The organism is Psychromonas arctica (assembly GCF_036697365.1).
Lineage (GTDB): Bacteria > Pseudomonadota > Gammaproteobacteria > Enterobacterales > Psychromonadaceae > Psychromonas > Psychromonas arctica_A.
Window position 1 is genome coordinate 1 of sequence record NZ_JBAHZA010000004.1, and the last position, 230,686, is coordinate 230,686.

At 37.3% G+C, this 230,686-nt stretch carries 193 protein-coding genes, 2 tRNA genes, 4 pseudogenes and 2 riboswitches (1 of these 201 cut by a window edge); of the genes and pseudogenes, 57 read left to right on the plus strand and 142 right to left on the minus strand.

Annotation, left to right across the window (positions count from 1 at the left end):
* Positions 1-284 precede the first annotated feature (284 nt).
* From V5290_RS05510 to rpmE, 8 genes are all read right to left on the minus strand, one after another.
* On the minus strand, positions 285-899 hold the full coding sequence (locus V5290_RS05510) for a flavin prenyltransferase UbiX (RefSeq protein ID WP_333382683.1): 615 nt from the start codon (positions 897-899) through the stop codon (positions 285-287).
* 14 nt (positions 900-913) lie between these two features.
* Positions 914-2,254: a UDP-N-acetylmuramate:L-alanyl-gamma-D-glutamyl-meso-diaminopimelate ligase gene (mpl, locus tag V5290_RS05515; RefSeq protein WP_333382685.1), complete on the minus strand. Its 1,341-nt coding sequence runs from the start codon at positions 2,252-2,254 to the stop codon at positions 914-916.
* Positions 2,255-2,459: 205 nt separating this feature from the next.
* On the minus strand, positions 2,460-3,380 hold the full coding sequence (locus V5290_RS05520; protein ID WP_333382687.1) for a manganese-dependent inorganic pyrophosphatase: 921 nt from the start codon (positions 3,378-3,380) through the stop codon (positions 2,460-2,462).
* 509 nt (positions 3,381-3,889) lie between these two features.
* A complete protein-coding gene (locus tag V5290_RS05525) occupies positions 3,890-5,272 on the minus strand; it encodes a DUF1566 domain-containing protein (protein ID WP_333382689.1) in 1,383 nt (460 codons plus the stop codon).
* A gap of 2,135 nt (positions 5,273-7,407) precedes the next feature.
* Entirely contained in the window at positions 7,408-8,160 is a 753-nt protein-coding gene (locus V5290_RS05530; protein ID WP_333382691.1) for a class I SAM-dependent methyltransferase, read from the minus strand.
* The gene (locus V5290_RS05535) at positions 8,160-11,309 is read right to left on the minus strand and encodes an ABC transporter substrate binding protein (RefSeq protein ID WP_333382693.1); all 3,150 of its coding nucleotides are present in this window, start codon (positions 11,307-11,309) and stop codon (positions 8,160-8,162) included. The genes V5290_RS05530 and V5290_RS05535 overlap by 1 nt, the downstream gene beginning before the upstream one ends.
* A 167-nt stretch (positions 11,310-11,476) precedes the next feature.
* A complete protein-coding gene (locus tag V5290_RS05540; protein ID WP_333382695.1) occupies positions 11,477-16,045 on the minus strand; it encodes a biotin carboxylase N-terminal domain-containing protein in 4,569 nt (1,522 codons plus the stop codon).
* Between the two features lie 557 nt (positions 16,046-16,602).
* Entirely contained in the window at positions 16,603-16,818 is a 216-nt protein-coding gene (rpmE, locus tag V5290_RS05545; protein WP_113818184.1) for a 50S ribosomal protein L31, read from the minus strand.
* A gap of 340 nt (positions 16,819-17,158) precedes the next feature.
* On the opposite strand from rpmE, the gene priA reads away from it, so the two are divergent.
* Positions 17,159-19,393 carry a primosomal protein N' gene (priA, locus tag V5290_RS05550; protein WP_333382699.1) on the plus strand — a complete coding sequence of 745 codons (2,235 nt, stop codon included), beginning with the start codon at positions 17,159-17,161 and terminating at the stop codon, positions 19,391-19,393.
* A 42-nt stretch (positions 19,394-19,435) separates the two neighbouring features.
* On the opposite strand, the gene relA is transcribed toward priA, so the two are convergent.
* Together relA and rlmD are read right to left on the minus strand one after the other, a co-directional pair.
* Entirely contained in the window at positions 19,436-21,649 is a 2,214-nt protein-coding gene (gene relA / locus V5290_RS05555) for a GTP diphosphokinase (RefSeq protein ID WP_333382700.1), read from the minus strand.
* A gap of 240 nt (positions 21,650-21,889) precedes the next feature.
* Positions 21,890-23,227 carry a 23S rRNA (uracil(1939)-C(5))-methyltransferase RlmD gene (gene rlmD / locus V5290_RS05560; RefSeq protein ID WP_333382702.1) on the minus strand — a complete coding sequence of 446 codons (1,338 nt, stop codon included), beginning with the start codon at positions 23,225-23,227 and terminating at the stop codon, positions 21,890-21,892.
* 115 nt (positions 23,228-23,342) lie between these two features.
* On the opposite strand from rlmD, the gene barA reads away from it, so the two are divergent.
* Positions 23,343-26,126 (plus strand): two-component sensor histidine kinase BarA, encoded by a 2,784-nt coding sequence (barA, locus tag V5290_RS05565; RefSeq protein WP_333382704.1) that lies wholly within the window; start codon positions 23,343-23,345, stop codon positions 26,124-26,126.
* Positions 26,127-26,234: 108 nt separating this feature from the next.
* On the opposite strand, the gene V5290_RS05570 is transcribed toward barA, so the two are convergent.
* The 5 genes from V5290_RS05570 to rplU all read right to left on the minus strand — a co-directional run bounded on the left by V5290_RS05570 (position 26,235) and on the right by rplU (position 30,669).
* Positions 26,235-27,344, minus strand: coding sequence for a mechanosensitive ion channel family protein (locus tag V5290_RS05570; protein WP_333382706.1), 1,110 nt, complete (start codon positions 27,342-27,344; stop codon positions 26,235-26,237).
* A gap of 237 nt (positions 27,345-27,581) precedes the next feature.
* Positions 27,582-28,448: a mechanosensitive ion channel family protein gene (locus V5290_RS05575; RefSeq protein WP_333382708.1), complete on the minus strand. Its 867-nt coding sequence runs from the start codon at positions 28,446-28,448 to the stop codon at positions 27,582-27,584.
* Between the two features lie 312 nt (positions 28,449-28,760).
* Positions 28,761-29,930, minus strand: coding sequence for an Obg family GTPase CgtA (gene cgtA / locus V5290_RS05580; RefSeq protein ID WP_290040341.1), 1,170 nt, complete (start codon positions 29,928-29,930; stop codon positions 28,761-28,763).
* A gap of 153 nt (positions 29,931-30,083) precedes the next feature.
* Positions 30,084-30,341: a 50S ribosomal protein L27 gene (gene rpmA, locus V5290_RS05585; RefSeq protein ID WP_113818176.1), complete on the minus strand. Its 258-nt coding sequence runs from the start codon at positions 30,339-30,341 to the stop codon at positions 30,084-30,086.
* Positions 30,342-30,357: 16 nt separating this feature from the next.
* Positions 30,358-30,669 (minus strand): 50S ribosomal protein L21, encoded by a 312-nt coding sequence (rplU, locus tag V5290_RS05590; protein ID WP_113818175.1) that lies wholly within the window; start codon positions 30,667-30,669, stop codon positions 30,358-30,360.
* Between the two features lie 576 nt (positions 30,670-31,245).
* Between rplU and ispB the strand changes: the two genes are divergently transcribed.
* Positions 31,246-32,217 (plus strand): octaprenyl diphosphate synthase, encoded by a 972-nt coding sequence (gene ispB, locus V5290_RS05595; RefSeq protein WP_333382714.1) that lies wholly within the window; start codon positions 31,246-31,248, stop codon positions 32,215-32,217.
* A 340-nt stretch (positions 32,218-32,557) separates the two neighbouring features.
* Here ispB and V5290_RS05600 read toward each other — a convergent pair whose 3' ends face one another.
* The 10 genes and pseudogenes from V5290_RS05600 to tsaE form a co-directional block, all read right to left on the minus strand.
* Positions 32,558-33,874, minus strand: a complete 1,317-nt coding sequence (locus tag V5290_RS05600) for an adenylosuccinate synthase (protein ID WP_333382716.1) — start codon at positions 33,872-33,874, stop codon at positions 32,558-32,560.
* A 173-nt stretch (positions 33,875-34,047) separates the two neighbouring features.
* On the minus strand, positions 34,048-34,914 hold the full coding sequence (gene hflC / locus V5290_RS05605; RefSeq protein ID WP_333382718.1) for a protease modulator HflC: 867 nt from the start codon (positions 34,912-34,914) through the stop codon (positions 34,048-34,050).
* Positions 34,914-36,098, minus strand: a complete 1,185-nt coding sequence (gene hflK / locus V5290_RS05610) for an FtsH protease activity modulator HflK (RefSeq protein WP_333382720.1) — start codon at positions 36,096-36,098, stop codon at positions 34,914-34,916. The genes hflC and hflK overlap by 1 nt, the downstream gene beginning before the upstream one ends.
* A 138-nt stretch (positions 36,099-36,236) precedes the next feature.
* The gene (gene hflX / locus V5290_RS05615) at positions 36,237-37,568 is read right to left on the minus strand and encodes a ribosome rescue GTPase HflX (RefSeq protein ID WP_333382722.1); all 1,332 of its coding nucleotides are present in this window, start codon (positions 37,566-37,568) and stop codon (positions 36,237-36,239) included.
* Between the two features lie 209 nt (positions 37,569-37,777).
* The gene (gene hfq / locus V5290_RS05620) at positions 37,778-38,005 is read right to left on the minus strand and encodes an RNA chaperone Hfq (protein ID WP_333382724.1); all 228 of its coding nucleotides are present in this window, start codon (positions 38,003-38,005) and stop codon (positions 37,778-37,780) included.
* Between the two features lie 154 nt (positions 38,006-38,159).
* Positions 38,160-39,092 carry a tRNA (adenosine(37)-N6)-dimethylallyltransferase MiaA gene (gene miaA, locus V5290_RS05625; RefSeq protein WP_333382726.1) on the minus strand — a complete coding sequence of 311 codons (933 nt, stop codon included), beginning with the start codon at positions 39,090-39,092 and terminating at the stop codon, positions 38,160-38,162.
* A gap of 1 nt (position 39,093) precedes the next feature.
* Positions 39,094-40,977 carry a DNA mismatch repair endonuclease MutL gene (mutL, locus tag V5290_RS05630; RefSeq protein ID WP_333382728.1) on the minus strand — a complete coding sequence of 628 codons (1,884 nt, stop codon included), beginning with the start codon at positions 40,975-40,977 and terminating at the stop codon, positions 39,094-39,096.
* Between the two features lie 18 nt (positions 40,978-40,995).
* Positions 40,996-41,133 (minus strand): annotated as a pseudogene (locus tag V5290_RS05635) (LysM peptidoglycan-binding domain-containing protein); the annotation flags it as partial.
* A gap of 1,134 nt (positions 41,134-42,267) precedes the next feature.
* Positions 42,268-43,539: pseudogene (locus tag V5290_RS05645) on the minus strand (N-acetylmuramoyl-L-alanine amidase); the annotation flags it as partial.
* 77 nt (positions 43,540-43,616) lie between these two features.
* Positions 43,617-44,075, minus strand: coding sequence for a tRNA (adenosine(37)-N6)-threonylcarbamoyltransferase complex ATPase subunit type 1 TsaE (gene tsaE / locus V5290_RS05650; protein ID WP_333382730.1), 459 nt, complete (start codon positions 44,073-44,075; stop codon positions 43,617-43,619).
* Positions 44,076-44,456: 381 nt separating this feature from the next.
* On the opposite strand from tsaE, the gene queG reads away from it, so the two are divergent.
* On the plus strand, positions 44,457-45,638 hold the full coding sequence (gene queG / locus V5290_RS05655; RefSeq protein ID WP_333382732.1) for a tRNA epoxyqueuosine(34) reductase QueG: 1,182 nt from the start codon (positions 44,457-44,459) through the stop codon (positions 45,636-45,638).
* Between the two features lie 83 nt (positions 45,639-45,721).
* Here the strand turns inward: queG and tsaD are convergent, their stop codons facing one another.
* Complete coding sequence (tsaD, locus tag V5290_RS05660; RefSeq protein WP_333382734.1) at positions 45,722-46,741, minus strand: tRNA (adenosine(37)-N6)-threonylcarbamoyltransferase complex transferase subunit TsaD; 1,020 nt, start codon at positions 46,739-46,741, stop codon at positions 45,722-45,724.
* A 289-nt stretch (positions 46,742-47,030) separates the two neighbouring features.
* Here tsaD and rpsU point away from each other — a divergent pair, with 289 nt between their 5' ends.
* The 5 genes from rpsU (at position 47,031) to V5290_RS05685 (ending at position 52,076) form a co-directional block, all read left to right on the plus strand.
* Entirely contained in the window at positions 47,031-47,246 is a 216-nt protein-coding gene (gene rpsU, locus V5290_RS05665) for a 30S ribosomal protein S21 (protein ID WP_025563760.1), read from the plus strand.
* 18 nt (positions 47,247-47,264) lie between these two features.
* The gene (locus V5290_RS05670; protein ID WP_333382737.1) at positions 47,265-47,708 is read left to right on the plus strand and encodes a GatB/YqeY domain-containing protein; all 444 of its coding nucleotides are present in this window, start codon (positions 47,265-47,267) and stop codon (positions 47,706-47,708) included.
* A gap of 216 nt (positions 47,709-47,924) precedes the next feature.
* Complete coding sequence (gene dnaG / locus V5290_RS05675) at positions 47,925-49,673, plus strand: DNA primase (RefSeq protein ID WP_333382739.1); 1,749 nt, start codon at positions 47,925-47,927, stop codon at positions 49,671-49,673.
* Positions 49,674-49,770: 97 nt separating this feature from the next.
* Positions 49,771-51,615, plus strand: a complete 1,845-nt coding sequence (gene rpoD / locus V5290_RS05680; RefSeq protein ID WP_333382741.1) for an RNA polymerase sigma factor RpoD — start codon at positions 49,771-49,773, stop codon at positions 51,613-51,615.
* 384 nt (positions 51,616-51,999) lie between these two features.
* A tRNA-Ile gene (locus V5290_RS05685) sits at positions 52,000-52,076 on the plus strand.
* Between the two features lie 446 nt (positions 52,077-52,522).
* On the opposite strand, the gene V5290_RS05690 is transcribed toward V5290_RS05685, so the two are convergent.
* A complete protein-coding gene (locus V5290_RS05690) occupies positions 52,523-54,193 on the minus strand; it encodes a diguanylate cyclase (protein WP_333382743.1) in 1,671 nt (556 codons plus the stop codon).
* Positions 54,194-54,591: 398 nt separating this feature from the next.
* On the opposite strand from V5290_RS05690, the gene V5290_RS05695 reads away from it, so the two are divergent.
* The 3 genes from V5290_RS05695 to V5290_RS05705 all read left to right on the plus strand — a co-directional run bounded on the left by V5290_RS05695 (position 54,592) and on the right by V5290_RS05705 (position 57,116).
* Positions 54,592-54,984 (plus strand): DUF2750 domain-containing protein, encoded by a 393-nt coding sequence (locus tag V5290_RS05695; protein ID WP_333382745.1) that lies wholly within the window; start codon positions 54,592-54,594, stop codon positions 54,982-54,984.
* 26 nt (positions 54,985-55,010) lie between these two features.
* The gene (locus V5290_RS05700) at positions 55,011-55,667 is read left to right on the plus strand and encodes a DUF1007 family protein (protein WP_333382747.1); all 657 of its coding nucleotides are present in this window, start codon (positions 55,011-55,013) and stop codon (positions 55,665-55,667) included.
* An 81-nt stretch (positions 55,668-55,748) separates the two neighbouring features.
* Positions 55,749-57,116 (plus strand): L-serine ammonia-lyase, encoded by a 1,368-nt coding sequence (locus V5290_RS05705; protein WP_333382749.1) that lies wholly within the window; start codon positions 55,749-55,751, stop codon positions 57,114-57,116.
* A 47-nt stretch (positions 57,117-57,163) separates the two neighbouring features.
* Here the strand turns inward: V5290_RS05705 and V5290_RS05710 are convergent, their stop codons facing one another.
* The 4 genes from V5290_RS05710 to V5290_RS05725 all read right to left on the minus strand — a co-directional run bounded on the left by V5290_RS05710 (position 57,164) and on the right by V5290_RS05725 (position 63,059).
* Entirely contained in the window at positions 57,164-57,577 is a 414-nt protein-coding gene (locus V5290_RS05710; RefSeq protein ID WP_416351601.1) for an FKBP-type peptidyl-prolyl cis-trans isomerase, read from the minus strand.
* A gap of 203 nt (positions 57,578-57,780) precedes the next feature.
* Positions 57,781-60,894, minus strand: coding sequence for a multidrug efflux RND transporter permease subunit (locus V5290_RS05715; protein ID WP_333382753.1), 3,114 nt, complete (start codon positions 60,892-60,894; stop codon positions 57,781-57,783).
* Positions 60,894-61,910, minus strand: coding sequence for an efflux RND transporter periplasmic adaptor subunit (locus V5290_RS05720; protein ID WP_333382754.1), 1,017 nt, complete (start codon positions 61,908-61,910; stop codon positions 60,894-60,896). Before V5290_RS05720 ends, V5290_RS05715 begins: the two co-directional genes overlap by 1 nt.
* Before the next feature lie 465 nt (positions 61,911-62,375).
* The gene (locus V5290_RS05725; protein ID WP_333382756.1) at positions 62,376-63,059 is read right to left on the minus strand and encodes an NAD(P)H-dependent oxidoreductase; all 684 of its coding nucleotides are present in this window, start codon (positions 63,057-63,059) and stop codon (positions 62,376-62,378) included.
* Between the two features lie 151 nt (positions 63,060-63,210).
* Here V5290_RS05725 and V5290_RS05730 point away from each other — a divergent pair, with 151 nt between their 5' ends.
* Together V5290_RS05730 and V5290_RS05735 are read left to right on the plus strand one after the other, a co-directional pair.
* A complete protein-coding gene (locus V5290_RS05730; protein ID WP_333382758.1) occupies positions 63,211-64,122 on the plus strand; it encodes a LysR family transcriptional regulator in 912 nt (303 codons plus the stop codon).
* 251 nt (positions 64,123-64,373) lie between these two features.
* Positions 64,374-64,676: a hypothetical protein gene (locus V5290_RS05735; RefSeq protein ID WP_333382760.1), complete on the plus strand. Its 303-nt coding sequence runs from the start codon at positions 64,374-64,376 to the stop codon at positions 64,674-64,676.
* A 121-nt stretch (positions 64,677-64,797) separates the two neighbouring features.
* Here V5290_RS05735 and V5290_RS05740 read toward each other — a convergent pair whose 3' ends face one another.
* Positions 64,798-66,711: a methyl-accepting chemotaxis protein gene (locus V5290_RS05740; RefSeq protein WP_333382762.1), complete on the minus strand. Its 1,914-nt coding sequence runs from the start codon at positions 66,709-66,711 to the stop codon at positions 64,798-64,800.
* A gap of 290 nt (positions 66,712-67,001) precedes the next feature.
* Between V5290_RS05740 and mnmA the strand changes: the two genes are divergently transcribed.
* The 3 genes from mnmA to purB all read left to right on the plus strand — a co-directional run bounded on the left by mnmA (position 67,002) and on the right by purB (position 70,313).
* On the plus strand, positions 67,002-68,144 hold the full coding sequence (mnmA, locus tag V5290_RS05745) for a tRNA 2-thiouridine(34) synthase MnmA (protein ID WP_333383141.1): 1,143 nt from the start codon (positions 67,002-67,004) through the stop codon (positions 68,142-68,144).
* 94 nt (positions 68,145-68,238) lie between these two features.
* Positions 68,239-68,868, plus strand: coding sequence for a high frequency lysogenization protein HflD (gene hflD, locus V5290_RS05750; RefSeq protein ID WP_333382764.1), 630 nt, complete (start codon positions 68,239-68,241; stop codon positions 68,866-68,868).
* 74 nt (positions 68,869-68,942) lie between these two features.
* Positions 68,943-70,313: an adenylosuccinate lyase gene (purB, locus tag V5290_RS05755; protein WP_333382766.1), complete on the plus strand. Its 1,371-nt coding sequence runs from the start codon at positions 68,943-68,945 to the stop codon at positions 70,311-70,313.
* Between the two features lie 81 nt (positions 70,314-70,394).
* Here purB and V5290_RS05760 read toward each other — a convergent pair whose 3' ends face one another.
* The gene (locus V5290_RS05760; protein ID WP_333382768.1) at positions 70,395-71,324 is read right to left on the minus strand and encodes a DMT family transporter; all 930 of its coding nucleotides are present in this window, start codon (positions 71,322-71,324) and stop codon (positions 70,395-70,397) included.
* Positions 71,325-71,486: 162 nt separating this feature from the next.
* Here V5290_RS05760 and V5290_RS05765 point away from each other — a divergent pair, with 162 nt between their 5' ends.
* Positions 71,487-72,614: a cupin domain-containing protein gene (locus V5290_RS05765; RefSeq protein WP_333382770.1), complete on the plus strand. Its 1,128-nt coding sequence runs from the start codon at positions 71,487-71,489 to the stop codon at positions 72,612-72,614.
* A gap of 58 nt (positions 72,615-72,672) precedes the next feature.
* Here the strand turns inward: V5290_RS05765 and V5290_RS05770 are convergent, their stop codons facing one another.
* Positions 72,673-73,089 (minus strand): 3-phosphoshikimate 1-carboxyvinyltransferase, encoded by a 417-nt coding sequence (locus V5290_RS05770; RefSeq protein ID WP_333382772.1) that lies wholly within the window; start codon positions 73,087-73,089, stop codon positions 72,673-72,675.
* A 259-nt stretch (positions 73,090-73,348) separates the two neighbouring features.
* Here V5290_RS05770 and V5290_RS05775 point away from each other — a divergent pair, with 259 nt between their 5' ends.
* Positions 73,349-73,969, plus strand: a complete 621-nt coding sequence (locus V5290_RS05775; protein ID WP_333382774.1) for a flavin reductase family protein — start codon at positions 73,349-73,351, stop codon at positions 73,967-73,969.
* An 11-nt stretch (positions 73,970-73,980) separates the two neighbouring features.
* Here V5290_RS05775 and V5290_RS05780 read toward each other — a convergent pair whose 3' ends face one another.
* The 58 genes and pseudogenes from V5290_RS05780 to V5290_RS06065 form a co-directional block, all read right to left on the minus strand.
* On the minus strand, positions 73,981-74,535 hold the full coding sequence (locus V5290_RS05780; protein WP_333382776.1) for an NlpC/P60 family protein: 555 nt from the start codon (positions 74,533-74,535) through the stop codon (positions 73,981-73,983).
* Between the two features lie 66 nt (positions 74,536-74,601).
* A complete protein-coding gene (gene adk / locus V5290_RS05785; RefSeq protein ID WP_290040398.1) occupies positions 74,602-75,246 on the minus strand; it encodes an adenylate kinase in 645 nt (214 codons plus the stop codon).
* Positions 75,247-75,377: 131 nt separating this feature from the next.
* Positions 75,378-77,282, minus strand: a complete 1,905-nt coding sequence (gene htpG / locus V5290_RS05790) for a molecular chaperone HtpG (protein WP_333382780.1) — start codon at positions 77,280-77,282, stop codon at positions 75,378-75,380.
* A 304-nt stretch (positions 77,283-77,586) separates the two neighbouring features.
* Positions 77,587-78,468: an alpha/beta hydrolase gene (locus tag V5290_RS05795; protein WP_333382782.1), complete on the minus strand. Its 882-nt coding sequence runs from the start codon at positions 78,466-78,468 to the stop codon at positions 77,587-77,589.
* A 148-nt stretch (positions 78,469-78,616) separates the two neighbouring features.
* Entirely contained in the window at positions 78,617-79,177 is a 561-nt protein-coding gene (locus V5290_RS05800; protein ID WP_333382784.1) for a hypothetical protein, read from the minus strand.
* A gap of 25 nt (positions 79,178-79,202) precedes the next feature.
* Positions 79,203-80,138, minus strand: coding sequence for a YHYH protein (locus V5290_RS05805; RefSeq protein WP_333382786.1), 936 nt, complete (start codon positions 80,136-80,138; stop codon positions 79,203-79,205).
* A gap of 241 nt (positions 80,139-80,379) precedes the next feature.
* Positions 80,380-81,288, minus strand: coding sequence for a DMT family transporter (locus tag V5290_RS05810; protein ID WP_333382788.1), 909 nt, complete (start codon positions 81,286-81,288; stop codon positions 80,380-80,382).
* 280 nt (positions 81,289-81,568) lie between these two features.
* A riboswitch (FMN riboswitch) is annotated at positions 81,569-81,731 on the minus strand.
* 120 nt (positions 81,732-81,851) lie between these two features.
* On the minus strand, positions 81,852-82,598 hold the full coding sequence (locus tag V5290_RS05815) for a tyrosine-protein phosphatase (protein WP_333382789.1): 747 nt from the start codon (positions 82,596-82,598) through the stop codon (positions 81,852-81,854).
* A 29-nt stretch (positions 82,599-82,627) separates the two neighbouring features.
* A complete protein-coding gene (locus V5290_RS05820) occupies positions 82,628-84,808 on the minus strand; it encodes a polysaccharide biosynthesis tyrosine autokinase (protein WP_333382791.1) in 2,181 nt (726 codons plus the stop codon).
* A 23-nt stretch (positions 84,809-84,831) separates the two neighbouring features.
* Positions 84,832-85,350: a polysaccharide biosynthesis/export family protein gene (locus V5290_RS05825; protein ID WP_333382793.1), complete on the minus strand. Its 519-nt coding sequence runs from the start codon at positions 85,348-85,350 to the stop codon at positions 84,832-84,834.
* Positions 85,347-86,534, minus strand: coding sequence for an outer membrane beta-barrel protein (locus V5290_RS05830; RefSeq protein WP_333382795.1), 1,188 nt, complete (start codon positions 86,532-86,534; stop codon positions 85,347-85,349). Before V5290_RS05830 ends, V5290_RS05825 begins: the two co-directional genes overlap by 4 nt.
* A gap of 97 nt (positions 86,535-86,631) precedes the next feature.
* On the minus strand, positions 86,632-88,038 hold the full coding sequence (locus tag V5290_RS05835) for an undecaprenyl-phosphate glucose phosphotransferase (protein ID WP_333382797.1): 1,407 nt from the start codon (positions 88,036-88,038) through the stop codon (positions 86,632-86,634).
* Positions 88,039-88,323: 285 nt separating this feature from the next.
* On the minus strand, positions 88,324-89,505 hold the full coding sequence (locus V5290_RS05840; RefSeq protein ID WP_333382799.1) for an O-antigen ligase family protein: 1,182 nt from the start codon (positions 89,503-89,505) through the stop codon (positions 88,324-88,326).
* Between the two features lie 16 nt (positions 89,506-89,521).
* A complete protein-coding gene (locus V5290_RS05845) occupies positions 89,522-90,562 on the minus strand; it encodes a glycosyltransferase (RefSeq protein WP_333382801.1) in 1,041 nt (346 codons plus the stop codon).
* Positions 90,559-91,134 (minus strand): serine acetyltransferase, encoded by a 576-nt coding sequence (locus V5290_RS05850; protein ID WP_333382803.1) that lies wholly within the window; start codon positions 91,132-91,134, stop codon positions 90,559-90,561. Before V5290_RS05850 ends, V5290_RS05845 begins: the two co-directional genes overlap by 4 nt.
* Positions 91,134-92,072 carry a glycosyltransferase family 2 protein gene (locus V5290_RS05855; protein ID WP_333382804.1) on the minus strand — a complete coding sequence of 313 codons (939 nt, stop codon included), beginning with the start codon at positions 92,070-92,072 and terminating at the stop codon, positions 91,134-91,136. The genes V5290_RS05850 and V5290_RS05855 overlap by 1 nt, the downstream gene beginning before the upstream one ends.
* Position 92,073: 1 nt before the next feature.
* On the minus strand, positions 92,074-93,183 hold the full coding sequence (locus tag V5290_RS05860; RefSeq protein ID WP_333382806.1) for a glycosyltransferase: 1,110 nt from the start codon (positions 93,181-93,183) through the stop codon (positions 92,074-92,076).
* Positions 93,180-94,346, minus strand: a complete 1,167-nt coding sequence (locus tag V5290_RS05865; RefSeq protein ID WP_333382808.1) for a glycosyltransferase family 4 protein — start codon at positions 94,344-94,346, stop codon at positions 93,180-93,182. The genes V5290_RS05860 and V5290_RS05865 overlap by 4 nt, the downstream gene beginning before the upstream one ends.
* 13 nt (positions 94,347-94,359) lie before the next feature.
* The gene (locus V5290_RS05870) at positions 94,360-95,448 is read right to left on the minus strand and encodes an acyltransferase (RefSeq protein WP_333382810.1); all 1,089 of its coding nucleotides are present in this window, start codon (positions 95,446-95,448) and stop codon (positions 94,360-94,362) included.
* 30 nt (positions 95,449-95,478) lie between these two features.
* On the minus strand, positions 95,479-96,924 hold the full coding sequence (locus V5290_RS05875) for a lipopolysaccharide biosynthesis protein (RefSeq protein ID WP_333382812.1): 1,446 nt from the start codon (positions 96,922-96,924) through the stop codon (positions 95,479-95,481).
* Between the two features lie 193 nt (positions 96,925-97,117).
* Complete coding sequence (locus V5290_RS05880) at positions 97,118-98,116, minus strand: NAD-dependent epimerase (RefSeq protein WP_333382814.1); 999 nt, start codon at positions 98,114-98,116, stop codon at positions 97,118-97,120.
* Positions 98,117-98,199: 83 nt separating this feature from the next.
* Positions 98,200-99,165 carry an SGNH hydrolase domain-containing protein gene (locus V5290_RS05885; RefSeq protein ID WP_333383143.1) on the minus strand — a complete coding sequence of 322 codons (966 nt, stop codon included), beginning with the start codon at positions 99,163-99,165 and terminating at the stop codon, positions 98,200-98,202.
* Positions 99,151-100,089 (minus strand): annotated as a pseudogene (locus tag V5290_RS05890) (acyltransferase family protein); the annotation flags it as partial. The gene V5290_RS05885 and the pseudogene V5290_RS05890, both read right to left, overlap by 15 nt.
* Positions 100,090-100,855: 766 nt before the next feature.
* Complete coding sequence (locus V5290_RS05895) at positions 100,856-101,743, minus strand: sulfotransferase (RefSeq protein WP_333382816.1); 888 nt, start codon at positions 101,741-101,743, stop codon at positions 100,856-100,858.
* A gap of 339 nt (positions 101,744-102,082) precedes the next feature.
* Entirely contained in the window at positions 102,083-102,844 is a 762-nt protein-coding gene (locus V5290_RS05900) for a transporter substrate-binding domain-containing protein (RefSeq protein ID WP_333382818.1), read from the minus strand.
* 115 nt (positions 102,845-102,959) lie between these two features.
* Positions 102,960-103,553, minus strand: a complete 594-nt coding sequence (locus V5290_RS05905) for an ANTAR domain-containing response regulator (protein ID WP_333382819.1) — start codon at positions 103,551-103,553, stop codon at positions 102,960-102,962.
* A gap of 28 nt (positions 103,554-103,581) precedes the next feature.
* Positions 103,582-104,730 carry a transporter substrate-binding domain-containing protein gene (locus V5290_RS05910; RefSeq protein ID WP_333382821.1) on the minus strand — a complete coding sequence of 383 codons (1,149 nt, stop codon included), beginning with the start codon at positions 104,728-104,730 and terminating at the stop codon, positions 103,582-103,584.
* Positions 104,731-104,768: 38 nt separating this feature from the next.
* The gene (locus V5290_RS05915; RefSeq protein ID WP_333382823.1) at positions 104,769-106,127 is read right to left on the minus strand and encodes an amidase; all 1,359 of its coding nucleotides are present in this window, start codon (positions 106,125-106,127) and stop codon (positions 104,769-104,771) included.
* Positions 106,114-106,275, minus strand: coding sequence for a hypothetical protein (locus V5290_RS05920; RefSeq protein ID WP_333382825.1), 162 nt, complete (start codon positions 106,273-106,275; stop codon positions 106,114-106,116). The genes V5290_RS05915 and V5290_RS05920 overlap by 14 nt, the downstream gene beginning before the upstream one ends.
* Before the next feature lie 2 nt (positions 106,276-106,277).
* Complete coding sequence (locus tag V5290_RS05925; protein ID WP_333382827.1) at positions 106,278-106,976, minus strand: ABC transporter ATP-binding protein; 699 nt, start codon at positions 106,974-106,976, stop codon at positions 106,278-106,280.
* Positions 106,969-108,810 carry an ABC transporter permease subunit gene (locus tag V5290_RS05930; protein ID WP_333382829.1) on the minus strand — a complete coding sequence of 614 codons (1,842 nt, stop codon included), beginning with the start codon at positions 108,808-108,810 and terminating at the stop codon, positions 106,969-106,971. Before V5290_RS05930 ends, V5290_RS05925 begins: the two co-directional genes overlap by 8 nt.
* Positions 108,792-109,661, minus strand: coding sequence for a branched-chain amino acid ABC transporter permease (locus tag V5290_RS05935; RefSeq protein ID WP_333382830.1), 870 nt, complete (start codon positions 109,659-109,661; stop codon positions 108,792-108,794). The genes V5290_RS05930 and V5290_RS05935 overlap by 19 nt, the downstream gene beginning before the upstream one ends.
* Positions 109,662-109,781: 120 nt before the next feature.
* Complete coding sequence (locus V5290_RS05940; RefSeq protein WP_333382832.1) at positions 109,782-110,990, minus strand: ABC transporter substrate-binding protein; 1,209 nt, start codon at positions 110,988-110,990, stop codon at positions 109,782-109,784.
* Between the two features lie 207 nt (positions 110,991-111,197).
* Positions 111,198-111,662 (minus strand): DUF302 domain-containing protein, encoded by a 465-nt coding sequence (locus tag V5290_RS05945; protein ID WP_333382834.1) that lies wholly within the window; start codon positions 111,660-111,662, stop codon positions 111,198-111,200.
* A 104-nt stretch (positions 111,663-111,766) separates the two neighbouring features.
* On the minus strand, positions 111,767-112,825 hold the full coding sequence (locus V5290_RS05950; protein WP_333382835.1) for a threonine-phosphate decarboxylase: 1,059 nt from the start codon (positions 112,823-112,825) through the stop codon (positions 111,767-111,769).
* A gap of 123 nt (positions 112,826-112,948) precedes the next feature.
* On the minus strand, positions 112,949-113,875 hold the full coding sequence (cbiB, locus tag V5290_RS05955) for an adenosylcobinamide-phosphate synthase CbiB (RefSeq protein WP_416351600.1): 927 nt from the start codon (positions 113,873-113,875) through the stop codon (positions 112,949-112,951).
* Positions 113,872-114,480 (minus strand): histidine phosphatase family protein, encoded by a 609-nt coding sequence (locus tag V5290_RS05960; protein ID WP_333382839.1) that lies wholly within the window; start codon positions 114,478-114,480, stop codon positions 113,872-113,874. Before V5290_RS05960 ends, cbiB begins: the two co-directional genes overlap by 4 nt.
* A gap of 194 nt (positions 114,481-114,674) precedes the next feature.
* Positions 114,675-115,973, minus strand: coding sequence for a sirohydrochlorin chelatase (locus V5290_RS05965; protein WP_333382841.1), 1,299 nt, complete (start codon positions 115,971-115,973; stop codon positions 114,675-114,677).
* Positions 115,939-116,598 carry a 5,6-dimethylbenzimidazole synthase gene (gene bluB, locus V5290_RS05970; RefSeq protein ID WP_333382842.1) on the minus strand — a complete coding sequence of 220 codons (660 nt, stop codon included), beginning with the start codon at positions 116,596-116,598 and terminating at the stop codon, positions 115,939-115,941. Before bluB ends, V5290_RS05965 begins: the two co-directional genes overlap by 35 nt.
* A complete protein-coding gene (gene cobN, locus V5290_RS05975) occupies positions 116,595-120,401 on the minus strand; it encodes a cobaltochelatase subunit CobN (protein WP_333382844.1) in 3,807 nt (1,268 codons plus the stop codon). The genes bluB and cobN overlap by 4 nt, the downstream gene beginning before the upstream one ends.
* A gap of 6 nt (positions 120,402-120,407) precedes the next feature.
* Entirely contained in the window at positions 120,408-121,499 is a 1,092-nt protein-coding gene (gene cobW / locus V5290_RS05980) for a cobalamin biosynthesis protein CobW (RefSeq protein ID WP_333382846.1), read from the minus strand.
* Complete coding sequence (gene cobM, locus V5290_RS05985) at positions 121,486-122,289, minus strand: precorrin-4 C(11)-methyltransferase (protein ID WP_333382848.1); 804 nt, start codon at positions 122,287-122,289, stop codon at positions 121,486-121,488. The genes cobW and cobM overlap by 14 nt, the downstream gene beginning before the upstream one ends.
* Positions 122,290-122,398: 109 nt before the next feature.
* Complete coding sequence (cobJ, locus tag V5290_RS05990; protein WP_333382850.1) at positions 122,399-123,184, minus strand: precorrin-3B C(17)-methyltransferase; 786 nt, start codon at positions 123,182-123,184, stop codon at positions 122,399-122,401.
* Between the two features lie 23 nt (positions 123,185-123,207).
* On the minus strand, positions 123,208-124,008 hold the full coding sequence (locus V5290_RS05995; protein WP_333382851.1) for a cobalt-precorrin 5A hydrolase: 801 nt from the start codon (positions 124,006-124,008) through the stop codon (positions 123,208-123,210).
* Positions 124,005-124,736 carry a precorrin-2 C(20)-methyltransferase gene (cobI, locus tag V5290_RS06000; protein WP_333382853.1) on the minus strand — a complete coding sequence of 244 codons (732 nt, stop codon included), beginning with the start codon at positions 124,734-124,736 and terminating at the stop codon, positions 124,005-124,007. Before cobI ends, V5290_RS05995 begins: the two co-directional genes overlap by 4 nt.
* Positions 124,733-126,154 carry a precorrin-6y C5,15-methyltransferase (decarboxylating) subunit CbiE gene (gene cbiE, locus V5290_RS06005; protein WP_333382854.1) on the minus strand — a complete coding sequence of 474 codons (1,422 nt, stop codon included), beginning with the start codon at positions 126,152-126,154 and terminating at the stop codon, positions 124,733-124,735. The genes cobI and cbiE overlap by 4 nt, the downstream gene beginning before the upstream one ends.
* On the minus strand, positions 126,154-126,795 hold the full coding sequence (locus V5290_RS06010; RefSeq protein WP_333382856.1) for a precorrin-8X methylmutase: 642 nt from the start codon (positions 126,793-126,795) through the stop codon (positions 126,154-126,156). Before V5290_RS06010 ends, cbiE begins: the two co-directional genes overlap by 1 nt.
* Complete coding sequence (locus V5290_RS06015) at positions 126,785-127,579, minus strand: precorrin-6A/cobalt-precorrin-6A reductase (protein WP_333382858.1); 795 nt, start codon at positions 127,577-127,579, stop codon at positions 126,785-126,787. Before V5290_RS06015 ends, V5290_RS06010 begins: the two co-directional genes overlap by 11 nt.
* Entirely contained in the window at positions 127,576-128,742 is a 1,167-nt protein-coding gene (locus V5290_RS06020; protein WP_333382861.1) for a cobalt-precorrin-5B (C(1))-methyltransferase, read from the minus strand. Before V5290_RS06020 ends, V5290_RS06015 begins: the two co-directional genes overlap by 4 nt.
* A 13-nt stretch (positions 128,743-128,755) precedes the next feature.
* Positions 128,756-130,195 (minus strand): cobyrinate a,c-diamide synthase, encoded by a 1,440-nt coding sequence (locus V5290_RS06025; RefSeq protein ID WP_333382863.1) that lies wholly within the window; start codon positions 130,193-130,195, stop codon positions 128,756-128,758.
* Between the two features lie 35 nt (positions 130,196-130,230).
* On the minus strand, positions 130,231-132,042 hold the full coding sequence (locus V5290_RS06030; protein WP_333382865.1) for an ATP-binding protein: 1,812 nt from the start codon (positions 132,040-132,042) through the stop codon (positions 130,231-130,233).
* A 9-nt stretch (positions 132,043-132,051) separates the two neighbouring features.
* On the minus strand, positions 132,052-132,747 hold the full coding sequence (locus V5290_RS06035) for an ABC transporter ATP-binding protein (protein ID WP_333382867.1): 696 nt from the start codon (positions 132,745-132,747) through the stop codon (positions 132,052-132,054).
* Complete coding sequence (cbiQ, locus tag V5290_RS06040; protein ID WP_333382869.1) at positions 132,731-133,525, minus strand: cobalt ECF transporter T component CbiQ; 795 nt, start codon at positions 133,523-133,525, stop codon at positions 132,731-132,733. The genes V5290_RS06035 and cbiQ overlap by 17 nt, the downstream gene beginning before the upstream one ends.
* Positions 133,525-134,124, minus strand: a complete 600-nt coding sequence (locus V5290_RS06045) for a hypothetical protein (RefSeq protein ID WP_333382871.1) — start codon at positions 134,122-134,124, stop codon at positions 133,525-133,527. The genes cbiQ and V5290_RS06045 overlap by 1 nt, the downstream gene beginning before the upstream one ends.
* On the minus strand, positions 134,124-134,732 hold the full coding sequence (gene cbiM / locus V5290_RS06050; RefSeq protein WP_333382873.1) for a cobalt transporter CbiM: 609 nt from the start codon (positions 134,730-134,732) through the stop codon (positions 134,124-134,126). Before cbiM ends, V5290_RS06045 begins: the two co-directional genes overlap by 1 nt.
* Before the next feature lie 59 nt (positions 134,733-134,791).
* Entirely contained in the window at positions 134,792-135,637 is an 846-nt protein-coding gene (locus V5290_RS06055) for a DUF4198 domain-containing protein (protein WP_333382875.1), read from the minus strand.
* 129 nt (positions 135,638-135,766) lie between these two features.
* Positions 135,767-135,898: riboswitch (cobalamin riboswitch) on the minus strand.
* A gap of 287 nt (positions 135,899-136,185) precedes the next feature.
* Positions 136,186-137,361 carry a hypothetical protein gene (locus V5290_RS06060; protein WP_333382877.1) on the minus strand — a complete coding sequence of 392 codons (1,176 nt, stop codon included), beginning with the start codon at positions 137,359-137,361 and terminating at the stop codon, positions 136,186-136,188.
* Between the two features lie 351 nt (positions 137,362-137,712).
* On the minus strand, positions 137,713-138,540 hold the full coding sequence (locus V5290_RS06065; protein ID WP_333382878.1) for an AraC family transcriptional regulator: 828 nt from the start codon (positions 138,538-138,540) through the stop codon (positions 137,713-137,715).
* A 160-nt stretch (positions 138,541-138,700) separates the two neighbouring features.
* Between V5290_RS06065 and V5290_RS06070 the strand changes: the two genes are divergently transcribed.
* A complete protein-coding gene (locus V5290_RS06070; protein ID WP_333382880.1) occupies positions 138,701-139,186 on the plus strand; it encodes a YHS domain-containing (seleno)protein in 486 nt (161 codons plus the stop codon).
* 369 nt (positions 139,187-139,555) lie between these two features.
* A complete protein-coding gene (locus V5290_RS06075) occupies positions 139,556-139,756 on the plus strand; it encodes a hypothetical protein (RefSeq protein ID WP_333382881.1) in 201 nt (66 codons plus the stop codon).
* Positions 139,757-139,836: 80 nt separating this feature from the next.
* On the opposite strand, the gene V5290_RS06080 is transcribed toward V5290_RS06075, so the two are convergent.
* The 9 genes and pseudogenes from V5290_RS06080 to V5290_RS06120 form a co-directional block, all read right to left on the minus strand.
* Entirely contained in the window at positions 139,837-140,307 is a 471-nt protein-coding gene (locus tag V5290_RS06080) for a nuclear transport factor 2 family protein (RefSeq protein ID WP_333382883.1), read from the minus strand.
* A gap of 327 nt (positions 140,308-140,634) precedes the next feature.
* Positions 140,635-141,453 (minus strand): MetQ/NlpA family lipoprotein, encoded by an 819-nt coding sequence (locus tag V5290_RS06085; protein ID WP_333382885.1) that lies wholly within the window; start codon positions 141,451-141,453, stop codon positions 140,635-140,637.
* A gap of 47 nt (positions 141,454-141,500) precedes the next feature.
* Complete coding sequence (locus V5290_RS06090; protein ID WP_333382887.1) at positions 141,501-142,187, minus strand: methionine ABC transporter permease; 687 nt, start codon at positions 142,185-142,187, stop codon at positions 141,501-141,503.
* Positions 142,177-143,211 (minus strand): methionine ABC transporter ATP-binding protein MetN, encoded by a 1,035-nt coding sequence (gene metN, locus V5290_RS06095; RefSeq protein WP_333382889.1) that lies wholly within the window; start codon positions 143,209-143,211, stop codon positions 142,177-142,179. The genes V5290_RS06090 and metN overlap by 11 nt, the downstream gene beginning before the upstream one ends.
* A 236-nt stretch (positions 143,212-143,447) precedes the next feature.
* The gene (locus V5290_RS06100; RefSeq protein WP_333382891.1) at positions 143,448-144,131 is read right to left on the minus strand and encodes a PEP-CTERM sorting domain-containing protein; all 684 of its coding nucleotides are present in this window, start codon (positions 144,129-144,131) and stop codon (positions 143,448-143,450) included.
* Positions 144,132-144,566: 435 nt separating this feature from the next.
* Positions 144,567-146,864, minus strand: a complete 2,298-nt coding sequence (locus tag V5290_RS06105; RefSeq protein ID WP_333382893.1) for a DUF1566 domain-containing protein — start codon at positions 146,862-146,864, stop codon at positions 144,567-144,569.
* 146 nt (positions 146,865-147,010) lie between these two features.
* Positions 147,011-147,928, minus strand: a complete 918-nt coding sequence (locus V5290_RS06110; protein ID WP_333383145.1) for a methyl-accepting chemotaxis protein — start codon at positions 147,926-147,928, stop codon at positions 147,011-147,013.
* Positions 147,892-148,710: a cache domain-containing protein gene (locus tag V5290_RS06115; RefSeq protein WP_333382895.1), complete on the minus strand. Its 819-nt coding sequence runs from the start codon at positions 148,708-148,710 to the stop codon at positions 147,892-147,894. The genes V5290_RS06110 and V5290_RS06115 overlap by 37 nt, the downstream gene beginning before the upstream one ends.
* A gap of 479 nt (positions 148,711-149,189) precedes the next feature.
* Positions 149,190-149,663: pseudogene (locus V5290_RS06120) on the minus strand (zinc-binding dehydrogenase); the annotation flags it as partial.
* Between the two features lie 280 nt (positions 149,664-149,943).
* Between V5290_RS06120 and V5290_RS06125 the strand changes: the two are divergent.
* Complete coding sequence (locus V5290_RS06125; RefSeq protein ID WP_333382897.1) at positions 149,944-150,405, plus strand: Lrp/AsnC family transcriptional regulator; 462 nt, start codon at positions 149,944-149,946, stop codon at positions 150,403-150,405.
* Positions 150,406-150,718: 313 nt separating this feature from the next.
* Positions 150,719-151,348 (plus strand): YitT family protein, encoded by a 630-nt coding sequence (locus tag V5290_RS06130; protein ID WP_333382899.1) that lies wholly within the window; start codon positions 150,719-150,721, stop codon positions 151,346-151,348.
* A gap of 56 nt (positions 151,349-151,404) precedes the next feature.
* On the opposite strand, the gene V5290_RS06135 is transcribed toward V5290_RS06130, so the two are convergent.
* The 3 genes from V5290_RS06135 to V5290_RS06145 form a co-directional block, all read right to left on the minus strand.
* Positions 151,405-151,980 (minus strand): TRAP transporter small permease, encoded by a 576-nt coding sequence (locus V5290_RS06135; protein WP_333382900.1) that lies wholly within the window; start codon positions 151,978-151,980, stop codon positions 151,405-151,407.
* Entirely contained in the window at positions 151,980-153,269 is a 1,290-nt protein-coding gene (locus tag V5290_RS06140; protein WP_333382902.1) for a TRAP transporter large permease, read from the minus strand. Before V5290_RS06140 ends, V5290_RS06135 begins: the two co-directional genes overlap by 1 nt.
* Before the next feature lie 235 nt (positions 153,270-153,504).
* Complete coding sequence (locus V5290_RS06145; protein ID WP_333382904.1) at positions 153,505-154,488, minus strand: TRAP transporter substrate-binding protein; 984 nt, start codon at positions 154,486-154,488, stop codon at positions 153,505-153,507.
* 919 nt (positions 154,489-155,407) lie between these two features.
* Here V5290_RS06145 and V5290_RS06150 point away from each other — a divergent pair.
* The gene (locus tag V5290_RS06150) at positions 155,408-155,800 is read left to right on the plus strand and encodes a hypothetical protein (protein WP_333382905.1); all 393 of its coding nucleotides are present in this window, start codon (positions 155,408-155,410) and stop codon (positions 155,798-155,800) included.
* Positions 155,801-155,990: 190 nt separating this feature from the next.
* Here the strand turns inward: V5290_RS06150 and V5290_RS06155 are convergent, their stop codons facing one another.
* The 3 genes from V5290_RS06155 to V5290_RS06165 all read right to left on the minus strand — a co-directional run bounded on the left by V5290_RS06155 (position 155,991) and on the right by V5290_RS06165 (position 159,054).
* Positions 155,991-156,563, minus strand: a complete 573-nt coding sequence (locus tag V5290_RS06155) for a PEP-CTERM sorting domain-containing protein (RefSeq protein WP_333382907.1) — start codon at positions 156,561-156,563, stop codon at positions 155,991-155,993.
* A gap of 730 nt (positions 156,564-157,293) precedes the next feature.
* Positions 157,294-158,736 (minus strand): DUF4041 domain-containing protein, encoded by a 1,443-nt coding sequence (locus tag V5290_RS06160; RefSeq protein ID WP_333382909.1) that lies wholly within the window; start codon positions 158,734-158,736, stop codon positions 157,294-157,296.
* Between the two features lie 3 nt (positions 158,737-158,739).
* Positions 158,740-159,054 carry a hypothetical protein gene (locus V5290_RS06165; RefSeq protein WP_333382911.1) on the minus strand — a complete coding sequence of 105 codons (315 nt, stop codon included), beginning with the start codon at positions 159,052-159,054 and terminating at the stop codon, positions 158,740-158,742.
* Positions 159,055-159,487: 433 nt separating this feature from the next.
* Between V5290_RS06165 and V5290_RS06170 the strand changes: the two genes are divergently transcribed.
* The 6 genes from V5290_RS06170 (at position 159,488) to V5290_RS06195 (ending at position 163,025) form a co-directional block, all read left to right on the plus strand.
* Complete coding sequence (locus V5290_RS06170; protein ID WP_333382913.1) at positions 159,488-159,718, plus strand: hypothetical protein; 231 nt, start codon at positions 159,488-159,490, stop codon at positions 159,716-159,718.
* A 176-nt stretch (positions 159,719-159,894) separates the two neighbouring features.
* A complete protein-coding gene (locus tag V5290_RS06175; RefSeq protein WP_333382915.1) occupies positions 159,895-160,089 on the plus strand; it encodes a helix-turn-helix transcriptional regulator in 195 nt (64 codons plus the stop codon).
* A 183-nt stretch (positions 160,090-160,272) separates the two neighbouring features.
* The gene (locus tag V5290_RS06180) at positions 160,273-160,866 is read left to right on the plus strand and encodes a YagK/YfjJ domain-containing protein (protein ID WP_333382917.1); all 594 of its coding nucleotides are present in this window, start codon (positions 160,273-160,275) and stop codon (positions 160,864-160,866) included.
* A gap of 443 nt (positions 160,867-161,309) precedes the next feature.
* Positions 161,310-162,008, plus strand: coding sequence for a hypothetical protein (locus tag V5290_RS06185; protein ID WP_333382919.1), 699 nt, complete (start codon positions 161,310-161,312; stop codon positions 162,006-162,008).
* Complete coding sequence (locus V5290_RS06190; RefSeq protein WP_333382921.1) at positions 161,992-162,246, plus strand: hypothetical protein; 255 nt, start codon at positions 161,992-161,994, stop codon at positions 162,244-162,246. The genes V5290_RS06185 and V5290_RS06190 overlap by 17 nt, the downstream gene beginning before the upstream one ends.
* 14 nt (positions 162,247-162,260) lie before the next feature.
* Positions 162,261-163,025 (plus strand): hypothetical protein, encoded by a 765-nt coding sequence (locus tag V5290_RS06195; protein ID WP_333382922.1) that lies wholly within the window; start codon positions 162,261-162,263, stop codon positions 163,023-163,025.
* Positions 163,026-163,244: 219 nt separating this feature from the next.
* Here the strand turns inward: V5290_RS06195 and V5290_RS06200 are convergent, their stop codons facing one another.
* The 3 genes from V5290_RS06200 to V5290_RS06210 all read right to left on the minus strand — a co-directional run bounded on the left by V5290_RS06200 (position 163,245) and on the right by V5290_RS06210 (position 165,149).
* Complete coding sequence (locus V5290_RS06200; RefSeq protein WP_333382924.1) at positions 163,245-163,949, minus strand: hypothetical protein; 705 nt, start codon at positions 163,947-163,949, stop codon at positions 163,245-163,247.
* Positions 163,942-164,955: a site-specific integrase gene (locus V5290_RS06205; RefSeq protein WP_333382926.1), complete on the minus strand. Its 1,014-nt coding sequence runs from the start codon at positions 164,953-164,955 to the stop codon at positions 163,942-163,944. The genes V5290_RS06200 and V5290_RS06205 overlap by 8 nt, the downstream gene beginning before the upstream one ends.
* 109 nt (positions 164,956-165,064) lie before the next feature.
* Positions 165,065-165,149 (minus strand) — tRNA-Leu (locus tag V5290_RS06210).
* Between the two features lie 175 nt (positions 165,150-165,324).
* Here V5290_RS06210 and V5290_RS06215 point away from each other — a divergent pair.
* On the plus strand, positions 165,325-165,867 hold the full coding sequence (locus tag V5290_RS06215; protein ID WP_333382928.1) for an RDD family protein: 543 nt from the start codon (positions 165,325-165,327) through the stop codon (positions 165,865-165,867).
* 59 nt (positions 165,868-165,926) lie between these two features.
* Here V5290_RS06215 and lptG read toward each other — a convergent pair whose 3' ends face one another.
* Entirely contained in the window at positions 165,927-166,991 is a 1,065-nt protein-coding gene (gene lptG, locus V5290_RS06220; RefSeq protein ID WP_333382929.1) for an LPS export ABC transporter permease LptG, read from the minus strand.
* A complete protein-coding gene (lptF, locus tag V5290_RS06225) occupies positions 166,992-168,092 on the minus strand; it encodes an LPS export ABC transporter permease LptF (protein WP_333382931.1) in 1,101 nt (366 codons plus the stop codon).
* A 186-nt stretch (positions 168,093-168,278) separates the two neighbouring features.
* Here lptF and pepA point away from each other — a divergent pair, with 186 nt between their 5' ends.
* From pepA to V5290_RS06245, 4 genes are all read left to right on the plus strand, one after another.
* Positions 168,279-169,793: a leucyl aminopeptidase gene (gene pepA / locus V5290_RS06230; protein WP_333382933.1), complete on the plus strand. Its 1,515-nt coding sequence runs from the start codon at positions 168,279-168,281 to the stop codon at positions 169,791-169,793.
* 32 nt (positions 169,794-169,825) lie between these two features.
* Complete coding sequence (locus V5290_RS06235) at positions 169,826-170,302, plus strand: DNA polymerase III subunit chi (RefSeq protein WP_333382935.1); 477 nt, start codon at positions 169,826-169,828, stop codon at positions 170,300-170,302.
* On the plus strand, positions 170,302-173,160 hold the full coding sequence (locus tag V5290_RS06240) for a valine--tRNA ligase (protein WP_333383148.1): 2,859 nt from the start codon (positions 170,302-170,304) through the stop codon (positions 173,158-173,160). Before V5290_RS06235 ends, V5290_RS06240 begins: the two co-directional genes overlap by 1 nt.
* A 234-nt stretch (positions 173,161-173,394) precedes the next feature.
* Complete coding sequence (locus V5290_RS06245; protein WP_333382937.1) at positions 173,395-174,291, plus strand: hypothetical protein; 897 nt, start codon at positions 173,395-173,397, stop codon at positions 174,289-174,291.
* Here the strand turns inward: V5290_RS06245 and V5290_RS06250 are convergent, their stop codons facing one another.
* Positions 174,292-175,806, minus strand: coding sequence for a YifB family Mg chelatase-like AAA ATPase (locus tag V5290_RS06250; RefSeq protein WP_333382939.1), 1,515 nt, complete (start codon positions 175,804-175,806; stop codon positions 174,292-174,294). It abuts the gene before it with no gap.
* Positions 175,807-176,116: 310 nt separating this feature from the next.
* Here V5290_RS06250 and V5290_RS06255 point away from each other — a divergent pair, with 310 nt between their 5' ends.
* The 4 genes from V5290_RS06255 (at position 176,117) to ilvD (ending at position 180,757) form a co-directional block, all read left to right on the plus strand.
* On the plus strand, positions 176,117-176,587 hold the full coding sequence (locus V5290_RS06255; RefSeq protein WP_333382941.1) for a hypothetical protein: 471 nt from the start codon (positions 176,117-176,119) through the stop codon (positions 176,585-176,587).
* 337 nt (positions 176,588-176,924) lie between these two features.
* On the plus strand, positions 176,925-178,571 hold the full coding sequence (gene ilvG / locus V5290_RS06260) for an acetolactate synthase 2 catalytic subunit (protein WP_333382943.1): 1,647 nt from the start codon (positions 176,925-176,927) through the stop codon (positions 178,569-178,571).
* Entirely contained in the window at positions 178,568-178,819 is a 252-nt protein-coding gene (ilvM, locus tag V5290_RS06265) for an acetolactate synthase 2 small subunit (protein WP_333382944.1), read from the plus strand. Before ilvG ends, ilvM begins: the two co-directional genes overlap by 4 nt.
* A gap of 99 nt (positions 178,820-178,918) precedes the next feature.
* On the plus strand, positions 178,919-180,757 hold the full coding sequence (gene ilvD, locus V5290_RS06270; RefSeq protein ID WP_333382946.1) for a dihydroxy-acid dehydratase: 1,839 nt from the start codon (positions 178,919-178,921) through the stop codon (positions 180,755-180,757).
* Positions 180,758-181,008: 251 nt separating this feature from the next.
* Here ilvD and V5290_RS06275 read toward each other — a convergent pair whose 3' ends face one another.
* From V5290_RS06275 to rbsD, 6 genes are all read right to left on the minus strand, one after another.
* Positions 181,009-182,013, minus strand: a complete 1,005-nt coding sequence (locus V5290_RS06275; protein ID WP_333382948.1) for a substrate-binding domain-containing protein — start codon at positions 182,011-182,013, stop codon at positions 181,009-181,011.
* Positions 182,014-182,037: 24 nt separating this feature from the next.
* Positions 182,038-182,958, minus strand: a complete 921-nt coding sequence (gene rbsK, locus V5290_RS06280) for a ribokinase (RefSeq protein WP_333382950.1) — start codon at positions 182,956-182,958, stop codon at positions 182,038-182,040.
* Positions 182,959-183,102: 144 nt separating this feature from the next.
* The gene (rbsB, locus tag V5290_RS06285; protein WP_333382952.1) at positions 183,103-183,981 is read right to left on the minus strand and encodes a ribose ABC transporter substrate-binding protein RbsB; all 879 of its coding nucleotides are present in this window, start codon (positions 183,979-183,981) and stop codon (positions 183,103-183,105) included.
* A gap of 36 nt (positions 183,982-184,017) precedes the next feature.
* The gene (rbsC, locus tag V5290_RS06290) at positions 184,018-185,001 is read right to left on the minus strand and encodes a ribose ABC transporter permease (RefSeq protein ID WP_333382954.1); all 984 of its coding nucleotides are present in this window, start codon (positions 184,999-185,001) and stop codon (positions 184,018-184,020) included.
* Complete coding sequence (rbsA, locus tag V5290_RS06295; RefSeq protein ID WP_333383151.1) at positions 184,998-186,503, minus strand: ribose ABC transporter ATP-binding protein RbsA; 1,506 nt, start codon at positions 186,501-186,503, stop codon at positions 184,998-185,000. The genes rbsC and rbsA overlap by 4 nt, the downstream gene beginning before the upstream one ends.
* A 21-nt stretch (positions 186,504-186,524) precedes the next feature.
* Positions 186,525-186,929, minus strand: a complete 405-nt coding sequence (gene rbsD, locus V5290_RS06300) for a D-ribose pyranase (RefSeq protein ID WP_333382956.1) — start codon at positions 186,927-186,929, stop codon at positions 186,525-186,527.
* A 258-nt stretch (positions 186,930-187,187) separates the two neighbouring features.
* Between rbsD and tal the strand changes: the two genes are divergently transcribed.
* Both tal and V5290_RS06310 read left to right on the plus strand, forming a co-directional pair.
* Complete coding sequence (tal, locus tag V5290_RS06305; RefSeq protein ID WP_333382958.1) at positions 187,188-188,147, plus strand: transaldolase; 960 nt, start codon at positions 187,188-187,190, stop codon at positions 188,145-188,147.
* 277 nt (positions 188,148-188,424) lie between these two features.
* Complete coding sequence (locus tag V5290_RS06310; RefSeq protein WP_333382960.1) at positions 188,425-189,267, plus strand: capsular polysaccharide synthesis protein; 843 nt, start codon at positions 188,425-188,427, stop codon at positions 189,265-189,267.
* A 75-nt stretch (positions 189,268-189,342) separates the two neighbouring features.
* Here V5290_RS06310 and tkt read toward each other — a convergent pair whose 3' ends face one another.
* The 6 genes from tkt to V5290_RS06340 form a co-directional block, all read right to left on the minus strand.
* Positions 189,343-191,331, minus strand: coding sequence for a transketolase (gene tkt / locus V5290_RS06315; RefSeq protein WP_333382962.1), 1,989 nt, complete (start codon positions 191,329-191,331; stop codon positions 189,343-189,345).
* A gap of 231 nt (positions 191,332-191,562) precedes the next feature.
* Entirely contained in the window at positions 191,563-191,913 is a 351-nt protein-coding gene (locus V5290_RS06320; RefSeq protein WP_333382964.1) for a DUF6572 domain-containing protein, read from the minus strand.
* Between the two features lie 59 nt (positions 191,914-191,972).
* Positions 191,973-192,284 carry a thiosulfate sulfurtransferase GlpE gene (gene glpE / locus V5290_RS06325; RefSeq protein ID WP_333382966.1) on the minus strand — a complete coding sequence of 104 codons (312 nt, stop codon included), beginning with the start codon at positions 192,282-192,284 and terminating at the stop codon, positions 191,973-191,975.
* Between the two features lie 121 nt (positions 192,285-192,405).
* Positions 192,406-193,599 (minus strand): glycosyltransferase, encoded by a 1,194-nt coding sequence (locus tag V5290_RS06330; protein WP_333382968.1) that lies wholly within the window; start codon positions 193,597-193,599, stop codon positions 192,406-192,408.
* A 158-nt stretch (positions 193,600-193,757) separates the two neighbouring features.
* Positions 193,758-194,849, minus strand: coding sequence for a glycosyltransferase (locus tag V5290_RS06335; RefSeq protein WP_333382970.1), 1,092 nt, complete (start codon positions 194,847-194,849; stop codon positions 193,758-193,760).
* A gap of 243 nt (positions 194,850-195,092) precedes the next feature.
* The gene (locus tag V5290_RS06340; protein WP_333382972.1) at positions 195,093-196,142 is read right to left on the minus strand and encodes a UDP-N-acetylglucosamine 2-epimerase; all 1,050 of its coding nucleotides are present in this window, start codon (positions 196,140-196,142) and stop codon (positions 195,093-195,095) included.
* Between the two features lie 83 nt (positions 196,143-196,225).
* Between V5290_RS06340 and waaA the strand changes: the two genes are divergently transcribed.
* Positions 196,226-197,521 carry a lipid IV(A) 3-deoxy-D-manno-octulosonic acid transferase gene (waaA, locus tag V5290_RS06345; protein ID WP_333382974.1) on the plus strand — a complete coding sequence of 432 codons (1,296 nt, stop codon included), beginning with the start codon at positions 196,226-196,228 and terminating at the stop codon, positions 197,519-197,521.
* On the opposite strand, the gene V5290_RS06350 is transcribed toward waaA, so the two are convergent.
* From V5290_RS06350 to V5290_RS06360, 3 genes are all read right to left on the minus strand, one after another.
* Positions 197,522-198,412 (minus strand): hypothetical protein, encoded by an 891-nt coding sequence (locus tag V5290_RS06350; RefSeq protein WP_333382975.1) that lies wholly within the window; start codon positions 198,410-198,412, stop codon positions 197,522-197,524.
* Positions 198,413-198,493: 81 nt separating this feature from the next.
* Positions 198,494-199,198: a 3-deoxy-D-manno-octulosonic acid kinase gene (locus tag V5290_RS06355; RefSeq protein WP_333382976.1), complete on the minus strand. Its 705-nt coding sequence runs from the start codon at positions 199,196-199,198 to the stop codon at positions 198,494-198,496.
* A gap of 84 nt (positions 199,199-199,282) precedes the next feature.
* A complete protein-coding gene (locus tag V5290_RS06360) occupies positions 199,283-200,092 on the minus strand; it encodes a glycosyltransferase domain-containing protein (RefSeq protein WP_333382978.1) in 810 nt (269 codons plus the stop codon).
* A gap of 200 nt (positions 200,093-200,292) precedes the next feature.
* Here V5290_RS06360 and V5290_RS06365 point away from each other — a divergent pair, with 200 nt between their 5' ends.
* Entirely contained in the window at positions 200,293-201,330 is a 1,038-nt protein-coding gene (locus tag V5290_RS06365; protein WP_416351602.1) for a glycosyltransferase family 9 protein, read from the plus strand.
* A gap of 69 nt (positions 201,331-201,399) precedes the next feature.
* Here the strand turns inward: V5290_RS06365 and V5290_RS06370 are convergent, their stop codons facing one another.
* From V5290_RS06370 to pgi, 4 genes are all read right to left on the minus strand, one after another.
* Positions 201,400-202,164 carry a sulfotransferase family 2 domain-containing protein gene (locus tag V5290_RS06370; protein ID WP_333382982.1) on the minus strand — a complete coding sequence of 255 codons (765 nt, stop codon included), beginning with the start codon at positions 202,162-202,164 and terminating at the stop codon, positions 201,400-201,402.
* A gap of 233 nt (positions 202,165-202,397) precedes the next feature.
* Positions 202,398-204,290 carry an acyltransferase family protein gene (locus V5290_RS06375; RefSeq protein ID WP_333382984.1) on the minus strand — a complete coding sequence of 631 codons (1,893 nt, stop codon included), beginning with the start codon at positions 204,288-204,290 and terminating at the stop codon, positions 202,398-202,400.
* A 127-nt stretch (positions 204,291-204,417) separates the two neighbouring features.
* Complete coding sequence (locus tag V5290_RS06380) at positions 204,418-205,272, minus strand: hypothetical protein (RefSeq protein ID WP_333382986.1); 855 nt, start codon at positions 205,270-205,272, stop codon at positions 204,418-204,420.
* Positions 205,273-205,626: 354 nt separating this feature from the next.
* Positions 205,627-207,279, minus strand: coding sequence for a glucose-6-phosphate isomerase (pgi, locus tag V5290_RS06385; RefSeq protein WP_333382988.1), 1,653 nt, complete (start codon positions 207,277-207,279; stop codon positions 205,627-205,629).
* A 376-nt stretch (positions 207,280-207,655) separates the two neighbouring features.
* On the opposite strand from pgi, the gene ubiE reads away from it, so the two are divergent.
* The 8 genes from ubiE (at position 207,656) to hemB (ending at position 214,218) form a co-directional block, all read left to right on the plus strand.
* A complete protein-coding gene (gene ubiE / locus V5290_RS06390) occupies positions 207,656-208,411 on the plus strand; it encodes a bifunctional demethylmenaquinone methyltransferase/2-methoxy-6-polyprenyl-1,4-benzoquinol methylase UbiE (protein ID WP_113817389.1) in 756 nt (251 codons plus the stop codon).
* 24 nt (positions 208,412-208,435) lie between these two features.
* A complete protein-coding gene (locus tag V5290_RS06395; RefSeq protein ID WP_333382990.1) occupies positions 208,436-209,095 on the plus strand; it encodes a ubiquinone biosynthesis accessory factor UbiJ in 660 nt (219 codons plus the stop codon).
* Entirely contained in the window at positions 209,082-210,722 is a 1,641-nt protein-coding gene (ubiB, locus tag V5290_RS06400) for a ubiquinone biosynthesis regulatory protein kinase UbiB (protein ID WP_333382992.1), read from the plus strand. Before V5290_RS06395 ends, ubiB begins: the two co-directional genes overlap by 14 nt.
* Before the next feature lie 81 nt (positions 210,723-210,803).
* A complete protein-coding gene (gene tatA / locus V5290_RS06405; RefSeq protein ID WP_333382994.1) occupies positions 210,804-211,013 on the plus strand; it encodes a twin-arginine translocase TatA/TatE family subunit in 210 nt (69 codons plus the stop codon).
* Positions 211,014-211,172: 159 nt separating this feature from the next.
* Positions 211,173-211,562 (plus strand): Sec-independent protein translocase protein TatB, encoded by a 390-nt coding sequence (gene tatB, locus V5290_RS06410; RefSeq protein ID WP_333382996.1) that lies wholly within the window; start codon positions 211,173-211,175, stop codon positions 211,560-211,562.
* A gap of 3 nt (positions 211,563-211,565) precedes the next feature.
* Positions 211,566-212,354: a twin-arginine translocase subunit TatC gene (gene tatC, locus V5290_RS06415; protein ID WP_333382997.1), complete on the plus strand. Its 789-nt coding sequence runs from the start codon at positions 211,566-211,568 to the stop codon at positions 212,352-212,354.
* Positions 212,347-213,132 carry a TatD family hydrolase gene (locus V5290_RS06420; RefSeq protein ID WP_333382999.1) on the plus strand — a complete coding sequence of 262 codons (786 nt, stop codon included), beginning with the start codon at positions 212,347-212,349 and terminating at the stop codon, positions 213,130-213,132. The genes tatC and V5290_RS06420 overlap by 8 nt, the downstream gene beginning before the upstream one ends.
* 78 nt (positions 213,133-213,210) lie before the next feature.
* Complete coding sequence (gene hemB, locus V5290_RS06425; RefSeq protein WP_333383000.1) at positions 213,211-214,218, plus strand: porphobilinogen synthase; 1,008 nt, start codon at positions 213,211-213,213, stop codon at positions 214,216-214,218.
* A 118-nt stretch (positions 214,219-214,336) separates the two neighbouring features.
* Here the strand turns inward: hemB and V5290_RS06430 are convergent, their stop codons facing one another.
* Positions 214,337-215,293, minus strand: a complete 957-nt coding sequence (locus tag V5290_RS06430; RefSeq protein ID WP_333383002.1) for a helix-turn-helix domain-containing protein — start codon at positions 215,291-215,293, stop codon at positions 214,337-214,339.
* Between the two features lie 192 nt (positions 215,294-215,485).
* Between V5290_RS06430 and V5290_RS06435 the strand changes: the two genes are divergently transcribed.
* From V5290_RS06435 to V5290_RS06445, 3 genes are all read left to right on the plus strand, one after another.
* Positions 215,486-215,995, plus strand: a complete 510-nt coding sequence (locus tag V5290_RS06435) for a TRAP transporter small permease subunit (protein ID WP_113817381.1) — start codon at positions 215,486-215,488, stop codon at positions 215,993-215,995.
* On the plus strand, positions 215,992-217,311 hold the full coding sequence (locus V5290_RS06440) for a TRAP transporter large permease (RefSeq protein ID WP_333383005.1): 1,320 nt from the start codon (positions 215,992-215,994) through the stop codon (positions 217,309-217,311). The genes V5290_RS06435 and V5290_RS06440 overlap by 4 nt, the downstream gene beginning before the upstream one ends.
* An 84-nt stretch (positions 217,312-217,395) precedes the next feature.
* Entirely contained in the window at positions 217,396-218,436 is a 1,041-nt protein-coding gene (locus V5290_RS06445) for a TRAP transporter substrate-binding protein (protein ID WP_113817379.1), read from the plus strand.
* A 56-nt stretch (positions 218,437-218,492) separates the two neighbouring features.
* Here V5290_RS06445 and V5290_RS06450 read toward each other — a convergent pair whose 3' ends face one another.
* From V5290_RS06450 to V5290_RS06485, 8 genes are all read right to left on the minus strand, one after another.
* Positions 218,493-218,858: a NirD/YgiW/YdeI family stress tolerance protein gene (locus V5290_RS06450; protein WP_333383008.1), complete on the minus strand. Its 366-nt coding sequence runs from the start codon at positions 218,856-218,858 to the stop codon at positions 218,493-218,495.
* A gap of 125 nt (positions 218,859-218,983) precedes the next feature.
* Positions 218,984-219,460, minus strand: coding sequence for an NYN domain-containing protein (locus V5290_RS06455; RefSeq protein WP_333383010.1), 477 nt, complete (start codon positions 219,458-219,460; stop codon positions 218,984-218,986).
* 33 nt (positions 219,461-219,493) lie between these two features.
* Positions 219,494-220,333, minus strand: a complete 840-nt coding sequence (locus V5290_RS06460; RefSeq protein WP_333383012.1) for an energy-coupling factor transporter transmembrane component T — start codon at positions 220,331-220,333, stop codon at positions 219,494-219,496.
* Positions 220,330-222,030 (minus strand): ABC transporter ATP-binding protein, encoded by a 1,701-nt coding sequence (locus V5290_RS06465; protein WP_333383014.1) that lies wholly within the window; start codon positions 222,028-222,030, stop codon positions 220,330-220,332. The genes V5290_RS06460 and V5290_RS06465 overlap by 4 nt, the downstream gene beginning before the upstream one ends.
* Positions 222,031-222,036: 6 nt before the next feature.
* Positions 222,037-222,585 carry an ECF-type riboflavin transporter substrate-binding protein gene (locus V5290_RS06470; RefSeq protein ID WP_333383015.1) on the minus strand — a complete coding sequence of 183 codons (549 nt, stop codon included), beginning with the start codon at positions 222,583-222,585 and terminating at the stop codon, positions 222,037-222,039.
* Between the two features lie 286 nt (positions 222,586-222,871).
* Positions 222,872-223,441 (minus strand): DNA-3-methyladenine glycosylase I, encoded by a 570-nt coding sequence (locus V5290_RS06475; RefSeq protein WP_333383017.1) that lies wholly within the window; start codon positions 223,439-223,441, stop codon positions 222,872-222,874.
* Positions 223,442-223,960: 519 nt separating this feature from the next.
* On the minus strand, positions 223,961-226,315 hold the full coding sequence (locus V5290_RS06480; protein ID WP_333383019.1) for a helicase-related protein: 2,355 nt from the start codon (positions 226,313-226,315) through the stop codon (positions 223,961-223,963).
* Entirely contained in the window at positions 226,285-227,181 is an 897-nt protein-coding gene (locus tag V5290_RS06485) for a DUF1837 domain-containing protein (RefSeq protein WP_333383021.1), read from the minus strand. The genes V5290_RS06480 and V5290_RS06485 overlap by 31 nt, the downstream gene beginning before the upstream one ends.
* Before the next feature lie 678 nt (positions 227,182-227,859).
* On the opposite strand from V5290_RS06485, the gene V5290_RS06490 reads away from it, so the two are divergent.
* Together V5290_RS06490 and V5290_RS06495 are read left to right on the plus strand one after the other, a co-directional pair.
* On the plus strand, positions 227,860-228,006 hold the full coding sequence (locus V5290_RS06490; RefSeq protein WP_333383023.1) for a hypothetical protein: 147 nt from the start codon (positions 227,860-227,862) through the stop codon (positions 228,004-228,006).
* Between the two features lie 156 nt (positions 228,007-228,162).
* Positions 228,163-228,465, plus strand: a complete 303-nt coding sequence (locus V5290_RS06495; RefSeq protein ID WP_333383025.1) for a DNA-binding transcriptional regulator — start codon at positions 228,163-228,165, stop codon at positions 228,463-228,465.
* A 500-nt stretch (positions 228,466-228,965) separates the two neighbouring features.
* On the opposite strand, the gene V5290_RS06500 is transcribed toward V5290_RS06495, so the two are convergent.
* Positions 228,966-230,249: a DEAD/DEAH box helicase gene (locus V5290_RS06500; protein ID WP_333383027.1), complete on the minus strand. Its 1,284-nt coding sequence runs from the start codon at positions 230,247-230,249 to the stop codon at positions 228,966-228,968.
* A 177-nt stretch (positions 230,250-230,426) separates the two neighbouring features.
* Between V5290_RS06500 and V5290_RS06505 the strand changes: the two genes are divergently transcribed.
* Positions 230,427-230,686, plus strand: partial view of an ABC-F family ATPase gene (locus V5290_RS06505; RefSeq protein ID WP_333383029.1) — the 5' portion only. Its footprint extends 1,333 nt past the window's final position; 260 of the gene's 1,593 nt are visible here — the first part of the coding sequence; its start codon is at positions 230,427-230,429; its stop codon lies off the right edge, out of view.

The window sequence follows — 230,686 nt, forward strand, 5'->3', positions numbered from 1 at the left end:
GTTAAAGAGCGTGCCTTTCGGCTAGGCGGCGTATATTACGCGCCTTTCGAACAATGTCAACGTCTTATTTCAACTTTCTTTTTAACTTAGTTAAGAAGAAGTTAACGCGCTTATTTTGTTCTCAAACTCGCTGGATAACTTGCGTTCCGTCCCGTGTCTGTGGGTGCGCATTATAGGGATTATGATCTCATTGGCAAGCGTTTTATTGTAATTAAATGGTTATTTTTATAATTAATTTAATTTCGTTTAAATAACCATCAAATAACACTTTTTTTGTTGAATTTTTACTCACACCAACGTTTACTAGTTTGGTGTTCAATCTTTAAATGGTCCATCACTCTAGCAACCATAAAGTCTTGTAACTCCAAGATCGTGGTTGGTTTATGATAAAAACCTGGAGCTAATGGCATTACTGTTGCGCCTAACTCAGATAATGTGAGCATATTTTTTAAGTGCAATGTAGAAAATGGTGCTTCTCTTGGCATGACAATCAACTGACCTCTTTCTTTAAATACAACATCTGCAGCTCTTTCAATAAGATTATTAGACAAACCTTGTGCAATAGACGCAAGCGTTCCACAGCTACATGGGCAAACAACCATTTTTTTAGGCGCTGAAGATCCTGATGCTACAGGTGAAAACCAATCTTTCGCTGTCAATGCAACAACCTGCCCTTCTTGACTGTTAAAACGGGAAACTAAAAATGTATTTAGCGCGTCAATATCACGAGGCCAGTCTTCATCCACTTCTGTTTTTAATACTATCTGTGCCGCTTCTGACAATAGTAAATATACTTTTACATTTGCATCCACCATTGTTTGTAGTAAACGTAAAAAGTACCCACTGCCAGATGCCCCCGTTACACCTAATGTAACGGTATCGTTATATTGCATGCTCATCTTATTTACTCTCTTTATAATCTATCTAATAATTTTTGATGAATATTGCCAAAGCCACCATTGCTCATCACTAAGATATGATCATTTGGTTTTGCTTGTTTCACCACTTCTTCAACCAATTTATCTATATCTGTTTCTATCTGTACGCGTTTACCCTGTTCATCAAATAACTCTTGCATTGACCACTGAATATTTTTGTCTTCGAAACAATATACGAGATCAGCCACATTGAGAGAATTTACCAAAGCTTCTTTATGGATACCTAACTTCATTGTATTGGAGCGCGGCTCCAACACAGCGATAATATTTGCATCACCAACTTTTGCACGTAATCCAGCTAACGTTGTTTTAATTGCTGTTGGGTGATGAGCAAAATCATCATAAACAGTAATGTTATTGACTGTTCCTTTTACTTCCATACGACGCTTAATACTTTTAAATTCAGCTAAAGCAGCAATTGATACTTCAGGTGTGACTCCTACATGTCGAGCAGCAGCAATCGCAGCTAGAGCGTTATCAATATTATGGTCGCCCATTAGCTCCCAGTTAACTATCCCTTGGTCTTGTTGGTCTAGTTGCACTTGAAACTGTGTGCCATCTTCTTTTACTTTAACGGCAGACCAGTTTTTACCTAGGTACTCCACTTCACTCCAACAGCCCATATGTTTCACTGACATTAATGCTTCGTCTTTGTTAGGGATAAATACACGTCCAGTACTCGGTATACTACGCATCAAGTGATGAAATTGTTTTTTAATCGCATTTAAATCTTCAAAAATATCTGCATGGTCGAACTCTAAGTTATTTAAGACTAAGGTTCTTGGGCGGTAATGAACAAACTTAGAACGCTTGTCAAAGAAGGCACTATCATATTCATCAGCTTCAATCACAAAGAAAGGGGTTTCGCCTAAACGCGCAGACAGCCCGAAATTTTCCGGCACTCCACCAATCAAAAAGCCAGGTTGCATGTTGGCGTATTCTAAGATCCATGCCAACATGCTAGATGTTGACGTTTTACCATGCGTACCAGCGACTGCTAATACCCAACGGTCTTTTAATACATGCTCTAATAACCATTGTGGGCCAGAGGTATAGGGAACTTGTTTATCTAATACCGCTTCTACACATGGATTACCACGACTCATGGCATTACCAATCACCACTAAGTCTGGTTTATTATTTAATTGGCTTGGATCAAAGCCCTGAATTAATTCGATACCCTGCTCTTCAAGTTGAGTACTCATTGGCGGATAAACATTTTTATCAGAGCCAGTTACTTTGTAACCTAATGATTTAGCTAAGATAGCAACGCCACCCATGAATGTGCCGCAAATGCCAAGTATATGAATATGCATGAAACCTCGATGTGCCGAATAAAATATAAATGAAAAAAGATGTTAACAACATATGCAACAAAAAATAAGAGGGGGTAATAACAAATAGTAGGAATTAAACGCACATTAACTTTATCTTAGATAATAAAAAAGGCGAACTCCTTTAGGAATTCGCCTCATCCGTAAAACAATAACTAATAAACTAACTTAGTTTACTAGTTATTGTTTACTCAGCTTCAAATGCAGCTTGTAAGAATGGAATAATTTGCTTCTTACGGCTTACTACGCCAGGTAAATCAAATGTATGATCTACAACAGTACTGTTCAATGCCTTAGCAACTTTATCTTCATCTTCTGAGATTATGATTGCTACGGTATCAAGTTTATTGATATCTGTTAATAAAACGATGGTTGAGTGATAACCTTTTTCTGCTTGCAGAACGCCCATCTCAGCTAACATGTCTGATTTTTTAGATAATGCTGTATCTAAAGAAGTTAATTCAAGTTGGCCAATTGCTAATTTATCACCCGCCATTTCAAATACTTTTTGGTCACGTAGGATTAATTCAGCAGCAGGTACTGATGCAATATCAGATTTAGCTTCAAACTGTGCAGCAGCAAATGCTTCAATGTCATCAACACCAGCAATTTCGGCTAATTCATTCGCAGCAACTTTATCGATATCAGTCGTTGTTGGACCTTGGAAGTTAACCGTATCAGAGATAATTGCACCCATCATCATTTTAGCGACTGGCGCGTCCGGTACTTGGTTATTAAATTTATACATGTTGTATACGATAGTTGCACTACAACCTACAGGCCAAATCCAACACTCTAACGGAGTAGAAGTTGTAATATCACCTAGTTTATGGTGATCAACAATACCTAGAATCGTTGCTTTCTTCATGTCTTCAGTACCTTGACCCCAGTCAGAGTAATCAACAATAAAGATCTCTTCACCCGCTACTTCAGTGCGAATTTCTGGTTGTGGCAAACCTGATTGCTCTAATAAGAATAACGCCTCTGGATTTGGCTCACCTTGTAGAGCAGGTGTTGCTTTTTTACCCATTTTATTAAATAAGCTTGCAAGGCCAATAGCACTACAAAGGCTATCACAGTCTGGGTTTTGGTGTCCTAATACGATCATCGTTTTTTCCACATATGTTAGTAAATTAATTTGGGGGGCAGAATACCTGATTCTGTCATTTTTATTAAGTCTAAACAGCCATCTTAATAGAAGATAATAAGCATCTATTAACGACTATACTTACTTTTACTTTGGCTTTAATTATCTAGTCATCTGTTGCTTATTATATAAGTACCAGTTTGCACATCAAGTACTGCTTAATAAATTCGCTAACAAATGATAGCAATTACCCTCCCACTATCGCCCTTTTATAAGCTGAAAATTTAGGTTTACTGACTAATTTTATATAAAGTTTCAAGGGTAACTGGTTTATGTCGATATATTCTAGCGATTTGTGCCAATAATAATTCGGCTGTGGCTAAGGAATCCACCAAGGCATTATGAGCGTTATATTGTGGAAGCTGGTAACGTTTTCTTACAGCGGTTAACGATTATCTTGAGATAAAGTGTTGCTATCCATTTTATTTGCTAACCATATCGCAGCTATAGTTGCTTAGTCGTTATGTGCTTCAGTGTTGAACCTGGCTCTCATTAAAAGTGGGAATGTCGCCATCTTTAGGCTGTTCTAATACTTTATTAGATAAAACCAATGTAGATGGGTCTGCTCCATTAGACGAATTTGCCGCTCCTCCGGTGACACAAAGAGCATAATTATAGCGACGAACTGTATCACCCTGTGGTCCATGCCCAAATTCAAAGACATTCTCATCGCTTGCAACTTTAGGATCGCTACGTTGTGCACCAGCACCATGTACATCAATCCATTCTTCGGCTCTTCTGTCATAACCCATGGCACGGCCAAAAGAAATATAAGTTGCAGCTGCGACATCATGCGGATAACTGATTAGCGTTGTGCTACTCCAGTATTGTCCATAATCTTTTTGTCCGGCTTCATTAGTGATTGGGGTCAAGTTGAATAGTGGATCAATCGTCGCACTGTTTGTCGTGTCTGGGGAACGACTGTAATCAACTAGAGTGTGAAGTTCCTTTATGTTTGGTAAGCGCCATTTATCTGTACTACCAACTGAAAGTGCTTCACAATAGTTAAGTGCATCACCAAAACCAAGTGCTTTCCCGTTATCATTTTGTGTCCATGTTAAACCAGTAGCTTTATCAGTAATGGTTTTATCACCGTTTTCAACATACTTGTTAGTACCGTATTCTGTGTTACCACGTACAAATTGTGCAAAGTAACCACCAGCCGGACTATCATCGAGTCCGTAACATTTAATGCGACCATCAGAAAAGTTAAAACCAAAGAAACAACTCATATCACCATAAACGTGTGAAACATAAACACTACTAGTTAACCATTGTGAATCGATCACACGTTGACCACCATTTTTATCTCCATAAAGGAAAGTAAAGTAATCGTCATCAATCAATGGCCATAATCCCTCAACATCGCTGCTATTAGCCATACTTGCATCAACACCGCTGAATTGTGCTAATGAATAAAGCTCTTTAATCGTCGGTAACCGCCAATCGTCGTAACCGGCGAAGCTGTAGGTTTTTAATTTTTCTACCGTTTCGCTGTAGTATACTTTTTCACCAGCATCTTTGATCCACATTAGGCCAGTATTAAGGTCAGTGACCGTGCCATCGCCATTATCTTGATAAGCAGCTTGTAAGCCATCATATTGTGCATCTTGTCCTTGAAATTTTTTGCCACACTCAATCGCTTTTGTATCAGAAAAACACCATTTTTGATCAGTATCAACTACCGGATAAGATAAGTCATTTGCTGTTGTTAAGATTGATGGTTCTGAATTATTCTTTGTTACCGTTTTTGACTTATCAGCGTCAACTGATGCTCCATCACACCCAGCTAACAAACCTATTAGGCTCGTCGATAAAATACTGGTTATTAATATTTTTTTAACTATTTCCATGCTTAACTCCATTAGATAATTATTTATTCTACATACTTTAGATTAGATCAATTTTATCAACACGATTGTGATTTTTTTTGAAATCGAGACTTAAATACTTATATAAATAATCAAAACAATATTACGAATACAAGTGATTGATATCGAATTAGCATTAAAATATCAAACACACAGTTAATAAGTGGTTAAGAATACTTTTTATTAGCATGAAACAGGTGCTCAACGTCGTACTCCTAAAGCAGGCATAACAGCTGAACAGATATGCAATCAGAAAATGTAACTGACGTAGCGGGAACCAAGATTTAAGCCTTATCGCTTCGCACAGTTAAATAAATAGCAAATAATAGCCTAGTTTATTGTTAAAACCTGCTTACAATTGTAGAGATAATATAAGCTAAACTCACTTCAAAATAGTACCAAGCCATAAAACTCACTCCAATGCCATTTATTACTACATTTGCCAGTAAGTGAAATGAATGGCTTGTAGCTGCTATATTAAAACTACTTTTTAGGCTTAAAATTTCTGAGTATAAACGAGTATGTACTGATAAGTTTATATCTCGAAAGCAGAGCAGCCTTTAGATCAATTAATTAGTGTGATTTGTAAGACTACAAATCCGTGGCTAGATTTACTTGACCACTACATAACAGTATTAATTAACTGGCCATTTGTAATAAAGTAAGTCAAGATATTTATATTTCAGGGTTTCATCTTCGATATTTCATAAGAATGCAATACCAATGCTTTCTTCTAGATCCATTTATATCTGATTTTGTTACGCGATAGTCCTTTAAATAAAAGCTGTTAAAAGAAACCAGTGATGAAGTTTTTAGCCTTTACTTTGTTACTCTGTATTTTTGTTGTTAATAGCTATTGTTGGAAATGTGTTTGTTTTACGTTGTTCTGGAATGAACTTTTTGGAGGAAAAAACCAACATCTGTAATCCCCACTAAAACAATCAATTCAGCGGGGAAATATTTCAATTATTGTTCTTTATAAAATAATAATATTTTATCAGTGGCGAGATAAAGAAAAGGGCAACAAAAAAACCAATGTTACCGTATAAGAGAATCTCATTCGTAGTATATCCTCCAGCCGAAAATTCAAAATAAAATACGATTATAGTATTAACTACTTGAATAAAAATTATTGCTCCCCAAAAAAAATGATTTAAAATATATTTTTTCAAAATCAAACCTAGACAAGCAAAAATAGTGATGAAGTCTAAAATAAAAGCGAATAAAGAAACTATTAACGGATGCGTTGGCTATAACATATCTGGTTCTGTAAAAGCTAAATAAAAATCCCACATACTAGAAGATACTAATAAAATTAACATTACTTTCCAAAAAACACCTTCTTTCATATTGTTAACTCCATATCAATGCCAAAAACCATATAGAATTTTATCTGGATCACTCGGAAGCAATAACCAACCGTCTAGAAGAGTTACATATTTTCTAATAAAGCTTCTTCTTTTAGCTCCTGTAGAAGCCAATTCAGCTAACATTTCTAATAAACCTTGCACTTATTTAGAATTTCTACCGTATTCATTAACTGCAAGCCTGAGTGTAGGTAAAATCGTATTGTAAGCCTCGTTTGCTTGTTTTGGGTCACCAAAAAATGTCAAATATACAAAATGAGTAACAAAAGCAATTCGTCCAATTATACCGGTCATGGATAACATATTAATTTTAACTTCTTTTTCTACTACAGATAGTGATGTTCATAATATCCGTTATTGCTATTAGCAATTTACTGACTTTAAATTTTTATTTGAGTGAATTTAATTGCAATTATAAAGATAGTCTTTTGTAAATAAACTGTAGATATTAGAGGTGAATCAAGATGAATTCACTGACTAACACCTATAAATTTAAATTAATTTTTAACCACTTAACTTTATAGAAATATTGATTTCTACAATTCTGTTTGCATCCTTTACGCCATACGAACCAATGAGAGGTACAGTGATTTTGGCTACTGATTTAGAGTAATACAGTAGACTTTTGTCTCCTAATGATTAGGAACTAAACAGAAAAATTAAACAACTTATCAGAATATCGATTAATTATGTCAATGTATAGTTGTAGCGACAGCAACAACAAATATCTATATGGAATAGCTTCCTAGGTTAAGCACCAATAGCTTTTTTGACGTATACGTCAAATCTGTTTTTCTTTGTTTTAATGCTCATGGAAGGCTTTTTATCGTTTAGGAATGGCGCGTAATCGGGGCGCTTTACTACCACTCTATATTTAGCCGCATTTAATGCGACGTCCAATAAATCATCTGCATCGAGGTCTGCGCCGACAACGCCTTGGAATACGCGCATCTCTTTTTTTACGAGAGCAGATTTCTTTTTATGTGGGAACATGGGATCTAAATAAACCACGTCTGCTTGATGTTGTTGTAAATAATCGTAACCACTAGCATGCGTTAGACGCATACGTTGTTGCATCCAATCACCAATCTCTGCGTCTAAATAAGCACGCTCAAGACCATCTGCTAATAATGCAGCAGCAACAGGAGAACGTTCAACCATATCTACATTACAGCCTAGAGAGGCTAATACAAAAGCATCTCGGCCTAAACCTGCTGTTGCATCTATTACATGTAATTGAACGCCAGCTTTCATTCCAACCGCTTTAGCGATTGACTGCCCTTTGCCACCACCAAATTTTCGACGATGAGCTACAGCCCCCGAAGCGAAATCAACAAAAACTAGCCCTTGTTGTTTATCATCTAATTGCTCTAAAGCTAAATACTCTGGTAACAAGCGTAACTGAAATTGCTTACTTTTTTGTGCAACAAAGCCCCATTTTTCACGTAAGTTCTTTGCTTTAGGTGCTAAGATATTTTCATTACAAATTAATGCGATATCCATTACATATCATCCTCGGTTAATGAAGTAGATAATAATGCCATCATATCGATCGGCATGGGTTTCCCTAAATGATACCCTTGCGCAAAATCGACACCAATTTCATTTAACTTTTCAATTATCGCTTCGTCTTCTACATATTCTGCAATGGTTTTTTTACCAAACAGGTGGCTTAATTCATGAATTGTTTTCACGATTCCAAAGTCTTGCTCGTCAGTGGCCATGTCTTTAACAAAGACACCGTCAATTTTTAAGTAATCAACATTAAGGCGTTTTAAATAACCGAATGAGGATAATCCAGTCCCAAAGTCATCTAAGGCTAATTGGCAACCGAGTTGTTTTAGAGAGTTAATCAATTTAGAGGCATTACTGAAGTTGCCAATGGCCACTGTTTCAGTGATCTCAAAGCACAGCTTCTCTAAAGGTAAAGACGAATGCATCAGTAGCTCTACTAAATCATCAATAAATTGTGGATCGCCTAAAGATTGCCCTGATAAATTAATAGAACACATATTTAGCTGTAAAATATGCTCTGGATGATTTTTCAGCCAGTTTAATGTTTTGGTAATAATGATCATGTCTATCTTGTCAGCTAGGTTGTAGCTTTCAGCGATAGGGATAAACTTAGCAGGAGGTGCAAGCTCACCGTTTTCATCAATCATACGGGTTAAGATTTCATAATGCAGATAGTTTTCATCACCATTCACAGGTTTAATTACTTGTGCATATAAGCAAAAACGCGTTTCATCACGTAAAGCATCCTGTACTTTATTGACCCACACTACTTCTTCACGGCGGAGCTCTTCCTGAATATCTTCTTCGTAAATATGAATTCGATTACGGCCCGACTGTTTAGCAGTATAACAAGCGCTATCAACACAATTTAATGCATGAACACCATCGCGATAAAAGTGTGATAATTCAGTTAAACCAATACTAATACCTAAAGAGAAGTGATGCCCTTCCCATAAGAAGTAATGTTTAGCAATGCCTGAAATAATGCTTTCAGCTGTTTTTTGAGCCTCTCCAAGTCCAGTATTAGGTAGGATAATAGCAAACTCATCTCCTCCTAATCTTGCCACCATTGCTCTAGCTGGTACGCTTTCAGTCAAGATAGTGGATATTTGGCGTAACACTTCATCGCCAGCATGGTGACCACAGGTATCATTGATAATTTTAAACTTATCCATATCAAGATACATTAAACAGCATGGTGTGTGTTGCTGTTTTACTTCATCTAAATTTTTATCTAACTGGCTTTCAAAAAACAATCTATTTTTTAGTCCTGTTAAGTAATCATGAGACGCTCGGTAATTTAACTCTTTGGATAGTTCATAACGCTCGGTAATATTTTCACAAACTAAAAAGTATTGGTCATGCCCTTCTATTTTACGCACTCGTTCATTAATCCATACTTTTCTGCCATTTTTAGTCAGATAAGATATTTCTCGGGTACGCAACATATCTTCTTGATCGGCACACTCTGCTAAGTAATTTTTTAAATCATCAATATTAATTAATTGTGAATAAAGGGTAACTAAGTTACGCCCTACTAACTCGCCGTCACCATAACCCAATAAGTTACAGCCAAATTTATTACATGAGAGGATTAATCCCTGAACATTTAGCATGAGTAACATTGAAGGGCTTTCATCCAAGAGGAGATTGGAACGCTTATTCGCTTTTTGTATCTCTTCTTCAACCGCTTTAATGGAACTTATATCCCTTGCTTCAACAATGATAGAGGTAATTTCATGGCGAGGATTGTTAACGCTTCGTTCACTTTTAACCGGCTGTATAAAAACATCAAAAGCATTACTTTGATGGTTTTTATCGATTAAACGGCATTCAAAACGCGCTGTTTTACCTACCCTAGCTTGCCCCATTGCAGATTTTAATTTCTTCTTACTGGCTGCATCATCTTGCCACCATGGTGTTTCCCACAAAATCTCTCCATTGATATCACTTTCATCCATATTAATGAAATCTAATGCAGTTTGATTTGCGATTTTTATTTCCCCCACTAGATCAAGAATGAAAATAAAATCATAGGACACATTAAAGATATTATTGACTCGCTCATGCTGTGCTTTAAGCGATGTTGTTGCGCTAAATAAGCTTCTATATTTACGCCAAACCCAAATGGTTATTAAACTTAAAAGAAATAAAATGGCAGATAAAATAATAATGCCAAAGTCAGTTTCATCACGCTGCACAGGCTCGTTGATAATCTCATAACCACTTGGTAAATCATTACCTTTGAGGCCCCACCTTAATAGTTCGGCGTACTGTATTAGGTGTTTATTACTTAACCTGACTTCTGTCGGTAGGTCTTCTACTGCAACACCTTGTAATAAGGTCAACACCTTATCTGCAGCTGCTTCTCCTTGTGAAAAACCACTGGTTACAACGCCACCTAGAACGCCTTCCATTAAGTCATGTTGATGAATAACAAATAGAGGGATTCTAGCAATAGCGGTAAGAGACTTAAGTACTTCGGTACGCTTCAAACTTAAGCCATTCTTATCTTTTGAAAAGTCGCTAAAAACGACTAAAGAATTACTTGGTGATTGGCTAATCACTTTATTTAAAGAAGTTTGCGTTTCATTATTTAAAATGAAAATACTTTGTTGGTTATATGCCGATAATTGCTCACGCTCATCTTGGTTTAACTGGCTACTCTCTGCACTACCAGTAACGATATAAACATCAATAGTATCTGGAAATAAGGTTAAGCCCAGAGCGACAGTTTCAGCTATATTTTCAGGCTCTATTACTGCTGATATCTCATGAGTAAATTCTGTTAAGTGATGTTGCTTTAATTTCGTACCAGTAAAAATAACGGGTATGTTAACAAATAACCTTTGTCCGTATTGTCTAACCAATTTTAGTGCATTTTCACCACTAACAATGACTGCATCAAAACTTTTGATATCAAATTTTCTTGATAAGAAATCTACTTGACGTATTAAAGCCTGATCAGACATCAGTTGGTTGCTGTCTAAATAGGAAACATATAAAGAAACGTTACTATCGGTAAATTTTTGCTCTATCCCTTTTTGTATTTCACGAGTTTCTAAGTCACCTTGATACTCAGAATGAAGCACTAAAACATCAGCTGAAAGAACCTGGAAAGAAACAAAAAATGACAACAATATATAGCATTTAACTATACTTTTGCGGAGAGCAAACTTTAAAAACGTAGACAAGGTAATTTCCATATAAAGAACAAATGCTAATCGAGCTATCATATACTTTATTCAAAACAAAAAAAAGCCAGTCAATAGACTGGCTTTCGCTTCTCTAAAGGCAATAAGACTTATAGAGGAGTAATGATGTACAACAAGTCACCACTTGATACTTGTTGCCCATTTGTATTGATAATACGCTCAATACGGAACTTAGTATTTGCATCATATAACACAGCATCTTTACGGTTAAAGCTGCCTAACGTTACTGGTGAGAACATCTTCATTGCTTCCATTAAACCTAACGTTTGTTCAATACCAACAATATCACCTTCTAGTACAAAGTCAGGTTCAGCTGGAGATGAAGCACGGTAGAATATACCAGCACTCTGTGCAATTACTTTCAGCTCGTTACTACCATCAACTTGAATTGACTCAGCAGCACCTTCAAGACCCGATGCAGCAGACGCTTCCATCTCATCAATCATTACTTGTTGATCAAGTTTAGCCATAAACTTAGGTAAATAAGTCGTATCGTAGTTACCGTTTAAGAAAGTTTCATCTTTCAAGATACGTTGTAGTAATGGAATGTTTGTTGCAATCCCTTTAATACTTACATTATCTAAGAAAGCTAATAGTTTCTGAACGGTGTCATTACGATCTTTACCATGACAAATAAACTGTGCCACTAAGCTATCGTAGTAAGGAGATACTTCTTTACCCGTCGCAATCATAGACATTACTTCAACGTCATCTTGCTCAGGAATGATGCATTCAATCACTTTACCTGGGTGTGGTAGTAACTGCATAACGCCGTCAGAATCAATACCCGCTTTCTCAGCCGTTACACGCACTTCAATTGCATAGCCTTCTTTCTTAGGTGTTAACTCAGAAATATCAGCACCTGATGCAATATCATATTGTGCTTTAACGATATCAATACAAGAAGTTGCTTCAGTTACTGGATGCTCTACTTGTAGACGAGTATTCATTTCCATGAAGTAGATATCATCAGCATCTAGGTCGTAAATGAACTCAACCGTACCTGCGCCCATGTAATCAACTGCATCAGCTAAAGCAGCAGTATGTTTCAGTGCTTCTTGCTCTAGTTTCTCAGGCAGCATAGTTGATGCTGATTCTTCAACCACTTTTTGGTTGTTACGTTGTACAGAACAGTCACGAATACCTAATACTTTGGTATTACCGAATTTATCACGTAATAACTGAACTTCGATGTGACGAAGAGAAGTAATGTATTTCTCTAGGTATAAATCACCGTTACCAAATGCACTACGTGCTTCAGCAGATACTTGGTTAAAGCCAGCGAACATATCTTCAGCTTTATTGATAACTAAGATACCTTTACCGCCACCACCATTCACTGCTTTAAGCAGTACTGGGTAACCCATTTCGTTTGCAATATCTAACGCTTGCTCTGCACCACTTAAAATACCGTGAGAACCAGGTACTACTGGTACGCCATTCGCTTGAGCAGTTTTAATCGCATTAGATTTGTTACCCATAGTTAACATACTGTTCATGCTTGGGCCAACGAAGTTAACGTTGTGGCTAATACATAAATCAGCAAATTGTGGGCTTTCAGATAAGAAACCGATACCAGGGTGTAATGCATCTACTTGCTCGTATTCAGCAACTTTTAATACTGAACTTGCATTCAAGTAACTTTCATCAGATGTGTTACCACCTAGACAAACCAGCTTATCGCCTTCACCTAGCATATCTGCAGGTACAGATGTCATATCTGGGTCAGAAGCTACTAAAACGACATTAATGTTATTTTGTTTAGCAATACGGATTAATTTAACCGCAGTACAACCACGTGCATGTATCAATACTTTCTTAACAGGATGCATTAATTGACGAGGGTCTGACTTAGTAAAGTTATCTTCTTCAGCTAGGTTACAAACAGGAACAAAACCAGATAGTGCACGTTGAATTGTTTCTTCAACGGTTGCAACAGGCATTGGCATGTTTTCATCAATTTCACGTAATTTAGCATTTAAATCGTCAGAGAACGGATTGATAACTAAACCATCCATTGCACCTGGTACACGAGATAGATAGTTAGATAACGTTGACGTAGACGGTAAGTAAGCAGGTACAACCATTTGACCAGCAAACGGCATGTTTGTACCAGATAAGTAGTAAGTTTGTGCCATTGGATGCGTTACAAAACTTGCTTGAGCACCACCAGTACAGTCACCATAACCAAACATAACAACAGGTAAGTCATTGTCACGGATGAAACGAGTAATACGGTCATTCACTACGGACATAGAGAATAGTGCAGCAGCACCTTCTTTAGTTTGCATACCGCCAGAACTGATGAACGCAATAACTGGTAAATGTTGTTTTGCACATTCAACTAATAACGCACAGAATTTCTCAGCACTTGCCATATCAAAAGCACCAGCCTGGAAAGACAGGTTAGATACAGCAACACCAACACGTTGAACTTCACCACTTTGTAAAGTGAAGTCACCAGTACCAGTGATTAAACCGCAAGGTTTGATATTTTTATCTAATGCATCTTCAACTGATAAACGGAAACCAGGGAATTCTAGTAAGTTAGCCGTCATCAAGTCTGCACGAGACTCTTTAAAGTTAGCAAAGAATTTTTCAATGATAGCTTGATGTGAATTGTTCTTTTTATTTTTCTCAGAACGTATTACAGCTTGAATCAATAGATCTTGGTAACCCATTGTTAAACGGTTCCAAAAGTCTTTACGACGACCGATTCTTACTGGGTTAATCGCACCATTGTATGAGCTTTCATCTTCACGGCTGTTGTAATATTCAGGCAACAGCTTTTCGAATAAGTAAGTCAGGATTACAAATAAACTAGAGTTCATTTGTGGTGCACCGATACTCTTCCATTCTTCAACTTTCGCTAGGATTTCACCACGCTCAGATTGTTCAGTGAAGTATTGTAACCATGCATTGAAAGTTACTTTCAATTGTTCGTAATCATCATCACTTACTTTGCTTAATGCTGCTTTTAATGAGCTACGAACTAAAGAAGATACTGATTCACGAGATAGCTCTTTTGTAGCCATCGCTTCTTTAGCGATAGAAGCTAAGTTACCCATTGTATTATCGTATAACGCGTTAAACACCAACATATGACGACAATGTAAGATAAAGCTTTCACGTGTTTCAACATGAGAAACTGCATCAATGATGTTTAAGTCAGCAAGTTCAGGCCATGATTCCGTTAACGGTAATTTTTCTTCATTCTCTAAATGTTTAATCAGCGAGTGGAAGTTATTCTCAGCACTGGTTTTCCAACGGTTGTATAGAGACCACGTTAGGTTAATCATTAACGTACTACGTGCATTATCGTAGTTAGCTTTTGGCTCACCTAAGATAAGCTTAGTTAACACATTACGCTCAACGCCTTTATCTTCACGTTTTTGTAAGAACGTTTTCCAGTTCTTGTTTAGCGTATCATCGTAAATTAGTTTATCTGGGTTCTCTAACCAGTTTAAGAAGATTTGTTGACGATCAGCTTCGATACGTGCTTTTAAATCACCTTCTGGCACAGTCAGTTTTGATAAACGACCGTATTCATTTTTTCGAATCGCTTTGATACGAGAACGTAGCGTCAAATAACGCATGTAACGGTAAGTTGTACCAAATGCATTATTGTGTGATGTTGGGTTTTTAGCTAATAAACGCGCTTCTGTTGCACTTTCAATCGCAGCAAGTTTACTTGATGGCTCAAGGTAACGAGATAAACTACGGTTGTAGTGCTCTAGTAACTCAGGGTACTCACGTACAAAATCAACTGATTTAGCTTCAATAGATAAGATACCTGACACAATTGCTTTTTGCAGGTTATGTTGGCGCTCATCTTGATCTACTGGAGAGTAATCAACAATACCGTCGATACAACCCATAGTAAGCAGCTCTTCAGGAGAAACACCTACCGATTGAGCACACTCCTGCCATGATAGGTTGTACTTACGCGCAATGCTTTGTAAACCTTTAGGTTGAATTGTATTAAAGATACCATCACGAACAGACAGTAAAATGTTAGCTGTTGCTAATGGGATTGCACCACCAGAATAACCAACACCTACAACGATACCGATAGTAGGAACATCAACGTTCGCACTTTCAGTGATCATTTGTGAAATAGTATGCGCTTGGTTTTGGCTATTCGCTTCTTCACCAGCATCAGCCCCAGGAGTATCAATTAAGTACACAATAGGTAATGATAGGTCAGCAAACTTACGAATTGCTTTACTTGCCGCAAGGTGGTGCTCAGGCATCCACGCGCCATTGTTTGAGCTACGCTCTTGTGCAATAAAACCAACACGACGGCTGTATCCACCGAAATCTAATTCCATTTCTGCAGAATAAAACGCACCATTAACTTGCTCAGTAATAATCTTACCGTTGAAGCCTTCTACAATGCTTTTAGCACCTGGACGTTTATTACTTTCAGCCGGTGTGACTGTTCGTGCAATATAAGCATCTACATCTAGCTTTTTAATTGTTGCTAGATTGGATTTAATTCGCTTACTTTCAATAAGACCTTCTACACCATCTGTTTTCGATGGTAATGAATTGTCTGGAAATAAAGAAAAATCTTTTGCGATATGCTCAGCATGAATAAATAGCGGATCTGCAATGTTATTCACTTCAAACTGAGAAGATGAAGGTTTTCCTGTCATATAATTACCCTTGCAAGAAAGTGATGGAAAAAATAAATGCCGTAATTTACAACTTATTAGCAGATGATTCCAGTATTCAGCTCTATTCAATATGAATCATTTGTTAATAAATTGTATATTCTTTGGCTTGGGGCCAATAATAGCCCAAATATATAACTATTCTGATCTATTAAGATTAAAAAAACAACAAAATAGCAACAGTTACACTAAGTTGTGAAGTCAACCCAATGTATAAATAGTGTTTAACGGTTTGCTTTAAAAATTTAACGAGCCTTAGACTAAGTGCCGCTCGATAAGTTTAATATGCAAATAAAAATAGTTTAACAGCTTAATACAGCTCGTTATCGTAAATCGATCTCTACAATCTTTATTTAATACTTTTACTTAAATGATGTTTATTAAATAAGCAGTTTTTAAATATCATCGATAAATCATGACTTATTATGCCACAAAGCAAATGAAATTATGAATTTGATTAGCTCTCATAATCGCTATTACTTACTTTTAGAAACAAAAAAAGCACCCGAAGGTGCTTTTTAAAAACGGGGAGATTTATCTTATTTAGAAGATAAAGCGCCGAAACGTTTTTTGAACTTGTCGATACGACCGCCAGTATCAACAACACGTTGAGTACCAGTGTAGAACGGGTGACAAGATGAACAGATATCTAAAGTTAATTCTTCTTTACCAAGAGTAGAACCAACTTTGATTACGTTACCACATGAACAAGTTGCAGTAACTAATTTGTATTCTGGATGAATTTCGTTTTTCATAAGGAAAACCTCTATATAGGCCGTGTCGCTGCTCAGCTTGAATGAATTATTTCATTCAACAAAGTACCACACGTATTTTAATAAGTTGCGGAGTATATAGTAAGAAATATTGAAAGTACAACTTAAAAACGCCGTAAATCGATCGATTTTTAAACTATTTTTCTATCTATGTACGAAATAGCATAAAACCCCAAATAATAGACATAGTTTTTTATTCGGCGATGCCTAATAGTCATCTTTTATAAATAATTAGATTTCCTAAAGAGTAATAAAGCACCCTACAATTAAACAGGTTACAATAGCTACTTTATTCACTCTATCTATATGTGTAACTCTTTTTATGGCTAAAGAATTAATCTGTCGAGTAGCGCTTGCTGTTCCATTGCATAAACAATTTGATTACCTTTTACCAGCGCACCTAATATCAGAAAATCAACACTCTTTAATTGGAAGACGTGTCATAGTGCCTTTTGGTGGAGGTTACCGCAAACAAGTAGGAGTAATAACAGGCTTACCGGAAACATCGGATTATGCGATAGATAAATTAAAAGCAATAAATGATCTCCTCGACCACCAGCCATTATTAAGTGATTCGCTTTATCAATTATTAAATTGGGCAAGTGTCTATTATCAACACCCTTTTGGCGATGTATTCCAGCAAGCTATTCCCACTTTATTACGAAAAGGCAAGCCAGCTACTTTCAACAGTAAAGAATATTGGCAATGCATTGATAAACAAATGGATACTGCGCCTTTAAGCAGAGCGAAAAAACAACTAGCAGCATTCGATTTATTAGTTAAACAAGATTTACCATACGAAACGCTAAAACAACGAGGTGTTAGCCGTACCACACTTAATAGCCTACAAGAAAAACATTACATTCGTAGTTATCAACAATTACCAAGTACCAACCTAACTTGGGCAGAAACAACGCAAACTATAGAAGAAACACCACAACTTAGCACCGAACAAGCATTAGCAGTCACCAGCGTGACACAACAATTAAATCATTTTAAATGCTACCTGTTGGAAGGGATTACTGGCAGCGGTAAAACTGAAGTATATTTAAATATACTAAAAGCCGTATTAGCTGAGGGACAACAAGCATTAGTTGTTGTGCCTGAAATAGGCTTAACCCCGCAAACCATAAAACGCTTTCAAGCACGTTTTGATGTACCTATTTACTTAAAGCATTCAGCACTAAACGAACAACAACAGTTAGAAACATGGTTACATGCTCAACAAGGCTCTGCTGCAATTATTATTGGTACGCGCAGTGCTATTTTTAGTGACTTTAAAAACTTAGGTGTGATCATTTTAGATGAGGAGCATGATGCTTCCTTCAAGCAACAAGATAGTTTCCGCTACCACGCTAGAGATTTTGCCATTAAACGTGCTTCACAATTAAATATTCCAATTTTATTAGGTTCAGCAACACCCGCATTTGAATCATTAAATAATGCATTAATGGGGCGCTATCATCATCTTCAACTGACCCATCGCCCAGGGAATGCAAGACCACCTAAAAACGATTTGATTAATTTAGCTGGTTTGCCACTTAAATCAGGGCTATCCCCGCAGCTTATTACTTTAATGCAGCAACACTTAGCGAAAAACAATCAGGTGATTTTATTCCTTAATCGTAGAGGCTACGCTCCAGTATTAATGTGCCATGAGTGTGGTTGGTTAGCTAAATGTCAACGTTGTGATGCTTTTTACACTTATCATAAAAGTGCCAACTACCTACATTGCCATCACTGTACAGCCACGCATCCAGTGCCAGAGCAATGCCATGATTGTGGCTCAACTAACTTAAACTCTACAGGTGTTGGTACAGAGCAGCTTGAGGAGACATTACAACAACTTTTTCCAGATCACCCAACAGTAAGAATTGACCGCGATAACACCAGAAAGAAAGACAGTTTTAATAATTATTTAAATGACATTAATAGCGGTAAATATAAAATATTATTAGGCACACAAATGTTAGCAAAAGGTCATCACTTTCCGGATGTCACACTTGTCGCACTAGTCGATGTTGACGGAGCTTTATTTAGTAACGACTTCAGAGCCAGTGAACGTTTAGGGCAATTATTTACTCAAGTTGCCGGTCGAGCAGGACGAGCTGAAAAAAAAGGGCAAGTGGTTCTACAAACCTTTCATCCAGAGCATAATTTATTGCAAGAGCTAGTTAATAACGGTTATGCAGATTTTTCTCGTAGTGCTTTAACCGAAAGACGTTTGGCTCAACTTCCGCCCTTCTCTTACCAAGCTTTAATAAGAGCAGAAGCGTTAAATGCAACGCAAGCAGAAAACTTCCTCAAGCTATGTAAACAGACTTTGAATCAGATCGCCGATAACAATAAGGTCAGCGAACGCATTCTTATTTTAGGTCCGATACCGGCGTCCATGGAGCGACGAGCGGGTAAATACCGTTTCCAGCTGCTAATACAAAGCGAACAAAGAGTGTTAGTGACTAAAATGCTCAATACTGCATTAGCGCATTTTGATAAGATGCCTGAAGGAAGAAAGGTGCGTTGGTCGATTGATGTTGACCCTATCGATTTCATCTAGAAAAATCACCTGACCCAATGACTCAGGTGATCATCACTACATTTAGAGTCGATGTGCGTCAGACACATCTTTTAACTGTTTTAGCTTAGCTAACAGCTTTTTAATCTCTTTATTACTATCGACTTCCAGAGACAGGTCAATAGTTGCCGTTAGGGTTTTGGTATTTGTTTGGCTATTCACGCCTAACAAGTTGACCTTCTCATTAGATAACAAGGTAGTGATATCTTTTAACAAACCATTTCGATCATCGGCAATTAAACGTAAGGTTAATGCGTAACCAGAAGACTGAGAATCCCCCCAGTTAGCGCTAATAATACGCTCTGGATGTGCATCTTCTAAATCAGCTAATTGTTCACAATTTTGACGATGAATAGAGATACCACGCCCTTGTGTAATATAGCCAACAATATTCTCACCCGGCACTGGCTGACAACAACGTGCAATATGATGCATCAAGTCAACCACACCATCAATAATGATGTCTTTACCGGTATTTTTAGGAGCAGCTTGGACTTTACGGTTTTGTAACTCTAATAAAGCCGCAGCATCTTGTTGTTCCAGCGTTTGTTTATGATAGAAGCCATCTAGAAAATGGACTAACTGATTAATACGTAAGTCACCATTGCCTATGCCTGCATAGATATCTTCAGCCGTCCCCACATTAAAACGGGTAATCGCTGGCGTTACATCGGTGAGTTTCAGTTCTACTTTGGCTAACTCGATTTCTAATAGTTCACGTCCTGCAATAATGTTCTTATCACGATCTTGTTTTCTAAACCAAGTTGCAACTTTATGTCTTGCGCGTGGTGCATTGATATAACCCATTTGTGGATTTAACCAATCACGACTTGGATTAGGCTCTTTCTGAGTTAGTATTTCAATTTGATCACCGGTTTTTAATTGATAGGTAAAAGGCACAATATGATCCGCGACTTTTGCACCAATACAACGGTGACCAATTTGACTATGGATATAATAAGCAAAGTCTAACGGCGTTGAACCAGCCGGCATGTCTATCACTTCACCTTTAGGTGTAAATACGTAAACACGGTCATCGAATACCTGGCTGCGGATCTCTTCTACTAAGTCATCGCCTTCACTCATATCCTCTTGCCAAGCAAGTAGTTTACGTAACCAAGCTATCTTCTCTTCATAATTACTTGCAGCCTTACCACCAGCACTGCCCTCTTTATATTTCCAGTGTGCAGCCACACCAAGCTCAGAGTCTTCATGCATCTGCTGTGTACGAATTTGTACTTCAACAGGTTTACCACTATCACCTAAAACAACCGTATGAATTGATTGGTAACCATTAGGTTTAGGGTTAGCAATATAATCGTCGAACTCACGAGGGATGTGATGCCATTTAGTATGAATTGCACCTAACGCAGCATAACAGTCCTGTAATTTTTCAACGACCACGCGCACTGCACGCACATCATACAGTTCATCAAATTTAAGGTCTTTATTTTGCATCTTACGGTAGATGCTATAGATATGCTTAGGTCGACCATAAGCCGTCCCTTCAATACTCATCTCTTTAAGAGAGGTTTTTACAGTTTCAACAAAGTCTTGAATGTAATTTTCACGATCAATACGCTTTTCATCTAATTGCTTTGCAATATTTTTGTAGGTTTCGGCTTGGAGGTAACGGAAAGAGAGATCTTCTAGTTCCCATTTTAATTGGCCGATGCCTAAACGATTCGCCAATGGTGCATAAATAGTAGATATTTCATGTGCTAGTTTTACTTTAGTTTCTTCGTCAGCAATTTTAACCTGGCGCAAATAGCATATTCTTTCAGCAAGCTTGATAACCACTGCTCGCACATCTTCAACCATAGCCAATAGCATATGGCGCAAGTTATCAACCTGAGACTCTGCTCCTTTTTTACTGCCTCGACTTTGCAGAGCACGAATACCTTCCATTTCCATCGCGCCTTTTGCTAACTTCGCGATACGCTTTGGCCATAACTCGTCAACTTTCTCTGTGCTTAGTACTTCTTGCGCTAATAGTGGAAAAATTAATGCTGCATTGAGAGTATCCATATCCATATTTAATGTTACTAGGATCTCTACCATTTCACAGCCTAATTGCAATGCTGCAACTTGTTGCTCCGAATCACATAACCCACTTACTTTATTGTAATTCTCAAATAGATTATTTTGATCTTGTTTACTTAAACCAAATGTTGTCACCCACTTATCTGGGTCGTTTAATGCACTTTGGTAAAAATGTGTATCACGAACTGAAACCATCTAACACTCCAAAAATGAGCTTAATATAAAAGTTAAAAAAAGAGCCACTGCGCTATACATTACTGTTCTGAGTCATAGCGTAGCTTTAACAACTGCTTTATTCTTTTACCGTGGGAAACTAGCCACTCTCTATTCATATTGTGAATTTAAAATCACCTGATTAAAAACTAATAATACTTAAAATTGCCAAGTTATAAAGTGATAGCCTGCTTATTCTTAACAAAGCTTAGATTTACAATCTTACACTTTAGTAAACAACGCCATTGACTCCATGTGAGCGGTTTGTGGAAACATATCAATTAAACCAAGTTTACTCAGCTGGTAACCGCCATTCAATAATTGCTCACTATCACGAGCCAGTGTCACAGGATCACAAGAGACATATACGATATGTGTTGGCTGCTTATTAATAATAAAGCTCATACACTCTGCAGCTCCTGCACGAGCCGGATCTAATAATACTTTTTGGTAGCTGCCTTGTGCCCAGTCTGCTTGTAAGGAATTTAAGTCACTTAAATCTGCTTGATAAAAATGCACATTACTTAAACCAGCTTGTAATGCATTATCAGTACCGCGGTCCACCATTTTTTGAACGCCTTCAACCGCCACCACCTGCTCAGTTAATTTAGCAATAGGTAAGCTAAAGTTACCTAAACCACAAAATAGGTCTAATACGCGATCACTTGCTGTTAACGCTAACCAATCAATGGCTTGTACTACCATTTTCTCATTTACTTCTGCGTTCACTTGTAAAAAATCATTAATATTAAAATCATAATGACAGTCTTGTTGCGTTAACGAATAACGTAACCGACTATCATTAGTTAAACATTGAACCTCAGTCGGGCTGCTTTGTGCGTAGAATTGAATATCATGAGATGTTGAAAAATCGATGATCAGTTGTTTATCTTTTGCGGAAAGCGGCTTTAAATGGCGTAATAATACTGCCACTGTATTATCTGCCTCTACCATTTCGATATGCCCCAATGACATCTTCCCTTGTAACTCATTGAGCAGTATTTTAATTGGCACAATCAATTCAGCTAAAGCAGGCTTCAACACAGGACAAGCTTGTTGGTTAATTAATTCACTGCTGCCTGAACGACGAAACCCCATCTGCACTTTTTTACTTTTTTTATCGTAAATCACACCAAATCGTGCGCAACGACGATACTCCCATGGCGATGAGCTGATAGTGGGAGCTAATTGTTCTGGCTTATGTTTTGCAAAACGTTCAAATAAGTCGATTAAACCCTGTTGTTTAACGTTGACCTGACTGCTTTGTTCGATATGTTGTAAGTGGCAACCACCACACTCTTGATAATGTTGGCAGGTTGGCTTTATACGTAACTCACTCGCTTTTTGTATTTTTACAATACTGGCTTTTTTATAGCGTTTTTTATCTTCATCAATACATACATCAAGAATTTCACCTATTAATCCCCCTTCTACAAACATGGGCTTATTTTGGTGGAAAAGCATGCCTCTTCCTTGATGATCAAGTTTATCAACCTGACAATGTTTAATTATTCTATTATTTTGCTTATTTGTGCGTGATGCTTTGAAGAACTGGGCCATAAATATTTCACAGGTGAAGTAAGCTATGCCATGATAGCGGTTACGTTTATCGGAACGCTATTGTCACACAAAAAATACAAGCATTCATTACTCCATTTAAATTAGATTTTACCTTATGACTAAATATGGCCTACGCGCACAAGTTATTGCTTATACCGTTTTACCAACCGTTCTTATTGGCGGAATATTAGCAGGATACTTTTCATTTCATCGCTTCCAACAAGCTGATGAATTCTTAATAGACCGCGCACTAAATATTGCAGATGCACTATCCATTGCCAGTGAATATGGAATGCAAGATGAAACACGCACTATTTTACGTCGTTTAATTGGTACGACTCATCGAAAAAATAGCCCAATGATCAAAAGTATCGCTATTTTTACTGCCGACAATGACTTATTTGTAATTAGTAATTACCACCGTGATTACCAAAAATTACGATTAGATAACAACCAACCTATTCCTGATTTACCACAAATCAGCTATACCGGGGATAGTATTGTCATCCATAGCCCAATTATCGATGAAACTAATTATTTAGAATACCAACTGACTTTTGATCAACCCCGTAAAGTGGTTGGTTATGTGGCTTTAGAAATCAACAAGGATCAAGTGGAGTTGTTATTATATCGAGATGCCGCAATCTCTTTGTTGGTCGTATTGCTGGGTATTTTAGGCAGCTTATATCTTGCCTTTAAACAAGCTAAGCGAATAACAGCGCCTATTTCCGATATGGCATCCGTTGTTGAAAAAATCAGTTTAGGGCGACTTAATTCGCGTGTTGAAGGTGAGTACACCGGTGAAATTGGTTTATTACAACATGGTATTAATGAAATGGCCTTGGCGATGTCCAAGCACCACGAAGAGATGCAAGATAGTATTGATTTAGCAACCAGTGAACTACGTGAAACCCTAGATCAAATGGAAGTTCAAAATATCGAACTGGATATTACCCGTAAAGAAGCACAACAAGCAGCTTCTGTTAAATCTGAATTCTTAGCCAATATGAGTCATGAGTTACGCACACCTTTGAATGGAGTGATCGGTTTCGCCAGACAATTACTGAAAACTAAGATGACTAATAACCAAGTAGACTACCTACAAACTATCGAACGTTCAGCAGGTAACTTACTTAATATCATTAATGACATTTTAGATTTCTCTAAACTTGAAGCAGGTAAGCTAGACCTTGAATATATCCCGTTTGATATCAGAGACAGTGTTGATGAAACCATGCATTTATTGGCTCAGAGTGCACATGAGAAAAATATTGAATTAAGTATGATCGTCGCACCTGACGTTCCTCAAGAGTTGATCGGCGACGCGATGCGTTTACAACAAATTCTAACCAACTTAATCGGTAACGCAGTGAAGTTTACTGAAAAAGGCAATATAGAAGTAAAAATAGAAAGAACAGAACCAGAAAATGATACCGACAAATGCATTAAACTGAAATTTACTATTTCAGATACCGGTATTGGTATTTCTAAAGATCAACAAGAGCAACTCTTCAAAGCCTTTGGTCAGGCAGATAGTAGTATTACACGTCAATATGGTGGTACTGGTTTAGGTTTAGTTATTACTCAAAAACTGGTACGCCAAATGAAAGGTGTTATTGATTTAACTTCAACACCTAATGCAGGTTCAACTTTCTGGTTTACTATCGTTATTGAAAAAAGTAGCCGTACTCCATTAAGATCACTGCCACTAGAGAGATTAGCTGAGCGTTCGGTATTAGCATATGAAAGTAATGCTTATGCTGTTCGAGCTTGTGCAGAATTATTAGAAGAGTGGCAAACTAACGCAACGATTATTGATAATCAAGAGCAATGGCAGCAATCACTCAACAAAAACTATGACAGTATCGTAATCGGCCATAGTAATAATTTAGATATCAGTCCGTTATTAACTGCAATTGAACAAGCTAAGCAATATACAGATAATATCATCGTATTAATCAACTGTAGTGATCCAAGCACCTTCGATATAGTCATGAAAACAGGGGTAACCCATTGCTTAGGTAAACCTATTAATCATAAAAACTTCGCCAATGCATTAGTATCAAATGAAACAGTGCCGGCAAGAATACAAATCACCACACCTTTAGAGCGTAAAAAAATCAATGTAATGGCCGTTGATGATAATCGAGCCAATTTGAAACTCATCTCCGCTATGCTAGGAGACCGAGTTCAACATGTAACGACCTGTAAAAATGGACAGGAAGCGGTAGATCACGCTAAGACTACGCCTTTTGATATTATCTTTATGGATATACAAATGCCGGTATTAGATGGCATCAGTGCTTGTGCCAAAATCAAAAAAGACTCGTTAAATCAAAAATCGCCAATTATTGCCGTAACAGCACATGTATTGCCTGGTGAAAAAGAAAAGTTCCTGCAAAAAGGCATGGATGACTGTTTAGCTAAACCAATCGATGAATTAGCACTGCAAGCAATTATCAATAAATGGGTGCCCAATGCAGAGGTTATTGAAACGATTCAACAAACTAATATAGAAAATATTACACCACAAATTGCCGCTAGCGCAGTCGCAGTAAAAAAGTCATTTGACTGGGATTTAGCTTTACAACAATCAGCAGGTAAAGAAGATTTAGCCAAAGAAATGCTAACGATGTTATTAGATGAGTTTGATGCTATTCGTAAACTCGTAAATAGCGCTGTTGATAATGATGTAGATAACGAAGCATTTGCACAAGCTATCCATAAATTCCATGGTGGATGCAGCTATAGCGGTGTACCACAATTAAAAAGCATTGCGAATTTAATAGAAAAAGAGTTAAAAAGAAACATTAGGCCAGACCATTTGGAGCCTGAATTATTAGAGTTATTAGACGAGCTAGATAATGTGGAGAAGGCTGCACAAAGTTACTTAGGCTAATAGCAATTACATTCGTAGTCGCCTTATTTTGATTGTTAAGCGTAATTGCCACAAATAATAAATACTTATCGCAGACTTGAACTAAATCTGCGATAAGTGAGTTAGATATTATTTAACGCTGTCAGCACTTTCTAATAAACGTTGGTGGTCTTCACGGTCTAAATGTAGCTGTCGCGTTGGAAACGCAAATTCAGCGCCATGCTCAGTTACAATTTTAGCCACTTTCAATAACACATCTTGTTTTACTTCATGGAATAAAATCCAATTTGTTGTTTTAGTGAAAGTATAAATAAAGAAATCGAGTGACGAGTTGTTGAACACATCAAAATTTACAATCAAAGTTTGCGATTGATCTATGTCGTTATGCTCTTGCAACATAGTGCGCACAGACTTAATGATCGCCTCTACCTGAGTAATATCTTTATAACGTAGCCCAAAGTTCTCTTTGATACGTCTATTGCTCATTCTAGAAGGGTTTTCCACGACGATATGTGTGAATAAACTATTTGGCACATATAACGGGCGTTTATCAAAGGTTCTAATACGTGTCACACGCCAACCAATCTCTTCAACAGTACCTTCAATAGACTTATCAGGACTACGGATCCAATCCCCTACTTTGAAAGGTTTATCCATATAAACCATGGCAGCACCAAATAAGTTAGAGAGTAAATCTTTCGCCGCCATACCGACGATTAATCCCCCCATACCACCAAACGCTAACACACCAGAAATACTTACCCCAAGTGTTTGAACGATTGATAAAGTAACAAAGGTTAAAATAGATAATTTAGCTAGTTTAGATAAGGCTGTAACGGTAGTAGTATCTTTTTTTTCATCAGCAATAAAAGTTTCTTCAGCTTTATAGACTAAGCGCCAAAATACCCAACCAATTAAAAATAAAGCAGCTACTTTTTGCGCCAATGGTAAGTAGTCAGAAATACCTAGCTCTTCACTTTCTGCAACAACTCGTAGCGAAGTAGACGTCCCCATTAATACTATTAACCAATTAATAGGCTTATTGATAGCGAAGAAGACAATATCATCCCAATTATTTGAGGTTTTTGAAATGGCATCTTCCATTTTTTTAGCGAAATAACGCCAAACTAATTGTATTAAAATAGTGAGACACAATAATAATGAAAAATTGATAACCCAACTTTCAATATTTAATGTGGTTAACCAATCACTGATGTACAGTTCAACTTTATCAAGCATAAAAACCCTCAAAATAAAAAATAGACTTAATACCGCTCACTTAATACCTGTGAACAACATTAATATATTTACGATGTCGATAGATGATCATATAAATAACATCACGTTACAAAATACTCCCTTCACTATCAATCGCTATCAATAATGACATAAATCAGTAGATTAAGTTTCAAAAAAGAGACGATTAAGAACATGTGACCTTCACTAGCTCTTATTCCCTAACTCTAAAAACTCTGCTTAGGATTTGCAGTGAACCTGTAGTTGAGAATAAGGAATGTTAATATTAGCTTCATCGAAGGCCACTTTAATTGCTTCCGTTAATGCAAAACGTACCGACCAATAATCTGATGATTTAACCCAAGGACGAACGACTAAATTAACACTAGAGGCAGCTAACTCAGATACTGCTATTTGTAATTTAGGCGTATCTAGTACTTTTTCATTGGCTAATACAACCTTCTCTAATAAGGCTTTAACCTCTTTTAAATCACTCTTATAATTTACGCGTATAACCAAATCAATTCGACGTTGAGGTTTACGAGAAACGTTCACAATATTACTTTTTAAAATACTACGATTCGGTACAACAATATATCTATTGTCTCCAGCTTTTAAAATACAATTAAAAACTTGAATCGACTCTACTGTTCCAGATGTACCAGCCGCCTCAATAAAATCGCCTAATTTAAAGGGCCGCAATGCGATCAACAAAATACCAGCTGCAAAATTAGATAGTGCACCTTTTAACGCTAAACCAATAGCTAAACTGGCAGCACCCAAAATAGCAATTAAAGAAGCCGTTTGTACGCCTATCTGTGTCAGTCCAGCAATTATACTGATGATGATTAATGCATAGCGGAAAATTAAACAGATAAAATCACGAATCGTTGGTTCAATTGATTTTTTAACTAACGTTTTGTTCAGTAAATGAGTGAATAGGCGAGCTAATGTAATACCAACTGAGATAATTAATACACCTATTACCAGTTGCATAATGGATTCCCAGATGAATGTCTGGTGTTGTTGAACCCATTCAATCAATGGCATCAACATATTTGCCACGGCATTACTTTTTTCTGACATGAAAGGCTCAACAGAAGACATGGTAACTCCCAACTAGGATTAAACAAAAATAAGCTATTTTATAGCAAGATAAAAACCAGCGTATTATTAATACCAATCGTATTAATTGACAACTTTATTTCGTAAATTAAAACAATTTATTGATTACATCCCCATTATTAAATAATTAATATTTGAAGACATAACAAACGTCAATTTCAAATAGTACAAGTTTACGACCAAAGCAAATCTCATTTTCTATGTAAATTTAAGAGGGACTTATAAGCTGAAAACAAAAAAACCGCTTAGATTACTCTAAGCGGTTTTTTAATATTCACGAAGAAAATGAATTTATTAGTCTCTGACGTAAATAACTTCCATCATTTCGTCTTCATCATCCCAATCATCTTCGTCATCAATACGAACTGCACCTTCAACAGCATCAATAGCTGATTTATGGTAGTCATCCCATTGGAACTCAACCTGTTGGCGTTCTTCTTCAGGTGTTGTTTCAACTGGTAACTCTTCAATGTAAGCAACTAGCTCTTTACATAGCTCAGTAGTACCTGTTTTAGAAATAGCGGCAACTTTATAAACTGGACCATCCCACTCTAAAGCATCTTTAACACGTTGCATCACTTCTTCGGCTTCATCTTCTAACAACAAGTCTGTTTTATTGAAAATTAACCAACGTGGCTTTTGCGCTAATTTTGGACTGTGTTTTTTCAACTCATCTAAAATAACCAGTGCATTCTCAGCAGGATCACTTCCATCAGCAGGCAGAAGATCAATCATATGCAGCAATACACGACAACGTTCTAAATGACGTAGGAAACGAGTACCCAAGCCAGCACCATCAGAAGCACCTTCAATTAGACCAGGAATATCAGCAATAACAAAGCTATTACCATGTCCCATACTTACTACACCTAGATTAGGAATTAAGGTAGTAAATGGGTAATCTGCAACTTTAGGTTTAGCAGCTGACACACTACGGATAAACGTTGATTTACCAGCATTAGGTAGCCCTAACATACCAACGTCAGCTAGTAATAGTAACTCTAATAATAAGTTACGTACTTCACCTGGTGTACCTTCAGTCTTTTGACGAGGCGCTCGGTTAGTTGACGTTTTAAAACGTGCATTACCTAAACCATGGAAACCGCCCTTTGCAACCATCAGCTTTTGACCATTTTTAGTCAAATCACCAACAATTTCACCAGTATCATCATCACGACAACGTGTACCAACTGGTACTTTAATGATCTTATCTTTACCACGAGAACCGGTACAGTCTGATACTTGACCATTTTCACCACGCTCAGCGCTATAAAAACGAACAAAACGGAAATCTATTAAAGTATTTAAATTTTCATCAGCTTCTAGATAAACATCGCCACCATCACCGCCGTCGCCACCATTAGGGCCACCACGAGGAATATATTTTTCAGTACGAAAGCCGACTACGCCGTTACCGCCGTCTCCAGCGTCAACTTTAATTCTTGCTTCATCAACAAACTTCATTACAACCTCCAAAAAACATAGCCGCTACTTATAGAGCGACGATTATACCTATTTCTATTGATCATAGATCACATTTCTTATTTTCAATAGAAATAGATAGACAAAAAAAAACCTCGCATTTGCGAGGCTTTTTAAAATTTGCTTCGAAATAAATTATTCAGCTACGATGCTCACGAATGAACGAACAGGCTTACCTTTCTTTTCGAATTTAACAGTACCAGTCGCTTTAGCGAATAGTGTGTGGTCTTTACCTAGGCCAACATTTAGACCAGCGTGGAATTTAGTACCACGTTGACGAACTAAAATGTTACCAGCTAAAACAGATTCGCCACCAAAACGTTTAACACCTAAGCGTTTACTTTCTGAATCACGACCGTTATTAGTACTACCACCAGCTTTTTTATGTGCCATTTTTAATAACTCCTAATTAAGCGTTAATCGCAGTAATTTTAATTTCAGTAAACCACTGGCGGTGACCAGCTTGCTTACGAGAATGTTTACGACGGCGGAACTTAACGATTTTAACTTTTTTACCACGACCGTGAGTTACTACTTCTGCAGTAACTTTACTACCTTCAACGTATGGAACACCAACTTTAACGTCTTCAGCACTTGCTACTAATAGAACTTTATCAAATTCTACAGTTGCACCAGCTTCAACATCAAGTTTTTCCAAACGAAGAGTTTGTTCAACAGCAACACGGTGTTGCTTGCCACCACTCTGGATAACAGCGTACATGTTTCTTACTCCGTTCAGGCATCTCGTGTTGTTTTATTTCAAACAGAACATCGAGAGCGCACTAATTAATCACAATGGACGCGGATTCTACAGAGAGATTGTCAATTTGGCAATGGCTTTTAGGTAAAATATTGCAATTATATTGTAGTTTTTTGCTCACCGAGAAAATCTTGGTAAAAGTGGCTAAAAATCAGCAGACAATTCCTTACAAAATGAAGCAATTGAAATATAAAGTAGGTATTTCAAAGAGCTTTCTACGTAGATTATAACAAACTTATAATTAGGTATTATATGTAAAAGTAGCAGCTGACTCCTACTAATAAACTAGAGTCTAAACAGTCAAAGTTAGACAATAAAGTAAATAGATAAACTTTATAATTCACAATAATCCTAAAAAACAACAAAAAAAGTATTAAAAAGCAGCAAAATAAAATCGTAATAATCAACTAAAAACGGCTTAACTTCATAGTTGATTATTAAATGATGATTAAGGGTCTGTAAATCCCCCTATGGTGTTGAGATATCACGCAGAAACGGGAATAATACACGCACTATTTCCAATGGGACTTTTTTGGCATGGATATTAAACAAATTCAGCAGCTTTCTTCTACTGACATGACTCAAGTTAATCAATTGATTACTGAGCAATTGAGCTCTGATGTTGCATTAATTAATCAACTTGGTTTTTACATCATCAATAGCGGTGGTAAACGTATTCGCCCTTTGATAACTGTATTAGCTGCACAAGCCTTAGAGGTACATTCCCCAGAGACAACAAAACTGGCTGCCATCATTGAATTTATTCATACTGCTACGTTGCTGCATGATGATGTTGTTGATGAATCAGAACTGCGTCGTGGTGAGAAAACGGCAAATGCTCTGTTTGGTAATGCAGCCAGTGTATTGGTAGGTGACTTTCTTTATAGTCGTTCTTTCGAAATGATGACTGAACTAGAAAACCTAAAAGTAATGAAAGTACTTGCTAGTGCGACCAACGTCATTGCAGAAGGCGAAGTACTGCAGTTAATGAACTGTAATAACCCAGATACTACTGAAAAAGTATATATGGACGTTATCTATTTCAAAACGGCCAAGTTATTTGAGGCTGCAACGCAACTAGTAGCAGTCCTAGGCAAACAATCAAATGATATTGAAAATGCATTATTAAATTACGGTAAATATCTAGGCACCGCATTTCAACTGACAGACGATGTAATGGATTATGCCTCTGATGCTAAAGAAATGGGTAAAAATACTGGGGATGACCTTGCAGAAGGAAAACCAACCCTTCCTCTTCTATATGCAATGCAACATGGTAATGAAGCACAAACTAGTTTGATCAGAGAAGCCATTGAAAAAGGTAACGGTATTGAAAACTTTGACACAATCATGCAAGCGCTGAAAGATACCAAAGCATTAGAATATACAACAGCACGTGCAATGGAAGAAGCTGACAAAGCAATTAAAGCAATTTCAATAATACCTGACAGTGACTATAAACAAGCACTAATAAGCCTTGCTCATATCGCAGCGAATCGAAAAAGTTAGTTATTACGTTTATTATCTAAATTACATAATAAAAGGGGCATATCGCCCCTTTTTAGCACGCCTACTTCCACATAAAAACACTAATCCCAATTATATTAAATAAGCGATCTAAATTTTGCGTAAGAAAAATGACTGAGCTCATGTCCCAACTTACGTCTTTCGGCGTTAGTAAACTATCGGAAAGTTAACTGAAAAGTATTAATTATTTAATAGTTGCTCTATTTTCGAAAATACAACGAAGTAATAAGTAGGTAAACAAGATTGCTATAGCTATGCAGCAGGATCAAAAAGGCCCGCGTTATTTTTAACAATAACGCGGGCCTTTTTTAAACAATTATTGTTATGCGCTAAACGGATTAACGCGGATAATTGTCTCGTTACGATCTGGACCAGTTGAAATAAGATCCATAGGGATCCCAGTTAACTCTTCAAGACGTTCAATGTAAGCTTTTGCATTAGCAGGTAATGCATCATAAGTAGTAACACCAAATGATACTTCAGACCAACCAGGCATTGATTCATAAACAGGAACAGCCTGCTCATAACCATCTGCGCACATAGGAGGCACATCAACTACTTTACCGTCAGGCATAGTGTAACCAGTACAGATTTTGATCTCTTCTAAACCATCTAATACATCAAGCTTAGTTAAACAAAAACCCGTGATACTGTTTAGTTGTACTGCACGTTTGATAGCAACTGCATCAAACCAACCTGTACGACGTAAACGGCCAGTTGTTGCACCAAACTCGTGTCCTACTGTACCCATATGGTGACCAGCAGGATCTAAGTGGTCAACACCATCATAAAGCTCAGTTGGGAAGGGACCCGAACCAACACGTGTAGTGTAAGCTTTAACGATACCTAAGACGTAATCAAGGTGTGTAGGACCAAAACCACTACCAGTAGCAACGCCACCAGCTGTCGTGTTTGACGATGTTACGTATGGGTATGTACCGTGGTCAATATCCAATAACGTACCTTGTGCACCTTCAAATAAGATAAGATCACCACGTAAACGTGCTTTATCAAGCTCATCTGTTACATCAATAACCATGCTAATTAATAGCGGAGCCATTTCAGTCATTTGTGCTAATACATCTTCGTAACTTACTGGGTCAGTCTTATAGTAGTTAACTAATTGGAAATTATGGAATTCCATTACTTCTTTAAGTTTAACCGCAAACTTCTCCATATTGAATAAGTCATCTATACGCAAACCGCGACGTGCAACCTTATCTTCGTAAGCTGGACCGATACCACGACCAGTTGTACCAATAGCTTTATTTCCACGTGCTTTTTCACGCGCAACATCTAGTGCTACATGGTAAGGAAGAATTAGAGGACAACCTTCACTAATTGAAAGACGCTCTTTGGCTGGAATGCCTCGCTCGATAAGCATGTTCATTTCTTTGAACAATGCATCTGGTGCTAATACCACACCATTACCGATGACACATTTTACGTTTTCACGCAGTATGCCTGATGGAATCAGATGAAGTACTGTTTTCTCTCCATCGATTACTAGTGTATGACCCGCATTGTGGCCGCCTTGATAGCGAACAACCCATTGCGCTTTGTCTGTAAGTAGATCAACTACTTTCCCTTTACCTTCATCACCCCATTGAGTGCCAAGAATTACTACATTTTTTCCCATCAGAATCACATATCTCTAGCGAATTGAGCGGGGATTTTAGCAAAGTTTAAACAGTTGGATCAATATCTTTGTGAGTTTATCGCTAGTTATATAATTTAAAATAAAAAAAAGGCCGATAAATCGGCCTTATTACAATCACTTAGTATCTAGCCATAGACTAAACATAATGGATATTATTTCTTATTGGTCATGTATTTAAAGAAGTCTGAATCTGGACTTAGCACCATTACGTCTTGTTTGTCTGCAAAGCTTTTTTGGTAAGCTTGCATACTACGCATGAAGGCATAGAATTCAGCATCTTTAGAGAAGGCTTCTGAATAAATTTTAGATGATGTTGCATCACCACGACCACGTATTTCAGCAGACTCTTTGTTCGCTTGAGCTAGCATAATTGAAACTTTACGGTCAATGTTAGCGCGGATCACTTCAGACTTTTCTTGACCTTCTGAACGATGTTCTCTTGCAACGGCTTGACGCTCTGCACGCATACGCTTGTAGATACTGTTGCTTACGCCATCTGGTAAATTAATTTTTTTGATGCGAACATCAATCACTTTAATACCTAACTCAGATGAACGAGCTAAACGCTTCAATGCAGTTTCCATCACTTCACCACGTTTGCCAGAAACAATATCTTTAATCGTGTGCGAACCAATTTCATTACGTAGGCCATTATTGATTTTACGTTTCAACAATGCTTCTGCTTGCATTTTATTACCGCCTGTTGATAGGTAATAAACTGCTAAATCATCAATTTGCCACTTAACATAAGAATCGATGATTAAATCTTTTTTCTCTGAAGTTACGAAGCGATCTGGTTGATCATCTAACGTTTGAATACGCGTATCCATCACACGAACTGTATCGATAAATGGCACTTTGAAGTGTAAACCAGGTTCATAAACAACAGGGTTATTATCACTATCACGTTTCACTTTACTAAACTGTAAAACAATACCATTTTGACCTTCAGAAACAACAAACGCGCTGCTAATGAAAGCTATAAACAAAATTGCTGGTAATATTAATAATTTTTTCATTAGTACTCTCTCCCCGTTGTACGGCTGCTACGCGAAGCTCTTTCATTAATTGCATTACGCTCATCTTGGTCTGCTTTTTGATCTGCACGTGAACGTGTCTCGATCTCAGTTTCAACCGGTAAACGTGTTGTGTTATTAGACTTATCCATCAATTTATCAAGTGGAAGGAAAGTTAAATTCCCACCCGCTTTATTGTCGATTAACACTTTAGAAGCATTACCCAGTACTTTTTCCATTGTTTCAATATATAAACGTTGGCGAGTAACTTCTGGGTTAGCTTGGTACTCAGGTAGTAATTGATTAAACTTAGCAACCGCACCCTGTGCTTCTAGGATAATACCTTCCTCATATGAACGAGCTTGTTGTTCAATACGTTTGACTTGACCACGAGCAATCGGTTCTTTTTCACGCTCATAAGCTTCTGCTTCACGTACAAAACGCTCTTCATCTTCTTGAGCAGCAATGGCATCATCAAAGGCGTCCTTAACTTGTTCAGGCGGGCGTGTTTGTTGTAAGTTGACATCTAGAATCTGAATACCTAGGTGATAGCTTTCAATAATCTTATTAAGCATTTCCCACGTTTCTTGGCGTACCACTTCACGACCCGTTGTTAATGTATCATCCATAGTTGAATGACCAACAACAAAACGTAAAGAACTGTCTAATGCTTGTAATAAACTATTATCAGCGTTGGTTACACTGAACAAGTATTTTTCAGGCTCAACGATACGGTATTGGATTTCCATTGAAACTTGTACGATATTTTCATCTTCAGTCAGCATAAAGCCCGATGTTGGTAAAGTACGGAAAGCTTCAACGTTAATTGGAATAATTTGGTCAACAAATTTTGGATTCCAATGTAAACCAGGGTCAACCTGTGAATGGTAAGCACCAAAACGTAGTACAACACCACGGTCAGACTCTTTAATGGTATACCAACCACTTGCGAACCAAACAATAGCAATGATACTTAGTACGGCAATAGCAACAACCTTACCACCGTTACCGTTGTTGCCACTAGAAGGACCTTGTGTAGATTTCTTTCCAAATAAGCCACCTAAAAATCCAGATATCTTTTGAAAAACAACGTCTAAGTCAGGTGGTCCCTGCTCATTCTTTTTATCGTTTTTGTTCCACGGGTCTTGATCTTTTTTATCATCTTTACCCGGTTCATTCCAAGCCATGTTAGCTCCTGATTTACTCATAAATTGAATTAATAAAATCTGTTTAATAATGAATCATTTAAAAGAATTTACCAAACACTTAAACTATTACTGCAATGTAACAATGTTCAGTCTAATAATAAAGCGCTTAATGACATATTAGGTCCAATCATCTTTCTCTAATTCTGCCACTGTTTGATAATTATTATCCACTACAAATTGTTCTATGTAGTCACCTTCTTGCTTTATCAAACGCTGCCAATCGGTGTTATTTAAACGAATATCGATAACACAATCACCATTTTCAGCATAAACTTCATTTTCAATACACTCTAATTGATAAAACAAAGCTCGCAACTTACCTTGTGCAGGTGGTATCGATAACTGTAATGAACGAATCTTACCCGATAATAAACTGCTTAAGGCATCAAATAATAGATCTACACCGATATTTTTTTGTGCAGATAACCAAACGCGTGTTGGCACACCTAAATCATCATAGTCTATTCTTGGTTCCGCTTCTTCTAATGCATCAATTTTATTCATCACCATTAAATGAGGCACTTCACCTGCATCGATTTCCGTTAATACCTCTTCTACAGCTTCAACATTAGCTAAATAGTTTTCATCAGAACAATCGACTACGTGTAACAACAAAGTCGCTTCACGTGTTTCTTGTAGTGTCGCTTTAAAAGCGGCAACTAAATCATGCGGTAGATGACGAATAAACCCTACTGTATCAGCTAAAATACAAGTACCGACATCATCCACTGAGATTTTGCGTAATGTTGGGTCTAAGGTCGCAAATAATTGGTCAGCAGCATACACTTTTGCTTCGGTAATTTGATTAAATAAAGTCGATTTACCAGCATTGGTGTAACCCACCAGTGAAACTGTCGGTACTTCATTACGAAGACGAGCGCGACGACCTTGCTCACGTTGCTTTGAAACTTTGCTTAATCTTGATTTAATGGTTGTAATACGTGCACTTAATAAACGTCTATCCGTTTCTAGCTGGGTTTCACCAGGGCCACGCATACCAACACCACCTTTTTGTTTATCAAGGTGGCTCCAACCACGTACTAATCGACTCGACATGTAATGAAGTTGTGCCAGTTCTACTTGCAATTTACCTTCATAGGTACGAGCTCGTTGTGCGAAAATATCTAGAATTAATGCTGTTCTATCTAGTACTAAACACTCACACTTTTGCTCCATATTACGCAATTGTGCAGGCGATAATGCATGATTGAAGATAACAATATCAGCGCCCATAGTATGTACAGTATCTGCAATTTCTTGCGCTTTACCTGTACCAACAAAGAAACGAGCGTGAGGTGACTTACGAGGACCTGTTACTGTTGCAACAGGTGTAACACCGGCAGAGCTAACTAACAGCTTTAATTCATCAATATCTTCTTTATTATTTTCATCTGTAAAAGAGACATGAACTAAAACAGCCTGTTCACCGGCTTCATAACGATCAAACAAATAATTCTCCAGTATAATATGTAAAGGTAATAGATGGTGCTTAGTGGCGTGATTTCAAGACTAAACATCAGATTTAATCCTATCACAGCTATCATATGAATATACTGTATACATTCGAGAAGAGACCACTATTAGATAAAAAAATGGCCCGCATCAAGCAAGCCATTTTATTTACAACAATGTAATACCAATTTCATTAAAGTAGTTAACTACTCTTCGTGAGTAATAGTAGGTAAGGCTCTACTTGGTACGACAGTAGAGATTGCATGTTTATAAACCATTTGACTGACGGTGTTTTTCAATAAAATGACAAATTGATCAAAGGACTCTATTTGCCCTTGTAATTTAATTCCGTTCACTAAATAAATTGCGACTGGGATTCGTTCTTTACGCAAGGTATTTAGGAAAGGATCCTGAAGTGATTGCCCTTTTGCCATTAGTGATTCCTTAAGTATTCTTTATTATTATATTCAAATATAAGTATAACCAAGGAATAGAAAAAAACCGACCGAAAACGTAAAATTTTGATCCGCACCTCCTTCTATCTTCTTGTAATTTAAATAACTAACGGTTTACACGAAATTTGAGCACTTATAATACTGATTTAATCTTTTCAAAATTATCAAGATCGGCACTTTCCAACCAATGAATATTTTGTTTCCAGCCCCTCAACCAAGTCATTTGTCGTTTAGCCAACTGCCGAGTTGCGACCACACCTCGAAAACGCATCTCTTCATAATCCATTTTACCTTCAATATATTCCCACATTTGACGGTAACCAACGCAGCGCATAGAGGGTAAATCTAAATGTAGATCACCACGTTCATATAAGTCTCTGACTTCTTGCTCAAAGCCGCCTGCTAACATCAAATCAAAACGGCGCTCTATACGCTCATGTAATACTGATTTTTCAGCAGGGGCGATTGCAAATTGTTGTACATCAAAAGGTATTGGGTCACTTTTCACCTCAGTCAGTTCGGTCATGCTTTTACCGGTAATACGATACACTTCAATAGCACGGGCTAATCGCTGCGGATCGTTTACATGGATACGTTGCGCAGAAACAGGATCTATTCGTTGCAGCTCTTCATGTAATGCTTGCCAACTACTTTCATTAACTTGCTTTTCTATCGCTGCACGAACTTCCGGGTCTGCACTAGGTAGAGGCGATAACCCCTCTACTAAAGCTTTGTAATAAAGCATAGTGCCACCGACTAATAGAGGTGTATTGCCTCTTTCAACAATCTCCCCCATTAAACGTAATGCATCATCGCGGAAGTTACCTGCTGAATAGCTTTCTAAAGGGTCGATAATATCAACCAACATGTGTGGCGCTAAAGCCTGCTCTTCTGCACTCGGTTTGGCTGTACCTATATCCATTTGCTTATAAATTAGAGCTGAATCCACACTAATAATTTCACAACGACATTGCTGAGCGAGTTTAATCGCTAAGTCTGTTTTGCCCGAGGCGGTTGGACCCATTAAAAAAATAGCTTTTGGAAAAGCACTAGGAGTGTCGGTCATTCTATTGAATACCCTGTAATAATAATGACAAATTAGGTTGTTTAAAGCAGCTTGGTAGTGCTTCTTCTGACAAACTGTTTAAAGCTTCAAGTGAAGAGTTTATCTCTGCAGCCGAGAAAGCTTTATCTGATTCTTGGACTTGTAATAAATGGCTAAGCTGATCACACAATTGCTTCACTTGTATCTCACTACTTTGATTTTCTACTTCGTTATCAACTTGATTAGATGACTCAAATAACTGCGGTAAAATAGTTGCAATCGGAGCGTGCCTAAAAGCGGCAGGTACTTGACTAACAATCACAAATTGCGATTGAAATTTATAGGTGAAACCCAAGCGACCTAGTAATGTACTAGCTTGCTCTGCTATCACCAACATTTCAGCATTCAATTTAAAGCGTACCGGAAGCAACAAAGGCTGCGAAATAACCTCACCGTCTTGCCAAGCATTAAATAATTGTGCAGACACTTTATTTTTATGTACTTTCGATAATGACATAATTAATAAGCCATTTGATGTTAATGCGCTTAATGATGCAGTAATAGGTTGAACCAGCAAGTGATCTTGGTCAATGGCGCTTACTAATTTGACCATAGCAGAGGTATTTTGAGAGTGTGTCACATCATTAGGTAATGCAATATTTTGCTGAAATGCTTCCGCCACAAAATCACAATAAGCCCCAACTTGTTGATGATCCAGTTGAGGACGTGCAGGCATCGCAGAATAACCACCAGAAGACTCACTACGACGAGAGCTCGCTTCACTATTAGAAGCTTGATTATAATCACCGGACTGCCCTTCAGATAACTGACTTGGCGGCTGATAAGCATGCTCAGCAACACGGGGTTGCGTGGTAGCTTGTTGCGCTTCAACGTCATGACTTAATAATGAGCTATCACTCAACGTTGAATTTAGGGTGCTACTAATAAAGTCATGCACCCAGCGAGCTTGATGGAATCTCACTTCGTGTTTAGCAGGGTGAACATTGACATCCACTTCTTTTGCATCACACTCAATGTAAATGATGTAACCAGGAAACATCCCTTGAGGAATATAGTGTGCGAACACTTGTTTAATAGCATGATTAACTAATTTATCGCGAATCATTCGACCATTAATATAACAATATTGCACATCAGCTAAAGGGCGAGGAGATAAGCGATCTGATACCCAGCCGGATATTTTCAATGCTTGGTCTGCATGCTCAAAAAACACCGCATGTTGAATGAATTGTTCACTACAAATAGCCGCAATACGTTTTTCCTGCTGCGCTTGTTCTGGCGCGGCTCTATATTGCCTTACTATTTTTTTATTGTGTTTGAGGGTAATGGCAATATCAAAGCGGCTTAATGCGATACGCTTAATCAACTCATCTATATGCTGAAATTCAGTTTTTTCTGTTTTTAGAAAACGACGACGTGCAGGTGTATTAAAAAACAAATCTAATACTTCTACGGTTGTTCCCTGGGGATGAGCAGCAGGCTGCACATTCACTTGCATATCCCGACCTTCAGCAATTGCTTGCCATGCTTGATCTTGTTCAGCTGGTTTAGAGGTAAAAGTTAAACGAGATACAGAACTAACACTAGCAAGCGCCTCTCCTCTAAACCCCAAACTAACAATCGCTTCTAAGTCATCAAGGTGACTTATTTTACTGGTGGCATGGCGGCTTAATGCAAGCGTCAACTCTTCTTTGCTGACACCTTTACCGTTATCTTTAATGCGAATGCACTTTGCGCCGCCCTGTTCAATCTCTATTTCAATACGGGTCGCGCCAGCATCTAAACTGTTTTCTACTAACTCTTTAACCACAGAAGCAGGACGCTCTACTACTTCACCAGCGGCAATTTGGTTAGCTAAACGTGCAGGTAATATCTGAATTGACATGATAATAAACTCGTTAAACTAGCTCACAGGAATTGTTAATACTTGACCAATGGATAAAGACTTACTGCGCAAATTATTTGCCGAAATAATCGCACTGGTCGTAGTACCATAACGTTGTGCAATCACTGATAATGATTCGCCACTACGTACTTTGTGTTGTGTTTTTGCACTAACTGTTGGAATTTTTAAGCGCTGGCCAATATTTAATGAATTTGAACGTAACCCATTAAACTGCTTTAACTGTTGTGTACTCACACCGTATCGACTTGCAATCACAGATAGAGACTGCCCTTTTTTCACGGTATGTGTTGATGGTCGAACTGGAGCACTATAATCAGCGCTTGGAATTTTCAGCACTTGCCCAACAAACAGACGTGTGGAGCTTAACTTATTATAAGCTTGAAACTGCTTAGCACTTCTATCATAACGTTGTGCAATCACTGACAATGATTCACCTCGTTTTACCTTATGCTTAGTTGGCACGACTTTTTTTGCTACCGCGGCTTGATAGTTTGAGCTACCAGTACCTGGTATTTTTATCTTTTGTCCTACACGTATGGAGGTCGACTTAAGGTTATTATAATTTTTTAAAGTCGAAGTACTAGTACCGTACTTCTCCGCAATAACAGATAAAAACTCTCCTTTTTTAACTACATGAAGGCGTTCAGGTTCTGATGGAGCTTTACCTGCCGGCACTTTTAACTTCTGCCCCACAAAAACATTGCTAGATTTTAAATTGTTTACTTGCTTAAGTTGAGTAGTGTTTGTCGCATACTTTTCAGCAATGACCGATAAAGAGTCACCTGATTTCACCGTATAAATCTGACTTTTTATTTGCGGTTTTATTTGCGGTGTAGGAGCTTTCGGAGCCACCTTTTTCTCCACAACACGTGTCTTTGTCGTTTCGGTATAAGCCCCAGGAATTTTAAGGCGTTGTCCAACGCGCAATGTCGTTGAGGTTAACTTATTGTAAGAAGTTAACTGTTTAATGCTTTTATTATATTTTTTCGCAATAGCTGAAAGATACTCACCACGAACAACGGTATGAACGACAGGTGTCTTAACCACTACTGTTTGTGTATTCGGTGCTATATTACCCGCACCAGGAATAGCAATTTTTTGCCCCACCGATAGTGTGGTATTTGATAAGTTATTATAAGCTACTAATTGCGTAGTAGTTTTACCGTATCTACTAGCAATTACTGATAAAGACTCACCTCGTTTAACTATATGTGTTGTCGCTTTTTGCACTGAAGTAACACGAGGTTCAGGTTCAACCACAACCTGATAATTCTCTGGAATACTTAATACTTGTCCAATCTTTAACGAACTAGATTTTAAATGATTAAAGCTTTTTAATTTCGCCGCACTAACACTATAACGCTTAGAAAGAATCGATAAAGACTCTCCGCTACGCACTGTATGTTTAGTTGCATGCTTTTTCTGAGCAAATAAAGTACCTTGAGGCGGTTTTAGACTAAAGTGTTTGTAGATACCTTTGAATACAGCATTTGCAATTTTACTTTGAAACTCTGCTTGATTTAATAAGCGCTCTTCAGTTGGGTTAGTAATAAAACCAGCCTCAACTAAAATTGAAGGGATATCTGGAGATTTAAGTACTGCCAGACTAGCATGCACAGGCTGTTTTTTATGCATGGTGGTAACTTTAGATAGCTCACTCGTTACCAAACTACCAATATTATAACCCACTCCCATCGTATTACCCATGGACATGTCTAATAACATTTTATTCAAAAATGGCACACTATCGGAGTCTTGGATTAAATCTCCGGCACCACCTAATAACTGAGATTGTGCTTCATTCTTTTCCATCCAACGACCTAACTCTGTAGTCGCTCGGCGGTTCGATAAAACCCAAACAGAAGCCCCTTTAGGACGACTAGAGGTAAAACCATCGGCATGAATAGAAACTAAGAAATCCGCTTTACCTTTACGCGCAATTTCAGAACGTTTGTTTAAATTAACGAAGTAATCGCCAGTTCTAATCAAAAATGATTGCATACCACGTTGTGCATCAATAGTATTTTTTAAGCGTTTAGCTATTTGCAATGTTACTTTCTTTTCGTAACTATATTTACCTAATGCACCAGGATCATCGCCACCATGACCTGCATCTATCGCAACAATGATATTACGGCCATTAGGTGTTGCCGCTATTTTAGTGGGTACCTTAGTAGCGATAGTTGGTAAATCAATAACTAAACGATGCCCATAAGGTTTGGCAGGCGGTAAACTGAAAATTCTTGCTTTACTTTCGGTGGTTAAATCAATCACTAACCTAAAGGTATTAGCCTTTGCCGTTTTACTTTCACGAATTCGCGTGATCAACTTACCTTTATTACTAATCGCATTTAAATTTGCTTTATTGCGTGTCCCAGTTAAATCAATGACTAAACGATCCGGTTTAGTCAGATAATGGGTTTCATATTGAGGTTTATTAGCGAGATCAAGTACAACCCTAGTGTTATCAGGAGAAGGCCAGGTACGCACACCTTTTAATTCGTTTTGTGCTGCAACGACACTTAAACTGATGCATTGCATTAATAAGAAAGCACAAAGTAAATTAATTTTACTAGAAAACAGAGGCTTTAATAACATTACTGGACTGTACTTATTCATCATAAATTCTTTAATACTCTTAAGCCATTATCGGTATTTGCTTGTAACGTAATTTCACGCTGCTCGCCAACATAAACGATGGTGAGATCTATATCTGGATTAGGCAAAAAGCCAACACCGCGTTCAGGCCATTCCACTAAACAATGGCTAGTTTCACCAAAGTAATCACGAATTCCCATAAATTCTAATTCTTCAGGATCTGATAAACGATAAAGGTCAAAATGATAAACTTGCCAATTAGCTAATTCATAAGGTTCGACCAATGTATAAGTTGGACTTTTAACATTACCTACATGCCCTACCCCCTGAATAAAGCCACGCGTTAAGGTTGTTTTACCAGCGCCAAGGTCACCATGTAGATAAATACACGTTGCAGCTTCACAAGCTTTACTTAAACGGTCACCAAATTGCACAGTTTGTTCAGCATCCAGTAACTTTTCTTTTAATAGATTCGACATTGAGATTTATTCATTCCGGTCATAAGTTGAGTATATTGACAGCTAAATTCTTTAAATAGCATGAAAAACAATCTGAAATTGCGCTATTGGCACAGATAATAACAGAAAGCGGATACTTCACACTAGTGCTAGCCTAGTGCACAGCATAAACAATCACTTCAGAAAGTAAATTAATTACCTGAAGCTAAATTAAGAGAAGCACTCATATTTAACTTCAATTATGGGTAAGTGAAGCGAGTCAAGACCACTATTTATATGGATTTCTGTGTTAAATTTTTCTCAATAACCCGAACCTGAACTGAGGTTATTTAGTAAGTTATGCTAAACTCGCCGCATAGAAAACAGGTAAAAATAGACTTCTCACAACGAAATGCGTAACAAATGACAAAAAATCAAACATCAGAGACATTACAAACAGCTTCTCAAACTCCCCTCGCATCGGCTGAACTAAATGCACTAGCCAAAAATATAAAAGAGTGGGGAAAAGCATTGGGATTTCAAGCTGTTGGTATCAGTGATGTTGATTTAAAAGATCAAGAAGCAAATTTACAAGCTTGGCTAGATAACCAATACCATGGCGAGATGGATTACATGGAAAGGCATGGCATGATGCGTGCTCGACCAGATGAGTTATTACCGGGCACATTACGTGTTATCTCCGTAAGAATGGATTACTTACCAGAAGACGCACAATTTGCGGCGAACTTAGAAGACAAAGATCTCGCTTATATAAGCCGCTATGCACTGGGTAGAGATTATCATAAAGTACTGCGTAAACGTTTAAAACAGTTAGGCGATAAGATTAAAAGTGAAGTTGGTGAGTTAGGTTTTCGTCCCTTTGTGGATAGTGCGCCAATTTTAGAACGTCCGTTAGCAGAAAAAGCAGGCTTAGGTTGGGTGGGTAAACATTCGCTATTATTAGATAAAGATTCTGGTTCTTGGTTTTTTCTTGGCGAACTATTAATTGACCTTGCTTTACCCGTTGATCAAGCACAGCAAAACCAGTGTGGACAATGTGTTGCTTGTATGAAAATTTGCCCTACACAAGCAATCGTAGCGCCTTATGTCGTAGATGGACGACGTTGTATCTCTTATTTAACGATTGAATTGCAAGGTGCTATCCCTAGCGAGTTCCGTAAAGCAATCGGTAACCGTATTTATGGTTGTGATGATTGCCAATTAATTTGTCCTTGGAATCGTTTTGCAGAAACGACGCAAGAATCAGACTACCAAGCCAAAGATTTTTTACAAAATCAATCACTACTCAGTTTATTCGCTTGGTCTGAAAGTACCTTTTTAAAAAATACGGAAGGCTCGCCAATACGTCGTATTGGTTATCAACGATGGTTGAGAAATATCGCCATTGCTCTAGGTAATGCACCAAGTAGTATTGACGTAATTACTAGTTTGCAAAATAAACTAACCGAAAGTGAAGATGAACTAATCAATGAGCACATTGAATGGGCACTAGCTGAACAACAACAAAAATTACCAATTAATATCGACAGATTAAATCAGCGTTTAATCAAGGCCGTTAAAAAAGGCTTACCGAGAGATGCTTGATTTCTGACCACTGCCAATAATAAAAAAGCCGCTACACAATTTAATGAATAACGGCTTTAATATTCACAACAAAGAGTGAAGACTTAACTCTTCACACTCTCTAATTGATCTAACGGCCAACGTGGTTTCGCTTTAATTTCTAAACCTTGTGTATGACCGGCTTTTAAACGTTGCATACCAGCATAAGCAATCATTGCACCATTATCAGTACAAAACTCACTGCGAGGATAGAATACTTTTCCACCTAGCTTTTGCATCGTTTCAGCTAGTTGTTCACGTAACGCTATATTGGCACTCACACCGCCAGCAACTACTAAACGTTTTAGCCCCGTCTGCTTTAAAGCACGTTTACATTTAATCGCGATAGTATCAATCACCGCTTCTTGGAAAGCATAGGCAATATCAGATTGTGTCTGTAAGTCATTACCTTCACGTGCAATAGTCACGGCGGCAGAAGTTTTTAAACCACTGAAGCTGAAATCTAAACCTGGTCTATCAGTCATAGGGCGAGGAAATTTAAAACGCCCTGCTACACCATTTTCAGCCATTTTAGCTAAGCGTGGGCCACCAGGATAATCTAATCCTAATAGCTTAGCTGTTTTATCAAAGGCTTCACCCGCAGCATCATCAATACTTTCACCAAGTAAAGTATATTCACCAATATCGTCTACCTGTACTAATAATGTGTGTCCGCCAGATACTAACAACGCAACAAAAGGAAAGTCAGGCTTGTCATCTTCTAGCATAGGCGCTAAAAGGTGCCCTTCCATGTGATGAACTGCAATTGCTGGTTTGTCCCAAGCAAACGCAATACTACGACCAATACATGAGCCCACTAATAATGCACCGACTAATCCTGGACCTGCTGTATAAGCAATCGCATCAATATCATCTTTAGTACAATTAGCTAAAGCTAACGCTTCTTTAATAAGAGGAATCGTTTTACGTACATGGTCACGTGACGCGAGTTCAGGAACAACACCACCGTAATCAGCGTGTAATTTCACCTGACTATATAATTGGTGCGATAACAAACCTTGCTGATCGTCATAAACAGCGATACCTGTTTCATCACATGACGTTTCAATGCCTAAAATTCGCATAGTAAACAACCTTATAACTAAAATAATCAGCTTTTCATTAACGCTAATTAAATAAAATAGAGAACAAAATAAAAAAAGTAACGCATTCTAACGGAAAATACAGCCAAGATGGATTTTTTTATCGAGCGTGATTATAAGCACGGATCTAAAGATCATTAAGATCTTTCTGCTTTTTTAATGAAAATTAATGCGGAATTTCTTTACATCATCCCCCAAATAGGATTAAAATTCGGCACCAATTTAAATGCACTGGTCAATTTACGACCGTAACCATAAAGGTAAGAGGCATATGCCAGTAATTAAACTTCGTGAAAACGAACCATTTGACGTAGCATTACGTCGTTTTAAACGTTCTTGTGAAAAAGCAGGTATCTTAGCAGAAACTCGTAAACGTGAATTCTTCGAGAAACCTACTACAGTTCGTAAACGTGCTAAAGCAGCAGCTGTTAAACGTCACCTGAAAAAACTTTCTCGTGATAACGCTCGTCGCGTACGTTTATACTAGAATAGATAAAGGTCTCCGATGTCTATAAAAACAAGATTACAAGAAGAGCAAAAGCTTGCAATGCGTGCAAAGGATAAAGTCCGTTTAAAGACTATCCGTTCATTAGTTGCAGCTGTTAAGCAAATTGAAATTGATGATAAAATTGAACTTGATGATGACGCTGTTACAACAGTTGTTGTGAAATCGGTTAAACAACGTAAAGAATCAATTACACAATTTGAAAAAGCGGACCGAGCTGATCTTGCTGATATAGAAAAAACGGAACTTGCTATTTTAGAGGAATTTTTACCTCAAGCACTAACTGCTGAAGAAGTAGATGCTCATATTAAACAAGCTATCGCATCTGTAGATGCACAAGGCATGCAAGATATGGGTAAAGTGATGGGTATACTCCAAAAAGAGATACAAGGTAGAGCAGATATGGCTTCAGTAAGCGGGCTTGTAAGAGCTAGCTTAAAATAGTCACTCTGTTTTCTTGATTAAAAAACCTCAGCTTATTTATAAGTCTGAGGTTTTTTTGTTTTAATGAAAGCAACTTTATCAGTTAATATTAATTATTAACTTTAAACACCCTGATATTTTGAAAAAAGTAGCATCTAACCTGAATTAAAAACACAATATCCGTGTCGTATTAAATACTGTGAGTATAGTACTCTCATTTCTCCATAGGACTCTTAAATGGCTGGCCGCATTCCAAAGAATTTCATTGACGACTTAATCTCTCGTACCGATATCGTTGATATAATTGATAGCCGTCTTAAATTGAAGAAAAAAGGTAAAAGCTACCGCGCACGCTGCCCTTTCCATAATGGTAATAATGATTCCACTTTCTCAGTCAGTCCAGACCAACAGTTTTACCACTGTTTTAACTGCGGTGTTAGTGGCAACGTAGTCTCCTTCTTAATGGACTATGACGGAATCGAATTTGTTGATGCTGTAGAAGTATTGGCAGAGCAATTATCCATTGAGGTACCGCGTGAGGAGTCTGGTAGTAATCAACCTGCTGCAACCTATGTCGATAGAAAAGACTTATATCAATTAATGGCTGATATTACACGCTTTTACCAACAACAGTTACGTACACATAAAAACAGCGAAAAAGTCATTAGCTACTTAAAAAGTAGAGGCTTATCTGGTGCAACAGCTAAACACTTCCAAATCGGTTATGCGCCAGATGGTTGGGATGAAGTGCGTAAAAAATTTGCCATCAATAAACAAACAGAACAACAACTTATTGATGCAGGTATGCTTATTAGCAAAGATAATGGAGGCAGTTACGATCGCTTCAGAGATCGCTTAATGTTTCCTATCTTAGATAGGCGTGGACGCGTGATTGGCTTTGGTGGCCGTGTGTTTGACGATACAACACCAAAATATTTAAACTCACCTGAAACACCTATTTTCCATAAAGGGAAAGAACTATACGGCCTGTATCAAGCTAAACAACATAGCAAAGAGATACAACGTATTTTAGTAGTCGAAGGTTATATGGATGTCGTCGCTCTAGGGCAATTTGATATTCATTACGCCGTTGCTTCCTTAGGTACGGCAACCACGCCCGACCACATACAGCTACTATTTAGACAAACCAGTGAAGTTATTTGTTGTTTTGATGGCGATAAAGCAGGTAGAACGGCAGCATGGCGAGCACTTGAAAATGCACTACCTGCGATTCAAGATGGTCGAACAGTACGCTTTATGTTTCTACCGGATGGTGAAGATCCAGATAGTTTAGTACAAAAAGAAGGTAAAGATTTCTTTGAAAAATTAGTCGATCAAGCAATGCCTCTTTCCGACTTTTTATTCCAACAATTATTAACACAAGTTGACATGACCAGTGCCGATAGCAAATCAAAACTTGCACAATTGGCAATTCCGTTATTAACTAAGTTACCTGACTCGGTATTCAGACAAATGATGGAAACTCGTTTAATTAGCTTATTAGGTATTGAAAAAGAAGGTTTACAAAAGTTATTACCCGCGGCACAAAAAGTAGAAAAGAAATCGACTTCGCAAAAAATAACGCCAATGAGATTAGCTATTTCGTTATTGCTTCAGCATCCTCAAATGGCTTATCAGTTAGCTGAAATACCAGAATTTAAAGAGATACAAATACCCGGATTAACTCTTTTAAACACACTACTTGAAATTTGTAGAGACACGCCCCATCTCTCTACAGGACTGTTATTAGAACATTGGCGTGGTCAGCCCGAAGAAAAACAATTAATTACTCTAGCAACTTGGAAAAACCAAGTTGATGAAGACACATACGAAGAAGTGTTCTTCGATATCTTAGATAACTTTTTATCTTTGCACCTTACGCAACGTATTGAATTTTTAAAACAAAAATCAAGACAAGGCGAAGTTTTAACAACCGAGGAGACAGTGCAGTTGGCACAACTTCTCAAAGAACAAAAACAACATTAATGGGATTGGCATAAAATTCAATTTAGGCGTATAATCGAGCGCTTAGATTTTTTCCCATTTACACCACATTTTACGACTAATTTTTTGGATGGTACCTATGGCCCAAACACCTCAATCGCAGCTTAAAGAGCTGATCATTAAAGGTAAAGAAAACGGTTTCTTAACCTTCGCAGAAGTGAATGATCACCTGCCGCAAGATATCGTTGAGTCAGAGCAAATTGAAGATATCATTCAAATGATCAACGACATGGGTATTCGCGTTGTTGAAACTGCTCCTGATGCTGATGACCTAATTTTATCTGGTACAGATAATGATGAACCAGATGAAGACGCTGTAGAAGCTGCTGCGCAAGTATTAGCAACAGTAGAGTCTGAAATTGGCCGTACTACTGACCCAGTTCGTATGTATATGCGTGAAATGGGTACAGTTGAACTACTTACGCGTGAAGGCGAAATTGTTATCGCTAAGCGTATCGAAGAAGGCATTAAAGAAGTACAGAACTCTGTTTCTGAGTACCCTGCCACTATTCGCAACTTATTAGATAACTACGATAGCTACGAAGCTGAAGAGATGAAACTAACTGATTTAATCAGTGGTTTTATTGACCCTAACGATGATATGACACAGGCCGTAAGTGCAACTAACATCGGTTCTGAATTGTCTGAATCTGATTTAGCTGATGACGACGTAGATGATGTAGATGACGAGGAAGAAGAGGAAGGTCCTAAAGGCCCATGTCCTGAAGAAGCAGCAGAAAAATTTGCTGAATTACGTCGTTTAAATAATATTGTTGAAAAGTCTATCACTAAAAACGGTCGTAAACATCCTGAGACTTTAGCAGCGATTAACGAACAAGCTGAATACTTCCAACAATTTAAGCTAATTCCAAAACAATTTGACCGTATGGTGAAATTGATTCGCGGTAATATGAATGCAGCACGTGTTCAAGAACGTTTAATCTTAAAAATCTGTGTTGAACAGTGCAAAATGCCAAAAGCTGAATTCATTAAACTATTCAAAGGCAATGAAACTAGCAATGCATGGTTAGAAGAAGTACTAAACGGTGATCAAGGTTATGTTGCAGGTATTAAAGATGCTGAAGAAGATCTAGAACGTTGTATTCGTAAAATGTTAGCGATCGAAATTGAAAGCACATTAAGCATTACCAACCTAAAAGAAATCTCTCGTGCAATGAGCATTGGTGAGACTAAAGCTCGTCGTGCTAAAAAAGAGATGGTAGAAGCGAACTTACGTCTTGTTATCTCGATTGCTAAGAAATACACCAACCGTGGTTTACAGTTCTTAGATTTAATCCAAGAAGGTAACATCGGTCTAATGAAAGCCGTTGATAAATTTGAATACCGTCGTGGTTACAAATTCTCAACTTATGCAACATGGTGGATCCGCCAAGCAATTACTCGTTCAATTGCAGACCAAGCGCGTACTATCCGTATTCCTGTACACATGATTGAAACGATTAATAAACTTAACCGTATCTCTCGTCAAATGCTACAAGAAATGGGTCGTGAACCACAGCCTGAAGAGCTAGCAGAACGCATGATGATGCCTGAAGATAAAATTCGTAAGGTATTAAAAATTGCTAAAGAGCCAATCTCAATGGAAACGCCAATCGGTGATGATGAAGATTCGCACTTAGGTGACTTCATTGAAGATACGACAATCGCATTACCAGTTGATAGCGCAACAAGTGAAAGCCTTAAGAATGCAACAAATGATGTATTAGAAGGTTTAACCGCTCGTGAAGCGAAAGTACTACGTATGCGTTTCGGTATCGATATGAATACTGACCATACATTAGAAGAAGTAGGTAAGCAGTTTGATGTAACACGTGAGCGTATTCGTCAAATCGAAGCGAAAGCTCTTCGTAAACTACGTCACCCAAGCCGTAGTGAGCAACTACGTAGCTTCTTAGACGAGTAGTTGAAGCTTACTTAAAGATTTAAAAAATCCTACTTCGGTGGGATTTTTTATATCTGAAACATAATAATCTACTAATAATACCAATCACACTAATTAACTGATCTATTTCACTTGTTAAAACAACTTATTTCTTCGTTGTAATTTTCGCAAATAGAACAACTATTTAACTTAAATTACGCCTTGAACTCAGTCATTTTTCCGGCGTAAAATTTAGATCACTTATTTAATGTAATTGATATAATAAATAGCTGTGTTGACTCGCTTTATTATCCAGTATTGAAGTTATTTAAGAATGCTAAGCTAATTACGATGATTAAATAAGCAATCAAACTGAATAAACTAGACAGCGAAATAAGTAGCTTATATAATCAGCGCACAAATTAAGGCCCTTTAGCTCAGTTGGTTAGAGCATACGACTCATAATCGTCAGGTCCCCCGTTCGAGTCGGGGAAGGGCCACCATATACAGAAGGCTAGTAAACATAATGTTTACTAGCCTTTTTTATTGGTGCTGTATTTTAGAGAGTAATTCTAATACCAATCACACTAATTAACTGATCTATTTTACTTGTTAAAACAACTTATTTCTTCGTTGTAATTTTCGCAAATAGAACAACTATTTAACTTAAATTACGCCTTGAACTCAGTCATTTTCCCGGCGTAAAATTTAGATCACTTATTTAATGTAATTGGTATAACGACTTATTTATAACATTTCCAAAGCTCAATTCTACAATGACTTCGCCAATAATGGCCCTGATAATGTAAAGATAAATTAACGACTGCTCTTGGTACTTTGATTTATATTTATAAAGAAATGATGATGTTGAGGCTAGAGGTATTAATGCAGCAAAGCGTTAGCTACAAATATTAACTTGTTTGGCTAACGCTTCTTTAACTAGGGATGCTTAGCTTTCCTTTGGAGGCTCATTGCAATCTATAACAGTACGATTTCGACCTGTTTCTTTAGCTTTATAAAGAGCATCATCGGCTCTATGTAACCAATCTTTAAACTCTTCATCATGTCTCATAGTCGCCATACCAATACTAAATGTGACTTGCTCTACTGTATCAAACTGTAAATTAGCAATATTCTCACGTATCTCATCCATATGCCTAAAAGCGGATGAAGCAGTAGCTTCCCATAATAAAATAACGAATTCCTCACCACCCCAACGACATATCAGATCTTCCACACGCATATTATTGGTCAACTCATTAGCAAAGCGACATAGCACTTCATCACCAACATTATGTCCATAGGTATCATTAATTCGTTTAAAGTGGTCAATATCTAATATCGCAAGTGCGACAGATGATTTATGTCTTCTTGCTCTGGCGAGTTCTTTATCCAGCAAACGGCTAAATGCGCGACGGTTATATAAATGAGTTAATGGATCCTTAGAGACCAACTCTTCAAGTTGATCATTCTGCTCACTAAGTAACGAATTTTTAGTGGCAATTTCTTGTGTACGTTGATTTACCATTTTTTCTAAATGCATAGTATGAGTACGTATTTTTCTGAAACTACTATCAAATGCTTTAGATAACTGCCCTATTTCATCTTTGGAATCAATACCGTGAAAATAGTCACTATTACTATTCACTACGGACTTAACCTCTTGAGTTAACTTAACAATAGGTTTTGTTACTTTATTCGCTAATTGACTAACAAATACTAGGAATACAATCATTAATAGCACAGCAATAATGATTACATTATATAAGATTTCATAAATCCCTTCGAAAATTTCAGACTCTTTAGTGGTGACATAAAGCACCCAACCAGGCAGATATTTAATACTTGAATAGGTCACTATTTTGGACTCATCTAATATCAAATCCGAATAACGGCCATAGCCATTATCTTTTAACTTAGCCTGTTTAACGACTTCATTGAATCCCGGATAATCAGGGTTCTCTTCAGTAGTGGCCCTATTTTTCATAATAAATGAAGAATTTGGGTGAGAAACTAATAATCCTTCCGAGTCAGCTAACCAAGCATAACTCCCTTGCCCTAATTTAATTGAAGCTAATTTTTTAGGTAAAATATCAATAGGTACAGCGGCAGCTATTGTCCCACTCCATTGCTTTTTATTGTCACGAATGGGAACTGATACAATAATTACAGGCTTATTTTCGAAGCTACTATTGATAGGGTTACTTATATTAAATTCTTTATCATCCCAATCATTGCCTTCCAACAAAGATGGATGAACTGCTTTCATTCGATTGTAATTTGCATCTGTAAGGTTTAATGCTTGGTCGATGTAAATAGCGTTAACAAAGTTATCTCCACCAGCCTTGATTAACCTTTGTAGTAATCGGTGAATAGTTTCTTGATCATTATGTACAGGTTTAAAGTCACCACTCAACACTTTTAGCATGGCAATATATTGACCAAACTCTTGGCTTAATTTCGTCGCATGCATTTGCGATATTTTAGTAGAAGTTGTTAACTCTAACTCTAACATCCTATCTTTTTCATTAACGTAAACTGTTAATAAAAGTAATGATGTAAATGCGATAATAACAATAGAGTAAATGGTAATTATCTGGGCTTTAATACTATGAAACATAATGACCTTAAAACTTAATGGGTAACGGATACTTAATATCAGATTTAAATAGAGATTTATTAGTTATTTATCGGCTTTATAAAGAAATACTTAAATATAAATAACAACTTTGGGATAATTTACCCCCTGATACAAGAGATATTACATAAAACATACAAATAAGCTTATTAAAAATAATTTTTATTTTTAAATGATCAACTTTTGAAACAAAAAATAATATTAATCACTTAATATTATTGAGTTTTAATATTACTAAGTCGGTCGACACGACTTATTTCTAATCAACTTAAAAACTATCAAACCAAACGACCTTAATTTTAATCAATCTCAGCTAGCAAAATATAACATTTACTTTAAGCTAGCAATGTACTTTATTAATAGACTCAATAGGACAAGATATGAGCGATTTAACGCCACAACGTATTAAAGAAATTTTAAAATTTGATGCTCAACAACGCTTTCAATATTTATGTAAAGAGATTAAAAAGCAACAAGAGGTTTGGTTATTAGTTGATGAGCATGGTTGTGTGATGCTAAATACAGAAGATGAAGATTGTGTTCCAGTGTGGCCTAATAAAGTCTTTGCTGAAGACTGGGCGACAGACGAATGGTCACACTGCACAGCACAAGCTTTCGATTTAACTACTTGGTTTTCTCGCTGGACACCAGGGTTAGCAGAAGATGAACTCTCTATCGTGATTTTTCCAGATAAAGACTTAAATGGCATTATTTTATTCCCTGAGGAGTTTGAACAAGAACTTAACACTAGCCCACAGAAAAAACGCTATTAAACAATAGCTAGCTAACAAGATCTTATATGTCCATTTTTTACACCAGAAATAAAACATATTGGCGCGATAAAATACTATTTATTGTCGCGCTATTATCACCATCATATTTATTAGCTCACCCTCATGCGTGGGTTGACACTAATACTTACATTGAAAGCGATGAAACACATATCAAGTCACTACACATGACTTGGTCATTTGATGCTGATACTTCGGCTTATATGCTGCAAGGTGAAGATATTAGCCCAGAACATCTTCAAGCTACCCTGCAAAAGCTAGCCGGCGGAGTGATAGGCAATCTATATAATGAACATTATTTCACTTATCTATACGACGGTAATACGCCAGTAAAATATAAAAGTGCGATCTACCCACAAATGCTAATAGATAAAGATAAGATAGTGCTCAGTTTTGAACTTCCCTTGTCTTCACCTATTGCTTTTGCAGGAAAAAACCTCAGACTTTATATTTACGACCAAACCTATTTTGTTGATATGTCTTGGTTAAATAAAGGCGATGTACAAATATCCGAGCAACTTATGTCGTCTTGTAAAGGTGAAATAATTGAGCCTAAAGTATCCGATGCACAAAGAGCTTATACCTTAGCATTAGCGGCAGATGTTACGCCTGATAACACACTGGGAAGGTACTTCTCGCAACAATATAAACTCAATTGCCAATAGGTTTATGGGCATTGTAAATGAGTATGTAGCTAGAGTGCTCTGAATATAAATCTCACTATCAATAATGTTAAGGAATATGCCATGCTGTCCATTTTCGATATCTATAAAATCGGTATAGGTCCTTCTAGCTCACATACCAGTGGGCCAATGTTAGCGGCTTATTTATTTGCAACTTCGCATCAGCATCAGGCAAAACTAATCACTTCGATCACAGTTCAACTTTATGGATCTTTATCTCTTACAGGTAGAGGCCATCATACTGACAGGGCTATTATATTAGGATTGAGTGGCTATAAACCTGACACAATTAAAACATCAACTGTAAATGCTCTTTTGCAGCAAGTGTCCGAATTTAAAAAATTAAATTTTTTAAATGATTACTCTATTACCTTTGATCCAGCAGTGCATATTGAGTTTCATAAAACCAGCCTCCCCTTACACGAAAATGGACTGCGCTTCCTTGCTTATCAAGGAAAACAGTTAATTGGCTCTGAAACCTATTATTCTACTGGTGGTGGATTCATTAGTACTGAACAAGAATTATTAACCCCAATTGCAAACACTACACATCAAGTACCTTTTCCATTTGATTCAGCTAAGGATTTATTAGCCCAAGCGGATAAAAATGGATTAAGCATAGGCAGCTTAGTATTAAAAAACGAGCTCACCTTTACTGACCAACAAACACTAGATGCAACAACAGACAAAATCTGGAAAGTGATTAGCCTCTGTTTACAGCGAGGGTTAACCACTGAAGGTATTTTAGAAGGCGGCTTACAAGTAGTAAGGCGAGCACCTGCACTGTTAAAAACCTTACAAGCAAACGAAAGTACGGATAATGATCCAATGAGTGTTCTAGATTGGGTTAATTTATATGCTTTTGCAGTGAGTGAAGAAAATGCAGCAGGGGGACAGGTGGTAACTTCTCCAACTAATGGCGCTGCTGGTGTTATTCCTGCTGTGTTGATGTATTACCATAAATATCTACGCAACATTGATACTACGCAACTAAAAGACTTTTTAGCCGTATCAGCAGCTATTGGTATGTTATATAAACGTAATGCATCCATTTCAGGGGCAGAGGTTGGTTGCCAAGGTGAAATAGGAGTTTCTTCATCAATGGCGGCAGCAGGATTAACTGCAATCCAAGGCGGTAGCAATGAACAGGTATGTATTGCTGCAGAAATAGCAATGGAACATTCATTAGGTATGACCTGTGACCCGATAGGAGGTTTAGTGCAAATACCTTGTATCGAACGAAATGCAATGGGAGCAATGAAAGCAATTAATGCATCAAGAATGGCTTTAAAACGTAATAGTAAATCCCTTATCTCACTAGATAAAGTCATCGCTACTATGTATCAAACAGGTAAAGATATGAATAAAAAATATCGTGAGACATCACAGGGAGGCTTAGCGGTGATCCACATGGCACCGCCCTGTGAATAGAAAAGTGCAATCTCCTTTTATAGATAAAGGAGATTGCGAACAAGTCATTATGGGTTAATCTTTAATAGCTCAACATCAAAAATCAATAATGAACCAGCAGGAATTTTACCAGCACTACGGTTGCCGTAAGCAAGACGACTTGGGATAAAGAAACGAAACTTATCGCCTTCTACCATTAATTGTACACCTTCAGTCCAACCAGGAATCACTTGATTTAAACCAAAAGAGATTGGCTCACCTCTATCTACCGAGCTGTCAAACACAGTGCCATCAATTAATGTACCATGATAATGTACCTTAACTTTACTCTTTGCAGTTGGGTGCTCTGTCCCTTCACCTTTTTCTAATATTAAATACTGTAAACCAGAATCAGTACTGATAACCCCTTCTTTAGTCGCATTTTCAGCTAAAAAACCTTGTCCTTTTTTAATATTTTCTGGTGCAGCTTTACTTGAACCCATTGATTGAAAAACAAAAAATGCCACGATTACTATCGCAATAATTAAAATAAACTTAAACATGATAAACCCTGTTTGATTGATTAAGGCACAGAGGGTACTAAATTTTATAAAGGAGTTTAAGAACAATTTCTCTACAGGTATTAAAAAAGCGAGAAGTTGTTAAATTCCTCGTTTTTTAGTAACACTCAATAGTTTATTTAAACTTATGTATTGTGCTTCAACTTTTCTTCACTTAAACGTAGCTCTTCATTTAATAAAGCTTCAACATGACCGGGAGAATGAGTACTACCTGAAATCAATCGATACATAGCAGGTATTACAAATAACGTCACTATAGTCGCGAATGCCATCCCAAAGAAAACCACCGTCCCAACAGAAATACGACTCTCAGAGCCCGCTCCCACAGATAAAATTAACGGTATCGAACCAGCTAATGTGGTAAAGGCAGTCATTAAAATAGGACGAAGTCGACGAGCAGCAGCATCTATTATGGCATTGTCTAAGCTTGCTCCACGATCTCGTAATTGGTTAGCAAACTCTACAATTAAAATACCATTTTTAGTTACCATACCAATCAACATAATCATGCCAATTTGACTATAAATATTCAGCCCTTGGTTCATTAATACCATACCAATGAAACCACCCAAAACGCCCATAGGTACAGTAAACATAACCACTAATGGATTGATAAAGCTTTCGAACTGAGCTGCTAGTACTAGGTAAGCCACCAGTAACGCTAAACCAAAGACAATTAATACACTACTGCTATTTTCGCGATATTCCTGTGACTCACCAGTATATGAAACAGTAATATCACTTGGGAATAATTCGATCGCTTTAGCATCCAAATAATCTAACACTTCACCTAATGATTTCCCTTCAGCTGCACTGCCGCCCAAAGTAATAGATTTTTGTTTATTGAAATGTGATAAGCGGCTAGCAGAGGCGACTTCTTCAATATTTGCTAAAGTATCTAACGTCACTAACTCACCACCTTTAGTACGCATATAGATTTGGCTTAAATCACTCACATTATTAAAGCTATTTTCATCACCACGTAAATACACGTCATACTCTTCACCGCGCTCTACATAAGTGGTATCACTCTTGCCGCCAAGCATCACTTCTAAAGTCTCAGATATTTCATCTAAGCTAACGCCCAACTCTGCGGCACGCTCTTTATCTAAAGAAACCAATAATTCTGGTGTTTTTTCAGAGTAATCTAAATCACTACCAACCACCATTCCATCGGCTTCAGCCTGTTGTCTTAGCAATTCAGCGTACTTGCTTAACTCACTATAATCAGAGCCGCCTAATACAAACTCAACTTGGTCGCTAGATCCTCCACGAAACCCTGGCAATAAAGGTCTTACTCGGATATCAGGTAAGTCTCCCAAGGTTCGCTTAACTAAGCCAAGCGCTTGATTAGCAGACACGGAGCGTTCATTCCAATCCTCAAGCACCATGATGACAAAGCCTGTTTGGTCTCCGGCATTACCGCCGAAAGCTGGGGCTTGTGTACTAAATGATCTAATAACGCCTTGACCTAATAAAGGTAACAAACGCTCTTGGATTAAATCCATATTCTCGGACATTCGATTAAAACTAGTACCTTCGGCCCCTTTTACAAAGGCAAAGATAACCCCTCTATCTTCCTTAGGAGCAAGCTGTGAAGGTACTTGTTGCATTAAAAAGTAACTACCAGCAATACAAGCAAGAATAACCAAAGGAGCAGCTAAACGGAGTTTAATAGCATAAACTAGCCCACCACGGTAGACGCCTTCTAAACGAGAAAATTGTTTATCTATCCATCGATTAAAGCGATTTTGTTGCTGATGTTCTTTGAGCATTTTACTGGCTAACACAGGCGTTAAGGTCAATGCGACAAATGAGGAAAAGATAACAGACATCGCCAATAACACTGAAAACTCAGTGAATAATAGTCCAACCATGCCATCCATAAATGAAATAGGTAAAAACACCATGACTAACACTAACGTTGTTGCGACAACTGCAAAACCAACCTCTCGTGTGCCTTTATATGCAGCCATCAAAGGTTTTTCGCCCTGCTCAATATGATGGAATATATTCTCCACCACCACAATCGCATCATCTACCACTAGCCCTATCGATAAAATTAAAGCCATTAAAGTGATCAAGTTGATCGAGAATCCAAAGTAGTACGCAGCAATAAAAGCAGAAATCAGGGAAACAGGAACAGTAATAGCAGGAATAATCGTTGCTCGAGCTTGGCCAATGAAAATATACAACACCAATATTACCAAACCGCCAGTGATTAATAGGGTGTTATAAACCTCATCAATGGAGCGCTCAATAAATACAGTAGAGTCATAATTTAATTCTAGCTCAGTATTTTCGGGTAGAAATTGTTGGATTTTATCAACTTCCGAACGAACGGCAGCAGCAACATCTAGCGGATTTGCATCGGTTTGAGTGACAATCCCTAAACTAAGGTTAACAATACCATTGTTTTTAAACGCAGAATTTTCATTCTCAGCCCCGACATTCACTTCTGCCACATCTTTTAAGTAAATGGGAGTACCATCATTAGCGCGACGTACAACTAAATAATCAAAGTCTTCTGCTTGAGCATATAATCGGGCCGTACGAACTGACATAACCGTAGTATCATTACGTACCTCACCACCAGGACTTTCGACATTTTCAGCCTCTAATGCTGAAAGAATATCATCCACTGTCACAGAGCGCCCTGCCATTAAATCAGGCAATAATTTAACGTACATAACCTTATATAAGCCGCCTGTCACATTAACAGAGCTAACTCCACTAATTAGACTAAATCGATCATTTAAAGCACGTTCAGCATAATCAGTTAACTGCGTTCGATCCATGGTTGAAGATCGAAGGTTAATATACAAGGAGGGTTCACCAGATCCGTCATCTTTTGAAACGATAGGCTCATCAGCTTCATCAGGTAACGCGCCTTCTGCTTTAGCCACAGCATCACGAATATCACTGACGCCTTCAGTAAGATTCCAGCCAATATCAAAGGTAACAGTAATACGTGACATTCCATTACGAGTAACAGATTCAACTTCATCAATACCACTAATCCCGGTTACCTGATCTTCAATAACAGAAGTAACCTGACTTTCCATGATAGTAGCACTCGCCCCTTCATAACGAGTAGTAATTGATACTACCGGGCTTTCTACATCAGGCATTTCTCGAACAGCTAACTTTTCAAAAGAAACTATCCCAAAAACACAGAGTAATAGGCTCAATACAATGGCCATTACCGGTCGTTTTACTGATACATCGGATAACCACATTATTTATTATCCTTTTGTCGAGTGTTAACATTGACCGTCGTTTCGCCATCTTGCTTTACTGTACTTAAATCTTTAATAGTTAATCCATCACGCATATTAACCAGACCTTGAACAACAATACGCTCTCCAATCTCTAAACCTGATGCAATAACAGCTTGGTCTTTAATACGAGGGCCCAATACCACTTCTCGGCGAGTCACCTTATTATCGTCACCCACGACATAAACAAAACGTTTAGTACCTGAATACTCTAAAGATTGCACCGCAATAATCGGTTCATTAATGGCATTGAACACTAAGTTTGCCGACATCAACATGCCAGGTTTTAAAAGCTCGTCTTGATTATCAAAAAGCAAACGAACACGTAAATTTAATGTGTCTGGGTTAATACGTGAATCGATAGCCACGACTTTACCTGTAAACGAGCGCTCGCCCCAAGCTCGTGTTTTAGCAGAAACATCCATACCCACTTGTATTTTAGACAGGTAACGTTCAGGAACAGGTAAATCGAGGGTCATTTCAGACAGATTATCAAGTGTTAAAAGCGACTCACTGATAGCCACCATTTTACCTTCACTAAAATCTAGTAAACCTATAGTGCCATCAAAAGGAGCTGTAATACTGTGGTTACCGATAAATACTTGTGCTGCAATTAATCGCGCTTTACCAATAGCGACGACAGAAGCCTGACTATCCAACTCAGTTTGAGTGATTGCTTGTTTGCCAATAAGGCGTTGATAATCTTTTAAGGTGCGTTGTTCATTGGCTAGATAAGCCTTTGCTTCGGCGAGTAGTGCATTGGCGCCAGCACTATCTAATTTAATAAGTAACTGCCCTTTTTTTACTTTTTGGTTGGCTTTAACTGCTATCTCAGTCACTTTAGCTGCAACTTCTGGCTCAATACTGACATATTGTTTTGCTTGCAACTTACCAATTAAAGAAAGAGATTCAGATACCTCATAAGCGCCCACTTCCTCACTATAAATTGGCACTGCCTGTGTAGGAGAGGCAGCCATAGCAAAGCTGCTAAATAGACTCAGTAAAAAACTTATCAAGATAAAAACTGGGTTATATTTTTTCATTTTGTTTCTTCTATTTAAAGTGGGATTAATGCAAAGGACTGATCACATTTATATTTAATAAATGCAGTTAAATAGCATTACACCATCATAAAGTAAAAAAATACAAAGATTGTGAAGAAAATGTGGAGAAATTATCACAAGCCTTATTAACTCAACTTTAATTCAGAGTAAAAACAAAGTCGGAAGGCATAACTAGGCAAAACTAATGACTGACTATTAATAGATGATAGTGGGCAGTTCATTGGAAGAATGAAGCAAAGATTTCAGATGACATTATTAGAAATATAGTACTTTGAGATATAGTGCTTTGAAATATAGAACTTTAAAATATAGTGGCTTGAAATAATGTAATTTCAAACCACTTATTGAGAAGCGCTGCGATTAAAAACTATTGTTAACTTAAATAACCGTTAGCACATCTGATATTGCAAGACGTGTTTTAGGTAAACTAAAGTTATAATCTTCAGACTCGTGGTGATAACCAATCGCCAGCGCAACATGGCATTCAAAACCACCTAACTCTTCAGCAAAAATCTCACCAATAAGCTCATGATCAATACCTTCCATAGGTGTTGAATCAACTTTTAAGCGAGCTAAAGTATGCATAGCATTACCTAGGGCAATATAAACTTGAGCCTTAGTCCATGCACTATTGTCTCCATTTTCATCCGTATTACTTTCAGCAAAATGGAAACCTGCAAACGCTTTCTCTCTATTTTCTAACGGTGTGCGTTTATCCTGTATCCCTTTATCAACTACTTTCGCATAATCATCGCGAGTATAAGCAGGATTGTGAGCAAATAAAATAATATGTGAGCTATCAAAAATAAGATGTTGGTTAAACTGGTGTTTATTGGCAAAAGAATCATGCATTCTTTGTTTTGCCGCATCACTTTCAATCACAACAAACTTCCACGGTTGGGAGTTAATTGAAGAAGGAGAAAGGCGTAAACTTTCATACAACACATCCAAATCCTGTTGCGCTACTTTCTTACTTGGATCGTATTTTTTTGTTGTATAACGTGTCGCTAAATCATCAATGATCTGATCGCGGTTTTCAGATTGGTTTACAGCTTGCTTCATGATAATACCTTTTGCTTCTTTAACTCATTAAATAAGGTCAAACTAAGCAACGTTAAAGTGAACATTACTAATTTATAAACATATTGTACACTTGATTATTTTATTTGATAATAACGGTTAAATTTGAATAACTTTAAAATTATTTTTGAATATGTATCATTTAAATGACCTTAAACTCGCCATTAGAATCGCAGACCTCAATAGCATCTCAGCAGCGAGTCGAGAATTAAACCTCACTCCAGCAGCAGCAAGTGCCGCGCTTAAACGCTTAGAGCAACGATTAAATTGCCAAATCTTTATCCGCTCAACGCGCAACATGCATCTAACCGAAGAAGGTAAGCTATTTATTGAAAGTAGCCGAGAAGCAATTAATATTTTGGACGTGGCTAGCAATACATTAAACAATAATAATGATCAAGTGAGCGGTGATATCGGCTTAAGTATGCCTTCAGATCTAGGGAGAAATATTGTAAGTGATTGGCTGGAAACATTTTTATTATCTACCCCTTCCGTCACTTTAACTTTGCATTTGAGTGACCATAACAGTGACTTGATAGAACAAAACCTACAGATCGCGTTACGCTACGGACATTTAGCAGACTCACCATTAAAGCGAAGATATCTCGCGTCTTCACCTCGCTATGTGGTTGCCTCACCTGAATATATTGAAAAATACGGGCAGCCAAATAGCCCTGCTGAGTTGCAACAACATAAATTACTTAACTGGAACCTGGGTAATAACAAACAACATCAGTGGCGTTTTAATAAAGATAACCAAACACGACACATTAATATTAACCCAATCAAAACCACCAATGACGGGGCCTTATTAAGGGAGTGGGCAGTGGCTGGCCATGGCATAGCCTATAAAAATTGGATTGATATTGCGAAAGATGTTGAACAAGGAAGGTTAATCATTCTATTAAAAGAATATCGTAGTGAAGATGTTCCGCTACAATTGGTTTATTTACAGACTGAATACCCAAGAAAAAAGTTACGCATGGTGATCGACTACTTACAGCAAAAATTTACTGAGTTTAGTCAACAATACCCATGTCCTTAATAAGAATGGGTAGCAATGCCACTATGATGGGATAAGCCAATTTCACATGTTCGGCTATTATTGGAACCTCGAATACATCCATCAGGTTTCTGAGAAAGCCACACCTCAATGATATTATTGATCAACCCTCAATTTTCAATAAACTTTCAACAAACAATGTCGAATAACGGTGATCATATTCTAGATATCAAAGACATAAATTCATTTTTGATGTAGAGTTTCTTTTAATATATTTAAAAGAGCGGAATAGAATGTCAGAAAGTCAAAATAATAATGCACTACAACTAACACAATTAATCACTCCTTTAAACGCAATGCATCTAGCGCAATTAACAGCCTTCAGTTTTGGTTTACCTCCCCTTTATTTCTGCCGTGAATACCAATCTTTTCCATCTGACACAATAAAATCCCAATGTGAAGAGCGCTTACTGAATCAACTCAATAGCGAACAAGTGACACTGCAACAGCTGCAAAAATTGCTAGTGGAAAAAGAATATTTTGATGAAGAGGAAGCCAGCTTACGAGTGGCACCGCTTGTAGAGGATGAATCTTAACCATGATGGGTTAAGGCTTTTCAGTTAAAGCCCCCTCTATTTGACTAAGTTACACGATAAAATGTAAACCTAAGCATCCCGGGTTTAATCTGAAATGCTTAGGTTTTAATGTAGATTTACATTATTTATCTAATTTAAAGCGTCCCACAATATTATTAAGCTGTTCATTAACCTCGTGAATATGATTAGTTTCTTGATTCACATTTGCGCCCGTTGTAGTTAACTCTTGTACGATAGAATGAATACGTGCCATATTTTGGCTCACCTCTCTAATAACCGCATTTTGCTCCTGCGCCGAAGAAGCTATTTGATTGCTTAGATCATTAATTTTTGAAACAAAGCTATTCATCACCTCTAAACTTTCAGCAACACTCGCAGCCTCTAACACTGTCTGCTGGCTGGTTGCTCTTGTACTATCAATTGAACTCACCACCGCAGTTGATTCATGACGTAATTTTTCTAATGCATTTTCAACCTCACCGGTGCTGGTTTGAGTACGTGCAGCCAACGCTCTAACTTCATCAGCAACTACCGCAAACCCTCTACCTTGCTCACCAGCGCGAGCAGCTTCAATAGCAGCATTTAACGCTAATAAGTTAGTTTGATCTGCAATAGCGCCAATCACACTCAGAATAGAACCTATATCTTGTGTTTCCTGGCTCATATTCGCCACATTGACCGTTGCACTTTCAACCTCATTCGATAAACGCTGTAAGCTCACCTGAGCATTAGTAATAATGTCTTTAGAGGTTTCGCCTGAGTTATTTGCCTCCTGCGTAAACTGCGCTGTATCCTGCGCGTTGGCGGCTACCATTTCAGCAGTAACACTTAACTCTTCCACTGCTGTTACCACCTGATCGGTTTCCTGTTGATGTTGCGCTAAAATTCCAGCGCTATTATCCGAATGATTCTTGAGTGTTTCTACACCTTCAGATAAACGCCCGCTCACTTTTTTCACATCCAGCATCATCAACTGTAATGTTTCAATAAAGCGATTCACACTGCCAGCAATTTGTCCTAAATCATCTTTAGAACTAACTGCTAAACGTTGCGTTAAATCGCCATCACCATTAGATAAGTTACCCACCAGCGTTTTCAACGCTATCACAGGTTGATAAATGCGATTAAGAACAAAAATAAACACCACAATAAATAATAAAGTGATCATTGAAACCCACAATAACAATGCCCAAGTTGCCTTAGATACCGCAGCAAAGGCTATCTCATCTTTCACAGCAATCATTAAATACCAAGGCTCACTACCAACTAAATCAACACGTGTAGAAACTAATAAACTTGGCTTTCCGCCTAAAGTAGCATCTGCAATAACGCGTTCATTTTTTAACATACTCGATGAAAAATCACTGAGTTCGACTATATCTTGTATTTGGTCTTTAGCCTTTGCTACTTCACTAGTTGAAGCGAGCACCATGCCCTTTTGGTCTACTAAAACAGCTACAGAATCTTGAGCGACATCCACTCCTTCTACTAGTGTTTGCAACCGAGTTAAACGTACATCAGATGCAATTACACCATCTTTAACAGCTTGTACTGCAAGTAATAATAAAACACCCTCTTTCGTTGCAAAGACTTCACTTAAGGTTAATTGATCACTTTTTTTACCGAGCTGATACCAAGAACGCGTACGCGGATCATATTTAGATGGAATACCAATACCGTTAGGGAAAGATTCAGATGCTCTTGATGTATAAGATCGGCCATCATCAAGCCCTAACGTCAACTTAGTCACTCCAGTTGCTTCTTTGGCAAATAACATGTGCTTCTCATGATCGGTTTGGTAATCATTGGCTTTATACAACGCAGCCAAATTAGCGACAGGTTGAGAGAATGAAGCGATATATTGCTTAATATTATTGGCTTCATATTGTGATGCACTACTGATTTTATCGATTAATGTACTTTTAGTCGTTTCAGATAATTTATCGATGGAGATAAAAGAAGTGATACCTAGCGCTAAAATTAGCAAACTAGTGATCACTACAATTAAAATATTTTTAAAACCAAGTTTATTCATGAGCTTTCCTTGTTGACACATTGAAACCGATATTGAGCTAGGCCTTACACCCCACCAATTTCTTACTATTACAACAGTCTAGCGACTCCTAAACTTTAATTTTTATGTGAATGTTAAAAGTATGACTATTACCTCATTAGTAATACAAATAACTTTTAAAAAGTTTTAACTCCATCAAAAAATTTACAAAGTACAAAAAAATGATATTTACCGATTAAAAACATAACAAAATCAAAGTAAAACACCTCGATAGATCTTGCTCACATTATTAGTTTAATTGACCGCAAATTCTGCTAAAATCTGCGCCTGAATTCGTTGGAGAGTATTTTATGAAAGACAATAGCCAAACTAAAGTGATCGTCGGTATTTCCGGTGGTGTTGATTCCTCAGTATCTGCGTACTTATTACAGCAGCAAGGCTATCAAGTTGAAGGCTTATTCATGAAAAACTGGGAGGAGGATGATACGGATGAGTATTGCTCTGCTGCTGAAGACCTTCAAGATGCTAAAGCTGTTTGTGATAAATTAGGTATCAAACTACATACCATTAATTTTGCAGCAGAATATTGGGATAACGTATTCGAGCACTTTTTAGAAGAATACAAAGCAGGCCGCACACCTAATCCAGATATCATGTGTAATAAAGAGATTAAGTTTAAAGCTTTTCTAGAATTTGCAGCTGAAGATTTAGGTGCAGATTACATCGCGACAGGCCATTACTGTCGCCGCCGTGACGTTGATGGTAAAGCACAATTGCTACGTGGCTTAGATAATAATAAAGATCAAAGCTACTTCTTGTACGCTGTGGGTGGCGAGCAAATTGCCAAAACCTTATTCCCTGTTGGTGAACTAGAAAAACCAGAAGTTCGTCGTATTGCTGAAGAGCAAGACTTAGTAACACACAACAAAAAAGACAGCACAGGTATCTGCTTTATCGGTGAGCGCAAATTCACTGACTTCCTACAGACTTACCTACCAGCGCAACCAGGTGATATTGTTACACCTGAAAATGAAGTTATTGGTCAACACCAAGGTTTGATGTACCACACGCTAGGCCAACGCAAAGGTTTAGGCATAGGTGGATTACAAAACTCAAACGAAAATCCATGGTATGTAGTGGGTAAAGACATGGAAAATAATCGCCTATTAGTTGCCCAAGGCGCAGATCACCCAGCGCTATTTTCTTATGGCTTAATTGCTAAAAAATGTGATTGGGTAGATAGAACGCCGAAAAAAGAAAGCTTTAAATGTACCGTTAAAACACGTTACCGCCAAACTGATATTCCTTGTACTGTTAACCCTATTGATGACGATACATTAGAAGTTATTTTCGATCAGCCACAAGCGGCAGTAACACCAGGACAATCAGCAGTATTTTACCTTGATGAAGTGTGTCTTGGTGGTGCAATTATTGACCAACACTTGCAAAAGTAGCGAGTAGCCCAAATATAAGTTGTACAAGCAATTAGGCTTAGAGGCAGATAAATGTCTGCCTCCACATTCATTTACAATAAGAAGTGTACTGATCATGTCATTCCATACCTTAGAATCTCGTAGCATTGCTTTTGCGGCAATGTGCCAAGCAGCTTACTTAGTCGATAAAATTGCGACTAAGGGTATTTGTCCCGATGCAGTTGCCTTTAATGCCTCGTTACGTTCAATTGTACGCACCGACAGTGCGGCACCATTGGATATATTAGGAGGACATGAATCGCTTAAAGTCGGCTACAAAACCGTGATTGCACAACTGGATAATGTTGATGGTAGCCGTAATATGCAAATCACTAAATACGTAGCTGGTTTAATGGCGTTAGAGCGTAAACTATCAGCTAACTCAGGTACATTAAACCTACTTGGTGAACGTATTAATCAAGTCCATCGTCAACTAGCACATTTTGAAATTGATGATAGCAGCGTGTTAAGTAACCTAGATTCTATTTATAAAGATCTAATTAGTAACCTAGGCCCTAAAATTCAAGTGAATGGTAACCCGAGTTACTTGCAACAATCACAAACACAACATAAAATCCGCGCATTATTATTAGCCGGTGTACGTGCTGCTGTTCTATGGCGTCAAATTGGCGGTAAACGTCGTCAATTATTGCTATCTCGTAAAGCGATAGTAGAACAAACCAAACAAAATTTACTAAGAACATAATATTCGTATCACTCTTTCCCAGTAAGGGAAAAAAGAAACTGTTTAAACAACCTACATATCATTAGGAGCAACAAATGGAACTTTCAGGACTAACAGCTGTATCACCAGTTGACGGCCGTTACGGTAGCAAAACTGCAATTTTGCGCGATATTTTTAGTGAGTTTGGTCTAATCAAATTCCGCGTACAAGTAGAAGTACGTTGGTTACAAAAACTAGCACAAACAGACGGTATCGCAGAAGTTCCTGCTTTCTCTGCTGAAGCAAATGCACACCTTGATGCAATTGTAGCTAACTTCGGTGAAGCTGATGCACAACGCGTGAAAGATATTGAAGCAACAACAAACCACGATGTAAAAGCAGTTGAATACTTCTTAAAAGAAAAAGTAGCAGACGTTGCTGAACTTAACGCAGTTTCTGAGTTTATCCATTTTGCTTGTACATCAGAAGATATCAATAACTTATCTCACGCTCTAATGTTATCAACGGCTAAAAATGACGTTATCTTGCCTTACTGTAATCGTGTTGTTGATGCGATTAAAGAAAAAGCAATCGAATACAAAGCAATGCCAATGATGTCTCGTACACATGGTCAGCCAGCTTCGCCTACTACACTAGGTAAAGAAATGGCAAACGTAGTAGCGCGTCTACAACGTCAAGTTAAGCAAATCGAAGCAACTGAGCAATTAGGTAAAACAAATGGCGCAGTAGGTAACTACAATGCTCACCTAAGTGCTTACCCGGAAGTTAACTGGCAGGGTTTTGCGGAAGAGTTTGTAACAAGTTTAGGGGTTACGTTTAACCCGTTCACTACGCAAATCGAACCGCATGATTACATTGCAGAGCTATTTGATGCGATTGCACGTTTCAATACTATTCTATTAGACTTTGACCGTGACGTTTGGGGTTACATTTGTCTTGGCCACTTCAAGCAAAAAACCATTGCCGGTGAAATTGGCTCGTCAACTATGCCACATAAAGTTAACCCAATTGACTTCGAAAACTCTGAAGGTAACTTAGGTTTAGCGAACGCTATCTTCGATCACCTAGCAGCAAAACTACCTGTTTCTCGCTGGCAGCGTGACCTTACGGACTCAACGGTATTGCGTAACCTAGGTGTTGCAATCGGTTACTCTGTCATTGCTTATGAAGCAAGCTTAAAAGGTATCAGCAAGCTTGAAGCAAATGAAGCAAATATGTTGAAAGACTTAGATGCAAACTGGGAAGTATTGGCTGAGCCAATTCAAACAGTAATGCGTCGTTACGCTATCGAAAAACCATACGAAAAATTAAAAGAGCTAACGCGCGGTAAACGCGTAGATGGCCCAGGTATGAGCGAGTTTATCGATACACTTGAGCTACCTGAAGCAGTTAAAGTTGAATTAAAAGCAATGACACCAGCTTCATACATTGGTCAAGCAGTTGAACTTGTAGAAAAAATGGCTTAATACGCTGATTAAGTTAATTGATAAAAGGCAACCTTCGGGTTGCCTTTTTTATTGCACTAAACATATTCAATGTAATAGATTTTATTTCTCGGCAACTATTTTTGTCTCATTTTTCTTAGCGCTAAATAACCAATCTAAAAATGGTTGTAAACTACTGTAACAAGCTAAGCCTACAGAGCAGACAACAATGGCAATCGCCATCTGGAAAGTTAAAATTTGATCCAAAAACCAAATCGCTAACAATACCGAGACCACAGGTACTAACGCCATAATTGCTGATGCAGAAACAGCACCTAACTTACTGATGCAGTAACTCATACAAAATAACGCTAACACACTAACAATGATGCCTTGATATACACCTTGCAAAACAATTTCAGAAATTGGTGAAATACTCAGGTGACTAGGCAGAAAAAACCAAATGGGCGTAAAAAATAACGCATTAATAATAGGCACAGCAAGCATAATCGTCTTGATGTGGATCTGCCATATCTTCATTGAAACAGAATAAAAAGCGATAAAGAAAGCGGCCAGTAATAGCCATAATAAAGCACTTAAACTCGCCCCACCACTGCTCGTAAAGAGCAAACTGTTAGCAACTAATATCAGCGCAATTCCCAAGTATTGAGTACGTCCTAAACGCTGTTTTTCCCATAGGTACAAAATCAATGCGCACATTATTGGCATAGTGCCATTAATAATCACCCCAGTATTCGCGGCATCTGAAATTAATAAGCCAATCAAACTTGCGCAAACATATAAAGCACCACAACATAGGCTACAAATAATAATAGGTAAGCTGAAAATAGACTTAAGTGACGTTTTGCTAAACAAAGCATATAGAACAACAATCGCCGCCGCTGTTAAAAATCGTACGCCCGTTACATCCCACACGGTTAAAGAGTGCGATAATCCCCATTTAGAAATAATGATCCAACCAGACCAAATCATCACCACAACTAAACCTGCGAGCAAACCAGTGACTTTATTAAACTTAAGCGATCTTTCCATTATGCTTCCTTGAAAATGAACCAATACGAGGCTAAATTTTATCAACATTAACACAAAAATAGTCTTTTAATGCTGAATATCTAACAGCGTAGCGGTATCGCTACCCTGCTTATAAACGAGCTGTTACACTCCAAATTATTTTACACAGAAAGGCGCGACAACATGTTTGAACTTAATTTTGAAATTAACCAGTTTTTAGATACTTACTGGCAAAAGAAACCCGCTTTGCTCAAACAAGGTTTTATCGACTTTCAAGATCCAATTGCACCCGATGAGCTAGCAGGGCTAGCGATGGAAGAAGACTTAGAAAGCCGTTTAGTTTATCAAGAAGATGAGCAATGGCATGCTGAGTGTGGTCCATTTAAAAGCTTTGAACGCCTAGAAAAAGATGGCGCGACGTTACTAGTTCAAGCCGTTGATCATTGGCACCCTGATGCACAACAATTAGTGCGCCCTTTTCGCTTTTTACCTAACTGGCGCATCGATGACTTAATGATCAGTTATTCTACGCCTAAAGGCGGTGTTGGACCGCATATTGATAACTACGACGTGTTTATCATTCAAGGTGAAGGCAAACGTCACTGGCGTGTTGGTGCGCGTCAAACACTACCTGAGTTTGCTGCACATGGAGCACTAAAACATTGTGGTGAATTTAACGCTGCGATTGATGTAGAGATGGAGCCAGGTGACATTTTATATATTCCAAGTGGCTGCCCACATGAAGGTTATGCAATTGAACCATCATTAAATTACAGCGTAGGCTTCCGAGCGCCGGATCAAAATGACTTACTGAGTAGCTTCACGGATTACAATATTGATAATCACGATAATGCATTACGTTATACAGATATCCCTATGCAGATACGTGAAAAACCAGGTTGTATTGAAGATTCAGAGTTAAACAAACTGCATCAAGTTATGCTAGCTAATTGCAAAACGCCTGAGCAACTTATTCCTTGGTTTGGCCGTATGATCAGTGAAGCAAAACATGATCTAGATATCGCAGCGCCAGAGTATCCATTAGAAAACAAAGAGATCCTTGAGTTTTTAGAAGATGGTGCGCAATTCACACGTTTAGGTGGATTGCGAGCAGTGTATTTTGAGCAAACACCAAAGTTAGTGTTTATCAATGGTGAAGAATATGACTTCTCAGGATTTACAGAACTAGCACATTGTTTATGTAATCAAGATGAAGCGGCAAGCGAATTACTTAATATCTTTAAGGATGAGGAAGCTGCATTAACGTTATTCACTAAATTAGTAAACCTAGGTTACTGGTACGCTGAGTAAAAAATAGCGTAAACGCTAAACACCTCTTACTGGAGGGAGGTGTTTAAAATACTCATCACTAAACCCACAACCCTTTAAACCATCCCCAAATACCAAATGAGAAGTTTGGAATCAGGTTAATACCTAACGCTGACTTTATTAAATAAACGACTAACAATCCGACTAAAGTGCAAAATATCAACAGTATCGTGAACATAATAGCTTTACTGATCAATGATAAATTTTGTTCTTGCCTTGATAACTTTCGGAAGTTTTTACCTGCCAAAAATACATAATAAAAACGGCGTTGATAAAGAGGGATCTTAAAAGTCCCGCGCAAATCGATACTATGTTTAGCCCAACTTCGCGAGCTTAAAATAGTAAACAAATGGGTAAGTTGCTCTTCGTTAAAACTTTCAGCAACCGATTTAGGCATTTTACTTAGTAAATTAACAATCGTTTGCTCGTCTTTAATATTCTTTTTTAAATTAGCCAACGTCACACCTTATTAATATGCTATGTGTAAATTACAGTAATGATATACAGGTTATATTAGCATCTATATAGATAAACCATCATAAAAATACTCAATTAAGTATATAAGATTTAAATAAAATATGTTTCGTAATCAACTGGCAGTTATAGCAAAACATTAATACCAAGACCGTTCTACCAAGAGGCTTAGATCAACATACAAACTTTGTTATAGTTTCCACTTAACTCCATTAATATTATTCGTATCATCAGAGGATCACATGCAACTTAATTTTTCAGAACATAGTGCTTCAGAACGTTACCACCTAATGACTCAAACCGTCGTGCCACGTCCTATTGCTTGGGTGCTAACCGAATCAGAAGGTACGCCAAGTAGCTTTAATTTAGCGCCCTTCTCTTACTTTACCGCAGTTTCAAGCGCCCCAGCTTTATTGATGCTGTCAGTGGGTAAAAAGCCTAATGGTGATGATAAAGATACACTAACCAATATCTTAAAAAATAAAAAAATGGTAATTCACATAGCTTCTGAACAGCAAGCAGAATTGGTGACCCAAACAGCAGCAACATTAGCGCACGGTGAATCTGAATTAAACAATACCACGTTAACCACCACTGACTTTGCAGACTTTTCTTTACCGCGTCTCAGCCAATGTGATATTGCTTATGCCTGTGAATTATATGAAATTAAAGAGATTGGCGATGCACCACAAACGTTAATATTTGTAGAGGTTAAACACCTTTATGTTAGTGATAGTGTGATTAACAAAGAACAAACTGAGCGTATTGATATTGCAGCAGAAAAAATCAATCCACTCGCACGTTTAGGCGGTGGTGAATACGCATCAATTACAGCACCATTCAAATTGAATAGACCAAGCTAGCTTACTAATCGTTAAATAATACGGCGAGACTGCCAGTAATGTTTACGCCAGTAAGGATTAGAAAGTGAAGATATTTTTGTCCCCTTGCTGGTAGAAACATGAAAAAACTCATTGTTTCCCATATAAATTCCAACATGGCGAGTTGTTCGGCTGGTTTTAAAGAAGACTAAATCACCGACTTTTAACTCGCTCTTCTTAATAGCAAAACCTTTCTTAACTTGGTATTCGGTGGTTCGAGGTAACGGTATATTAAAACTATTCTTAAACACCTGCTGCACTAAACTAGAACAGTCAATACCACGTAAAGTATTACCACCTAATCGATATGGACTACCAACCCAGTAACTATATTCACTGCGAAGAATTGCATACAGTAAATCGTCAGGTTGCATATTAGGTTGTGTTTTTGGAGAAGACTGAATAGGTGCTTTAACGCTCGATGGTTGAGCAGCAGTAATTTCTGGATGTGTTTGTTGTTCAGGAGTAGAACTACAAGCAGCGACAAAATAGAGCAAGGATAATAAACTGAAATGACGAGAATAACTTTTCCGTTGCCTTAACTGCATTACTTCTCCTTATGCCTATAAAAAAGGGGCTTACGCCCCTAATATTAATAATTTATGTTATACAGTTTAGCCTAAAATAGTCGCTAATTCTTTACTGATAACATCAACAGCTTGTGTACCATCAAATTTATGATGAGCACCGTTACCTTGTGCAGCTTCATTTTTATAGTAAGCGATTAAGGGTGCTGTTTGAGTATGGTAGATATCTAAACGTTTACGTACTGTTGCTTCTTCATCATCAGGACGGATAGATAAGTCTTCACCTGTCACGTCATCTTTACCTTCCACTTTTGGTGGGTTGTAAACGATGTGGTATGTGCGACCAGAACCAGAATGAACACGACGTCCAGCCATACGCTTAACGATTTCTTCGTCAGGCACATCAAATTCCAATACGAAATCAACAATCACACCAGCCGCTTTCATTGCATCAGCTTGTGGAATAGTACGAGGGAAACCATCTAGTAAGAAACCTTTTGCACAGTCTTCTTGTGCAATACGCTCTTTAACCAAACCAATAATTAAGTCGTCAGAGACTAATTGGCCTGCATCCATTAATTCTTTTGCTTTTAATCCAAGCTCTGTGCCCGCTTTAGCTGCAGCACGTAACATGTCACCCGTTGAAATTTGTGGGATACCATATTTATCCATCATGAATTGAGCTTGTGTCCCTTTACCGGCACCTGGAGCACCTAATAAGATAATGCGCATTCTAGCTTCCTATATAATTAACAAATTCTACTGCGAAATTTACACCGTTAAGAGGAAATTCACAAGATTATCCACCAAAAAGGCCTGCATAAGCAGGCCTTTAACACATTTATAAACTGATTAAGCGCAGATTAAGCGATTAATAACTTATTAATGCGAGCAACAAATTCAGATGGATCATCTAAACTACCTTTTTCAGATAGGATTGCTTGCGCTAATAATAGCTCAGTCCATTCTGCAAATAACTCTTCATCAGCCATATCAGCTAATTTAGTAATCATTTCATGCTCAGGGTTAAGTTCAAAGATAGGCTTGCTATCTGGAACTGGTTGACCCATTTGCGCCATCAATTTAGCCATTTGAGTACTCATATCATCGCTATCCGCAACAATACATGAAGGCGTTGACGTTAGACGTTGTGTTAAACGTACATCTTTTACTTTATCGCCTAGTACTTTCTTAGTACGTTCGATGAAGCTAGCAAATTCAGTTTCTTGTTTTTCTTGCTCTTTCTTCTCTTCTTCAGTATCTAGTTTACCTAGATCCAAATCACCTTGTGTCACGCTGATGAAAGCTTTACCGTCGTACTCTGGTAAATGACTTAATAACCACTCATCAACACGATCTGATAGTAATAATACTTCGATACCCTTCTTACGTAGGATCTCTAAGTGAGGGCTATTTTTAGCCGCATTAAAGCTATCTGCAGTGATGTAGTAAATCTTATCCTGCTCTTCGTTCATACGAGAGATGTAAGCGTCTAAAGAAACAGTTTGATCTGCTTTATCAGTTTCAGTTGAAGCGAAACGGAATAGTTTAGCAATTTGTTCTTTGTTGCTTGGATCTTCAGCTGGGCCTTCTTTTAATACTTGACCAAACTCGTTCCAGAACGCGTTGTATTCAGTTTCATTTTTCTTAGCAAACTTAGTTAACATAGTCAGTGCACGTTTAGTACAAGCACTACGTAACTTAGCTGTTACACGCGTATCCTGTAGGATTTCACGAGATACGTTTAGTGGTAGGTCATTTGAATCTAACACACCTTTCACAAAACGTAGGTAAGTTGGCATGAACTGTTCAGCATCGTCCATAATAAATACACGTTGAACGTATAATTTTAGACCATGTGCTTTTTCACGGTTCCATAGATCGTATGGAGCACGTTTTGGAATGTATAATAAGCTCGTGTACTCTTGCTCACCTTCAACTTTATTGTGAGACCAAGTTAGTGGATCTTCAAAGTCATTAGCAATGTGCTTGTAGAACTCTTTGTATTCTTCGTCTTTTAAGTCGCTTTTCGCGCAGTTCCACAGTGCAGTTGCTTTATTGATTGATTCCCAAGCAGCTTCTACAGCAGGTACTTTCTCGCCGTCTGGGCCTTCAGACTCAGGTACAGCTTCTTTAAACATTTGTACAGGGATGCTGATGTGATCAGAATATTTAGAAACAACGCTACGTAATTTATAATCGTTTAAGAATTCAGTTTCATCATCACGCAAGTGAAGGATGATTTCAGTACCGCGATCCGCTTTTTCAATGTTTGCTACTGTGTAGTCAGCTTCACCCGTTGATTCCCACATAGTACCTTGGCTAGCGTCGTCACCTGCTTTACGAGTATTCACAGTTACTTTGTCAGCAACAATAAATGCAGAGTAAAAACCAACACCAAATTGACCGATTAACTGCGAATCTTTAACTTGGTCACCAGATAGTTGCTCGAAGAAATCGCTTGTACCAGATTTAGCAATAGTACCTAAATGCTCAATCACTTCGTCTTGAGTCATACCGATACCGTTATCACTAATAGTGATTGTTTTTGCTTCTTCATCAAAGCTTAAACGTACACGTAAGTCAGCATCGTTTTCAAATAGGCTACCGTCAGACAGTGCTTTGAAACGTAATTTGTCTGCAGCATCTGCAGCATTTGAAACAAGTTCGCGTAGGAAGATCTCTTTATTTGAGTATAAAGAGTGAATCATTAATTTAAGAAGTTTACCAGTGTCAGCACTGAAAGCATGGTTTTGTTGCTTTTCCATATTTCTATTTCTCTCTTAATTAAGGGTTACTACTAATAAGTTAATTAATAGATGGAGACAGTTGATGGGATTTCAAGAGGGAATTTGATTTTTTTAATATTGTTTTTGAAAAAGAGATAAAAAATATGACTAGATAAACTGTTCGAACCCCATTTACTGATTGAATCGATAGTTAATAAAACTCTATCTGTTTATCCTTTTTAGGCTAACGTGTTACATTATTCATGCTTAGTAAAGTTAATTTAATGATAACGAAGTTCAAAGATTGTTGTGATGCATCATATTAGAAGATAACAGCACCAGATTACTGACTCATTCGTTTAAAAAAGTCATCAATATCCGCAGCAACATTAACGTCTTTAGCAAACCAAGGGTGTAACTTCATTAATATTTTCACGTGCGTAATATCTTGCCCATAAATTAAACTCTCAACCTTATCTGCACTATTTTTTAATGCATCTACCATTATCTGTTGATTGAACAAACCGACCGTTGTATCTCCTTCAGAATGAATAAGCAGAGCAGGTGGTTCATTGCCATTAAGGTGATTTGCTATTCTCATGTCATTGAAATTTTCTTCACCAAAAATATCAATATACTGCTGTTCTTTAGGAGTAAAATTATAAGGGCCTGCAATACCCGCCACCGCTTTAATAATAGAGGTTGATTGATTTTCAGCAGCTAAATACTGATCATTAAAAGCAACCATAGCAGCGATGTAAGCTCCTGCTGAGTGCCCTGCCACAAACAAATTATCATTGTCGCCACCGTACTCAGTAATATGCCGATTAACCCAGGCAATCGCTTTTGCACCATCTTTTACAAACTCAGGGTACGTTGCCGTTGGGTATAACGTGTAATTAGGTATAACCACCAAATACCCTTTTTTCACAAAACTATCTGCAACAAAGGTGAAATAATCTTTATCCCCCCAACTCCACCCACCTCCATAGAAAAACACTAGCACCGGTCGCTTATCGTCAGCTTTCCAGTCCTTTTTACTATAAATATCAAGCTTTAGATTTTTATTAGGATCAAAAACGATCTGTTTTTCAACCTTTAAATTTGATGATAAGGAAATCGCAGTGTTAAGGATTTTTAGTTCAGTGGCGGCACTGTCTTTTAAGAATGAATAAATGAGTATAACAGCAGGTATCAATGCGATAAGGAGTAATAGTTTCTTCAATGGCACGCTCATATATTAACTAGTTATAGGGCACTACGTGATTAATATCGTTGAGATCATTATTAGGGATTAAAACTGAATAATAAACTCACTCTCGTATGAACAAATCGAGAGTGAATAAGTCACTTAATTTTTGGTTAATAACTGTTTAATTAAAAACCGGTATCGAAGGTTGGCTAGGCATCACTTCAAATTCATGGGTTAAATGATTATTTTTATCCGTCGCAATAAAGTCATACTGTTGGCTAGTTATATCATCGCTAAAGAGCGCAACATTTAAAGTCACTTTTGCTGCATCAGAGCTTAATGCATAACGGCCCATAATAGTAACATGATCAATACTCTCTCTTCCGGTGTGCCTATAATTGCCAACTTCTTCATGTGCTGTCGTCGGCTCTAATAACAACCCATCAATGACAAATTTACGTTTATCTTCAGTTAAATAAACGTTTTCTGTTATTTTTTCATTTATTAGATCGCGGTGATTATTAAACTCTTGAATAGTAACGTGGTTATCAGCGTTATCATCGACACCTTTGAAAGCAGACATAGGCAAAGATAACGCAATATAAACATTACTACCTATAAAGCTCAATGTTCCATGCTGCGCTGCGATTAAGTGAGCAAAGCTGGTACTCGGTGTAGCTAAACATAATGCACAAGTTAAACTTAACAGTCCTTTTTTTATTATTTTTATATTCTTTTTCATTATTTAATTACCTTTCGCACATTCATTAAATTCTTCCTTTGACGCAACGTTGTAGGTAGGGATAACTATCCGTCGCGTAATAATGATAAATTCCTTCAGGGAACTCTGGTGTGACACCAACTTGCCCATTACATTCATCTAAATCACCAGATCCTGGCACATATATCCAATCTTGCTGAAATGTTCCTAAAGGGTAGACATCCAGTGAAGGTCGATGTTCATTGATATGACTATTTAATTGATAACTACCTTTCATCAACTTGATCTGAGACCCAGCATCTGCAGGGTTGCTATATCCATATCGAGCATAAATAGGAAAACCATCGACCGCCCAACCAATTAATGTCATCTTGTTATTGTTACCGCCTAGACTGGCTATAAAAGCTTCAGGCATCCCGTGGTAATGATAGGTACCATCGGGTTGAACGTGTGCATTACTTTCATCAATGCCAAAATCAAAGACATGTTGCCCTATAGTTTCGATATTCCAATGACCTTTATAATCCGTTGAACTACACTTTTCGCCAAAATCATCACAGCTACCGCCTGAACGACCTGATATTTTCACGCCATTAAGCATCATACCAATCACTGCGTGCTTGCCTCCAAACCTAGTCGCCACCTTGGTTTCAACAGGATGTAAAGGATAACTTTCCATAACAGACTGTTCAAAGATAGTGTAAGGATTCTGCGCATTAGGAAACTGCCCTACTTGATGATTTGGTATACCATTAGCATCAATATCTCGGGAATTACTATCACATGACCAATAAGCAACACTGTTTGCTTCTACTGACTTTGAACTATTGTAGTGGTTAAATTGATAATGGCATAAAACATTAGCTGTAGAAGCCCCTTGCTTAATAGTCGATAAAACAGAATGATGGCAATCTTCACAAGCATTTAAAAGCAAAGTGAATGCAACAATTACCGATAACTTTAAAAATTGATAAGCAAACATGCTGCTTCTATAGCCTCTCTAACCTCAATATAATATTGAGCGGAGCATAGCTATTAAATGTGCAAAGACTGTGCATATTAAAAAATAGTTATAGAAAGTTATAGAGAAAATACCTGCCCTAGCTAGTCAACTCCATTAAACCAGCATAAATGAGCGGATAATTATTGGCCTTGATATGAAACAAAGACTAGAAAATTAATCAAGTACGCTCCTCAATGAGCAAGCGCACTTATCAATGATATTAAGTGACCGATGGCTTGCGTTGTACCATAGTACTTGCGGCGACTAAAGTAACCGCACCAAGTAATTGTATTTGCGTCATCTGCACATTCAAGAACAACCAATTGATTAAGATTGCAGCCACAGGAAAAAACATTTCAGCTAAGGTAGCCCAATGTGCAGGTATACGCTTTAATCCTTGGTAATAAAAATACATACCTAGTACACCTGACAACAAAGCTAACATGGCAATTTTTTGTAGCACGCTCAGCTCAATACTTGTAATTAAACTTGGCGCCATAAAAGCGAACGGTAACATACCTAATAAACCGAAACTAAAACGACCAGCCATTAAATCTAAACTACTGAGTCCTTGTGTACTGAGTTTTTTACCAAATACGGTTGCACTTCCCCAACTAACAACAGCAAATAAAGCAAGACCATATCCCCACAATGCTTGTTGACCGTGTTGAATATCTCCCTCTTTAAAGCTAGCTAACAATGTTTGGAAGTCAGGCCATATCAATAACAAACTGCCTAAAATCGCCAATCCTAGCCAAAGAAAAAATCGAGAGTCGATTTTTTCTTTCAATAAAACACAAGCTAGTGTCACGGCAACTAATGGTTGTAGTTTTTGCAGCAAAATAACCACTGTAGGGTTCGACAAGTAGAATGCTTCAGTAAACGCTAAAGTGCCTAAAGCAGAGCCAAAAAAGCCAATCACTAAAAAAGGAATAAAAGTTTGTCGAGAAATAAAATTGAATTTTCGGCGTTTAAATAAAAAGATACCGAAGAGTACAGCAACTAATATTAAATGCTCGAATAACACAATTTGTTGTGCACTGGAGCCACCAAATAATAGCGGATAACGTATCAATGTATCTGCGGCCCACAATAAGCACGCAAAAAATATAAAGGTAATACCTGTCATTACAATTTCTAACTAAAAAGGAGAGAAGGACAGAGCTTGGAAAGAACATTATTCCGTAGACATTCACTCACTAATCAACTGATGTTGAAATTAGTTCGATAAATATTCACAGTATTGCTCAATAGCTTTCACACTAAAGAACGGAGTAAACCATTAACAAATTTCATCGCATAAACCCCCTTCATTGAAATCATGAATGGTAACGATTAATAATCAAGCTCACGCCGATATCGTATTTAAACAATAAGCAAGAATCATTGATCTTTTGCAGTCATTTACACTTGATCTTCTTCCATCCGGACTATAACCGTCGGCTTTGGCCTCTCACCAAATCTGCTGACCCTAATAATTAGTATTAGGCGCTCGTGGGCTGTTTCACTACTACAAATTCATAACGTGAAAATACCACCGGTGGGGAATTACACCCCGCCCTGAAGTCGACTTACATAATAATAAGGTTTGAGAAAAAAACAAGAAAAATGCTCAAGATCACACTTTCAAGCAACCTAGATACAATAAAAATAATTCAGTAAAAAAGCTTAATGCTTTTAAAGGTAATAGATTTAGGGGTGATGCCAGAGGGTAGGATTTGAATCGAATATAATATTGGGAGTATCAATAAATAATTGCTCAGCGACTTCGTTTCCCAATTCATCACAAACACTTAAAAATGCTTCCTGCATTTTCGAAGGTCGACGCTTAATATTATGCATATCAGAGGCAACAAGTGATACTTGATTATTGCCCATCATTTTCCAAGCAACATTTTGTGACCTTTCACCAAAATCCCCAATTAATGAAGCAGCGGTGACTTGGAATAAACAGCCTTGCTCTATAAAAGGCGTTAATAAATCCTGCGTTTCCCATACACCTCTATTACGTTCAGGGTGAGCAATCATAGGCAGTATATTATGCGCTAGTAACCAATCGACAAGCTTTTCACTACCCGGGGGAATATGGCTATGTGGGAACTCTAGTAACAATACATCCTTACCCTGCCACTTTCCCACAAAAGGTAATTGGTTATTTGTAGCCAACATGATGATTTCAGGACAAATTCGCACTTCTGCCGCATAGGCGAGTGAAATTTTTTGAGTTAAAGGATGTTGTTCAATGTGAGAGGTAAGTTGACTAAATGCAGAACTAATGCGCTTTATATCATTATCAAAAGTGCCTAAGTGAATATGAGGTGTGGCTAATATTTTCACCACACCGGTATTTATTGAGCCTTCTATTAATGACAAGGAGTCAGCTAACGAGACAGCCCCATCATCAACTCCAGCTAAAATATGACTATGCAGATCAATCATCGACCTGACAAGTCTGGCTCAATATTAAATTACTGGCCATAGCCATAATAACCTTCGTAATCATCTTTATCGGCTTTTTTGATATCAACTCTGTTTAATACCACACCATCAATTTTAGCATTAACGTCAGTTAAGCGAGATATACCTTTCTTAACAGCAGATTGCTTAGTTGAGTCTGATTGCACAATATAAATAACAGAATCAGCTCTCTGAGATAACACTAGCGCATCACTTACTGCTAAAGCAGGTGGTGAATCGATAATAATACGATCATATTTCTGTCTTAAAATCGTCATTGCGGCATCAAACTTAGATCCCGATAACAACTCAAGCGGATTAGTTGGTATAAAGCCAGAAGGCAAAATATCTAATCCAGAAGCTTCATCATGCACAATCACATTTTCAAGTTTCTCAGTACCTGAGATTAAATTAGATAAGCCAGCTTGATCGGCACCCAATTTGAAAACACCAAGAAAACTAGGACGACGCATATCCGCTTCAATCAATAACGTTTTTTCTACTTGCGACATCGCAAAAGCAATATTAATTGAAGTCGTTGTTTTACCTTCACCAGGGATAGAAGAAGTCACTAACACTACTTTGTGTGCTTCACCGATATGCGATAACACAAAACCAGTACGTAACGTTCTCACCGCTTCTGAAAAGGCTTTTTGTTTATCATCAAAAAACACGTGAGGCGATAAAGACTGTTTACGTTTTACTTTAATTAACGGCAACAAGCCCAGTAAACGTAAACCAAGTTTAGATTCGATCTCCGCAGCGGTTCTGAAAGTGTCATTCAATGCATCAATAATAAACGCGTAAATCACAGCGAAAGCAAACGATGCGATAAAGGCCAAAATAACCAGTAATTTTTTATTTGGTTTAATAGGCGATAGCGGTACTTCTGCTTTGTCTAGAATTTTAGCTTGTTGTACATCAAGATCACTAGTGACTTCAGTTTCTTTATAACGAGTTAAAAATGTATCGTAAAGACTTTGGTTTGCTTCAACTTCACGTTGTAATTTTAAATACTCTTGCTCAGTACTAGTGATATCTTGGTATTTACGTTTTTCTTGCTCAAGCTCTTTGATAAGACGGTTTTCATTATTCTTAGCTGCTTGCAGCTCTTTGGCAAAGCCTCTGACTATCTTGTCAGCTTGTTGTTTCAACTCTTCTTGTATTGATGCTAATTGAGCTTTAGCTGCAACTAACTTAGGGTGTTTACTACCGTAACGGAAACTCAGTTCTGATACTTTTTGTTGCGCTTGGTTTTCGATATTTTTAACGTTAGCAATAAGAGGATGCTCACTTATCTCCGGTAAACTCATCAAATAATTAATATCGTTACCGCTAGCATTACTTACGAAAAGGTAAAGTGTTTCAGCTTCAAAACGAGTTTGTTTCGCTCTTAAATAACTGTCAGTTAAACTTTCAAGCTCATCACTAGCAATGCTTCGAACACCTGTTGCATTGAGGTCAATTAAGTTTTCTTTAATGCGGTAATTTTCTAATGCATTGGTAGAGTTTTCAAGATTAACTCTTAACTCCTCTAATCGCACTTCTAACCAATCTGCAGCTTTTTTAGTAGAATTAGATTGACCTAACACTTCTTGGTTTATGTAAACACTCGCAACAGTATTAGCAATCAAGGCAGCTAACTGAGGATCTTTAGCATCAAAAGAGATATTAACCAATTGAGTATTACGCACAGGTGTAATGGTTAACTTTGACTGAAAAGCATCAATCAACATTACTTTTTCACTGCGAGCATCTAATACTGTTTGCTCTTTTTCACTTGAATCGACTGGCAGTAAAGATTTGATATAACCTGTGAACTGTTTAGTTAAACTTGGCTTACCATCAGGTAGAAACTCTTCGTTAGTCGCTAAATTCAATCGATCAATAACTTGCTCTGATACTGAACGCGACTTTAATATTTCAAACTGAGTAAGGAAGTAATCTTGACGAGAAGTATCTAAAGGTAATACTGAATCGATTGATATTGTATTATCTGTACTAGTCTTAATTAATAACGAGCCAGTAGCACGATAGATAGGCGTCATGCCTGATACCAAAACAGCAACGATCATGGTAACAAGTAAAGAAAAACCTAAAATCTTCCATTTAGCATTCATCATCACAGACCAATAAGCTTTCAAATCAATGATTTGTTCTTGTGAATTTAAAGGTTTATTAACTGATTGCATAATATATATGATCCAATTGAGTGCTAAAAAAAGCTCTGTTTAATAGTAATGATATCACCAGGTGATACTGAATAAGTTAGCTTAACTTTCTGCTCACCTTGTGTTTGTGATTTCTTTAGGTATATCTTTGAAACCGAAGCACGGGAAGTCAATCCACCAGCTAAGGCAATGGCTTGGTCAACATTCAAGCCAGGTTGATATGGATATCCACCAGGTTGATTAACTTCTCCGTGAATATAAAAAGAACGGTAAGTCACAATATCAACTTGTACAGATGGATTTAATAAATAATCACCCAGCAACCCATCATGAATTGCCTTTTGCACTTCAGGCACTGTTTTACCAGTCACCGACACTGCACCAATAAAAGGAAAGTTGATATTGCCATCTTCATTGATAATAGTTTCAATGGTTAGATCAGGCTCATCATAAACTAATATTTTAATCTCATCTCCGGCATCTAAACGATAATTTGTCGCTTCAACAGCAAACAAATTAAAGGAAGAAAAGAATAAACATAAAGCAAAAAAATAATTCATCATAAAGCGACCACAATCCCTAGATTAACTGCATTTTTATCGTAACCAATGTCAGTTTCTGTTGAGTTTTTATCAGTAAGTTGGTAGCCCGCTGTCAATTTAATCCAGCGAGATACTGTGTAATTTAAATTTAATCCTACACTTTTGGTTTTATCGTTACGCGCAAAACCAATGTAGTCTTCATCAAGATAACCAAATTTTAACGTTGAAACAAAATCCTCACTCCATGATTGCTGCCAAGATAAACTACTGTTGATTTCAAGAATATAATCTCCAACTGTACTTGAATCCTCTGCTGAACGGCTAAAATCAGCTTTGAAAGTTGAATATTCTTGAGGCTTCCAAGTCATCCCGATCTCAACCGTATTGCCTGAGAAGTTTTCACGGCTATCAGACTCAAAGGTTTTATACTGATAACCAACTTTTGCGGTTGCAGTCGTTTTACCTAACCCCAACCATCTAAATCCAACCAAAGCACTAGAGTCTCGATTATCGCTACTTTCATCACCTGTTGCTACGCGATCATACTCTACGTTGGTAGTTGATATATCAAAAGTTAAATAAGTGACATTACCAGCTTGGTAATCAGCATCGGCAAAGTAAGTCAGTTCGCTAACGTCATCAAACTGAGTGGTTGCTCTAAAATTCCTGTAATTTGTATCAGTAAAGCTAACTCCGCCACCAATTCGCATTATCGCATTAAGACCACCAAACTGGTAATAACCACGAGCAGTAAGCTCATTGTATTTAATGGGTTCATTAAAAAAAGAGGCATTACCTTCACTGAGGCCACTCCCCCTATCTTCATGCAAATTAGCAAATGAAAACGTTAAGTCTGTACGGTGTCTATCAGTAAATTCGGAATGCGCTAACAGGCTTAAGTTATGATCCACATAATCATCTTCACTGCCATTTTCATAAGTGGCAGAAGTTAAACTATAAGAGCCACCGTAACGATTAATTCCGTCATCTACTCCAAAGCGAATCGATGGAGAAACAATATAAATAGCAGAAGACGTTGTATCATCTTTCTGGTCATAAATATTATCATCGAACTCCACTCGGCTTGATAACTGTGGCACCACTAAAAAGCCATCTGTTACTTTAATGGGTGAAGGATCAAACTCTGTTGCAAAAGCGTTAACAACCAGTCCAGGAGAAAGTGCTAAAAGGGTAAAATATTTCATTTTTTTCATCCTTAAATAAAACGATCAACGACAACGCTTTTAAATCAAATAATTTGCCGTTTCACAATGCACGATTCAGCAAATATTATTCACTTTATTAATAAGCATTCTTATTAATAAATCCTTTAAAAACAGTTAAGAATACTATTCTAATATCAAGTAGCAAAGACCATTGACGGATATATTCAAGATCAAACTCGATACGTTTTTCCATTTTTTCTAGGGTATCAGTTTCGCCGCGCCATCCATTAATTTGAGCCCAGCCTGTAATACCCGGTTTCATTTTATGGCGTAGCATATAAAAGTCGACTAACTTTCTATATTCTTCATTATGAGCAACAGCATGAGGGCGAGGTCCAACAATTGACATATCACCTTGTAAGACATTTATAAATTGCGGAAGTTCATCAAGCGACGTACGTCTTAGCAATGCACCTAACTTAGTAATACGCGCATCACCTTTAGTAGCTTGCTTCACTACACTACCATTATCGGCAACCGTCATAGATCTAAACTTCCAAACATTAATTGCTTTTCCATCTAGGCCGTAACGCTTTTGTTTAAAGAAGACAGGGCCACGAGAGTCAAGCTTAATTAAAATAGAGATAATCAGCATAGGGATCGCAATCATAGACAATATAAGGGTTGCACCAATAAGATCTTCCAAACGCTTAGCGAAAGAAGAAAGTCCACTTAACGGCGACTCATAAACACTGATTGTTTGAATAGAACCAACATGCGAAAGATGGCCATTTAACAAATTGAAAGTGAAGAAGTCAGGCACTAAATGCACATCAACAGTAGTATCACCTAATTCACGTAAAATAGACTCAATACGTTTTTGTGCAGCTAAAGGTAAAGCAATATAAACAAGATCATATTTACCCTGTTTAGCCAATTCAATGCCTGTGGCTATATCGCCCTGCAATTTAGAAAAGAATTTAGAATTGGGTGTAAGACGGTCATTATCTCGGTCATCAAAAAAGGCACTTAATGTAAAACCAATTTCAGGATGGTTAGCAAACTCTGTGGCAAGTCTAAAGCCTGAAGACGTTAAACCAATAATCGCAACTTTACGGCTGTTTAACCCTTTGCGACGACGCTTGTAAAGATACAAACGAAAAAGCATGCGCCAGCCGACTAAACAAAATGCGCTACCTAAAAACCAAGAACCAATTGCTAAACGAGAAAGATCATCACTCATTTTGCTGAAGAATAAATAGACAACGACAACAAAAACAGCAAAGAACCAACTTAGGAAAGTATAAAGCGAAAGACGAGAAGAAGAACCAGTACGCCACGAACGGTATAGGCGAATACTCTCTGCAAAAAGAATAAAAGAAAGTGACCCAATTAGTCCTACAATTATGTAAGGGTCAGTGACCTCAATTGAATGCGCGCCAACACAAAAAAATAACAAAAATTGGACAATCGAAAAGTCAACAATGCGATACACCGCAGACAGTTGATTTATGTTATTTTTGACGAATCCTTGCTCTGTCATAAGTCCCTTTACTTCACTATTAGCTAATAATTTAACTTGATTAAAAATGTGATCATGATAACAATAAAATTCATATTTGACAATATTTTCACTTATCAATCAACATCAAAATAAATTCATAAGTCGATGTTTTATATAAGTTAAAAAAATCACAACAATAATTTTAGGTTAAAATTCTTAATACAATTTTCACGCTAATAATCCCCTTCGCCCCAATCACTCACAAAGGAGTATTTAGTTGACAAAAGAATAGTAGAAAAAGGTTAAACCAACTTCCATTTATCACTATTTTTCAACCCTTGAGTGATGCTTATTATTCAGAATAAACCCTGCAAATAAAGGGAGATAAAATAATACCATTGAAGGTGCGCCACCAGACATAAAAAACAGCATAGTACCTGAATATAAACATAAGCTAACAAAGCAAACAGCACCTTTTCCAAATCTAATACTGCCACTGCATATAAAGATAAAGTAAGGTAACAACAATAATGTCAGTCCAGTAACCCCCTGCTCAATTAACGTATCTAAAAAAACATTATGGGTATACAAAGCTAATCCAGGATTAAAATAATAATTAAGCATAGACTGAGGTAGCATTTTGGGCCCGACACCAAATGCCCAGTTGGCATTGAAAATTTCCCAACCATTTTCCAGTAAGGACTGACGATGCAAATTTGAGACCCAAAGAGCTTGCTCTTCATCTAAGCCAACCATCTCATATTCATTATATTCAAATAGCTGAAAATTTGAAAAATCCAAAATACCAGGATTCATTAATAGAAAAGTTAACGATAAGGCTAAAATAGCTAATAAACCAATTCGGGCAAGCGTTTTCAATGAAAAACAAAGATAAACAAACAACACAACGTGAAAAGCTAAAATCCCCTTACGCTCCAATGACAATAAAATAAAAGGATATAAAATAGCTAAGGCTATAAGATATCGTTTATCTTGGTAAAAATAGCTATAAGAAAGTATTAATGCGCCAGTTAATGCCAATACATATTTAGCATCGCCTAAGTCTTTATAGTGCATTAACTTCCCTTCGGAGAAATGATAAAGCACAACGAAAATACAAATACATAGCAATGTTTTAATAAAAATATCAGTAAACTTTTCAGGTTGCATAATTGAATGAGAATAGACAATCGCTAAAGTTGATAAAATAATAAGCCATTGAAATGTCGCCACAATTCCCTTAAAAATACCAGATTGCGATATCCCATTAATTAAGCAATAAACAAGAAATAGAAGCAGAAAAACAAACCCTTTGGGTATTAATAACTTAGAATTCCCTTTCAAATAACTAACAATAAATAAACCAATAATAGCTAAAGACATAATATCCGCTAAACGAATAATTAAACCTGCAAAATACAATCTAAAGTCAGTAAAGTACATAGGCACTAACATCGCAGAAAGTACTAAAAGAATAGTGTTGATTGTCTTTACACGTATTTGCACGGGAGAATCACCTGTATTATTGCGTTGTATTAATACAGCTATTATAAATACGAGTATATTTATCAGCTGAAGTCGATATTGAGAATTTAATAGCTTGTTTAACAACATATGCAGAGGCTGCTTGATATAAGTCAGGCGAGGCTTTCAATTCCTGTACTTTGTTTGCTAATGTTTCAGCATCACCTACCTCAAACAAATAAGGGCTATCTATTACATTATTCAAACCGCTTACATTGGTAGCAAAACAAGGTACCCCTGCAGCCATAGCTTCTACGACAGCAATACCAAACCCTTCCCAAAAAGAAGATTGAATATAAACGTCTAAAGAATCTAAGAACGATGGCACATCATTAACTTGACCATGAAATATAATGCGATGATCGACCTTAATGGCTTTACTGTATTGCTCAAATTCAGCTCTTAACTCACCATCACCAGCAATATGTAATTCAAAACTATCGTCGAGTAACGCCATTAGATCGATCAAAGTTTTAAAATCTTTTTGTGCGGCAAAACGTCCCACCATACCTAATTTAAATTTTGCCTGATTTTCAGGGTATGGTTTGGCTATTTGTGGGAAACGGCTCAGATTAATCCCATTGTGTATTACCTCTGTAACAGAAGGATCAACTTTAATATGAGCTAAAAAGTCAGTTTGTACACCTTCAGAAATACACGCTATCTTGGCATACTTTCGATATAAAATACTCTCCATGGTTTTAACAAAAAGAATATCTCTTCGACGATAATGAGGGTTGTGCTCTGTATTAACGACAGGCGTCGAAGTTAATAGAGCTATATACAGGGAGGGGAAAAGATGCGCATGCACTAAATCTGCTGCATTCATACGTTTAATGACGCCGCGTAATCCAATATCACGTTTATGATATACGCTCACCCCTAGTTGATTTAATTCGTCAACATACTCATTCTCACCGCGAGTCAAGATCACTTCAAATTGAAAGTTGTCCTTTTGTAAAGTCATTAGATCAACTAACAAACGCTGAACGCCGCCCAGGCGTTGAAGGTCATTGGTGATATGTACTATTTTTTTCATTTTTGAGCCTTACTAATAAACTCATCACTACATAAATTAATTGAATATTGATGAATATCATCGACCTTTTTTATCACCTTTGCAGGGGAACCAACAACAACGGTACTTTCTTCGATATCTTTTACAGCGACAGTTCCAGCACCTAAAACAACATTATTGCCAATAACAATATCACCAACAATATTTGTGTTTGGACCAATGTAAACATTATCGCCGATAGTCGCTGCAGCACTATTATGCATCGCACCAATAGAGACAAACTGCAAGAAGCTACAATTGTTACCGATAGTCGTTTTTGAATTAACGACAATATTGCCATGAGGAATGTATAAGCCATATCCTATCGACACTTTAGGGCTTAGTTGAACATTCACTTTTCGACCTAAACCTGCTTTTAAAACTTTGAAAAAGTTAGATATAAGCACATTACTTGAGCGCGTCATTCTTAAATAAACTTGAAAGCGAAAATAAGGGTTTTTCATTAATAACTTAACAAACACCTTTAAACCGCATTTCCCTTCGTAGCGAAATAAATCACTGCGAATGAATTCGGTCGGACTGTGGCTTTTCATTATAAAAATTTCCCTATCGAGCAAATAAGTTGTGAAAGTTTAAATTTCAATTTCACCGTTACTGAATGATCAAATTGTTTTAATAAAGGAGTGAAAGATAAATTGATTTTCTCGCACTGTTTAAAGAAGTGGCGTCGATCACTACGCTCTTTAATAGTAAAGCCCTTGAGACTAACCAAAAACGAATATCTAACAACTTGACTAATCACTTCAGTTTTATCTTGAAAACACTCTATTGTAGAGGTTGTTGAATTAACTAGGTTGAGTAAAAGGTTAGAGTAACTTGATGTCCTGCCACTGGTTGTAGAGCCTTCTCGCTTTCTATAAAAAACTAAACAACTTGATAAGCGTAAGGTACTTTTTGCTTCTGAAAATGCATGTACGTTATAAAATATATCTTCAAAAATCATCCCTTCAGGGAAACGTAATTCATCAACAATGGATTTTTTGTATAACCTTGTCCAAACAAAAAAACCATAATGAAAAGGGTTTAAGTTTGAAGTAGACAACTCTGTCGCAACAGCCTTGCTAGGCTCAGGCAAAGTATCTTTAAACTCTTCAAAGGTAAACTCAATAATGTCATATTGTGCATCAACGACATAAGAGCTTAATGTTTCCCAATAATAGGGAGAAATAGCGTCATCAGAGTCAATAAATCCAATATATTCGCCTTGGGCCACAGCTAGTGCTGTATTTCGTGCAGCTGCCTGCCCTTTATTAACAGGCTGTTTAATAACCTTGTATTGAAATTTAATCAGCTCAGCGCGCTCATTAATAAACTGCTCGCACACTGCAATAGATTGTTCAGGACAACAGTCATCGACAAAAATAACTTCTACTTTTTCGCTGTTGACACCAGCTAATAAACTTTGCATTAGCTCAGGTAGATAAGCTGCCACTTTATAAACGGGACAAATCAGTGATACATGGACTGTCATGTTAAACACCCTGTTTTGCTTTTAATACGCCATATTCTTCAGCGTAACTAGTTAACATAACAGGCAATGAATATTTTTGTTGGTATAAAGTATAAGCCGCTAATCCATGGTCTACAATTTTCTGTTTATCATCAACATATTCAATCATTGATTTAGCCATCACCTCAGCATTTCTAATCGGTACTAAGTATCCAGATTCTTGTTCAATAATTAATTCAGAACAACCACCTACATCAGACGCCACCACTGCTTTTTTACAAGCCATTGCTTCAATAATACTGCGTGGTAAGCCTTCCCAGAAACTCGATAAGATAAACACATCTGCTTCTGCTAACTTTTCAGCAAAGTTATCAACCACACCACAAAAATGGATCATACCTTCAGGAAAATCAGCAAAGCGAGCCTTTACTTCTTGTTCATATTGGCCATCACCATAAATGCTAAGCGTGAAAGCTTTATTCGCTGCTAATAGCTGATGACAAGCAGCAGATAAAGTCACATAGTCTTTTTGATCTTCAAAACGAGCGGCGGTAATAAAATGCACCGGCTTATCAGTTAATTGCCATGTATCATTATCTTTACCTAACATGCCATTACGTATCACTAGTAATTTTTTGTCTGGCACACCAATGCGTAAATATTCGTTTTTATCAAACTCACAAACACCAATGATCTTAGAAGGTAGAATTGACAGTATTTTTTCAATGAGCTGATACTTTTTGTACCCTTTATTTTCTGGCGTATTCACAAAAGGTACACCATGCGGTACATAATAAGATCGTTTAAAGGTAAACATAGCTGCCATGCGCCCTAACGCGCCAATTTTAGCGGTATGCCATGAACAAACTTGTGGATTTTCAGAAATAATTAACCAGATTAATTTTAATAGTGAAAACAAATCACTGAACGGACTCACTTCCCTTTTTAAATCAGTCAAGGCATGCACTTTAAAACCAAACTCGCGTAACTTATCAATCGCTTCACCATCCCCACCAATGGCATAAACGACTTCAGCACCTTCTTCGCGAAATTTCTCACCAATTTGGCAAATGTGTTTGAATGAACCTGATACCATAGTATCTGAACGTGTCATGCCAATTAAAACTTTCATTTAGTTGTCCCTGTTAATTTTTTATAAAGTGCTAAATATTGATCTGCAATGACCTCTACGGTAAATTGTTTAGCAATTAATTGTTCTGAAAAAGCTTTAACTGATTCGCTATTGTTTTGATGTAATTGAATACCTTTAATCGTACTTTTTTTAATATCTTCGGCTTCAAAAGAAGCTGCTACGTAACCGTTATTACCCATTGATATTGCATCACTTGCACCACTCACTGGTGTCGATACTAATACTTTTCCAGCTAATAATGCCTCTAGTAATGAATTTGAGAACCCTTCCGCTTCAGATGCATTAACAAACACATCAAATTGTTGTATGAATACAACGGGATCACTGACTTCGCCGTGAAACGTCACTTTGCTATCTAGCCCTTGCGCTTTAATATAATCTTTAGCAGAGGCTAAAACACTACCACTTCCAATAAGGTGAAAATGTAGCTCCGCATATTCGGCTGCCAACAAAGCAAATGATTCCATTAATACATCAACTTTTTTAATACTTTCCAATCGGCCATGATAAAACAGGTTAATAACTTGATTGCTTTTTAGTAATGACTGTTCACTATATTTCAGTGTATCAAGCAAATTAACATCAATGCTGTTTGGTATATTAATAATATTTTCAAAACCAAAGTCTTTACAGTTTTGAGCAATAACATCGGTTATAGCTACTACAGTCGGTTTTGTCTTCAACACAAAATTAGCCATGATTGGCCCAACGAACTTTTTAGCTTTCAATGCTGTAAAGTCCATAAATTGATTGGAATTCCCCACTTTAATCAATATCGGTTTCTTAAATAACCGAGCTAAACAACAACCCACAAACGCACCGAACTTGCCTTGATGGCAATGAATAACATCAAACTGCTTATGGTTAAACATTCCCCATACGAGAACTCTGAGTAGCCAATAAACAGAAAAAGGTAGCCAACGACCTAGTAAATCAGGCGCAATTGGCGAATATAAGCGTGTTACTGGCACCTCATTCATGACCTCTTTTGCTTTACCTTTATACTGTTGACGAGAAGTTAGAATCTGAACATCTAAACCTTTATTTTTAAGGCCCTTAGATACTCTTCCACATTGTTTTTCAGCACCACCAAATACATCCGGCATATACTGGCATGTAAGCATTAATACTTTCATAGACATTAATTCGTACCTTTTAACTTTTTTTAATAAACTTATTTCTTAAATAAGTAAAAATGGGTTTTTCAAATAATTGATAAGCAATAACACCACTTAACACACCTAGAAAGATTAAAATAAACCAAGTCATAAATGGAGGTAAAAAGCTAGGTGGTAACAATATTCCACGTTTCCATAGGCCGGAAGCGATCATTAACGGAAACATGTGAAAAAGGTAAATTGAATAGGACGCATCTCCACATAAATTAAATATTTTATGGAACTTTAGAGCCCTTAGAGTTGGATGAAAAACGAACAGTAAAATAATTAAACAAGCAATTGAACTACGACTTAGTATTGTTGGAGCATTTAATCGCCATTCAGGCACAAAAACAAAGGTCAATATCAACGAGGAACTAACCAATAAAATCAATGAGGTATACCAAGCAGTCCATTTTGTAGGCTTTTCAATAACTAAAAATGCTAACCACCCCCCTAATGCAAAAGCTAATGTTCGAGAGTTCGTAACCACTTCAACAATCGGAACAGTAGTATCGATTAAAACACCTAATATTGATAAACACGCAAATAAAGCGGTTAAAACCTTGAGTATATCAAGAGACTTTAACTTCATGTAAATCAAGAAAGTAATCGCTAGATAATAAAAAACGATATAATGCAAAGTCCAACCGATTTCTAAAATAGGTTTAATGTCACCATCAATATAGATAGGGTTTAATAAAAAAGAATTAATGACTTGATAACCACTATACTGAGCTGATGCACCAGGAACAATTGAAAGAACTAATAAGCATATTAAACCGACCCACCAAATTGGATATATTCTAATTAGTCTTTTTTTGAGGAAATCAAACGCCACTTGTTTTCTATTCCAAGTGGTATAAAACGCAAAAAATCCAGAAAGCACTAAAAATAGATCAACCCCAATAGCACCAAAAACCTTAGTATACCCTTGCTCAATTTGCCAAAAATGAGCATCAAATCCTAAAGTTTCAAAGCGTTTTCTGATTACACCATGAGAATGTGAGACAACAATAAAAATTGCACCTAAAGCTCTCAAAAAATGTAAGCTAGTTAATTTCATTATTTTTATTCCTTTATTCATTTCGAACTAACCAAAGTAAGTATTATCAATTTAAGTACGTAGTTTCTTTATACTTGTAACTATATTTGCTGCTTTTTTAGGAAAAACAACCCTGTAAAATGATGCATATGTAATGCAACCGATAGCAATACTAACAATGACTTTAAGGATAGTGCCAAGGTTATTCAATTGTGTTTGTAAAGAGAAGTAAACCACCGCCCCCATAAACAGAGCAGAAATCAAAGAAGGTATTATTCCTTTAAAAATGAGACTAACAGAGAATAAAAACTTCCTTTTAAGAATAAAAATCATCATTATGCTAATAACGGTAGCGACTAACACTGTAGAATAAACTACATGGTAAATTGAATATTGAGCAGCAAGGCTCACAAGGCTTAAAACCACAATAAACTCAATCACACGTATTCTAAATGGAATATGTGAATTATTAGTAGCGTGACAAAGTTGGCCAAAAAAGTAATTCAATGTAACGCTCATACCACCCAGGCATAAAATTGATAATACTTGCCCACTTCTCAGCCACTTTTCTCCAAAAACTAAATTAACTAAATCGGCTCCGATAATAAATGTTCCCATAAATGCCGGTAATGCAAAGATTGCACATGTAGTGATAAAATTTAGATAGCATTTTTCTAACTCAATTGGTGAGTCTTTTAGATTTGCAAAGGCTGAAAAAGATACATCAACAATTGGTTTAATTGTAAACTGAACAATAACGTCTAGTAGCTTTCCTGCTATTTTAAAAATACCTAAAGTAGCGACGCCCAAAAAATAACCAACAATTAATTCAACAAACCTAAAAATGCCTTGGCCAATTAAAGAGCTTAAAACAATAGGTTGCCCTTGTTTTAAAATATTAATAGTACCTAGGTAAGAAAAATGGAAAGTTGGTCGCCATTTAGTACTTTTCCATACTAAAACGAGGAGAATTGTTGTAGATATAATTTTTTGGATGATTAAGCTATAAAATCCAAAGTCATTATAAGCAAGACCAATCGCAACTGCTCCTGCAAAAATAGAAGAACTCAGTAGTCTTAAAGCTAATGCTTTAAATTTGAATTCTCTTCTTAATATTCCTTCAGGTATTGTCGATAAAGCCTGCATTAAAGGAACAATAGCTAAAATTTGCAATGATATAGCCAATCCAGGCGCATCAAAAAACAACTCTAAAGAAGGAGAAAAAACAATAAATAAAACGCTAGTCATTAAACCTAATAATAAAGTCGCAATAAAAGCATCACTTTCAATAGAATCATCTGACGAATTAACGTTGCGAACAACTACTTCGACTAAACCATAACGCACAAAAACATTAGTTAATTCTACAAAGATAATTGCCAGTGCTGCTGTACCAAAATCTACTGGAGATAAAAGACGAGAAAGAATAACAAATATAATTAGGCCCGACAGTTGATAAGAAGAATTACCTATCAAGCTCCAGATTGAACCTTTTACTATTTTTTTATTTAAAGTCATATTTACCATTAAATTTATATTTTGGAGGGACTATTTATAATCTAACAATGTAATTTACTGTCTAATATATTATTTGTGTTTTAATAGTGTTTTCTGAATCAAAAAATTTAAAACCCACTAAAAACCAATCAAAAGAGCATGATGAAAGAATAATCGATAATCATGCTAATTATGACAGGTACTTGATATGACCTTATGAATGATACATTTTGTACCAATCAACAAATTGCTGCATACCGTACTCAATTTGAGTATCTGGTTTAAACCCTACTTCTTCTTTTAAGTTATCAATATCAGCAAAAGTTGCAGGGACATCACCCGCTTGCATTGGCATGAAGTTTTTCTTCGCCTCCTTACCTGCTGCCTTTTCTATAGCTTCGATAAATGTCATCAATGCAATCGGTTCGTTATTACCAATATTAAATACTTTATAAGGTGCTTTGCCTGATGAAGGAGAAGTATTTGGGTTGTCTGCATTACGCACAGGTACGACATCTTGAATACGAATAATGCCTTCAACAATGTCATCAATGTAAGTAAAGTCACGTTTCATTTTGCCATTGTTAAACACTTTAATTTCGCGGTCATTTAAAATAGCATCAGTAAATAAGAACGGTGCCATGTCTGGACGTCCCCATGGACCGTAAACGGTAAAGAAACGTAAGCCAGTAGTAGGTAAATCGTATAAATGACTGTAGCTATGCGCCATTAGCTCATTTGACTTTTTGGTAGCTGCATACAAAGAAACCGGGTGGTTAACTTCATCTTCAGTAGAGAAAGGCATTTTCTCATTCATACCGTATACAGAACTTGATGAAGCATAAACTAAGTGTTTTACTTTATTATGACGACACCCTTCTAAAATTGTAGCCATTCCTACTAAGTTAGAATCAATATAAGCCATTGGGTTTTCAATAGAGTAACGAACACCAGCTTGTGCAGCGAGGTGAATAACACGATCAAACTTCTCCCCAGCGAATAAAGTTTGCATCCCCTCTCTATCAGCTAAGTCAAGTTTAACAAAAGTAAAGTTATCAAATTTATCAAGACGCTTTAAACGTGCTAATTTAAGGTTAGGATCATAATAATCGTTTAAATTATCTAGCCCAATAACATCATGGCCAGCATCACACAAACGTTCTGAAACAAAGTTACCAATAAACCCTGCTGCACCTGTTACTAAATATTTCATACTATGATTACCTTTTTAAATAAAATAAGTGTTAGCCAAATAACTCAACTTTTATTGAGAGGCTTTTTGTTTTTAAAATCCATTTACTGCAAATAGTTAATTATTTTTTCTCGTATAATATGTTTCGCAATATATAACGAACCTTCTACAGATAAATGCCCATAATCGAAAACTAATGGAGTGTTTTTTGAGTCGACTTTGGCTAAGCATCCATTTTCATTGCATAAATCGTCTAATAATGAAATATACTTAATATCAGAGTCATCGTAATTTTTATGTAGCTGCTCATTAATTCTAAATAATGGAGTTACAAATGAGCGGTCATTTATTACTACTTTATTTGAGTCAAAATGTCTTTTAGCAATTGTATTCGGCAAAGATGGCTCCCATTGTGGAACCGGGCCAATTAGAACTACCTTCGCTTTTAGATTATGCTTTTTTACATAAGCTAAAATTTCATTATATTGATTTTTATCATGGTCAATATGCTGTACTAACAAAATAACTTTAGGTTTTATATTTAACAGTTCTTTTTTCGCTTTATCATTTGCTCTATCACAAGCTACTTTATATGTACTATCTAACCCTAAATCTTCTTTAATCAGTGGACGACATGTGGAAGTTGTAATTTGACTTATGTTTTGTTCAGGAAAAACCTTTCTTATTCCGTAAGATAGTGATTGGGCATGCGAATCACCCCAAATAAAAATCCCGCCTTTATTAATACAACTAGCAGCAATATCAACTTTAGGGTGACGCTCAGTAGTATCAAAAAAATTACATTCTTGACTAAATAGTTTCATAAAATTTTCAATATAATTATCTCGGGAATATTCTGTCATATATAACGTCTCTGGTGAGACACTCATACCTCGAATAGGTTTGTTAATGCCATTATTTATGAAAACAACTGCCCCAAGTACCCCTGTGATAATCAAAAAGTACAAGGGTTTGCATTGTGTGAAGGCGAAAAGACTAGAGAACTCTTTTTTAAACTTAATTGTTTCGATATATCTATAACTAACAAACCCTAAAAAGATTGATAACATAATCCCTAGATATACAAACAAATTATTCAATGAATAATAATAAATTGCCGCTACTATTGGCCAGTGCCATAAATAAATTGAATATGACCATTTACCTAGATGCTGAAATACAATATTACTTGTTATAAAACTATTTTCACGGTCTGCCTGAATAATAAAAAAAGCCCCTAAAACCGGAAATATAGCTAAATACCCTGGCCAAGGCGCACTTTTTGAAATGAAAAAATAAGAGAAGGTAATTAAAAAAACACCTATCCATTCTACGTATTTTTTATTTCTTTCTTTAAATTTAGCGGGGTAGAGAAAAGCAACTCCACCAACCATCATTTCCCATGCTCTTGTCGGTAACAAATAATATGCTTGATTTGGCCATTGGTAAGTAGCCACAACACTAAAAACAAATAAAAAAATAGTAGTAACTAACAATGTTAACTTCATAGTATTTAAAGAGATGAACTTTTTCATTAAAACCAGGATGAGCGGGTAGATAATGTAAAATTGCCACTCAACAGATAATGACCAAGTATGTAATAACCATTTTTCCTGGGAAGCCGCATCAAAATACCCTGCCTCCAACCAATAAATAAAATTAGATACAAAGCCTAAGCTAGTAGCAATATGTTTACCTAGAGCTCTATAATCTAGTGGAGTAAGATAAAATCACCCAAATATAAGTAAAACAAAACAAAGTACAGCTAAAGCAGGGACAATCCTATTAATCCTCGCAATATAAAATTTAAAAATGGAAAAGCTTTCATTTTGAAGCCCTTTAAATATGATTCCTGTCATCAAGAAACCAGAAATAACAAAAAACACATCGACTCCAGCAAAACCTCCAGAAATCCAAGACGCATTAAAGTGGAACAAAACAACAGCTATTACAGCAATAGCCCTGAGGCCATTTATATCTTTTCTAAAATTCAATATTAATATCTCTATGATTAACAGGTAAATTTAATTTGGATTATCATTCTTCCACACTTTAAACATTAAAAAATGCTGAAGTTAATTCTAATATGGGGCGGAAGTAATAATAATTTGGTGAGAAAAACATTCACATGAAATAAAGGAAACTGAAGGAAACTGAAGGAAAATATCCTACTATGAAAAATTCCATTTATTCAATTTAGCATATTTATGTTGTTTAACTATAAAGCTAAAATAATACAATCCGTTGTATTGATTAAAAAATAATTAACAAGTGTTTAAGAAGTTCATATCTATTGATTTATAACTAAATTATTTATCATCATTTAAAGGTTTATAAAATCAATTTATTAATACAAAGGCAAAATATCAATTCAGCCTTTACTTTTAAGCATTCAACAATTTTAAGCTATGTGTAGCAGTTAATTTTCTCAAAAAAAGCAAATAATAAATAAATTTTAGTGATTTAGATCTCTTTTGTCACTTACTTTCGTTAATTAATAACAACTTTAATTGTACAAGCAAAAATATCGTTTCAAATTCAAACAAAAAAACACAGAAGATACTACCTTTTGGCTAGTTAATTAAAAAAATCAATTACCTATAAGTAAATAGACTCTTGTTTTTTAATATTTGGAATGAGCTATACTGCTTTTATATAAAAATCAGTACATTATAGTTTCCTGTTCCTTTAATTAATGCCGAGTTTTAAAAATATAAAATTATAACCATGCAAAAAAGAAGTTTAACAAGAAAAAATAAGCTATTTTCGTTTTAATTTATATTTTCTTGGATTAATTACTTTTTTAAACCACATCTCTTTAAAAAATTCTTTTACCATGTGTTTCCGAGTTACTTTGACTCCACCTGTATCAATCAATTCATAACCTAAAGTACTTAATGCATCACTGGCATAATATTGAAAATCAGCAATATTTTGTTGAGTTAGTTTTGCTTTCCAAGCCTGTGAACGGCTTGTTTCAGGCGCTTTCCCTACCAATGCGTGCTGTTTTTTTGAAAACTCAGGCACAAAGTCATTGTTTATTGAACCGTCATTCAGCTGTGGATTACCTAAAAGCGTTAATATTTTTGCAATCTCTTTTTCACTGTCTAACAGCAAATCTTCATATTTAATTAAAATCGTCTTTTCGGGGAATAAGCTTTGCGCCATGAAACCATACAAAATCTTATTCAACCATGCTCTTGATGATTGCAAGAAAGTATTTTCGCCCCACTCTAAAGGTATCTGAGAGTTTGCAACGGCCCGTCCATCTCTAACAATATGTATAAAGTAGCTTTCTTTAAATGTTGAGTTAAGTAACTTTGCATACATTAAGTTATTTGGTGAGTGATCGATCCAGTATTGTGGTGAAGGGTTTGAAGAGTACAAGCTTAAAATATCTTGATAGACGGTATCATAAGACTGATAGTCAGTTTTATTGAGTTGACTGATATCAACGCCCCAGCGTATGAAACGTTTATCTTTATTTAGCTGCTGACTGTAACTTTCAATAGAGATTGGGTAATCAAATGGAATGTCTGTTTTGAATAATGATTCTGGTGCGACCACACTGTCTTTAATATTGGCTAATAAAGAGGCCAACATGGTTGTACCACTTCGATCTGCCCCACCTATAAAAATACACTTCATATTTCACCTAATAATAGAGTATTGAAACTACTTGCTACTTAAAATAACTATAATAAATTGTTTATTTATAATGCGAATAGGGACTAATAGAGCGTCATAGAAATAAGGCCATGTAAAACTAGCTCTATGGAATTCTGCCTTTTTAAATCTTTCGAATTAGACCTCTACTTATCTAAAAGTTCCACTTGAATTTAACTTCAAATAAAAAGGTTTAAAAAATTAAAAAAAGTCAAAAAAAAACAGTAGCATAGAACATATTAAATACAAATACCCATATACAGGTAATTAGATAGGTAAAACACTCAACACGCGAGTGTTTTTATTTTTATAGGGAAGAGCTTACATTAGCGAGTTGTTTTTCATTAACTCAATATCAACACCTTTTAGTTTCATCTCATCCATAATGAAGTTAACTGTATTTAGTAATCGCTGTTCGCCTACTGGCATTAGATAGCCAAACTGACTTTTGGTGAATGGATTTTCTTCTCGAACTGCCTGTAGCTTTTCATTGATAGTTTGGTAATAAAGGGCTTCAGGTGTTTCTGTTACCATGACATCTACGTCACCATTAGCCACAGCTTTAGGTACATCTAAGTTATTTTCATATTTCACTAAAGTGGCTTCTGTTAAAAATTGCTCTGCAAATTTTTCATTAGTCCCGCCAATATTGACTCCAACTTTTACACTAGGACGATTTACTTCTGCTAGCGTGTCAAACTGTGCTTCTTTCCCATTGGCAACTAAAAACAGTTTACCAAAAGTCATGTAACCTTGTGATTGTTCTGCCGCTAGTTGACGAGAGATACGACGAGTAATTCCTCCCATTGCAATATCATATTTACCCGCTTGTAGATTAGGCACTAAGCCTTTCCACGTCGTTTGTACGAACTCTACTTTTACGCCTAACTGTTCGCCAAGATGTTTAGCAACGTCAATATCATAACCAGAGTAGTTTGAACCATCGTAATAGGAGAAAGGTTTATAATCACCCGTTGTACCAACAGTGATCACGCCCTTTTCTTGAATATCATCGAGTAAATCTGCTTGCGCATTAAAAGTTAACGCAGCCATTGAAAGTAAAGCAATTTGAGAGAGTTTCATAAATATCCTTATTAAAAAAGAGAGTTGCTATGTTATTCAAAGCTACCACTGATTTAATAACAATAATATTCAATCTTTAATATAAGCGACATAATTAAAGGAAGAAGTAATCAATTTATACTTCACTCGATGCAATAATAGCCTCTGCTATGGCGACTATTGAGCATTTATCTTTCATCGACTTTTCTCTTAAACGTTTATAAGAGTCAGTTTCAGAGATGCCTTTTAAGTTAGAAAGTATCGCGACTGCTTGTTCAACCTTCCTTCTTCCTTTTAAAGTTTCATCTAAAGAGTTGATGCGTTTTTTTAATCGCTTCTCGTGCTTAGAGAAACCAATGGAGGTGGTTAATACGGCTAATAAACCAAATATTCGAATCGGCTTAGAAATAACGCCATGTACGTTAAAGTATTCTAATTCAGTTAATATTTCAGGTGTTTCGTAAGCAATAACGCCAATACGGGCAGCTGTTTCATCGCTTGCCATCCATGAAATTGAGTTTTTTGTATTATTACTATCAATAGAAAAGATAATTGCATCGAAACTGTTTTCTATCGCTTTAGGTGCCGGCCAAACATAGCTCACTTGGCATCCGATTCGTCTGATATGATCGATGAGTATTTTTCTATCTGAATCATCTGGGTGTATTACTAAAATACGCATCTGTCGCAAACGTCGAAGTAATTGATAATCTTTAGAAGAAGTACTCATCTGCTCATTTATTCCTTAATATATTCCGTTAAATATCGATTGTTCGATCATAGGCGACTAAATATGGGTCTGGTTTAATCGCAGAGGGTGCTCTCCATAAAATATCATACTGCCCTTCTGCATTAGATTTAGCCACGTAAGGTCTCATTGTAAAATGGTTGGTATCTAGATCGAGAAAAAGGTCTCCTCCTGGAGATTTGAAAACAGCACCTGAAAGCGCAGCTAAAATACTTTCAGTATCAGTATACTCGGCGTCAGATAAAGCACTAGCAAAGATATTAACAAGAGAGTATGCGACTTCACTAAATACACAAGGTGTTTCATTTTCGCCAAATTTACTTTTAAAATTATGATTAAATTGAGCGTTGATATCGGTATTTAATGATGAGAAATAAGGAGCAACAGATATATAGCCTTCTCGTTTACCTTTATCTAGAGCTTGAATACTTGACTCCACAGCAGTTAGAGAGGCTATCGGTGGTTTAATTCCGTCAACTTCTAAATCAGCATAAGCACTGAACAAGCGAATACTATCTAACCCGACAACAGTAGAGAATATAACGCTAGGCTTGGTGGCTAATATTTGCTCTAAGCTAGCTTTTAAGTCTTCCTCCTCTGTCGAAAAGTTGAGATATTTTTCAATAACCACTTCCCCATCGCTGGCATTAAGAAATTCAGAAACGACTCGATTAATTTCCCTTGGGTATAAGTAATCTAGCCCTATTAATGCTACTTTTTTCCCATAGTGATCAAATATATATTTTAAAAGAGGCAATACTAGTTGGTTTGGTACGCCTCCTCCATAAATAACGTTGGGAGAATATTCAAACCCTTCATAAACGGAAGGGTAAAATAAAATACCATTAAAGCGTTCTATAATAGGTAATACAGCCTTTCTACTAGATGACAAACAACAGCCAAAAATCACATTAACTCGATGCTTTACTAATAATTCTGTGGCCATCTTGGCGTATAGTAAATCATCCCCTGCTGGGTCTAAAATAATTGGCTCTAGTCGTTTACCTACAACTCCTCCTTTTTCATTAATCTCTTCACAGGCTAATAAAACCCCTCGCAGATGTGCTTTTTCAGGAATTGCCATCGGGCCTGATTGTGAAAAAAGAACGCCAATCTTTATTGAGTCTTCATGATCATTTTGTGGTGCTTTGTTGGGCATAAGCATTACTCTATTTAATCGCTACAAATGGTTTATTTTTATGTGTTTTTAATGGACTGCTCAAACTGCATAGCCATCGCTAATAATTTTTCATCTTCGTTTGGTTTACCCATGAGCATGATACCAATAGGTAGGCCATCGTCAGAAAAACCAACGGGTAAGGTCACACAAGGGAAACCTGTCATGTTTCCTAATACACAAAACCACAACATACTTTTATGAGCATGGACTGTTTTTCCAGCAAACTCTTGCTCTTCTTCATTTTGTGATGGTGCAGTTACAGGTAATGTTGGCGTTGCAATGATGTCCCACTCACCTAATTCGTTGGTTAACGTATTGATTAATCGGCTACGTAGTTTTTGAGCATGCAAAACCTCTAAAGCTGTAAGTCGAGAACCAGCTTCTAATTTAACCCTTAAACTAGAAGAAAATCCATCTGCATTAGCTTGTAATAATGGTTGATGATAAGAAGCCGCTTCACTAAATATAATCGCTTCCCATGCTTCATAATAATTATCAACATGAGATAACTCAGCTTCTTTTACATGAGCTGATGATGCACTCAGGGATTTTTTAACAGCTTGCTCGACCTCTGCGCTACTTTCTAAACCATCTCCAGTTAAGTAAACAATTTCAAGGGTATTATTGCTCTGCTCTTTTTTAAAATCCGTTGAAGCAAAGGTTGATACATCTTTCGGGTCATTGCCTAAAAAGTAAGGTAATAACATTTCAATATCCTGCAAAGAACTTGCTAGCGGCCCGGGCGCATCAAGTGACCAACTTAATGGTAAAACACCATGACGTGACGCTCTCCCGTAACTTGGTTTGAAACCATAAATGCCACAAGCTGCTGCTGGCATTCGAATTGATCCACCAGTATCACTTCCTAATGCCGCTGCCACAATACCAGAAGCAACAGCAGCAGCCGAGCCACCACTACTTCCGCCTGTAACATGTTTTGTATTATGAGGGTTAAGCACCGGGCCAATATTGGAGTTAACATTAGTTGGGCTAAAGGCCCATTCATCCATATTAGTTTTGCCGAAAATGATCACACCTGCTTCGCGAAGGTTGGCGACAATCGTTGCATCTTGGCCACTTGGCTCAAGCGGTCTTGCATTAGAGCAAGCTGTCGTCGGGTAATCTTTAGTTAAATAATTATCTTTTATTGCGATAGGAATACCATCTAACGCACTTAATAACTTCCCAGCCGCGCGGCGAGCATCAGATGCTTCGGCTTGTGCTAAAGATATCTCTTTATTAAGTACTACGTATGCATTTAAATGTTTGAACTCTTCCGCTTTATCTAATGCTTTTAATGTTAAAGATACGGCAGTCTCTTTACCAGAGGCTAAAGCTAAGCTTTGTTGTTCTAGAGTAGGATTATTTTTTAACATTGAATGCTCCTGAGTTTAATAGGTGTGCTGGCTCTTCAAATTGCGATTCAACTGGGATAGCTAATCCCGATCTAATGCGAGCTAAAATTTCCAGAACTTCTTGCTCTTCCGCTTTTGTTAATGGTGTAAACTGTTTATTTTTTTCCATGCTTAAACTCCTAATAACTCTTGTTGTAATGCTTTATTTTCACGTAAATCATCGCGGCTTATTGCTCTATTTATTTCCCCTTTGTCCATCACATAGGCTCGCTTAGCAATGGATAAACAAAAATCTAGATCTTGCTCAGCAACAAGTATTGAGATGTTCTCTTCTTTATTAATGCGTTTTAAAATGCCTGACATTTCATCAATAATTGATGGCTGAACTCCCTCTGTAGGTTCATCTAACAATAGGATTTTCGGTTTTGTTGCTAATGCTCTCGCTAAGGCCAAAATTTGTTGCTGACCACCTGATAATCCACCAGCAAGGTCATTTATTTTGGGGACAAGAATCGGAAAATCTTCAAGAAGCTTTTCAACTATTTGATGAGGATTATGACCATTGGCTGCGGCTGCAACAGCAATGTTCTCTCTCACTGACATACGAGGAAAAACATAGCGCCCCTGAGGGACATAACCAATGCCTAATTTAGCTCTGCTTGTCGGGGATTTTTCAGCTTTTACACCGTCCATCTCTACATGCCCAGCCATCGCTGGAATAGTGCCAGTCGCATATCGCATCACGGTTGATTTCCCCACACCATTTCTGCCTAATAGTGCAACGATCTCCCCCTGTTTAACTTCTAATGAAATATCTCGGATAATGGTTGTTTTTCCGTACCCTCCTGTTGCATTTAAGATTTTAAACATGCTTTCTTCTCCCTAAATAAACATCAAGTACTCTCTCGTCTTTACGTAATGATTGAATGTCACCTTCAGCAAATACTTTACCTTGGTGAAGCACTGTTACGTCTCCCTCCAACGTGCGTACAAAATCCATATCATGCTCAACGATAACAACGGTTGTATGTAACGCTAAAATTCTAATCAAAGATGAGAGTTCTCGAGTTTCTTCTTTGGTCATACCTGCTGCGGGTTCATCTAAGAAAATAACTCTAGGCGCTAAACAAAGTACCATGCCGATATCTAACCATTGTTGTTGACCGTGCGAGAGAGCAGAAGCAGCGACATTAGATTGCTCTTCTAGCCCTAACATATTCAATATTTTATGACTTACTGCTAAGGCTTGTTGATTTTGCTTAGTACGTGAATATGCGGCCACCCAAAGATTATCCAGCACTGATACATCACCGAATATTTGAGGTTTTTGGTTTTTCACTCCCATACCATTTTTGACTCGCTCAAAAACAGCTGAATGAGTTATATCAAGATCACTTAGGTGAACAGAGCCACTTTCAGGTTTATACATACCAACACAGGTTTTTAGAAATGAACTCTTACCTGCACCATTGGCCCCAATTAATGAGTAAGGTTTACCTGGAATAAACGAGCGATTTACTTTATTGACCGGGATCACTCCACCAAACTTTTTAAATAAATCATTTGTGGATAAGCTTTTAGCTGGACCAGCTTGTTGTTCAGCTTCTTTTAAGATCTCTTTTAAAGTATCCCCATCAATTTTTACTGGGTTGGTGTTACGCGCTGCTGCATTAGGATCAGGAAGGAACCTTTTCCATAAAAGATCTAAACTCCCCAAGATGCCATTCTTTAAGAATAATACGAGGAGAATCAATGTTGCTCCTAAGATCAAGGTCGTTTGCCCTCCAGCAGTCCCCCCCAAAACAAAGGATAAAATACCAATAGTCAAAGCTCCCACAAAAGGCCCTGCTAATGTCCCTAAGCCACCGACTAATACATAAATAGGTGGCAAAAAAGCTTCTTGGATAGAGAATATTGATGGACTTAAAAAATTTGACCAGAGTGCATATAAAGTGCCCGCTAAACCTGCAATTGCTCCTGCATAAGTAAAATTAAGCAGTTGATACTTTCGCACATCATAACCAAGCAACTCTGCTTTCTCGTGGTCGATGCGAATACAGTCAATAATGCGACCAAAATGACTACTCATTAAGCGACGAGTCACAAAGTAAAGTATTGATGCGATGATAATAACGGCCATTAACGCTTGGTTAGGGGCCAAAGATTCAGCCTCTTCACCAAAACCAATAATAATGCCAGGAATATTAGATAAACCACTATCGCCAACAATAGATGCTTCACCTACTTTTAGCTTGAATGGCTGTGCAACCGACCAAAGTAATAATGTAAATGTGTAAGTTAAAATCGTGCTTTGTAAAGCCCCCATGCGCGCATAAAAAATAATGTATCCTAATATGACAGCCAACAGCGCCCCAAAAATAGCGCCGGCAGGTAATGCCCATATAATTGAGTTTCCTGTGGTCGCCGAGAAATTAATCGCTACGATACTGCCAAAATAGCCACCCATTCCATAGAATGCTGTTTGGCCTAAACTTAGTAAGCCACCTCTGCCCCATACAATATCCAGGCTCATTCCTAGTAAACCAAAAATCACCCAAGAAGTTGAAACAAAAGCAAGATAAGGATCGATATAATAAGCTACTATCAATGCGAATAAGGTTGAAATAGCAGGTAAAGTGATCCCAGCTGATTGATAAATTTTTTCTGATAAAGTCATATTGATACCTACAGCTTTCTGCGCCATTTAACTGAAACCCCGAACGGGTATAACCAAAGCAATAATGCTGTGATGAGAAAGAAGAAAACTTCGCCTATCACTGAGGATAAAAAGCTTGCGGTGATAGAAGCACCTCCACCTAACCCGAGAGTAGTTAATACGGTGCCAGTTAATGCAACTGGTCCAGCAACGACAACGGCTAAGAAAGATTTAACGGCAAACGCTAATCCCATTGTTGGAGTCGCAGGTACGAGAGGCAATAAGATTGCGCCAGCAAAACCAGCCATGCCACACCCAATAGCAAAAGTCAGAGTATTCACTTTATTTGAATCAATCCCTATGGCTTGTGCCATTTGAGGTTGCTGTATTGAGGCACGAGCTTTCATTCCATATACCGTTTTAGTCATTAAGGTATATACAAATAAAAACATTAAAGCGGCGATAGCTATCATTAATAATCGATAACCATCTAAGCTGTATTCTCCAATATTAATGCTGAAAGATGGGATAGTGGCAACACTTGCTGTGCTTGTGCCAAACAACACGACCACTAGTTGCATGAAGAACATGCTTAGGCCCCAAGTCGCTAACATGGTGTCAAATAATCGGCCATAAAGGCGTCTAATAATGAGTACTTCTACAATTGCCCCCATTAACATGGTAAAAGCAACAGCTAGAGGTATTGATAATAGATAAGGTACTCCTAATTTTGTTAGCGTTAAGGCGGTATAAGCACCAATCATTAAAAACTCACTATGAGCAAGATTAATGACTCCCATGAGGCCAAATACAACGGCTAAGCCCATTGCGGCTATCAGCAAAATTGAAGCGCTGGATAATGATGACAGTAGCACTGTCAGTAGATAGTCGAATTCCATAATTTTTCTCTCAGAAAGTGAAGAAATACACTCTCTTATGAGAGCGTATATAATACCAATTACACTAATTAACTAATCTAGTTTACTTGTTAAAATAATTGGTATTGGGGTAAGTAAACACTATGCTTCTGGAGTGAAATGCCCTACTAGTTTAGGGTTGCTGATCAGGTCACAGGTTTCATTTTCATAACTAGGTGCAACAGCATCGAATGTTTTTATGATGTCAAAACCATAATTATCATCTCCAACCGCAATATAAGTATTTTGTTTTACATGATGAGATCCTGGTTCAACGCTGACAAAACCATTAGGTCCTTTAAAGTTAATATCGCCACTTTCCATCGCTGCATAAACCGGTTTAGATTTAAAAGAACCTGATTTCTCTATCGCTTCAGCCCATAAGTGCACCGCATTCCATGCCGTTACAGCTTCTGGTGAAATAGTTTGTCCTTCACCATAAGCTTTGGCCCATTTATCTAGGAAGGCTTTGTTTTCTGGGTTATCTAAACTTGAAAAGTAAACATGACTTGAAACGATCCCTTTGCTCGCTTTAGGCGTTAGTAATACTTGCTCATTTGCAGTACTGTAGTTTGAAGAAACAACTGGGATATTTTCTTTTAAGCCTGCAGAAGAGAACTGCTCTAAGAACCCTACTTGATTAGGGCCGACTGGAATAGCAACAACGAAATCAGGCTTTGCTCTTTGAATTTTTTGAATGGTAGGTGCATAGTCAGTCACAGTCAGTGCTAGGAACTCTTCCCCGACAACTTCACCTCCAAATTGTTTTGCGTATTCGTGGTACCAAAGTGCTGAGATAGTCCCGTAGTTATAATCCGGTGCCATGATAAACATTTTTGGTCCATACTCTTTTATCGCCCATTCAACCAACGGCTTTATTTGTTGAGAAGCAGAAGGACTGACTACAAATGTTTGTTTATCACATGCACCACCTTCATAAAGCGTACTATAGAAATAAGGCACATCAGCTTTTCTAAAAATTGGACGAATAGCTTCACGAGACGAACTTGTCATGCCTCCAAACACTGCTGCAGGTCTATCTTTTAACACGGTTGTATTAGCATATTGAGTATATTTACTTAGTTCTGATTGTGTATCGTAAGTAATCAACTTCAGCTTTTCGCCTAGTAAGCCCCCTTTTGCATTAATATCATCAATGGCTAATTTAACTGCATTACTTTGCATAACACCAAAGATACTAAAACTTCCCGTAATATCGTAAATAGCACTCACTTTAACTTCAGCAAAAGCTGAATTCATCCCTAAGATTGCGCTACATAAAAATGCACTTTTGACTATATTCTTTTTCATTACTTATTTCCCTTTTTCGGTAGAACCTTAAATTTAAAGCAAAAAAAAACGCAGCTGAATAAAGCAGAAATCTCAACAAAGATTTCTTTTTTATTCAGCTGCGCCGCTGATAATTTGTACTCAATTTAGTTATTAAATAAACTAAGTGTTATTAGTTATATCCCACTTAAAATAATTAAGCAACTATTAAATTTTTAATATATTCGCCTATTTAGCAGCGAGATTTGTCAGTACTTTTAAGACATTTGCGACCTTTTTAACTACCTTGTCACAGCCTTGAATATTGTGTCTTTGCTTAATATATTCTGGATTATTATAAGATATCCAAACCGTATTATCGGCATCTTTTGAGATTAATACTTTTTGCGGTAAATCGATCGCAACCTGTTGTTCACACTGCATTAATGGCGTACCAACTTTTGGGTTTCCAAAAATTAATACTTCTGTTTCTCTTAATTCCAGATCAACGCTTTTAGCATTTTTTTGATGGTCTATCCGAGCGAAAAGAGTCAGGCCTTTTTCCCCTAAAATTTTTGCAAAGCGATCTGCAGTTTCTTTAACGGAGTGATGGCTTTCAACCGAAACAAGGCCTTCTGATGCATGACTATAACTAGTGATAAAAAATGATAAAAATAGTAATGGGAGTAGCTTTTTCATGATGATTTCTCTCAACTAGTAATTCCTTTAATAAGAAATTAGGTAAATGGGAAACCAAAAATAACAGCTTACCTAGCATCACGCTAGTGACTTTATAGGCCGATGTGATGTAAACAAAACTAGAGTTTATTCAGCACGTCAGTGAGATGTTGTAACTGTTGATCATTACCCACTCCAAAACGCAGTGCGTTCTGCTCATCGGTTAAGCGAACATATACGCCTTGCTGGCATAATTTTTCATAAACAGATGCAGCATTATCTAAGAAGACGGTAATGAATAACGCATTGGCTTTGATAGATACATTTGGTAAGTGTGACTTGATCAGCTCTTGCAGCTTTTTACTATATTTTTCAAGGCGCAAGCTTTGTTCTATTTGCCACTGTCTATCTTGTAATGCTTGCTCAGCGATAAATAATGCAGGCCCGTTAATTGACCAAGGGCCAATGCTTTCTTTAATGATATCTCGCCAGGTTTCAGTGGTGCATGCAAAGCCGATACGGATCCCAGCTAAACCAAAGAACTTACCAAAAGAACGCAGTACAATCAGATCATCATATTCGTTGTCGTTATCATTCGCGCTATCATTGTTATTTTCATTATAGTTAGTGAGATGAGGCACAAAACTAAACTCAGAGGGGAAAATATCAGCAAAGGCTTCATCAATAATCAGTAGTGCTTTCTGTTGCTGACAATGTGCTTTTAATTGAGTTAATTGCTGGATAGAAAAAGTATCAGTGAGTGGATTATTTGGATTAATCACTACTACGACGCTATTTTTTTCAACGTTATCTGGTAACGTATCTTGATAAAAATGTATTTGGTATCCCGCTAAAGACCAAGCTCGTTGATGCTCTTTATAACCGACTTTGGGTAAGTAAGCATGCTGTATTTTTCCTGATTTGATCGCGCTGTTTTTATCATTCCAAAGCGAAGGTAGCTTTTCGATTAATTGTTGGCTGCCTGCAACTGGCCAGCAAAATTTAGCTTGATAATACTGTTGAGCAGCAGTGATCAAAGAAGGTGAAATAGTAGGAAGATCTTGCCAGATTTTTTCTGGAATGGCCGAAATAGCATAACTAAACGGTGCAATTCCCGTTGAAAGATCTAACCACTCTTGTTCAGGGATTCCGAACTGCTTTGCGACTTTACTTAGTTGCCCACCATGGATAATTGCCATTCTTTCAATAAACCTTATATACGTCTTTTATGCCATATTAATCACGATAATTAACTGCTCTATTTTACTTATTAAAATAACTTATTTCTTCGTTGTAATTTTCGTAAATAGAACAACTATAAATCACACTAGCCATGCCCCAAAAGCAACAATCACTAACCAAAGTACTACAGCTTGCTTTACCAAAGTTAAACTCGATGCGATATGTTTACTTTGTACGGAATCACCTTCACCTAGTTGAGGAGAAACGACTGTTTTTCCAAAATAAACCGCACTGCCACCTAAACAAACCTGTAAAACCGTTGCGCCTGACGCCATCACCCAGCCACCATTATGGCTTTTATAGTCTTGACTCTGTTGGTAAGCGTTATTTAATGCCTGTCGTGCAGTACCATTAAATAACCCTATGATAACGAATAATAAGGCTGTGATTTTAGCGCTAATAAAACCTAGTAAGTCGTCAATACGAGCGCTGCATTTACCAAAGTAGTTAAACTGTTCGTTTCGGTATCCCCACATCGCATCTAGCGTATTACTTAGACGATGTACAATAACCAATGGTGCTCCACCTAACACAAAATAAATTAAGGTAGCCGTCACCCCATCGTGACCATTTTCTAACATGGACTCAGTGGTTGCTCGACTGATCGCTTGCGCGTCAAGTTCACTGGTATCGCGGCTTACAATGTACGAACAAAAGTGTTGTGCTTGTGGTAAATCATCTTGGCTTAAAGGGTGGTATATTTGCATACCGTGCTGGTTCAAACTGTTTAATGCCACAGCCCAATACACAATATAAATATTGATTAACAGTATGAGGTAAACCGGTAAAGTCCATATTAAGAGTAAATAAATTAACGGTACAGGTAAGACTAATACTGCCCATCCAATTATACCTTTAATGAAGCGTTGTTGTGACGTGCCTTTGTTTAATTTTTTCTCAATGAAGTTCGCTAAATTACCAAAGAATATTAATGGATGATAACGATTAGGTTCACCAATAAAGTGATCGATGACCAAAGCCATTACCAGTGTAAACAATACACTCATAAGCTTGAAAAAGTACCTGAATCATGATCGTAACTTAATGCAATAAGCTCTGCATTTTTGTAGTCATAACCTGTGCTTACACTGCCTTTTGACGCTGAGTTTGGAGTAAGATTAGGAACAAATTGTGCCATGAAACAACGTAGAATATCGCCGTGAATAATGATTAAGCTAATACCTTGGGTAGCGTTTTTTAACTCTTCTCTTAATGTCCCTTCAAAGCGTGTTAATAATTGCTTTGAGCTTTCACCTTGTTGCGGCTTGCAGTCTGTAATCTGAGAGGTGATTTCATCATAATCACTTAACGTGTTGACCTGATACGTATATTTACCTTGCCAATCACCAAAATGACGCTCTTCAAAACCTTTTATTTGTATCGGTGAGAGCTGTAATACTTGCCCACAAATATCAGCAGTTTGTACTGCTCGACCTAATGGAGAAGTTAAAATTTGCGTGATATTTAATGCTCGGCATTGCTCAGCTAACGATCTAGCTTGTTGTTTGCCTTGAGCAGTAAGAGGACTGTCTAGTTGACCTTGAATACGCTGTGCAACATTCCATTCAGTCTGTCCATGACGGGCAAGATAAAAAATAGTTTTGTTATTCAATGTGAACTCTTATTTTAATAAAGGTAAAAGTTAAGACAACTATAATAAAATTTGATTCAACGGTTTTCGAATATAACCTGTTGATATAAGAGCATAGTATACATGGCTTAGTGGGGAGTAAACAGTTATCAAAGATTGTTGATAACTGTTTATTATTAAGCGTGAGTGGTTACTCAATTATTTATTGAACAGCGCTACTTACGATGTGCTAATGCTTCACCTTTAACGCCATTCTCGATGCGATCTTTTTCCTCATCTAATAACTCTTGAGGGAATTGACTCATAAAGCAATTACAAATACCTTCACCGATCATCGTTCTTGGACCTAAAGGGTGAGCAATGTGCTTATACACGCCATGGCTATGCGGTTCTGCATGGCTGTGACCATGAGCATGGCTATGATCGTGCGAATGACCGTGATCATGTGAATGGCTATGGTCATGCGAATGACTATGATCGTGTGAATGGCTGTGGTCATGTGAGTGATCATGATTATGCGCTTCAGGATCTTGGTACTCAGCATGATGATGATGAACATCCACTTCGCCAGCCGCTAAGCGACGCTTGAAGGTTGCCATTAAGTCTTCGCCTTGTACTTGTTGGTTATCCATAATATTACGAACACGTACTTCAAAAGCATCAATCACTTTATCGTGATCACGTAGGTACGGTGTATTAATGAATTCAACTTCTGGATTTTCTTTGGCTACTTTATCAATATATCCAGAAATACGTTTAATTAAACGCCCTGTGAACAAGAAGTAAGGTGCAACAACAATACGCTTAAAGCCAAGTTTTAATAGCTTCTCAAGCCCAACACCTACTGATGGATAAGTCACGCCAGAGTAAACGGTATCAGCCCAACCAAAGCCCATATTTTCACTAACAATGCGCGTTAATTTAGCAGCTTCTGCATTTGCTTCAGTATCTGAAGTACCACGTCCCACAACCACCAGCATAGTATCGTAAAGTTCTTTAGGTGGATTATCTGCATCCAGTCCTAATGACTCATAAATACGTGCTTGAAAGGCATTGATCATAGGTTGTTGTAAACCTAATTCTTGACCGTACGTCACTTGTAAACCCGCATTTTTTTCTTCAAAGGTGGTTAATACTGATGGAATGTCATTTTTAGCATGAGTCGCCGCAAATAACATACCTGGAACTGCGTATATATGGTTAACACCTTGCGCGATTAGACTATTTAATCCCATGTGGATATTAGGCGCTGAATACTCTAAAAAACCATATTCAATAGGCATATCAGGAAAACGTTTTTTTAACCCTTCTGCGACTAATGAAAATTCAACTTCAGCATCTTTATCACGACTGCCGTGACCACATACCATAATGCCTTTTTTAACTACTAGTTCATTCATTTTACATCTCTTTTCTTGTCTATATTTATGCTGAGCTGATTCGGCTGCCATGGTACCAATAGCCATAAAAACAGCAACGTTAACTTTTACTTTTTTCTTGCCATTTATTTTCAAACAAAAAGCTTTCTATTGGCGCTGCTTCACCCCATTTTTGTTCGATTAGCATTGGTTTTTCATAAAACTTTTCAACATGCCCGATACACAAAATTGCAATCGGTCGGCTATCGGCTGGCATCTCTAATAAATTAGCCAATTGAACAGGCTCAAATAATGAAACCCAACCTAAACCAATGCCTTCTGCCCGCGCGGCTAACCACATATTTTGAATGGCACATGATACCGATGCTAAATCCATATCTGGCATGGTGCGTCGTCCAAACACATGCTTTTCACGGCCGTCAGGTAATGCAACAACAATCAATTCTGCGCATTCAGCAATCCCTTCTACTTTTAACTTTAAGAATTCACTTTTACGGTCATCTAATAAGTCAGCAGTAGCATTTCGCTCTGCGGCTACCAGTTGTTGAATATCAGTTTTTAGCGCAGCGTTAGTCACACGTATAAATCGCCACGGCTGCATTAAGCCAACACTTGGCGCTTGATTTGCGACGGTTAATAAACGCAGCAATAAGCCTTCTTCCAATGGTTCAGGGCTAAAATGACGCATATCGCGGCGTTCTTTGATTACTTTATAAATTGCCTGCTTTTCACTTTCTTGATAACTGTGCTGGCTCTTCATGACTTACTCTCTTGCATTTCATCACACTGTAACAATAAGTCTTGTAGCTTTTCTTGATATTCATCAGGTGCTTGCCATAAACCACGTTGCGCTGCTTCCATTAACCTTTCTGCCATTTCTTCCATTATTTGTGGATTATTATCTTTTAAAAACTGTTGATTCTCTTGATCCATCAATAGCGTATCGGTGACTTGCTGATATTGATAATCGGCTATCAAATCAGTAGTCGCATCGTAAGCGAACAAATAATCGACTGTTGCCCCCATTTCGAAAGCACCTTTATAACCATGCTCTCGCATTGCCTCGATCCATTTCGGGTTTAATACGCGTGAACGTAACACTCGGTTTAGTTCCTCTTTTAAAGTGCGGATCACCGGCTTACTTGGATTACTATGGTCGCTATGATAAATGGTTGGCGCTTTGCCAGAATAAACTTGAGCAGCGTTACTCATACCGCCTTGAAATTGATAATAATCGTCTGAATCTAGCAGGTCATGTTCGCGGTTATCCTGGTTTTGAACCACCACGTCGATATTACTTAATCTATCTAAAAAGGCTTCTTTGGCCTGCACGCCATCTTTGTCGCTGTTACCATAGGCGTAACCGCCCCAGTTTAAGTACGCTTCTGCTAGGTCACTTTTTTCTTCCCAGCAACGCTCATCAATTAAACCTTGTAAACCCGCACCATAAGCACCTGGTTTAGAGCCAAATACACGGTAACTTGCTTGTCGTTTAGCTTGAGTTACATTCATGCCGTCGCCAATTAATTGTGCTTCACGTTGTTGAATATTGTGCTGAATTAAATTGTTATTACCCGGCTCATCAAGTTCACTTATCGCTACCACTGCCGCATCAAAAAGTGCCATGACATTGGCAAAGGCATCACGGAAAAATCCAGAAACGCGTAAGGTAACGTCAACACGAGGTCGGTTCAGTAATTGGAAAGGAATGATTTCAAAATCTACCACTCGGTGGCTCCCTTCAGCCCAGATAGGTTTAACCCCCATTAGTGCAAAGGCTTGCGCGATATCATCACCGCCAGTACGCATTGTTGCCGTTCCCCACACCGATAAGCCCAGTTGTTTAGGGTAATCGCCTTCTTCTTGTAAGTGACGATTGATCAGTGCTTGTGCTGATTGCTGACCTAATTCCCAAGCCGCTTTTGACGGAATAGCTCGGTTATCCACTGAGTAGAAATTACGTCCTGTCGGTAAGGTGTCTAATCGACCACGAGTAGGAGCGCCACTTGGTCCAGCTTCAATAAACTTACCGTCAAGCCCATCTATAATCGCACTCAACTCATTTTCAACACTTTGTTGTAAGGCTTTATGGATTGTTTGCTGCGCATAAGTGAGTAAGGTATGCGTTGCGGGAAACTCAATTAACTCAGCGAGATCGTTGCCTGTTAATAAATTATCCGCTAATAAGTAATGTTGCACCCATTGTAAAGCCAGCAGTTCTAAACGCTCGCGGGTATCAGCGGTGCTTCGCCATAATGAATCACAGACAGTCGCCAATAAATCAGGTTTAGGCCCAGTCCAATTTTCACGGCCTGCGTTTAATGGATCAAACAATTCTCCATCAAGCAACAATGAAAAATCACTGACTAAACAGTGTAAAATACCTTGGTTAATGTGCCCTTCCCCACGTGGTAAACGTAATAAAGCAATTAAGGTATTTGCGATTTTATGGTTCTCGGGTAATTCCCCTAAAATATGCAAGCCATGGCGAATTTGTGATTCTTTAATATCACACAAGTAAGTATCTAACTCTTCTAATACTTGGTTATCATCACCACGTGCTGCTTCATTTAATTCATCTAAGATATTAGTGCTTTGTACTTTCTCTAAAATTTGTTCTCTAAGCCATACTTCACGTCGAGTATCTAATCCTTGCGCTTGATAATATTCATCCACCAAGCCTTCTAATTCTGCCATGTCACCATAGGTTTCGGCACGTGCCATCGGCGGCATAAGGTGATCGACAATTACAGCTTGCGTACGACGTTTAGCTTGCGCCCCTTCACCGGGATCATTGACGATAAATGGATAGAAATGTGGCATTGGACCTAATACCGCATCTGGCCAACACTCGTTAGACAATGCTAAGCCTTTACCGGGTAACCATTCTAAATTACCGTGTTTTCCCACATGAATAACTGCATTCACTTGGTAAGTAAAACGTAACCAAAAGTAGAAGGCTAAGTAGTTATGCGGCGGAACTAAATCAGGATCGTGATAGTTAGCTAATAAGTCGATATTAAAACCACGCGCAGGTTGAATACCTATAAAGGTTTCACCTAAACGGATACCGGCGATCATTAATCGCCCATCACGACATTTAAGATCATCTTCTGGTTGCCCCCAACGTTCGGTAATCGCTTGTTGGCTGGCTAACGGTAGTTCAGCAAAATACTTTTTGTATTCGAACAGAGAGAGGCTTTGCCAACAGGCCAAATGATGTAAGGTATTTGGGTTATTTGTAACGGATTGTAATAGTTGTTCAATCAGTTTATTTCCGTTCTCAGGCACCTCGCTAATCGGATAACCTGCTGTTTTTAAATTGGTTAATATATTAACTGTTGAATTCGGGGTATCTAACCCTACGCCATTGCCTATTCGCCCATCTTTTGTGGGGTAGTTTGCTAAAATTAAAGCAATGCGTTTATCTTGATTAGCCGTTTGAGATAACTGAATATATTTTTTAGCTAGCTCAATTACAAACAGCGCACGCTCTTGGTGTAATTGATATTGCACTAAAGAGATCTGTGTTTTTTCATCGTAAAATGCTTCACTTTTGAAGCTAATCGCACGCGTTAATACTTTGCCATCCATTTCCGGTAACACCACTTGCATGGCGATATCACGACTGCGTAAACCTTGTTTATAATCTTGCCAATCTTCTAAAGTACTACTTGATAACACTACCTGAAGAATAGGAATATCAAGGTCAAATAAACGTGTAAAGCTATTTGGCTGAGAACTTAATCCGGGTGTGCTTACTGTGTTTGATGCAAACCCTGTAGAGTTTAAAATCAGACGACAATCATGCTCAACCAACAAGGCATTAACGACTTTCATAGCCTGTGGATCTTTTAGTGAGCTGATCACGATTGGGAGCGGATTTAAGCCATTTTCTGACATTAATTCGATCAATTGATCGAACATTTTACAGTTTGCAGACTGTAAGTGACTACGATAAAACAGTAATGCGGTAACTTGTTGCCCCGCTTTCCATTGTATATTTTGTTGATTGTAAAATTGCGCGACAGGTAAAAACTCTGCTTCTGAAGATACGACCGATAAATCAAAAAACTGCTGATTTAAAAAGGTAAATAATTGCGCACTATTTTCAATGCCACCCGCTCGACAGTATCGCCAAACCTGATGTTGAACTTGTGCTGACACAGTTGATAACTCGATTAACTCGGGATCGATATTATCGTCGCCAGGCACTAAAATAAGATGGCGATTAGGTGCTTCATTTGACCAACGAATAAGCCCTTCTACACCATATTGCCAATAAGCTTTGCCACCTAATAGCGACACCACCACCACCTGCGTTTGCCCAAGGACTTTATCTTCATAAAGGTCGAAGGCTGCTGGCTTTAATAAGTTAGTCCAATTCACTAAACGCGCTTCTACTAAAGCGTGAGCTTCAGTCGCTGTTTGATATCCAGCAGAAAGAGCAGTTAATTGACTATCGGCGGCGCTGAACACCACTAAAGGCGCTGGAGATTGTGCTAAATCGACAATCCCCTCTTGTTCAACAAACCCACCTGGTTGTGCTGCTAATAGGTGCATTAACGATTAAACCTCTGCTCTTTTTAGAATAGCTGTTACGGTCGCTTCATCTAAGCCTTTACCGATTAATACTAATTCTGTTTTTGGCGTTTCTGCAGCTTCCCATAAGCGGTCAAAATGCACATCTAAGCGCTTACCAACGGCTTGTAACACTTGACGCATTGGTTTGTTTTCAACGGCTGCAAACCCTTTAATACGAAATAGATTAAATTCATTTAATAGCTTTTCAACGTTAGCTTTCAGTTTGTCAGCATCCACTTTACCCAAGCTGATCACCATTGAGTCAAAGTGATCATGCGCGTGGTCATGATGTGCGCCATGAGCATGGTGATGATCGTGGTGATTATGTACTTTATCGATGTTCTTCTCAGAGCCAGCATTGATACCGATTAATACTTCTAATGGCACGTCACCGTTATTGATGTAAGCCGTTTTTACTGAGCTTGGTAAACGTTTTTGTACAACGTCTTTTACACGTGATTGCTCCGCTTCATTTAATAGGTCACTTTTACTCACCACAACCAGATCTGCAGAGTTTAACTGATCATCTAATAGCTCTTGTAAACTTGGATCGTGATCCAGGCTTTCATCCATTGCACGCTGTTTTAATACTTTATCTTCGTCAGCAGCAAAACGTCCTGCAGCAATAGCTGGGCCATCTACCACAGTGATAACGGCATCCACTGTGCAGTGCTCTTTAATACCCGGCCAGTTGAACGCTTGTACTAATGGTTTTGGTAACGCTAAACCTGATGTTTCAATGAGGATATGGTCAATTTGATCACGACGCTCAACCAATTTTTCCATTACAGGTAAAAACTCTTCTTCTACCGTACAACAGATACAACCATTGGCTAGTTCGTAAATACCATCTTCACCACCAACTAATTCAGCGGCTTCATCTTCACATTCTAATGGGCAACTACGAAGCAGTTCTGAATCGATATCTAACTCACCAAATTCATTCATGATCACGGCAATACGTTTGCCTTTGGCTTTTTTAAGTAAATTAGCCAGCAGAGTGGTTTTACCGCTTCCAAGAAAACCAGTTACCACAGTCGTTGGGATTTTATTTAATGAAACATTACTTGCTGTCATCTTGAGCCTCTAATTCTTGTATTGATAATTCGCCTTTACGACGACGGAAAATATTGGGTTTGTCTTTATGGTAAAGGTAAGAGTCTTCAAAGTTAGTGGTATCTAATACATGTCCAACTAAGATTAACGCGGTTAATTTGAAACCTTTCGCTTCCACTTTTTCAGCGATATCCGCTAACGTGCCAGTCACTTTATCTTGATCTGGCCATGAGCTGCGGTAACAAACAGCAACAGGACAATCTTCACCATAGTGAGGGATCAACTCCGCCACGATTTTGCGAATTTTAGTAATGCCTAAATGGATTGCTAAAGTTGCCCCACTTTGTGCTAATTGTGGTAAACGTTCGCGCTCTGGAAAAGGTGTTTTGCCTTCATAACGAGTCATTATGACCGTTTGAGATACACCAGATAAGGTTAATTCTTTACCTAAATAAGCTGCAGAAGCCGCTGTAGCACTAACACCAGGTATCACTTCATATTCAATACCGTGTTTGTCTAAACGACGAATTTGTTCTGCGATAGCGCCATATAATGCAGGGTCACCACATTGTAAGCGCGCGACATCTTTGCCCGCTTTTGCAGCCTCAACAAAATAAGCTTCCATCTCATCTAAGTTGATCTTGGCAGTATCAACAATCAGTTCTGCACTGTCTTCAACATCTTGTAAGGTTTGACGTGGAATTAAAGATCCAGCGTACAAAACAACAGGACATTGCTTTAATAAACGAGCCCCTTTAATCGTCATCAACTCAGGATCACCTGGCCCTGCACCGATAAAATAAACTTTCATAGTTATTCCATATTTTAATAATTAATCTTTAATTTTACCCAAGGCAAAAGCACCACTCCTCATTTATCGAGTGAGCACTTTCTTCTCAGAAGTACCTTGAAGCACTATTTTATAATTTCTTTTTATAACCACGTGGCGTATAAACCCATGATTTTTCACCATTGATAATATGGCGAGACTCGCTATTACCAACACTTACTAAGGTGAACATATCTACATCTTTGGCATCTAACTCATCCAAACGAATAATACGAATGGTTTCATCTTCACGGGTTAACTGACGCCCTAGTAACACAGGTGTTGATGCTGGACGGTACTTTAATAATACGTCTCGCGCATGGTTAAGCTGCCAATCACGTTTTTTCGATACAGGGTTGTAGAAAGAGATAACAAAGTCACCTTCACCCGCACTGTGAATTCGCTTATCAATAGTTTCCCAAGGTGTTAACAGATCTGACAAACTAACAGTACAGAAGTCATGTCCTAACATTGCACCAATACGACTTGCGCCAGCTTGCATTGCTGATATCCCTGGTATTACGTCAATTTCAACGTCTAGCCATTCAGGATGATCTTCTAAGCCTTGAAGTTGTCTATCCAACAATTCAAACACTAAAGTGGCCATTGCATAGATGCCAATATCTCCACTTGAAATAAGTGAAGTGGTTTTGCCACTTGCCGCGAGATCTAACGCTAAGCGTGCACGCCCAATCTCTTCTCCTAAGGGTAAATCATGGTGTACTTTGTTATTACAAGGCTCACCTAACAAGTCTAAATACAGTCCATAAGCGACTAAATCAGTACTTTGCTCAACCGCTTTTAATGCTTTTGGTGCCACTAAATCTGCATTTCCCGGTCCCATACCGACAACAAAAAGTTGTTTTTTTAAACTCATTTTATTTCCTAGTTTTTAATGTTCTACAGGCTATAACTTCTGGCGATTGCACAGGTAGCTTGTTTGTTTTTATGTTTATTAAGTAGTAACTCACTACCGTTATTGGTTAACTGTTGAGCTTGATACAATGCAGCAGACTCTGCGACACCATACACGCCAACAGTTTTTAAAATATAATCAGATTTAGTCGAAAGACGGTCTTCCATCAGACTTAAGCGCTGAGCATTAAAAGTTAAATAAGGTTTTTGTAATGTGTCAGCTAAGGCAATTAAACCCACTTCATCACTCTTAATATCGATGCTGGTAATGGCACTGATATCATCAATGGTTAGCCCAGCTTTCACTAAACATTCATTTAATAAACCTTGTAAAACTGCCTCTGGGCAGTGGCGTTCACAGCCCATACCAACAACATATTTAGGTTTTAAGTAGCTATTCGCTGTGGTTAACACTAATTGATTTTGTAACAACTCGGTGACTTGTCTAGCCAACTCGTTGGCACCACCTTCGTGCCCAGATAACAGTGGGATCACAAACTGCCCTTGCTCATCCAAAACCAATACCGCAGGATCGCTATATTTATCGTTTATCACAGGTGCTAATGTACGCATCACGATACCAGTGGCACAGATAAAGATAAGCGTATCGCCTTGCGTAAAGTAGCTTTGTACCGTCTCCTTGAAAGGCGTTGGTTTAAAACAAACATCGCTCTTTATAAGTGTCGATCTAGGTGAAGGTATAGCTGCCGAACTACTATTTAGAAGGTGTTGTAAACGCCTAGCTAACTGAAGGCCAACTTCTGTTAAACAGATAATTCGAATCACGCAGTCAATTCCTCACGCGTGATCACAAATAATGAGAAATAAGGCCCAGCAACATTGTCTAACTGATTTAAATCTCGAATTACTTTTTGTTGGTCACGGCTAACATATTCCAAGTAATTAGCATCATCGAAACGATTAGTCTCTTTTAACAGAGCAATTAAACGCGGTCGTTCTATCCCAGCTTTCATGATCACAATGGCATCATGCTCTAACAAAGCCGTTTTAATTTTTGCATCGCTATGACGCCCGGTTATGACCGCAAAAGACTGCTTTAATACTGTTAATGGTAATTGTAACTCTGCAGTTGCAGCCACAAAAGCAGGTATTCCTGGAATAACTTGCGATGCAAATTGACTGTCTAAACGCTCTAGTAAATAGGTAAAAGACCCAAAAAATAACGGGTCACCTTCACATAGAAAAGCCACAGTTTTGCCAAGTTGAAGCTCAGCCTGTATTTGCATAATCGCTTTATCGTATGCAGCATTAGCTGCAACACGTTCACGTGACATGGCAAAACGCACACCTAAGTGCTGTTGTTTTTTAATCGGATCTTTTAAGGCTTCGCTGGCAATCTCTAAAGCTTGTGATTGCCCTGATTCGTTCTCTAAATAACAGATCACATCTGCCGATTGAATGGCACGAAATGCTTTCAATGTTAGTAACTCAGGGTCACCAGGACCAACACCGACACCAATAAAGCACGCCGATGTTGAATTTAACTCACTCATGATGCTGCCTTTTTAGTGAAACTAAATAAGCTAACCGCTAACGCAGGACGATAAGCCAGTTGCCCGCCTAATGTTCTGCTTTTATTAACAGCGATTTGTAAAGTTTCTAGTTCCGCATCTTTCAACTCTTCGCGTTGAGAATAAAAATCTAATAACTGCGCTTTGGTTTTTTCCATCACAGCAGAGACAACTATTTGCCCATGTTCAGGTAATTTAGCCCACAATTGTGCTAATAAAGTAGGTAACTCGCCATCACTACCACCGATGAATATTTTATTAGCCTCAGGTAAATTAACTAGCCCTTCAGGTGCACGTGAGAATTGTGGTTTTAGATTTTTGACAACACCAAATTTTATCTGGTTTTTCATTAAGCAATTAAACCTTTCTTGGTTATGCTCAATGGCATAAACAGTGGCTTTTGATTGCCAATAGGCCAACTCGATAGAAACGCCGCCACAACCCGCACCGATGTCCCAAATCAAGTCACCTTTACTTGGTTGTAATAAAGACAGGATAGCCAAGCGCACTTCACGTTTGCTGATCATCCCTTTACTGCCTAGTTCGCCGGTTTCAAAATCGGCATCTTTAATCCCTGGAAATTCAGGAAGAAAACCTCTATTTTCGCCACAAAGCACAAAAGTTACATGCAAAGTATCAAATACTGGTCGTTGCCCATTTGTTTCAGCGTCACATAACTCAGCAGCAGTGAATCGTGATATTTTCTGTTCTTTATAACCTAGGCGCTCACACACCATTATTTCTGCATCGAAGAAACCACTTTCTAAACAAACACTTGCTACATGTTGAGGTAGACTATCTTGATCGGTTAATAACAGTAATGTTTGCTGTGCTTTTAAAGCGACTTTTAATCTTTCTAAAGGTCGACCGTGTAGGCTAAGTACATGCACATCTTGTTGCGAAATTGATAGACTGTGACAAGCTTGAGTAATGCTAGAAACAGCAGGGAAATATCGTACTGACGCTTCTTTAAAGTTTTTACTTATCCAAGTACCAATACCGTAATAAAGTGGATCTCCTGATCCTAATACAACCACTTTTTTCTCAGTTTCTATTAATGCTTTTAACTCTTTTAACTTAGGTAGTATTTCTGTTTTTGGCGGAAGATGATCCACTGCAGGCGCAGGCTCGAGATCTTGTTGTTCACCTTCTTCCAATGTAGCGATAGGCGCTGGTACTGCTAGGTATTTTTCTAAGGTTAATAATTGGCGTTCAGAGCCGATCACTAGATCTGCAGACTGTAATGCACATAATGCTTGCTCACTTAACATTGCATTTTCTGCAACGCCTAAACCAATCACAGATATCTCTTGTCCTCCACTCACCACTGACTTGGCGTGGCTATGTGTAGATGCACTCAGGCCTAATTTACTCGCTAACTTGTTGAAAAAACCTTTCATTAATATAACTCCCCTTTAATACAACGTAATAAGGCATTACAACTTGCACTTGATACTGCGCTACCACCTTCGCGGCCCAATAATGTAATGCATTCAATGCCTAATGTTTGGTGAAGATCCCATAGTGCTTGTTTCGATTCTGCGGCGCCAACAAATCCAACTGGCATACCGATAATCAAAGCAGGTTTAGGGGCTCCTTGGTCAATCATTTCTAATAAACGAAACAGTGCTGTAGGTGCATTACCAATGACCACTACACTGCCTTCTAAATAAGGCAACCATGCAGTTAATGCTGCCATGGTTCTTGTTTCACCCGTTTCTTTCGCACGCTCAGGCACACCTGGCGCATTTAAAAAACAGTAAGGATCAGTTTTAATCATGCGCTTGGTAATGCCCTGTTTTACCATCTCCACATCACAGAGGATAGGAGCGCCTTTTTTTAATGCAGCAATACCTGATTCACAGGCATTTTCACTGAATTTTACTTGTGTCGCTACCGCTGGAATTCCCACACTATGCACTACACGCATCACCACTTGTTGTGCTTCGATGGATAAGTGCGATAGCTCAGTTAACGTTCTAATTTGGCGGAAGCTTTCATTTTCGATCTCACTTGGATCGTGGATATAATCAAATTTCATTATGTGGCTCATTTACTCTAATATTGGGTGTTTCTGCAGATTTAGATGAAGTCAGTGACGACTGCAGCATAGCAATACAGCTAGCAGCATCATCAAACTGATAAGTTAAGGCTTGCAGGTTAGGACGCTTAAATTGATAAACAGGAATATGTGCCAACGCAGCCGCTTCAATTTTAGCGTAAGTTGCATCGCCACCACTGTTTTTGCTGATAATAGCGTCAATGTGATAAGTATTTAATAGTTGTTTTTCATCTTCAACATGGAATGGGCCGATCGCTTTTAACCAGGTAACGTTAGCCGGTAAAGTGATTTTTGCGGGCATAGCAGTGCGAAGTAACACTTGCTCTGCCTGCGAAGATAAAGCATCAATTACGGTTTGTGACACTTGCCCTGCGGTGATAAATAATGAACGATGCTTGGCTACTTTTTTAATTAGGCTTGCCCAATCATCAACTTCTACCCAATGATCTCGGTCTGTTTTTTGCCAAGGTTTACGATGAAAGCGAATCGCTATAACCGATAATTGTTTAGTCACTCGCGCAATGGTATTACTCATGGTTTGTGCAAAAGGATGAGTCGCATCAATAACATGCGTAATGTGATTATCCGTTAGATATTGCGCCAAACCACCAAACTGAGTAAAGCCGCCGCTAATAGACTGGCAAGGTACCGTTGCTTTGCGAACAATCCCGGCAATACTGTAAGTAACATCAAAGCCCAGGTAGTGCAACTCTGCTGCTAATTTACGTCCATCCGCTGTACCACCAATCACTAAGACTCTCATAAACTCGCCTCTGATTGGTTAATAATTTTACCATCATGATCGAATTTATCTTGATGGCTATTCGCCACAAATAAACCTTTTCTGTTCACTGCCCACACTTCCACTTCAATGGATTCATGCACAATGGTTTTAGCAAATTTTAACGCTTCAATACATACGACAGTGGCGATATCTAAACCAGCTTGTTTAGTCATATTAAGCACTTGAATAGTTGTATTGGCGTTCAATATTTGTTGTTGGAGCTCGGTGCTAGCCCCTAATTTTTTGGCAATATTGGCTAATTGCTCAAAGTCGATACTTGATTGACGGCTATTAAGATCTAAGTGCCCATTCGCTAACTTAGTTAACTTACCAAAGCCGGCGCTAATACTAAGCTTTTGAATACGGTTACCTGATTTTGGATCAATTTTTTCACGACGTAAGTACTTCATCATTGCACCGACAAAATCGCCCATCTCTATTAAGCTGATTTCATCCATCTGATAGTATTCTTTAATCGCATGTTCGCTTGCAATGCCCGTCGATGCGGCTAAGTGAGTGAAGCCATTAACACGAGCAACATCAATACCTTGATGAATTGATGCAATATAAGCAGCACATGAATAAGGACGAACAATACCTGTTGTCCCTAAAATCGATAATCCACCGATAATACCTAATCGGCTATTCATGGTATTAGTCGCGATTTGCTCACCGTTGACAATGCCTACTGACACTTCAAAACCGCCTTGATACTGATATGCTTGAGCATAATGTTCAAGGTGACTTATCATCATTTTACGTGGAACAGGATTAATCGCTGGCTCGCCAATAGCAAGGACTAAACCTTCACGAGTCACTGTTCCAACACCTTCAGCCGCTTTAAAGGTAATACCCGGCGTTGGCAGTAAACGCAATTCAACAAACAGTGTTGCACCATGCGTTGCATCAGGATCATCGCCAGCATCTTTAATAGTGCTAGTACGAATCCCTTTTTCAAGTGGTTGATAATCGATAATATGGAGATTAACTAGTTCACCACGAGGTAAAGTGATTTCAACACTGGCAGGTTGTTTGTTAGCTAGTAACGCACGCACAGCAGCAACACAGCAAGCTGTTGCACAACTTCCTGTGGTTAAACCATTACGTAATGGTTGCTCTGTTTCGCTTGTTTCCGGCCACATATTTCAGCAGTTCCTATTGTTGAGCTTGCATTGCAGCGTGCTGTTGCGTCTGCTTGTTAACTGAGCTAGTGACAGCTTGGTTATTGTAGTTTTCCCAAGCAACCAACTTATCCTGGTCAACAGCTTGTAATTTGCCCATAAAAAGATCAGCGATTAATACTGGGTTAGATGGGAAAAACAGATGTAAATAACTCGCGGTTAAATTCTCAGTTCGATAAATTGCTTCCCCCGGTGCAGGGTGGCGTTGGCGTTGACCATAACCAATTGGTTGCATTTCCATAATGGCACGCGATCTATGATGTGCATGTCCGTGAATTTCACCTTCAGGTAAGATAGCTTTTTGCATACCCTGACAACCACGCTTACCAGACATACTGCCGTAGCCATCTAATAATCCAAGCATTTTATGGTGTTTTTCATCTAAATCCACCAGCTCATTAAGGCAATATAAAAAGCCTCCACATTCCGCCAAGATAGGTTTTCCAGCTTTATTAAATTGGTTGATTTGTGCTTGTAACTCAGTATTTTCAGCCAATTGACTTGCATACAATTCAGGATAACCACCAGGTAACCATAGCGCGTCGGCTTCAGGTAATGCATCTCCTTTTAATGGAGAGAAGTAGTGAAGTTTTGCGCCCATCTCTTCTAACAAACGAGTATTCGCTTGATAGATAAAGCTAAAAGCAAGATCCTGTGCGATAGCGATCTGTTTACCTGCTAATAATGGTTGTACTTTAGGTTGTTCTGCAGAGTAAAAATCAACACTTGCCGGTAAATTTAACAGTGAACTATTGGTCCCAGCTCGTTTTACCCCATCTAATAACCATTCACAGCCTAGAGTGAACTTAGCCTCTAATTCATCGAATACTTCGCTGGCTTGTACTAACCCTAAATGACGTTCAGGTAATGCCACTTCAGGGTCTTTTTTCAAACAAGCTAATAAAGGTAATTGTTCGTCTAAAGCATCACGAATTAGTTGCGCATGACGCTCGCTGCTGCAGTTATTAGCAATCAAACCATAACATTGGTAGTCATCGCGAAAGTTAGCTAAGCCAATTGCTACTGCTGCAGCAGTTTGTGCCATGCCTTTTACATCCATCACAATCGCAACCGGAATATTAAAGCGCGCGGCTAAATCTGCACTTGAAGGCTCACCGTCAAATAGGCCCATCGCACCTTCAACTAAAATTAAATCAGCTTGTTGCGCGGCTTCAAATAGCTTTTGCTGGCAATAAGCTTCGCCTGCCATCCACATATCTAGTTGCTCAACATGGGCTTGTGACGCTTGTGCTAAAATTTGTGGATCAAGGTAATCTGGGCCTGTTTTAAATACACGAACGACTTTACCTTGCTCAGTGAAATAACGAGCAATTGCCGATGTAATGGTTGTTTTACCTTGTCCTGATGCGGGAGCCGCTAAAAATAGTGCAGGACAGCTTGCTTTGTTAGTCATTTGATTCCTTTGAGTGCTCTACGTTAAAACGAAAGTTAAGACGAAAGCGCAAAATATTGTGCATCTAATTGTGCAGCTAGTGTTGTGCCTCGACCACGTTTTACCGTCGTTTTTTCAACATCCACTAATAAGGTAGGCACTTGTAATTTTAAGTCATTAATATCTGCACGACTGCGACCATCGGTAATTAGATAGCAGAACAAAGCCAAATCTGGTGTTTGTATTCTAAGTTGTTTAATACTTTGTAACGCTTTTTCTAATACTTGGCGTAATGGCGTTCCACCTACTGCATTGATATCATCTAACAACATTTGTACTTTTTTAGGTGCTTTGCCCGCTTTAATTAAGGTTTGAATTTGGTTATTACCAAACCCTAAAAGGCTGATTTTTTCACGCTTTAAATAGGCACTATCAACAATATTCATCACTACTGATTTAGCTAATGACGACAAACCTTCAGTTAACGTTGAAGCCGAAGTATCCAACAAAATAAGATGATGTTTAGCTTGTCCTGTTTTTGCTTTTTTAAAACTAAATTGTGCTGGCGGCCATTGCCCTAAGCTTTTAGACAAAGTATTAAACCAATCTGGCTTGTGGCTGTTTAGTGATGACTGTCTCAGCCCTTTTGCCGTTTTACCCTGAGCATTTTGCTGTAACTCACCCTGTAATACATTGCCATTAATTACTTTGGTTAATGGCGTATGCTGTAACTCAGGTAATTGAACTGGTTGGCTTGCTGTTTTTTGCTGCTCACCTGATTGCGGAGGCATTGCTCCCCACTCACCACCTGATTCAGCCTGTTCTTGGCTATCATTTGATTGACTTTGCTGGTCAGACTTAGTTTCAGAAGCTTGCGATTCACTATCATTTTCTTGAGGCGGTTTAGGGCGAGAAAAGCCGCCGTTTCTATTTTGCTCTGTCGGAGATTTATTGGGTTGATCAGGGCCAGATGATGAGTTGGGTGGCGTTCCTGATTGTTGAGAACGATGTAATAATACTAATGGGGCAACTTGATCAATGTCTTGCAGTAATACAGTTGTTCTTCCACACCAAGCAGCATGGGTTAAACTTGCTCGATGCATCATGATATCAGCACGTAGCCCATCAACATTTGCCTGTTGACAACGCGTAGCAATTTCAATCAAACAAGCGTCATCACAAGTGACTTTAGGCAGTAGCTCCTGTGCATCATTTATTTGTTGTTGTAATGAAATTTGCGGTGCCTGATATTCATCGCAAAAAGCGACTTTATCTAGTTCGAAAGCTTGACGTGTTTTAATGATATTAATACGTTCTTCTATGCTGTACTGATTATCTAATTCAACCATTAACCCAAAACGATCTTTCAACTGCGGTCTTAACTCACCTTCATCAGGGTTCATGGTACCAATTAGCGTAAAACGAGCATCATGACGATGACTCACGCCATCTCTTTCAACAATGTTAACACCACTGCTTGCCACATCTAAGATTTGATCGACCAGGTGATCAGGTAATAGATTAACTTCATCGACATAAAGCACACCAGTATGCGCTTTTTGTAATAACCCAGGTGAAAACTTAACTTGTTTACCTTTTAGAATATGGTCCAAATCTAGCGTTCCAATCAACATCTCTTCACTAGCGCCCAACGGCAGAGTAACAAATTGAGATGTAGTATATTCGGTGACAGGTAGTAGATCAGCCACTGCTCTTGCTAAAGTCGATTTAGCACAGCCTCTTGGACCAGAAATCAAGACGCCACCGATTAATGGATTAACGGTTGCTAATAACAACGCAAGTTTAAATTGTTTTTGCCCCTGAACGGCGCTAAAAGGAAAAATGATATCTTCAGTACTGTTATCCATATTACTTCCTTAAGCCACTGCTATCGTGTTGTGTGTTGTTTCGCTGTCAATTAATGCGCCTTCTTTCAAGGTTAATTGTCGCGTAGCGAGTTGCTCTGAAAATACTTTATCGTGTGAAATAATGATCATCGCTTGCGGTAATGCTTTCAAGACTGATAACAAACGAGCTTTGGCTTTTTCGTCAAGTGCATTAGTTGGCTCGTCTAAGATCAATACTTTTGGCTCCATGACTAAGACACAGGCTAAAGTGATCATACGCTTTTCACCACCCGATAATTGATGAGTGATTCGAGACTCAAATCCCTGCATTCCCAAACTGGCTAATGTTTGTTTTGACTTTTCAATAGCTTGTTGCTTATTAAAACCTAAATTCAATGGGCCAAACATCACATCTTCTAATACAGTAGGACAAAACAGTTGATCATCAGGATCTTGAAATAATAAACCGGCTTTAGCTCGTAATTGATTAAACTCTTTTTCTGTTTTACACAGTTGTCCAAAACCAAATACTTGGCCTTTCTTAGCTTTTTTAAGGCCGACGATAAGGTGTAATAAAGTAGTTTTCCCTGCTCCATTATCACCATTAATCACAACTCTTTCACCTTCATATAAGGCAAAGTTAACTGCATTTAATACACTGCCACGCCTTGGATAAGCATAGTTAAGATCTTCTATCTTAATCAGAGGTTTATTTGAATAAGCCATCAATATTAAGCCCTATTAGCAGTATTAAAAAAGAGATAAACACAATAGCAAAAACCCAATCAATTGTACGGATTTTCATCTCATCGTTAAGGTAATAACGCCCACAAAAACCACGGCACTTCATGGCATCTGCAATACGCTCCGCACGCTCTACTGAACGAATTAATAACATACCAAACAGATAACCAATACTCTTCCAAGTATGTCGATTGGTACGCAATACAAAAGCTCGAGCCTGCATGGCCCGGCGCATTTTTTTATATTCTTGGCTAATTACATCTAAATAACGCACCATAAATAATAATAGATGTACCAATTTATCAGGTACCTTAAGATGTGCAAGTGCATGCCCTAAGGTTGATGCACTCATCGTCGCCACTAACGAAAATAAGACTAATAATACCGCATTGGCTTTCACTGTTATTAATAAAGCATGAAACAAGCCTTGCCAACTGGCTGTTAACCCCAAGACAGTAAACATTGCATCACCAGGTGTAGTGAAAGGTAAAATACAGATTAATGTCAGCATGAACAAATCCATCGCCACTACACGACGCAGAGTTCGTTTAATATTCAGTTTACTGGCTTTCACCAACATAAAAGCACAAAACAAACCTAACAGTGCAGGTGTAAAAGATTGACTCGATACCACAACTAATGCAAAAAGAGCAGAGCATACTACACGTACTCGGGCATCAATATCATCAATCCACGATGCCTGATGTTTAAGTGCTTGGCCTGACCAAGATGTTAAACTGTGCTCTAAACTTTGCGACATTACGATTTAGCCTTTTGCTTACGCTCACGTAGAAAAGCCACCAAACCGAGTAGACCAAAAATATAACCAATACCACCAATGATATCGCGCATGCCTGACTTCTCTTTGAGTTCTTGTATTTCACGCCTCAGGGGTTTGAGTTGCTTTGCGATAGCTTTTTCTAGTAGCAAAGTATTCACTTTCTCTGCATTTTTTGAGATTGGCTGATTAGCACCTTGGTTAGCAGGATTTACATCAGCTTTGTGCACATTATTATTGGTTACATCATCATTAGAATTATCCGGTAACTCTTCAGCAGGTAACTCCATTTTTAAAACATGTCCGGCACCCATATTGATCTCAAAATGATGAGTAATATGCTTTTTTGCTATGAAGGTAAAAGCCCCTTCTTCGTCGGTTAACACTTCGCCTAAGGTGTTTCCTGTATCATCAGTGACTTTCACTAATGTGCCAGGGTTCGCCATTGCACCATTTGAAAAACCTGCTTCTCCTTCAATTTCAAAACCTTCTGCATAAACACCACCCATCACGTTATGAGCAACAGCATTGCAAGAGATAGATAAACTTAAAACTGTAATAAAAGAGATCAACCACTTCATTAATTTGTGCCTTTACTTATAAATTCAGGTTTAACCGTGTGAATTAAATACACTGCGGCATAAGAAACAAAACCTTCAATTAACATAATCGGAATATGTGCAGGCACCACGGCTTTAGCGGCTAACACAAACGACTCTCCTGACAAAGCGAGTGAACATGCTACCATTAATGCGGTCATTAATATCGCTCCAGCGCCGCCAAAAGCTCCCCACATTGCAGCTACTTTAGGGCTATCATGACGAATACCTTTATAACAGAGGTAATAGATGATCACTGCGGGCAAGGCTATATTAAGCGTATTAACTCCCAACACCAATAGCCCACCAAAGCCGAAGAAAATGACTTGTAATAATAATGCAACAAATAGAGCAGGAAAGGCTACCCACCCAAGAAGAATTCCCAGTAACCCATTCATAATTAAATGCACACTAGAAAACCCTAGCGGCAGATGGATATAAGATGCGATAAAGAAAACCGATGCTAATACACCGACTAAAGGTAAATGATCATAATCCATTTTCTTAAGGCCAATAAATACACCAATTGCACTTAATACCGCTCCACTTATTAATACCGGTGAAGAAAGTGCTCCATCAACTATATGCATAACTTACCTTTCTATACTCTATGAAGAAGATACTCACTGTTGGTGAGTATCAATTTTTTCTATGGCAATTTAGTTGCTTGAACCCAGATAACTGCATCTTGGGACAGCTTTTTATCTTTATAAGTTTTTTGTTCACCTATATCTAATGCTGCAAAGCCCCACTGTCCGGCTTGAGGTAGAACAAAATTAAAAGTACCGTTAGCGTCAGCATAAATAGTTTGTGTAATAAAAACATCTGATGGAGTAACCATTAACGGTGTTTTAGCAAAGCGATTATTTTCCATTTCTGGCTCGTAATTAACAAACTCTACTTCAATCTCAGCAAAAGGCACTGCTTGCCCACGTGATTTAACAACACCAGTAAAGATACCACCTTCATAAATCGCATAAGGTTTAGTTAATGGCACAATTTCTGCCGCTAAACCAAAGTCTTCATTCCAATCCGTCGGTAAGCCACCTACATTAACAATAGTTTTGGTGATTTGCTGAATATAAAAACCTTCTTCAGCTTCAAAATAAGGTGATGGCTTAGAGATGAAAACATAGTCGCCTAATCCTCGTAACTTTACATCAGCTTGATAAGCATGACCTGTATCAACGGCACTTTCCCATTCAATTTCAGAGACCTTATCCAGTAAGTCTGTTTTTTTACCTTTTTTAATCATATAAAAAGCTTGAGGCTTATCAACCTTCATCACATGACCACTTGCTGCTGGGTGGGTAAACGGCATTTTAAGACTAATATTTCCGCCCTTAGCACGTAGTAATTCTGGGGTATAAATCATTTGAAAGTGAGCGCTAGCATAAAAAGGTAATGTACAACCAATGGCTAGAACAGCAGGCGCAATCAAACGCTGTAAATTAATGCTCTGTGTTAGTTTTGTATAATTTATAAAGTTTAACAAAGGAAAATCTCCGTCTGAGTATATAACAGGCGAAGTTGTGGAGGAGATGGCAACCTTAATGTCTGAGTGACTTTAGTTAAGATAAACCAGCCGGTGAAGCCCTCCGCAACACCACGGTACTTGCTGTAAACAAGTATCATCCAAAGGTTTGGTATCCGGGCTTAACAAACTCAATTTGCTCTACCGTTGCGGGGGCAGCCTTGGTATTTGACCAAGTTCCCAAACAGCTCATACTTATCTAATTATAAGATGAAATGCATAGCTTTAAGACTATATCCTAAGGAGGCTGAACAATAGCGTGTAACAGGGTAAACAGTCAATATAAAGCCACTTTTTCAAAGAGATAAAATGTTTAAATTATTACGACAGAATCAATAAATGAGAAGTAATGGTAAGGCTTTAAATATTGATGGTAATATCGATAATTATTGAGCTAACAACCACGCACTCTTAATAAAAAAATATACCAATAAAATAAATGAGGGCATAAAAAAAGTAACGACGAAATCGGCGTTACTTTTTAAATATTCAAGGTTAATTTATGTGCTTTATAAAAAGGTTTCTTGTACCTTTGCTTCTGGCTCTAGGCCCATAAAGTATAAATATCCTTTATCAACTTTTTCGTTCATCGAGCTTTTAGGCTTTAACTTAATAACAGGCTTGTCAGATGACTTACTTGGAGGCGTCGTAGAGACGTTTGGATAATTTGTTTTTACTGTTTGTTTTTGTGCTGCCGATTTTTTTGCTTTATTTTTTTTAGCTGTATTAGCAAAGGTATAAAAGAATTCGCCATTACCTTCGATTACTTCGACACTAGATTGACCAATTGAATTGTATGAAGCCAAAATACCATGACGACCTAAAGCAACTTCTTGCGTAATTTCTTTACCACTACCAACTTTATTACCGTCGATATACCAATCTACATCAACATTACTTTTTAACGTTAATACTGCAGATTTAAGACCAAATTTTTCATTTAAGATAGATTCGATTTTGTTGTTGTAAGCAGGTTTAAATGTCATTGCAGCACGGTAAGCTAAGTCACCATCTAGATTCATACTCGCATCTACAATTTTGTAAGATAATAATACGCTGCGTTCATTTAAGAAGTTATCAGATTTTTTTGCGTCTTTAACGATAAAGTTTTCATTTTCGCTTAGACATTGATTAATAGATTGATAAGTCGTACAACTAAGCGTGCCGCTCAAAGAAACATCTTTTACGCTTCTAGGATCAGCTAACTCTTCAGTTAAACGTGCAACCACTCTCTGTTTTAATGCTGCTAATTCACTATTTCGCTTAATACGCGCATCTTTTAATTTTTTGCCATCAGCAATAATAGTTTGATGCTCTTCTTTTAAAGCACGACCTTTTTCTTCGTATTCTTTTTCTAACGCATCAATCTTTAAAACAAGTGCTTCTAGATCTTTGAAGTATTGAGCAACATTATCCTTCGCAACCACTTTATCGGCTAAAGCATTAATGTTGTTTTGGTATATGTTTTTGTTGTTCTCAATTTCTAAACCAAGGGCTCTATATTCAAATTCATTTTTGTTATAGCGACCAAGTTTATTATTAGATGAGATTAGAAGATTATTAATATCATATTGTTGATTTATATCTTCAATAGCAGAATCTTCAGAGGCTGTAATCAGTTCTAAAGCAGATAGGTTTGTTGCAAATGACAACATCAAAGCAATTGTAAGCTTACAGTATCTCACTTTTTCTCCATTATAAATGAGCCGCTTGAACGTATTAAATAGTCAAGGGGAGTTATGTTAAGTTTATTGTCCATATGAACTTTACTATGCTTTAAAAAAGCTGTCAGTAATACCTGTTATTTCTATGAGATAATACATGATATTTAGCTAAAACTATACTCAAAGTAGGTTAATATGCAAAGTAGAATATACAAAAAGCCTATTGAAATCTTACTATTGCTCTTTATTTCGCTATAAGATGATAGTAATAATCGAACTCGCATATGATTACTTGCTACTTACAATAAAATAGCTCAATTAATTGGCGTGATTGGTATAGCAATGAAACTATTATATTCGAGCTTAATAACTTCAATTCTCCTGGCTGGATAGCAGCCACTGCTTAGGCGAAACGCCTAGTTTTTTTCTAAAAACGCGGGCTAACGCAGAGCCATTCTCATAACCAACCACATTCGCGACTAAGGCCACTGATTTGTTTTGCTTTAATAACCCTTTAGCAATGATAATTCGCCAATCGAGTAAATAGTCACCAGGACTTTGCCCTACTACACGTTTAAAAAGCTCTGCAAACTTAGACCGAGACATCAACGCAATATCAGCCATTTCTTGTAAGCCCCAAGGGTGCTCAGGATTTGACTGGATAGCTAATAAAACCTTTGATAGTTGTGGGTGAGATAATCCAGCTAGAAGCCCGTGCTGCATCATTTTATTATTTAATACAAAACGTAGTATATGAATAATGAAAACGTCTGTTAAGGCATTAAGCATAGGTAGTCGACCACAATTATCTTGAAATGCTTCATCAAATAAGCTTAAAGCGACTTGTTTAATTTTAGGGCATTGATTGAACTGAAAATGCAGCAATGTAGGTAAAGCTTCAGCAATCGGGTTAGAGTGAGCCTGATCATAAATGACATTTGCACAAACCAGTTTTGGTGGGTTGTCGTTACTACCAATAATACGATGTTGATTTGGCAATGGAATAAATATGACGGTAGGTTGATTAAATACTAATGACTGCCCTTGTTCATTAATAATGGTTATCTCACCACTCTGCAATAGATGCAAATGACCTTGGTTTGTTTGTTTTTCTAAATGACTTATTCCACAGAGAGCACCAGTAAAAAATACTTCGGTATTCATTGTGAAGCGCTGCAATATATTTGAAAGTTGATCCACTTTACTTCTTTCCCAGTCTTTTTGGACGATTGGGTTCAATATAAAGACTATTTCATCCCTTTCATAGAATAAAAAACAATATATTACTCACAAGCCAAGGGCGAGTCCTGACTTTAATAACTACACAACAGATTATTCAATTCATTAAAAGGGAAAAATTATGTCACTTTCATCAATTATTAAATCAACACTAGTAAGTACTGCATTATTAGCAAGCAGCTTAAGCTTCGCTGCGAATATCGAAGTAAATGCTAACCAAAATGACTTAGCAATTAAAGGTTACGATAGCGTTTCATATTTTACTAAAGGTAAACCAACTAAAGGCTCGGCTAAATATACAGCAGCATATAATGGTGCTATTTACCACTTTGCTAGCGCAAAAAATCGTGATCTATTTAAGTCTGAACCTGCTAAATATGCTCCACAATACGGTGGTTTCTGTGCTTATGGTGTGGCCGTTAATCAAAAATTTGATATAGAGCCAACAGCTTGGTACATCGAAGATAATAAGCTTTATTTAAACTTAGATAAAAATGTACAAAAAGAGTGGTTAAAGGATGTTTCAGGTAATATTGAAACAGCACAAGTAAACTGGACGGGCATCAAAGGTTTAACTGAAGCGCAGATCGAAGAACTAAATGATTAATATTTAATCTCGACTCTGGTTAATGGAAACTAAAAATCACATAAAGTCAGATAGTTAAATCATTTAATAGACAAGACTGCTATTTGTCCGTAGTTCAAGGCTAATGATTGACGCAATAATGGGTTATTGAGAAATAATTTAATGCAGAGAACCGCATAAATAGCGCTATTGACTCGCTTTTCTTATCCAGTATTGAGGTGATACCAATTATATTAAATAAATGTTCTAAACATTACGCTGGAAAAAATGACTTAGTTCAATGTGTAATTTAAGCCTTTCGTCTATTAACTTCGTTAATAGTCTATCGGAGGATTAACGGTAAGATCGCTAATTAGAGTGATTGGTATTGCTTATAATAAGTTAAAAATAATGACCATGATACACACAACAGGTGCGCTCAATATATGGACTCAATCATTTAAAAAAGACACTGTGATTATGTTAAAGCAGTCAATGGCTATCACGTGCACTTCTACAGTACTCTATGGCAGCTCATTACTTTTAATGTTTCATGGTAATAATATAGACCTGCCGACTTATAAAAAAATTGCACAAGATGAAGGGCAATAAAGCAAAAATAAGATATTTAAACGATAACACACTCTTCTAAGTAAAATAACATTAGTATTACCAATAGCTTATAAAATTATCTATAAACCTAAATCAGATAAGCTAGGGAAGTCACTAGGACGCTTTGTTCCTTCCCAAGTAAATAAACGGTCTTCTTCATTAATTGGTGAATCATTAATACAAGCAAAGCGTTTCTGCATTAGACCTAATTCATCAAATTCCCAATTCTCATTACCATAAGCTCGAAACCATTGGTTATCTTTATTACGATATTCATAAGCAAAGCGAACTGCAATACGATTACCACTAAATGCCCATAACTCTTTAATTAATTTGTAATCTAGTTCGTTTTCCCACTTAGCTGTTAAAAAATCAATAATTTCAGCACGACCATTAATAAATTGAGATCGGTTTCGCCACTCACTCTCCATGCTATATGCGTGCGAGACAGCTTCAGGGTCTTTATTATTCCAACCATTTTCAGCGGCTCTCACTTTTAAGGCCGCACTAGCAGCATTAAAAGGAGGTAAAGGTGGGCGTGCAATTTTCATTGTTAATCTCCAATAAATTACAAATAACCAATAGGTATATATTTATGATGAGTATTAATACCAATCGCAGTAAATAGCTTATCTATTTTGTTCTTTAAAACAGACAACATATTTAATGCAATCAGTATAAGATTTAAACAGTAGAATACCCTCTTTCTTATCTTTTTCCTACGAGGGAGAAGTATTTGGTACGATGAGTTTGGAAGATAGGCTTGATTGATAGCATTCAATAGAGTGATGGACGATAGAAATTTTTAGGTATAAAAAAAGGTGCTAAGCCATGCTTAACACCTTTTTAATTAATCTATTTGCATATTAAAAGTGGGATTACCAACCTTTAACAGCTCCACCTTTAAAGATTTCTAAAGCAGCTTGGTAAACTTCTTCAGATTGATAAGCTTTAACAAAATTTTGTACGTTTTCAGCCTTTACGTTATCTTCACGCGCAACAATTAAGTTAACGTATGGAGATTCTTTATTTTCAACAAATAAACCATCATGCTCTGGTGATAAATCAATCGAACTTGCATAAGTTGTATTGATGATTGCTAATGCAACATCATCTAATGAACGTGGAAGTTGTGCCGCCTCTAATTCAACAATTTTTAGGTTCTTTTCGCTGCTAACAATATCTAATACTGTTGCTTTTAGGCCAACACCTTCTTTTAATGTTAACAAGCCTTGCTTCTCTAATAAAATTAAAGAACGACCTAAATTAGTCGGATCACTTGGTACTGCAATTTGGTCACCGTCTTTTAATTCGTCTAACGATTTAATTTTGCTTGAGTAACCTGCGATTGGGTAGACTAAAGTACTTCCCGCTACTGCAAACTTGTAACCACGGTCAGTAACTTGCTGATCTAAGTAAGGTTTATGTTGAAATGCATTAGCATCAATTGAACCTTCGTCTAGGGCCGCATTAGGTGTGATGTAATCAGAGAAAGTTACCAATGATACGTCTAAGTTATATTTTTCTTTTGCTACTTTAGCTGCTATTTCAGCGACTTGGGCTTCAGCTCCAGCGATTACACCAATTTTTACTTTGTTGTTATCCACTGCTGGCGCTTCTTTCTCACCACAGCCAGCGAGTGCAAATACAGATGCTAAACCTAATACTGCGATTACTTTTTTGATATTAAAATTCATACATTTTCCTTTGAGATGTTGCTTTAATAAAACTTAAAATGAAACAATTAACGATGGTCTACACGCTTAACAAGGTAATCACCTAGAGACTGAATCAGTTGTACTAGTATGACCAGAATAACAATGGTGATCATCATTACTGTGGCATCGAAACGTTGATAACCATAACGAATACCAACATCACCAAGACCACCACCACCAACAGTTCCGGCCATTGCAGAGTAACCGACTAAAGTCACTAACGTAATGGTTGCAGCATTAATAATACCTGGTAGTGCCTCTGGCAATAATACCTTCTTAATAATTTGTAATGGCTTTGCACCCATTGCTTGTGCAGCTTCAACCAACCCAGCAGGTACTTCCAATAATGCACCTTCGACAAGACGTGCAATAAATGGGATCGCACCGATAGTTAAAGGTACGATTGCAGCTGCGGTGCCAATTGACGATCCGACAATGAAGCGAGTAACAGGAATTAGTGCCACCAGCAATATAATAAAAGGAATTGAACGGCCAATATTAACCACCACTCCTAAAATTTTATTCAAGCTAGGGCTTTCTAATAAGCCATTCTTTTTACTTAAATGTAATAACACGCCTAACGGAATACCGACTACAAAACCGATAAAACCAGAGGTGAATACCATCACTAATGTTTCCCATAATGAACTGACTAATAGCTCGATTAAACGTGTATTCTCAGCCCACCAAGTTACTACTGCATTAAATGACATAGCCAAGCACCTCTAGTTCAATTTTTTGTTGTTTTAAATATTCAATGGCTTTTTCTGCACATTCGTCAGGCCCGATAAATTCGGCCAACATTAAACCAAACTTTACGCCACCAACATAATCCATATTTGAACTTAAAATACTGATATCAATATTAAATTCACGAGCAACATGACTAATCACGGGCGCATCAACTGAAGCACCTGTAAACTCTAAACGAATTAAAGGATAGCTATTTTCAACTCGCGTATTGTGCAAACGCTCTTGGTAATCGGCTGGAATTGATAAGTCTAATGTTGAACGGATAAAGTCGCGTGCTAGCTCTGTTTTAGGGTGAGCAAAGATGTCCCCTACTAAACCATTTTCTACTAGCTTACCACCACCGATAATAGCCACTTCTTGACAAATACCTTTTACTACCGCCATTTCATGAGTGATAAGTAGAATAGTAAGGTTTAACTCTTTATTAATCTTACGAAGTAAATCTAAAATAGAGATAGTAGTGGCTGGATCTAACGCACTAGTTGCTTCATCACATAACAATACTTTAGGATCTGAAGCTAATGCGCGTGCAATCGCCACACGCTGCTTTTGGCCACCACTGAGATTAGCAGGATATACATCTCGTTTTTCCGCTAAGCCTACCAGCGCTAATAACTCTTCAACCTTACTTTTAATGTCACGTTTACTAACGCCTGCAAGTTCTAGTGGTAGAGCCACATTATGAAAAACAGTACGTGATGACAAAAGATTAAAATGCTGAAAGATCATGCCTATTTGTCGACGTGTATTAGTTAACTCTTGTTCAGATAGTTTGGTTAAATCCAAACCATCCAATAACACTTCACCTGAAGTCGGTCGCTCTAATAAATTAACACAACGTATAAGTGTACTTTTACCTGCGCCTGATGAGCCAATCACACCAAAAATACTGCCTTGTTTAATCGTTAGGTTAATATCTGAGAGAGCATTAATTGCCTTATCTCCCTGATAAAAAACCTTGTTTACATCTTTTATTTCTATCATCAGATTTCCTGAAATTTAAATACTGGTTACATATTAAGCATCATAGAAAATCTGTGAGCTAAGTTGTAATAATGAATGCATACTAAGCCATCTAGACGTCTAAATCAATTAATTAAAATAAACAAATTTAATTAATATTAATTGACTGGGCATTAAAAACTCAGTTAGTTGATTTTCACAAGGCAAAAAAAAACATCACCCTAAGGTGATGCTTTAAAAGTAAGATTTAGAAAGCGTTATTTTTTAAAACGACTAAAGCCAAATCCTAGTAGACCTAATGCAAAAATAGCCGCTGTTGCTGGTGCAGGTACATCAACAATTGATAAGTTAACATCCGCAACTTCTTGGCTAATAGCTGAATTTTTACCGCCGCCAGTCCAACTAATTTGAATGTCGTCACCACTAGTTGTTGTTGCAGCATCGAATGAGAAGCTATTAAAAATCCACTCACCTGCGCCTAATACTGGCTCTAAAATCCCGCTCAATGAGATATCTTGTGTCACATTGTAAACTTCTACCGTAGCGCCTGAAGCGTTACCACGTTCGCCAGCAAAAAACGTGAGTAAAAACTCTTGCCCAGCATCAACAATTGAATCCAGCGTAAATGTCACGCTTAATGTCTCATTGCCTAGGTCGTCATTTACTTCGATTCCACCAGGAATTTTAATTTCTGCAGTAGAAGCATCGTTATCATGATCATAAGTTTTACTCATGCTACGAACCTTAGCTCCATTTACACTATAAACTTCAAAGCCTTTACCACTTGTATCAGTCCATGAAGCGTCTGCAGAGTTGACTAGTGAAGAACTACCACCACTAAAATCTTCAGAAAAAATAAGGCTAGCATTAGCAACATTAAATAAGCTGCTTGCAGACAACAACACAGCTGCTGTACTAAATGTTGATAAGATAGTTTTCATAAAATATATCCTTTATTTACTAATCTTGATAAAAACCAAGACTTCCTTTTAAATTATTTGTTTATTGCCCAAATTATAGACTAGTTTAATCACATAACAAGTTTATATAGCGGCTAAAGTCACGATTCCAAACAACAAAAAACTTATAAACTACTGATAAAACTAAATTAATAAACTTTAACACCTATAACCTCCCACTTAGAGATACAAAACAACAAAATGTAAAACTAAAATACTCAGAAAAAGGAATTTAGAGAATCAGTAATGAGGGAATTTATTATTTATCCTTTAAAAACATAATATTAAAGTACATTTACAATAAAAATAAATACTACTCTTTATTGGTAATGCGTCAACAAATAGAGACTAAGGTAAATATAATCTATCAAATGACAATAAACTGAAAATTAAACACCTTAGCTCTGCACTGTGGGATTACTTTTTAAGAGGCCCTGTTGGCGCTTCTTGCTCACTTATGTAACCATCTTTATTCATATCCAAATAGTTAAATTGAGAGCGATTGCCATGAAACTCACTTACAGACACTCTGTTATCAGCATTTTTATCTAAGCGGTTAATAAAGCGATTAGGTGTTCCTGGGCCTTTCCCACCTTGTTTAATAGTTTTATTTTTTTTAACTTTTTGAGTGAAAACATGATGGCTGCTAGTGGTTGATTTCTCCTGTTCCACTCCTCCTCGCACACTTCGAACGTAGTTATAGACACGAATCATGTCACCTTGAGGACCTCTAGACATCGCTTTGCCGGTTTTAGGATCACTACGCTGTGCGCCTGCGCCATGTACGTCCATTACAGTACCATGCAGTTTCCCTAAGGCTTTCCCAAAGGCCACATAGGCAGCACCACTCTCCGGGACAGGTCCATCTAAGTGAGTGGTTGAACTCCAAAAATAAGGATAATCTTTTTCACCACTTTCATCTTTTATTACAGAGGTTGCAAAGATTGGATCTATCGCAGCAGAGTTAGTTGTATCAGGTGAACGAGTGTAGTCAAGAATACTTTGTAGCTCTTTGGCATTCGGTAATCGCCAGTCATCATGCCCACCTAATTGTAGCTGCTCTGAATAATCTAGAGCTTGTTGCCAGTTCATCTCTTGTTGACTATCCTGCTTTTGCCAAGTTAATCCCGTTGCATGGTCAGTAACCGTGCCATCACCATTGTCAATAAAGTTATTTTTTCCGTAAGCAGGATTCCCTCTCACAAATCTAAAGTACATTTTATTCGCTTGATGAGTACGTGGATGATATTTCGGATAACCTTTAATTCTGCCATCCACAAAGTTAACGCCAAAAATGGTTTCATCATTGTTCATGGTTTTGGCGACATACTCTGTACTACTCCATACCTGCGCATCGATTTCACGCTCACCTGCATTAGTATCGCCTAAGGGTTGTTTGAAGTAGTTGGTGTCGATAAAAGGCGTGATAGCTTTTTGCCCTTTTACAGCTCCTGTGAACTGAATAAGAGAATACAGCTCTTTAATGTTAGCAATACGCCAATCAGAATAACCACCTAATCTAAACTGTTTCACTTTTTGTAACGCTTCTTGATAGGTTAACTTTTCTGTCAGATCCTGTTGCCATTGTAAGCCAGTAACATTGTCTTGGATGGTGCCATCATGGTTATCGGTATAGGAAGGCTGATTAATCAAATACTGTGCATCCTGACCAAAAAATGCTTGATCTACACTTGGTTCGTTGATCACTTGATTATTGCTGTAAAATGCCACTTGCCCAGTATCAACCACTGGATAAGTGATATTGCTTGAAATGGGTTTATCTGCTTGATTAACTAGCATTAAATCTTCACCAAAAATAACCGGGCCTTGGTAGTTTTTGCGGATCTGTTTTAAGCTTTCTTTAGTATCAATTTCCCCCTTTAGAAAGTGCGTATAAACAAGATGTTTAACATCTGCTTGTGCTGCTAATAAACTAGAATCATTTAAATCTAAGTGAGCGCGTTTAATATGCTGCTTAGCTTTGTTTTGATTATCTGTGTTTTGGTTACCTTTGTTTTGATTACCTTTTCGCTTTTTAGGCTGAGTATTGGACATCACCATGCCCCCCGAGTCGATGATCATATAATCGGCATTTTTAGCAAACTCAGGTAAGGTATTTGAATAGGTTAAATCACCAGTGACCACAACAGATTGACCTTCATAATCAAAACGATAGGCAATGGTTGCAATGGTATGCGGCACCGCTAATGTAGACACATTTATCGCACCGATTTTGAACTGTTCTCCCCCTTTTAGTTCACTTAAATGAATGGCTTTTTTACGTTCATCTAAGCTTCTATTGGTTCTACCTAAACGGTAGCTTATATCTTCTTGATAGACGTTTAAGTTGGCTTCTGTAAAGTTCCTTGTATTTACTGGTCCCATAATATTAAAGTCATGATTAGACATTAATAACCCAATCATTAAAGGCACAAACTCTTCGTTATGGTCTAAATGATGATGGGTGAATAATAAGCTTGATAAACTGGAAATCGGCACATCTAGTTTATGCAAGTTAGCTTGTGTTCCATTACCCATGTCCACCAATATATTGGTTTCACCGTTACTAATAAGGACACTTGCACTGGCTCTTTGGTCATTATAAATAGGCGAACCAGAGCCGATAATAGTGGCTATTAAAGGTTGTGCTGCTTGTACAGTAGAGAGAAGCAGAGTAGTTAAGATAAGGCAGTTACTCATTATTATTTTTATCATACTGGTCACCTATTTTTATGAAATGGCAGTCAATATAAAATAACAATGTGCAAGAATAATGGAGAAATCTAAAAGATACTGAGAGCCGTACCCTTAATATAAATTAAGAATACGACCATTTTATGTAACGAGCGTAAGGAGCAAAATTACACTTTAAATTTATTGAGCTGTGCTGATTGTTCCTGTACCTGCTTATGCATTAGCTCAGCTTGTTTTGCTTGCTCATGTGCACCTTCAGCAACATCCTGACTGATATCTCGAATATTAGTGGTATTTCGATTTATCTCTTCTGCAGTCGCTGACTGCTCTTCTGCAGCGGATGCGATCTGGATATTCATATCGGTGATTTCAACAATCGCATTGCGTATAACCTCTAAGGATTCGTTGGCTTTAGCCGCTTCTTTTGAAGTCATTGTTGCAGCTTCTCTACTCTCTTTAATTTTACTTTCGGCTTTATGGACACCTGTTTGTAATTGTTCGATGGTCGATTTTATTTCACTGGTAGATTCTTGCGTACGTGATGCTAATGAACGTACTTCATCGGCCACCACAGCAAACCCTCGACCAGACTCACCGGCTCTTGCCGCTTCAATGGCAGCATTTAATGCTAATAAGTTAGTTTGATCTGCAATTTCAGTAATAACGGATAATATTGACTCGATATTATTACTAAAGTGAGTTAATTCAACCACGGATTCAACGGCAATTTCTAGGTGCTGTGCAAGTTCATTAATGGATTCAGTTGTATTAGATACCACCATCACACCATTCTGTGTTTCTTGGTCTGCGGTACTTGCAGATTGCGCTGCTATTTGTGCATTATTTGCTACTTCAGTAGAACTAGAAGCCATCTCATTCATTGCGGTGGCAAGTTGATCTAGTTCAGAAAGTTGTAATTGCAGCTCACGTGATGCTTTACCCGACTTTTCAGTCACTACATTAGCGCTAGTGCCTGTATCTTCAGCTAATGCTTTTACATTGATAATAATACCCTGAAGATTATCTACAAATTGGTTAAACTGTCTCGCTACTTCGGAAAACTCATCACGTGAAATGATTGGCAGCGTTTACTTAAATCACCATTACCGCTATTAATAGCGACTAATGATTGAGTCAGTAAAGCGATCGGTTTTAAGATAAACTTCATGGCGTAACTGAACACTAAAATACCAATGACTAAGCTGATTAATGCACCAATAAATGAGCTAACACCAATATGATCCGCTTCCGCCATCACGATATCAGCATCAACAACCACACCAACATACCAGTCGACACCACGTAATCCATTTAATGGTGTGAAGCTCACCCAGGTTGATTTACCATTTACTTCCACTTCCTGAATATCTTTAGTGAATGATAAAGATTGCCCAGCAAATAATTCACTGTAGTTTTTGCCATTATGATCTGTTTCAGGATGACTAATAATATTGCCATTTTTAGCCATCAAAAAGGCATAACCAGCCTCGTTAAAGTTTAATGTATTTAATGCATCTGATACGGTTTTCAAGCTTAAATCACCACCAAATGCTCCTTTAAATTGACCTTGGTAATTTAAGTTTGCAACCACTGAAATGAGTATTTCATTGGTTGTGAAGTCTATGTAAGGTTCAGTAATAACTGCTTTATTGGCACGCTTTGCTAAACTGTACCAAGGACGACTTCTTGCATCCCACCCATCAGGGTTCCATGAAGAATCATTACTAATTGGCTTTCCATTTGTCTCTAACCCACCAAAAACTAATAAAAAGTTATCTTTTAATACTTGAACATCAAAAGCATCTTGAATTCGCTGATTGCTAAAGTCACCATCTACTATTTGTGCCGTACTATCAATTAGCTCCAACTTGCCTGTTAACCAGTTAGTAATTTGTTGTGCTAATGCATCACTGGATTCTTTAATAGCACTGCTCGAATGGCTTTAAATTGTGCTTTTTACACTTTGATATTGAAACCAAGATAAAATAGTGATGGTGAGCGCTAATACTATTGATGAAACAAGTATGACTTTCCCTGATACTTTCATACATGACCTTTATTAATTATTAGTAGATAAATAACTGAATACCCATTATTTGTGTCTTGTATTTGTTGGTAGAAACACAACATTAAAACCTAGACATAAAACGTATCGGCCGAAAGATAAATAACTTAACTTAACTTAACTTATTTTTATCATTTATATGAAAGTCATCGCTTTAGGGTGCGGATGATGAAAAAAGAAAATCTGCATCAGAGTGAGTTGATTAGTGATAATCCATCGAGCAAAATGAACGACCACCAATCATTAATTGAGGGGGAATTTACAAAGGATGAAACATCGGCAATGGTTAGCACAATTTTACCAACATGCAGTTTGGCCAAAAAGACTTCCTGCGCAGTGGCGATAGATTGCATTGGAAAATTTTGCGCAATAACAGGTTTAATTTTACCTTGTTCAATGCAGCGTATTAAGTTTTGAAAAACCTCTGGCTCAAGTACAATACAGCCAAAGAAGCTTAAATCTTTAAGATACAATGTGCGAACATCTAACCCCACCTGCGTCCCACCAATTGCTCCCGAAACGGCATAGTGTCCTTTGGGTTTTAATAAGGTTAAAAATTGTGGCCACATATCACCAGCCACCAAGCCCACTACCACATCTACACTATTTTCAGCCAATGCCTCTACGATATCAGCATCTCTCGACAATACCTGATCTGCACCTAGATTTAATAGTTGTTGATTTTTACTTGGACTAGTAATAGCAATAACATAAGCACCACGTGCTTTAGCTAATTGCACCGCCGCCGAACCGACAGTTTATTAATACAGACCATACAGAAGAACTAGCGATGAATCTTGTAAAAATAGCGCTGAAGTGTGGTTTGCTGCTTCGGGTTATTCACAAGCAGATAGAATTTATGCACGCTTAACCTGGAACCCTTATTACAAAGAGTAAACGAAATCGATTAAACAGATTACAGATTCAATTGATCCCTAAAATGACTATATTAATAAGGTACTAGACTATTCTTAAAGCCAGTTGATATTTTCTTTGTTAGACTCAGTGCCCTTAACTTTAATGAGAGGCGCAAGAATGTCCAATATTGATGAGTATGATGTAAAGATATTAACCTTGTTACAGGAAAATGGACGCCTCACTAACCAAGAGCTCAGTGACTTAGTTGGTTTATCTCCATCACAATGTTCACGTCGCCGTATTAGTTTAGAGCAGCAACAACTGATTTTAGGCTATCACGCTCGCCTCGCACCGAAAGCATTAAAACAAGAGATGCAGGCTATGGTAGAAGTTAAGCTAATTAATCATGAGAATGAAAATGCACAAGATTTTCATCAATTTGTTGTTAATGAGCCGAGCATAATAGATGCCTATAAAACCACAGGTGATGCAGATTATTCGCTTAAAGTGGTGGTTTCTGATTTAGACAGTTTGAATGCGTTACTTTCTCGCATATTTCAAACTAAACTTATTTCACATATCAAAACGTCCATCGTACTTGAACGAATCAAAGAGAGTGGTATTAAAACTGCAGGCTAGTATAGCCAGTTCAATCTTAAGAGCTTGATTATAAAAGTGTAATCAGAGAAATATGATCTGCAAAATAGCCTTCAACTTGGCGTATTCAAAAGAGTGCTCTATTGTCACCTATAGCCTTTAAAAATTTTCTTCTCCTATCACCAAAACACACCTGTCATAGTCATAAAACCCGATACAAAAACCGCGCACCAAAACAGACAAAAACGCACCAAAAGCGCACAATAAAAACAAAATAAAACAAAATATTGCACAATTTAATCATCATGATATAAAGAATGCACAACTAACGCAAAAAAAATTAGGGCTATAAAGCATGTCAGATACTGGGCTAGTAGATAACATACAGGAAGTAACAACAAAACATCGGTGGTTTGAAGATGCAATGGCGATTTTAATTGGAACTAGTTTGGTATCATTTGGAGTTTTATTTTTAAAACATGCGGGATTACTAACAGGCGGAACCGCTGGATTGTCGCTGTTACTTCATTACAAACTTGATATTAATTTTGGTGTGGTGTTCTTTTTTATTAACCTGCCCTTTTATTATCTTGCACTACATCGTATGGGTAAAATGTTTACATTAAAAACTTTTGTTGCTGTGTTATTAGTTTCAGTATTCAGCTCTTTGCATGACCAATTTATTAGCATTGGAGCACTTAACCCTATCTATGCAGCTATTTTTGGTGGCTTTATTTTTGGTGTGGGCTTTATCGTATTATTTCGCCATAAAGCCAGTTTAGGTGGTTTTAATATTCTCGCTCTCTATTTACAAGACAAGTTTGCAATCAAAGCTGGTTGGCTATTAATGGGGGCAGACCTAACAATCATGTTAATTTCTTTATCTATTGTCTCTGTATATCAATTAGTTCTATCTATTTTCTGTGGAGTTGTATTGAATTTAATCATTGCACTTAACCACCGCAAGGATAGATATACGGTGTAATAAGGATAACCATACTCATTGAATTGATCAGTTTTGTGAATATTGACCAGAAAACATTAGCTTTGTACAGTCTGTCCCCCCTGAAGTAAGTGTTTAGTGGCAACAATGACATCGACGATTGAGTAGATCAACATGATCAACGAAGAGATCGGCACACAGGAATAGAGGACCCATTGCTTAATCTGAAAGGCAGTTGTCACTTGATTTGTCCTTAAGGTTAACTTCAATGAGTACCAAAATAAGATAGCCATAAAAATAGCAGAAATAAGTAAAATCAATAACTTATACAAATTCTGTAATCGTACATTACTAATACGTGGCGTTATCCAGTCCCCTACAGAAAAATGTAACTTGGCACACCATAAACCTGCCGCACCATAAAATACCAATGCAGCAAAACTCAATTCAATGATCTCATCAAACCAATAAAAAGAGTTAATGGTAATAACACTCTGGATAAAGTTTGCAGTCCCCTCCCACCCATGCGCAGATAGAAATTGAATTAAGTCGTTAATTAAACGTAATGAAATATTCGCAATCAACAAAAGAGCAAGAATTGAAAACATGGTAATAGCAATATATCGAAGTATTCTTTGAACCCAAATATCAATGCTTTTCAATAAACACACCATTACATTTCTCCCATAATAAGGTTAGGTAAAAATAAAGAAATACTCGGCACAAAAGCAATCAAGACTGTAATGATGAATATCATTAATAAATACGGCCACACCCTCTTAGCTAACGCTTGCATACCTACTTTTGCAAAACTATCGACTGCAAATAGACACATACCTACAGGTGGCGTTAAATTGCCAATCATAATCAACAATACCATCACGACACCGAAGTTAACTAAGTCAATATCAAACATAGTGGCAATCGGCATAAACAGCGGTAATGTAATTAAAAAAATGGCATTACCTTCTAAAAATAACCCCATGGTAAGTACTATGCCTATTACAATCCACATAACGATCGATTGTGTTGCCCCGAAACCAACTAAGGTTTCAATAACACTATCAGGAATTTTTTGATGGATAATCAACCAACCGAAAAAATTAGCTGATGCAATAATAAATAACAAACTAACAGATTGCGTAATAGACTTGTAAATAATGCCAGGCAATGCTGCTAGCTTTAAATCTCGGTAATAAAAGCCTAATAGCGCTGCATATACACAAACCACAACGGATGCTTCAGTAGGAGTAAAAAAACCGCTCATAATGCCACCAACAATTATAACTGGTGCCATCAATGGCCAAAAAGCACCATTAAAAGATGATAAGCGCTCTCTAAATGTAGCTTTATTGTCAGCACAGGGATAATTTTTACGTTTTGCCAAAATGCCTAAAGCAACCATCATTCCGACTGCCATTAATACACCGGGTATAAAACCTGCTAAGAATAAACGAGCCACGGATACACTGGTAATTGAACCGTATAAAACAAAGGGAATACTAGGAGGAATAACAGGGCCAATAACTGAAGAGGCGGCTACCAGAGTTGCCGAGTCCGCAGGATCATAGCCTTGATCAACCATGGCTTTATGCTCTATTTGCCCTAACCCAGCCGCATCCGCTACAGCAGAACCCGACATGCCAGAAAATATAACACTAGCAACAATATTAACTTGCCCGATACCACCAGATATATGGCCAACCATGGTTTGTGCAAAACGAAAAATACGATCGGTAATACCACCTGTATTCATCAAATTTCCAGCTAGAATAAAAAATGGAATCGCTAATAATGTAAAGCCCGTTGTGCCGTAATACATGCGATGAGGTAACATGGCTAATAGTCGTGCGTCACCAAGGCCAACAAAAAAAATGACCGATGTTAAACCAATGGCCACCACCACTGGAACGTTGATCAACAGTAAGAAAATTAAAAGCCCGAATATAGCTAAGGTCAACATAGAGGATTACCTGTTGGTGATTTCTAATGTATTAATAAAGATATAGTGCTCCCATCATTCAATGAAGATAATTAGCACTAATAAAGCGAGTCATTTTTAATATAGAGTTTTCAATAACAGATTGATTGCAATCTATAAATAAACGGCTTCTTGATACATTAGTAAGGTTAAAATATTTCACCTATACTCTAATAACAAGTCAGGCGAAATAGATAGTTTGTACAAGCAATGCTAGTTATTTAAGAGACTTAGTCATCTCAATCCATTTATCGAAATTAGCAGCCCCTACTTTCTTTTTAATTTGTTCATAAGCAGGCCCCATCATTGCTTGGAAAGGTCCAAGATCAGGTTCATCAATCACGATACCTTTAGCGCGCATATCTTCAATCTGTTTTAACTCCTCCTCTCTCATTAACTTACGCATTAACAAACGAGCTGAATCAGACTCTTCACGGACAATTTTACGCTGCTCATCATTCAAACGGTCCCAAGCGTCTTTAGAAACCACATGAACCATTGAGCTATATAAGTAATTAAGGATTGAAATGTATTTTTGAGATTCATACAGTTTTAAACTATAAATCACACCAATTGGATTTTCCTGGCCATCAACCACACCTTGGCGCATAGCCATCACCAATTCACTGAACGAAATAGTTTGTACATTTGCGCCAATTGCTTGCATTGCAGCTTGATAGGTCATTGCAGGTGGTGTTCTAATCTTTAACCCTTTAACATCTGCAGGTGATAAGATAGGACGCACAGAATTAGTCAGTTGACGAAACCCCCAATCCCAACTAGATAAATAAACTAAACCTATTTTATCTAACTCAGGTGTAGCCCAATCTTTAAAAGGACCGTCTAAAACTCGATCAGCATGTTCTGCATTGGTTAATGAAAAAGGGATACTCACTGTATCAAATAATGGAACATGTTTTGCCAGTTGATCCTGTCCTGATAGGCTCATATCAACAACCCCCATTATTACTTGTTCAAGTACTTCTGGAGGACTCCCTAAAGCATTATTAGGATAGATTTCAACTTCAACTTCACCATTTGTGCGAGCCTCAACCTGCTTTGCAAATTGCATCGCCGCAATGTGTGAAGGATGGCTTTCGGCACCAAAATGACCGAGTTTAAACTCAACTGCCGCATAGGTAGTAGATACCCACGCTAAGCACAATGCTGAAGCCAAACTTTTTTTAAAATTAAAACGCATAATTAACTCCTAATATAATCAGTTATCTTCCATTATCTGAATGTTTATATCGTTAAAACATTCTCTATACAGCCCTATTTCTTTGTTCAAAAAGTAGAACTTCGTACCTAGCGATTACCGCGTTCCAGTAAAAACTGATCAAAAGCGATAAACATCAATGAATACCAAGACTTTTAAATTAGAAGGTAGTATTCACTAAAAAATGATTGCCGAATTCCATGTACAAATAACTTACGAAACAGATAAATCTAAAAATATTAATAAAGTTAAAACGATAGTTTAGCCACTAAATTTAGTGGCTAGACTTAGCTACTATTAGCAAATGACTCAAGTTTTGAAAACAAAAAATTAATTAAAATCACGGGTAAATAAAATATGAATACAATTTATTTGTTTGATCTTTAAAGGTTATTTAAACAACCTTAAATGACACTTTGTATTACAATAATATAACAAAAAAAAGGCCCTAAAAACTCAAAGCCCGCTCTCACTTTTTGTTTGATTTTTATACGATAAAGTGAGTAAGCGCTCAGTAAAGATCTAAAGTAGATAAATATTGGATTAAGAAAAATTAAATGTTTACTCTAAAATTAAATACCCAGTTTAAATAAAGTTGCTACCAACCTGTGTAAATCAAATAAGGTTTTAACAAAAGTTATCCTACTTATTTCACTTGTTGTGGATATGACTTAAGAATATGATTTAATTATTTTTTATTTGAATTAAAAGGTAGGTCATTATCTCTTACTCCCCTGTTTCTTATTCGTGCTCTGATTGTAACTTTACAGGTTATGAGAGTTGGGCTTCTTATCAATATGTTGGCCTACCAGAAAGAGAACCACAAACTAAAAGCGCTTGGTGTGATAAGTGTGACACTATTGTACAAGGCGCTTTCCCCTATCTTGAAATGTATACGACTATGAAGCGAGAGGAAGCAATTGATGAGATCAAACACTTAAAAAGCGCATTATTTTATCGCTTTTCTAAAGAAAAGAAAAAACAGGTAAATGACCAACAGAAAGTAATAGCCCAAGAAGAAAAAGCGATGCAGGCGAAAGTTAACTATTTTAATAGTTCTACGTTTAAACCTATATGTCTATCATGTGCTTCTCACCAAATAAGAAAATTAAAACCTTTTACAACTTACATGGATCATTATTTTTCGATTGCTGATGTGCCACCTGAACCAATGGGAATAGAACATTCATGCGGGGGAGAAATACAAGCAAGTATTGAAGCACGATTTAACCTGAACCCCAATTATAAACCACGAGTGATTAAATTTAATGAGCAAGGGAGAGTAATTAATTAGGAATAATTAAAGAATCCATGGCTGTTATCAATAAAGGAAAAGCATTGGATTTATTTCTGATAAGTTATTATATGAGGCTGTTAATATAAAAATAAATTACAAAGGAGATAAAAGAATTAAAGCAATACAAATAAAAAACGGCTCTGCCAAAGGAGAGCCGTCAATCAATATAGCGAATGCAATATTGAGTTTATACGTTTGTTTTACGTCTGTAAGCAAAAGCAATAAGTGCAAAGCCTAGTACGAACAGCATGCTTGGCTCTGGAACAGAAGCAGTACCACTCCAAATTACACCCGTAGCATCATTTTTTTCATTATCCACAGCAAAAGTAAGTTTACTGTCAGCAGTGATTAACAATGATGAGAATGAGCTGTCGTAAATGTCGTAAACACTTTTCCACGCTTTTTCAATATCAGTATCTTTAGAGTTAAAAATAACCGTATCACCAATAGAAACAATTAAATTATCATCATATGAAACAAATAATGATGTTAAGTTATAATCATCAACACCTGCTAAATCTACTTCGTAATATGAGAAACTACTACCATCCACTTCCCATGCATCACTTGGTTGAATCCATGTTGCACCATCTAACGCAGTACCTGTTGGATCAATCCAGTTTTCATCATCATCTGTATATGTAGTTGTAGGGCTAGTACTGTCAGATACATCATCTACACTTGAGTAAAAAGCAATTGCTGAAACATAGGTACTTGATAATAGAAGTACAGCTGTTAGCGTTGATTTTAATAAATTCATATTGTTTCCTTAATATTATGAATAGACATTTTACAACTAATAATGCACTAAACATGCCAAAATTTTAAACTGTTGTTTTAAAGTAATTTTTTATTGTATTTTCATTTTTAAAAGATAAAAGTGTTAAAAAACCCGACAGATTAAAGTTATGATATTTTGATAAAAAAAACACTGATTTTAATCGTAAAGATATCTCTAAATAGTGCCTAAGCTTGATGCTAAATACTTTGGCAGGTACTCCCACCTATTGATATTCAGATAATAAATTAGTGGATATTATCTTTTGATAATCTTTATCCGCTTAAATTACATATCAACAAAAACTAATAATTGGATAGATGCACTTTTAAAAGCAGAAGGCTTATAGTGCAGATACAATAAAGCCCCAACTATTGTTGAGGCTTTATTGAGAATATGGTGCCCGAGGACGGACTTGAACCGTCACTCCTCTCGGAAACGGATTTTGAATCCTGATAATTCAATTTATTATGGCAGTGTAGAGTAGTTAACTCCTTGTTTCAATTGATTTCGGTTGTTTACAGTTTATTCGAGTTTAAGAGGGTTTACGCCAAATTTACGCCAAAAAAATAATGGAATTGAAAATAAATACGATACTCACTTTCGTTTTAAATATGTTGAACAAGTTAATATAAAGTGCAAAGAAAGCTCTTTGGATAAAAATTAAGAGCACTGAGTTTGGCATTTTTAATTTCAGTGCTCCTTCTAACTTTTAAGCTGCTTCACTTAACCTCAAGCTTTCATAATAATCTGCAGCTAATGCCGTCATCTTGAATTCGGCTTCTATACCAGCAATTTTTTCAACAGCTTCCTTGATATCGTCTAAGTCAACACTAAAGAACTCTTTACGAAGGTTTACTGCATTAACTCTCTGAGAACTGAATTCTCGATGTAGTGCCGTTTCCAGTGCCGGTGCATCTTCTGTATAAATCATAGCATGCACATCAAATGGAAATGGTACGCTAGCATCACCAAGCTCTTTGACCCTATCCATAGGCTCTAACCTACGTGTTAAACCGATCTTGTAAACATTTTCACCAAATGAACCGATATTACTTATTACATAAACATGACCTTTACGAGTTTGTTCAGCCATACTCTTAGCGCGTTCCTCTTTAGTTTTAGCTTCAACTAACTGCTGCTCTAGAAGAGCTATTTTCAGTTCCATTTCACTGCGCTCTTGAATACTCGCTTTAGCTAGTTCTTCATGTGCTTTATCCAGAAGGTTTCGGAACATTTTTTCTTCTTTCTCTGCATCAGCTATTGCTTTTTGAAACTCTTTTATTGCTCGTTGCTCTTCTTTAATCTGTTCTTTGATCAACTTCTGTTCTGTAAGCTCTTCTTGTTTCTTAAGTGTATAATGATACTGAAGTTTACATTCTTCGAATTTAAGTTCGATGTAGGCAATATCAAAGCCACATTCAAGGGTCGCTGCTGATTTCTCTAGGGTATTAGCTAACTTCTCTATTCGCTCTAACGTTCGGCCGAATGAGCTAGGAGACAATTTACCAATCAACATGTCACATTCAATATTAAATGCTGTGAGCATTAGCTTAATTTGCCCGTTAAGAATTTTCTTATTGAATGCTTTATCGTTAGAAATAACTGTTGATTCAGGGAAGGTGATCGCACTCTTATCTTTGATCATGTCTTTCTGTTGCTGTCTGATGTCTTTAATTTCTTCAGCATATCGAATAGATGTCTCGTATAGATATTTTGGCATCTCAAAATGACCATGAGCAGTGTATTCATCAAGTCGAGAATAGAGATCTATGTCTCCCATAAGTTCATTGAGATCAAGTTCACCCTTATTAATATTACTATTCAGTTCATCTAGATTAAGCTTAATAATTTCAAAAGTTTCTTTCTGCTCTTGAATACTCAGTTGAAGTGCTTCATCTTGCAGCTTTAAAGCCTGTAGTTCAGCGGTCTCAGTATTAATAGTAGAGAGTTCTTGTTTAGCAATTTGTGTAGATTCTTTTACTGATTCATGTGTTTTTGTCAGTACTTCAAGCTCTTCCTTCGCTTTTGTTAGAGCTTCATCTAGAGACTTATATTTATCAACTTTTTTGTCTGCTGCTCGTTTTGTAAATATGTAGGTGAGCAAAATCGCTACAAGAGCAATACCTACAAATATCAGTATATTATTATTCATTGTTTATCTTAAAACCTCTTGTATAAATTGCTTTCTAAGAGCTGCACGATCTTCACAACGTTCTAGGTATTCTTCATTTGCACTTATAAGCGCATCTTTAAAAGCTTGCTTTGTTGCTGACTTTTGTAACTTCACATGCTTCTTTAATTCTCGTTCAGCTTCACGTACAGATTTCTGATGTTCTCTAACAGCTTGCGCTTGAGCCCGTTGGCGAGATTTCTCCCTACGCTGGGCGTCACGAACGGCTTGCTTGTTTGCACGATCTATTGCTTTAGCAACCTTTACAACTGCTCTTAAGCCACTACCTCGTCTAGCCAATGTTTACCTCCTTTAAATTAACCAATACTCAACTAGTGATAATAACATGATCATACTCCTTGACTTTTTATTTACAAAAAATAATTTAGATTTATAAATCACAATGAGCACGAAAGACAATTAACTACACCAACATAGTGTTTTGAGTTAAAAACACCATCATTACGAAACAGTTATAAGGCCTAAAACTTCAATGCCCTTCTATACGACTTATTCAATCATCCACCTGATCTCTACAACTTTATAAATTCATAAGTTAATTCCCTTTCTTATCTTTATAACGGATGCAGAAAGATGAATAAAATCTTGAATCAAAAATACAAAAAGAGACATAAATCACAAAAAATCAGCGTAAACCGCTCTATCACTCTGTTTTATAGAATTTATAGTCACTTCCGAACTGCAAACAACTGCAGTGTGGAGAAACAAAACTATGACTGACTTAGAACAATTTAATGTACACGTAACGAACCTCAACAACTGGCAACCTATGACTAAGGTTTCAGAGGTTTTCCCTCAATTTACACAAACACAATTAAAGCGTTTGTTTTGGCAAAGAGAACAGCACAAAGGTTTATCTACTTGTTACAAGCAAGTGGGTAAACGTGGGTATGTTTGCTTGCCATTATTTGGCCTATGGCTAGCGGGGAAATTAACAGGATAAATCAAATAACGGATAAAAAATCCTACACGAAGCCCTTGTTTACAGTAGCTAAGGAAAATGTTGGCGTAAACAAGGCGTAAATAAACGTAATTTTAAGCATATTAAGACCAAATTGAAGATTTTAATAAAGCTAGCAGTGCTTAAGAAATTAAGCCCAAAAGAAGGTACTAATTAACATGAATAGTAAAGTTCTATTATCAACCAAAGAAGTCACTAAACTGATTAATCGTTCAGAGAGCACATTATATCGTTGGTGGAAAATTCAAGGATTTTTTCCTGCGCCAATATTATTAGATAACGGCAGAGCATGTGCTTGGACAAAAGAGTCAGTAGATAACTGGTTAGCGTTGAAGTCCACGACAATAACTTAATACTACTCAGTTATTGATGATAAATGACCGAAAGTGAATGGTAATGAAGCCTTACGAATACATTTGCAAGGCTTCTACCCTATTCTGTTAGCCTTTAACTACCGCTGAACCCATACAGCACAAGGCTTACACGCTTCTAAATTGCTGGGGTTAATAATATCTAGGAATTATAAGTTAATTAATATGTCCAAATATAAAAGTGAAAGCCCTATTTTTAAAAATAATAAAAAGTTATTCAGTGTTAATGCTGGAAAAGGAAAACCGATATTTACTAAGCAGATGGGCAAGATAATAACTCAAATTGAAAACTCTTTAACTTGGTATAAACGCGTCTTTATCGTAGTCTTTGATTTACGAGTAAAAGTATTTACATTGGATAACAAATATATGAGGGTCTTACTGAGTAAATTACGCTTCTATATTAAACAGTATTACAAGACAGAAAGATTCGGCTACTCATGGTGTAGAGAACAATACAGAGCACTAACACAACATTACCATATGGCATTAATGTTGGATGGTGCGAAAATAAAATACCCTCATAAACTCCTCAATACAATTAAAAGAATGTGGAACGAAATAACAAATGGAGGCCATTTATTTACCCCAAAGCACTGCTATTACATAATACATAGAGAAATGAAGTCGGTAGATGACAATACAAAAGAGAAAGCAATTTATCGAATATCTTACCAAGCAAAAGTTAAATCAAAAGGAAAGAATACAGCAAAAGCGAATGACTACGGAACCAGCCAAATCAAAGCGAAACTGACATGACTTTATAGCGTTATCGAGGCTCAAAAATAGAGTTGTTTTCAATTGAGCAGTGACCAGTTGCCATTAATAATGATCACTACATAACTGAAAAAAAAGATCAAAATCCAACCACACCAAAAAGTTATAAGTATAAAAAACAATTAGTTAAGTTTTTTAAAGTTTATATAGTTAAACAAAACATTAATTTTAATAGTCTCTAAAAACAACAACGCAACTTAATAGTGGTACTTGAGGTTGAAGCACTTTAGCTATTTAGATTTTTTCTTTTAATTTTAGAAAAATACAGCCATAGAAAACAAAGTAGTTCATAGAGAAGATATGTTTTTTAAAAATATCTCAAAATGTTTATTTATTATAAAAAACTCTTTATTACGTTTACAACGTAATAAATTAACTGTATTGTTTATTACGAATCAAACATAATACTTAACTTGGAGAAAACCATGGCCGCATTAGGACTAACAATTCATCATGCATGTAAACTCACACCGATAACCGAAGAAGAATTAATGGAGTATTCATACTACGCCATTAATAATCTTAACTTTTTAGCAAAAACTGCAACGGGAGGCTTTCAATCATTAATTGAAGAGAATGATTGGGAAGCTTCTATTCAGCAGAAAGAAATGGTAGTCGAGACAAACCTATGGAAAACCCTTAAATTAATATGGGAGTATGCAGAAAAAGGAATGAATTTAGAGAGAATTAAAAGTGAATACCATATGGATGATCTATTAACCGATCTCTATAAATGGTCATCTGCATGTAACTCGACATTATTATATGACGGCCATTTCGGACATGAAAAAATAGAAGTTAGAGAATCCTCAATTAAACTAGCTTATAAGTTCTTAGCTCGACTAAAGCTAGACTTTGAATTTAATATTTTAGATGAATTACCTTCATCTGGTTTGTACCCAGTGGCACATTCAACCATGTTAACCACTGTAGAATATTCTTTACTTGCAGGATTAAGCCATATCGGTGCTGTAAGAAATGAAGTTTGTAAAATTAAAGATCCATTAGTTATTGAAAAAGAGGGAGGAAATATTCTCATCACTATTCCTGTTGCAAGAAAATTTTTACAAAAAAAGCGTAAATTTATATCTACAGAAGGAATTGATTATGGCCAAGTTAACTAATCACGCGACAAAAAGAAGTCAGCAGCGCGGTATTGATTCTGATGTCATAGAGCTTCTTATTATGCTTGGCACTGATGTAGAAAATGACAATGAGGCAGATACTATTGCTTTCTCTAAACGTGATAAAAAATCTTTGCTAAAAACATTAAAAAGATGTGTTCAAGCTGTAGAGAAAGCACCTTATATTGTTCTTAGTCATAGTGGTGATGTTCTTACCACTGCACACAAATATAACTAAAATAAGGCTCACAAATGGAAAATAAAACTTTAAAAAACTTTACTCAATCTATTGTTAAATGTGCTCATAAATCTCCTTGGGATCCAAGCTTGAAAATGTACAGTGACAATAAATTGTCTGTTTATTATTCGCCGTTTGAGCATATTAATACTAGAGCAAAAATTGTAATTTGTGGTATTACGCCTGGTAAAACTCAATCATCAGAAGCTATTGCAATAGCACAGCATGGTTTAAATACAGGCCTTGATTTTACAACAATACAAAAGCGAGCAAAGCAAGCGGCTAGTTTTAAAGGCTTTAGAAAACCACTAAGTTCTATGTTAGATCTAGTTGGCCTGAACAAAAAACTTAACATCGATAGCTGTCATGATCTATTTAGTGATTGCTCTTATTTAGTTCATTACACAAGTGCGGTTCGATACCCTGTCGTTTTATCAAATGGAAATAACTACAATGGAACTCCTAGAGTTAGCAAACACCCATTCTTAGTAAGCATGCTAGATACATATCTTGCTGAGGAAGTACATACATTAGGTGAAGATTGTCTCTGGTTGCCACTTGGTAAAGCTGCCACCGAGGCACTTGAGTACTTAGTTAGTACAGGAGTTTTGAATAGTAAGCAGCTTTTATCTGGCTTACCACACCCAAGTGGAGCAAATGCTGAGCGTATTGCCTATTTCCTTGGGAACAAGCCAAAAGAAAAACTTAGTGTAAAGGTGAATCCCGATACTCTTGACTCAGCAAAATCGAGTCTTGTAAGAAGAATAAAAGCAGCTTAGAAAGCAAAAATGAGCAGTTTATAAAGTAAGCTGTTTATTATAAAGATACTTCCTACGCCTCATGGTATGAGCGTTATTTCCCTCGAGAGAGTAAAATAACGCTCCTAGCTAAATTTAGAGCAAAAGTTGATTGGCAATCTATGAATCGTATCTTATTTTTAAGGAACAAACAGGAGGATAACGATTTATGGTCGTTCTGATTGTAATTATTAGTGTACATTACAATTTAATTTTTTTTAGATAGTCTCGAACAGTACTCTTTGAGACTCCTACTTCATCAAAAATCATTTCTGCTATTGCATCTTTTGATATACAAGGAAACCTTACTCTTAAATTTTTTGCTTTTGTCTCAGTAGACTTAACCCTTTTTTCTTTTAGCTCTATTTTTTCTTGAGTGGCTTCACTAGTTGAAGACATGCCAGCCATAATATAGCCCTCAAGGGTAGCTTGGCCCATTAGTACACCACTCCCAAATAGCATCTCTGAAGCGAGCAAAGCATTATCAAGATCATTTTCCAATCGGTGAGCACATATAGCTAATGCGATAAATACTAGCTGAGAAGTGATGATTAGCTCCATATTCTTTTCGGCATTACCTCTTACTTTAAGGTAAGTACCAATAGAGTATTGATGCCCTTCATATTCATACAAATTAAAAATATTACCATCAATTCCAAACTTATCTAGTTGAATCGCTATCATGTTCCATGGTGAGGTCGCACTGTAATTATTTAATAACTCAGGCATCTCTGATGCAATTCTTTTTAGTAAACTCAATGCACTTTTACTATCGTTTTCAAACTCACTAATTAACTCAGAAGTTAATTTATTAAACTCTAATTCATATAATCCATCGCGGCCACTTTTCGTCTTTGAATACTTTTTGTCAAATACAGGTATACCAAGTACTTTAAAATCATCCATTAATTATTCCCCCAAATACTCTATCTGTTAGCTTAGCTTTATGAGTAACACAAAGATGGCTATACCTCTGAGTCATTGTAATTGACTTATGACCTAAGACTTGAGCTATTTCAAGTAAACTAGCTCCATTCATAGCTAACAAGCTTGCACATGTATGCCTTAAGTCATGGAACCTAAAATCTTTTATATCAGCCGTTCTCAGTGCACCTTGCCAATGAATATCAAAATTACGAAAATAATTATTTGGTATGTTCGGGTGAGGAAAAATATAGCCCTCTATATTTCTAAATCTCATTAATTCAGTGACAACATCACCTGTTAACGTCAATATTCGTTGCTCACCATTTTTAGTATTAGGTAAGTGAGCGGTTTTAGCTTTGAAGTTTATATCACTCCATTTCAACGTGAGCATTTCAGAACGTCTAGCACCTGTTGTAACAGCCATTAGAATTAACAGGTATAATTGGTCCCATTTTGAGCTTTTAGCGCTTGAAAATAAGCTGGAGAGCTCCCCATCACTTAAAAACCGAGTTCTAGCATTATCTTCGGTGTATTGACGGATGCCTTTTACTGGATTGTAATCTATATCAAATTCATCAGACAAATAGGCATACAAAGAGCCAATCGCTGCTTTATATCTATTTAATGTTGCAGGAGCCTTCTCATTAGATAAGGCCTTTAACTCTTCTTTAATTTGTTGGCGTGTCACTTTACCGACAGGCTTGTCACCAAATATAGAAATCCAATGTTTTAAACGTTGATGTTTACTTGGGTCTTTTCCAGTATCTTGATCTAGGAATTGTGTGACAGCATCAAAAAAACTTAAAGTGATTAAAATATGGTTGGTTAAACTATTGGCTAGATCATTATCCACCAGCAATAGTGCCATGAACTTTTGAGCATCTTTTTTTATTTTGAATGATTTAGATATACGTTTACCTTCTCGCATAAATTCTACGCGATAAGTTGTATTTTTTTTGCCCTTGCGAGCTTGAAGAGTTGCCATTATATTTCCTTTACGCCAAATTACGCCAAAAACGTAACTGAATATCAGGAAACAAAACTATGTTGACTTGTAATTTTTCTTTAACTAGTTGACTAGACTAGGAAAAAAATGGTGCCCGAGGACGGACTTGAACCGTCACTCCTCTCGGAAACGGATTTTGAATCCGTCGCGTCTACCAATTTCACCACTCGGGCATTGAGTGACGAGAATTATACCTATGGAAGCATGACAAACAAGTATTTTTAATCGCAATAAGTGTAAGCGCTCAAAAACCAAGCAATATTTCACTGAAAAACTTGCTTCGATAAATAAAATGCCAAATTATTGGTCATTTGCTACACTGTTTTTTCACATTTTTGAGGGATTATCATGGCGAAACAAAATAAGAGAAAAAGAGTAGATGTCAGTCTTGCTGAGCAATATCAAACTTGTAAGCGAGCTTCTTTTTGGAGGCGTTTAGGTGCTTATATTGTTGATCTCTTTTCAATAGGAATACTTATTGCGTTGGCGACCTTATTAGCTTTATTAGTGGTTAATATCGCGGGGAAACTAGGAAAAATAGACTTAAGTTTATATGTAGATAGTACAGACTACTTAGGTCATAGCATGTCGTTTTTAATCTATTTATCAATACTCATCATTGGTTTCTTTACTTATTTTTGGAGCCGTACAGGGCAGACATTTGGTATGAAAGTGGTCCAGTTAAGAGTGCAAAATAGTGATGGTAGCAATATTAGCTTTACCCAAGCAGCGATTCGCCTAGCAACTTCCGCTTTTGGGTTGGGGAGTTTTATGGCGTTATTAAAAGATCGTAATGCGTTTCAGGATCTATGGGCAGAATGTGAGGTGGTGGTACTACCAAAGTCACTAAATAAATGGACTCTGTTTAAAGAAGCAGAAAAGCAAGATTAATAAAATAACTTACTCGGTTAACAACGTCTAACCGAGTAAGTTCTGTGTCACTTGACGACTTAAGTTTGTTTTCTTAATTGATACATAGCAATCATTAATACTAATATACTAGGTAATAAAGCACCTAAAATTGGCGGTAAACCGAATACTAAACTAGCAGGTCCAAATAACTCTCCAGACACATGGAAAGTAAAGCCGCTGGCTATACCAAAAATAAGGCGAGTCCCCATTGGGACAGACCTCAGGCCTCCAAATATAAATGAAACCGATAACAGCATCATTACTACCACAGTAAAAGGCAGCACTGCTTTACGCCATAGTATTAACCAATAACTACTCGCATCTTGTTCATTACTTTCTAAGTAAGTGATGTAATCGTAAATGTCACGCATCGACATTTTATCTGGTTCACTGATGATAACTTCTAATTTTTTCGGTGTTAACTCCGTTTCCCATACGTATTCAGGAAAATTCTCAACTTGCGTTTGCCCGTCGGAAAAATTCGTCTGACTAACTTCCTTTAACAACCACGAACCATCTTGATATGTCGCTTGGTTTGCTACCATTGCACGACTTAAAGTTAAATCATCAGCAAAGAAGTACAGCTGAACGTTGTATAATTCAGCTTTACTGTTCATTCGGCCAATACTCACAAAAGAGTTGGCATCTTTTGCCCAAACTCCATATTTATTATCAACTCGCTCAGTGCCTTTACGAAGTTCATCCCGCATAAAATAAGCTTCTTTATCGGTTTGAGGGGCAACAAACTCGCCTAACAACATCACAGCTATAACCATTGGGATAGCGGTTTTTAATACGGCAGTCGCAATTCTAAATTTAGACATGCCAGCTGCTTGCATCACTACCAATTCACTGCTGCTAGCTAATGAACCTAATCCAATTAAAGCACCTATTAAAGCAGCCATAGGGAAGAACAAGGCAATCTCAACAGGCATTTTTAAAAGCACAAAGTAAGCTGCCGAGAATACAGTATATGCACCTGTTCCAACACTCTTCATCTGTTCAACAAATTTAATAATGCTACTTAAACCAATTAAGACAAATAGACTTAAAAAGGTTGCCGCAAAGATCGTACGGCCAATATATCTATCTATAATTCCCATTTACTTTTCCACCTTAGGAGTCGGCTTTTTTCTACGACTAAAATTTAGCTTACCGATTGTTTGTAAATGTAAAACAATACCCACAATAAAGAACAATATCTGCCCAGCCCACATACCAATAGCAGGGATTGCACCATCTTCAATTAAACTTTTTGATGCACTTAATAATAAGAAAAAGCTAAGGTATAAAGCCAAAGCAGGCAATAATTTTGCATAGCGCCCTTGGCGTGGATTTACTCTTGCTAGTGGTACAGCCATAAATGTGATCAGTAAAATAGAAACAGGAATAGCAATTCGCCACTGTAACTCAGCTTGATATTTAGGGTCATTAACGCCAATCAATTTTGAAGTTGGTAGTGCTTCTACATCACGAGTTTTATTTTCTACTGCAGAATTAGCAATGTGCACTTGGTAGGTCGAGAATTTTGAATTTTCAAATTCATTTTGTCCTACCACTCCGGCATAACGTTGACCATTTTCTAAAGTTAACCAAGTCCCATCTTTTTTCTCAGCGACATTACCGCTTTTAGCAGTGATCACTGAAGGAGAAATTCCCCCTTCTTTTGGCCAATGTGCTGCAAATACGTTTTGTAAATTTTGTCCTTCAACATATTTTTCTACGTATACCACACCACCATTTCCGGAAGCTTTATGAAATCGGCCTTCAATTAGCGTCGCAGTCCCCGCGTTTGCTTCCGCTTGCTCAATGATTGACATCATTTTATCTTCTGCACTAGGCGCAAGCAGTAAACTGTTAAAACAAGCAAAGGTAAACGTTAACAATGATAAAGTTAACGTGGCCTTCAAGACTTTATTAGGGCTATAACCACATGAGGTCAAGGCCACCATTTCACTCTCACTGTGTAATCGACCATGTGCAAAAAGAATTGCTAAATAAAAACTAATAGGCAACATTAAAATGCCTAACGTCGGCAAATTTAGAAACAAAATAGTTAATACTAAGTCAGCAGGTATCACGCCATTAATAGCTTGAGCAAGAATAGTGATGAATTTTTGGCTAACAAAGATGAGGATCAAAACAAAGAGAATGCCAACTTGGCTTTTAAATGTTTCTAACATTAAATAACGAAGAATTATCAAGCTGATCTCCAATGTAAAATAAGAATGCTACAAAAGCGGTAAAATAGTGGATTAAGAGAGCAATTGCGGTAAAATTGCTATTTTAGTAAGTTTATATTACGTTTCAAGATCCACAAGAGCTAATGATAACTGCATTTTTACAAAAATAGCACAGTTAATCTTAATATAATCGTTTTAAGGATACATATGGAATTTCTAGTTAAAAGTGGTAGCCCGGAAAAGCAACGCAGCGCCTGTATCGTTGTAGGTGTTTTTGAACCTCGCCGTCTATCTCATGCAGCCGAAGTATTAGATGAAATCAGTGAAGGTTATTTAAGTGCTTTATTACGTCGCGGCGATATTGAAGGTAAGGTCGGACAAGTTTTATTTTTACACCACGTACCAAACGTTCTAAGTGAACGTGTTTTATTAGTTGGTTGTGGCAAAGAGCGCGAATTAACCGAAAAACAATACAAGCAAATCATTGAAAAAACCATTACAACTTTAAATGACACAGGTGCATTGGAAGCTATCTGCTTCTTATCTGAGTTACACATTAAAGGCCGTGATAGTTACTGGGCAGTTCGACAAGCCGTCGAAGCAACACAAGATAGCCTATACAATTTTGATCAGTTTAAAACCAATAAAGACAACACTCGTCGCCCTTTACGTAAGCTAACGTTTAACGTGCCAAGCCGTAAAGAATTAGCACGTGCTGAACTAGCATTACAACATGGTGTTGCTGTATCGGCTGGTATGAAGCTATGTAAAGATTTAGCAAACATGCCACCAAACATCTGTACGCCACTATACTTAAGCCAACAGGCACAAGAGCTAGATCAGCGTTTTGATAAAATCACTACTGAAATTATTGATACGCCGCAAATGCAAGAACTAGGCATGAACAGTTACTTAGCCGTTGCCCAAGGTTCTGCTAACCCAGCTTACATGTCGGTTATGAATTACCAAGGTGGTCCAAGCGATCAAAAACCTATTGTATTAGTTGGTAAAGGTTTAACCTTTGACTCAGGTGGTATTTCACTAAAACCAGGCGCTGGCATGGATGAAATGAAATATGATATGGGTGGTGCAGCATCAGTATTTGGTACAATGCAAGCAATCGCAGAATTAGATTTAAACATCAATGTGATAGGTTTAGTTGCTGCAGCAGAGAACATGCCATCAAGCAAAGCGTATCGTCCAGGTGATATCCTAACAACTATGTCAGGACAAACGGTTGAAGTATTAAATACTGATGCTGAAGGCCGTTTAGTATTATGTGACGCATTAACTTACGTAGAGCGCTTCGAACCAGAATGTGTTGTAGATATGGCGACCTTAACCGGTGCTTGTATTATTGCCTTAGGCCATAACATCAGCGCATTAATGAGCCCACATAAAGGCTTAACACATGAGTTACTAGGCGCATCAAACCAAACTGGTGATAAAGCGTGGCAATTACCAATGGATGATGATTTCCAGAAACAATTAGACAGCCCATTTGCTGATATGGCAAATATCGGTGGTCGTCCAGCAGGCTCTATCACTGCAGCTTGTTTCTTATCTCGTTTCACTAAAGCTTACACATGGGCACATCTAGATATTGCTGGTACAGCATGGCGTTCAGGCACAAACAAAGGTGCAACTGGCCGCCCTGTTCCGCTATTAACGCAATTTGTGATCAACCGCAGTGAGCAAGAAATAACGGATATCGACGCGTAAATGTACCAAGTTAAACAAGGTACATTGTCATAATGAGCCAAGTTCTTTTTTACATACATTCGCAACCCGATACGAATGCTGACTTGCCTGCGCACTTTGTGCAGGCTTGCCAGTTAGCGGCTTATTATTACCAACAAAACAAAAAAGTGTTTATTTATACCGAAAATCAACAGGATGCTTTTCTTGTTGATGAGTATTTATGGCAATTTGATGGTGATAGTTTTGTACCACACAATTTAGTCGGTGAAGGCCCTCGATATGGCTCTCCGGTTGAAATTAGTTGGCTTGCTCCACAGCACCCTCGCGCTGTTTTGATTAATCTCAACCAGTCTATCCCGAAGTTTAATTTAAACTTCCAACAAATTATTGATTTTGTGCCAGCACAAGAACAACTAAAAATTAATGCGCGAATGCGTTACAGTGCCTATAAAAAATTAGGCCACACCCTATCTACTCAAGATGTTGAAGCAGCATCTCAAGAGTCAACCAACCAGACAGAAGACAAATGATGGAAAAAACATACAACCCAAGTGCGATTGAGCAAAAAAATTACCAAACCTGGGAAGAAAAAGGTTACTTCAAACCACACGGAGATACTGATAAAGAAAGCTTCTGCATCATGATCCCACCACCAAATGTCACTGGTAGTTTGCACATGGGTCACGCTTTCCAAGATACAATCATGGATACCTTGATTCGTTACCAACGTATGCAAGGTAAAAACACGCTTTGGCAAATGGGTACAGACCATGCTGGTATCGCAACGCAAATGGTTGTTGAGCGTAAATTATTTGCAGAAACAGGTCAGACACGTAAAGAATTAGGCCGTGAAACATTTATTGAAAAAATCTGGGACTGGAAAGCAGAATCAGGCGGTAACATTTCTCGTCAAATGCGACGCTTAGGTACTTCTGTCGATTGGGATCGTGAACGCTTTACTATGGATGATGGTTTATCTGAAGCCGTTAAAAAGACTTTTGTTGATTTATACAACGACGACTTAATCTACCGTGGTAAACGTCTTGTAAACTGGGATCCGAAATTACATACTGCGATTTCAGACCTAGAAGTAGAAAATAAAGATGTTAAAGGCTTCATGTGGCACTTCCGTTACCCATTAGCGAATGGTGTAAAAACTCTCGACGGTAAAGATTACATCGTAGTGGCAACAACACGTCCTGAAACCGTATTAGGTGATACAGGCGTTGCAGTTAATCCAGAAGACCCACGTTACCAACACTTAATTGGTAAAACAATTTTACTGCCATTCGTTAACCGTGAAATTCCAATCATAGCTGATGAACATGCCGATATGGAAAAAGGCACAGGTTGTGTAAAAATAACACCTGCCCATGACTTCAATGACTATGAAGTAGGTAAACGCAATAAACTACCAATGATCAATGTATTAACTTTTGATGCTTGTATTCGTGATAGTGCAGAAGTATTTAATACTAACGGTGAAAAGAGCGAAGATTACCCAACAGAGTTACCAGCACAATTCCAAGGATTAACACGTGAAGAAGCGCGTAAATTAGTAGTAAGCGAATTAGATGCAATTGGTTTATTAGATGAAATCAAGGACCATGACTTAACAGTACCTTACGGGGACCGTGGTGGTGTAGTCATTGAACCAATGCTAACAGACCAATGGTATGTACGTGTTGCACCTCTTGCTAAAACAGCAACAGAAGCCGTTGCAAATGGCGATATTAAGTTCGTGCCACAGCAATACGAAAACATGTACAACTCATGGATGAACGACCTTAATGACTGGTGTGTTTCTCGTCAATTATGGTGGGGACATCGTATCCCAGCTTGGTATGATGAATCAGGTAAAGTTTATGTTGGTCATGATGAAGCAGCTGTTCGTGCTGAGCATAATTTAGATGAGAGTGTTGTTTTAAACCAAGATGATGATGTATTAGACACTTGGTTCTCTTCAGGCTTATGGACATTCTCTACATTAGGTTGGCCAAACCAAACAATGGATCTTAAAACGTTCCATTCAACAGATGTACTAGTAACCGGCTTTGATATTATCTTCTTCTGGGTTGCACGTATGATCATGATGACCATGCACTTCATGAAGAATGAAGATGGTACTCCGCAAGTTCCATTTAAAACCGTTTACGTAACCGGACTTATCCGAGATGAAAATGGCGATAAGATGTCTAAATCTAAAGGTAACGTATTAGATCCTTTAGATATGATTGATGGTTTAGATCTTGAAAGCCTAGTAACAAAACGTACTGGCAACATGATGCAACCTCAACTTGCGAAGAAAATTGAAAAAGACACTCGCAAAACATTCGCCAATGGTATCGAAGCACATGGTACTGATGCATTACGTTTCACATTAGCAGCGATGGCTTCAACAGGTCGTGATATCAACTGGGATATGAATCGTCTTGAAGGTTACCGTAACTTCTGTAATAAATTATGGAATGCAAGCCGTTATGTATTAATGGATGCAGAAGATCAAGACTTTGGTTTTGGCGACAACAAAGCAATGCAATTTAGCCTTGCTGATCGTTGGATCCAAGGTCAATTGCAAAATATGATCAAAGAGTTCCGTCAAGCATTAGATACTTATCGTTTCGATATCGCAGCAAACATCCTTTATGATTTCATTTGGAATGAATTCTGTGGTTGGTACTTAGAATTAACAAAACCAGTTTTATTCAAAGGGTCTGAAGAAGAGCAACGTGGTACGCGTAATACATTAATCAGTGTATTAGAGACTTTATTGCGTGTTGCACATCCAATGCTACCATTTATGACGGAAGAAATTTGGCAACGAGTGAAATCAATCACGGGTCAAGGTGGTGATACCATCATGTTAGAAGCTTACCCTGAATATGATGCATCACAAGTAGATGAGCAAGCTGTTGCGGACCTTGAATGGGTTAAACAAGTCATTGATGCTGTACGTAACATTCGTGGTGAAATGGACATTAGTCCAAAAGTACCGCTGAACGTATTAGTTAAAAATGCAGATGATGAAGGTAAACGCCGCTTTAACGATAATGAAGCTTTCTTAGCAGCATTAGCAAAACTAGAGAGCGTTACTTTTGTTGAACAAGGTAAAGAGACTCCTGCTTCAGTGACAGCATTAGTTGGTGAATTAGAACTATTAATTCCAATGGCTGGATTAATTGATGTAGAAGCGGAGTTAGCACGTTTAGCTAAACAGCTTGAAAAGGCTAAAAAAGAGTTAGATAAAGTATCTGGCAAGCTCAGTAATGAGCGTTTTGTGAGTAATGCACCTGAAGCAGTTATTACTAAAGAAAAAGCAAAACAAGCTGAATACCAAACAACTTGTGACAAACTCAATGCACAAATTGAAACAATCAAAGCACTTTAATTCCATCGATTAGCTTTGTTTTTAATTTGTTGATACTTTTAAGGGACTGTTTAACAGTCCCTTTTTTACCAGCATCAATTTATACCAATCTAAAAATCAACAAAAACTCCATACTCTTATTTCTTCATAAAAACCGTGCTTACTTCATAATAATTAAAATTAATTACTTATATTTTTAGTAACTTTTTGAAATTGATCTACACTGTTTCTATCTTTGGCTTTTATGAAAAAAATATGTTTTCTCGACAAACAACGATTCAATCTTTTCTATTTTTATTAATAGCCATTTTATCTAGCCCTATCTATGCAGCTCAAAGTCCCTCTCAAGCACACTCTAGAATTACTGCATGGAAACATACTGTTGAACACCCTGATCCAATTTTTATTACAATATTAACCAAAGCATTAGATATTACTCGCCATGAATACGGTAGCTACGAAATTATCTCTTCCAAAGAAATGGAACAAGGTAGAGCTGTACAAAGGTTAGCGATAAAATATGAAGGAGTCTTAGACATTGCACACTTTGCTTCTAGCATAGAAAGGGAAAAAGGAGCAATTGCAGTCAAAGTGCCGCTACTAAATGGCTTACTCGGATATCGCGTTTGTTTAATCAATAAAGGTGATCAGCATAAGTTTTCGACAATTGATAATAAACAAGCATTTATAGATAGTCATTTAAGCATTGGCCAGCATCAAGATTGGCCGGATACTGATATTCTAAAAAGCAATGGTTTCAATGTGAGTACCTCTTACAAATACACTTTATTATTTCAACAATTAAAAAAGAAACGCTTTGATTGTTACCTTCGCGGGATTAATGAAATTACTGACGAATATGAAAAATATAAAGAGTTAGACTTTGAAATAGAAAATACACTGTTATTTCACTACCCTTATCCAATTTTCTTTTTTGTTCATGAAAGCGATCCAGAGCTTGCTCAAAGGATAACTTTAGGTTTGACCAGATTAAAAGACAAGGGTGAACTATCAGAGCTTGTAAAGCATTACCACAAAGCACAGATAGATAAATTACATTTAAATAAACGCAAGATAATTACCATTGAGAATCGCATCTTGCCTGAACAATCAATGCAAACGCTGAAACCTATCTCCTGGTTAACTCTATAATTAGTTGAAACTACTTAAAAGTCGATCCATTGCTCGATAATTTAATGCTTCACACAAGTGAGATTTAGAAATTTCAGCTTGTTGCTGAAGATCTGCAATACTCCTAGCCACTTTTAATAAGCTATGCCAAGCACGAATAGATAAACCCATTTTATCAATAGCTTGCTCTAAAAAAATTGCATCTTCTTTACTTAATACGCAAAACTGATTTACTTCCTGACTTGATAAATAATGATTTAGCTTACCTTGCCGAGTTAACTGAATATGACGAGCAGCTAAGACTCTCACTTTAATTTCTGCACTGGTTTCTAATTTATTTTTAGTCCCTAACTGAGACTCTGCTAATAATCCCTTCGGTAATAAAGGCACCATAATCGCCAAAGCAAAGCGATCTAAAAAAGGGCCTGATAAACGCCCTAAATATCGTAAAATTTGATCTGGCGTACTACGCCTCAAATTACCAGATATATGCCCGCACGGGCTTGGGTTCATTGCCGCGATTAATTGAAAATGAGCAGGAAAAGTGACCTGATTTGCTGCTCTAGAGATAGTCACATGGTGATTCTCCATCGGTTGACGAAGACTGTCTAATACTTGCCGTGGAAACTCGGCTAGTTCATCCAAAAACAACACCCCATGATGCGATAGCGAAATCTCTCCTGGTTTGGGTTTACCTCCGCCTCCCACCAGCGCAACAGCCGAAGCACTATGATGAGGCGCGCGGAACGGTGGTATGAACCAATCATCACGTTGCTTGCCACTTACCGAGTATACTGCGGCAGTCTGTAAAGCTTGATGCTCTTCTAAGTTAGGCAACAAGGTCATAAAACGCTCGGCCAACATACTTTTTCCTGTACCAGGCGGCCCAATCAATAATAAATTATGCGAACCGACGGCTGCGACCTCCAGCACTCTCTTTGCTTGTTCTTGACCAATAACGTCACTGAAGTCTAAAGAAGAAGGTGCAATGGGGGGAGTTACATCTTGCTCCGCTGGTGGCAAGGTAAGCTGTTGTTGTAAATAAGCGCAAACATCTATTAAGCTGTTTGCAACAACACCATTTGCCCCCGTTAGTGCACATTCATGGGCATTATCATGGCATACAATCACTTGTCTCTGTTGCTCTTTTGCGGCTAATGCGCAAGGTATGATTCCATCAACATGTCGTAACTCTCCCGATAGAGACAGTTCTCCATAACACTCAAATTGAAGAATCTCGGAACACTTTAATTGATCCGAAGCGATCAAAATACCCAAAGCAATCGCTAAATCAAAACGTCCCCCTTCCTTAGGTAAGTTAGCAGGAGCAAGGTTTACTGTGATCCGTTTGCTTGGAAATTTGTAGTTACTATTTAAAATGGCACTACGTACGCGGTCTTTTGCTTCTTTCACAGACGTTTCTGGTAACCCGACTAAAGAAAAAGCAGGTAACCCAGTACCAAGATGAACTTCAACCTCTACTTCGGGTGCATCTACCCCAGAAATAGAGCGACACACTAACCTCGATAATGCCATGTTAACTCCCTTTACCAACTATCCATTGAAAATTCACTGCTGAGCGTTAATTTAAGTATAGGAGCCAAAATTTATTCAGCAAAATAGAGAGACTAGAAACATGTATTCAAATGTAATAATTAGACCTGCAATACAAAATGACACAATATTAATAAGCCTTATTTATTATTTTTTCTGGTAATTAAAGTGAGTTACTCTTCACGGTATTTTTGCTTGTTAAATAGTATCGTATGACAACTTAAAATATTAAATGATCACTCCTACTGATCGTTTATAAAACCATTAATGCTCAAACGTAAGGAATTGATCAATGAGAAGTAATAAAGAAATAGCATTAGATGCTATCGACTTAGTAACCCCTGCAATACTTAAATTATTTGAGCGCACCAACAGAAAAGAACTGCATATTGTTATTATGGATCCGAGTTTAAAACCTTGGGAGTCTGACTTCGATAACGCTATTTTGGTTGAGAAATCATTAGGTAACCCAAAAGAATGGACGATTCAATTTGATAATTTAGCTAGAAAAAAAGCACATCAAGCTTGGCGTAACGGTTGTGCTAATCTTGATATTCAATCTAAGCACCCTTCATCATTACAAGATGGAGATATTTTATTTTATGGATCATTTGTATATGGAAACATAGTGGTGGCTTGTAGTGGCGTTGAACAGCATTATGACATGTTAATGAGTAGTTGGATCGCATTGGCCTTCGAACAGCTAACTGTTGCAGAATATACAAAAAGTAAAACAGATACACCGACAAAAGCCTTTAGATAACGCCAGCAGTATCAAGAACAGTATAAAAAAACAGAGGTTGGATAATAAGCCACCTCTGTTCCCCCCTACTATAGCAAGATTTTAGAGAAAGCAATCACCGGTTTAAAATGTAGTTATTTCTTCATTCTAAAATAAAGCACATTCCCCTAATATAACGATTCAAACACAACGACTTTCAAGTGAATATCTATTCACGAATCTATTCAATAATCTGTTTAAAAATGTAACAAAAGTTGTTTGAATTGCACTTTTTTGCTATAAAGACCACCCTTTTAAAATCAATCTTCAACACATTCAAAACAGATTGGTTAACCATCATTAAATTCAGGAAAACCCCATGAATGGTGCAAACTTTGTTGTTCACGCTCTCATAGAGCAAAATGTAACACAGGTATTTGGTTACCCGGGTGGCGCTATCATGCCGCTTTATGATGCACTATTTGATGGTGGTGTTGATCATCTTTTATGTCGTCATGAACAAGGTGCAGCCATGGCTGCTATTGGTTATGCTCGCTCAACAGGTAAAGTGGGCGTATGCATCGCTACTTCAGGACCAGGTGCAACCAACTTAATTACAGGTTTAGCTGATGCTTTATTAGACTCAGTACCCGTTGTTGCGATTACAGGACAAGTACCGACGCATCTAATTGGTACCGATGCATTCCAAGAAGTCGATGTATTAGGTTTATCACTAGCATGTACAAAACATAGTTTTATGGTGGAAACAGCTGAGCAGTTAGGCCCAGTTATTGAACAAGCTTTTGAGATCGCTACCAGCGGACGTCCTGGTCCCGTATTGATTGATATTCCTAAAGATATCCAAGTCGGTCCAAGTGTTGCTTATGCTTTAGCGCAATTAGCAGAAACACAACAACCACTAGATCAAGCGATAATCACTGAAGCTAAAAATCTAATTAGCCATGCGAAGAAACCATTATTGTATGTCGGTGGCGGTGTTGGTATGGCAAAAGCAGTACCTGCATTACGTACTTTTATTGAACAAACTCAAATTCCCAGCGTTTGCACTTTAAAAGCAATTGGTTGTATCGAGCATAACTCTACTCACTTTATGGGAATGGTCGGAATGCATGGCAGTAAAGCTTCTAATTTAGCGATTCAAGAGTGTGATTTATTAATCGCAGTAGGAGCACGATTTGATGACCGAGTAACAGGGAAGCTAGATGAATTCGCGCCACATGCAAAGGTTATTCATCTCGATATAGATGCAGCTGAAATAGACAAACTACGTCAAGTCACTATTTCAATGACCGATGATATTAAACAAGTATTACCTGCCATCACGGTGAAGCCTAGTATTGAACAATGGCAGCAACATATCAGCGAGATGAAAGTCACGCACGCTAATCGTTATGATCATCCAGGTGAGCCAATTTTTGCACCGGCTTTATTACGCCAATTAGCTGAAACCATGCCTGCAGATACGGTAATTTGTAGTGATGTAGGCCAACATCAAATGTGGGTTGCACAACACATGTTTGTTGATCGCCCTGAAAATCATATTTCTAGCTCAGGCCTTGGTACAATGGGTTTTGGCGTACCAGCTGCTGTCGGCGCACAAGTCGCTCGCCCAAATGATACTGTAATAGCAGTATCAGGTGACGGCTCTTTTATGATGAACATACAAGAATTAGGGACAATTAAACGTAAGCAGTTACCGGTAAAAATTCTGCTCATTGATAATCAACGTTTAGGTATGGTTAGACAATGGCAAGAATTATTCTTCAACGGGCGATTTAGCGAGACTATTTTAACTGATAACCCTGATTTTGTGACACTAGCCAGCGCATTTGATATTCCTGGTGAAACGATTGTAGTAAAATCTCAAATAGACCAAGCATTACAGCGTTTATTAAACAGCGATGGCCCCTATTTATTACACGTATCTATTTCAGAAGAAGAGAACGTGTGGCCGCTTGTTCCACCGGGTGCAGCCAATGACCAAATGATGGAGAGTATAGGATGAACAATACGTTAACAATTGAGGCAAAGCATAGCCCTGAGTTTTTAGAGCGTCTATTACGTGTCTGTCGTCATCGTGGGTTTTCCATTATTACAATCAATGCCACTACGGAACAACAACTTACAAACATTGAGCTGACAGTCAGCAGTGAACGAGATATCAGCTTATTAATAAAACAAATCAATAAAGTGATTGGTGTATTAACAGTCACTTTATCAGCATCAAGCAGAAATATTAAAGCAAGCGCATAAATTGCAGATTGTGCCCTCAAGGGTTATCTGTTTTACTTGCACTATTATTACTATTAAGGCCAATTGAGTTGGCCAGCAAAGCAGTTTAAGGAAATTAACATGCCAGATTATCGTTCTAAAACCTCAACACATGGCCGTAATATGGCTGGTGCACGTGCACTATGGCGCGCAACTGGCGTAAAAGATGATGACTTTGGTAAGCCAATCATCGCCATTTCAAACTCATTCACACAGTTTGTACCTGGACACGTTCATCTTAAAGATATGGGTCAGCTTGTTGCTGGTGCTGTTGAAGCAGCAGGCGGTATCGCTAAAGAGTTTAATACTATCGCTGTTGATGATGGTATCGCAATGGGTCACTCAGGTATGCTTTATAGCTTACCATCACGTGATTTAATTGCAGATTCAATTGAATATATGGTAAATGCTCACTGTGCAGATGCGATTGTTTGTATCTCTAACTGTGACAAAATCACACCGGGAATGTTAATGGCGGCATTACGCTTAAACATCCCAGTGATCATGGTGTCTGGTGGTCCAATGGAAGCAGGTAAAACTAAGCTTTCTGAGCAGATTATCAAACTTGATTTAGTTGACGCAATGGTAATGGGCGCTGATAAAACAGTGTCTGATGAAGATGTTGAAAAGGTTGAGCGTAGTGCTTGTCCTACATGTGGCTCATGTTCAGGGATGTTTACTGCGAACTCAATGAACTGTCTAACTGAAGCGTTAGGTTTATCATTACCAGGTAATGGTTCAATGCTAGCAACACACGCAGACCGTGAGCAACTATTCTTAGATGCAGGTACTCGTATTGTTGATATCGCTAGACGTCACTACCAAGAAGACGATTACTCAGTATTACCACGTTCAATTGCCAACCGTGCCGCTTTTGAAAATGCAATGGCGCTAGATATCGCAATGGGTGGTTCTACTAATACTATTCTGCATCTTTTAGCTTGTGCTCAAGAAGCTGAACTAGACTTCACCGTAGCCGATATGGATGAGATGTCTCGTCGTATTCCTCAACTATGTAAAGTAGCCCCTTCTACGCCTAAATACCATATGGAAGATGTGCATCGCGCAGGTGGTGTTATGGCTATTTTGGGTGAACTAGATCGAGCTGGTTTATTGAATGGTGATACACCAACTATCTTAAACATGACGATGCGTGAGCAGTTAGCACAATACGATATTATGCAAACCAAAGACCAAGCTATCATCGATTTCTACCGAGCAGGCCCTGCAGGTATACGTACCGTTAAAGCATTTAGTCAATCTTGCCGTTGGGATACTGTAGATAATGACCGTGTTGAAGGTTGTGTGCGCTCTTTAGAAAATGCATTCAGTACCGAAGGTGGTTTAGCTGTATTATTTGGTAATATGGCCGTTGATGGCGCAGTTGTTAAAACCGCGGGTGTTGATGACGATAACCTAACATTCACTGGCCCGGCAAAAGTATACGAAAGCCAAGACGATGCAGTTGCAGCTATCTTAGGCGGTAAAGTTGTTTCTGGTGATGTAGTTGTTATCCGTTACGAAGGCCCGCAAGGCGGTCCTGGTATGCAAGAGATGCTTTATCCAACAAGTTACCTTAAATCTATCGGTTTAGGTAAAGAATGTGCATTAATCACCGATGGTCGTTTCTCTGGTGGTACATCAGGCTTATCAATCGGTCACGTTTCGCCTGAAGCTGCAGCTGGCGGTTTAATCGGTCTAATTGAAAACGGTGATATCATTGATATTAATATTCCAACGCGTGCGATGGACTTGAAAGTATCTGATGAAGTATTAGCTGAGCGTCGTGCAAAACAAGATGCAATTGGTTGGAAGCCAGTGGATCGTATCCGCCCTATTTCAGTGGCATTAAAAGTATATGCATCAATGGCAACCTCTGCCGATAAAGGTGCGGTACGAGATATCACTAAACTTAAATAAGCCCTCGTTTTAGAGCTTATAAGTAGCAAGATATCAAAAAGCCCATTATGTGAATACATAATGGGCTTTTTTAATAAGTAAGCAGTATTATAACAATCACAACAAATAACTTATCTATTTTACTTGTTAAAATAGATCACACATTGATTGCAAATTTTACAAAAGAAACTGCTATTAAAGAATTAGCATGTTTAATGTAATCGGTATAACTAATTTTCTTCAAAGATTAAACGCTCAGAGCTATTTAAACTCTATAAAAGTTTTTTCACGCTATTTCTTTCCACTAGCGTTGGCTCTAATTGAATCTCTAAATCACTTTCTCGCTTAGTTTGTATTTTATCTAGTAAAGTATCAAATGCTTGTCGACCTAAGTTAAATTTAGATTGATGAATGGTCGTCAACGAAGGTGTCATATAACGCGCGATCTTAATGTCATCGTAACCAATAATCGATAAATCATCGGGAATAGATAACCCTAAACTATTTGCAGCATTAATCACGCCCATTGCCATCATGTCATTACAAACAAAAATAGCTGTTGGTAACTCGCCTTTTTGAAAAAGCTTTTTAAAAGCAGTTGCCGCATCTTCACACTCAAAGTTAGAAGTCTCTACCCAGTCAAGATTAATTGACAATTTAGCTTCATACATTGCTTTCTCAAAACCTGCATAACGCTTTTTTGCTGTTGGCTTATCAATCGGCCCACGAATACAGCCTATCTTAGTATGACCACTTTCAATTAAATATTGAGTTGCTATATAACCACCTTTATAGGCATTATCTTGTATTTTATCGGTAGGGAATCCTGTGTCACCATTATCCATCACAACAGTTGGTACAGGCTCATGGCGTTCAAATATATCAATATTTTGGTTGACTAATTCATCACTCATTAGCAATAAGCCATCAACTCGCTTCTGTAATAACATATCAATATTAAAGCGTAAGCGTTCGAAATCACCCTCTGTATTACACAGTAATAAATTATACCCTTGCTCATAACAACGACGCTCAACCCCTTTTACAACTTCAGCAAAAAAAGGATTAATTGAGGTTGTAACCAGCATGCCAAAGGTACGAGTATTTTTAAGTTTTAAGCTTCTAGCTAGTGCTGAAGGTGTGTAATTTAGCAGCTCAACCGCTGCTTTTACTTTCTCAGTGATCTCTTCGCTAACATAACGTGTTTTATTTAATACATGGCTAACTGTGGAGGTAGAAACTTGCGCATGCTTTGCTACATCTTTAATAGTGGCCATTATGTTATGAATTCCTTAGTTTGGTTATCTTTGTTTACTTAAAAATGCCTCTACGTCATTCCGATAGGGTATGGATGATTGAGCTCCCTCCCCCATTACAGTTAATGCCGCAGCAGCATGGGCAAAAACAATCGAATTATCTAAGCTCTTATCTTCTAGTAACCCTGCTAACAAAGCACCATTAAACGTATCACCTGCAGCTGTAGTATCAATGGCCTGTACACGATAACCTTCAATTCGTTGGCCACTAGAGCCTTTACTTAACCAAACACCTTTACTACCTAGGGTGATTAATACCGTTTCTATGCCTTTACCATGCAATACATTGGCAGCTTGTTGGGCTGATTGATCATCAAAGACTTTAATCCCAGTTAATATTTCTGCTTCCGTCTCATTAGGCGTAATGATATTCACTAAAGCAAGAAGATGATCGGTTAATGCTTGTGCAGGGGCTGGGTTAAGTACTACGGTCGTACCGGATAGAGTAGCAATTTCTGCTGCTTTTTCAATGGTTTCAATAGGGACTTCTAACTGCAGTAATAAAATATCTGCATTTTCGATTTTACTTTGATGAGGTGTAACTCTTTGCGGGGTTAAACATGCATTGGCTTCAGCACAAATACAAATACTATTTTCACCACTTGCTGATACTTGAATCATAGCGATACCAGTTGGGGTATTTTCTTCTATCATCACCCCTTCTACATTGATGCCATCTTGCTCAAAGTTTTTACGAATTCTCATACCAAAACTATCATCACCAACACTAGCAATAAAATTAACATTTGCTCCTAGACGGGATGCTGCTACTGCTTGATTTGCCCCTTTACCACCAGCAATAACTCTGTAGTTATGCCCATGTAATGTTTCACCAGGTCGAGGAAAATTATCCACTTTAACAACATGATCCGCATTAACGCTTCCTAGCACCGTAAGTTGACGCATAAATAAACCTTTATTAAATATTGAAAATAGACTTATTAATAGTGAATATTTAAGCGCTTATAATGTATAAGCGCTTATAAAAACCGACAACTAGAGCCTATAATAGGTACAAATAACACTAGTATCGAGTTTTATTCACTAAGCTTATTTAACTACCATCATTAGTGGTACGGGAATATTTTTATCGACGCTTTTACCGGTTAACGTATCAACAGCTGATTGAACACCAATTTCGCCAATCAAAGCAGGCTGCTGTGCAATAGTTGCCCCTAATAACCCACGTTTAACTGCCGCAATACCATCATCAGTTCCATCAAAACCTACAATAAATATATTCTTACCTGAAGCTTGCACTGCACGGAAAGCACCTAGTGCCATTTCATCATTTTGTGCAAATACAGCTTGTGTTTCAGGTTGAGACGATAATAAGTTTTCCATGACGTTAAGGCCTTTAGTACGGTCAAAGTCAGCTGGTTGACTGGCTAATAGATCCAAGCCTTGGCTTTCAACAGCTTTCATAAAACCTTCACCACGTTCACGTGCCGCTGAAGTGCCTGCAATACCTTCTAGCTGAACCACCTTCGCATTTTCACCGATTTTTTCACGAATAAACTTACCTGCCATTTCCCCACCAGCGACATTATCTGACGCGATATGACTAACTACTTCGCCATTGTTAGCCGCTCGATCTAAAGTGAATACAGGTATTGATGCACGGTTAGCTAAACGCACTGCGTTTGATACTGCATCAGAATCCGTAGGGTTGATTAAAATAGCTTTCACTCCACGAACTAATAGGTCTTCAACATTAGCTAACTCTTTACTCGGATCATTTTGTGAATCCAGTACAATTATTTTATAACCTAATGCATCAGCCTTTTTCTCTGCCCCCTCTTTCATTGAAACAAAGAATGGGTTATTCAATGTTGAAACAACCATTGCAATCGTGTCTTGCGCCATCGCACTAGCATTGAATGTTGCTGAAATGACTGCCGCTGAAATTAATGTTGTTAATTTTTTCATTGGACTTTCCTTTTTTGGGTTTAAAAAATATTGGGTTTACTTTTGTTTGTTATCTACTAGTACCGCTAACAAAATTACTGCTGCTTTTACTATCATTTGAAAATATGAAGACACATCTAATAGATTTAATGCATTATTTAACACTCCAATAATTAATGCCCCTATCAGAGTCCCCATAATGTAACCACGACCACCAGCAAGGCTAGTTCCGCCAACGACCACGGCAGCAATAGCATCGAGTTCATAGCCCATACCAGCCGTCGGTTGAGCCGATGATAACCGCGAAGTAATAATGATTCCGGCTAATGCTGACAGTAAACCACAAATGGAATACACACCGATTTTGATGCGGTCGACATTGATACCTGATAATTTAGTCGCTGACTCATTGCCGCCCAAGGCGTAAACATAACGACCGAAGCGAGTATGATTAAGTAAGTACCAAATCCCAGCGAAGACAAGAATCATTAACCACACTGGTACAGGAATACCAAATAAGTAGCCAGTACCAAACCAAGCAAAATGATCTGCAACATCAGTAAAGCCCGTAGAAATAGGACGACCATCGGTATACACCATGGTTACCCCTCGAAGTAATGTCATCATCACTAGTGTCGCGATAAATGCCTGCACCTTCCCCTTAGATATAATTACCCCAGTCATTGAGCCTAGTATTGCTCCGCCTAATAAAGAGAGTGGAATAGCAATAAATACAGAAATCTCTAAACTAATCATACTGGCAGCAAAAGCACCACATAATGCGAGTATTGAACCTACGCTTAAGTCAATACCAGCAGTTAAAATGACTAATGTCATACCAGCAGCAAGAATCGCAATCACTGAAGTTTGTCGCAAAATATTGAGTAGGTTATCAAGCGTAAAAAAGTACTCATTAAGCACAGATACCACTGCGATCAAGGCAATCAAAGCAATTAATGATTTTTGCTCAATAAACCAAGCTTTAGTAAAAATATGCCTTTTAGACTGATTAACTTGTGGGGCTGTAATGTTTGAACTCATGCTGCTACCTCATTGTGATTTTTACCAACAGCACAAGCCATTAGTTTTTCTTGATCTGCTTCTTGTGCACTAAACTCACCACTAATTTGGCCTTGATGCATTACCAAAATACGATCACTCATTCCTAATACTTCAGGCATTTCCGACGACACCAAAATAATACTCATGCCTTCGGCTTTGAATTTGTTAATGAGTTGATAGATCTCTTTCTTTGCACCTACATCTACGCCACGTGTTGGCTCATCTAAGATCAGTACTTTAGGCTTTGTCATCAATCCCTTAGCGATGGCAACTTTCTGTTGATTACCACCGGATAAATTGCCAATAACTTGATCCATTGAAGGGGTTTTAATGTTAAAAAGGCCGATAAAGTCATTAACAGCTGAGCGCTCTTCTTGATGTTTTAACTGCCACCCACTAGAAAGGCTTTTAAGTGTGCACAACGACATATTGTCCTTCACAGATAAACCAAGTACTAAACCATCACCTTTTCTGTCTTCTGAAATATAAGCAATACCATGCTGTAGCCCTTGCAATGTAGAACAAGGGTTAATGACCTCACCTTCTAATATGATATCTCCAGTATGGCGTGGTAATGCACCATAAATCACTTTCATCAGTTCCGTTCGGCCGGCCCCCATTAACCCAGATATCCCTAAAATCTCACCATGCTTTAACGTAAAACTTACGTTATTTATAGCCTCTCCAGAGAGACTTTTAATGGTTAAGCAGTTACTCTGATGTACACAAGGAATACGTGGATATTGTTCATCTAAACGGCGCCCTACCATCAGCTCAATTAATTTGTCTTCATCTATTTGGGCAACCGGCTTTTCAGCAATAAATTTACCATCGCGTAAAATAGTTATGTCATCACACACTTCAAAAATCTCTTTTAAACGGTGTGAGATATAAACAATCCCATAGCCTTCATCGCGTAACTCATTAATCACAGTGAATAACGCGTCCACTTCACTATCTGTTAATGCATCTGTAGGCTCGTCCATAATGATCACTTTCGACTCAAAGGAGAGTGCTTTAGCTATCTCTACCATTTGCTGCTCACCTAAACTCAACTCACCGAGAATAGTTGAAGACTTATGCTTTACTTTTAGACGCGCTAATAATTGATCGGCTTTTTGATACATGGCAGACCAATTAATCGCACCAAAGCGATTGGTCATTTCACGCCCTAAAAAAATATTTTCCGCAATTGTTAAAGCCGGTAATAAATTCAACTCTTGATGAATAATACTGATGCCCGCTTGTTGTGAGTCTCTTGGACCTTTAAAACTAACACTGATATTTTCATACCAAACCTCACCAGCATCTAATGTATAGATACCAGTAATCACCTTCATTAACGTTGATTTTCCAGCACCATTCTCCCCTAACAAAGCCATTACTTGTCCTGGGTATACATTTAAAGACGCCCCATCTAGCGCTTTCACACCAGGGAATGATTTATGGATTTCAGTGAGTTGTAATATCGGCTCTCTCATCATATTTCTCGCATCATCAATTTAAAAAACTACACCAGATTGAAAAATCACATTAGCGTATGGTGTACATTCTCCGGTACGGACAATCGCTTTGCTATCTATCGTTTTTACTTTGAAAGTATCATGGCTAACATAAGTTATATCGATGGCTTGATATTTCTTAATAGCCGCTAATAACGCATCATGTAACTCAGGACTAATCATTTTCATCTCTTCAGCGATTATCGCCCCAGTAATTTGCATCTCACTCAATACCACTTCAATCGTTTCTAAGAGGCTCGGTACACCATGTGTTAAAGCAAGATCAATACGCTCAACTTGAATAGGGATAGGTAAGCCCGCATCGCAAATAGTGATCTCGTCAAAATGTCCTAATGAAGCAATACAATGAGATAGCTTGGCATTCAATAATGCAGATTTTTTCATTTTCCATCCTTTTTTATTAGCCACTCTGTAAATAGATATTTTCGATAAAAACACTAAAAAAACGATTGCGCAATCGTTTCGATGAGTAGAAATCTAAACATTATTAAAAAAAATGCACTCCTAATATTGATAAAAAGAGAGCAAGTTCACGTAAAATATTTTAAAACTGTTAAACCACAATATTTATCTAAAATCTTACTTGCTTAAGCACCTCAGGCTTGTTACTAATAAAATATAACAATCATGATGGAAATATTTATGAGCAACCAATTAATACAATTAAAACAAATGTCTACCGTGGTGGCAGACACTGGCGATGTGCAAGCAATTGCAAAATACCAGCCTCAAGATGCAACCACGAACCCTTCTCTATTATTAAAAGCGGCTTCTTTACCTCAATATAAAGAGCTATTGACGCAAGCAACAGAGTGGGCCAAACAACAATCACAAGACGCACAGCAACAAGTGATCGATGCCAGTGATAAGCTTTCGGTGTTGGTTGGATTAGAAATACTTAAAACCATTCCTGGACGCATTTCTACAGAGGTTGATTCCCGTCTTTCCTTTGATACGCAAGGTTCGATTATCAAAGCGCGTAAGTTAATCACTTTGTACAATCAAGCTGGTATTACAAACGACCGTATTCTTATTAAATTGGCTGCTACATGGGAAGGGATTGAAGCAGCAGAAACACTTGAGAAAGAAGGAATTAATTGTAACTTAACCTTGTTATTTAGCTTTGCTCAAGCACAAGCCTGCGCAGAAGCCAATGTATACCTTATTTCTCCTTTTGTGGGCCGTATTTTAGATTGGTACAAAAAAGAGACAGGAAAAAAATCCTACCCAGCGGATCAAGATCCAGGTGTTATTTCGGTTACTAACATCTATAACTACTACAAACAGCAAGGTTATAAAACCGTTGTAATGGGGGCTAGTTTCAGAAGTGTAGAAGAGGTGTTAGCCCTAGCTGGTTGCGATCGGCTGACTATTAGCCCTGATTTAATGGCTGAGTTACAAAATAGTAATGCGCCAATCGTACAAAAATTAAAAGATCCAAACACACCTAAACAACAGATTTCACCTTTAACTGAAAGTGAATTTCGATGGTCATTAAATGAAGATGCAATGGCAACAGAAAAACTGGCAGAAGGGATCCGTAATTTCACTTTAGATCAAATAAAGTTAGATCAACAGTTATTAAACCTGTTAACAGCTTAATTAACATTTCTAACTTTTCTGTAAGCTTTATAAGAGGGCTTGATAAATCAGCTCTCTTTTTTGATATGCTAACTAGCAAGAAGTAATTTAGTGTCATATTCTCATTATTTACCATACAAAACTTGCTACAAGCACTAAGAAAATCAATAATACTCGCCTTTAATTAACCCTAAGTCTCAATACGCTTATTTTATGACTGAATCAAAAACGCTTATACTTCTGCAACAATGACCAGCGTACTAGATATAAATGAAATACGTTTTCTAAAGGTATACCTTTGACAGAACAGAAAAAACTAATACCTAGAAAAATTTGGTTACTCTGGTATCAAGGCATTGAGAATGCCCCCTACCTTGTAAAAAAGTGCATAAAATCTTGGATTGAAAAAAACCCAACTTGGGAAGTAATTGTACTAGATAAGCATAACCAGCATGATTATGTAACATTAGAAACACCTGAAAAAGTATTATCTAAGCTATCACCTGCTCACCGGTCAGACCTTCTACGCTTAAAATTACTACATGAATATGGTGGTGTTTGGGCTGACAGTACTACTTTTTGTAATAAACCGTTAGACCAATGGATAGACAAATACAGCCAATCTGGATTTTTTGCTTTTGAGCGCCCAGGCAAAGATAGACTTATTGCTAGTTGGTTCTTTGCTTCTCAAGTAGGTAACCCTATCACCATTAAACTTTATGAACTAATGGAACAATATTGGATTAAAAACGACTTTGATAAACCTACTGAACTACAAATAAAAATGACAACTTTGTTTTCAAGGCTATTCAATAACAACATTAAAAATACAAGACACTGGTTTAACCCTTTAGTGAGAAAAGGATTAGGTATCACTCCTTATTTTATATTTCACTACCAGTTTCAAAGATTAATATCCGTTGATAAAGCATCAACAGAAATTTGGGATAACACCTTAAAGGTTAGCGCAGATGGCCCGCATCTAGTACAAAGAGCAGGATTATTTTCACTGCCTACAACTCCAATTAAACAAAAGCTAAAGCAAGCTGACGCGCCGTTATATAAGTTAACCTGGAAATATGATCATGATAACTATGCACCGCATACATTGCTTTATCATATTTTAGAAGAGTGTGAGTAATAGAAAAATAAATGAGCCCCAATCATAAATATATGATTGGGGCTCATTTTAAAGCTTATAAATCGTAAAAGTTGATTATAAAGCGTTAGCTGTTTCTACAACGTTCTTAACAGTGAAACCAAACATTTCAAACAGTTGATCCGCTGGCGCAGACTCACCAAAGGTTGTCATACCAATCACTTTGCCGTTTAAGCCAACGTACTTGTACCAGTAATCTGCAATACCCGCTTCAATAGCAACACGTTTAGTCACTGCCGCCGGTAATACTAACTCTTTGTATTCTGCTGATTGCAGCTCAAATTGCTCTGTACAAGGAATCGATACCACACGTACCGCTTTGCCTTGTGTTGTTAGTTCAGCAGCCGCTTGCATCGCTAATTCAACTTCTGAGCCGGTTGCGATTAAGATAATCTCAGCAGCTGCTTCAGAGTCCAATAATACGTAACCACCTTTAGCAACGTCAGCTAATTGCTGTGCATCACGCGCTTGTGGTTTTAGGTTTTGACGACTGAAAATCAATGACGTTGGTGCATCAACCGATTCAATAGCAAATTTCCAAGCAACAGCAGATTCAACGCTGTCACATGGACGCCATGTATTCATGTTAGGTGTTAAACGTAAGCTGGCAATTTGCTCTACAGGTTGGTGTGTTGGACCATCTTCACCTAGACCAATTGAATCATGTGTAAACACTTGAATTGCACGTTGCTTCATTAATGCAGACATACGTAATGCATTACGCGCGTATTCCATGAACATTAAGAAAGTTGCACCGTAAGGTACAAAGCCTTTGTGTAATGCGATACCGTTAATGATAGCCGCCATTGCAAACTCACGAACACCGTAGTGTAAGTAGTTACCTGATGCATCATCAGCCGTAATCGCTTTAGTACCAGACCACATGGTTAGGTTAGATGGCGCTAAATCCGCAGAGCCACCTAGTAGCTCAGGCAACATTGCACCGTAAGCTTCGATACAGTTTTGTGAGGCTTTACGTGTTGCAATATTCGCTTGGTTTGCTTGTAAATCAGCAATGTAAGCAGAAGATTTCGCTTCCCACTCAGCAGGTAGTTCATTATTAACACGACGTTTGTATTCTGCTGCTAGCTCTGGGTAAGCCGCTGCGTAGGCTGCGAACTTTTCATCCCAAGATTGCTCTGCCGCTTGGCCTTGTGTTTTGTTATCCCAACCTGCGTAAACGTCAGCTGGGATTTCAAATGGACCGTACTCCCAACCTAAGGCTTTGCGAGTTGCTGCGATTTCATCGTGACCTAATGGCGCACCGTGACAATCGTGTGTGCCTTGCTTAGCTGGTGAGCCGAAACCAATGATAGTTTTACAACAGATAATCGTTGGTTTAGTGGTTTCTGCTTTCGCTGAAATAATCGCCGCTTTGATTTCTTCTGCATTATGACCGTCTACTGACAGTACTTGCCATCCGTAAGATTCAAAACGTTTAGGTGTATCGTCAGTGAACCAACCTTCTACTTCACCATCGATAGAGATACCGTTGTCATCCCAGAATGCAATCAGTTTGCCTAGACCTAATGTGCCGGCTAATGAGCAAGCTTCATGCGAGATACCTTCCATTAAACAACCATCACCTAAGAAAGCGTAAGTGTTGTGGTTAACGATATCGTGCCCTTCTTTATTGAATTGCGCAGCTAAAGATTTTTCAGCAATCGCCATACCAATAGCGTTAGTGATACCTTGGCCTAGTGGACCCGTGGTTGTTTCAATACCCGGCGCATAACCATACTCTGGATGACCCGGTGTTTTTGAATGCAATTGACGGAAGTTTTTAAGGTCTTCGATTGACAGGTCATAACCAGTTAGATGCAATAGAGAATAGATAAGCATTGAGCCATGACCGTTAGATAGAATAAAGCGGTCGCGGTCAGCCCAATCTGGATTAGTTGGGTTGTGCTTAAGAAAGTCAGTCCATAGCACTTGTGCAATATCTGCCATCCCCATTGGTGCGCCAGGGTGACCTGAATTGGCTTGTTGAACTGCATCCATACTAAGAGCACGAATGGCATTAGCTAACTCTTGACGAGAAGGCATCTGTTTCTCCTGATTACATTTAGATTTAATAAAGAATATGTGCGGATATATCTGGTGCGGATTATCACAAATACGTGGTACGGGGGCAAACGATAATTTACAAATTGATCACATAATTGGAGAAAATAAAGTTTAACTGGGGAATCGCATAGAAAATGCAAAAATGAAGCTCAATAATATGAAATAAAATAATTAAGGGTAAACTAAATACCCTTAATAAAGACTGTTAAGTTAGCTTTGTTGCTCCGCATATCCAGTATTTTTATTCGGACCAAAAACAAAGATAATTCCCTGATCTAATAATATTTGTGTGGTTTTATCAAAAAAGGTAATCGCTTGATCTGTTGGCATATGTTTAAGAATCAACTCAATCGCAATATCAAATCCTTTAGCATCAGGCAGTGCCTTTAATAACTCTCCAGACTCAATGAAGTACAAATAAGTATTAATTTTTTCTTGTAGAGTAAAAAGATGTACATCATCATGATCCCAAACTAACGGATCAATAATACTTAAAAATACACGTTTCGCTTCCTTTTCCATGCCAATAGCATCAATACTGTCTGTTTCAACTACGCTCATTACTATTCCTAAATTCCTAACTATTTTTATCTAATTAACTTTATGCATAAATTTACAGCTTAAGTCATTGGGTATAATTCACGCCACATAGCCATTCCACCTTCAACACTATAAGTATCTTTATAACCTTGATCAGCTAAATATTGAGCAACACCTTTACTACTATTACCATGGTAACAAACAACAAATACAGGTGTATTAAACTGCACTTTTTCAAAAAACTCTTTGAGTGTTTCATTATTTAAATTAAAAGCACCTTCTGCATGATCAGCTGCATAAGACTGTGCATCACGCGTATCCACAAGAATAGCTTGTTCATTTTCTAAACGTTGTTTGGTTTCAGCTATTTCTATTAGCTTATATGTGGACATTTTTTATTCCTTTATTAAATCAAGATATGTAAGTTAACGTATTTATTTTAAATATAATGCACTAAAATCAACTACTTTTCTATTTAACTATAAATCATATCTAAGAGCTTAAATTTATGTTCTATGAAGCAATAGATTCACGGTTTTGGAGTTTTTTCTCGCCTTTATCAATTAACCCCAATTGTCGTGAAATAATTGTTTCAAATGAAAATCGCTCAATACTTTCTTGATTGGGAATGACCGGCGAGATTAAGTATTGATTTATTTTTTCTGATAATAATAAATAATCTCCAGTTGGAGTTAGACCTTGGCTAAGCTCTGCAGTTAAAATTTCATGAACCGGACCACAGTCTGTGCTAATCACAGGGACTCCACACGCAAGAGCCTCAACAATCACATTACCAAAGCCTTCACAATCAGAGCTTAAAACAAATAATGAAGCGGCTTTATACCAAGGGTAAGGATTACACACAAAACCAGGCATAATAACTGAATCTCCCAACCCTAATTCAGCAATGAGTTTTTCAAGTTCACACCTTTGGTTTCCTTCTCCTAATATTACTAATTTATAATCTTTAACATTTGCTTCATGGTAAGCTTTTATCAATAGATCAAATCTTTTTTGTTTGGTCAAACGTCCTATACCTAAGATATATTTCCCAGAATAAACGTCTACATTTTCTTTGCTTAATAGTTTGACTCGTTCGATATCACAAGGGTTATGTATCGCCTCAAATTTTTTAGGTTGTATACTATTTTCAGCAAGCATATTAACAACAGGCGATGTGATATGTTCCGAGACAGCAAAATAAAGTTTATCTTGGAAAAGGCAACGATTGGTTCTAAGGCAGTAATCTTTCATTAAAAAATTATTATGGGTTTTAAACTGATAAGGCAAATGAAGGCTATTAACTATATCATCACGGTCAAGCCACCAAGTACGCTTAATTGAACGTAACCCTCTAATAAAAATAGCATCAAACTTTTTTTCTGACTCTAAAGTTTTTAATAGATTTAATAGTAGAGGCTTGAATATTGGCTTAGAAAGAAATAACTCACATGAAGGGACAATGTGTCTAAAAAGCAATTTATAACTTACATAATACAACGCTAATAAAGGGTTTCTTTTTAAAAATGACTTCATATCTAAAGTATGTAATTGACATTCAAAATCTAGTTTAATTGATTGTCCTTTTTCTAGACAGACAATATGAACCTCATTACCTAATGAGGCGTATGCCCTAGCCAATTCGACAGTTATCTTCTGGATACCACCAAACTTTAAATTATGGACAACAAATAATACTTTTTTCATTTTTATACCTAGAATCATATTTAAAGTTATTATTTAAATAACATCAAATATGTACAGTTTTACGACTTTAAAGCTCTAGTTTAGTTTATAAAAATTAATATGTTACATAAATTAACAATAATTTTTTTTGATTTTTAGAGGCGGCTTTAAAATGCTCATTAAACCAGCGATAAATAAACATAAAGTGTCGCCTGCACTCCTTGTTCGACATTAAATTTATTGACAGCTCTTTCTTTAGCATTTTTACCGTAAAGCGCACATAATTCTCTGTCATTATATAACTTCATAATTGCATCAGCTAACTCTTGAGGTTTAGATGGCGGCACAACAATACCTGAGTGACCATCTTTCACTAATTCTGCATTACCGCCGGTATCAGAAACGATAGCTGGGATACCATAGGAGTTAGCTTCTAACACAGCACGACATAAGCCTTCTCGTTTGGTTGTTGGCAAAACCGTTAAATCAGAAGCAGCAGCAACTTCAGGGGCATCAGTTCGATAACCTAGAGCATGAACACGACCAACACGTCCGCTTGACTCAATCAAAGCTTGTATTTGTGGCGATGAAGGATCTGCCCCTACTAATAAAACATCTAGATTTGTATCCTTCGGCAATAGAGATAATGCTTCCATCAAAACAGGTAATCCTTTACGGGGTCTTAAATTAGCAACTAATGAAATTACAAAGCTACCGTCTGCTAATTTTAAATCTGATAAATCAGCTTTAGGGTTTTGGTACCAGCTGCTATCGTGACCTTTGTAGACAGTTACGGCTTTATCTTTATGTCGGCCAAGATGAGTTTTAAGCTCTAGCTCAACAGCCTTTGCAACACAAATAATTTTGTCTAAGCGAGGATGAAGCAATGTTAAGTAACTTAAAGGATCTATCCGACTCATATTGCCAGTCTGCCCTCTGTAAGCAATTGCTTTCACATCCGTACCGATAGCTGCCATCGCACCATTACAGCAAGCAATATTATTAAAGAGATGAAGAATTTTAATATCGCGATCTTTAATCAGCTGTTTGATTTTTTTAATAGAAGTTAATGAAAATTTCTTATTTAACTTATCAGTGAACACTTCTATCCCATGTGACTCAAACAACGCGATAAGTGGGGAGTTTGGATTACACAATGCAGTGACTCGTACTTTCCCTGTTTTATGTAACCCTATTATTTGAGATGCTTCAGGACGTATAGGGTTAATATTTTCACGGGCATGGTGTGTCACAGCTAAAACATTGATCATGTTAGTTTTAAATCCAAAAAATTGATAAAATGAAGACCGACTCTTAAAGGGACTTATCAACCTAAAAAGAATACGAGTAAAAGATTATTGATTAATCTAAGAAAAATAGTTGCCTATTTTTCTGCTTTAATGATTAATTATCAAAAACTATAAAAAATAAATATATGATGTGTAGAGTATCTTATCCCTTAAAACCAATCAAATCAGATAAGTAGGAGTCTCCCACAACAATCATCGATTTATTTAATATTTCCAATATTTTAGCTTTTTACGCATTTTAATATTTTGGATAAAATTACGCGGTTTTGTGTCTTGCCAACCACCTTCAATCATTTCATCAACTGCAGATAAAATTCTTCCAGAGGATTGACCATCTAAGTAAGGCGTTATCGCTGGTCCATAAGCTTTAATGTGCTCTTTTAAGGTATTAGATGGCGATAAAGCTTGTTGAATAGCTCCTTTTAATTCGGCAGCTTCTGTTATGTTAATGAAACAATTTAAAGGTGCTCGATTGTTAACAGTCACAACAGGCTTATTCAATAATAGGAACTCTTGAAAAATAGATGAATTATCGCAAATTATTAAATCAGCTCGATGCAATGCTTCAATAACCTGATCATTACCAAAAAAGACTAAGTTGTCCCCCTGTAAAGCCTTGTACTTTTCTACTGTTTGCTTTGCCATTTTAGGATGTAAAGTGACTAACCATTGCCACTGACTATCCTGACTTAATCTCTTAATTTCTTCATAAACAAGCTCAGCACAGGATAATGAAGTAGAAAAAGTTGATGAGAACAAAATTTGAGGGCGAGAAAAAGTACTTTGAGGCTGATACTGAAATAAAGCGTCTAACTTAACCCAACCTGTTTCAACTACTTTGCAATGAGTTTTATTTTTAATCGCATCCTTCAACATGCCTGTACGCTGCGGTCCTTCAGTACAATAAAGATCAAAGAGTCCTCTCTCAGGATAAGTGTTACCTCGCTTACTTTGATTTAATCCATGAAAAACTTGTACTTTAATTCCTGGTATAAAACCTGGAACATGATTTCCAGGAACAAAAACAGCATCAGGTTTATAAGCAATAGCCTCATCGATTGAGATTAGCAGAGACTCATTATCTTGCAGATATTGAGCAGATGCTTCTTTCCCAACGACTAACCATTTGACTTGATAACCTTGATTAAGAGCTTCTTTTTGTATTGGACGAAGGATATCGAAAGAGTAATTTTGCTCAACATAAAGAAGAAATTTTAACGACTTTCTTTCTATATTTGATAGTGATGCATGCATTGATTTACCCTACAATTTGAACTAAAAACAAAGAAGAGTAGTGTACACTACATCTTTTTAGCAAACAGCGAATAATTGATAATATGCTTTTACGTTTAACTTACCGTCTTTTATTAATATTGATTGCACCAGTTTTTCTAATTGGTCTATACAAACCAAAGCCTAACAAACCTAAATTTGGAAAACGTTGGAAAGAGCATTTTGGATTAACGCCAGCTATTCAAAAACCATTTGAGAACCCAATTTGGGTTCATGCTGTTTCTGTAGGTGAAGTCGTTGCTATTACTCCTTTGATTAAAGCACTTAAGCAACAAACTCCTTCTCTTAATATAATTCTGACTACCACCACCAGCACCGGTGCTAATGAAGTTGAAAAGTTAAGAAATTTGGTTGAGCACCGTTATATGCCCTTAGATTTCACTTTTGCTGTTAAAAGCTTTATCAAGCGTATGCAACCTAGAGCATTATTTATAATGGAAACCGAGCTTTGGCCTAATACACTGTATTGTTGCCAACGTAAGAATATCCCTGTGACGGTTATTAATGCTCGATTATCAGAAAGATCTGCAGCACGTTATAAAAAATTTCCTTTCATCTTTAATCTATTACTGAGAAATATTGATTTTGTCTTAGCGCAAACTCAACAAGACGCAAAACGCTTTATTAAGCTTGGTCTTTCTGCGCAGCAAACTCAAGTGACAGGCTCTATTAAATTCGATATCAAAGTGACACCAACACAATTAGACGAAGCGAAGAAGTTAAGAACAGCTTTGGGCAATACTCGACCTGTATGGATTGCGGCAAGCACACATAAAGGCGAAGATGAACAGATTATTGCAGCTCATCAACAAGTATTAACGAGCATACCAGAGGCATTATTAATTATCGTGCCGCGTCACCCAGAACGCTTTAGCTCAGTACAAGAACTCATTACCAAAAATAAGTTATCGGTCATATCAAGAAGCAGCCAACACAACATAACAGAACAAACTCAAGTTTATCTTGGCGATACTATGGGTGAGATGATGATATTGCTGGGTTCAGCAGATGTTTGTTTCATTGCTGGTAGCTTAATTGGTGATAAGGTCGGCGGACATAACCTACTTGAAGCGGCTGCACTTAAAAAGCCTATTTTAAATGGCCCAAGTTATTTTAATTTTAAAGAGATCACAGAGCAATTAATAGCATTAGGCGCCTGTACTGTTTGCCATGATTCCAGAGAAATTGCTAATGCAGTAAAGTATTTATTCGCAAATGTACAGGTACAAAATGAGCAAGGGGAACAAGCATTAGCATTTGTTGAAAAGAATCAAGGCGCTCTACTTAAAACAAGTAAAGCGATGAGCAATCTTATTCAAAATAACAAGTTAAATGATTAATTAAATTTCAAATAAGACTCCAGGAAACTCCTTTTTAATCCCTTGAATATCTAGGTAATATTGCTTAGCGAGCATCATTCGCTCACTATCATTAAAGGGTGAAAACTTTGTATCACCTTGATTATTTTTAATGATATCAGAGACTTGCCTTTTATATTTTTTAGCTGGCACATCAGTATTAATTAACTCTATTTTGCTAATGGCTTCAGCCGAGAGTGACTTGGTATTAATAGGTGCTTTAATATCTTCAAAATCAGGAAAATCAATGCCAAAAAAATGTGATAATACTGCATTTTTATTCTGTAAATAATCTTTCATCGTCCATACTGATATTTTAACATTAGGAAGGTTAGATTTCAGAACCCTAACCAAACTTAACCAGCTAGGAGGATTTTCAATTATCTCTTTTTTCACCCCTTCAAATCCGCCTTGTAATGCTTGAGAACGAATAACTTCAATGTATGCAGATGGAATTATCTCAACTTGTGGTCTTATTGAAAGAAAAACAGAAACTTCAGTTTCCTCACTTAAAGCAGAAATTATATTTAAATATTCAGAAGTTGGTGAATAAAAATCAGAACCAAGTAGCCCTGTTGACCAACCTAAAAAATTATCTTCTGAAATCACAACGGTATCGCAACCTCTTCGGAGAGGTTTAATACGGCTATAAAAGGCACTTTTTAAGAATTTCCCATTAAGTTTATGCCTCCAATTTAAGCTACCTGGTTTAGCAAGTGCTTTACACTTTCGAAGATCAGAACGGGAGAGGTAGTCAATTCCTTGAGAATGAAGCGCTTCTCTTTTTGTTTCAGCAATATTTTGAATATCAGTAATTGCCGTTTTATGCGCTCCTATATGTATTTTCCATTTTGTTGTTGTACTTTTCAACATCGACTATCCCGATAAATAATTATTAATAAAATTATGGGTATTAATACCCTATGACATACTAATTAGAAAACTAAATACGACTTAATCCCGGTAGCTCTTTAAAAAGAGACTCCAATCATCTAAGCTCCACTGAATTTTACGTTTATTAACCTCTTTATTAAAAGAACGCAGTAGACGACTTATGTTAGCTTGTTTCCAACTATCGCCAGTTTGTTCATTACACTTATCAAAATCAATGATCCAAACTTTTCCTTGCTTATCCAACAGAATATTATGGATGTTTAAATCCGTATGATTAATCTGTGCTTTATGCATTTTTTTTATCTGTATTGCTATCGCATGGTATTCAGCTTCGTTCAACCTACGTTGACGTAAAATGTCAACTAAATCCTGCGCATCAGGAATTTTTTCAGATAACAAATCCGCTTGATAAAAAGGCCCATTTTTTATTACTCGTGCGGCTATTGGACGTGGAACATTTACATCAAGACTCTTAAGCTTGTGAAGTAGATTAAATTCAGCAATTGAGCGCGTCTTTCCCCAGCCATTGAATAAATAATGGTCAGAGATAATTTTACCAAGCAACCCGCCACGGCGATAATGGCGAAGCGCGCCTTGCATCGAATCTAATTGCACAAACCAGGTTGTCCCTCGCCCAGTCGCACTACCAGTTACTTTATTAAGTTGTTGCCAGTGTTGAGGATCAAAACAACGTTCTATATCATCGCGAATTAAGCTATCATCAAACATAATATAACAGTTATTTTGCTCAATCGTTTTTAACATGACGAGATTCCATTTACCGAAAAGAAAAGATATTAACATGCCTCTATTTACATCTGTATCAAGGTGTTAAAAATGTAGCAATAATTAAAAATCTCTTTTTAATAAATAAAAACCACATATCCTTATGATTTTAATATCCTTTTTTATTTTAATATAAAAAATAAATTTCTTAATTTTTTTAAGGTATTTCTTTTTATTATTTCTACCGTGCCCGCCTAAAATAGTAAAACCGGACAAGTTTCTAACAGACCTACTTTCACCCAATAAATAAGTACAATTCGCTTTTTCCTTCCATAAAGCATACGAAAAGCTTAATTGATCCCTTCTAGAGTATTTATTAACCACATCCCACCATATTTCGCTTACTCTCTTAACTTTATCCGTATTATGCTTTCTTAATAAAAGATTAGTTTCAAATAAACCATAATGTTTAGGGAAACCTTCTTTTGAAATAAAATTTACTACATTTTTTATAGGTCCAGGAGCATCTTTACCCGATGCCTCACATGCAGCCGCCTCTTCATATATACAATCCCTCAAGGGATGCTTTATAGTAGAAATTTCATCATTATTAGATATAGCTAAATTAATAAACTTATCAAGTGTCTTATCAAGTACATTAATATTTGTATCAATCCACAAAGAGTACTCATATTCAGGGAATAATTTATGAGGATTTGTTTTATGCCACCTTGCCGTTTTTATTTTATTATTCTCATCATCTTGATTTTTAACTAAATGTTGAAGAGGTCTAATTTCCCAGCCATTTTTTTCTTTTAAATTGCATATATCAGTGAAGAGGACATAATCCCAACCTTCCATTTTATGTTTATGTTTCGGAATCTCATCATAATGTCCAACTAATGCCCCATAAACTACATTTTTATTCTTCATAATCATCATTCCATTTATCAAAAGCGCCTTGAATAAATATTTTAACTAATACTTTCTCTCGCTCAGTCCTGATTACTTTACTTCGTAAAGTTAGATAGCCAAATATTACACTAAACTTCTAGCTCTATTCATACAATTTCGACTGTTGATGAAGTATCATAAGTAATAATTCAATGAAATTACTTGGAACACCTTTTATGATCCCTCTATTTACATCAGCCCCAAGATCTATATGTCTCCTACGTCTATCTGCTATCGGTGATGTTTGTCATGCAGTTGCTATGGTCCAGGCTATTCAAAAACAATGGCCTTCTACTAAAATAACTTGGATTATGGGGAAAATTGAAGCTCAGTTATTAAATGACTTACCCAATATTGAAGTGATTATTTTTGATAAAAAAACAGGCTTTAAAGGGATGAAATCGATATGGAAACAACTTTCCGATAGGAAATTTGATGCACTGTTACATATGCAATTAGCTTTAAGAGCAAGTGCCTTAACTGTAGGTATTAAAGCAAAACATAAAGTAGGCTTTAACCGTAAACGTGCTAAAGAAGGTCAATGGCTGTTCACAAATAAAAAGATCCCTGATACCGTTTCTCTGCATGTATTAGATAGCTTCTTTGAATTCGCTTATTACCTTGGTATCAATAAAGCCACACCAACATGGAATATTCCATTGAGTGACTCAGATATCAGCTTTGCACAGAACATTAGCTCATCTGGTAAACCACTCTTTGTGATCAGCCCTGCCGCAAGTAAAGATGAACGTAATTGGTTAACAGAGCGCTACGCAGCCATTGCGGACTACGTCATAGAAAAAGGCTTTGAAGTTGTATTGTGTGGTTCCCCTACTCCGAGAGAAATCACTTTAGGCCACAACATACTAGATTTAATGCAACACTCGGCAATCAATTTAATTGGGAAGACGTCACTAAAACAACTTACGGCTACATTAAAACAAGCAAAAATAGTTTTAGCTCCGGATTCAGGCCCAGCACATATAGCAACAACACAAAACACTCCAGTTATTGGTTTATACGGTCACAGTAACCCGCTCAGAACAGGGCCTTATTTAAGTCAAGATAACGTGGTCAGTGCCTATAAAAAGCATGTTCAATTACAGCATAATAAGCCAATTTCAGAGTTGCCTTGGAGTGCCAGAGCCAAAGGGGAGCATATTATGAAGGATATTAGTTTGGAGCAGGTTATCAACGTCATTGATCACTTAGATTAAAACTGAAATATCAATACTCAGAAAACATAAAAGAATTTTTACTGAGTATTGATGATTTAACGTAGGGGATTATCGGGTATCATAACCTAACAAAGAAAAGTCTTTTTGATAGCATTGGTTAACTATCTCTAACATTTTTAATGTATAAATATCATCTAAATCTACGCTAGATTTACTAACAGCATTACGGTGAGAAAATGTAACCTGTTTTTGCAACTTTTTAGTTAATAAAATCTCTGTTTCATTAAGCTTTTCTATTTTTCCTAAATAATTACACAATAAATTATTATCATCATCGAATACAAACTTATATTGAGGAATAAAATGTTCCGCTTTATTTTCAACAGCATAATTTAAGCCACCTTCAATAATAAACGACTCAAAGCTATCATATTTAGCCAAATATAATTCCCACCATGCACGATCAATATTATTCATACCGCCGCTTTTAAGGTAGTTATATGCTGAATGTAATCGGGTGTATGGGTTACGTGTAATAGCAAAAGAAAAAGCCTGAGAAAATTTAATTTCATCTTCCTTTTTGTAGTCTGTTGCAGAAGCATGATGCGATCTATTCTGATTATATAATGCTTTCACAACAGACATTCCAGCTGCTTTAGGAATATGTATAAACAACAGCTTTTCATTAGTTTCGTTAAACAAAATTTTATTTGCATAACTAATTCCATTACCTTTTAGTTTACGTTTCATTTTTGTAACTTTTTGTTTGGACTTATACTGCTTATATAAACTAATTGGAACAGAAAAAATCAAACTAAAAAAGTGAGATGTAGTTTTAGAACGGTTATTTTTCACACGCACAGTGAAAGACATATAGTGACTTCCCTTACTTAAAAACAATCATCCATAATAGAATTTAAATAAGTAAAGAATGTGCAAATCGGGCTGATATATATAATTATTTTCTAAATTAATGTTATGAAATGTCAATTATATTGAGGTGTTTATAAGTTTAAAATAATAACTATTACGTATTACTTTGATGGATTAAATTAAAAAAATAAGAAGGTAGATAATAATTCATCAGCCTTCCTTTAATCTAAAATTTAATTAATCTTTATAGATTGAATTAACTTAGCTGCGCTAATAAGTGAAGGGTGATCATCATCAAAATAAAGCGGTTCGCCATTTTTGACAGCATAGCAATTCTTTGAATCACAGAAAATATCCTCTACTTTTAACAGATGAACATTACTTGGGTATTTTGCTGTATCAAAATGATGAATCATATATTTGTTTCTTTCTTGATACCATTGCAGACTTGTTCCAACTATATTGTCTGGAATATTTCGTTTTCTATACTTTAATCTCACTAGATCTTTGATATTTTCAGGTAACTCAGGAATTGGGTAAAATAGATAGATATTTTCCTTTTCTGCAGCTAACAAAAGTACCATTTCATCGAATGATTTAACCATCTCAAGGGTACTTTTAGTCATTTCTTGTTTCAGATGTTGTTCAGAACTAACATCGACTTCCCCAAATAACCCCTCTGTGAATCTATGATTTATAACCACATTTTTTATTTTTTTATCATTAACTATATAATCAACAGCCTCATTATACCATCTTGCACAATCACTAAAGTCATTAGGCATATCAAAAGATATCTTGCACCCAGAGTAACTAAAATGTTTCAAGCCGATACCATATGGTTGTATTTTTTTTGCTAATGCGTAAGCAATCTCAGTGGAATGACTATCTCCTAAAGTCGCCCAAGAGACGTTATTTTCATTAAAATACTCACATGAATCACTTGGATCTTTATATTTACTTATATGGCAATCACCTCTAAGAGGGCTAGGTTGTGAGTTATTAATTAAGTACTTGTATTCTTCGGGTGCTAAATTAATAAAACCATTTTGACTACGAATGAGAATAGCCAATACCAAAATAGATAAAACCATCATTAAAGGCTTATAATTTAAAAGACTACGAAGATTAAATATACTCGCTTTAAATGTATGTCTTTCTATATATTTATAACTTAAAAAACCAAGAAATATAGACAAAATAAGTCCGATATATATATAAAAGCCTGGTAATGAAAAATAATGTATTACAACTACTAAAGGCCAATGCCATAAATATATAGAATAAGAGTATTTTCCTATATGTTGAAAAAGCATATTTCCAGTTAACAAGCTATTAGCTCGTTGAGCCTGTATTATCAAATAACTTCCCAAAACGGGAAATATAGCTAAGTACCCAGGCCATAAATCACTTTCTGAAATGAAAAAATAAGTACTAAGAATCAATATAATCCCTGTGTATTCAAAGGCTATTTTATTTCGTTTTGTTAAAACTATTGGGAAAAGATATGCGACGCCCCCAGCTAACATCTCCCATGCTCTAGTAGGCAACATAAAATATGAAAAATGGGGGGCTTGGTAAGTCACTACGACAGAGAGTAAAAAACTAATAATAAATACGAATAAAATCGTTTTTTTCATTGTTTTTATGCTCATTACTTTACGCATATAAACAATAATTAACGGGTAAATAACATAAAATTGCCACTCAACTGATAAAGACCAGGTATGTAATAACCACTTATAGTAAGAATCTGTATCGAAGTATCCGGACTCTTTCCAATACATCACATTAGAGCTAAATGTAAGACTTCCTTTAATATGCTTCGCTAGAAAACTATAGTCATACGGTGTAAGGAAAAACCAACCTAATATAATTAAAGAAAAGCATAATACCGCCAAGGCAGGGACAATCCTATTTGCTCGTGCAATATAGAACTTTGAAATAGAAAAGTTATTTTCTTCAACACCTTTGAATATTATTCCAGTCATTAAAAAACCAGAGATAACAAAAAACACATCAACTCCAGAAAAACCACCTGAAATCAATGAATTATTAAAGTGAAATAATACAACTGCAATAACAGCAATTGCCCTTAAACCATTTATATCTTTTCTGAATTGCAAAAGTGCTTTCCGATTAATTGGGGTAACATTAAAAATAATGTTATACAAAAAGTGTAATAAAAAATATGTTTAATTTACATCTAATTTCAGTATTAAGCGCTTGGTCATAATAATAAGAGGTAGGTATTTAGCTATTATTCCTATAATGCTTACCAGATGAAAATGCTTTTAGCACATACAAAAAGCTAACTTGATATTTTTTACCAACAAGTCTCCTTTTTAATGCACTAGTCCCTGTTTTTAATAACAAAAATATAGCTCTAGGCAACGGTACATAATATCTAAGTTTAAGCCCTCTCTCATAACTTCTCTCAATGCGCCTGAAATTATTCATTTTTGTGCTTTCACTTTCTAGCTTAGATAATGAATGATCAAACCCAGAAATTAACTGTATATTTTTAACTTGGTTGCTTAGATGAACTCTTAAACAAAAAGTAGTATCGACACCATACAAATAGAATCGTTCATCAAACACACTGTCGTAATATTCATTTAACGCATTAACAATATTAATACCAAGTACTAAGCCACTACCGATCGTTGTAACTCGACTAGTATCTTTTATCGTTGTTTCAGATGAATAACGTTTTCGGTCAATACTTGGATATTGTACTTTTCCGTTACTGGTAATAATGGGTAAAGATAGGTGTTCAGGTTTGCTCAAAGCAGAAGCTTGGATAAACTCCTCGCTCAGCTCAGAGTCATCATCAAGTAAGATATACTTATTAGCCTTGTTATCGCTGATAAAACGATTGTATATAACCGCTAATGAATCATTAGTGACTGTTTGGATAACTTCTATTTGATAGCCTAAACCAATAAGAACTTGAGAGTTGATAGTATTTAACTTTTGAGGACCATTATTCCAAATAACAATTTTAGCGTTTGAATATTGAGCTTTCGATTTGATTAAAGAGTTTAAAGTACTACTGTCTTTTATTTCTTTATTGTAAAGCAATACCAGAATGGCTGTTTCTAACATGTATATCTCGGTAATTTAGTCGTTCCATATTTCAATAATAGACTATTATTGTTTAATAATAGTCAGTTTCCGTACTATCTATTTTTACCTATTTACCTAATATAAAATTATCTACAACAGCTCTTTAATAAAACGTTGTGAGCAATCATTTAACCTGATTTATTGCCATGATTTGAGTGACAAGAGTAATTTAAACTAAATAAGTATTTCAGTGTGATTCGTTATAAAACAATAACACCAAAGAGTTATAGTAAAGACTTATCAGCGATGAGTAAAATATAAAGGGATTTAAAAAGAATGACTGCCTCAAATTAATACAATTTGAGGCAGTCATTCATAGTGGATAGATAAAACTTACTTCCAAGCTTTCCAAGCGTTAATCAAACCATTGGTGGAACAGTCATGGCTTTCCACACATTGATCATTACTTAATTCCGGTAAGATTTGTCCTGCTAATTGCTTACCTAGCTCAACACCCCATTGGTCGAAAGTGAAGATATTCCAAATAACACCTTGAGTGAAAATCTTCTGCTCGTACATAGCGATCAATTGACCTAATGTTTTAGGCGTTATTTTTTTAACTAGGATAGAGTTAGTCGGTTTGTTACCTTCAAACACTTTATAAGGCACTAAATCAGCTACTTCTTCTGCCGATTTACCAGAAGCGGTAAACTCTGACTCCACTTGCATTTTAGTTTTACCAAAGGCTAATGCTTCGGTTTGAGCAAAGAAGTTTGATAGTAATTTTGGATGGTGATCGCCGGCAGGGTTATGACTTACGGCAGGAGCAATAAAATCACAAGGGATTAACTTAGTCCCCTGATGAACTAACTGGTAGAAAGCATGCTGTCCATTTGTACCAGGTTCACCCCAAATAATAGGCCCAGTTTGGTAATCTACTGGGTCACCGTTACGGTCGGTACATTTACCATTAGATTCCATATTGCCTTGTTGGAAATAAGCAGGGAAACGATGCATATATTGATCATAAGGTAAAATAGCCTCAGACTCTGCGCCGTAAAAATTGTTATACCAAATACCAATAACCGCTAATAATACTGGAATGTTATCTTTGAAATCAGTCGTAGCAAAATGCTGATCCATTTCATGCGCACCAGCTAATAGTTCTTCGTAATTATCAAAACCGACAGTTAATGCAATGGATAAACCAATTGCAGACCAGATTGAGTAACGTCCTCCAACCCAATCCCAAAACTGGAACATATTCGCGGTATCAATACCAAACTCGGTTACTGCCGCTGCATTGGTAGAGAGTGCAGCAAAGTGTTTCGCCACAAACGCTTCATCTTGCGCAAAATTTAAGAACCAATCGCGAGCACTGTGTGCATTGGTCATGGTTTCTTGTGTGGTGAAGGTTTTAGACGCAATCAAGAATAACGTTGTTTCTGGGTCAACCTTAGTTAAGGTTTCAACGATGTGGGTACCATCAACGTTAGAGACAAAATGTGTTTCAATACCATCGACTTTATAAGGACGCAGTGCTTCTGTTACCATGTAAGGGCCCAAATCAGAACCACCAATACCGATATTTACTACATCAGTAATACGTTTACCGGTATAACCTAGCCACTCACCTGAATGTACTTTTTCACAAAATGCTTTCATTTGTGCTAGTACTTCATTAATTTTAGGCATCACATCTTCGCCATCAACAAAGACGGGTGTGTTGCTACGGTTACGTAATGCAGTGTGCAATACAGCGCGCTGCTCAGTAATATTAATTTTCTCACCTGAGAACTGTGCTTTAATCGCACCAGATAAATCGACCTCTTCAGCTAAATCCAATAGACTTGCTAAAATCTCTTCAGTAATTAAATTTTTAGAGAAATCTAATAAAAAATCTTCGTTGAATTGACGAGAAAAAGTGTCAAATCGTTGTGCGTCTTCTGCAAATAACTCTGAAATTTGCATCTCTGCGTGATCATCAAATAACGATTGTAGCGTAGACCAAGCTTTGGTCTGTGTAGGTTGAATATTTTTCAGCATAAGAAATTCCCAAGTTTATGATATTAAAGCTTTTACAGTTATTGCTCACTGACTATAAGTTATCAGAAATAACCACACACTGTTCATTAAATATTGATAAAAAAGGCAAAACAATGAGTTATAACAACTAATGTACCTTTAAAATAGGCATACTTAAATAACTCTTGTAAATAATTTACTGTTAAACAGTGTGCAATGATGGTGTTCATTAGTGCTGAATAATAGCCAATAAAAGAGAGAGATTTTGTAAGAAAGCGTAACATTAAAATCAACAATGTAAGGCTAAACAATAAAGATCCAAATATCCTTTAAAAATTGGTATCATGCGATGATATCCAATTAAGCCAATATATTTATCAAAAGGTAAACAGATAACATGCAAGAAAACCCAGATAATACCACTCACTTTGGTTTTAAAACCGTTGAAGAGGATAAGAAGGTAGAACTCGTTGCCGATGTATTTCACTCTGTTGCCGCTAAATATGACATCATGAACGATGTGTTATCCATGGGTATTCACCGTATTTGGAAACGCTTTACGATTGATTGTTCAGGTGTTCGCCAAGGACAAAAAGTGTTAGATCTGGCTGGCGGCACAGGCGATCTAACCGCTAAGTTTTCACGTATTGTTGGCACAAAAGGCGAAGTAGTTTTAGCTGACATTAATGACTCAATGCTTAAAGTAGGCCGTACAAAACTGCGCGATATGGGGATCGAAGGTAACGTCAGTTATGTTCAAGCCAATGCAGAAGAACTGCCCTTCCCAGATAATCATTTTGACCTGATCACCATCGCCTTTGGTTTACGTAATGTAACAGACAAAGATAAAGCATTAGCATCTATTTACCGTGTATTAAAACCAGGTGGTCGCCTATTAGTATTAGAATTTTCTAAGCCGGTATATACACCCGTTGAGAAGTTTTACGACTTTTACTCATTTAACATTTTACCTAAACTAGGTAAATTAATCGCTAATGACAGTGAAAGTTACCAATATCTTGCTGAAAGTATCCGTATGCATCCAGACCAAGATACCTTAAAAGAGATGATGAATAATGTCGGCTTTGAAGGCACTGAATACTTTAACTTAAGCGCAGGTATTGTTGCTTTGCACCGCGGTTACAAATACTAACAGCCTTATAAAACGAGAGAGCATATGCCATTAACCAACTTACTTTGCGGCTTACTAGAAACAGGCGTAAACCAACTACATCAATTAGACAGTAGTGCTGTGAGCAAACGTAAACAACTTAATGGCACCATCATTGCGGCGAGCTTGAAAGAACTCAATTTTCCGCTGTACTTTATTATCTCAGATCAACAAGTTGATGTACTTAATAAGTTCGAAGGTGAACCTGATTGCACCATCAAAGTCAGTATGCAAGCGCTCAATAAATTGCAGGACAATCGCCAATTAACGCAGCTCATTAAATCAGGTGAGTTAGAAGTTGATGGGGATATTCAATTAGTCCAAAAATTTGCCATGCTACTGACCGATATGCAAATCGATTGGGAAGAGCATCTATCAAAAAAAGTGGGTGATGTTATTGCACACAATCTTTGCCAACACGCCAAAACAGCGTTTGAAACGACTCAGTCTCAATATAAGCGCGTTGAAAAGCAATCTGCCCTGTATTTAACAGAAGAAATTAAACTTGCTCCAAGTGCATTAGAAGTCGCTCACTTTAGTGATCGAGTCAGTAGTTTAGCAAGCGACGCAGATTTGTTATTGAATAAAATCAACAATAAGCTGGAAAAACAACTCAACAACCTATCACACACCAAGGCATTAGCTGACAAAAATGATAAAAATTAAAGAGCTATCGCGTTTATATCAAATACAAAAAACCTTCATCGAATACGGCCTAATTGAATTAGCCCCTAAAGCACAAAGACCAAAAAGTTATTGGATTCTGCGCCTTTGTTTATTTTGGTTACGTAACCAACATACGCATTTAAGTTTACCTGAACGATTACGTTTAAGCTTACAATCGCTGGGCCCTATTTATATTAAACTTGGGCAAATGTTATCAACGCGTCGTGACTTATTAGCGCCCATTTATGCCGATCAACTTGCTCATCTTCAAGACAATGTCCCCGCTTTCTCTGGTGAGTTAGCAATTAAACAAATAGAGGAATCTTTCCAACGTCCTATTGATGAACTTTTTGATGACTTTGACGAAGTAGCATTAGCATCCGCTTCTATTGCGCAAGTCCACACCGCCACTTTAAAAGAAGACGGCAGAGAAGTAGTAATAAAAGTCACTCGCCCAGGAATAGAAAAAACCATTGCAGCTGATTTACAGTTAATGAAATGGTTTGCGGGATTACTACAACGCTTTCTAAAAGATGCAAAAAGGTTGCGCCCAGTAGAAGTGATCCGAGAATATGAAAAAACCATCGTCGACGAATTAGATTTAATGCGTGAAGGTGCAAACGCTATCCAATTACGTCGTAATTTTTTAAATTCTAAACTGTTATATGTGCCTGAAATATACTCAGATTACTGCACTAAAGATGCGTTAGTCATGGAACGTATATATGGTATTCCTGTTTCAGACATTGATGCGTTAAAAGCACAAAATACTGATTTAAAATTACTAGCAGAGCGTGGGGTAGAAGCCTTTTTCACACAAGTCTTTAGAGACAGCTTTTTCCATGCAGACATGCACCCGGGTAATGTATTTGTTTCCTATGAACATCCGGAAGACCCACTCTGGATTGGTATTGATTGCGGCATAGTCGGTACATTAACTAACGAGGACAAGCGCTATTTAGCCGAAAACTTCCTCGCTTTTTTCAACCGAGATTACCGCCAAGTTGCCCAACTACATATTGATTCTGAATGGGTGCCTTCGGATACGCCTGTAGAAGAGTTTGAATTTGCTATACGCGCCGTTTGTGAGCCAATCTTCGAAAAGCCTTTGTCAGAAATATCTTTTGCACAAGTGTTAATCAACTTATTTAATACAGCACGTCGCTTTAATATGCAGGTACAACCGCAATTGGTATTGCTGCAAAAAACCTTATTATATATTGAAGGGTTGGGACGCCAGTTATATCCGCAGTTGGATTTATGGGATACCGCTAAGCCCTTCTTAGAAAAGTGGATGCGTGAGCAGGTTAGTCCAAAAACACTAGTTAAAAAATTAAAACTAAAAGCACCGTTTTGGTTAGAGAAATTACCAGATATTCCTGAGTTGGTTTATCACAATTTAGCGCAAACAAAACAGGTTCAAAAGCAACAGCAGTTGTTAATGCAACGCTTAAATGAACAACAAAGTCGTAATAGTAAAAACCAAGTAATAACAGCCTTAGCTGTTACTCTGAGTATTATTTCTACACTTTTATATTTACAAGACGATGGCAAGATTAACTTGTATTTAACAGTACCTGCAGTAATATCTTGGATACTTGCTTGGCGATTTAATAATAAATTGTGACAATTGTAGTAAAAAGTTCATATTAATAGGTTATCGTTAACCGGTTAACTTACAACATCATTTACAGACAGGAAAAAGATTATGGGCGGTATCGGAATTTGGCAGTTAGTTATCATTGCAGTCATTGTTGTTCTTTTATTTGGTACTAAAAAACTGCGTGGTATGGGCGGAGATTTAGGTGGTGCTATTAAAGGCTTTAAAAAAGCAGTAAAAGATGAAAACGACACTACAGACCTAGATAAAAAAGCTCCAGAAAGCCTAAAGGCTGAAAAGAGTGAACAAAAAGATTAATACCAACCACACTCATTAAGCCATCTATTTACTTCGCAATATCATGCAAACTATAAATAGCTTCTTGAGTGTCATCGACATCACTTATTTAAAAACTACCACCTAACTAAACTTATTCGTAAAGTGTTAGAGAGGTTTTAGTAAAAGGCACATTATTTAATGTTTGATATTGGTTTCTGGGAGATAGTTTTAATCTCCGTGATTGGGCTGGTTGTATTAGGTCCACAACGCTTACCTATTGCTATTCGCACTGTTTTAAAATGGGTTAATACTGCTAAAAACATGGCAAACTCAGTTAAAAATGAGATATCTCAAGAGCTTGAACTGCACGAATTAAATGAGAATATGCTCAAAAAAGGTAAACAAGAACTCGAACAATTAAATCCTAATTTAAAAGCATCAATTGATGAAATGAAGCAGGATGTTGAACAATTGACACAACCTTATAAAAAAGAAGTCGACGATATTATCAAATCTACTACTGAAACAACTAAACAAACCGTTGCTAATGAGCCAGTACTAGAAAAAACACCTCCGCAGGATAAATAACCCATGAGTGAGTCAATGTCAGATCAAGAACAACATAGCTTGCCACTAATTACCCACCTTTTAGAGTTAAGAGATAGAGTTTTAAAGGTGGTCGTCATTGTCTTAGTCTTATTTTTAGGCTTAGTTTATTTCGCTAATGATATTTACCAGTACATTGCAATCCCTCTTACTAGCCAACTACCTGAAGGCTCAAGTATGATTGCAACGGGTGTTGCGACGCCCTTTTTTACTCCAATAAAATTAACCATTGTCTTATCTATTTTAATTGCCATTCCTGCTATTTTGTATCAAGTTTGGGCTTTTGTAGCGCCTGGTCTATATAAACATGAGCGCAAGCTTGTTGCACCACTTGTCGCGAGCAGTGCATTTTTATTTTATCTAGGTATGGTTTTTTCTTACTATGTTGTATTCCCCTTGGTATTTTCATTTTTTACCAGCACAGCGCCTGAGGGAGTTACCATTGCAACAGATATTAGCAGCTATTTAGATTTTGTATTAAAGCTGTTTTTTGCCTTTGGTTTAGCTTTCGAAATCCCAGTCGCCACACTATTATTATGTTGGACTGGTGCAACAACGCCAGACTCATTAAGAGCTAAACGCCCTTATATTGTTGTTGCTGCATTTATTTTTGGTATGTTATTGACGCCACCAGATGTTATTTCGCAAACCTTACTCGCAGTTCCAATGCTGATTTTATTTGAAATAGGTTTATTGTTTGCACGTTTTTATGTGAAGCCTCAGGAACAAGAAGAAGAAAACAGCATCGATAAAGAGTCTGCAGCTAATGATTGATATTGGCGTTAATTTAACTAATTCTCGTTTTGATAAAGATTTACCAATTGTGCTTGAGCAAGCAAAGCAAGCTGGTTTAAGTAGTCTCATTGTTACTGGTACTAATATTGTTGAAAGTGAGCAAGCACTTACTCTATCAAAGTCTTACCCTGATTTTTTATACTGTACAGCAGGTATTCATCCTCATGATGCAAGTAGTATGGATCAACAAGCAATAATTAAACTACGAGAATTATTAACCCAGCCAGAGATAAAGGCTGTTGGCGAATGCGGATTAGACTTTAATCGTAATTACTCGACTCCTTTTGAACAAGAAAATGCCTTCATCACCCAACTAGAGTTAGCAGTAGAGTTTCAACTACCTGTATTTATGCATGAGCGAGATGCAAGTTCAAAATTTATTGAGTTAGTGTCCCCTTACATCAAACAACTTCCTAGTGCTGTAGTACATTGTTTTACTGGTACACAAGCTGAATTAGAGCAATATTTAGCATTAGATTTACATATCGGAATAACAGGTTGGATTTGCGATGAACGCCGCGGCCAACATCTATTAGATATCGTAAAAATGATCCCAGATAATCGTTTAATGATTGAGACTGATAGTCCTTATTTACTACCTCGTTCAATGAGACCAAAACCTAAATCGAGCCGTAATGAACCTAAGTACTTACCTTATATTGCAAAAACCATTGCTGAGGCAAGGCAACAAGATTTACAATCATTAATAATGAACACGCAAAAAACAAGTAACACATTTTTTAATTTAACCCCTTAAATAGGTTGCTAGGTAGATAGTCTCTCTTGTCATTCATGTTTAATACCTAGCTGCCCTATTGATCATATTGGAGCCTTTATGACTGTTTCTCAATCTTTTCCCGCACGTCGTCTACGTCGTTTACGTAAGCATGATTTTTCACGTCGTCTAGTACAAGAAAACCAATTATCAGTAGATGATTTGATCTACCCAATGTTTGTCATTGAAGGTACTAACTGTCGTGAAGCTATTCCATCAATGCCAGGCATTGAGCGTTTATCTTTAGATCTACTCGCGATTGAAGTCAAAGAGCTGGCTGAATTAGGTATTCCTGCCGTTGCTATCTTCCCAGTGACACCCAGTGACATTAAGACGGAAATGGCAGAAGAAGCTTATAATGAAAATGGCTTAGCGCAACGTGCTGTTCAATGTATTAAAGCTGCCGCACCAGATCTAGGGGTGATCACAGACGTTGCATTAGACCCTTTCACCACGCATGGACAAGACGGCATTATCGATAGTGAAGGTTATGTGTTAAACGACATTACTACGGAAATATTAGTTAAACAGGCGCTTTCGCACGCACAAGCAGGCGCAGATATTGTAGCGCCTTCTGACATGATGGACGGGCGTATTGGTGCGATTCGTGAAGCATTAGAAAACGCAGGCTTTATTAATACGCAAATCATGGCCTACAGTGCTAAATATGCATCAACTTACTACGGCCCTTTCCGTGATGCAGTAGGCAGCGCAGGTAACCTAAAAGGCGCGAATAAATTTACTTACCAAATGGATCCAGCAAATAGCGATGAAGCAATTCATGAAGTTGCCTTAGATATTCAAGAAGGTGCAGACATGGTAATGGTAAAACCGGGTATGCCATACTTAGATATCGTACGTCGTGTTAAACATGAGTTACAAGTTCCTACCTTTGCTTACCAAGTCAGCGGTGAATATGCGATGCATAAGGCAGCAATTGATAATGGTTGGTTAAAAGAAAAAGAGTGCGTTTTAGAATCTTTATTATGCTTTAAACGTGCTGGTGCCAACGGCATTTTGACCTACTTTGCTAAGCAAGTAGCGATCTGGTTGAAAGAACAAAAGTAACCGCATTTTCACAGGCAAAAGCAAAGATTAAACTTTTGCCTGTGTTCCCTCTCCCCTCATTCAAAAAACAAAATCCCACCATATTAGAAATTAACCACTCTTTTACTTTAAAAACGTTTTAGTTGTTTTTATATTGCAATGTTTGCCGTGGCGTCTCACCGAATAAGCGTTTATAACTCTGGCAAAACTGCCCTAAATGAAAAAAACCATAATTAAATGCAACATCAGCAATAGTAAGAACCCCTTCACTACTTTGTAACATTCGCCTAGCCTGATTAAGCCTAATCACTTGAATATATTGTTTAGGAGATATGCCATAGCATTGAGCAAAAGTATACTGCAATGTCCGACGACTAACGTGTACTGCCGAGCATATTTCACTCATCGTAACAGGCGACTTCAAACGAGACTCTGTTAAATACTCTTGTACCCTAGCCATGATACGTTGCCGTTGAGGTGAAGTTGCATGGGCAAATGACGTTCGTTGTGCCCTAGTCAGTAATGCTAAGATGGCATCATGAAGAATTGACTCATGGGTGCTACTACTCCAATGATTACCTTTCGGTGCTAATAATAAAGAGAGATATTGTCGAAATTTATGTAACTCATCCACCGCAATATTATCCAGCCACAACCCATCACTGCTACTGTCATACACCTCCTCTTTCGTTTGCTCAGTCAATCCTGCAAAAAAGCTAGGATGTAAAACTAGCCCATAAATGGAAAAGTTATCAGGCGTTAATAATTCAAAATCTTGGCCACCTGAACGACATAGAAATTGATTAAAAGTCGTCGGCTCATTATTGATACGACAACTTTTATCATTGGCGCTAAAACCTAACCACAGTCCACCATCTTCTATACGACATTGTTGTCTCAAGCTATGACTTGTGTCCTCACGAAATGCATGAATATGTGGAAAGTGCAGCTCATTAATGGCTCCAATAAAATGTCCTTGGCTAAGTTGATCAAACTCCTGCTGCCAGTTAACTAAGTTTGCTGCCTGATGATTTGCATCATATGAGTGAATACTGCTCATCATTAGTGCATTGTTTTTTAAGGTCAGTTCATCCATTTACATTCCCTTGTTTTATATCATGAACCAATATAGTGCTTAATTTTCCTATCTAATTGTTAAATAAAGCCTTTTCTGTTTGCCGATTTTTGATATTGGTTAGGTACGAATATCGCTATGGATTAATAGGTTAATAAATAACAGTTGATCTTAAATCAGCAAAAAACGAACCAATTCGCATAAGGACAACAGATGCCTGGTTTTATTCTCTTTTATATTAAATATGTCGACAAATTTAACTACTTTGTTGGCCGCATCGCTATGTATGGGATCTTTATTATGGTTTCTATACTTTTGTGGTCTTCAATATCCAAAACTTTTTTTATGCCCTCACTATGGACGCTTGAATCAGCACAATTTGCAATGGCTGCTTATTATATTCTCGGTGGTGCCTACGCAATTCAACTAAAGGCAAACGTACGCATGGACTTGTTTTATGGCAACTGGTCAATAAAAAAACGTGCTTGGATGGATATATTTACCGCTTTCTTCCTGATTTTTTTCTTGTTTGTACTGCTATATGGCGGCTTAGAAAGCCTGCTTTATTCATTTGAATATGGGCAACGCACCAGTTCAGCTTGGCGACCACTTATATGGCCAATTAAAGCGGTTATGTGCGTAGGTTTTATCATGATGATCTTACAAGCTATTTCAGAATTTTTTAAAGATATTGCGGTTATCCGAGGAGTAGAAATTAAATGAGTTATGAAATGATCGCAATCGCGATGTTTGCCTCGATGGCATTATTGATGGCAACCGGCCAACGAGTATTTGCGGCAATCGGTGCAGTTGCCTCAATTGCTGCAATTATGTTATGGGGTACTGGCGGAGCAGAAATCCCTTTTACAGCTGCAATGAAAGTAATGAACTGGTACCCAATGCTGACATTACCTATGTTTATTTTCATGGGCTATGTACTGTCAGAGTCAAAGATTGCTGATGATCTCTATAAAATGTTCCATGTCTGGATGGGTCCTATGCCCGGTGGTCTAGCGATAGGCACTATAGGTCTAATGGTGCTTGTCTCAGCAATGAATGGGCTGTCAGTCGCAGGGATGGCTATTGGGGCAACCATTGCATTACCGGAATTATTAAAACGCGGTTATAACAAAAAAATGGTGACTGGGGTTATTCAAGCTGGCTCTTCCCTTGGCATTTTAGTCCCACCTTCAGTGGTACTGGTTCTTTATGCAATGATTGCGCGCCAACCTGTCGGGCAACTCTGGTTAGCAGGGGTTATCCCAGGGCTAATTATGGCAGCTCTTTTTATTCTTTATATCGTCATTTGCTGTCGTATTAACCCTTCTTGGGGCCCTGCACTCAATAAAGAAGAACGAGATATTCCTCGAGCAGAAAAGTTACGTCTACTAAGATCCGGGCTATTACCGCTTGGCATTTTTGCAGTGATGATGGTGCCTTTTGTAAATGGGTGGACAAGCCTAGTAGAAAGCTCTGCAATCGGTGCAATGGCGGCATTCTCCGCAGCTGTTTTTAAAAAACGCATGACTAAAGCTGTCTTCGAGAGTTCTATTCGTAATACGCTGGCTATCTCTTGCATGTTTATGTGGATTATTCTCGCAGCGCTAGGGTTCGGTGCAATATTTGATGGTCTTGGAGCAGTTAAAGCGATTGCAGATCTATTTACTGAGCAATTAGGGCTTAGCCCATGGGCAATACTGATTTTAATGCAGTTATCTTTTTTAGTGATGGGTACATTTCTCGATGATACTGCGATGTTGGTTATTGTCGCACCGCTATTTGTACCTTTGGTACATGCACTTGGATTTGACCTGATCTGGTACGGCGTGTTGTACACCATTACTTGTCAAATTGCTTACATGACACCGCCCTTTGGTTATAACTTATTTTTAATGAAGGCAATGGCTCCACCTGAGATTTCTTTACGAGACATCTACGGCTCAATCGGACCTTTTGTTGGCATTATGATACTCGCACTTATTCTTATCATGGTCTTCCCACAACTTGCTTTGTGGTTGCCAAATTACGTTTACGGATAACAGAACCATCAGTATTTCTATTTAAAACATTATTTACTTCGGATGAAAATAATCCGTTACCAATTAATTAACAGGAGAAATTTTATGAATTCAAGACGTAAGTTTTTAACCACAGCAGCAGCACTGACAGCCGGTACTGTATTAGCGCCAGCCAAAACCTTTGCTGCATCGCCTAAAATAAAATGGCGTATGCAAACTTATGCTGGCCCTGCACTTGCTGAACACGTAGTTAAACCAGCGATAGAAGCATTTAACCGTATTGCTGGCGAAGAGATGCAAATTGAACTTTATTTTGCAGATCAACTAGTACCTACAGGGGAGTTATTCCGTGCATTACAAAAAGGGATTATTGATGCTGTTCAGTCAGATGATGATTCAATGGCTTCTCCTACAGAAGTAACAACATTTGGCGGTTACTTCCCTTTTGGTAGCCGCTATTCACTGGATGTGCCTGTTTTATTTAACCAGTATGGTCTAGATAAAATCTGGAAAGAAGAATACGCCAAATTTGGCATTAAACATATCTCAGCCGGTGCATGGGATCCGTGTCATTTCGCCACTAAAAAGCCAATTAATAGCCTAGCAGATTTAAAAGGGTTGAGAGTATTCACCTTCCCTACTGCAGGACGTTTCATGTCTAAATATGGCGTCGTGCCAGTCTCTATTCCATGGGAAGATGTAGAAGTAGCACTACAGACAGGCGAGCTTGATGGTATCGCATGGTCTGGTATTACCGAAGATTACACTGTAGGTTGGTCTAAAGTAACGGATTACTTCCTGACAAATAATATTTCTGGTGCATGGATTGGACACTTCTTTGCCAATATGGATCGTTACAACGAATTGCCAGAACACCTTAAAGAGTTACTAGCCCTATGTATGGAAACGTCACATTACTATCGTCAATGGTGGTACTGGGGTGGTGAAGCACAATTACGCGTTAACGGCCCAGACATGAAATTAACCACGATTCCAGATGAAGAGTGGGCACAAGTTGAATCTGATGCACGTGATTTCTGGGATGAAATTGCTAAAGAATCGCCAACAAAAGCCAAAATTGTTGAGATATTTAAACAATACAACGCTGATATGGAAAAAGCAGGTAGACCTTACCGTTATAGCTAAACAGAAGAAACTAAAATGCCGCATCTAGTGCGGCATTTTTTATTTTGATATATAGATTATTTAATTAACTCTATACGTTCAACATCAATTTTAGTTTCCGTCCATTCTTTATCAATTTCACCGGTAATACGAATATTATCTTCAGGTGTTACTGTAACTTGACGAAAATCTTCATCTTCAATCTCTACCATAACTTCGCCACTTTGGTCTTTAAAGAGATAATGCTCTTCAGCCGTTTGCTTGACTAAGGTACCTTGTAACGCGACTTTACTATCATCGGCTAACTCTAATGCCTCTTTAGCAGTAATGGTTTGGATGGATGTTGCGCCGGGGCCAACGAAAGCTGCAAATGCACTCATAGAAAATAGGCTGGCGAATAGTACTGACATTAAACCTTTAAGCATAAAGTTAGAATTAATCATAGCGTTCCTCATTTAGTAAAAATAAAAACAGCGTTAGCATTTGGTGTTAAACCATAAATGAATAACGCTCTCATTATTTACGACTAGACAAGTATTAATTCGTTCACAATAACTTTGATAATAGTTTAGCCAATTAATAAATCAGTCTCGATAGGATGAAACTCAGTACAAGCATCAATTAAGGCTTTAGCTGATAATTTAGGGACTCCGTAAGCTTCAGTGGTCACGCCAAATTTACTATTAACTTTATCTAATAAAATAGCAAAGTCGCCGTCTCCGGTAAGTAGAATAACAGTATCTACTTCAGCTGCTAGCTCCATTACATCAATAGTAATTCCTACATCCCAATCGCCTTTTGCGGATCCATCACTTCGTTGAATGAAAGGTTTTAAACGTACTTCAAATCCCAGGTACCTTAACATCTCTTGAAATTTTTGCTGTTGGTTATCACCGCGATCAATGGCATAAGCGTAAGCACAAACAATCTCACCTTGAGCACTGATTTTCTGCCATAGTTTTCGATAATTAAACTGTTTTTGATAGGCTTGGCGAGTGGTGTAGTAGATGTTTTGAACATCAGCAAAAACAGCAATTTTTTTCATTAACAACGACCTATACTGACTCAACAGTGAATATTAATTAAATGGATACCAGAATAACTGCTCTTCAAATACATGCTTAACAATAGCCAGCGATACACACACTAAGATAGTAGATAAGCAGATCCAGTCTTTGTTAGTTAATGGTTTTAAACTATACCAGGTACGTGATTTATGGCGGCCAAAACCACGCAGCGTCATCGCATTTGATATCTCTTCCGTTCTATCCAAACTAGTAAAAATTAATGGGCCCAAAATACTTGTTAGATTTTTCAAACGAGAAAGCAAAGAAGCCTTTTTAGATAACTCAACGCCTCTAGCCTGCTGAGCATGCATGATATTCACGTAATCTTTCTTAATTTCAGGTAAATAACGTAGTGTGAGGCTTACTGCATAGGCAACCTTATAGGGAATGCCTAAACGATTCAAACTCGCAGAAAACTCAGTAGGATGTGTAGTAAACACAAACACTAAAGCGATTGGAAACATACTGAAATATTTTAAGGTCACTGTCAGCAAATAAAACAAGGTTTCTTGGGTAAGAGAATAGAAGCCAAACGGCACTAAAACCGTCTCGGTGCCCATATACTCAGTGCCCTGTTGTGGTGCTAATAAAAACATAAACAATGCATTTAATGACAACACACTGGCAGTGGCAATCAATAGAGTTCGATAAACTTTAACCGGAACCTTGGTCATTCTTAATAACAACAGTCCTACCGCAACTAACGCAACTATTAAGCGTAAATCAAAGGTAGTGAGTACTACGGTTACCCATGCCATAAAAAGTACAAACTTGGTAATACCATTTAAACGATGCAGCGCAGAATCAGTCTCAACATAACTTATTCCAAAGGCCATTTTTTCTGCTTTCATGCAATGTTTCTCGCTTGTTCTGTTTGAATAAAACACTGCATAAAAGCACTGGTATTCTCAATCTCTAAATTAACTGCCAATTCGTATAGGCTGGTAGTAGTAAGGTTAGCTTTTGCCAACAAATCAGGTTGACTAAATACCTCAGTCATAGGCGCATCAGCAATTAAATGGCTATCAGATAAGACAATCGAGCGTGTCGTATATTCTAGTACTAGATGCATATCATGAGAGATAATCACGACCGTGATACCTAAACAAGTGTTAAGCTCTTTGATGAAACTCAACATAGCAGTATAACTGCGATAATCCTGCCCAGCTGTTGGTTCATCTAAGATAAGTAACTCTGGCTCTAAGACAAGGATAGAGGCAATCGTAACGCGCTTTTTCTGTCCATAGCTCAGTGCATCGATTGGCCAATGACGGTATTTTTTTAAACCACAAAGCGTTAATACCTGTAGGACTTTCTGTTCAATAAGTTGTTCGTCAACACCACGGTTACGTAAACCAAAAGCAATTTCATCAAATATCATATGATGAGAGATCATATGATTAGGATTTTGCATCACCACGCCAACCGCTTGGCTTCGCTCAAAAATACTTAATTCAGCAAGGTCTTTGTCATTTAATATTATCTTACCCAAGTCAGGTTTAACAACGCCCATAATCAACTTAGTTAACGTTGACTTACCTGAACCATTTTTACCAAGAATCGAAACAAACTCACCTTTTTTAACCGAGAAACTAACATCATCAACTGCGTTAACTTCTCCATTATAAGAATAAGTTAGCTCTGATAAGGTTAATAACGGTGTTTGACTCGGTTCTTGGGTTTGTAAATCAGTAACATGAAACCATTCAAGAAGTTTATCTTTGTATTGATATAAAGATAGCTTATCAAGATTAGCGGGATTATGTTCAGCTGCTATAGTGCAGTTTGCAGATTTCAATGCAGATAAATACAGCGGCTCGCGTATACCATGTGCAGTGAGTAATGAACTAGCTAACAATGCATCAGGCGACATATCCGCAACTATTTCACCATTGTCCATCAAGATAATTCGGTCCACATCTCGATGTAATACATCCTCTAAACGATGCTCAATAATAATAATTGTTTTATCAGCATCTCGATGTAGTTGATCGATAATCTCAATCGTCTTTTTACTGGTTTTAGGATCTAAAGCCGCTAAGGGCTCATCAAAAAGTAAGACATCAACATCATCGACCAAGATTCCCGCTAAAGACACACGTTGCTTTTGTCCACCAGACAAGTCTTGAGGAGAGGCGTTTAATAAAGAAGCTAACTCAACCATTTGCGCAGTAGATTTAACAATGGGGTACATATCCGCAGTTGCGGTACATTGGTTTTCTAAAGCAAAAGCAATGTCTTCGCCAACGGTTAACCCAACAAATTGACTGTCAGTATCTTGCAATACCGTACCGACATGCTCCGTATAATGGTGCATCTCAAAAGTGCTTGTATCTTTCCCTGCAATTTTAAGTTGCCCTGAACACTGACCTTTTATTGCATGAGGAATAAGACCATTAAGGCAACGGCCAATGGTAGATTTACCACTACCGCTCGCACCGATAATGACAATTTTTTCGCCCTTCTCTATTTTCAAATTAATATTTTTAAGCGTTGGTTTATCTAGCGCTTTATACTGAAAAGAGAAATTCGAAAACTCAATCTGCATATCTAACTACCCTTCGCTCAAGTTGCTACTTTGTTGGTTACGTTTTGCAACTGATTTCAAAATAAAGTAGCCCACAACAGCAATTAGGACAGTATTGCCAGAAGCGATAATAGTTAACTGTGTAAAGACCTTACTGAAAGGTTCGGCATATAAGATAGTGTCTAACAGCGCAGAACAACCATAGCCGACCACATTACCAACTAACGCAAGTACAACAAATAGTACAAAATCTTTCATCTCAAATAAGCCAGATTGAATACGGCGATTAGTCAATCTTGGGAATAAACCGATCACTAATCCTACAATCCCTGAGCCTAAGACCCAAGTAAACCAAACACCCCAACCAGCAAATAAATCTGTTACCCAATGACCTATAAAGCCCACTAAAAAACCAACAATCGGTCCGAATAAAACAGAGAAAAGCGCAAGAATAGCCATGGCAGGTTTTAAAGTCGTATTGGCAAATACCGGAATACCAAACATAGGCAGACCACCTATACCATAAAGGGCAGCACCAATAGCAATAACAACAACGGTTTTAGTGGACAGTTTCATGTATACCTCATTAATTAAGTTAGTCGGCTGATTATACGGGTATTAAAAAGTAATAAGAAGTCTAAGAGTCTAGATGTCTAGTAATAAAAATGAAGGATTTCAATATCAAAGGGCAAGAATTCAAATCGACATGCCAGTTACCATTTAAACTCGCCAATTTCAAAGGAACTTCTTAAAAAGCACTTCTTAAAAGGCACGTCATAATTTATGTAAGTTTAGGTTGGTCAGTATTCTGTGCGATATTTTTCATAAACAGCAATAACTCAAGATTAACTGAGTTGTTCACTTATTGATACGCATTAAAGCGAAAACAATCTGTAGTATGGTCATTAAGTAATCCAACAGATTGCATAAAAGCATAAGTAGTGGTCGGGCCTAAAAACTTAAAGCCTTTTTTCTTCATGTCTTTACTGATTAGAGTGGATAACTCAGTTGATGCTGGCACTTCTTCCTTTGTTCGCCAATGACCAACAATGGTTTTATGGTCAGTGAATTTCCAAATGTAATCAGAAAAACTGCCAAATTCCTTTTGCACATTCAAAATACATTGTGCGTTATTAATGATTGCTGATATTTTTGCACGATGTCGAACGATGCCTGCATCTAACAATAGTTCTTCAACTTTTGCATCATCAAATGCAGCCACACTTTTAAGATCAAACTGATTAAACGCAGCACGATAACCTTCGCGTTTATTTAAGATGGTATGCCAACTTAACCCCGACTGACAAAGCTCTAAAGACAGTGCTTCAAACAGTTTTTGATCGTCATAAACAGGTACGCCCCATTCTGTATCATGGTAAGCCTCTTCAAGTTTGGTTTTTAAAGCCCACTGGCATTTTTTGATATCGCTCATTTGGGGTAATGGCCTTTTGAATGTGTTTTTTGTTGAATTGGTTTGTATACAGTAATGAAAAGGATGGGTTTTGGCTAGTTGTTGTTAGTTTGTTTGATGTTTTGTTATTTTGGAGTTTTAAACTCGTCTGCGCTCGTCGGATCATTTTGATGTTTATTTACAGTGTTTTCGCCCTGTCGGCGAGTTCATTTTCTTTATAAGAATAAAGAAAACAGAACCAAAAGAAAATCGCCCCAAATCGTTTTTTATCTGAATAAATAACAGCCTTCTAAACGCACCGCTCATATGCGGCGTCCATGCCGCGAAGTTCGCTAGCAACGGCATCCATGCCTCTGCTTGCTAAAGCCAGTGATTGATTCAGAAAAACTCAACGGGGAAATTATCGTAGCCGCTTTGAGTTTCGTTTTATCGTTAGTTATTTGATATTACTTATCTCAATATATGGATGTCCCACACTTTTTACCGAATCTCTTTCTGATCAAATTATTGAATATATTAGCAATATTTGTATTCAAAACTTTATTTTTTGTTAAAAATTAACTCTATTTGAAGAAATTTTTCGAATTCAAAAGCATCAAATAGGTCCTCTCCACCATTCTTTTCCCCACTCTCGTAATAGTCTAACAGCTTAGAAGGCACGCCGTAATCGCTCGCCAACCGCCCCTTCTCTGTTGTTGCATTATATTCAAGCTTAAGTAATAGGCGATCTATCCCTGAAACTTCTTCCATATCAACATTAATTCTTGATGATATGACATACTTATACATTAAGTTAAACACGCCAAGATACTTAACTAATTGGTATTTTAAAGTACTAAAAATAAATTCAGATGATTCTCTAATAGCTTCATCTATAGTGTAAGGGCGCTTACCTTTTGTAGTATTCTTAGTCTTGTTTTCTAAAATATATTGAACAGAGCCACGAAATCCACTGTTTAAATATGAACTGAGCATGAAGACAATTACTGAATACTGCCTACCAGCGTTTTTACCTCTAGTTACAGTGGTTTTATTATCAATTAAACGTTGTAATTTATCACTAGTTACAACGGGCCTGAAAGAATTCAGCACAACCTGAAAACCTTCAAAATCTAAAAACATTTGACTATTTATTGCCTTGATAAGTTTACGTATTCTCTGACCATGTATTGGCGATAATTTAATAATATTGTCATAAACAGCTATTTTATGACTGTGAGAAATAACCTTATACATTGCCATAATTTCATCAGGAATAGCTCTTTTCTGTTGCTCCATTAAAATATTTCGCTTCCGTTCAATATCTTCTCTACTTAAAAAGGCTTCATCAGTAATAAAATAATCTATCTCGTCTTTTTCAACTTCAGGATCATAATTTTTATGTTTTATCTCATCATCATTTCCGTCTAATATATCCTTAAATTCTTTATCTAAAACAATCACCCTTCCACTAAAATGATGTAAGAATCTGCCAGCTCTACCTGCAATATTCTTAGCATCGAATGTTTTAAGTGGCTTATTTCCCTTACGTGAATTAGTCACAATTAAGTTTTTAGCTGAAGTATTTACACCTTCTGTAATTGTTGTTGTAGAAACTAATAAATCTAAATCGCCTTGATTAAAAAAATTAATTATTTCTTTTTGGATATATTTAGGAACTAAACCATGGTGAATACCAATTCGGTTTTCCAATGCTTGAATAATTACCCATGAATCATTAAATGAAAATGCCCCTTTTAAATGATTAATAAATTTTACCAATAAATCTGATTTACTATTATCATTATTTACATGTGCAAGGATAGATTTTTTAACGTAACCTTCAGCAGTCCCTGCACCTCTTGTATACACAATTGCATTTTCATTAATGCTAAGAATATCTTGGTAAACCTTACTAATTTTCAAACCAATATTCTTACTCCAACCATAAAGGTCGATTGATAACTGATTATCAATTTTATTATTTCGACCATGAAGAACATCAATGCTTTTATTCACTATTTCATAATTATTGTAATCAATTATCTGGAAATGATTATTATTAAGGAATGTATTGAAAGATTGATTAAGCGCATTATTAGTTTTATCAGGGAATTCTATATACGGCCCAACAAGCAAAATATCTGGTGTTTTTGATAAAATATTTTGCAGTGCCACCCGGTAGGCAGTATCCCTCTCATTTTCCTTATTTGATGTGTCAATTAGATATTCATTGTCAATTTTGTATATCTCATCAACAAAAACAAAGTCTATGTTTATATCGGAGTATTTATCAACAAAGGATAAGTATCGTTCAGGGGTATAGATAAAAATGTTTCTACTATCAGGTTCAAGGTCTTCAACATCACTTAGCGTGTGAATATTAAACTCATCATAAAAAAAGCGATAACTGTCATTGGTAAATAGCCTCTCATAATTCTCTGATAACAGAGCTATAGTAGGAAAAATTAATGCTATATTTTGGTACTCTAACTTTTTAATTATTTCATAAATTAAAAACGTTTTACCAAAGGATGTTGTTGCTGAAAGGAAATACCTATTTTGCTCAAACTTTTGAAAGCGCTCCAATATCTGTTTTTGAAACTTATGAATTTTTGTTTTTTCATCAATATGAAGTGATGTTTCATAAAGCATTGATGCCATCGTTTTTAAATCTACTTCTTCAAGCCTTTCCTCTCTTGCAAATTTATCGACAAGTAAATCATAATAGTGCGGAATACCTGAAGCATTAGAAATAAACTTTAAAAACTGAAAATCTGCTGACTGAAGATCATCTGATTTTATTAAGTCAAAATAAGCGCATACCAGTTTTATAAACTCATAATCTGGTAAATTACCGCTGCGAACATGATTGAGTGATTTAACTAAATTAGCGGTTTCTTTGATTCTATCCATGAGATCACATCCTGCTTCACTTTTTTCACTTCACTTAACGGGAGTAAAATAAAAAATAATTCATAATTTATTGATAACTTAAATTTTTGAGCTGAATACCTGTCGTTGATAAACTTTACAGCCCTCTTAATTTCATCATCATAATTTGGCTCTTTATCTGGGTACACGAGCAATATTGGATATGATAATGACATATTATATTTTGCAAGCTCTTGAGGAATATTGATTTCAGGATTTTCTTGCCAAGCTAAGATAATTTCTTCAAGCTTAGAACCTTTAAGGTTAAACTGGTCTAAACGATCTTCAAGGTTAATAACATTAGATGATAAATAATCATCAGAAATAACTTTATCCAATCCCTTTATAGCGCTATGTACACAACTAGAGAGAGAACCTCTGAATTTAACTTCACCAAACCAAAGGTGAATACTATTTTCACTTTCAACTAAATGATAAGAGTCGTATCCAGCCGTTTCCTTTTTATCAACAGGACTATAAAAATATCCTCTAGCAATAATTGGATCTGCGTAATAATAATGAGCTAGGAAACAATAGAGTAAAACTTCACCATAAAAACCATAAGAGATTTTAGTAGTATCAGAAGCATTAGGATTGAAACGAATTTTTGAAAGCAATGCTCTAGCATACATTTTCTGATAATCTTTGTCGGTTAAATCGAATTGATTAAAAGAGTACTCAATTACACTGTTATAAATTATTTCAGCTAATGCTGTTTCACATTCGCAGCTAAAACAATCATCCTTAACATTGCTTAATGTCATGCCATCAATATTTAACTCTTTATTCTGTAAACTATACCTATATATAAGAGTCTTTTTTATTAAACTATTTAATGTATTTCGCAAATTAACCCTTTGTATTAATAATATATAAATTGCCACGCATTTATTACAAACAATAACTATAATACATTAATTTAAAATCACCTAACCACCAACATATTATAAATATTAACGTCTCTAGACAGGCCAAAATATCTGGGTAAGATCTTGCCTTTAAAAAAAGGTCTTGGACAGCCACTCATTGAAATCAACAATATCAATAAGTTAATAAACTACGATACTAAATACGGCTGCAACAACGCCCTCCGTCTCGTTTTTCTGAATCAATAAGTGCCTTTAGCAAGGTTAGGCATGGATGCCGTTGCTAGCGAACTTCGCGACATGGACGTCGCGTATGAGCGGTGCGTTAAGAAGGTAGTTATTACTTTTATTTTAAAGGGAGTAGATTAAAAAACGAATCGGAGGGCGAGTTATGCGACAGCATAGTTTCACGAGCGGATTAAGCTCTGCGTATCCTGTTCCATCTTTTTGCTTACTTTTTCTTCTGACAAGAAAAAGTAGAGTCGCCGACAAAACAATATCTGGGGTCAGGTCTTGACTTTTGCCTTTATTAATAAACTAGGCATTACGATAAAACTTTACTCAATGTGGTTACAACGCACCCACCGTTGAGCTTTCCCAAATCATTCATTGCTTTTAGCAAATGCCAAACAGGATGTTTGGCTTAGGCTCGTTCTGGTCATGGATGGCCAGCAAGAGCCGGTGCGTTATAAAAGCAATGTATTATTTGGATTAGAAAGCGACTCGGTGTCAGTCTTTTTGCTTACTTTTTCTTCTGACCAAGAAAAAGTAGAGTCGCCGATAGGGCGAAAATACTGCATACAATAATCGAGATGATCCGACGAGCGCAGACGGGCCCAACCTAAAACCGTACATAGACTAATCATTAAAACACATCTAAAATATACCCCATTAGAGTACACTTTAAATTTAAAAAATAAGCTAAAATTCAAATTAGTGATCTAATCAAAATAGGTACATGTGATGAGTGATATATTAAAGTCGGTTCATAAAACCGCTAAAGGATTAAAAAAAGCAGGTGCGATAGATAAAACAACCATGCGTAAGTTTGATGTTTTATGCCTAACTCAAGTTCATGAATTTACCCCAAAACAAGTTAGAAATTTAAGACTAAAATACAACTTATCTCAACCTGTCTTCGCACAATACTTTAATGTCAGCGACAAACTAATCAAAAAATGGGAACAAGGCGATAGCTCCCCTAGAGGCGCTGCATTAAAAATGTTATCACTAGCTGAAAAGAAAGGCCTTGAGGCGATCGCATAAAGGAAATTTCTGAGCTCGATTTTGCCTTTAAATTCAAATAAAACGAAAAAAAACGTGGTTGCGATAACTCTCCCGTTGAGTTTTTCTGAATAAATAACTGACTTCAGCAAGCTAAGGCAGGATGCCGTTGCTAGCTCAGCTCGCCACAAGGATGTGGCGTATGAGCGGTGCGTTTAGAAGGCTGTTATTTATTCAGATCAAAAAACGATTCGGGAACAGTCTTTTTGCTTACTTTTTCTGCTGTTCAGAAAAAGTACAGTCGCCGACAGGGCGAAAACACTGCAACTAATCATCGAAATGACAGGACGAGCGCAGACGAGCTAAAGCTCAATCAAGACAATAAAATATGCATTCCCACAGGGACAATGGGAACGAGCCAACTACAAAACTCAAACAACAAATACAAAAAAGCCTCTATTATCAGTCCAGTAATCCTCTACTGAAAAACAATAAGGGCTTAGATCACGCTAAATTTTTGCGTAACCAAAATCAGCGGTAGCCTAACCACCTACAAAATTATTTCTTGGACCACCTTGTTTCTTTGCACTGCCTGTTCTTGCGCCTGAACGGTTACCATCTCTGTGTTGTGGTTTTGGAGACTTAGGTTTCTTAGGCGCGCGATCATTACCTAATGATGAAGGTTGTAATGGCTCCCCCGGTTCAAAACCTGGATGTACTTTACGAGGAATTTCTTTCTTAATGAAACGTTCGATGTCTCTTAGTAATTTGAATTCTTCTTGGCAAACTAATGAAACCGCTTGGCCTTCATTACCCGCACGACCTGTACGACCGATACGGTGAACATAATCTTCACTTACGTGTGGTAAGTCGAAATTTACTACGTTTGGTAACTGGTCAATATCAATACCACGAGCAGCGATATCGGTTGCTACTAGCACTTTAATTTGGCTTTCTTTAAATTGTGCTAAGGCTTTAGTACGTGCACCTTGGCTCTTATTTCCGTGAATAGCTGCACTACGGATGCCACGCGCTTCTAAATTTTTAACGAGGCGGTTTGCACCGTGCTTAGTTTTTACAAACACTAATACTTGTTGCCATTTATTCTCTAGAATTAACTGGCTTAATAGCGCTGTTTTCTTGGTTTTATCCACTTCATATAACACCTGTTCGATTTTTTCTACCGTGGTATTACGTGGTGTTACAGATATTTCAACTGGGTTATTCACTAACCCTTTTGCTAGCGCGCGAATATCATCAGAGAAAGTCGCTGAAAACAGTAAGTTTTGGCGCTTAGGCGGTAAGACTTTTAAAATCTTTTTGATGTCGTGAATAAAGCCCATATCCAACATACGGTCAGCTTCATCTAGCACTAACACTTCTAACTGTTGAAAACGGATAGCATTTTGTTGGTAAAGGTCTAATAAACGACCTGGTGTTGCTACTAAAATATCAACACCGCGACGTAAATTTTGCATCTGTGGGTTAATTTTAACGCCACCATAAACCACCATGCTGCGTAATGGCATATTCTGACCGTATTTTTCTACGCTAGCTTGCACTTGTGCTGCTAACTCACGCGTAGGCGTTAAAATAAGTGCACGAACTTGATTCGGTTTAGCACGTGGCCCTTTTTCAAGTTTTGCCAATAAAGGCAAAGTAAAACCAGCCGTCTTACCTGTACCTGTTTGTGCTGCTGCCATTACATCTTTCCCAGCAATTACTGCAGGAATGGCTTGTTCTTGAATAGGAGAAGGTTTTTCATAACCTTGCGCTTTAACAGCTTCTACTAACGATACGGGTAAACCTAGTGAATCAAAACTCATATAACATCTCATTAAAATACGGCATATGCCTAAGGCGCGTAGCTTACCTTAAGCAGGCTTTACACGCTATCGAAACCAACGCATAAAATTCATACAATTGAAAGGTGATTAACCTCACGGTATCTGTATAATACTCCTCTTTAAAAAAGCAATACTCAAACTATTTAGGAATAAGCCGTGTTAAGTACAAATAACATCACCATGCAATTTGGTGCAAAACCACTTTTTGAAAATATCTCTGTGAAATTTGGTACTGGAAACCGCTACGGTTTAATCGGTGCAAATGGTTGTGGTAAATCAACCTTCATGAAGATCTTAACCGGTGATCTAGAGCCAAGCGCTGGTAATGTAACTAAAGATCCTAACGAGCGTATTGCTAAACTACATCAGGACCAGTTTGCCTTTGAAGAGCACACAGTACTAGATACAGTATTGAT

Excerpts from the sequence above, each read along its gene's own strand:
- V5290_RS05700 (WP_333382747.1), top strand. The coding sequence starts at position 55,011 with ATGTCCATTTTTTACACCAGAAATAAAACATATTGGCGCGATAAAATA.
- V5290_RS06275 (WP_333382948.1), bottom strand. The coding sequence starts at position 182,013 with ATGGCCACTATTAAAGATGTAGCAAAGCATGCGCAAGTTTCTACCTCC.
- cobJ (WP_333382850.1), bottom strand. The coding sequence starts at position 123,184 with ATGAGTTTAAAAAAACAACTTTTTGTTGTCGGTATGGGACCGGGAAAT.
- V5290_RS06495 (WP_333383025.1), top strand. The coding sequence starts at position 228,163 with ATGAGTGATATATTAAAGTCGGTTCATAAAACCGCTAAAGGATTAAAA.
- V5290_RS06440 (WP_333383005.1), top strand. The coding sequence starts at position 215,992 with ATGAGTTATGAAATGATCGCAATCGCGATGTTTGCCTCGATGGCATTA.
- V5290_RS06020 (WP_333382861.1), bottom strand. The coding sequence starts at position 128,742 with ATGTGGCCGGAAACAAGCGAAACAGAGCAACCATTACGTAATGGTTTA.
- V5290_RS05720 (WP_333382754.1), bottom strand. The coding sequence starts at position 61,910 with ATGGCTGCCTCTCCTACACAGGCAGTGCCAATTTATAGTGAGGAAGTG.
- V5290_RS06355 (WP_333382976.1), bottom strand. The coding sequence starts at position 199,198 with ATGTTAAAAACGATTGAGCAAAATAACTGTTATATTATGTTTGATGAT.
- V5290_RS06175 (WP_333382915.1), top strand. The coding sequence starts at position 159,895 with ATGAATAGTAAAGTTCTATTATCAACCAAAGAAGTCACTAAACTGATT.
- pgi (WP_333382988.1), bottom strand. The coding sequence starts at position 207,279 with ATGCTGAAAAATATTCAACCTACACAGACCAAAGCTTGGTCTACGCTA.
- bluB (WP_333382842.1), bottom strand. The coding sequence starts at position 116,598 with ATGAAGAGCCAGCACAGTTATCAAGAAAGTGAAAAGCAGGCAATTTAT.
- metN (WP_333382889.1), bottom strand. The coding sequence starts at position 143,211 with ATGATAGAAATAAAAGATGTAAACAAGGTTTTTTATCAGGGAGATAAG.
- V5290_RS06330 (WP_333382968.1), bottom strand. The coding sequence starts at position 193,599 with ATGAAAAAAGTATTATTTGTTGTCCATAATTTAAAGTTTGGTGGTATC.
- pepA (WP_333382933.1), top strand. The coding sequence starts at position 168,279 with ATGGAATTTCTAGTTAAAAGTGGTAGCCCGGAAAAGCAACGCAGCGCC.
- rbsC (WP_333382954.1), bottom strand. The coding sequence starts at position 185,001 with ATGAGTTCAAACATTACAGCCCCACAAGTTAATCAGTCTAAAAGGCAT.
- V5290_RS06435 (WP_113817381.1), top strand. The coding sequence starts at position 215,486 with ATGCCTGGTTTTATTCTCTTTTATATTAAATATGTCGACAAATTTAAC.
- glpE (WP_333382966.1), bottom strand. The coding sequence starts at position 192,284 with ATGTCCACATATAAGCTAATAGAAATAGCTGAAACCAAACAACGTTTA.
- V5290_RS05910 (WP_333382821.1), bottom strand. The coding sequence starts at position 104,730 with ATGCCCAACAAAGCACCACAAAATGATCATGAAGACTCAATAAAGATT.
- cobM (WP_333382848.1), bottom strand. The coding sequence starts at position 122,289 with ATGAAAGTTTATTTTATCGGTGCAGGGCCAGGTGATCCTGAGTTGATG.
- V5290_RS05820 (WP_333382791.1), bottom strand. The coding sequence starts at position 84,808 with ATGCAATCAGTTAATAAACCTTTAAATTCACAAGAACAAATCATTGAT.
- V5290_RS06190 (WP_333382921.1), top strand. The coding sequence starts at position 161,992 with ATGGCCAAGTTAACTAATCACGCGACAAAAAGAAGTCAGCAGCGCGGT.
- relA (WP_333382700.1), bottom strand. The coding sequence starts at position 21,649 with ATGGTTTCAGTTCGTGATACACATTTTTACCAAAGTGCATTAAACGAC.
- V5290_RS05780 (WP_333382776.1), bottom strand. The coding sequence starts at position 74,535 with ATGCAGTTAAGGCAACGGAAAAGTTATTCTCGTCATTTCAGTTTATTA.
- V5290_RS05825 (WP_333382793.1), bottom strand. The coding sequence starts at position 85,350 with ATGATGAATTATTTTTTTGCTTTATGTTTATTCTTTTCTTCCTTTAAT.
- V5290_RS06500 (WP_333383027.1), bottom strand. The coding sequence starts at position 230,249 with ATGAGTTTTGATTCACTAGGTTTACCCGTATCGTTAGTAGAAGCTGTT.
- V5290_RS05905 (WP_333382819.1), bottom strand. The coding sequence starts at position 103,553 with ATGAGTACTTCTTCTAAAGATTATCAATTACTTCGACGTTTGCGACAG.
- V5290_RS05880 (WP_333382814.1), bottom strand. The coding sequence starts at position 98,116 with ATGAAATATTTAGTAACAGGTGCAGCAGGGTTTATTGGTAACTTTGTT.
- ilvG (WP_333382943.1), top strand. The coding sequence starts at position 176,925 with ATGAATGGTGCAAACTTTGTTGTTCACGCTCTCATAGAGCAAAATGTA.
- cbiQ (WP_333382869.1), bottom strand. The coding sequence starts at position 133,525 with ATGTCGCAAAGTTTAGAGCACAGTTTAACATCTTGGTCAGGCCAAGCA.
- V5290_RS06130 (WP_333382899.1), top strand. The coding sequence starts at position 150,719 with ATGTCAGATACTGGGCTAGTAGATAACATACAGGAAGTAACAACAAAA.
- V5290_RS06105 (WP_333382893.1), bottom strand. The coding sequence starts at position 146,864 with ATGATAAAAATAATAATGAGTAACTGCCTTATCTTAACTACTCTGCTT.
- V5290_RS06255 (WP_333382941.1), top strand. The coding sequence starts at position 176,117 with ATGAGAAGTAATAAAGAAATAGCATTAGATGCTATCGACTTAGTAACC.
- ubiE (WP_113817389.1), top strand. The coding sequence starts at position 207,656 with ATGCAAGAAAACCCAGATAATACCACTCACTTTGGTTTTAAAACCGTT.
- V5290_RS05865 (WP_333382808.1), bottom strand. The coding sequence starts at position 94,346 with ATGTCTATGAAAGTATTAATGCTTACATGCCAGTATATGCCGGATGTA.
- V5290_RS05915 (WP_333382823.1), bottom strand. The coding sequence starts at position 106,127 with ATGTTAAAAAATAATCCTACTCTAGAACAACAAAGCTTAGCTTTAGCC.
- V5290_RS06215 (WP_333382928.1), top strand. The coding sequence starts at position 165,325 with ATGGCGAAACAAAATAAGAGAAAAAGAGTAGATGTCAGTCTTGCTGAG.
- cobI (WP_333382853.1), bottom strand. The coding sequence starts at position 124,736 with ATGAGTGAGTTAAATTCAACATCGGCGTGCTTTATTGGTGTCGGTGTT.
- mpl (WP_333382685.1), bottom strand. The coding sequence starts at position 2,254 with ATGCATATTCATATACTTGGCATTTGCGGCACATTCATGGGTGGCGTT.
- V5290_RS06470 (WP_333383015.1), bottom strand. The coding sequence starts at position 222,585 with ATGAAACTGTCCACTAAAACCGTTGTTGTTATTGCTATTGGTGCTGCC.
- lptG (WP_333382929.1), bottom strand. The coding sequence starts at position 166,991 with ATGGGAATTATAGATAGATATATTGGCCGTACGATCTTTGCGGCAACC.
- V5290_RS06090 (WP_333382887.1), bottom strand. The coding sequence starts at position 142,187 with ATGTCATTTAATGCAGTAGTAACTTGGTGGGCTGAGAATACACGTTTA.
- V5290_RS06235 (WP_333382935.1), top strand. The coding sequence starts at position 169,826 with ATGAGCCAAGTTCTTTTTTACATACATTCGCAACCCGATACGAATGCT.
- V5290_RS06080 (WP_333382883.1), bottom strand. The coding sequence starts at position 140,307 with ATGAAAATTGCACGCCCACCTTTACCTCCTTTTAATGCTGCTAGTGCG.
- V5290_RS06155 (WP_333382907.1), bottom strand. The coding sequence starts at position 156,563 with ATGAATTTATTAAAATCAACGCTAACAGCTGTACTTCTATTATCAAGT.
- V5290_RS05530 (WP_333382691.1), bottom strand. The coding sequence starts at position 8,160 with ATGGATATCGCATTAATTTGTAATGAAAATATCTTAGCACCTAAAGCA.
- V5290_RS06035 (WP_333382867.1), bottom strand. The coding sequence starts at position 132,747 with ATGGCTTATTCAAATAAACCTCTGATTAAGATAGAAGATCTTAACTAT.
- V5290_RS06170 (WP_333382913.1), top strand. The coding sequence starts at position 159,488 with ATGACTGACTTAGAACAATTTAATGTACACGTAACGAACCTCAACAAC.
- V5290_RS06460 (WP_333383012.1), bottom strand. The coding sequence starts at position 220,333 with ATGAAAGCAGAAAAAATGGCCTTTGGAATAAGTTATGTTGAGACTGAT.
- tatC (WP_333382997.1), top strand. The coding sequence starts at position 211,566 with ATGAGTGAGTCAATGTCAGATCAAGAACAACATAGCTTGCCACTAATT.
- V5290_RS05510 (WP_333382683.1), bottom strand. The coding sequence starts at position 899 with ATGAGCATGCAATATAACGATACCGTTACATTAGGTGTAACGGGGGCA.
- hflD (WP_333382764.1), top strand. The coding sequence starts at position 68,239 with ATGTCATTCCATACCTTAGAATCTCGTAGCATTGCTTTTGCGGCAATG.
- V5290_RS05670 (WP_333382737.1), top strand. The coding sequence starts at position 47,265 with ATGTCTATAAAAACAAGATTACAAGAAGAGCAAAAGCTTGCAATGCGT.
- rpmA (WP_113818176.1), bottom strand. The coding sequence starts at position 30,341 with ATGGCACATAAAAAAGCTGGTGGTAGTACTAATAACGGTCGTGATTCA.
- V5290_RS05925 (WP_333382827.1), bottom strand. The coding sequence starts at position 106,976 with ATGTTTAAAATCTTAAATGCAACAGGAGGGTACGGAAAAACAACCATT.
- adk (WP_290040398.1), bottom strand. The coding sequence starts at position 75,246 with ATGCGCATTATCTTATTAGGTGCTCCAGGTGCCGGTAAAGGGACACAA.
- purB (WP_333382766.1), top strand. The coding sequence starts at position 68,943 with ATGGAACTTTCAGGACTAACAGCTGTATCACCAGTTGACGGCCGTTAC.
- V5290_RS05520 (WP_333382687.1), bottom strand. The coding sequence starts at position 3,380 with ATGATCGTATTAGGACACCAAAACCCAGACTGTGATAGCCTTTGTAGT.
- V5290_RS05740 (WP_333382762.1), bottom strand. The coding sequence starts at position 66,711 with ATGAATAAACTTGGTTTTAAAAATATTTTAATTGTAGTGATCACTAGT.
- htpG (WP_333382780.1), bottom strand. The coding sequence starts at position 77,282 with ATGGAAAAGCAACAAAACCATGCTTTCAGTGCTGACACTGGTAAACTT.
- queG (WP_333382732.1), top strand. The coding sequence starts at position 44,457 with ATGACAAAAAATCAAACATCAGAGACATTACAAACAGCTTCTCAAACT.
- ubiB (WP_333382992.1), top strand. The coding sequence starts at position 209,082 with ATGATAAAAATTAAAGAGCTATCGCGTTTATATCAAATACAAAAAACC.
- rbsA (WP_333383151.1), bottom strand. The coding sequence starts at position 186,503 with ATGAGAGAGCCGATATTACAACTCACTGAAATCCATAAATCATTCCCT.
- V5290_RS06450 (WP_333383008.1), bottom strand. The coding sequence starts at position 218,858 with ATGATTAATTCTAACTTTATGCTTAAAGGTTTAATGTCAGTACTATTC.
- V5290_RS05735 (WP_333382760.1), top strand. The coding sequence starts at position 64,374 with ATGTCAGAAAGTCAAAATAATAATGCACTACAACTAACACAATTAATC.
- V5290_RS05525 (WP_333382689.1), bottom strand. The coding sequence starts at position 5,272 with ATGGAAATAGTTAAAAAAATATTAATAACCAGTATTTTATCGACGAGC.
- rpmE (WP_113818184.1), bottom strand. The coding sequence starts at position 16,818 with ATGAAAAACGAAATTCATCCAGAATACAAATTAGTTACTGCAACTTGT.
- V5290_RS05815 (WP_333382789.1), bottom strand. The coding sequence starts at position 82,598 with ATGATTGATCTGCATAGTCATATTTTAGCTGGAGTTGATGATGGGGCT.
- V5290_RS05940 (WP_333382832.1), bottom strand. The coding sequence starts at position 110,990 with ATGAAAAAGAATATAGTCAAAAGTGCATTTTTATGTAGCGCAATCTTA.
- rbsD (WP_333382956.1), bottom strand. The coding sequence starts at position 186,929 with ATGAAAAAATCTGCATTATTGAATGCCAAGCTATCTCATTGTATTGCT.
- V5290_RS05855 (WP_333382804.1), bottom strand. The coding sequence starts at position 92,072 with ATGACAGTCCATGTATCACTGATTTGTCCCGTTTATAAAGTGGCAGCT.
- V5290_RS06335 (WP_333382970.1), bottom strand. The coding sequence starts at position 194,849 with ATGATCAATGTTTTAGCTGTGACACACCATGCCCGTGAAAATATTAAC.
- V5290_RS05850 (WP_333382803.1), bottom strand. The coding sequence starts at position 91,134 with ATGAAAAGCCACAGTCCGACCGAATTCATTCGCAGTGATTTATTTCGC.
- V5290_RS05885 (WP_333383143.1), bottom strand. The coding sequence starts at position 99,165 with ATGTTATCAATCTTTTTAGGGTTTGTTAGTTATAGATATATCGAAACA.
- V5290_RS06140 (WP_333382902.1), bottom strand. The coding sequence starts at position 153,269 with ATGTTGACCTTAGCTATATTCGGGCTTTTAATTTTCTTACTGTTGATC.
- V5290_RS05775 (WP_333382774.1), top strand. The coding sequence starts at position 73,349 with ATGCAACTTAATTTTTCAGAACATAGTGCTTCAGAACGTTACCACCTA.
- cbiB (WP_416351600.1), bottom strand. The coding sequence starts at position 113,875 with ATGAGTGTATTGTTTACACTGGTAATGGCTTTGGTCATCGATCACTTT.
- V5290_RS06200 (WP_333382924.1), bottom strand. The coding sequence starts at position 163,949 with ATGGATGATTTTAAAGTACTTGGTATACCTGTATTTGACAAAAAGTAT.
- V5290_RS05600 (WP_333382716.1), bottom strand. The coding sequence starts at position 33,874 with ATGGGAAAAAATGTAGTAATTCTTGGCACTCAATGGGGTGATGAAGGT.
- V5290_RS06010 (WP_333382856.1), bottom strand. The coding sequence starts at position 126,795 with ATGAAATTTGATTATATCCACGATCCAAGTGAGATCGAAAATGAAAGC.
- tsaD (WP_333382734.1), bottom strand. The coding sequence starts at position 46,741 with ATGCGAATTTTAGGCATTGAAACGTCATGTGATGAAACAGGTATCGCT.
- V5290_RS05930 (WP_333382829.1), bottom strand. The coding sequence starts at position 108,810 with ATGGCGCAGAAAGCTGTAGGTATCAATATGACTTTATCAGAAAAAATT.
- V5290_RS06205 (WP_333382926.1), bottom strand. The coding sequence starts at position 164,955 with ATGGCAACTCTTCAAGCTCGCAAGGGCAAAAAAAATACAACTTATCGC.
- V5290_RS05805 (WP_333382786.1), bottom strand. The coding sequence starts at position 80,138 with ATGTTTGCTTATCAATTTTTAAAGTTATCGGTAATTGTTGCATTCACT.
- dnaG (WP_333382739.1), top strand. The coding sequence starts at position 47,925 with ATGGCTGGCCGCATTCCAAAGAATTTCATTGACGACTTAATCTCTCGT.
- V5290_RS06180 (WP_333382917.1), top strand. The coding sequence starts at position 160,273 with ATGTCCAAATATAAAAGTGAAAGCCCTATTTTTAAAAATAATAAAAAG.
- rbsB (WP_333382952.1), bottom strand. The coding sequence starts at position 183,981 with ATGAAAAAATTAACAACATTAATTTCAGCGGCAGTCATTTCAGCAACA.
- tkt (WP_333382962.1), bottom strand. The coding sequence starts at position 191,331 with ATGCCTTCTCGTCAAGAGTTAGCTAATGCCATTCGTGCTCTTAGTATG.
- V5290_RS06160 (WP_333382909.1), bottom strand. The coding sequence starts at position 158,736 with ATGAATAATAATATACTGATATTTGTAGGTATTGCTCTTGTAGCGATT.
- V5290_RS05800 (WP_333382784.1), bottom strand. The coding sequence starts at position 79,177 with ATGAAAAAGAATATAAAAATAATAAAAAAAGGACTGTTAAGTTTAACT.
- V5290_RS05575 (WP_333382708.1), bottom strand. The coding sequence starts at position 28,448 with ATGTCTTCTGTTGAGCCTTTCATGTCAGAAAAAAGTAATGCCGTGGCA.
- mutL (WP_333382728.1), bottom strand. The coding sequence starts at position 40,977 with ATGTCAATTCAGATATTACCTGCACGTTTAGCTAACCAAATTGCCGCT.
- V5290_RS05760 (WP_333382768.1), bottom strand. The coding sequence starts at position 71,324 with ATGGAAAGATCGCTTAAGTTTAATAAAGTCACTGGTTTGCTCGCAGGT.
- V5290_RS06245 (WP_333382937.1), top strand. The coding sequence starts at position 173,395 with ATGTTTTCTCGACAAACAACGATTCAATCTTTTCTATTTTTATTAATA.
- barA (WP_333382704.1), top strand. The coding sequence starts at position 23,343 with ATGACTAAATATGGCCTACGCGCACAAGTTATTGCTTATACCGTTTTA.
- rpsU (WP_025563760.1), top strand. The coding sequence starts at position 47,031 with ATGCCAGTAATTAAACTTCGTGAAAACGAACCATTTGACGTAGCATTA.
- V5290_RS06420 (WP_333382999.1), top strand. The coding sequence starts at position 212,347 with ATGATTGATATTGGCGTTAATTTAACTAATTCTCGTTTTGATAAAGAT.
- V5290_RS05870 (WP_333382810.1), bottom strand. The coding sequence starts at position 95,448 with ATGAATAAAGGAATAAAAATAATGAAATTAACTAGCTTACATTTTTTG.
- V5290_RS06185 (WP_333382919.1), top strand. The coding sequence starts at position 161,310 with ATGGCCGCATTAGGACTAACAATTCATCATGCATGTAAACTCACACCG.
- cbiM (WP_333382873.1), bottom strand. The coding sequence starts at position 134,732 with ATGCATATAGTTGATGGAGCACTTTCTTCACCGGTATTAATAAGTGGA.
- V5290_RS06240 (WP_333383148.1), top strand. The coding sequence starts at position 170,302 with ATGGAAAAAACATACAACCCAAGTGCGATTGAGCAAAAAAATTACCAA.
- V5290_RS06320 (WP_333382964.1), bottom strand. The coding sequence starts at position 191,913 with ATGAGCGTAGTTGAAACAGACAGTATTGATGCTATTGGCATGGAAAAG.
- cbiE (WP_333382854.1), bottom strand. The coding sequence starts at position 126,154 with ATGAAAGGTTTTTTCAACAAGTTAGCGAGTAAATTAGGCCTGAGTGCA.
- tsaE (WP_333382730.1), bottom strand. The coding sequence starts at position 44,075 with ATGTCGAATCTATTAAAAGAAAAGTTACTGGATGCTGAACAAACTGTG.
- V5290_RS05715 (WP_333382753.1), bottom strand. The coding sequence starts at position 60,894 with ATGTGGTTATCCGATGTATCAGTAAAACGACCGGTAATGGCCATTGTA.
- V5290_RS06250 (WP_333382939.1), bottom strand. The coding sequence starts at position 175,806 with ATGGCATTATCGAGGTTAGTGTGTCGCTCTATTTCTGGGGTAGATGCA.
- hflC (WP_333382718.1), bottom strand. The coding sequence starts at position 34,914 with ATGAAAAAATTATTAATATTACCAGCAATTTTGTTTATAGCTTTCATT.
- V5290_RS06445 (WP_113817379.1), top strand. The coding sequence starts at position 217,396 with ATGAATTCAAGACGTAAGTTTTTAACCACAGCAGCAGCACTGACAGCC.
- V5290_RS05830 (WP_333382795.1), bottom strand. The coding sequence starts at position 86,534 with ATGAAATATTTTACCCTTTTAGCACTTTCTCCTGGACTGGTTGTTAAC.
- miaA (WP_333382726.1), bottom strand. The coding sequence starts at position 39,092 with ATGACCGACACTCCTAGTGCTTTTCCAAAAGCTATTTTTTTAATGGGT.
- V5290_RS06490 (WP_333383023.1), top strand. The coding sequence starts at position 227,860 with ATGGATGGCCAGCAAGAGCCGGTGCGTTATAAAAGCAATGTATTATTT.
- V5290_RS06045 (WP_333382871.1), bottom strand. The coding sequence starts at position 134,124 with ATGAAGTGGTTGATCTCTTTTATTACAGTTTTAAGTTTATCTATCTCT.
- rplU (WP_113818175.1), bottom strand. The coding sequence starts at position 30,669 with ATGTACGCTGTTATCCAGAGTGGTGGCAAGCAACACCGTGTTGCTGTT.
- tatA (WP_333382994.1), top strand. The coding sequence starts at position 210,804 with ATGGGCGGTATCGGAATTTGGCAGTTAGTTATCATTGCAGTCATTGTT.
- V5290_RS05690 (WP_333382743.1), bottom strand. The coding sequence starts at position 54,193 with ATGTTTCATAGTATTAAAGCCCAGATAATTACCATTTACTCTATTGTT.
- V5290_RS05895 (WP_333382816.1), bottom strand. The coding sequence starts at position 101,743 with ATGAAGTGTATTTTTATAGGTGGGGCAGATCGAAGTGGTACAACCATG.
- V5290_RS06070 (WP_333382880.1), top strand. The coding sequence starts at position 138,701 with ATGTCACTTTCATCAATTATTAAATCAACACTAGTAAGTACTGCATTA.
- V5290_RS06370 (WP_333382982.1), bottom strand. The coding sequence starts at position 202,164 with ATGTCTTTCACTGTGCGTGTGAAAAATAACCGTTCTAAAACTACATCT.
- V5290_RS05950 (WP_333382835.1), bottom strand. The coding sequence starts at position 112,825 with ATGGCAATTATCCATGGTGGGCAACTAAGTAAAGTCGCAAAGCAGTTC.
- V5290_RS06430 (WP_333383002.1), bottom strand. The coding sequence starts at position 215,293 with ATGGATGAACTGACCTTAAAAAACAATGCACTAATGATGAGCAGTATT.
- V5290_RS06380 (WP_333382986.1), bottom strand. The coding sequence starts at position 205,272 with ATGTTAGAAACAGCCATTCTGGTATTGCTTTACAATAAAGAAATAAAA.
- ilvM (WP_333382944.1), top strand. The coding sequence starts at position 178,568 with ATGAACAATACGTTAACAATTGAGGCAAAGCATAGCCCTGAGTTTTTA.
- ilvD (WP_333382946.1), top strand. The coding sequence starts at position 178,919 with ATGCCAGATTATCGTTCTAAAACCTCAACACATGGCCGTAATATGGCT.
- V5290_RS05935 (WP_333382830.1), bottom strand. The coding sequence starts at position 109,661 with ATGGAATTCGACTATCTACTGACAGTGCTACTGTCATCATTATCCAGC.
- cobW (WP_333382846.1), bottom strand. The coding sequence starts at position 121,499 with ATGACAGCAAGTAATGTTTCATTAAATAAAATCCCAACGACTGTGGTA.
- V5290_RS05705 (WP_333382749.1), top strand. The coding sequence starts at position 55,749 with ATGCTGTCCATTTTCGATATCTATAAAATCGGTATAGGTCCTTCTAGC.
- V5290_RS06085 (WP_333382885.1), bottom strand. The coding sequence starts at position 141,453 with ATGAATTTTAATATCAAAAAAGTAATCGCAGTATTAGGTTTAGCATCT.
- V5290_RS06350 (WP_333382975.1), bottom strand. The coding sequence starts at position 198,412 with ATGTTGAAAAGTACAACAACAAAATGGAAAATACATATAGGAGCGCAT.
- cgtA (WP_290040341.1), bottom strand. The coding sequence starts at position 29,930 with ATGAAGTTTGTTGATGAAGCAAGAATTAAAGTTGACGCTGGAGACGGC.
- V5290_RS06135 (WP_333382900.1), bottom strand. The coding sequence starts at position 151,980 with ATGGTGTGTTTATTGAAAAGCATTGATATTTGGGTTCAAAGAATACTT.
- V5290_RS06125 (WP_333382897.1), top strand. The coding sequence starts at position 149,944 with ATGTCCAATATTGATGAGTATGATGTAAAGATATTAACCTTGTTACAG.
- V5290_RS05695 (WP_333382745.1), top strand. The coding sequence starts at position 54,592 with ATGAGCGATTTAACGCCACAACGTATTAAAGAAATTTTAAAATTTGAT.
- V5290_RS06030 (WP_333382865.1), bottom strand. The coding sequence starts at position 132,042 with ATGGATAACAGTACTGAAGATATCATTTTTCCTTTTAGCGCCGTTCAG.
- V5290_RS05875 (WP_333382812.1), bottom strand. The coding sequence starts at position 96,924 with ATGACTTTAAATAAAAAAATAGTAAAAGGTTCAATCTGGAGCTTGATA.
- V5290_RS05725 (WP_333382756.1), bottom strand. The coding sequence starts at position 63,059 with ATGAAGCAAGCTGTAAACCAATCTGAAAACCGCGATCAGATCATTGAT.
- hfq (WP_333382724.1), bottom strand. The coding sequence starts at position 38,005 with ATGGCAAAAGGGCAATCACTTCAGGATCCTTTCCTAAATACCTTGCGT.
- V5290_RS05835 (WP_333382797.1), bottom strand. The coding sequence starts at position 88,038 with ATGACAGAGCAAGGATTCGTCAAAAATAACATAAATCAACTGTCTGCG.
- V5290_RS06100 (WP_333382891.1), bottom strand. The coding sequence starts at position 144,131 with ATGAAAACTATCTTATCAACATTTAGTACAGCAGCTGTGTTGTTGTCT.
- priA (WP_333382699.1), top strand. The coding sequence starts at position 17,159 with ATGGCTAAAGAATTAATCTGTCGAGTAGCGCTTGCTGTTCCATTGCAT.
- tatB (WP_333382996.1), top strand. The coding sequence starts at position 211,173 with ATGTTTGATATTGGTTTCTGGGAGATAGTTTTAATCTCCGTGATTGGG.
- waaA (WP_333382974.1), top strand. The coding sequence starts at position 196,226 with ATGCTTTTACGTTTAACTTACCGTCTTTTATTAATATTGATTGCACCA.
- V5290_RS05920 (WP_333382825.1), bottom strand. The coding sequence starts at position 106,275 with ATGGAAAAAAATAAACAGTTTACACCATTAACAAAAGCGGAAGAGCAA.
- ispB (WP_333382714.1), top strand. The coding sequence starts at position 31,246 with ATGGATATTAAACAAATTCAGCAGCTTTCTTCTACTGACATGACTCAA.
- rbsK (WP_333382950.1), bottom strand. The coding sequence starts at position 182,958 with ATGCGTCAACTTACGGTGCTAGGAAGCGTTAATGCGGATCATGTTGTT.
- V5290_RS06145 (WP_333382904.1), bottom strand. The coding sequence starts at position 154,488 with ATGCGTTTTAATTTTAAAAAAAGTTTGGCTTCAGCATTGTGCTTAGCG.
- V5290_RS06480 (WP_333383019.1), bottom strand. The coding sequence starts at position 226,315 with ATGGATAGAATCAAAGAAACCGCTAATTTAGTTAAATCACTCAATCAT.
- V5290_RS05730 (WP_333382758.1), top strand. The coding sequence starts at position 63,211 with ATGTATCATTTAAATGACCTTAAACTCGCCATTAGAATCGCAGACCTC.
- tal (WP_333382958.1), top strand. The coding sequence starts at position 187,188 with ATGAGCAACCAATTAATACAATTAAAACAAATGTCTACCGTGGTGGCA.
- cobN (WP_333382844.1), bottom strand. The coding sequence starts at position 120,401 with ATGCACCTATTAGCAGCACAACCAGGTGGGTTTGTTGAACAAGAGGGG.
- V5290_RS05540 (WP_333382695.1), bottom strand. The coding sequence starts at position 16,045 with ATGACAGGAAAACCTTCATCTTCTCAGTTTGAAGTGAATAACATTGCA.
- V5290_RS05845 (WP_333382801.1), bottom strand. The coding sequence starts at position 90,562 with ATGAAAAAAATAGTACATATCACCAATGACCTTCAACGCCTGGGCGGC.
- V5290_RS05860 (WP_333382806.1), bottom strand. The coding sequence starts at position 93,183 with ATGAAAGTTTTAATTGGCATGACACGTTCAGATACTATGGTATCAGGT.
- rlmD (WP_333382702.1), bottom strand. The coding sequence starts at position 23,227 with ATGGCCCAGTTCTTCAAAGCATCACGCACAAATAAGCAAAATAATAGA.
- rpoD (WP_333382741.1), top strand. The coding sequence starts at position 49,771 with ATGGCCCAAACACCTCAATCGCAGCTTAAAGAGCTGATCATTAAAGGT.
- V5290_RS06195 (WP_333382922.1), top strand. The coding sequence starts at position 162,261 with ATGGAAAATAAAACTTTAAAAAACTTTACTCAATCTATTGTTAAATGT.
- V5290_RS06455 (WP_333383010.1), bottom strand. The coding sequence starts at position 219,460 with ATGAAAAAAATTGCTGTTTTTGCTGATGTTCAAAACATCTACTACACC.
- V5290_RS06075 (WP_333382881.1), top strand. The coding sequence starts at position 139,556 with ATGACCATGATACACACAACAGGTGCGCTCAATATATGGACTCAATCA.
- V5290_RS06015 (WP_333382858.1), bottom strand. The coding sequence starts at position 127,579 with ATGAGAGTCTTAGTGATTGGTGGTACAGCGGATGGACGTAAATTAGCA.
- hemB (WP_333383000.1), top strand. The coding sequence starts at position 213,211 with ATGACTGTTTCTCAATCTTTTCCCGCACGTCGTCTACGTCGTTTACGT.
- V5290_RS05810 (WP_333382788.1), bottom strand. The coding sequence starts at position 81,288 with ATGACAGGTATTACCTTTATATTTTTTGCGTGCTTATTGTGGGCCGCA.
- V5290_RS06395 (WP_333382990.1), top strand. The coding sequence starts at position 208,436 with ATGCCATTAACCAACTTACTTTGCGGCTTACTAGAAACAGGCGTAAAC.
- V5290_RS06340 (WP_333382972.1), bottom strand. The coding sequence starts at position 196,142 with ATGCATGCATCACTATCAAATATAGAAAGAAAGTCGTTAAAATTTCTT.
- V5290_RS06475 (WP_333383017.1), bottom strand. The coding sequence starts at position 223,441 with ATGAGCGATATCAAAAAATGCCAGTGGGCTTTAAAAACCAAACTTGAA.
- hflK (WP_333382720.1), bottom strand. The coding sequence starts at position 36,098 with ATGGCTTGGAATGAACCGGGTAAAGATGATAAAAAAGATCAAGACCCG.
- V5290_RS06025 (WP_333382863.1), bottom strand. The coding sequence starts at position 130,195 with ATGACTAACAAAGCAAGCTGTCCTGCACTATTTTTAGCGGCTCCCGCA.
- V5290_RS05570 (WP_333382706.1), bottom strand. The coding sequence starts at position 27,344 with ATGCTTGATAAAGTTGAACTGTACATCAGTGATTGGTTAACCACATTA.
- V5290_RS05900 (WP_333382818.1), bottom strand. The coding sequence starts at position 102,844 with ATGAAACTCTCTCAAATTGCTTTACTTTCAATGGCTGCGTTAACTTTT.
- V5290_RS05710 (WP_416351601.1), bottom strand. The coding sequence starts at position 57,577 with ATGGGTTCAAGTAAAGCTGCACCAGAAAATATTAAAAAAGGACAAGGT.
- V5290_RS05765 (WP_333382770.1), top strand. The coding sequence starts at position 71,487 with ATGTTTGAACTTAATTTTGAAATTAACCAGTTTTTAGATACTTACTGG.
- V5290_RS06360 (WP_333382978.1), bottom strand. The coding sequence starts at position 200,092 with ATGAAGAATAAAAATGTAGTTTATGGGGCATTAGTTGGACATTATGAT.
- V5290_RS06150 (WP_333382905.1), top strand. The coding sequence starts at position 155,408 with ATGAAGCGAGAGGAAGCAATTGATGAGATCAAACACTTAAAAAGCGCA.
- V5290_RS06465 (WP_333383014.1), bottom strand. The coding sequence starts at position 222,030 with ATGCAGATTGAGTTTTCGAATTTCTCTTTTCAGTATAAAGCGCTAGAT.